198 protein-coding genes, 2 tRNA genes and 1 riboswitch (2 of these 201 running past the window's edge) are annotated in these 230686 nt (G+C 36.1%); of the genes, 71 read left to right on the top strand and 129 right to left on the bottom strand.

Features of this window, described 5'->3' with window-relative positions; all coding sequences use genetic code 11:
- The 7 genes from ACKPCA_RS06090 to ACKPCA_RS06060 all read left to right on the top strand — a co-directional run.
- On the top strand, positions 1-439 hold the end of the coding sequence (locus tag ACKPCA_RS06090; RefSeq protein WP_321281918.1) for a DUF4857 domain-containing protein. Its footprint begins 776 nt before the window's first position; 439 of the gene's 1215 nt are visible here — the last part of the coding sequence; its start codon lies off the left edge, out of view; the stop codon is at positions 437-439.
- A gap of 96 nt (positions 440-535) precedes the next feature.
- Positions 536-1063 carry a hypothetical protein gene (locus tag ACKPCA_RS06085; protein ID WP_321281917.1) on the top strand — a complete coding sequence of 176 codons (528 nt, stop codon included), beginning with the start codon at positions 536-538 and terminating at the stop codon, positions 1061-1063.
- On the top strand, positions 1047-1601 hold the full coding sequence (locus ACKPCA_RS06080; protein ID WP_321281916.1) for a PepSY-associated TM helix domain-containing protein: 555 nt from the start codon (positions 1047-1049) through the stop codon (positions 1599-1601). The genes ACKPCA_RS06085 and ACKPCA_RS06080 overlap by 17 nt, the downstream gene beginning before the upstream one ends.
- A gap of 237 nt (positions 1602-1838) precedes the next feature.
- Entirely contained in the window at positions 1839-2915 is a 1077-nt protein-coding gene (locus tag ACKPCA_RS06075) for a methyltransferase family protein (protein WP_321281915.1), read from the top strand.
- A 58-nt stretch (positions 2916-2973) separates the two neighbouring features.
- Positions 2974-3798 carry a class I SAM-dependent methyltransferase gene (locus ACKPCA_RS06070; protein ID WP_321281914.1) on the top strand — a complete coding sequence of 275 codons (825 nt, stop codon included), beginning with the start codon at positions 2974-2976 and terminating at the stop codon, positions 3796-3798.
- A 103-nt stretch (positions 3799-3901) separates the two neighbouring features.
- Entirely contained in the window at positions 3902-4405 is a 504-nt protein-coding gene (locus ACKPCA_RS06065) for a flavodoxin (protein WP_321282598.1), read from the top strand.
- Positions 4406-4471: 66 nt separating this feature from the next.
- Positions 4472-4636: a hypothetical protein gene (locus ACKPCA_RS06060; protein WP_321281913.1), complete on the top strand. Its 165-nt coding sequence runs from the start codon at positions 4472-4474 to the stop codon at positions 4634-4636.
- A 130-nt stretch (positions 4637-4766) separates the two neighbouring features.
- On the opposite strand, the gene ACKPCA_RS06055 is transcribed toward ACKPCA_RS06060, so the two are convergent.
- Entirely contained in the window at positions 4767-5705 is a 939-nt protein-coding gene (locus ACKPCA_RS06055; protein WP_321281912.1) for a sirohydrochlorin cobaltochelatase, read from the bottom strand.
- 58 nt (positions 5706-5763) lie between these two features.
- Positions 5764-8019 carry a TonB-dependent receptor gene (locus ACKPCA_RS06050; protein ID WP_321281911.1) on the bottom strand — a complete coding sequence of 752 codons (2256 nt, stop codon included), beginning with the start codon at positions 8017-8019 and terminating at the stop codon, positions 5764-5766.
- 96 nt (positions 8020-8115) lie between these two features.
- Positions 8116-8330, bottom strand: a riboswitch (cobalamin riboswitch).
- 348 nt (positions 8331-8678) lie between these two features.
- On the opposite strand from ACKPCA_RS06050, the gene ACKPCA_RS06045 reads away from it, so the two are divergent.
- From ACKPCA_RS06045 to ACKPCA_RS06025, 5 genes are all read left to right on the top strand, one after another.
- On the top strand, positions 8679-10601 hold the full coding sequence (locus ACKPCA_RS06045; protein WP_321281910.1) for a histidine kinase: 1923 nt from the start codon (positions 8679-8681) through the stop codon (positions 10599-10601).
- A 216-nt stretch (positions 10602-10817) separates the two neighbouring features.
- The gene (locus ACKPCA_RS06040) at positions 10818-13520 is read left to right on the top strand and encodes a zinc-dependent metalloprotease (protein WP_321281909.1); all 2703 of its coding nucleotides are present in this window, start codon (positions 10818-10820) and stop codon (positions 13518-13520) included.
- Positions 13521-13616: 96 nt separating this feature from the next.
- Positions 13617-16949 (top strand): SusC/RagA family TonB-linked outer membrane protein, encoded by a 3333-nt coding sequence (locus ACKPCA_RS06035; RefSeq protein WP_321281908.1) that lies wholly within the window; start codon positions 13617-13619, stop codon positions 16947-16949.
- 9 nt (positions 16950-16958) lie between these two features.
- A complete protein-coding gene (locus ACKPCA_RS06030) occupies positions 16959-18290 on the top strand; it encodes a RagB/SusD family nutrient uptake outer membrane protein (RefSeq protein WP_321281907.1) in 1332 nt (443 codons plus the stop codon).
- 406 nt (positions 18291-18696) lie between these two features.
- Positions 18697-19467, top strand: a complete 771-nt coding sequence (locus tag ACKPCA_RS06025) for a LytR/AlgR family response regulator transcription factor (protein WP_218186217.1) — start codon at positions 18697-18699, stop codon at positions 19465-19467.
- 235 nt (positions 19468-19702) lie between these two features.
- On the opposite strand, the gene ACKPCA_RS06020 is transcribed toward ACKPCA_RS06025, so the two are convergent.
- Positions 19703-20143, bottom strand: a complete 441-nt coding sequence (locus ACKPCA_RS06020) for a hypothetical protein (RefSeq protein WP_321281906.1) — start codon at positions 20141-20143, stop codon at positions 19703-19705.
- A 319-nt stretch (positions 20144-20462) separates the two neighbouring features.
- On the opposite strand from ACKPCA_RS06020, the gene ACKPCA_RS06015 reads away from it, so the two are divergent.
- Positions 20463-20933, top strand: coding sequence for an RNA methyltransferase (locus tag ACKPCA_RS06015; RefSeq protein ID WP_321281905.1), 471 nt, complete (start codon positions 20463-20465; stop codon positions 20931-20933).
- An 85-nt stretch (positions 20934-21018) separates the two neighbouring features.
- Here ACKPCA_RS06015 and ACKPCA_RS06010 read toward each other — a convergent pair whose 3' ends face one another.
- From ACKPCA_RS06010 to ACKPCA_RS05995, 4 genes are all read right to left on the bottom strand, one after another.
- Positions 21019-21609, bottom strand: coding sequence for a hypothetical protein (locus ACKPCA_RS06010; RefSeq protein ID WP_321281904.1), 591 nt, complete (start codon positions 21607-21609; stop codon positions 21019-21021).
- Positions 21610-21917: 308 nt separating this feature from the next.
- Positions 21918-22877 (bottom strand): energy transducer TonB, encoded by a 960-nt coding sequence (locus tag ACKPCA_RS06005; RefSeq protein WP_321281903.1) that lies wholly within the window; start codon positions 22875-22877, stop codon positions 21918-21920.
- A gap of 259 nt (positions 22878-23136) precedes the next feature.
- The gene (locus tag ACKPCA_RS06000) at positions 23137-23229 is read right to left on the bottom strand and encodes a helix-turn-helix domain-containing protein (RefSeq protein WP_407660176.1); all 93 of its coding nucleotides are present in this window, start codon (positions 23227-23229) and stop codon (positions 23137-23139) included.
- 144 nt (positions 23230-23373) lie between these two features.
- Positions 23374-24018, bottom strand: coding sequence for a hypothetical protein (locus ACKPCA_RS05995; protein WP_054723021.1), 645 nt, complete (start codon positions 24016-24018; stop codon positions 23374-23376).
- A gap of 783 nt (positions 24019-24801) precedes the next feature.
- Here ACKPCA_RS05995 and ACKPCA_RS05990 point away from each other — a divergent pair.
- Entirely contained in the window at positions 24802-25380 is a 579-nt protein-coding gene (locus ACKPCA_RS05990; RefSeq protein ID WP_321281902.1) for a hypothetical protein, read from the top strand.
- Positions 25381-25417: 37 nt separating this feature from the next.
- Here the strand turns inward: ACKPCA_RS05990 and ACKPCA_RS05985 are convergent, their stop codons facing one another.
- The 7 genes from ACKPCA_RS05985 to ACKPCA_RS05955 form a co-directional block, all read right to left on the bottom strand.
- Positions 25418-25870 (bottom strand): hypothetical protein, encoded by a 453-nt coding sequence (locus tag ACKPCA_RS05985; protein ID WP_054723025.1) that lies wholly within the window; start codon positions 25868-25870, stop codon positions 25418-25420.
- Between the two features lie 52 nt (positions 25871-25922).
- Positions 25923-26390, bottom strand: coding sequence for a hypothetical protein (locus ACKPCA_RS05980; protein WP_054723027.1), 468 nt, complete (start codon positions 26388-26390; stop codon positions 25923-25925).
- A gap of 252 nt (positions 26391-26642) precedes the next feature.
- A complete protein-coding gene (locus ACKPCA_RS05975) occupies positions 26643-27230 on the bottom strand; it encodes a hypothetical protein (protein ID WP_321281901.1) in 588 nt (195 codons plus the stop codon).
- A gap of 132 nt (positions 27231-27362) precedes the next feature.
- Positions 27363-27848 (bottom strand): hypothetical protein, encoded by a 486-nt coding sequence (locus ACKPCA_RS05970; protein ID WP_321281900.1) that lies wholly within the window; start codon positions 27846-27848, stop codon positions 27363-27365.
- A gap of 8 nt (positions 27849-27856) precedes the next feature.
- A complete protein-coding gene (locus ACKPCA_RS05965; RefSeq protein ID WP_321281899.1) occupies positions 27857-28228 on the bottom strand; it encodes a hypothetical protein in 372 nt (123 codons plus the stop codon).
- A gap of 19 nt (positions 28229-28247) precedes the next feature.
- Complete coding sequence (locus ACKPCA_RS05960; protein ID WP_321281898.1) at positions 28248-29429, bottom strand: tetratricopeptide repeat protein; 1182 nt, start codon at positions 29427-29429, stop codon at positions 28248-28250.
- Positions 29430-29453: 24 nt separating this feature from the next.
- Complete coding sequence (locus ACKPCA_RS05955; protein ID WP_321281897.1) at positions 29454-30443, bottom strand: hypothetical protein; 990 nt, start codon at positions 30441-30443, stop codon at positions 29454-29456.
- Between the two features lie 246 nt (positions 30444-30689).
- On the opposite strand from ACKPCA_RS05955, the gene ACKPCA_RS05950 reads away from it, so the two are divergent.
- The 4 genes from ACKPCA_RS05950 (at position 30690) to ACKPCA_RS05935 (ending at position 34088) form a co-directional block, all read left to right on the top strand.
- The gene (locus ACKPCA_RS05950) at positions 30690-31442 is read left to right on the top strand and encodes a hypothetical protein (protein ID WP_321281896.1); all 753 of its coding nucleotides are present in this window, start codon (positions 30690-30692) and stop codon (positions 31440-31442) included.
- Between the two features lie 45 nt (positions 31443-31487).
- Entirely contained in the window at positions 31488-31919 is a 432-nt protein-coding gene (locus ACKPCA_RS05945) for a hypothetical protein (RefSeq protein ID WP_321281895.1), read from the top strand.
- A gap of 60 nt (positions 31920-31979) precedes the next feature.
- A complete protein-coding gene (locus ACKPCA_RS05940; protein WP_321281894.1) occupies positions 31980-33614 on the top strand; it encodes a patatin-like phospholipase family protein in 1635 nt (544 codons plus the stop codon).
- Positions 33615-33815: 201 nt separating this feature from the next.
- Positions 33816-34088 carry an HU family DNA-binding protein gene (locus ACKPCA_RS05935; RefSeq protein ID WP_054721928.1) on the top strand — a complete coding sequence of 91 codons (273 nt, stop codon included), beginning with the start codon at positions 33816-33818 and terminating at the stop codon, positions 34086-34088.
- A gap of 137 nt (positions 34089-34225) precedes the next feature.
- On the opposite strand, the gene ACKPCA_RS05930 is transcribed toward ACKPCA_RS05935, so the two are convergent.
- The 3 genes from ACKPCA_RS05930 to ACKPCA_RS05920 form a co-directional block, all read right to left on the bottom strand.
- The gene (locus ACKPCA_RS05930; RefSeq protein ID WP_321281893.1) at positions 34226-35149 is read right to left on the bottom strand and encodes an SRPBCC family protein; all 924 of its coding nucleotides are present in this window, start codon (positions 35147-35149) and stop codon (positions 34226-34228) included.
- Positions 35150-35362: 213 nt separating this feature from the next.
- On the bottom strand, positions 35363-36322 hold the full coding sequence (locus ACKPCA_RS05925) for a helix-turn-helix transcriptional regulator (protein ID WP_321281892.1): 960 nt from the start codon (positions 36320-36322) through the stop codon (positions 35363-35365).
- 85 nt (positions 36323-36407) lie between these two features.
- A complete protein-coding gene (locus ACKPCA_RS05920) occupies positions 36408-36866 on the bottom strand; it encodes a GyrI-like domain-containing protein (RefSeq protein ID WP_157471532.1) in 459 nt (152 codons plus the stop codon).
- 376 nt (positions 36867-37242) lie between these two features.
- On the opposite strand from ACKPCA_RS05920, the gene ACKPCA_RS05915 reads away from it, so the two are divergent.
- Complete coding sequence (locus ACKPCA_RS05915) at positions 37243-38169, top strand: MBL fold metallo-hydrolase (RefSeq protein WP_321281891.1); 927 nt, start codon at positions 37243-37245, stop codon at positions 38167-38169.
- Positions 38170-38236: 67 nt separating this feature from the next.
- Here the strand turns inward: ACKPCA_RS05915 and ACKPCA_RS05910 are convergent, their stop codons facing one another.
- Together ACKPCA_RS05910 and ACKPCA_RS05905 are read right to left on the bottom strand one after the other, a co-directional pair.
- Positions 38237-38698, bottom strand: a complete 462-nt coding sequence (locus ACKPCA_RS05910) for an Lrp/AsnC family transcriptional regulator (protein WP_321281890.1) — start codon at positions 38696-38698, stop codon at positions 38237-38239.
- A gap of 180 nt (positions 38699-38878) precedes the next feature.
- Positions 38879-40489, bottom strand: a complete 1611-nt coding sequence (locus ACKPCA_RS05905) for a cation:proton antiporter family protein (protein ID WP_321281889.1) — start codon at positions 40487-40489, stop codon at positions 38879-38881.
- 298 nt (positions 40490-40787) lie between these two features.
- Between ACKPCA_RS05905 and ACKPCA_RS05900 the strand changes: the two genes are divergently transcribed.
- The 9 genes from ACKPCA_RS05900 (at position 40788) to ACKPCA_RS05860 (ending at position 51446) form a co-directional block, all read left to right on the top strand.
- On the top strand, positions 40788-41294 hold the full coding sequence (locus tag ACKPCA_RS05900) for a flavodoxin (protein ID WP_321281888.1): 507 nt from the start codon (positions 40788-40790) through the stop codon (positions 41292-41294).
- Between the two features lie 6 nt (positions 41295-41300).
- A complete protein-coding gene (locus tag ACKPCA_RS05895; RefSeq protein WP_321281887.1) occupies positions 41301-41687 on the top strand; it encodes a DUF2023 family protein in 387 nt (128 codons plus the stop codon).
- Between the two features lie 526 nt (positions 41688-42213).
- Positions 42214-42723, top strand: a complete 510-nt coding sequence (locus tag ACKPCA_RS05890) for a ferritin (protein ID WP_054721882.1) — start codon at positions 42214-42216, stop codon at positions 42721-42723.
- Positions 42724-42860: 137 nt separating this feature from the next.
- Positions 42861-43358: a ferritin gene (locus tag ACKPCA_RS05885; RefSeq protein ID WP_218186210.1), complete on the top strand. Its 498-nt coding sequence runs from the start codon at positions 42861-42863 to the stop codon at positions 43356-43358.
- Between the two features lie 237 nt (positions 43359-43595).
- Positions 43596-43982 (top strand): hypothetical protein, encoded by a 387-nt coding sequence (locus tag ACKPCA_RS05880; RefSeq protein WP_321281886.1) that lies wholly within the window; start codon positions 43596-43598, stop codon positions 43980-43982.
- Positions 43983-44083: 101 nt separating this feature from the next.
- Complete coding sequence (gene secA / locus ACKPCA_RS05875; RefSeq protein WP_321281885.1) at positions 44084-47377, top strand: preprotein translocase subunit SecA; 3294 nt, start codon at positions 44084-44086, stop codon at positions 47375-47377.
- A 366-nt stretch (positions 47378-47743) separates the two neighbouring features.
- The gene (gene lgt / locus ACKPCA_RS05870; RefSeq protein WP_054721876.1) at positions 47744-48544 is read left to right on the top strand and encodes a prolipoprotein diacylglyceryl transferase; all 801 of its coding nucleotides are present in this window, start codon (positions 47744-47746) and stop codon (positions 48542-48544) included.
- Positions 48545-48702: 158 nt separating this feature from the next.
- Positions 48703-50493 carry an ankyrin repeat domain-containing protein gene (locus ACKPCA_RS05865; protein ID WP_321281884.1) on the top strand — a complete coding sequence of 597 codons (1791 nt, stop codon included), beginning with the start codon at positions 48703-48705 and terminating at the stop codon, positions 50491-50493.
- Positions 50494-50525: 32 nt separating this feature from the next.
- Positions 50526-51446, top strand: a complete 921-nt coding sequence (locus ACKPCA_RS05860; RefSeq protein ID WP_321281883.1) for a hypothetical protein — start codon at positions 50526-50528, stop codon at positions 51444-51446.
- Positions 51447-51578: 132 nt separating this feature from the next.
- Here the strand turns inward: ACKPCA_RS05860 and ACKPCA_RS05855 are convergent, their stop codons facing one another.
- The 4 genes from ACKPCA_RS05855 to proB form a co-directional block, all read right to left on the bottom strand.
- Positions 51579-53297 (bottom strand): MutS-related protein, encoded by a 1719-nt coding sequence (locus ACKPCA_RS05855; protein ID WP_321281882.1) that lies wholly within the window; start codon positions 53295-53297, stop codon positions 51579-51581.
- A 261-nt stretch (positions 53298-53558) separates the two neighbouring features.
- Complete coding sequence (locus ACKPCA_RS05850) at positions 53559-54872, bottom strand: cryptochrome/photolyase family protein (protein WP_321281881.1); 1314 nt, start codon at positions 54870-54872, stop codon at positions 53559-53561.
- 110 nt (positions 54873-54982) lie between these two features.
- On the bottom strand, positions 54983-56230 hold the full coding sequence (locus tag ACKPCA_RS05845; protein ID WP_321281880.1) for a glutamate-5-semialdehyde dehydrogenase: 1248 nt from the start codon (positions 56228-56230) through the stop codon (positions 54983-54985).
- 54 nt (positions 56231-56284) lie between these two features.
- The gene (proB, locus tag ACKPCA_RS05840; RefSeq protein WP_321281879.1) at positions 56285-57355 is read right to left on the bottom strand and encodes a glutamate 5-kinase; all 1071 of its coding nucleotides are present in this window, start codon (positions 57353-57355) and stop codon (positions 56285-56287) included.
- Positions 57356-57971: 616 nt separating this feature from the next.
- Here proB and ACKPCA_RS05835 point away from each other — a divergent pair.
- Together ACKPCA_RS05835 and ACKPCA_RS05830 are read left to right on the top strand one after the other, a co-directional pair.
- Positions 57972-60002: a M3 family metallopeptidase gene (locus ACKPCA_RS05835; RefSeq protein ID WP_321281878.1), complete on the top strand. Its 2031-nt coding sequence runs from the start codon at positions 57972-57974 to the stop codon at positions 60000-60002.
- Between the two features lie 114 nt (positions 60003-60116).
- Positions 60117-60491 (top strand): winged helix-turn-helix transcriptional regulator, encoded by a 375-nt coding sequence (locus ACKPCA_RS05830; RefSeq protein ID WP_321281877.1) that lies wholly within the window; start codon positions 60117-60119, stop codon positions 60489-60491.
- On the opposite strand, the gene ACKPCA_RS05825 is transcribed toward ACKPCA_RS05830, so the two are convergent.
- The 7 genes from ACKPCA_RS05825 to ACKPCA_RS05795 form a co-directional block, all read right to left on the bottom strand.
- On the bottom strand, positions 60467-60976 hold the full coding sequence (locus ACKPCA_RS05825) for a lactoylglutathione lyase family protein (protein ID WP_321281876.1): 510 nt from the start codon (positions 60974-60976) through the stop codon (positions 60467-60469). The two genes, ACKPCA_RS05830 and ACKPCA_RS05825, sit on opposite strands and share 25 nt — an antisense overlap.
- A 243-nt stretch (positions 60977-61219) precedes the next feature.
- Positions 61220-61915, bottom strand: a complete 696-nt coding sequence (locus ACKPCA_RS05820) for an SDR family oxidoreductase (protein ID WP_321281875.1) — start codon at positions 61913-61915, stop codon at positions 61220-61222.
- A 152-nt stretch (positions 61916-62067) separates the two neighbouring features.
- Complete coding sequence (locus ACKPCA_RS05815; RefSeq protein WP_321281874.1) at positions 62068-63099, bottom strand: L-dopachrome tautomerase-related protein; 1032 nt, start codon at positions 63097-63099, stop codon at positions 62068-62070.
- Positions 63100-63196: 97 nt separating this feature from the next.
- Positions 63197-63832, bottom strand: a complete 636-nt coding sequence (locus ACKPCA_RS05810) for a flavodoxin family protein (protein ID WP_321281873.1) — start codon at positions 63830-63832, stop codon at positions 63197-63199.
- 88 nt (positions 63833-63920) lie between these two features.
- The gene (locus ACKPCA_RS05805) at positions 63921-64463 is read right to left on the bottom strand and encodes a hypothetical protein (protein ID WP_321281872.1); all 543 of its coding nucleotides are present in this window, start codon (positions 64461-64463) and stop codon (positions 63921-63923) included.
- A complete protein-coding gene (locus ACKPCA_RS05800) occupies positions 64450-64971 on the bottom strand; it encodes an RNA polymerase sigma factor (protein ID WP_321281871.1) in 522 nt (173 codons plus the stop codon). The genes ACKPCA_RS05805 and ACKPCA_RS05800 overlap by 14 nt, the downstream gene beginning before the upstream one ends.
- A 76-nt stretch (positions 64972-65047) precedes the next feature.
- Positions 65048-65758, bottom strand: a complete 711-nt coding sequence (locus ACKPCA_RS05795) for an XRE family transcriptional regulator (protein ID WP_321281870.1) — start codon at positions 65756-65758, stop codon at positions 65048-65050.
- A gap of 72 nt (positions 65759-65830) precedes the next feature.
- Between ACKPCA_RS05795 and dinB the strand changes: the two genes are divergently transcribed.
- From dinB to ACKPCA_RS05750, 9 genes are all read left to right on the top strand, one after another.
- A complete protein-coding gene (gene dinB, locus ACKPCA_RS05790) occupies positions 65831-67045 on the top strand; it encodes a DNA polymerase IV (protein WP_321281869.1) in 1215 nt (404 codons plus the stop codon).
- Between the two features lie 82 nt (positions 67046-67127).
- Entirely contained in the window at positions 67128-70076 is a 2949-nt protein-coding gene (locus ACKPCA_RS05785; protein ID WP_321281868.1) for a DNA polymerase III subunit alpha, read from the top strand.
- Between the two features lie 362 nt (positions 70077-70438).
- The gene (locus ACKPCA_RS05780; RefSeq protein ID WP_054721837.1) at positions 70439-71344 is read left to right on the top strand and encodes a YitT family protein; all 906 of its coding nucleotides are present in this window, start codon (positions 70439-70441) and stop codon (positions 71342-71344) included.
- A 280-nt stretch (positions 71345-71624) separates the two neighbouring features.
- Positions 71625-71867 (top strand): 50S ribosomal protein L28, encoded by a 243-nt coding sequence (gene rpmB, locus ACKPCA_RS05775; RefSeq protein WP_054721835.1) that lies wholly within the window; start codon positions 71625-71627, stop codon positions 71865-71867.
- Positions 71868-71881: 14 nt separating this feature from the next.
- A complete protein-coding gene (gene rpmG / locus ACKPCA_RS05770) occupies positions 71882-72064 on the top strand; it encodes a 50S ribosomal protein L33 (protein WP_054721833.1) in 183 nt (60 codons plus the stop codon).
- 9 nt (positions 72065-72073) lie between these two features.
- Positions 72074-72229 (top strand): DUF4295 domain-containing protein, encoded by a 156-nt coding sequence (locus ACKPCA_RS05765; RefSeq protein ID WP_083464733.1) that lies wholly within the window; start codon positions 72074-72076, stop codon positions 72227-72229.
- Between the two features lie 160 nt (positions 72230-72389).
- Complete coding sequence (ftsY, locus tag ACKPCA_RS05760; RefSeq protein WP_321281867.1) at positions 72390-73340, top strand: signal recognition particle-docking protein FtsY; 951 nt, start codon at positions 72390-72392, stop codon at positions 73338-73340.
- A gap of 144 nt (positions 73341-73484) precedes the next feature.
- The gene (gene rimO / locus ACKPCA_RS05755) at positions 73485-74783 is read left to right on the top strand and encodes a 30S ribosomal protein S12 methylthiotransferase RimO (protein ID WP_321281866.1); all 1299 of its coding nucleotides are present in this window, start codon (positions 73485-73487) and stop codon (positions 74781-74783) included.
- Positions 74784-75013: 230 nt separating this feature from the next.
- On the top strand, positions 75014-75403 hold the full coding sequence (locus ACKPCA_RS05750) for an HU family DNA-binding protein (RefSeq protein ID WP_321281865.1): 390 nt from the start codon (positions 75014-75016) through the stop codon (positions 75401-75403).
- Positions 75404-75477: 74 nt separating this feature from the next.
- On the opposite strand, the gene ACKPCA_RS05745 is transcribed toward ACKPCA_RS05750, so the two are convergent.
- The 3 genes from ACKPCA_RS05745 to ACKPCA_RS05735 all read right to left on the bottom strand — a co-directional run bounded on the left by ACKPCA_RS05745 (position 75478) and on the right by ACKPCA_RS05735 (position 79264).
- A complete protein-coding gene (locus ACKPCA_RS05745; RefSeq protein ID WP_321281864.1) occupies positions 75478-76068 on the bottom strand; it encodes a 3'-5' exonuclease in 591 nt (196 codons plus the stop codon).
- Between the two features lie 58 nt (positions 76069-76126).
- Positions 76127-76642: a thiol peroxidase gene (gene tpx / locus ACKPCA_RS05740; RefSeq protein WP_054722936.1), complete on the bottom strand. Its 516-nt coding sequence runs from the start codon at positions 76640-76642 to the stop codon at positions 76127-76129.
- A gap of 123 nt (positions 76643-76765) precedes the next feature.
- Positions 76766-79264 (bottom strand): ATP-dependent Clp protease ATP-binding subunit, encoded by a 2499-nt coding sequence (locus tag ACKPCA_RS05735; protein ID WP_321281863.1) that lies wholly within the window; start codon positions 79262-79264, stop codon positions 76766-76768.
- 300 nt (positions 79265-79564) lie between these two features.
- Between ACKPCA_RS05735 and gyrA the strand changes: the two genes are divergently transcribed.
- The 3 genes from gyrA to ACKPCA_RS05720 all read left to right on the top strand — a co-directional run bounded on the left by gyrA (position 79565) and on the right by ACKPCA_RS05720 (position 84596).
- Positions 79565-82063 (top strand): DNA gyrase subunit A, encoded by a 2499-nt coding sequence (gene gyrA / locus ACKPCA_RS05730; protein ID WP_054722930.1) that lies wholly within the window; start codon positions 79565-79567, stop codon positions 82061-82063.
- A gap of 102 nt (positions 82064-82165) precedes the next feature.
- Positions 82166-83335, top strand: coding sequence for a tetratricopeptide repeat protein (locus ACKPCA_RS05725; protein ID WP_321281862.1), 1170 nt, complete (start codon positions 82166-82168; stop codon positions 83333-83335).
- Between the two features lie 91 nt (positions 83336-83426).
- Entirely contained in the window at positions 83427-84596 is a 1170-nt protein-coding gene (locus ACKPCA_RS05720) for a tetratricopeptide repeat protein (protein ID WP_321281861.1), read from the top strand.
- Positions 84597-84710: 114 nt separating this feature from the next.
- Here the strand turns inward: ACKPCA_RS05720 and ACKPCA_RS05715 are convergent, their stop codons facing one another.
- The 4 genes from ACKPCA_RS05715 to ACKPCA_RS05700 all read right to left on the bottom strand — a co-directional run bounded on the left by ACKPCA_RS05715 (position 84711) and on the right by ACKPCA_RS05700 (position 89319).
- Positions 84711-86417 carry a hybrid sensor histidine kinase/response regulator gene (locus ACKPCA_RS05715; RefSeq protein WP_321281860.1) on the bottom strand — a complete coding sequence of 569 codons (1707 nt, stop codon included), beginning with the start codon at positions 86415-86417 and terminating at the stop codon, positions 84711-84713.
- 9 nt (positions 86418-86426) lie between these two features.
- Complete coding sequence (locus tag ACKPCA_RS05710) at positions 86427-87524, bottom strand: FIST signal transduction protein (protein WP_321281859.1); 1098 nt, start codon at positions 87522-87524, stop codon at positions 86427-86429.
- A gap of 157 nt (positions 87525-87681) precedes the next feature.
- Positions 87682-88851, bottom strand: a complete 1170-nt coding sequence (locus tag ACKPCA_RS05705; RefSeq protein ID WP_321281858.1) for an adenylate kinase — start codon at positions 88849-88851, stop codon at positions 87682-87684.
- A 93-nt stretch (positions 88852-88944) separates the two neighbouring features.
- Positions 88945-89319, bottom strand: coding sequence for a DUF7670 domain-containing protein (locus ACKPCA_RS05700; RefSeq protein WP_321281857.1), 375 nt, complete (start codon positions 89317-89319; stop codon positions 88945-88947).
- A gap of 214 nt (positions 89320-89533) precedes the next feature.
- On the opposite strand from ACKPCA_RS05700, the gene ACKPCA_RS05695 reads away from it, so the two are divergent.
- Genes ACKPCA_RS05695 through ACKPCA_RS05685 form a run of 3 tightly spaced genes read left to right on the top strand, consistent with a single transcriptional unit; the run spans position 89534 to position 92139 of the window.
- Positions 89534-89935 (top strand): hypothetical protein, encoded by a 402-nt coding sequence (locus tag ACKPCA_RS05695; RefSeq protein WP_054723054.1) that lies wholly within the window; start codon positions 89534-89536, stop codon positions 89933-89935.
- Between the two features lie 4 nt (positions 89936-89939).
- Positions 89940-90971 carry a glycoside hydrolase family 130 protein gene (locus ACKPCA_RS05690; RefSeq protein WP_321281856.1) on the top strand — a complete coding sequence of 344 codons (1032 nt, stop codon included), beginning with the start codon at positions 89940-89942 and terminating at the stop codon, positions 90969-90971.
- Between the two features lie 7 nt (positions 90972-90978).
- Entirely contained in the window at positions 90979-92139 is a 1161-nt protein-coding gene (locus tag ACKPCA_RS05685; protein ID WP_321281855.1) for a glycosyltransferase, read from the top strand.
- On the opposite strand, the gene ACKPCA_RS05680 is transcribed toward ACKPCA_RS05685, so the two are convergent.
- The 26 genes from ACKPCA_RS05680 to ACKPCA_RS05550 form a co-directional block, all read right to left on the bottom strand.
- Positions 92136-93623 carry a glycoside hydrolase family 130 protein gene (locus ACKPCA_RS05680; protein WP_321281854.1) on the bottom strand — a complete coding sequence of 496 codons (1488 nt, stop codon included), beginning with the start codon at positions 93621-93623 and terminating at the stop codon, positions 92136-92138. The genes ACKPCA_RS05685 and ACKPCA_RS05680 overlap by 4 nt on opposite strands.
- A 73-nt stretch (positions 93624-93696) precedes the next feature.
- Positions 93697-94302, bottom strand: a complete 606-nt coding sequence (locus tag ACKPCA_RS05675; RefSeq protein ID WP_321281853.1) for a trimeric intracellular cation channel family protein — start codon at positions 94300-94302, stop codon at positions 93697-93699.
- 138 nt (positions 94303-94440) lie between these two features.
- A complete protein-coding gene (locus ACKPCA_RS19455; protein ID WP_321281852.1) occupies positions 94441-96702 on the bottom strand; it encodes an NADP-dependent malic enzyme in 2262 nt (753 codons plus the stop codon).
- Positions 96703-96895: 193 nt separating this feature from the next.
- Positions 96896-97360 carry a hypothetical protein gene (locus ACKPCA_RS05660; RefSeq protein WP_321281851.1) on the bottom strand — a complete coding sequence of 155 codons (465 nt, stop codon included), beginning with the start codon at positions 97358-97360 and terminating at the stop codon, positions 96896-96898.
- Between the two features lie 97 nt (positions 97361-97457).
- Positions 97458-98138 (bottom strand): tetratricopeptide repeat protein, encoded by a 681-nt coding sequence (locus tag ACKPCA_RS05655; protein ID WP_321281850.1) that lies wholly within the window; start codon positions 98136-98138, stop codon positions 97458-97460.
- A 104-nt stretch (positions 98139-98242) separates the two neighbouring features.
- Positions 98243-99112 (bottom strand): glucosaminidase domain-containing protein, encoded by an 870-nt coding sequence (locus tag ACKPCA_RS05650; RefSeq protein WP_321281849.1) that lies wholly within the window; start codon positions 99110-99112, stop codon positions 98243-98245.
- A 532-nt stretch (positions 99113-99644) separates the two neighbouring features.
- Complete coding sequence (gene cobC, locus ACKPCA_RS05645) at positions 99645-100175, bottom strand: alpha-ribazole phosphatase (RefSeq protein WP_321281848.1); 531 nt, start codon at positions 100173-100175, stop codon at positions 99645-99647.
- A gap of 9 nt (positions 100176-100184) precedes the next feature.
- Positions 100185-100940, bottom strand: a complete 756-nt coding sequence (locus tag ACKPCA_RS05640) for an adenosylcobinamide-GDP ribazoletransferase (RefSeq protein ID WP_321281847.1) — start codon at positions 100938-100940, stop codon at positions 100185-100187.
- Positions 100941-100965: 25 nt separating this feature from the next.
- Positions 100966-102015, bottom strand: coding sequence for a nicotinate-nucleotide--dimethylbenzimidazole phosphoribosyltransferase (gene cobT / locus ACKPCA_RS05635; protein WP_321281846.1), 1050 nt, complete (start codon positions 102013-102015; stop codon positions 100966-100968).
- Between the two features lie 178 nt (positions 102016-102193).
- Complete coding sequence (cobT, locus tag ACKPCA_RS05630; protein ID WP_321281845.1) at positions 102194-103231, bottom strand: nicotinate-nucleotide--dimethylbenzimidazole phosphoribosyltransferase; 1038 nt, start codon at positions 103229-103231, stop codon at positions 102194-102196.
- A gap of 3 nt (positions 103232-103234) precedes the next feature.
- Positions 103235-104383, bottom strand: coding sequence for a BPL-N domain-containing protein (locus ACKPCA_RS05625; RefSeq protein WP_321281844.1), 1149 nt, complete (start codon positions 104381-104383; stop codon positions 103235-103237).
- Positions 104384-104401: 18 nt separating this feature from the next.
- Positions 104402-104917, bottom strand: a complete 516-nt coding sequence (locus ACKPCA_RS05620; protein WP_321281843.1) for a bifunctional adenosylcobinamide kinase/adenosylcobinamide-phosphate guanylyltransferase — start codon at positions 104915-104917, stop codon at positions 104402-104404.
- An 87-nt stretch (positions 104918-105004) separates the two neighbouring features.
- Entirely contained in the window at positions 105005-105952 is a 948-nt protein-coding gene (gene cbiB / locus ACKPCA_RS05615; protein ID WP_321281842.1) for an adenosylcobinamide-phosphate synthase CbiB, read from the bottom strand.
- Positions 105928-106959, bottom strand: a complete 1032-nt coding sequence (locus ACKPCA_RS05610; protein ID WP_321281841.1) for a pyridoxal phosphate-dependent aminotransferase — start codon at positions 106957-106959, stop codon at positions 105928-105930. Before ACKPCA_RS05610 ends, cbiB begins: the two co-directional genes overlap by 25 nt.
- Positions 106960-107107: 148 nt before the next feature.
- On the bottom strand, positions 107108-108022 hold the full coding sequence (locus tag ACKPCA_RS05605; protein WP_321281840.1) for a dihydroorotate dehydrogenase: 915 nt from the start codon (positions 108020-108022) through the stop codon (positions 107108-107110).
- On the bottom strand, positions 108016-108780 hold the full coding sequence (locus tag ACKPCA_RS05600) for a dihydroorotate dehydrogenase electron transfer subunit (RefSeq protein ID WP_321281839.1): 765 nt from the start codon (positions 108778-108780) through the stop codon (positions 108016-108018). The genes ACKPCA_RS05605 and ACKPCA_RS05600 overlap by 7 nt, the downstream gene beginning before the upstream one ends.
- Before the next feature lie 61 nt (positions 108781-108841).
- A complete protein-coding gene (locus ACKPCA_RS05595; protein WP_321281838.1) occupies positions 108842-109279 on the bottom strand; it encodes a helix-turn-helix transcriptional regulator in 438 nt (145 codons plus the stop codon).
- 1005 nt (positions 109280-110284) lie between these two features.
- Complete coding sequence (locus tag ACKPCA_RS05590; RefSeq protein ID WP_054721221.1) at positions 110285-110638, bottom strand: hypothetical protein; 354 nt, start codon at positions 110636-110638, stop codon at positions 110285-110287.
- Positions 110639-111361, bottom strand: coding sequence for a M48 family metallopeptidase (locus ACKPCA_RS05585; RefSeq protein ID WP_054721220.1), 723 nt, complete (start codon positions 111359-111361; stop codon positions 110639-110641). It lies immediately after the preceding gene.
- Between the two features lie 50 nt (positions 111362-111411).
- Positions 111412-111699: a hypothetical protein gene (locus tag ACKPCA_RS05580; protein ID WP_321281837.1), complete on the bottom strand. Its 288-nt coding sequence runs from the start codon at positions 111697-111699 to the stop codon at positions 111412-111414.
- Positions 111700-111806: 107 nt separating this feature from the next.
- The gene (locus ACKPCA_RS05575; RefSeq protein WP_054721218.1) at positions 111807-112301 is read right to left on the bottom strand and encodes an RNA polymerase sigma factor; all 495 of its coding nucleotides are present in this window, start codon (positions 112299-112301) and stop codon (positions 111807-111809) included.
- A 185-nt stretch (positions 112302-112486) separates the two neighbouring features.
- Positions 112487-113368 carry a MerR family transcriptional regulator gene (locus ACKPCA_RS05570; RefSeq protein WP_321281836.1) on the bottom strand — a complete coding sequence of 294 codons (882 nt, stop codon included), beginning with the start codon at positions 113366-113368 and terminating at the stop codon, positions 112487-112489.
- A gap of 111 nt (positions 113369-113479) precedes the next feature.
- Positions 113480-115267 carry a fasciclin domain-containing protein gene (locus ACKPCA_RS05565; protein WP_321281835.1) on the bottom strand — a complete coding sequence of 596 codons (1788 nt, stop codon included), beginning with the start codon at positions 115265-115267 and terminating at the stop codon, positions 113480-113482.
- Positions 115268-115381: 114 nt separating this feature from the next.
- Positions 115382-116686 carry a dicarboxylate/amino acid:cation symporter gene (locus ACKPCA_RS05560; protein WP_321281834.1) on the bottom strand — a complete coding sequence of 435 codons (1305 nt, stop codon included), beginning with the start codon at positions 116684-116686 and terminating at the stop codon, positions 115382-115384.
- A gap of 103 nt (positions 116687-116789) precedes the next feature.
- The gene (locus ACKPCA_RS05555) at positions 116790-117332 is read right to left on the bottom strand and encodes an FKBP-type peptidyl-prolyl cis-trans isomerase (protein WP_054721214.1); all 543 of its coding nucleotides are present in this window, start codon (positions 117330-117332) and stop codon (positions 116790-116792) included.
- A 125-nt stretch (positions 117333-117457) separates the two neighbouring features.
- Positions 117458-117943: a thioredoxin family protein gene (locus ACKPCA_RS05550; protein WP_321281833.1), complete on the bottom strand. Its 486-nt coding sequence runs from the start codon at positions 117941-117943 to the stop codon at positions 117458-117460.
- 246 nt (positions 117944-118189) lie between these two features.
- Here ACKPCA_RS05550 and bioA point away from each other — a divergent pair, with 246 nt between their 5' ends.
- The 8 genes from bioA (at position 118190) to mtaB (ending at position 126526) form a co-directional block, all read left to right on the top strand.
- On the top strand, positions 118190-119476 hold the full coding sequence (bioA, locus tag ACKPCA_RS05545; RefSeq protein WP_321281832.1) for an adenosylmethionine--8-amino-7-oxononanoate transaminase: 1287 nt from the start codon (positions 118190-118192) through the stop codon (positions 119474-119476).
- A 7-nt stretch (positions 119477-119483) separates the two neighbouring features.
- Positions 119484-120605, top strand: coding sequence for an aminotransferase class I/II-fold pyridoxal phosphate-dependent enzyme (locus tag ACKPCA_RS05540; RefSeq protein WP_321281831.1), 1122 nt, complete (start codon positions 119484-119486; stop codon positions 120603-120605).
- Positions 120595-121284, top strand: a complete 690-nt coding sequence (locus ACKPCA_RS05535) for a DUF452 family protein (RefSeq protein ID WP_321281830.1) — start codon at positions 120595-120597, stop codon at positions 121282-121284. Before ACKPCA_RS05540 ends, ACKPCA_RS05535 begins: the two co-directional genes overlap by 11 nt.
- Complete coding sequence (gene bioC, locus ACKPCA_RS05530; RefSeq protein WP_321281829.1) at positions 121265-122026, top strand: malonyl-ACP O-methyltransferase BioC; 762 nt, start codon at positions 121265-121267, stop codon at positions 122024-122026. The genes ACKPCA_RS05535 and bioC overlap by 20 nt, the downstream gene beginning before the upstream one ends.
- 5 nt (positions 122027-122031) lie before the next feature.
- Positions 122032-122709, top strand: coding sequence for a dethiobiotin synthase (gene bioD, locus ACKPCA_RS05525; protein ID WP_321281828.1), 678 nt, complete (start codon positions 122032-122034; stop codon positions 122707-122709).
- A gap of 454 nt (positions 122710-123163) precedes the next feature.
- On the top strand, positions 123164-123808 hold the full coding sequence (locus tag ACKPCA_RS05520) for a ferredoxin--NADP reductase (protein WP_321281827.1): 645 nt from the start codon (positions 123164-123166) through the stop codon (positions 123806-123808).
- Positions 123809-123902: 94 nt separating this feature from the next.
- The gene (gene miaB / locus ACKPCA_RS05515; protein WP_321281826.1) at positions 123903-125246 is read left to right on the top strand and encodes a tRNA (N6-isopentenyl adenosine(37)-C2)-methylthiotransferase MiaB; all 1344 of its coding nucleotides are present in this window, start codon (positions 123903-123905) and stop codon (positions 125244-125246) included.
- Positions 125243-126526, top strand: coding sequence for a tRNA (N(6)-L-threonylcarbamoyladenosine(37)-C(2))-methylthiotransferase MtaB (mtaB, locus tag ACKPCA_RS05510; protein ID WP_321281825.1), 1284 nt, complete (start codon positions 125243-125245; stop codon positions 126524-126526). The genes miaB and mtaB overlap by 4 nt, the downstream gene beginning before the upstream one ends.
- A 45-nt stretch (positions 126527-126571) precedes the next feature.
- On the opposite strand, the gene ACKPCA_RS05505 is transcribed toward mtaB, so the two are convergent.
- Positions 126572-127696, bottom strand: a complete 1125-nt coding sequence (locus tag ACKPCA_RS05505) for a universal stress protein (RefSeq protein WP_321281824.1) — start codon at positions 127694-127696, stop codon at positions 126572-126574.
- A 289-nt stretch (positions 127697-127985) separates the two neighbouring features.
- Here ACKPCA_RS05505 and rpsF point away from each other — a divergent pair, with 289 nt between their 5' ends.
- Genes rpsF through rplI form a run of 3 tightly spaced genes read left to right on the top strand, consistent with a single transcriptional unit; the run spans position 127986 to position 129076 of the window.
- Positions 127986-128336: a 30S ribosomal protein S6 gene (gene rpsF, locus ACKPCA_RS05500; RefSeq protein ID WP_110359545.1), complete on the top strand. Its 351-nt coding sequence runs from the start codon at positions 127986-127988 to the stop codon at positions 128334-128336.
- Positions 128337-128339: 3 nt separating this feature from the next.
- Positions 128340-128609, top strand: a complete 270-nt coding sequence (gene rpsR / locus ACKPCA_RS05495) for a 30S ribosomal protein S18 (RefSeq protein WP_054721204.1) — start codon at positions 128340-128342, stop codon at positions 128607-128609.
- Positions 128610-128632: 23 nt separating this feature from the next.
- Positions 128633-129076: a 50S ribosomal protein L9 gene (gene rplI, locus ACKPCA_RS05490; protein WP_054721203.1), complete on the top strand. Its 444-nt coding sequence runs from the start codon at positions 128633-128635 to the stop codon at positions 129074-129076.
- Positions 129077-129191: 115 nt separating this feature from the next.
- Here the strand turns inward: rplI and ACKPCA_RS05485 are convergent, their stop codons facing one another.
- Positions 129192-129695 carry a CAP domain-containing protein gene (locus ACKPCA_RS05485; protein WP_321281823.1) on the bottom strand — a complete coding sequence of 168 codons (504 nt, stop codon included), beginning with the start codon at positions 129693-129695 and terminating at the stop codon, positions 129192-129194.
- A gap of 278 nt (positions 129696-129973) precedes the next feature.
- Between ACKPCA_RS05485 and ACKPCA_RS05480 the strand changes: the two genes are divergently transcribed.
- The gene (locus ACKPCA_RS05480) at positions 129974-130606 is read left to right on the top strand and encodes a TapB family protein (protein WP_321281822.1); all 633 of its coding nucleotides are present in this window, start codon (positions 129974-129976) and stop codon (positions 130604-130606) included.
- 16 nt (positions 130607-130622) lie between these two features.
- On the opposite strand, the gene ACKPCA_RS05475 is transcribed toward ACKPCA_RS05480, so the two are convergent.
- The 3 genes from ACKPCA_RS05475 to ACKPCA_RS05465 are packed head-to-tail and all read right to left on the bottom strand — an operon-like array spanning position 130623 to position 132182.
- Positions 130623-131492 (bottom strand): fructosamine kinase family protein, encoded by an 870-nt coding sequence (locus ACKPCA_RS05475; RefSeq protein WP_321281821.1) that lies wholly within the window; start codon positions 131490-131492, stop codon positions 130623-130625.
- Positions 131489-131962 carry a low molecular weight protein-tyrosine-phosphatase gene (locus ACKPCA_RS05470; protein ID WP_054721199.1) on the bottom strand — a complete coding sequence of 158 codons (474 nt, stop codon included), beginning with the start codon at positions 131960-131962 and terminating at the stop codon, positions 131489-131491. The genes ACKPCA_RS05475 and ACKPCA_RS05470 overlap by 4 nt, the downstream gene beginning before the upstream one ends.
- Positions 131963-131972: 10 nt before the next feature.
- Complete coding sequence (locus ACKPCA_RS05465; RefSeq protein WP_321281820.1) at positions 131973-132182, bottom strand: zinc ribbon domain-containing protein; 210 nt, start codon at positions 132180-132182, stop codon at positions 131973-131975.
- A gap of 405 nt (positions 132183-132587) precedes the next feature.
- Between ACKPCA_RS05465 and epsC the strand changes: the two genes are divergently transcribed.
- Together epsC and cysK are read left to right on the top strand one after the other, a co-directional pair.
- Entirely contained in the window at positions 132588-133427 is an 840-nt protein-coding gene (gene epsC / locus ACKPCA_RS05460) for a serine O-acetyltransferase EpsC (RefSeq protein WP_321281819.1), read from the top strand.
- A gap of 11 nt (positions 133428-133438) precedes the next feature.
- Positions 133439-134347: a cysteine synthase A gene (cysK, locus tag ACKPCA_RS05455; protein ID WP_054721197.1), complete on the top strand. Its 909-nt coding sequence runs from the start codon at positions 133439-133441 to the stop codon at positions 134345-134347.
- Positions 134348-134402: 55 nt separating this feature from the next.
- On the opposite strand, the gene ACKPCA_RS05450 is transcribed toward cysK, so the two are convergent.
- The 3 genes from ACKPCA_RS05450 to ACKPCA_RS05440 all read right to left on the bottom strand — a co-directional run bounded on the left by ACKPCA_RS05450 (position 134403) and on the right by ACKPCA_RS05440 (position 137715).
- Positions 134403-135071, bottom strand: coding sequence for a TonB-dependent receptor (locus ACKPCA_RS05450; RefSeq protein WP_321281818.1), 669 nt, complete (start codon positions 135069-135071; stop codon positions 134403-134405).
- A gap of 95 nt (positions 135072-135166) precedes the next feature.
- A complete protein-coding gene (locus tag ACKPCA_RS05445; RefSeq protein WP_321281817.1) occupies positions 135167-136435 on the bottom strand; it encodes an ABC transporter permease in 1269 nt (422 codons plus the stop codon).
- Between the two features lie 53 nt (positions 136436-136488).
- Positions 136489-137715, bottom strand: a complete 1227-nt coding sequence (locus tag ACKPCA_RS05440; protein ID WP_321281816.1) for an ABC transporter permease — start codon at positions 137713-137715, stop codon at positions 136489-136491.
- A 620-nt stretch (positions 137716-138335) separates the two neighbouring features.
- On the opposite strand from ACKPCA_RS05440, the gene ACKPCA_RS05435 reads away from it, so the two are divergent.
- Entirely contained in the window at positions 138336-138965 is a 630-nt protein-coding gene (locus ACKPCA_RS05435; protein ID WP_321281815.1) for a class I SAM-dependent methyltransferase, read from the top strand.
- Here the strand turns inward: ACKPCA_RS05435 and ACKPCA_RS05430 are convergent.
- Together ACKPCA_RS05430 and ACKPCA_RS05425 are read right to left on the bottom strand one after the other, a co-directional pair.
- Positions 138962-139366: an acyl-CoA thioesterase gene (locus ACKPCA_RS05430; protein ID WP_321281814.1), complete on the bottom strand. Its 405-nt coding sequence runs from the start codon at positions 139364-139366 to the stop codon at positions 138962-138964. The two genes, ACKPCA_RS05435 and ACKPCA_RS05430, sit on opposite strands and share 4 nt — an antisense overlap.
- Before the next feature lie 260 nt (positions 139367-139626).
- Entirely contained in the window at positions 139627-142575 is a 2949-nt protein-coding gene (locus ACKPCA_RS05425; RefSeq protein ID WP_321281813.1) for a C25 family cysteine peptidase, read from the bottom strand.
- A gap of 565 nt (positions 142576-143140) precedes the next feature.
- Between ACKPCA_RS05425 and ACKPCA_RS05420 the strand changes: the two genes are divergently transcribed.
- Together ACKPCA_RS05420 and ACKPCA_RS05415 are read left to right on the top strand one after the other, a co-directional pair.
- Positions 143141-143839, top strand: a complete 699-nt coding sequence (locus ACKPCA_RS05420) for a DNA-binding domain-containing protein (RefSeq protein ID WP_321281812.1) — start codon at positions 143141-143143, stop codon at positions 143837-143839.
- A gap of 437 nt (positions 143840-144276) precedes the next feature.
- Entirely contained in the window at positions 144277-147162 is a 2886-nt protein-coding gene (locus ACKPCA_RS05415) for a KAP family P-loop NTPase fold protein (RefSeq protein WP_321281811.1), read from the top strand.
- A gap of 140 nt (positions 147163-147302) precedes the next feature.
- On the opposite strand, the gene carB is transcribed toward ACKPCA_RS05415, so the two are convergent.
- The 9 genes from carB to ACKPCA_RS05370 all read right to left on the bottom strand — a co-directional run bounded on the left by carB (position 147303) and on the right by ACKPCA_RS05370 (position 158955).
- Positions 147303-150542 carry a carbamoyl-phosphate synthase (glutamine-hydrolyzing) large subunit gene (gene carB, locus ACKPCA_RS05410; RefSeq protein ID WP_321281810.1) on the bottom strand — a complete coding sequence of 1080 codons (3240 nt, stop codon included), beginning with the start codon at positions 150540-150542 and terminating at the stop codon, positions 147303-147305.
- 74 nt (positions 150543-150616) lie between these two features.
- Positions 150617-151699 carry a glutamine-hydrolyzing carbamoyl-phosphate synthase small subunit gene (carA, locus tag ACKPCA_RS05405; RefSeq protein WP_321281809.1) on the bottom strand — a complete coding sequence of 361 codons (1083 nt, stop codon included), beginning with the start codon at positions 151697-151699 and terminating at the stop codon, positions 150617-150619.
- Positions 151700-151761: 62 nt separating this feature from the next.
- The gene (gene argH, locus ACKPCA_RS05400) at positions 151762-153099 is read right to left on the bottom strand and encodes an argininosuccinate lyase (protein ID WP_321281808.1); all 1338 of its coding nucleotides are present in this window, start codon (positions 153097-153099) and stop codon (positions 151762-151764) included.
- Positions 153100-153124: 25 nt separating this feature from the next.
- The gene (locus ACKPCA_RS05395; protein ID WP_054721186.1) at positions 153125-154201 is read right to left on the bottom strand and encodes a M20 family metallo-hydrolase; all 1077 of its coding nucleotides are present in this window, start codon (positions 154199-154201) and stop codon (positions 153125-153127) included.
- 7 nt (positions 154202-154208) lie between these two features.
- Positions 154209-154985 carry an acetylglutamate kinase gene (gene argB, locus ACKPCA_RS05390; RefSeq protein ID WP_321281807.1) on the bottom strand — a complete coding sequence of 259 codons (777 nt, stop codon included), beginning with the start codon at positions 154983-154985 and terminating at the stop codon, positions 154209-154211.
- 33 nt (positions 154986-155018) lie between these two features.
- Positions 155019-156155, bottom strand: a complete 1137-nt coding sequence (locus ACKPCA_RS05385; protein ID WP_321281806.1) for an aspartate aminotransferase family protein — start codon at positions 156153-156155, stop codon at positions 155019-155021.
- Between the two features lie 15 nt (positions 156156-156170).
- Positions 156171-157136, bottom strand: coding sequence for an N-acetyl-gamma-glutamyl-phosphate reductase (gene argC, locus ACKPCA_RS05380; RefSeq protein WP_321281805.1), 966 nt, complete (start codon positions 157134-157136; stop codon positions 156171-156173).
- 1 nt (position 157137) lies between these two features.
- Positions 157138-158337: an argininosuccinate synthase gene (locus tag ACKPCA_RS05375; protein ID WP_054721182.1), complete on the bottom strand. Its 1200-nt coding sequence runs from the start codon at positions 158335-158337 to the stop codon at positions 157138-157140.
- Positions 158338-158367: 30 nt separating this feature from the next.
- Positions 158368-158955, bottom strand: a complete 588-nt coding sequence (locus tag ACKPCA_RS05370; RefSeq protein WP_245625921.1) for a GNAT family N-acetyltransferase — start codon at positions 158953-158955, stop codon at positions 158368-158370.
- A 993-nt stretch (positions 158956-159948) separates the two neighbouring features.
- Here ACKPCA_RS05370 and ACKPCA_RS05365 point away from each other — a divergent pair.
- The 4 genes from ACKPCA_RS05365 to ACKPCA_RS05350 all read left to right on the top strand — a co-directional run bounded on the left by ACKPCA_RS05365 (position 159949) and on the right by ACKPCA_RS05350 (position 167361).
- Positions 159949-160224: a hypothetical protein gene (locus ACKPCA_RS05365; protein ID WP_054721180.1), complete on the top strand. Its 276-nt coding sequence runs from the start codon at positions 159949-159951 to the stop codon at positions 160222-160224.
- Positions 160225-160640: 416 nt separating this feature from the next.
- Positions 160641-165161: a glutamate synthase large subunit gene (gltB, locus tag ACKPCA_RS05360; RefSeq protein ID WP_321281804.1), complete on the top strand. Its 4521-nt coding sequence runs from the start codon at positions 160641-160643 to the stop codon at positions 165159-165161.
- Positions 165162-165246: 85 nt separating this feature from the next.
- On the top strand, positions 165247-166668 hold the full coding sequence (locus ACKPCA_RS05355) for a glutamate synthase subunit beta (RefSeq protein WP_321281803.1): 1422 nt from the start codon (positions 165247-165249) through the stop codon (positions 166666-166668).
- Positions 166669-166857: 189 nt separating this feature from the next.
- Complete coding sequence (locus tag ACKPCA_RS05350; protein ID WP_321281802.1) at positions 166858-167361, top strand: DUF6155 family protein; 504 nt, start codon at positions 166858-166860, stop codon at positions 167359-167361.
- Here ACKPCA_RS05350 and ACKPCA_RS05345 read toward each other — a convergent pair whose 3' ends face one another.
- The 8 genes from ACKPCA_RS05345 to ACKPCA_RS05310 form a co-directional block, all read right to left on the bottom strand.
- Complete coding sequence (locus ACKPCA_RS05345) at positions 167362-168309, bottom strand: NAD(P)H-dependent flavin oxidoreductase (RefSeq protein ID WP_321281801.1); 948 nt, start codon at positions 168307-168309, stop codon at positions 167362-167364.
- Between the two features lie 72 nt (positions 168310-168381).
- Positions 168382-169272, bottom strand: coding sequence for an alpha/beta hydrolase (locus ACKPCA_RS05340; RefSeq protein ID WP_321281800.1), 891 nt, complete (start codon positions 169270-169272; stop codon positions 168382-168384).
- A 173-nt stretch (positions 169273-169445) separates the two neighbouring features.
- A tRNA-Leu gene (locus ACKPCA_RS05335) sits at positions 169446-169527 on the bottom strand.
- Between the two features lie 214 nt (positions 169528-169741).
- A complete protein-coding gene (nhaA, locus tag ACKPCA_RS05330) occupies positions 169742-171070 on the bottom strand; it encodes a Na+/H+ antiporter NhaA (RefSeq protein WP_054721176.1) in 1329 nt (442 codons plus the stop codon).
- A 222-nt stretch (positions 171071-171292) separates the two neighbouring features.
- The gene (locus tag ACKPCA_RS05325) at positions 171293-171946 is read right to left on the bottom strand and encodes a response regulator transcription factor (RefSeq protein ID WP_054721175.1); all 654 of its coding nucleotides are present in this window, start codon (positions 171944-171946) and stop codon (positions 171293-171295) included.
- Complete coding sequence (locus ACKPCA_RS05320) at positions 171947-173200, bottom strand: sensor histidine kinase (protein WP_321281799.1); 1254 nt, start codon at positions 173198-173200, stop codon at positions 171947-171949.
- A gap of 262 nt (positions 173201-173462) precedes the next feature.
- Complete coding sequence (locus tag ACKPCA_RS05315) at positions 173463-174401, bottom strand: universal stress protein (RefSeq protein WP_321281798.1); 939 nt, start codon at positions 174399-174401, stop codon at positions 173463-173465.
- Between the two features lie 12 nt (positions 174402-174413).
- Positions 174414-175217, bottom strand: a complete 804-nt coding sequence (locus ACKPCA_RS05310; RefSeq protein ID WP_321281797.1) for a hypothetical protein — start codon at positions 175215-175217, stop codon at positions 174414-174416.
- Between the two features lie 191 nt (positions 175218-175408).
- Here ACKPCA_RS05310 and ACKPCA_RS05305 point away from each other — a divergent pair, with 191 nt between their 5' ends.
- Positions 175409-175678 carry a hypothetical protein gene (locus ACKPCA_RS05305; protein ID WP_321281796.1) on the top strand — a complete coding sequence of 90 codons (270 nt, stop codon included), beginning with the start codon at positions 175409-175411 and terminating at the stop codon, positions 175676-175678.
- A 113-nt stretch (positions 175679-175791) separates the two neighbouring features.
- Complete coding sequence (locus ACKPCA_RS05300) at positions 175792-176415, top strand: YqaA family protein (RefSeq protein WP_054721169.1); 624 nt, start codon at positions 175792-175794, stop codon at positions 176413-176415.
- 463 nt (positions 176416-176878) lie between these two features.
- Here the strand turns inward: ACKPCA_RS05300 and ACKPCA_RS05295 are convergent.
- The 3 genes from ACKPCA_RS05295 to ACKPCA_RS05285 form a co-directional block, all read right to left on the bottom strand.
- Positions 176879-176960: transfer RNA gene (locus tag ACKPCA_RS05295), tRNA-Leu, on the bottom strand.
- A 155-nt stretch (positions 176961-177115) separates the two neighbouring features.
- Entirely contained in the window at positions 177116-177466 is a 351-nt protein-coding gene (locus ACKPCA_RS05290) for a hypothetical protein (RefSeq protein ID WP_321281795.1), read from the bottom strand.
- Between the two features lie 47 nt (positions 177467-177513).
- The gene (locus ACKPCA_RS05285) at positions 177514-177849 is read right to left on the bottom strand and encodes a DUF6686 family protein (protein ID WP_321281794.1); all 336 of its coding nucleotides are present in this window, start codon (positions 177847-177849) and stop codon (positions 177514-177516) included.
- 247 nt (positions 177850-178096) lie between these two features.
- Between ACKPCA_RS05285 and mnmE the strand changes: the two genes are divergently transcribed.
- Positions 178097-179494, top strand: coding sequence for a tRNA uridine-5-carboxymethylaminomethyl(34) synthesis GTPase MnmE (gene mnmE / locus ACKPCA_RS05280; RefSeq protein ID WP_321281793.1), 1398 nt, complete (start codon positions 178097-178099; stop codon positions 179492-179494).
- A gap of 307 nt (positions 179495-179801) precedes the next feature.
- Here the strand turns inward: mnmE and ACKPCA_RS05275 are convergent, their stop codons facing one another.
- The 12 genes from ACKPCA_RS05275 to ACKPCA_RS05220 all read right to left on the bottom strand — a co-directional run bounded on the left by ACKPCA_RS05275 (position 179802) and on the right by ACKPCA_RS05220 (position 190671).
- Positions 179802-180536 (bottom strand): DUF6261 family protein, encoded by a 735-nt coding sequence (locus ACKPCA_RS05275; RefSeq protein WP_321281792.1) that lies wholly within the window; start codon positions 180534-180536, stop codon positions 179802-179804.
- Positions 180537-181522: 986 nt separating this feature from the next.
- On the bottom strand, positions 181523-181987 hold the full coding sequence (locus ACKPCA_RS05270; RefSeq protein WP_321281791.1) for an RteC domain-containing protein: 465 nt from the start codon (positions 181985-181987) through the stop codon (positions 181523-181525).
- A 218-nt stretch (positions 181988-182205) separates the two neighbouring features.
- On the bottom strand, positions 182206-182604 hold the full coding sequence (locus ACKPCA_RS05265; RefSeq protein ID WP_321281790.1) for a putative quinol monooxygenase: 399 nt from the start codon (positions 182602-182604) through the stop codon (positions 182206-182208).
- Positions 182601-183635 (bottom strand): zinc-binding alcohol dehydrogenase family protein, encoded by a 1035-nt coding sequence (locus ACKPCA_RS05260; RefSeq protein WP_321281789.1) that lies wholly within the window; start codon positions 183633-183635, stop codon positions 182601-182603. Before ACKPCA_RS05260 ends, ACKPCA_RS05265 begins: the two co-directional genes overlap by 4 nt.
- Before the next feature lie 2 nt (positions 183636-183637).
- Positions 183638-184747 carry an alkene reductase gene (locus ACKPCA_RS05255; RefSeq protein ID WP_321281788.1) on the bottom strand — a complete coding sequence of 370 codons (1110 nt, stop codon included), beginning with the start codon at positions 184745-184747 and terminating at the stop codon, positions 183638-183640.
- Positions 184738-185394: an NAD(P)H-dependent oxidoreductase gene (locus ACKPCA_RS05250; protein ID WP_321281787.1), complete on the bottom strand. Its 657-nt coding sequence runs from the start codon at positions 185392-185394 to the stop codon at positions 184738-184740. Before ACKPCA_RS05250 ends, ACKPCA_RS05255 begins: the two co-directional genes overlap by 10 nt.
- Before the next feature lie 7 nt (positions 185395-185401).
- Positions 185402-186292 carry an SMP-30/gluconolactonase/LRE family protein gene (locus ACKPCA_RS05245; protein WP_321281786.1) on the bottom strand — a complete coding sequence of 297 codons (891 nt, stop codon included), beginning with the start codon at positions 186290-186292 and terminating at the stop codon, positions 185402-185404.
- Between the two features lie 116 nt (positions 186293-186408).
- Complete coding sequence (locus tag ACKPCA_RS05240) at positions 186409-187749, bottom strand: ferredoxin reductase family protein (protein ID WP_321281785.1); 1341 nt, start codon at positions 187747-187749, stop codon at positions 186409-186411.
- A gap of 133 nt (positions 187750-187882) precedes the next feature.
- Positions 187883-188626, bottom strand: coding sequence for a nitroreductase family protein (locus tag ACKPCA_RS05235; protein ID WP_321281784.1), 744 nt, complete (start codon positions 188624-188626; stop codon positions 187883-187885).
- 202 nt (positions 188627-188828) lie between these two features.
- Complete coding sequence (locus ACKPCA_RS05230; RefSeq protein WP_321281783.1) at positions 188829-189308, bottom strand: Dps family protein; 480 nt, start codon at positions 189306-189308, stop codon at positions 188829-188831.
- 8 nt (positions 189309-189316) lie between these two features.
- Positions 189317-190258: a polysaccharide deacetylase family protein gene (locus tag ACKPCA_RS05225; RefSeq protein ID WP_321281782.1), complete on the bottom strand. Its 942-nt coding sequence runs from the start codon at positions 190256-190258 to the stop codon at positions 189317-189319.
- Positions 190255-190671, bottom strand: coding sequence for a DoxX family membrane protein (locus ACKPCA_RS05220; protein ID WP_321281781.1), 417 nt, complete (start codon positions 190669-190671; stop codon positions 190255-190257). The genes ACKPCA_RS05225 and ACKPCA_RS05220 overlap by 4 nt, the downstream gene beginning before the upstream one ends.
- A gap of 114 nt (positions 190672-190785) precedes the next feature.
- Between ACKPCA_RS05220 and ACKPCA_RS05215 the strand changes: the two genes are divergently transcribed.
- Positions 190786-191652, top strand: coding sequence for an AraC family transcriptional regulator (locus ACKPCA_RS05215; protein WP_321281780.1), 867 nt, complete (start codon positions 190786-190788; stop codon positions 191650-191652).
- A gap of 26 nt (positions 191653-191678) precedes the next feature.
- Here ACKPCA_RS05215 and ACKPCA_RS05210 read toward each other — a convergent pair whose 3' ends face one another.
- Positions 191679-191999: an LUD domain-containing protein gene (locus tag ACKPCA_RS05210; RefSeq protein WP_321281779.1), complete on the bottom strand. Its 321-nt coding sequence runs from the start codon at positions 191997-191999 to the stop codon at positions 191679-191681.
- On the opposite strand from ACKPCA_RS05210, the gene ACKPCA_RS05205 reads away from it, so the two are divergent.
- On the top strand, positions 191998-192072 hold the full coding sequence (locus tag ACKPCA_RS05205) for a hypothetical protein (RefSeq protein WP_407660175.1): 75 nt from the start codon (positions 191998-192000) through the stop codon (positions 192070-192072). The genes ACKPCA_RS05210 and ACKPCA_RS05205 overlap by 2 nt on opposite strands.
- 551 nt (positions 192073-192623) lie before the next feature.
- On the opposite strand, the gene ACKPCA_RS05200 is transcribed toward ACKPCA_RS05205, so the two are convergent.
- From ACKPCA_RS05200 to ACKPCA_RS05090, 23 genes are all read right to left on the bottom strand, one after another.
- Complete coding sequence (locus tag ACKPCA_RS05200; protein ID WP_321281778.1) at positions 192624-193757, bottom strand: formylglycine-generating enzyme family protein; 1134 nt, start codon at positions 193755-193757, stop codon at positions 192624-192626.
- A gap of 10 nt (positions 193758-193767) precedes the next feature.
- Entirely contained in the window at positions 193768-194994 is a 1227-nt protein-coding gene (locus tag ACKPCA_RS05195) for an anaerobic sulfatase maturase (protein ID WP_321281777.1), read from the bottom strand.
- A gap of 403 nt (positions 194995-195397) precedes the next feature.
- A complete protein-coding gene (locus tag ACKPCA_RS05190; RefSeq protein WP_321281776.1) occupies positions 195398-196738 on the bottom strand; it encodes a glycoside hydrolase family 5 protein in 1341 nt (446 codons plus the stop codon).
- Positions 196739-196766: 28 nt separating this feature from the next.
- Positions 196767-198335 carry a sulfatase gene (locus ACKPCA_RS05185; protein WP_321281775.1) on the bottom strand — a complete coding sequence of 523 codons (1569 nt, stop codon included), beginning with the start codon at positions 198333-198335 and terminating at the stop codon, positions 196767-196769.
- A gap of 146 nt (positions 198336-198481) precedes the next feature.
- Entirely contained in the window at positions 198482-199372 is an 891-nt protein-coding gene (locus tag ACKPCA_RS05180; protein WP_321281774.1) for a DMT family transporter, read from the bottom strand.
- On the bottom strand, positions 199356-200330 hold the full coding sequence (locus ACKPCA_RS05175) for a glycoside hydrolase family 5 protein (protein ID WP_321281773.1): 975 nt from the start codon (positions 200328-200330) through the stop codon (positions 199356-199358). The genes ACKPCA_RS05180 and ACKPCA_RS05175 overlap by 17 nt, the downstream gene beginning before the upstream one ends.
- Before the next feature lie 18 nt (positions 200331-200348).
- Complete coding sequence (locus ACKPCA_RS05170; protein WP_321281772.1) at positions 200349-202742, bottom strand: GH36-type glycosyl hydrolase domain-containing protein; 2394 nt, start codon at positions 202740-202742, stop codon at positions 200349-200351.
- A gap of 12 nt (positions 202743-202754) precedes the next feature.
- On the bottom strand, positions 202755-204443 hold the full coding sequence (locus tag ACKPCA_RS05165; protein ID WP_321281771.1) for a polysaccharide deacetylase family protein: 1689 nt from the start codon (positions 204441-204443) through the stop codon (positions 202755-202757).
- 136 nt (positions 204444-204579) lie between these two features.
- Entirely contained in the window at positions 204580-206208 is a 1629-nt protein-coding gene (locus ACKPCA_RS05160) for an MFS transporter (RefSeq protein WP_321281770.1), read from the bottom strand.
- A gap of 137 nt (positions 206209-206345) precedes the next feature.
- Positions 206346-208784: a GH36-type glycosyl hydrolase domain-containing protein gene (locus ACKPCA_RS05155; protein WP_321281769.1), complete on the bottom strand. Its 2439-nt coding sequence runs from the start codon at positions 208782-208784 to the stop codon at positions 206346-206348.
- A gap of 98 nt (positions 208785-208882) precedes the next feature.
- A complete protein-coding gene (locus tag ACKPCA_RS05150; protein WP_321281768.1) occupies positions 208883-210598 on the bottom strand; it encodes a sulfatase family protein in 1716 nt (571 codons plus the stop codon).
- 834 nt (positions 210599-211432) lie between these two features.
- Positions 211433-212893 (bottom strand): sulfatase, encoded by a 1461-nt coding sequence (locus ACKPCA_RS05145; protein WP_321281767.1) that lies wholly within the window; start codon positions 212891-212893, stop codon positions 211433-211435.
- Between the two features lie 16 nt (positions 212894-212909).
- On the bottom strand, positions 212910-214670 hold the full coding sequence (locus tag ACKPCA_RS05140; RefSeq protein ID WP_321281766.1) for an alpha-L-fucosidase: 1761 nt from the start codon (positions 214668-214670) through the stop codon (positions 212910-212912).
- A 101-nt stretch (positions 214671-214771) separates the two neighbouring features.
- The gene (locus ACKPCA_RS05135) at positions 214772-216904 is read right to left on the bottom strand and encodes a sulfatase family protein (protein ID WP_321281765.1); all 2133 of its coding nucleotides are present in this window, start codon (positions 216902-216904) and stop codon (positions 214772-214774) included.
- A 441-nt stretch (positions 216905-217345) separates the two neighbouring features.
- On the bottom strand, positions 217346-219145 hold the full coding sequence (locus tag ACKPCA_RS05130; RefSeq protein WP_321281764.1) for a cellulase family glycosylhydrolase: 1800 nt from the start codon (positions 219143-219145) through the stop codon (positions 217346-217348).
- A gap of 9 nt (positions 219146-219154) precedes the next feature.
- Positions 219155-220903, bottom strand: a complete 1749-nt coding sequence (locus ACKPCA_RS05125; RefSeq protein WP_321281763.1) for a glycoside hydrolase family 9 protein — start codon at positions 220901-220903, stop codon at positions 219155-219157.
- 111 nt (positions 220904-221014) lie between these two features.
- The gene (locus tag ACKPCA_RS05120; RefSeq protein WP_321281762.1) at positions 221015-222565 is read right to left on the bottom strand and encodes a sulfatase; all 1551 of its coding nucleotides are present in this window, start codon (positions 222563-222565) and stop codon (positions 221015-221017) included.
- A gap of 1 nt (position 222566) precedes the next feature.
- Positions 222567-224267, bottom strand: coding sequence for a sulfatase family protein (locus tag ACKPCA_RS05115; protein WP_321281761.1), 1701 nt, complete (start codon positions 224265-224267; stop codon positions 222567-222569).
- A gap of 5 nt (positions 224268-224272) precedes the next feature.
- A complete protein-coding gene (locus tag ACKPCA_RS05110; protein ID WP_321281760.1) occupies positions 224273-225715 on the bottom strand; it encodes a sulfatase in 1443 nt (480 codons plus the stop codon).
- 117 nt (positions 225716-225832) lie between these two features.
- Complete coding sequence (locus ACKPCA_RS05105; RefSeq protein ID WP_321281759.1) at positions 225833-227326, bottom strand: sulfatase family protein; 1494 nt, start codon at positions 227324-227326, stop codon at positions 225833-225835.
- Positions 227327-227382: 56 nt separating this feature from the next.
- Positions 227383-228879, bottom strand: a complete 1497-nt coding sequence (locus ACKPCA_RS05100; protein WP_321281758.1) for a sulfatase — start codon at positions 228877-228879, stop codon at positions 227383-227385.
- 51 nt (positions 228880-228930) lie between these two features.
- Entirely contained in the window at positions 228931-230379 is a 1449-nt protein-coding gene (locus tag ACKPCA_RS05095) for a sulfatase (protein ID WP_321281757.1), read from the bottom strand.
- A gap of 85 nt (positions 230380-230464) precedes the next feature.
- A protein-coding gene (locus ACKPCA_RS05090; protein WP_321281756.1) for a sulfatase crosses the window boundary here: on the bottom strand, positions 230465-230686 show its 3' end. The gene runs 1245 nt beyond the window's last position; only the last 222 of its 1467 coding nucleotides appear in the window; the start codon falls outside the window, past its right edge; its stop codon occupies positions 230465-230467.

Below are 230686 nucleotides of genomic sequence, written 5' to 3'. Positions count from 1 at the left end.
TATCACAACCGACGCCTATAGCCTACAGGAGATTCCTACACCAGAGTACGATGTAGATAATGATCAGCTTTTAATTATGGCCAATCCTTTGTATTGGAATGTGAATGTTGTATCAAACAAGGGTAAAAATGTTCTGGCAATAAATGCCGATACAAAGGAAGTGGTGGATGCAACAAGTATAGCGGGGCATGAGTTAGGAGTAAATTACAGCAAGTATTTTCTTCCATTTGCTGTAGGATTTACTAGTGGTAACACAAGATACATTAAGCCAATTCTTCATTTCGGTTCATACCTGGTTTTGGTAAGTAACCTTATTCTGGCTTTGGCCTTTGTAATCATTATCAGATATCGCAAACAAAAAATGCAAATCCTACCTGTTGTTTGGATTTCAATAACAGGAATTTATGGATTCATTGCAAGTATAATATTTAACCGTTAAACAAATAGAGATGAAACGAGCATGATTAAACACACACGGCTATGATTATTTTGATCATGCGGCTTCCATCTGATAAAAAACTAAAATTATAAACAGATGAAAAAGTTATTATTCGTTGCAATTGCAGCTTTAAGCGTATTGGTTTCATGCAATCAGACCAATAAAAAACGAGATACAAAACAAGAGGAAATTGAACCCGTTGCTGCTAAAACTATTTCACAGGTAATGGAAATTGCAGCGCAAAATGTTGGAAAAGAGGTATTTTTTCAGGGAATGGTGCAACATGTTTGTGCACATTCTGGAAGACGTGCTATTCTGCTTGATGAGACAGGTAAGCTTTCGATACGTGTTGAAGCAAAAGGAGAGATTAATGGTTTTAATCGCGAATTATCGGGTTCTACCATTGCTGTAAAAGGTACGATAGCGGAACAAAGACTTTCAGAAGAGACCATTAATGAATACGAAGCGAAGGTAAAAGCAAAACAAGATGCCGAAGAAGGAGGCAAGCACTGTGCTGCCGAAATGACTAACATTACAAAAATGCGCGATTGGATGAAAGAAAATAATAAAAAATTCTATTCAATCTATTTCATAAACGGAACATCATATGAAATTGTGGAGTAAGAAAATTTTTAACAAAAGCATCAGGTCTCTTCATCGAGACCTTGGTTACTTGTTTATTGGATTAACTTTAATTTATGCAATTTCCGGTATTTTGTTGGTTCTAAAAAAGGATGAACAAAATCCATCTTATCGTGAAATTGTATTGGAGAAAGTAGCTAAAACGAATTTAACACCAGATGAATTGAAAGCATTCTGGAAAGATCATTTTAGTGATGCTCCAAAATTAACACGCATTATTCCTGCTGAAGACGTATACAATATATATGTAAAAGGTGGATTAGGGAAGTATTATCCTTACGATGGTAAGATTGAACTTACAACATATAAGAAAATACCGATTTACAAGTTTGTAAACGACATTCATTACAATTCAGGTAAAAGATTTTCTTCGATAGCCATGATTTACGCTATTGGTTTAATATTCTTTGCCATTTCAGGTGCTGTTATGGTAAAGGGCAAAAAGGGGTTTAAAAAAAGAGGAGTTTGGTTGATGATCATTGGTTTTATCATACCCGTTCTTTTGTTTTTTTATACTTAGTCTTTTTTAAGATGAGTTGTTATTTTTTGATTTTAAGGCCTTCCGTAATGGAAGGCTTTTTTTATTAAAAAGAATTTGAATATCAACTATCAAAATAATAGCATTAATGTTTTTGTTGATGATCCTTTTGTTGTAAAAACAATTGATTTTTAGATGTTAAAAATATCCTCATTTATTAGGATTGACTATGTGTTTAATTAAAATGAAATTTAACAAATAATACAAAATCTTACTAAAATGGACATCATTAAAACAAAAACAGCCTACAGTCAAGTCAATAACCTATTATTTAAAAGTTACCTCCCTAATATTATTTATTCTGCCATAGAAGTTGGAATATTTGACCAATTGGCAAAAGGTCCTAAATCTTGTGTACAACTTGCCAAATTATTGAATGTTGAGGCCAATATTACGGAATCTTTATTAGAGGTATTATATGCTATTGATTACCTGAAACGAAAAGCTTATATCTACTCCTTGTCTGATTTGGCAAAAGAATACCTTACACAGGAATCGGAAGTCAATCAAATTGCTGCAATTAAAGAATTTACTTCGACAGAAGGGCCATTTGCTAATTTAACTGCTGCATTAAAGGGAAGTGTTCCCGAATTTAATCAAGACGCGTGGAGTTCTGAAGATGCAATTAGACGCATTGAACAAGCTTCGAAAGCAGGATCTTTACAGTATGTACTGAGTTTTGTGAAAAATTTACCTGAGTTTAAAAAGGCAAGGAAAATGTGTGATTTTGCCGGTAATTCAGGTTATTACTCCTATGCTTTTTTAAACGAAAATCAAAGTTTACACTCGCATGTTTACGACTTACAAGCAGTTTGTAATATTTCGGAAAGAATTAAGACGGTTGAGAAAGATTATAATCGAGTGACATATCATTCCTTTGATTTGAACAAGGATGATGAGTTTGGAGAAGCTTATGATTTCTTTTTTAGTTCACATTTTCTATACAAATATAATAGTTCAACAAAATTGGTAGGCTTATTGAAAAAGATCAATAAATCTATGAAAATGGGTGGTTTGTTCGTCTCAAATCATATGAATGGTAAAGGCGGCGGTGAAAATTACCTTACACTATGCATTGTTGAACTAATGACTAGAGCTATGGGATTTCCTACTCATTCGCTATCAGAGGATTTTTTAAAGGATGCTTTAACAGAATCGGGTTTTGAATGCCGTTACGAAAATGCTCCAGATGAAAGAATAGCCTATCCCGGAATGATAATAGCGGCAATTAAAGTGAGTGAGGTGGAGGATGAAGTTGTATCACAGCAAGATACGAACAGAAGTGTCTTGGGATAAGATTTAAAACCATGAATTCATTTTAAGTAGTAATGATCAATATTTATACGAAGCAATAATGGATAAAATAAAAAATACATTAGAAAATAATATCGCAGAAACCTTATACATTACACTTTACATGAAGGCTTTGGAGAGTCAAAAATCGGATCCAATATTATCGGATCCGATGGCATGTGAAATGTTAAAGACCATCGATTACGATTTTTCAAAATACGATAAGGCCATTCGATCAGCAATTGGTGTTGTGGTGCGTTCAAAACATTTCGATGACCAAGTGCGTGACTTTATAAGCAGAAATGTAAATCCGGTTGTTGTAATACTTGGTTGCGGATTGGATACCCGTTATCATCGATTGAAAGATTGTAGAAATGATGCTGATTTTTATGAATTAGATATACCTGAAGTAATTGCTTTGCGTAGAAAGTTCATGTCCGAATCTTCAAATGATACCTATATTTCAGCGTCGATGTTCGAAACAGATTGGATGGATATGATACACGAAAAACATCCCAATCAACCAATCATGTTTGTAATTGAAGGTGTTTTAATGTATTTCGAAGAAGAGGCTGTTAAAAAGTTATTTTCAGATCTTTCCAATCGGTTTTCTAAAGCAGAAATCCATTTTGATGTCATTAATAAATGGTTGGCCAATAATTCACACAAGCACGATACCATTAAAAATTCAGAAGCTAGTTTTGAGTTTGGTTTAGATGATGATGGTTTAATTGAAAATTGGGGACAGAACCTATCTCATCGGAAGACATACTTATACTCTGATTTTCCTGGATGGAAGAAAGTTGGCTTTATTCAACGTTTTATAATGTCAGTAATTCCAAGATATAAATATGGAGGAAGATTACTTCATTACGTATTGAATTAAAATCATCATTTCTTAGGATTGATTACTCATGACTTGTTAATTAATTTTGAATTGTTCTAAACAAGGTATGAGTGAATTAATTTCAAGTTTAACGAAAAAATAAATTAACAGTGAGCAAGACAGCTATATTTACGGTTCTACTACTGGAAATACAGAAAATGTTGCTAATCAATTAGCAGAATTATTAAATGCAGATGTATTTGATGCATCTACAAAACCTACTGAGGCAATAAACAAATACGATAATCTTATTTTAGGAACCTCTACTTGGGGTGCTGGCGATTTACAGGATAACTGGGAAGATTTTATTGAGGAACTTAAGAATACCAATCTGAAAGGTAAAACAGTAGCTCTTTTCGGTTTAGGAGATGCTTGCAGCAATGGAGATACTTTTGTGGGCGGAATGGCACAACTTTACAGTACAGTGAAGGATCTTAATTGTAAAATTGTAGGAAGTGTAGACATTGAAAGTTATGAATTCGAAGAATCGGATGCTGTAGTAGATGGTAAATTCATAGGATTGGCTCTGGATGAAGAAAGTCAAGGCGATTTGTCGGAAGAAAGAATTAACAAATGGGTGGAGCAGATCAGTAAAGAGTTAAAATAATTGCCAATTCATTGGAATATTTGACCGATTTGCTTTCTGCAAGATCGATTATAAATATTATAAACAATGTTGGAACACCAAAAAATGGTATTGAATGCTGTTGCCGAAGACCCTCTTTTATTTAAAAAAGAGTTCGAAAAGTCAGCGCAATGGTTGAGCATTAAAGAGCAAAAGGAACTAAGTAAATGGGTACAATTGAACTTTAGCGCAAAACACTACGAATTATTATAGATGTTTATAAATCAAAATCGGTTTAGTGAGTAATCATAGTTGACTAAATCAAAATAGCAGCTAGAGGCAGTCCAATTTACTTTTTGGACTGCCTCTTTCATTTTTAAACAAGTTATGTTGTTTGTTTGTCTTATTCAGCATCTTCCAGGTGATCCATCCAGATTTTATTGATCTCGTTGTAATCGCCCAAGCCTTTCATTACAGTATTAACCATGTAACCTTTACCTTCCAATCTTTCTTTCCAGGATTGCTCTGAAATTTCTGATTCGCCTGTATTTCCGTTCATGTCGTTGTTTGCATGATCACCAGCAATAGACATTAATGGAGTAATGGTAACTTTGGTAGCTTTTGGAGAAAGTTTATCCAATTCGGCAAGAATACCGCCTATTGAAGTTGTTCCTGCATCGAAACCAATCCCTTCTACCGTACCTACAAAAAAGTTAGGATTTAGTTTTTGTAGCTCGCTCTGAAGTTTTAAGTATTGAGCATCTGCAGCATGTGGAGTACCGTGTCCCATTAACAATACAGGACCATCTTTTAATTCCTCAGAGAATTTTGCAGCTAGAATATCAGCAACAGCTTTAATATCAGCATCGCTATCCAATAAAGGACGACCAATTTTCACGCTTACCCCTTCGTATTTTTCTTTGAATGCATGAATTGCTTCTTTTAATTCATCAAATTCTTCACCAGGAATAACATGTAAAGATTGTACTTTGAATTTAGAAAAGCCATCCTTTACCATGATTTCCAAAGCCTCCTGAGGCGTGTCATTGTCGATAATTTGTCCTTTTAAAGAACCTTCTCCATTTCCCTGACGCAATTTGTTGATAATGATATCGGAGGTGTAACCCCATTTAATGGTTTCACCGGCAAATCGTTTTTTAGCAGCATTGTCGATGTTCTTGAATGTCTCTTGTGGATCTGGGAATGAAGATCCAAAAGTTACCAATAGAATACCTTCTTTGTCACCTAAAGTGTTCTTGTCGTCATTGTTGTCATCACTACATGCAGTGAATACCATTGCTAATGCGCATAAAGCGATAGCTGATCTTTTGATTAGATTCATTTTGTCTTTTGTTTTTGTTAATTTGATCTTATTGATATATCCCTAAAGGAATATTAGGTTATTTGCTAAAGTTTACATTCAATCCAACAAAGAGTGTTCTTCCCGGATTTAAGGTTCCATAATGTGATCCGTAGGGTCTGTCATCTACATAATCAAACAGATTGTCGATTCCTGCAGTGATTCGAATTTTATAGTTCTCCCATTTGTTAATGCTTAGGTTCGAAGAGAGTTTCCAAACTTGGTAAGCATCTGCATAGCTTCTCTCCAAATCTTCTTCCAAATAGAAACGATCCGATTTGTAAACGCCAGACAAGTTGATGTTTAGCTTGCTATTCGTCCATCTTTGATTATAGGATAGCTTCCATGTGGCACTATGTTCTGATATGCCATTTAATCTGATATCCTGAGTTAGGTTTTTTGCACTTACATAGCTATAACTCCCGTTGAATAACAGTCGAGAAAATACAGGAAAACTAAAATGCCAATCAGCTCCTAAAGTTCTGGCATCATCTATATTGTAACGCTTTTTGGTTTCCTCTATACCTCTTCGTGCATGATCGTATGTTGTAGGAATAATTTTATAATCGATCTTGTCGTAGATTCTATTTAGATATACGTTTAATCCTGTTTTAAACTTATTAGCCTTGAATTCAGTTGATAATGCAAGATAATGTGATTTCTGAGCTTTCAAGTTTTCATTACCAAGGTATAGGCGATACATGCCCATACGGTTGCTTTCGTAATAATAGTATAACTCTTTTAAGGTAGGACTTTTAAAGCCATTGGAGTAGGTGAACCTATGAGTGAATTTAGATTCTTTGTACATCATGGTCAGCTTTGGGGTTGCTGAGAAACCGGTTTTATCGTGGTATAGTGTTCTAAGACCTGCAACCAAATCTAATTTGCCACTTAATTTTATTTCATCCTGAACATACAATGAGTAAGTATAGGCATCAACTTTAGGTGTGGTTAACCTGTATTCCGCTTCAAGGTATTCGCCTTTAATTTCAGTGCCAAAACTTAGTTTGTTCTTGTCGTCGATATTAAAAATGCCTTTCACTTGTGAGATTACATTTATCTCATCCGAATTTTTAAATCGATCGCCCGGATAATAGGTCTTCTTGATTACATCGGTGCTGGTAATATAGGTTTCGTTGTATTTGTATGGATATTCGGTGTAATACAAGTAGTTGTTTGCATCAAAATTGAAACTCAGGTAATTTTTGTGTTTCAATTTATACTTTCCGCCTAGCGAAATAGCTCTGTTGTTGTAATAGTAATTGTGCATTTGAGCTTTGAATGGGAAGTACAAAGTCTTTTCATACCAGGACAAGTCCATGTTAAAACTCAACTTTTTGTTCATTTCGTACTCTAAAAATTGGCTAATGGTATAAGATTTACTTTTGTTTACTGGTTTGTAGTAGGTATGAATCAGGTATGGCAAATCGTGATTGGATTCCCATTTGTTATTAAATTTCAAAGAATTCAATTGGTATCCAGCCTTTTGTTTGTGGTTAAAAGTAGTTTTACCAGATAGTTTTCCTTTACTAAATGTGAAGGAATTTAGCTGTTTGAAATCTCCATAAGCACCCAGGCGAGAACTACTACTTGCTGATAATTTACCTTTTACTTTTTTGGTGATGATATTGACCACTCCAGCTATAGCATCGGATCCGTATAGGGTAGAGGAAGCACCTTTTACCACCTCAATTTGCTCAATATCGGCTGAGTTAATTCTATTTAAATCAGCATATCCGCCAACCCCACCTGTTAGTCGTTTGCCATTCAAAAGGATCAACACGTAATCTTTACCCAAACCATTAATTTTGATATTGGAACCCATCGAACTAGTGGTATAGTCAATAGAGGAGGAGATACCCGAAATGATTTCCTCTACATTTCTCCCTGAGATATCAGCAATGTCTTCTTTTGTAATGATTTCGGTTTGAACAGGCACATTATCAATTTTATAATGTGTTCCTGTACCAGTTACAACTATTGGAGAGATGGTAAAAGATTTTGGCTGAAGCCCAATATCGAAACTTTGGGAAGCGCTTAACTCAATTTCTTGACAGAATTTTTCGTATCCAAGAACTGAAACACATAGATGATATTTGCCTTTTGCTACATTGGTTAACTCATACTGCCCATCTTTTTGTGTAGTTGTTGTATTCAAACTATCGAGGTAAACGAAAGCAAAATCGATTCCCTCTTTGGTGTTTTTGTTGTACACCTTGCCATTAAGGCTAAATTTTTGTGAGAATGCAGTGAAACATACTACCTGCATTAACAACATGCAAAAAATCTTATGCATAGTAAAAATATACTAATGCATTCCTGGAATATGTGAGATGAATGAAATCAGAAAATATACTCAAATCATCATTAACTTCTTTTCCCGGAAGCAATAATTAAACAATATCTCCTGGCAGGTTTCCTGACTTTCCCGATTCTCAACTCCTTCCCATCCCTATAGAACAGTGGATTTTGACTGTTGAGAACGAATTAATATCATAGGATATTAACGAGATTTACAGTAGCGGGTACTGTTCCGGATTTACACCGGATTCCCTTTTAACTCCATTCGCTGAATGCAAACAGAGCACCAAAAGCTTTGCAAATGTATTCTTTTTTATTGATTATAAAATAAAGGGAATTGCTTTTGCTGTATGTTAATTAACAGGTTTGAATTTGGAAAATATATATTGCTGCAATAAGTTTTTGTTAATCAATGTCTTTCGGTATTGTATTAATTGCCAGTTTAATTGAGGGTAAATTGTTTATTCTTATATGATCATATGTTATCTATCTAATTTTGAATCCTTTTAAGCTTCTTATTTGTAAAATTTATCGAAATTCATTTCTAATTCATTCTATATATTACTTTTGTACTCTATTTCTGAAATGACATCATTTCATATTTGTAAATATTTGCTTATTAATAAGTTTTGTGCTTTTAAAAATCTGGAATTAATGAATTTTCGTAACAAATCCATCATCTTTATAGGAGCGGTTATCATTTTGGCATTTGGTGCGGTAGCTTATTTGATTGGGGATAAAATGACCATTACCGCCCGTAAAATGAGCGTGGATCTGGCTTTATCGAAAGCACAAAATAGTTTTTTGATTGTAAAAAGAGAATTGGATGAAAGCATTTTGCGTACAAAAATGCTAGCCGAATCGATAGAAGAAACTATCGATATGAACACGAAGGAATCCGCGCTAATTAATAATGCGCTGATCACCAAACTGAAGTTGAGAAACGAAATTAATGCAGTTTGGTACATTCCTATTGATTCATTAAATAGAAGAAATGATCAGATAGATTCTTCTTTCTACCAATCTGATTTGAATCTAATACACAATCAATTGGCGATTCAATTTCTGCAAAGTAAAAATGAGAACATATCTGTCCCTTATCAGGGATCCGATGATCGTTTAATAAGTTCTATTCTGGTTCCGGTTGAACGTAGCAATCGTATTATTGGGGTGTTGGGTGCTGATCTGGATCTGTATCGATTTCAGCAACATTTTTACGATAATGAAGATTTGGGAAGAGCCTATGTAAGTATTATTTCCGAACAAGGATTCTGTATATCACATCCCGAGGAAAGTTTTATTGGTAAAAGTATTGATCATTTGAATGATGCAGATGGGATACGAGAGGTGTTGGCAAGTGGTAAAAAAATGCACAGCGAAGTTCATTCTCAATTTCTTCAAGTACCTGTTATTAGGGTATATCAACCTGTTACTATTGGAGAAACCAATACCAATTGGCTAATTACAGTAAGTGTACCACTTTTCAACGTAAAAGAAACGGTGCAAGCCACACGAAATTCAACCATATTAATTGGATTGGTCCTGGCTCTTTTATTGATGGTTTTTCTTTATTTTTCTCAGCGTCGTTGGCTTTATGAATCAACTAAAAGGAGAAGAGCGGAAAGAAGACACATGAACGAGGTAAGTAAATTATCTTCCATTATGGAGAGTACCGATCAAATTATGATTTTTTCGGTGGGAAGAGATTACCAGTATACTAGTTTTAATTCGGTGCATAAAGAGGAGGTTCTTAAATTTGAAAACGAACTTATAAAAGAGGGGAAGAATATTTTGGATGCTTATTATGGTGATTTTCGCATCAAAATGAAAAAGTATCTGGATAGAGCATTGGGAGGAGAGCATTTCTTGGTAGAATATCAACGTCATGGAATAGATTACCAGCAGATATTCAATGCCATATCCGATTCAGAAGGTAGGGTTGTCGGTGTAGCAAGTTTTAAACTGGATATCAGTGAAACTTTACAATTGAGAAAAAAAGCACAGGAGGAAGAAGAGGAGAAGGTAAAAGCACAGTTAAAGAATATCAAAAATCAAATTAACCCACATTTCTTATTCAATTCCTTAAATTCACTGTATGCCTTGGTGGATGGGGAGCCTAAGTTGGCTCGTAAATTTATTGTGAGTTTATCAAAGGTATACCGATATCTGTTAGACAGTAATAACAGTAATTTGATTCAATTGAAACAGGAAATGGATTTTATAAAGCAATACGTTTTTTTACAAAGGATACGTTTTGGAGAAAATTTAATACTGGAATACGATATCCCTGAGGATGCAATGCAATATAAACTACCATCTGTAAGTATTCAATCATTGGTTGAAAATGCCATTAAACACAATGTTATTACCAGCGATAAGCCACTAACCATTCGTATAAAGATTACTGATGACAATTGTATTTTGGTTGAAAACCCTTATCAGCCGCGTACCGATTTAAATCATTCGCCAGGTACAGGATTAAAGAACCTTGATGCTTTGTATACTTTTTTGGGCGATAGAAAACCATATTATGGCATAGAGCAGAACCATTTTATTGCAAAGTTGCCTCTGTTTTAGCAAAACACTTTATTGCCTGCAATCCATTCACACCATTTTTTTTGTCTTTCACTCCCTAATATTTCTGATTCACTCCTTTCTTTTTCCTTGTGAGTTTGAAATAATTCATTTTTGTTCCGAATTCTTGCTTTGAGCTGCCATAGCAGTAGCAATAATTAATGCGAAACAACAAATATGAGGAGATTGTTTGGATCTCTTTGAAACAAATCATTATAAATGAATTTAAATACAATTACACCTACTAAGTCGATTGGGAAACTGATGATAATAGCATGCATTCTGGGGGGTATGCATGCGAATTCCATAGCATCAGAAACTCATTCGATTTCTCCTGAAGAAGGAATCTTTAATTTTTGGAAAAAGAAGAAAAAAGAAACAGAAGTAGATTCTACCACAAATAAAGAATCGAAATCTGATTTAAAAGCTTTTGAAGAAGTAATCACTTCTGATGCTCAAACAAAATTGGGTGTTATTAACATTCATCGAGTAAAGAAAGATTACTATTTCGAAATTCCTGATTCTTTAATGGGACGCGATTTTCTTTTGGTGAATAAAATTTCAAAGGTTCCTTCTCAGGTGAACGAATTGGGCTTGAACAAAGGAATCAATTATCAAAACCTATTAATTCGTTTTGAAGCAGATACCATTCAAGAGAAAATTTGGGTTAAAACTTACCATCCTTATTACGAGGGAAAAGAAGGTGATGCGATTACTCAATCGGTAAAAGACAATTACATTCCTTCAATCAGAGAAGCTTTCGATTTGGCTTGTATTGGAAAAGATTCTACATCCTATGTTTTTAAAGTAAACAAGGTATTTGATGGATCGGAAAAGAGTTTGAATGATTTGTTTGGTGTTTTAGGAATGCCAGGTAGTGCCATAAAGTCATTGTCCAAAATTAGTGCAGCTAAAAGTTTTCCTGAAAATGTGATCATGAAATCACTTTTGACCACTAAAGCAGAAGGGATTACCGTTTCGATAGAGGTGACTTCTAATATTGTACTGTTGGCTGAAGAACCAATGAAACCTCGTTTTGCAGATCGGAGAATCGGTTACTTTACTACAAAGCATTTCTATTATAAGGATTCTCAGCAAGCAGTTGAAAATCGCGAATTTGTAAACCGTTGGAGACTGGAACCTAAAAAAGAGGATGTAGAAAAGTATTTGGCTGGTGAATTGGTAGAACCTAAAAAGCCAATTGTATACTATATTGATCCGTCAACTCCGCCACAATGGAGACAAGCCATTAAAGATGGAATTACGGATTGGCAAGCAGCTTTCGAACAAGCAGGCTTCAGGAATGCAATTATAGCCAAAGATGCTCCAGTGGATGATCCTGATTTTGATGGTGATGATGTTCGTTTCTCAATGATTACTTATGCAGCATCGAGCCAGGCGAATGCCATGGGACCATCTGTTGTAGACCCGCGTTCGGGTGAAATTATTGAAGCAGATGTAATCTGGTGGCACAATGTGATGACCGCTCTTCATTCATGGATTAGAATTCAAACAGGAAGCATTGATCCTAAAGCCAGAGACAACAAATTTACAGATGAACATATGGCTCATGCCATTCGTTTTGTTTCTTCTCACGAAATAGGTCACACTCTTGGATTGATGCACAATATGGGAGCTTCCTATGCTTTCCCGGTTGATTCGTTAAGATCAAAAACGTTTACCCAAAGAATGGGGGGTACTGCACCATCTATCATGGACTATGCACGTTTCAATTACGTAGCTCAACCTAAGGATGGCGTAAAAAACATCACTCCTCAAATTGGGGTATACGACAAATATGCCATTGCATGGGCATATCGTTGGATCGATAAGAATACACCATGGGATGAGTTGCAAGTATTGGGCAATATGATCCGCAAACATGAAGATGATCCTCTGTACCATTATGGACCTCAACAAAGCGGCAAAAATACTGTTGACCCATCAGCACAAAGTGAAGACTTGGGTGACAATTCGATGAAAGCAAGTCGTTATGGGTTAAAAAATTTGAAACGCATTGTTCCTGAAGTAGAAAAATGGACCTATGAAGAAGGTGTAAGCTATGAAAAGGCAGGTAAGATGATGATGGGGGTTATCGGACAATGGTTTACTTATGCCAATCATGTAATTGCAAATATTGGTGGTATCTATTTGGATCAGCCTGTTTATGGTGAAAACAAAGCAGCTTATGCTCATGTAGAAAAAGCCAAGCAAAAGGATGCCGTTCAATACATCATTGAAGAAGTAGTGAAGAATCCAGAATGGATTACCAATGCAGAGATCTACAAAAAAACATATCCAATTCGAGAATCTGTTATCGGAAACATTGAGTATGCTCCAACAACGCTTTTCAGAGATTTAAATTCTCAGCTTTTCTTTTCAATTCTTAAAGATGAGCGATTGCAAAGAATGCTGCAAAACGAAGCGATGAATGGCAACAATGCCTACACCGTAACCAAAATGCTGAGAGATTTTCACAATGGTGTTTTTGCCAAAACCATTAAGCGACAAAAGTTAGATGTCTTTACTCGTCAAATGCAGAAGAATTTTGTGGATAACCTGATCATTACCCACAATAAAACCATGGAAAAGACTACCAAGAAATCACTTCATGACCATCATAATCATTGTGGCTGCAGACTTCACAATCGCATGCCAATGCTTTGTGATTATGCAGTGAAAAATAAGGAGATGTTTGATACGGGCAGTGAAATAGAGGATATGGAAAGTAAATATGCAGATAGAAATATTTTCTATGCCACGAGCAATAGGGTATCCGATGTGGTATCGGTGAAGCGTGGAGAACTGTTCAGAATACGAGATCTGCTTTCGAAAAGATTAACAATTAATGATGAAGCTACAAAGTTTCATTATCAGGATTTACTTCTTCGAATTGAAGAAGCACTTAATATACATCTATAAATTAGTTAGTGCAGGTTGGGAGAATTTACCTTCTCCTTACCTGTTTTTTTATATACAATAACCATTAGATTAATAACCAATAAAAAACAAAAGTTTATGAAAAGAATGCTAACCTTGCTTTTGATCTTGTTGCCAGCATTTGTTTGGGCCCAAGAGACGAAGCTGATTAAAGGAAAGGTACTTTCAGGGAAGGATGGAGACGTTCTGATTGGTGCTTCGGTTTTCATCGACAAAGCAACAATTGGAGCTGAAACCGGGATGAAAGGTATTATTGAAAACATTAGCTTAGGAACAATTACTGATTTCGATGGAAATTTCACCCTTGAAGTTCCTAAAAATTTAAATACCATCTCATGTAGCTTTTTGGGTTTTCAAACTCAAGTGGTAGACATTAAAGGAAAGTCTTTCGTAACCATTAAATTGAGTGAATCAACCAGTGAGTTGGGAGAGGTTATTGTTACAGGTTACCAAAAAATTGAAAAACGAAAAGTGACCTCAGCAGTTGTTAAGGTAAATGCTGATAACATTCGTCAGGCGGGTGTTGCCAATGTAGATCAAATGTTGTCCGGTCAGCTGGCTGGTGTTACCAGTGTTGTTCAAAGTGGTGCTCCAGGTGCTCCTGCTAAAATTCGTATTCGCGGTACAGCTTCATTAAATGGTACTCAAGATCCTCTTTGGGTATTGGATGGGATTCCATTGGAAGGAAATGATGTGCCTGATTTTAACGACAAAGACAATATCGATCAATTGTACAATTCTTCGATTGCCGGTTTAAATCCACAGGATATCAAAGACATTACCGTATTGAAAGATGCTGCTGCAACTGCCATTTATGGTGCTCGTGCTGCAAATGGTGTAATTGTAATCACATCTAAAAAAGGGAAAGCGGGAAAAATGAGAGTACAGCTTACCAGCAATACTTCATTCATTTCTAAACCTGATTTTGACAAATTGAACCTGATGAATTCCAGCGAAAAAGTGGATTTGGAATTGTTGATGGCAGGTAGAACAGATTTAACTTACAACGCTGGTAAAGGTGGTGTAGCTCAAATTTTAAATGCAAATAACGATTGGGACAATTTCCAGACCGGTGGTATCGATGCAATTAGTGCAGAATCTCTAGCTGCAATTAATCAATTGAGAAGTATTGATCCTAATTTGGAAGATGAGTTGTATCAGAACGCAGTGAACCAGGATCACTCATTAAGCATCTCGGGAGGTAGCGAAAATGCTACTTATTATTTTTCTGCTGGTGCCCACACCGAGAAAGGTACAACCAAAGGGACATCACTTAGCCGTTATAATGTTACTTTAAAAACGGATTTTAAATTAACAGAGAATTTAACTTTTGGGGTAAGCATGTTTGCCAACCAAAGAAGAAACCAAAGCTTCTTAACAGAGGGTAGTATGTTGACCAACCCATCTCAGTACATTCGTTCTTCAAATCCTTATTTGAGATTAAGAGATGAAAATGGGAACTATGTGTACAACCAGAATGAAAATGGAGTTTATAATATTATCAATTTAGATTATAACATTCTTGAAGAAAGAGAAGGTACAAGCCATGTTTTAAAAGGGAATAACCTTAACTCAATTTTCAATGTGAACTGGAAAATCCATCCGAATTTAACTTACCGATCTCAATTTGGATACCAGGTTGACAAATCAAATACCACAAAAGAGGCAGAGCAAGAGACATACTTCGTACGTAGAACTCGTTATAAGAGTGGGTATGGTAGCATAGTTGATAATAAGTATGAAAATTACTTTTTGCCTGAAGGAGGAATTATTAAAAACTGGGATGCAGAGAGTACTTATTACAACTGGAAAAACATCCTTCAATATTCGAAAACATTTAACGATTTACATGAGGTTGATGTAATGGCTGGTAGTGAGATCAGAGAATCTAAATATACTCAGGTTGCTACTTCTGCTTACGGATGGAATAACAAAAACAATACCTCTAAGCCAGTAATTTATAGAGATGAAGAAGATGCGAAATCATTTCCATTGTTTACGAAAACCTATAGAAAGAACAGATATGCTTCTTTCTTTGGAACAGCATCATATACCTTCAACAGAAAATATACTTTCTTTGGTAGTGTTCGCTTTGATGGATCAGACTTGTTTGGCGTAGATTCAAAATACAGATACCTGCCTTTGTATGCATTAAGTGCGTCTTGGAATGCAAAGGAAGAGTCTTTCTTTAGAGATGTGAACTGGTTAAGTGCATTAAAATTCAGATCTTCATATGGTTTACAAGGAAATATCGATAAACAAAGCTCACCTTATATTGTAGGAACACCAACTGTTGTAACCAACTTACCAGGAAACAGTGAGAATGGAATTACCGTAATGGGGCTTCCTAACGACAAATTAAGATGGGAGAAAACTTCAACTTATAATGTTGGGTTCGATTTGTCTGTATTGCGTCATGCTGTTCGCATGTCCTTTGATTATTATAATCGTAAAGGAACTGATTTAATTGGATCACAAGCCGTTCCATTGGAAAATGGATTCAATTCAATGTCGGTAAACTGGGCTGAGATGACCAATAAAGGTTGGGAATTAAGTATCTCAACTCGAAATATTAAAACCGACAATTTTGAGTGGAATACAAACTTTAACATTGCACACAACGAAAATGAAGTGTTAAAAGAGCAGCAACAAATCAATTCATTAACTCCATCTCGTGAAGGTTACTCAGCCAATTCTGTTTGGGTAATTAAAACTGCTGGATTGGATGAAAATGGTTATCCGCAATTCGAAAAAGATGGTCAAATTGTATCGGCGGATGAATATTTCTCTTTGTATGATCAATGGGCTGATTTCTATCCAAACTATATGGCAGGCACAAAATTGTCTAATGAAGAGTTGAATGACCTGTTTGTGAATGTAGGTAGTAGCGATCCTAAATACTCCGGTGGTATCATCAATACTTTCAAATACAAGAACATTGATCTTACGGTTTCTGCCAATTTCAATTTGGGAATGAATGTAATGGAAAGACCACCTTACAGCATGACTCAATATGACAAATCAACCAATACTTCAAGAGTTCTTTTGGATGTATTGAGAGGTGACAACAAATCATTGCCAAACCTAATGGAAAAAGGATCGGCTGATGGACAGTATTGGATGCAAGAGCAATTTTACAATGTAATGCGTCCTGATTTCTACAACCGTTTGGACATTTGGCACAAAGAGGTGAATTACCTAAGAATTAGTAGCATTCGTTTGGGTTATACATTAACTAAGGAAATGCTTAAAGATCTTGGTTTGTCTAGTGTTCGTTTGAGTTTTGAAGCCAGAAATCCTTTCGTGATTTCAAATGGGTATGATGGATATTTCGATCCTGAATCATTTGGAAATATTTATGCTCAGCCACAGCAAAAATCTTATACCATTGGTGTTAACCTTACATTTTAATTGAGAGAAATGAGAAAAATTAGTAAATATTTATTTTTATTGCTGGCAGTAGTATCATTCTCTGCCTGCGAGGATTATTTGGATGTAAAGCCAAAAGATAGAATTATTCCAACTACAGGAGATGATTTTAGAGACCTGCTAAGCAGTGCTTACAATGCAATTCCTGCTGATAAAGCGAAGTTGGCTTTTCGTACCGATGAAGTGAAGTTAAATGAAAGCAGATGGGATTTATCGAATGTAAAGGATATTTACATGTGGAACGATGCTAATCCTGCTGATAATACAATTACCTATACTTATGATATTTTTTACAAAGTAATCATGTATGCCAACCATGTGATTGCAGAAGGTGGTGATGCAACCGAAGCAACACAGGAAGAAGTTGATCAGATTGTAGGAGAAGCTTATTTATTAAGAGCCTATATCCATTTTTACCTAACAAATATGTTTGGAAAGCCTTATCAGAAAGAAAGCGCTGCTACAGATCAGGGAATTCCTCTTTCTCTAAAAATTGATAGCGAGGCAGAATACATTCCAAATACCGTTGCTGAAGTATATGAGCAAATTCAATCGGATATTGCACAAGGTCTTTCTAAATTGACTGTGGATACTTATGCAACAGGCTTGAACTACCGATTTAGCAAGGTGGCTGCATTGGCATTTCAGTCTAGGGTGTATTTGTACATGGCTGAATACGCAAAAGCTCAGGAGAGTGCTTTGGAAGCATTAAAGTTGAAGTCAGACTTACAGGATTTGGTAGCTGACAACTCGAAAGCACCACACATGTACGATGCTGTAGAAAGCATTCTTGCCATGGATGATAATGTGGATAAGAACTTACGCGATGAAGCTTATATTTCAGAGGAAATGAAGGCTGCATTCGATCAAACCAATGATTTGCGTTTTGCTTTGTATTTTGAAGCAGATGGTGAAGAGTTTGCCATTAATAAAGGGCTTGAACTGGCTTCGAAATGTACTTTCCGTACTGCTGAATTGTATTTGATTGTTGCAGAATGTAAGGCTCGTTTGGATGAATTGGAAGATTCAAAAGATTATTTGAATCAGCTAAAAGCAAAACGATTGACAGCGGATTTCTATACTACTGAAGAAACAAGAATCAATGCATTGGATAAAGCAGATTTAATTGCTGAGATTGCCGCTGAACGTTTCCGTGAATTGGCTTTCGAAGGTCACCGCTGGTTCGATTTGAGAAGAACCACTCAACAGAGTTTGACTCATAAATTTAAGGATGAAACTGCAGTTTTAGAAGAGGGAGATCCTCGTTATACATTGCGTTTCCCTCAGGAAGCGATAGACAATAATCCTAATTTGAGAGATTAGGACCGACTAGCATATCATTTGAATCAAAAATTGTGGTATTCCGTTACGGAATGCCCCTTTTCTTTTGTAAATTGGCACCTTCAAAAAGCGAATACACTATAAGCAAATTTATTTTTAGAATATAGGAAATAGATATGCATTAGTTTTATTTCGGAATTCTCCCTTTTAAGGGGAGATGGCGACAGCCAGAGGGGTGCATTTATTTATATTTTTACCAATTCACCCTTTTCCCTATTGGGATTGTTCACATACAATTTTTACATTAATGTGTTCACGAGCTCGGCTTCGCTACGGTTCCCTTACAAGGGAAAAACTAAATTTGAAAAAGCTATGTGAGATTCATCTGTAACTAATCAATATAGTTTTCATATTTGTGTATAAAGAGAGTCGTAAAAAGCAAGAGGAGATGATGGAAGTAGTAATCATAGAGGATGAACAATTGGCAGCACGTGAGTTGGAGAAGATGCTTTTGAGCTTGCGCCCAAATCAAGTTCAAATTACAGCACGTTTAGAGAATGTTATGGATGCTGTGAAGTATTTATCTTCACACAGACCTGATTTGATCTTTATGGATATTCATTTGGGCGATGGCAATAGTTTTGGCATTTTCGATAAAGTAAGTGTTGATAGCCCTTTGATATTTACGACTGCTTACGATCAGTATGCCATACAGGCCTTTAAGCAAAACAGTGTGGATTACTTGCTAAAGCCTATTGATCCGGATGATTTGGAAATGGCATTGCAAAAATTCGAAAAGAGATATCAAAACAAGGAAACTGTAGATTTGTCTTCACTGCAGCAATCTTTAAACCATTTGGTGGCAGGAAATGCATACCAGGAACGATTCATGGTAAGTCGTGGCGATCGATTGTGTTCTCTTGAGGTGGATAAAATCGCCTATTTTATGGCCGATGGCAAATCGCTCTATCTTTTTGGTTTCGATGGGCACCGTTATTTGTGTGATGGTACCTTGTCTTCTTTAGAGGGCAAGTTGGATCCCAAAAGATTCTTTCGCATCAACCGAAAGTTTATGGTGAGTTATGCTTCCATTATCGACATGCATTATTATTCGAAAACAAGAATCAAACTCAATTTGAAACCCGATCAGGCCGAATGTATGGATGCCATTGTAAGCCAGGATCGATGCAATGATTTCAAGAAGTGGTTGAATGACTGATATGTGTAGCTGTTACTTCATCCTGCAAAGCAAGAGAGTAGTTTGTAATTAATTGTTTTATATAGAATTCCAGGGAATTACATATTTCAAACTCAAAAGACAACTACTCTGCATAAACTTGTTAGGTTCTATAAAAGCATTACAGGGTTTCTTACTAGAATAAGTATATTTTATTGGATTTCAATCAATCGACTTCATATATAGTTTATCTCGCCAATTCATTGAATTGACCCATTTACTCATCATCACCACGCATTAAATCAATCATATTAGAAAGTGCTTTCATCGATTTTAAAACAGATTCTTCAGTTTTTTGATGATACTCTTCGTTTGCAATATTTTTTAACTCCTCTAATTTGACTTTATCGATCTTTCTTTTTTTGCTAATGCCTTTTTTTAGCTGCTTGATTCTATTTATTTCCTTTTCCTCATTCGCTTGTTTTCCTTCTGCAGTTTGAATTTTTTCTAATTTTCTTTTAGAAGCCATTTCACTAGTAATCTCTTTTAATCTGGCTTTTTTTCGTCTTGCTTCCAGTCTAGTTTTCATCTCCATCAGCTGAAGCGCATTGTAGTCTGAAACACACTTGTTTGCAAATTCCTCAGGAGATAAACCTAATTCAATATTAGCCTTAATCTGTTCATAATATCTAAAAAGAATCTTAGCATTTCTATCCATTATATCTATTTATATGATTATTTAACATTAATAAAATGCTCTTGGGCATATGAGCATTGTAAAAGTATAAAAATCGGCGATATATATGAAGATGATGTTAGTTAATTTACAGGGCAATTGTATTTAGAAATATTTTCGCTCATATCAGCAGGTGAGTTTTATGCTAAAAGCTATGCAAGAAAGCTAAATATGCTTTACAGATAATAAATACAAGCTTCCATTAGGTTCAGTCCAATAAGTTGTTGTAATAATGAAATGCGATTGTGCTGAGCCATTCACTGATAAACAACTATATTTGCAGCCTCAATTCGAAAGACAGATGATAGATACACTAGAACAAGGATTTTTTGGCATAGGAATACAGAATGGAAAAACACCTGAGAATTTAGGAGTGTTGTGGAGATCGGCACAGAATATGGGGGCTAGTTTTATTTTTACCGTTGGCAAACGCTATGCAAAACAGGCCTGCGATACACACAAGGCCACAGGAGCCATGCCGTATTTTCATTACGACAATTTCGATGACTTTTATGCGCACCTGCCAAAGGGAGCTGTTCTGGTAGGAGTGGAGCTGGATGAAAAAGCCGTGAACCTGGAAGAGTTCAAACATCCACGTCGTTGTGTTTACCTTTTGGGTGCCGAAGACAATGGCTTAACCAAAACTGCCATTGAAAAATCGCATCACCTGGTAAAATTCGACACACGCCTAAGCGTAAATGTTTCGGTTGCTGGTAGCATCATCATGTACGACAGAAACCTGAAAGCCAAGTTTGGGCAGATGATGTATTAGATTGGTAGCTATCTTTTGACAAAATGCTGAGCATATTGGAGATGCTTAGCATTTTTACAGGAAATCTCAACCCATTGCTTATTAATTAGAAGATCTCTTGCAGTAATTTCTCATCCAGAAGGATAGAAGATTGTATGTGGAAATCTTTCTCATCAATATTGATCATTTCCATAGCCAATTCTTTATGAATAAGCTTGCCATCTCGTATACCTGTGTAATCGAGATAGGAGCTAAATTCCCAATCATCCAATGAATTGCATAGTCCAGCCAGAACTGGATTTTGATGAATGTAGTGAAAGCAGTTATCTAATAGATAATCATTATCGGGAACGTCATTTAAGCATTTTGCTTTGGTTTTGTGTGCAAATAGGTTGCCTCTTCTTCCAATCGCTTTATTTATAGCTCTAGAATAAGAACTTAGTAAGGTGCCAATGTTTTTCGAAAGCATTTGAGTACTTACTCTATGAGACTCATCTATATTATTGCAAGAATTCTGATTGGCTACTAGAAGAATATGAAAATGATTGGGCATTAAGCACCAAGCTAGGATTTCAGCATTCGGAAGGATCAACTTCTTTATTTTATTGAGAAAGTAGAGGTAATTATCTCTCGAATGAAATAGTTTTTCATTGCTTCTGTTGTAGATGTGATACGTTTTACCCTCTTCAAAATGCATGATTAAATATTATAATGTTTACATGTCTAGCATCTTGGAGATGCTTGACATGTTCTGTTGCTTATTATTATTCAGTCCTTGAATCTATTTAGTGAAGTTAATAAAATATTTATGAATTGGTAAGTGAAGAATTAGCATCAAAAGTGCACTTTTACGAAGGTCAATTCCATTACATGTCTAGCATCATAGAGATGCTTGACATATTATCAGAAAGCTTAGCTTATAAGGCTACTTTACTAAGTAGCCTTATAAGCTTTCATAACCTAATATTTTTCACCTGAAAGTAAAATACAATCAGATTCTGTTTGTTAATCAAATATTATCGGATGTGTCTGCATTACATTTACAGCTGTGCCACTTTGCTCGCCAGGGATCCAATCTGGCATCGATTTTATTAGTTTTAGCGCAACTTCATCGGCCAGGGGAGTCAAGCCTCGAACAACTTTAGGATTAATAACTTTTCCATGGCAATTAACGGTAAAGCTTACAAATACTCTTCCTTTGACTTCAGAGGAATGTACTTTTAGGGATTTTTTTAAAGCTTCGGTACCACCTTTATATTCCGGCATCTTTTGAACCAACATAAAAGCCATTTCTCCACAATCGGATTCAAGATCACTGATTTCATCTTCTTGAGATACTGTTTCCTCTGTAGTTTCATTGTCTTCAACAATTGAAACAACTTCAAACTGCTCATCATTTTTGTGATATTCAAAATCACTCAGGCTAATTGATTCTTTTTTATTGGAGGATGGTTTTACAATATAGCCATGCCACATAATAAGTGAAATGGCTTTATAAATAGGTTCATCTTTTTTATCATCTGGGATAATAGATTTTAAGGTCCCAATTAATAATGTCGACGAAAGTTCATCTGTTATGCTAGGATTCTTAGAAAGATAATTAACATGACTCAATAATTGATAATAAGTTGATGTTGTATCGTTTTTTGTATTATTTAAATGATATGATTTTTGCATACACTGTTTAAGCAAATCGAAATCTAAATAACCTGATTTAAGGTATCCACTTTTAGAAAGAATAGAGTCGATTTCCTGTTTCTTTTGTTCAAATTTTTCAATGTTCATTTTAGATACAAATCCTGTATACTGATCAAAAGCATCTAATAAATAATTCACATTTTTATTAGCCTTTGCTAAGTGTTTGTTTATACATTTTAAAGCAGCTTTCTCTGCTTTTTTTTCATTCTGAGAAAAACTTGTGAAACAAGATGATATCAAAAACAATAGGATAATTAGATTCTTCATTTTTATTATTTAGAGATATTGGTTCCTTATTTTAAATCGTATTACATAAAATAAAAGTTCAAATTTATCAAAAATGAACATATATGGATTACAAAATTGTAAATCAAGGGTGAAAAATGAATAATTAACTAAAAGTTTAAATATGTGGCATAGGAGTTAATGCAGTATTATGAATTTGGGCTATAAGGGCGTTAATGTTCTATTATATGTCTAGCATCTTGGAGATGCTTGACATGTTCATTCAGAAAGCCAGGTTAATTCAACTTCCCCTCCGAAAATCAAGCGGCCTTAGCCCAAATTGCTTCTTGAAAGCCGTAGAAAAGTGCGAAGCATTCTCATAGCCGCATTTCAGACCGACTTCGGCGATATTTAACTCAGATTTGACTAAAATGATGCGTGAGTAGCAGACAAGAAAAGAGGCCTCACTTTCCTTTCAAGCTTGAAGCCTCTTTCAAATTTGGTAATGATATAAGGGGATAAAAAACTCCATTTAAAACTATTCGATTGGCTCCAAAACGACACGAACCACATTCGATTTCTTGCCCACCTTTTGTCCGTTGTAAATGTAGTAGGCGTAATATTCTCTTATTTCTGTTTCCTTGGCGTTGATTCTGGCGCGGGTATCGTCGAATTGAGAAAGATTTACGGTGGTCTCGAAATTGTATTCTCCATCGTTAATTTTGGAGTAGAGCTTTATGCCGTGCATTGGTCTTTTCTGATAAGTGATGCGAGGCACACCCGCTATTGTTTTTACATTAAGGTTTGGGCGTTTGTTGTTGCTCTCTTCGGTCTTTTTTTCATTCAACAAACCCAAAGTTCTTTTTACATCTTCAGGAACAGATGAGTTCTCATCAATTTCTTTTTTGTAAGCTCTCAATTGTCTTTCGCTATCATTTTTGCTGTTAACGAATTCGATACGATCATTGTGAGCGGTTTTGATAGAGTCATTTTTCCGCTTTCTTAAATCCTCTACCGCTTGAAGTTTGGCAATTAAGGCTTCCGTTGATTCTTTGGGCAGAATGCCTTGTTCGACATAGGCTGGTGCCTTTTCAATAAAATTTCCCGATCGTTCGGAATAACCTTCTTCAGTTGAAGAAATGTAACTTTTAACCGTTGTAATGGTTGTTAGAATAAAATTCATAATGTATTCTTTTTAATTCGTAAATATTAAGTTGGGCGTCAATATTAAAGCTAGGAAACTTAACAAGGAAAAACACGAAAAAATATATTTTTTTGATCAATAGGTTTGGAGGGCCAGTATTTTAGCGACTTTCCAAATAAATAATTTCTTGATTTATGGGGAATTTTCTGGCGAAATTTCATTTACAAATTCTAGATTTTAATTTAGTTAAATAGTGATAAAGCGAAAAATAAGGGATGTACAAGAATTTAATCTTATAAAATGAGTTTATAAATCCTAGAAAAACAATCAGTAAGGTGCTAAATGTAGAAAATTTGTAAAAAGTAAGGTTTGATTGTATAATAAAACTTATGAATATATTAGGCGTGTTCGAAAAATTGCTGTTCGCCGCGAATAGCATGCAAATAGAGGACTTGTATATTCTAGCTGATTCATTTGCCTTGTAAATAGAAAATTAAAGTTTTTCAATGGTTTAGAGTTTGTAATCAACTCACGACAGTTTGTAAACAGCTCACAAGAGTTTGTTTTCAGCCCAGAACAATTGGTTTTCGATCCAATACTCTTTCTCTTTGGCTTAAATGAGTTTGTTTTTTCTTCACGACAAACTCTAAACGAATCAGGAGAGTTTCTCGTGGGCTGACAACAAACTCTATTTTTCCAAATTCAACTGTTTTGACATTAAATTTGATGGTTTTGCCAGGTAGGAAATTGAATTTTAGGGCATAAGGATGGGAGAGAACATGCTAAGCATATTTATCATTGTTTTTTTGTTAGATTAGTATCATGAAAAAGTTTTTAACCCTCTTATTACTCATATTGATTGCAAGCATACTAGGTGGAGTATATGGAATGCTTCACGATCAAATCACTTACACCATATCAGAAGAGTATTACACCAAATTCAAGTTTATACAGTTTGGAATTGATAGTTGGGGATTGGGAAATAATATTGGAACCGATTTACAACCTGAGATCATATTGAGAAACCCTCGTTTTGGTGTTGGTATAGTTGGCGTATTGGCTACATGGTGGGTCGGACTGTTTATTGGAATCATTCTTGGTTTTGTTGGTTTGATTCACAAGAATGCCTCTCAAATGTTTAGGGTCACAATAAAATCATTGGCATTGACGCTGCTTATTGCACTTGCAGTAGGATGTATGGGTTTACTATATGGACATTTCGTTCTAATTGATAACATACCCAATTGGCATTATCCAGGAAATTTAATCGATATGGATCATTTTATCATGGTTGGATCCATGCACAATTTCAGTTATTTAGGAGGCTTTATTGGACTTGCGGCTGCTATTGTATATAGTATTCGAAAAGCTAAAACGCAAAATATAAGTTTGGGTAGGTAGAGACAAGAGATTCCATGCTGAAAGGTATTATTGAACTTTATTTAATAATATCCCTATGCCTTTCCGATTTGTATGAGTGGCATTTCACCGTAGAATTATTAAAAACCGTATCAAGTTTAGAGTCTAAATTTAATCTATACACACTTGAATTCGATCTTGCTACTATTAATTCATGCGCATCACCAATTTTCATTTTTAAACCAGAAATTGTTCCAACCATTTCTTGATGAATCCCATGAAACACGGTGTCATTGTGTCGGTATTTGAAATATATTACATCTTTGCTGGTAGTGATTCCTTTTCTTTGATTTGGTCTTAATTTCTCAATGAAAGCAATGGTCTTAAAAGAATCATTCTGTAATAATTCTTTGTTTTTTTTGTGGTTAAAGTGGATAAATACGAATATGGGAGAAAATATTGCCAATAAAATAAAAGCAAGCTTTACTCTGTTCTTTACACTGAACTCTTTGTTACTTTTCTTTTTTCCCATTTTTTATTTTGTGATGATTTACCGAACCAGCGTATAGTTTATTGAAAAAGGGTTATTCTATATGTTTTTTATAATCGGATAATGGAAATGCCCACGGTACTCCCAAATCATCTTCTAAATCATCATAGAGACCAATTCCTACATCGGGTCTTATGATTAGGTTTTCCAGCTTGTCTGAATTTTTGGCCAATCTTACATCACCATTTTCCTTTTTTAGCAAGAAATAAAGTTTGTAGGTAGGACCGATATCATGAATGCCAGCTTCTATTTGCAAGCAAGGATTCTTATGGACATCTTCAATGAACTGGGCCATTAAATTTACAGTTTCTTTCACCTGTTCTACAAGTAATTCAATTTTATAGGCTGTATTATTCTTATCCCGTATTGTAGCCAAATAGAAATCATGTTTTGTGCTTTCTATGTGTAGTTTTCTTCCGGTTTCATCAATCCAAGTACCACACCAGCTCTTGGGTATTGATTTTCTATTTCTAGGTGAAAAGATATTCAGCTTGAGTTTCATGTGTTAATACAGCAATTATTTATGTTTTCCGATCAAATCTACAAAACAAAGCTTGTTTGGCAAAAGGTATTTGGAAAGGATAGAGGTTGACATCTGAACTTGATGTATTGGCTTACGAAATAAAAATTTGGGCAAGTAGAAGCAGGGGAGAACATGCTTAGCATATTTCTCGTTGAAAAGTTTGTGCTGAATGTTGGTTTATATCACACGAATGTATTTCATCGAACTTTGTTTCGTGCGGTAAATGGCAATTTAAACACCCATATCTACAATCTTCCAGGTATTTTTAATTTTTCTCAGCTTAATAATGGTGTTATTTTTCCAGAAGTATTTTTCATCTCCATTTAAACTATAGTATTCTATTTCAAGATGGCAGTTCTTTTGATCTGAGAAGACACATTTGTTGATTCTAATTCCATCAATCATTTCCTGTCCACCAATCCATTTATAGTTGTTGTCAAAACCACAATCAATATCCTCGTAGGCAAAAATATCTTCGAAAGCTAAAAACTCTTCTTTTGTAATCTTTTTAAGATTCTCTTCGCAATTTTTATAGCTGGCTATTTCAGTAGTAATTAGATCCTCCGAGAAATGATGTATCCTAAGATTTGCTATATACCTGGTAAGATCTAAACATACAACATCATTGCTGTCTATTATGAATATTGGCCTATTCTCTTCGTTTTCCTCATATCTGGTTGAATGAATGTACCATTCAAAGAAATCATTTAAAGTCTGTTCTACCAAAAGACCATCCGTTTTGCGTTCTTGGGCATGAACTTTTAAGAATGAAGATAAAATCAAGAATGCTATAATTAGGGTGTGTATTTTTTTCATCATGTTTAATTCATTACATCTTATGAATACAGCAATTGTTTATGTTTTCCGATCAAATCTACAAAACAAAGCTTGTTTGACAAAAGATATTTAAAGAGGATAGATGTGTTGATGTTAGGTGGCGTTTGTACCTATTTAAAATATTCGTAATTCAAGAACCCAATACGATAAAACAACAATTAATCCAATGATTGTTGAAATTAATTTGTTTGTATTGGAAATTTTAAGCTCAATGAAATGGTTTGAGTTAGCAACTTGAATTAATACATATATAAGCCCTAATAAAAGTATACCTAAAATAATTGCAAGAACTTCTTTTTGCGTAAGAACTAGGATAAATGGTACAAGTACCAATCCAATTATAACAATGATTAATATCCAATTGGAAAGCCATTTTAATTTTTCATTTTTAAGCCCAAATAATCCTGCAATTATCAATGTAGACCAAAGTATGATTAATCCATACGCATCCTCTTTATATTTGAAAAAATCAACAAGTCCACCATATAAATTGTCATGAATACTTGGAAGTCGCTTTAATTGATAAAGTTCACGAGTTAGTAAAGTAATTCCTACAATGATTTCAAGTACAGGTAAATATTTGAAAATTCTTTTTATCATTTTAAGTTTCAATACGATTTGAATTCTGCGTCAAACAAAAGGGTATTAGTCTTTATTTCTATTTTATTCAATTTTTCAATGGGATATCCATTTGTATAATAACCGAACGTTTCTGAAATAAAATCACTTGACTCAAACTTGTAGTCAATTTGATAATCTCCATCCACCTTAGCGATATTGGTCATGTCGCAATCATATTTTTTAGTTTCCCCGGGCAATAAAGAAATGTAATGCTTGCTTTCATATCCATTTGGGACAATTCTAAGAGAATCTATTCTATCATTGGTTCGATTGGTAATTTCGAACTTTGCAATGTTCTTGTTTTCGCATGAACATGTTAATGCGATTATAAATCCAATTGCTAATATTCTATGTATCATATTCGAATATGAATAATTACTAATTCATCTCCTTTGTATAAGAGTCAATAATCTCGAACACACGATGATTGGCTTCAAACACTTTTTTGAACACCTCTTTTGACTTCTCAAAGTTCAGCTTGGCATTGCTAAAATCTTCTTTGTCGTATTGAATTACTGCGGTATAGAAATACAAGTTTCCATCCACCTTTGGGTCTTGCTGGTAATTTTTGTGTTGTTGCGTAAGAAAGGCAAGAAGCTCATCTTCTTTTTGATTGTTCCAATAGATATTCATTAAATCCTGGTAGATGGTTGGATTTCCTGGGGCCACCAGGAAAAATTGATTGGTTCGTTCCTTGTATTCTTCCTTTTTAAGGGACAATTCCAATTCCAATAAGGGTCTTAGGGTATAGTAATCAAGAGGCTGGATTTGATCCGCTTGTTTGTAAAAATCAATGGCCTTTTCGTAATCTTCAATTTCTCGATACATTACGGCGATCATACGTGCTGCATCAACCTTGTAGTTTGGGTATTCGTACAAATTCATTGCTTTTTTAGCACTCTCAATGCCTTTGTCTCTCTGATCGGTATACAAATAAGCATAAGCAAGATTGTAATGACTTGATGGATAATCATTGCGTAGTTCGATAGACTTCTCAAAGAAAGGAATAGAAGATTTGAACTCTTTATTCATAAGGTAAGCATAGCCAATTCCATAAGTCGACCAATAATCATAGATACCATTCTTATAAGCAGCTAAATAATTCCTTTTAAATTGGTCAATCAAAAGAGAATCTGGTTGCAACCAACTGCCTTGATATTTCAAATGTACTTCGTGATAATAATAGCCGAGTTCCTTTTTTAATTTATAGTTGTTTGGATACTTCTTTATCAGGTTGATTAAAACAGAATCGGCTGAAAATCGAAACATCGCAAAATTTCCTGCCTTGCCTCTTATGTCCAAAATATCTTCATCTGGTTTCAAATCGGTCAATGCAAACATTTGATGCATTATGCTGGTCGCAAAATAGTTTAGAAACAAATTGGTTTTGGCAATGGCGATTTCAGGTTTTTCGTTATTCGGATCAGCATTGTTAAGGACTTGATATGCTGACTCATATTTCTTTGTTTCTATCAGTTTATTGGCTTTTTCAAGAGCATTGTCTTGTGCAAAAGACAAAGAGAAATTAAAGATCAAAAATAGGCTTAGAATGCGTTTCATGCTATTGGTTTTAGTAGTTCACTTTTATTTTAATTTCTTAACAAATCCATAGGTTGGGACAGGAGTCTTACCATCAGGCATTTGGCTGAATGCCTTGTATAAAATGTAATCCTTGTCTTGATCAATGCCTTTAAACATTTTGCCAATTAAGCTATGGAGTTTATTGTTTTCAAGCTTGGTGCTAATCGTATCTTTTAAGTCAATGGTGGTTAGGTATTCGATCATAGGATAGAATCCTTCTTGAACTCCCTGAGGATGTATTGTTAGAATTTGTGGTTTAGATTCAATTTCATTAATCGTCAAAGGGAAAGTGTATTGCTCATTTATTTTACCAATGATTTCTTCCTGCAAACTTTTCATTTGATCTTCATTTTGATATTGCCAGAATTGGTTTGCAGGTTTTGCAATAAGTGAGCACAAGAACATTGAATTTGCCGCATCAACTAAATGTCCTTTTTCCAATTCTTCCTTTGAAATGCTGTACAGTTCAGGAGCTGTTTGTCCATTAATTTTGTACTGACCGAACTGAAGGATATTTAATTTCCATCCTTCAGGAGATTTTCCGTAAATGTTTGTTATAATAAACTCATTAAGTTCATTTTTCGGAATAAGAAGAGAAACAAACATTTCTTTGTTCAGGGCCTTATATTGTATGATGTAGTCATTTGGGTCGTTTAAACCTGAAACAACCGTGTTTCCAATGTTTGTAGTAGTATTTTTAACCTGAAATTGATTTAAGATTCTGTAATCCGTGCTTGTAATGATATTACTTGCCTGTAGAATTAACTGGTCAATATTATCACCACTTTCTTCTAAAAGCTCTTTAGCCATTATCGATTTAATAAGAGCTGGATTATTGGTAGTTACAGCTTTTAATACTTTCTCATCTAGTTTCCTAATTTCATTTCGTACACTCGATTCGATATTTTCGTCTTTCCAAGTTCTATGGGTTCCAAGATTACAACTCTGAGTTATAAATGCTATTAAGACTGTTAAAAGAATTAGCTTTTTCATAGGTGTTAGGTTAATGATTGGAAGTTATGTCAATGTATCTTATTCTACTGTTTTTAAAATTAATAAAGTATCATAAAGATCAGTTAAGATAACTTTAAAGAATAATTCCAAATAAAATATCATAGTATTATAGTTGTGATAGTTAGTGCGATAAATTTTTCTGTGCGAGAAATTATAGTAATTAATTCTCGATAGAATATTTGGTATATTTAATATCTTTGGTAAACTGAATATTCAATATCACACATGAAACACCTGCCCATTTTACTCATCCTTCTTTTGTTTGGATGCCAGCCAAGCTCCAACATTCAAAAGCAGATTGAACTACAAGAAAGTTTGATTGATAACAAGTACCATTTACTGTTGGTTGATTTTCATATGAAGTATACTGTGAATCCTGTAAAATACATGGGATTGTATGATTATGTGGAGGGCTTAAAACAGCGCTTTGATGCACTTGAAAAAGAACTGTTGTTTACCGATGGATATGGTGAGAAAAGCAAGGAAATTGTATTCAATTATTATAAGATGGTAGAATCAGGTCTTACTCATGGATACCTGGAGGATGAGTTTAAGAAATGTAAATCTTGCATTAATGATATTCTACTGGGGAAGTCAGGTAATATGCAGGAAAGAAAAATGACTGTTCTCTTCCTGAAAACCTTTCATACTACTTTTATTGAAAATGTAATTGAAGAAGAGACTTGGGGAGATTTTAAGTTTAATCTTATTCGTCCTATAATAGTTTCTGATAGAAATAAACTTAAAATGGGTGAAACATATGAAGCTAGAATCTTTTTAACGGCTGTAGATACGACCAAACATCCGATTTATAAAATAGAGGATGCTTTGGTTGAATATGGTTTAGAAGGAGAAGGGATTGTTCGATTCAAAACCAATAAAAGAGGAGTTCAGAAATGGGGTGGTAGTGTAATTTGGCAAAAAGAGGATGGAATAGAATTAGAGCTGGATTTTGAACAAACTTATATCGTGGAATAAGATTTAACCTGAAACAAGAATTAAAAAAAGATAAAACAATATAGAATGAATGCTATTCAAAAGATATTAGGAATAACAAAAATATTATTAGGAATCTTTCTTATGGTTACGGCTCTGGTATTATCGAATAGGGTCGAATTAAAAGGAGTTATATATGTAGTTGCTATTTGCTTTGTTTTAATCTTGATAGCCTATCATGGTTTTTATTTGTTTGTAAGCGGTAGAAAGCAAGTTATTGGAGGTTACGTCAAGCGAAAAGCTTTGACTTATATTTTTATTGGTGTTAACCTGTTTTTCCTAATTGCGTTTACAGTTTCTTTTATTGGGAAATATACTGAAAAGGGTGCTGTAGTTGAGTTTGCCACGGTAGGTTCAATTTGTGCTTTCTTTATAATTGAAGAGATCTATAAACTAATTAGAATAAGAAAAGTCGAGAATGAAAATCTAAGTATGAATCTTAAAACTCATATTCTTTAAATCATTTGAAGTATAGAATTAATAAACACAATTATCTTATTCTTATATAAAAAACTACTCATGCAAACCCCAATCACCCCATTTGAATCCATCGGCTTGTGCTTTAGCGGTGGAGGATATCGCGCTACCTTTTTTTCCCTGGGCGTTGTGTCCTATCTCAACAAAATTAGCTACCAGGGAGAGTCTTTATTGAGCCATGTAGAGGCGGTAAGTTCGGTTAGTGGAGGTTCTTTGCTGGCTGTGGCCTATGCAAAGGCTGTTCAGGAAGAGAATTTCGATTTCCATGCTTTCTACAAAGCTTTTTACCAGAACTTTGCACCAGGCAATGACAAGCTGGTGGAACATGCGGTGGCCAAACTGGAATCTGCCGAAGTTTGGGCAAAACACCCGTACAAGAAGCCTTCGCTCATCAATGCCTTTGCTTTGACCTATGCCGACATGCCCATTTTCAAGGGAGAGTTTGGCATGTTCAAAAAGAGTACATCCCCAAGTTTGAAACATGTTTGTTTTAACGCTACGGAGTTTTCATATGGCAAAGCTTTCCGTTTTCAGAATGTGGGCGTGTTTGGAAATGGCAGTTTGCGTTGTGCCGAAATGAACCAGCTAAGTGCCAAGGTACAGTTGGCGGATATTGTGGCTTCATCCTCCTGTTTTCCCATTGGTTTCGAGCCCTTGGTTTTCCCGGATGATTACATTCGCGAGCAAAAAGACCCACACTACAAGGCCTTAAAGCGCTTGCCTGATTTCTGCCATGGGGTTGGCGTAATGGACGGAGGGATTGTTGACAATCAGGGCATTGGGAGTATGGTGAACATCAGCAATTCCAGGCAACGCCAAAAGCCATTGGATTTAATCATTGTAAACGATGTGGGCAGCAGCGATATGCAGCCCTGGCAAGCCGAAAGCACCAAGGATACCACTAAAATGTCGATCAAAGAGAAAATGAAGAGCCTCTTAAGGTATGTTCGTGTTCATTGGTTGTATTGCTGTGTGTTGTTGGCAGGTATTCTGATCATGCTGATCAATTCTTTGGAGCTGATTAAGGGAAGAGAGTGGGCATCCTTATACATTGTAGGAGGAGTATTTACAGGGATTGGCTTAAGCTTTACTTTAATTGGTGCTATTCTTGGTCATGTAAAGAACGATGTAATACGAAAGCTCAGAGCGGTATTCAGAAAGAATGTGCCGGAATCGCTTTTGGATGAAGTAAGATCATTCCAGCGATTGGATATCGATTTGGTAAAGCGCATGATCATAGAACGTGCCACATCGGGCGCCAAAATGATTAATAACGTTTTCCTGAAGCAGATTAGATATCTGAATTATGAGTTGCTGTACTCTTCGGATAGCTTGAAAAATCGAAGAATTAGCTCGGTAATTGGAGAATTGAATGGGGAAAAGAAAAATAATGAAGAAATTTCTGCCCCTAAAAAACAATTGAAAACCGTTGCCATGATAGCTTCGGAAGCCCCAACAACGCTGTGGTGGAGCGAGGAAGATATCAAGCTGGATAGAATGAATTCCTTGATTGCCTGTGGGCAGTTTACCACCTGCTACAACCTGATGAAATACATTTTAGAGCTGAAAAAGAGTGGGATAGAGGGTGAAGGTATGGAGGAGATGTACAAGGCCCTTAAAAAGGATTGGACGGCTTTTAACAAGGATCCAATGTTTATGGTGGGTCCCGTTGAATAGAATGGATTTGCATTTGTTCACTCAAATCCTTCTGGATAATAGGGCAATTTTTAGAATTTAGCCTCAATAAAAATTTTTATTGTACTTAAGAAATGCTTATATTGTTGAGCAATTGGAAAAAATTTATTTAAGAAAGTCCAATAAAACCAAATGAACTGGGAATTTTTTTATTACCTTCCCATTTTAATAAAGAAAAATTATATGAACAAGCAAGAATTGGTTTCAGCAATTGCTGAAAAGGCAGGATTGTCAAAAGCGGATAGCGAAAAAGCATTAAATGCAATGATGGATTCAATTAAAGAATCTTTAGTGAAAGGTGAAAGTACTCAATTGATTGGATTCGGTACATTCTCAATTACTGAAAGAGCTGCTAGAACAGGTAGAAATCCTCAAACTGGAAAAGAAATTCAGATTGCTGCTAAGAAAGTAATCAAGTTCAAGGCTGGTAAAGCTATGGACGAAGCGGTAAACTAGTATTCAATTACTAGTATATGAACAGCTGCCCATTGGGTGGCTGTTTTTTTTGTGCGGAATTTTCTAGTCAGAGGGAAAGATATTCGCCATAACAAAAAGAGACGCAGTGTTTTGCGCCTCTTAGTTAAATCATTTCTTTATTTGATTGCCATGCAGATGTCTGAAATCAAATCTTTAGGCTCTGTCTCCATTGGGTTGTTGCGGTAGAATTCCATTGGAGGGATCTTCTTGTTTTGTTTGAACTCTTTGGCTCTTTCCATGGACATAATCGCGCTCCATCCATTTCCCGACAGTTCGTAAGGGCCAATGTGACGTACCGTTTGTATTTTGGTAGCCGGAAGATTTCCTTTATGCATTCCGGCAGGTACGCTTTCAGGATCTGATTTGATTCCAACTCCAGCAGTGTAAACTACCTTGTTCTTGTTAAAATCAAACTTGTGATACACGGAGAACCAATCACAAGTAACAATATCCTCGTTCGCTTTGGCGAATTCTGCCAGTTTCTTGAAATCCGCTTCCATTACTTCGCCAATATTATCAATGGTGCATTCGCTCTTTAGGCCAATAAAATTGCAACCCTCGAATTGCGATTCTCCAAGAAACTCAAGTTTGGCATCAACATGCCCCTTTTCGATGTAATCTTTCAACATCAGCAGGCCGCGGTCGTAATCCATTCCAATCAAGCGTTCCATCATATTTTTCATCCAGAACATGAAAAATGGTAAAGATCCTGCCAGGGTCCATGTCAATTTTGTAGTGTTCTCGTCAATTTTCTCTATGATAAAGTCGCTTGTCGATTCGGATTTCCATGGCTTTAGAAATTGCAAATCATACTTAATTACGGATTCTTCCTCCGAAACGACTTTAATGATTCCAGATCCGATACGTTTTCCTTCCCATTCGTGGGTTTTACCGTTATCAGAAATTGTGTCTTTTGCTTCAGGTTCCAGTATGAACCACGGCGACCAGGCTTTCCAGTGATTGAAATCAGCAATAATGCTTTTTATTTTATCGATACCAGCAGCTATTGTGATCGATTTTTCTACATAAGTTTTAGGCATAGGTATTTTATTTTAGGTAATCTGTTTAATATAGGATGGTTTGTTTCTTTATCAGATTCTTAAAGTTAAAAAGAATCAGAAGTTATTACAAGTTTGAATGATTATCAAGCTCATAATCGTAAAAATAGCAGGAATATGCTTACAATTAATGAGATGAATTGCCTGCACAATTTAATAATATAGAAAATAGTCATTTGCTTATTTGAATTCAAATTAAGGCAAGTCGTCCTGGTATTTTTCATATAGCTTTTTTATCATTTCACCTACCATATTTTTTAAATTGGGTGGAGAAAGAATATCAACTTTATCTGTCATAGTTAAAATCCAACGGGCAAAACCGTTTAAATCCGGATTTAAGAATTTCATTATAATAAAGTTTCCATCTTCATGTTCACTAATATGCCCATACCAATATTTTGATTCATGAAGCTGCAGAGCCATTGGTTTTTCCATTCTCAGTTCTACCTCAAAATGTTGATATTGCTCTCTTTCCTGATTCAAATAGTCTTCGAAATCTTTGTCAAGCTTGCGATGGTAGGTTTGCTCTGTGATTTCCAGTTTCTGTATCCGATCCAATCTAAAGTCGCGATAACTATTTCTTAAACGACAATAGGCAATTAAATGCCAGTTTAAGGCATAAAATAACAAGCCAATTGGTTCTACTTCGCGAACCGATAGTTCTTGCTTGTAGTGAGCAAAATAGCCCAATTTTAATATTCTTGACTTTACCAGTGCTTTTTGAATATCCTGCAAATAGATAGAATCCTTTTTAGGAATGTTGGTGATTCCAGTGAATACCTTCACGGAGTTCTCCAGCTTTTCAAGAACCAATTTGTCCTCAGACTTCATCACCGACTTAATTTTGTACAAAGCATCCTGAAAGGAGGCATCTACAATTTTATCGGAGATATGTGAGATGAGCTTGCCTGCAATCAAAATAGCCGAAGCTTCCTCGGTTGTGAACATGATGGGAGGTAATGCGTAATTGTCATCTAAAAAATAACCAATGCCAGTTTCAGAACCAATGGGAACTCCACCTTCTTCAAGAGCACGTATATCGCGATACACAGTCCTTAAGCTAATGTCAAATCGGTCAGCAATTTCCTGTGCTTTTACAACTTTCTTGCTTTGTAATTGAGTTAAAATGGCCTGTAATCTGTCTATTCTGTTCAAAATTTAGCTTCCCTTTAATTGTTGAAACATCCGGAGTATTTACATCACATCTAAAACACTCCGGATGCTTCTTACATACAATAGTTTAATTCACCTGAAATTGAATTTCAGTAATGTTATTTGAAGGATTCTCGAAATCGCAATTTATGTATATTTCGCGACATGTTTGTCCTGGAACCAATTTAGCTTCTTCCATTTCTTTCATGAGTACTTCGTACGATTCCTTAAGTTGATCCCATGCACCCAAATGTGTTTTCTTCACATGTGCATATTCTTCTAGTTTTTCCAATTTAAATTTTTCGCTACTAAAGCTATTGCCAAAAGTAGCCACAGGCAAACAAATTTTCAATTCAAATTCTTCTAACGTAACACAAGTTTCCCATTTATAAATCCAATATTGTGGACCTGAAGGATGTAAGCCTGCATTCACTGCTTCTTGAACAATCTCTTTAGGAAAGTCTTCAATGTTTTTTATTAAATCTTCCAAAGTTGTTCTTACGACTTTTGACAATACCATCATTGGCGGTGCTGTTACTTTCTTCATAATTTCCATTTTTAAATTAACAATAGAACAAAGCTAAATGGCAGTAGTGACAGCAGTATGTCAGTAGGATTTTCGAAAGTGAATTTTTTACAGAAAATCTTTTTTCTCTAACTTTTGAGTGGAAATCGACAGATTGCCTGATAAAGGACATCAAAATGTATTAATAGATGCATATTGAGTTTGTATGTTGTGATTAAAAGACATTTGATCTGATTTTTTAAGATATATCATGCAATAAGGTGATAGTAGTAAGAGGGAAGTGTATTTTTACCCTGTATGATTTTTGAATGTGACAATAAACTTAAACCAGGAATCTAAAGAGCAATTGTATAATTTGCTTTCCTAACGATTTATATACCTAACTAAAGACTAATTTATGAAACTAAAATTGTTATTGCCTGTATTGGGAATTTTTTGCCTAAGCAATTTGTTTGCACAGAGAGATCTTTCCAGTTCCGAGATCACTAAAGTAATAATGCTTGGTTCTGGGAATCCCAATCCATCACCTGTTCGTTCTGGAAGTTCGCTTGCAATTGTAGTAAAGAATGAAGTCTATATTGTTGATTTTGGTGCAGGCTTAATTCGCCAGGCAGCAGCATTGTCTCCACGTTATGGTGGCAATATCAAAGCCTTGGATGTGAAAAATATTAAAAGAGCATTCTTAACCCATTTGCATTCCGATCATACCGTAGGTTATCCTGATTTGATTCTAACGCCTTGGGTAATGGGAAGAAACGAACCATTGGAGGTATATGGACCTGAGGGACTTCATAAAATGACAACACATATACTTTCAGCCTATGAAGATGATATAAAATATCGTTTGTATGGTTCTGAACCTGCCAATAATCAAGGTTGGAGAGTAAATTCTCATGAGTTTTATGAGGAAGGTTTGATTTATTCTGATAGTTTGGTTAAAGTGGAGGCATTTCCTGTTCCTCATGGATCCTGGCCATCTGCTTATGGATTCAGATTTACGACTCCTGATAAAGTAATTGTGATTTCTGGCGATACAGCTCCTAGTGAGAAAGTGATTGAATATGCTAAAGATGCTGATATTTTAGTACATGAGGTGTACTCCAAGAAAGGATTTGATGTTCGATCGGCTTTCTGGCAAAACTACCATTCAAAACAGCATACTTCTACCATAGAATTGGGTGAAATTGCCAATAAAGCAAAGCCTCAATTGGTGGTACTTTATCATGTGCTTGATTGGGGAGCAAGCGAAAAGGAAATGCTTGATGAGATATCTACTACCTATTCGGGGAAGGTTATTGTCGGTAGAGATTTGGACATATACTAGGAATTAACAATTTAGCATACTCGAAAACTGATACAAAAAGCAAAGATCATCATGGATCTTTGCTTTTTTAGTCTTCCGTAAGGTCAATCTTTAATTCATATTTCAATTCTTTTAGTACAAATGAGCTTTGCACCTGGGCAATGTTTTCTATAACAGCCAATTCTGTACTCACAAAATTGTAATATTCCTCTACATCTTTAATCATTACTTTTAAAAAGAAATCATGATTGCCGGCAATGTGGTAGCACTCGAAAACCTTAGGATTACAGTCAATTTCTTTTTTAAAGGAAGCCGTAAATTCCGGACTGTGATGCTTTAAGGAAACGAAGCAGAAAACCGTTAAATCTCTGCCAACTTTTTTAGGGTTTAAAAGAGTGATGTATTTTCGGATAATTCCTTTACGCTCCATTTTTCTGATTCTATCGAAAATGGGAGTGCGACTGAGGTGAAATTTCTCACCTATCTCTCTATTTGAGATTTTTGCATTGTCCTGAAGAATATTTAAGATCTTTTTGTCAATACTATCCATAAGAATTTTCAATTGATTTCTATGAGTTTGAACAAAACTAACAAAAACGTATTTCCTATTCAAGCATTCATTAACAGTTATATTGTCGGAGATAGTGTTTGAATTAAAGATCTTTGTTCTTTAATGTAATGGCTATGCTTTTATTTGCCCGAATTAAAGAGTTAAGAGCAAAGTGGAGTATTACCACATTGGTTTTCGTGTTTCACATCCAATATTAATTTGATGGCAAACGTGATTGGCAAAACCATAACCTGCTTCAGAATAGATGTCGTAAACTGCATCAACATTCATTTTTTCAAGTTGTTTTCGTTCGTCGTCAAATCGGGCAATGGCTGCTACATTTCCATTGTAAGTGGTTTTTTGCAAACGCTCTACTGCATACAAGTTCGATTTGTGATCGTTCATGCAGAGCATTACCAAACGTATTTTGTGATGATTTGATTTTTCGAAAATGTTCTCCCAGAATTCACTATCAGTTGCATCATCCTGTTGAATATTTTTGCCTTCCTTTTTTAAACGCTGAACCACATCGTAATTGTAATCAAGCCCCAATACTTTACGTCCATATGTTCTGTTTAATTGCTCGTAAACCGCCATTCCCAATTTACCCATTCCGAAAACCAGAATCTCAGCATCCCCAATATCAAAAGCTTTATCGTAAATCAATCGTTTATTGGTCTCGAATATTCTTAAATATTTACGAATGCCAAAGTATATTTTATGGGCATTTGAGTTTAAAGGCGATGATATGATAAAGGTGATGGCAACAGAGATGGCTATAGATACCAGCCAATCGGAAGGAATTAGACCTTTGCCCACTGCAATTGAGGCAACAATGAGTCCAAATTCACTAAAATTGGCCAAGGCCAAAGATGTAAGAACAGAGGTTCTGGCGCGAACTCTAAATCTGGTCAGAACAAAAAAGTACAATATCACCTTAAAGTTTATGGCTAAAGCAAGGATAAAAGCAAGAATCAACATTTGTATGCTTGGCAGACCAATTAAACCAATGGAAAGAAAGAAGCCAATCAGAAAAATGTCTTTAAAACTCATTAAAGAATCGGCCAGTTCTTTTGCTTTTTTGTGATTGGAAATCAATATGCCTACTATTAATGCTCCCAAATCGGCTTTTAAGCCAACAAACTTGAACAATTCGGCACCTACTACAAAGGCAAGGAAAAACCCATACAATATTAAAATCTCGCCATGACCAATTTTTTCCAATATCAATAATAATAGAGGACGGATGACAACAAATAACACAGGGAGTCCAATGGCCCAATAGGTCGGAAGTTTTCCAGCTACAAGAACAATATAAAATACTGCAAATATGTCCTGAATAATAAGGATACCTATGGATAAAACTCCATACGCAGATTTTAATTCGCCTTTTTCTTCCAGAATTTTTACGGCATAAATGGTACTTGAAAAACTGAGGGCAAACCCTATGATTAATGCTTGTTGCCAGGTAAAATCAGTAAATATATGTAGCGAGGTATAACTTAATCCAAACAGAATAACTGCCATAAGTATTGTGACCAGCAACATATGAATGGATGCACCACCCCAAATTTCGCGGTGCAAAAGGTCTTTGATTCTAAGTTTTAAACCAATGGTGAACAGAAGAAGGGTAATTCCCAGGTCGGATATGCTGTGGATTAAATCATCAGATTCTGCACCAAAATATTTCAAGGTAAAGCCTGCCAAAAGGTAACCTACCAAAGGAGGTAGTCCAATTAATTTGACAACAAGTCCTAAACCAAATGCAATAGCCAACCATACCGGATCCATAAGTAATATTTTAGAGATTAAATTCCGCGCTCCTTCTGCGGAATACTAAAAATAGATAAATCTTCTGCAATGAGCAATAATAATTTCTAATGATATATAGGTATATCTTTTGGTGTAAAGGTGTCATTTATTTGAATAATTGTCCTTAATGATTTTGTGTGGTTTTTGCTACTTTCCTGGTTCCTAGAATACTTAGCATGGAGAACTTGCAATAACATAAAATCCCAATAAATAGCGATTGATAGGCATTCAAAGGCCTTTTACTTTTGTTGGTATAATTAATCTAAATAAGAACAAAATGCAAGACATCGGAATTTTTTACGGTTCATCTACCGGGAACACAGAAAGCGTAGCAAAAAAAATACAAGAAGAATTTGGCGCAGATATCGCATCAATTATTGATGTTGCTGATGCTAGTGTAGCAGATCTTGAAAAGTTTGATAACCTAATTTTGGGAACTTCAACATGGGGTATTGGCGATTTGCAAGATGATTTTGAAGGTTTTTTATCTGAAATTTCAAATGCAAATATGGACGGAAAGAAAGTTGCCCTATTTGGTTTAGGCGATCAGTATTCATACTCCGATTCATTTGTTGATGGTATGGGCGAGTTATTTAAGGTATTGGAAGAAAAAAACTGTGAACTTATTGGTGAGACTTCTACCGATGGTTATGAATATGATGCTTCGGGAGCAGAGAAAGATGGTAAGTTCGTTGGATTGCCTATTGATATCGACAATCAAGATGACCAAACAGAAGAAAGAGTTGCAGATTGGGTTGCAGAACTTAAAAATCAATTTAATTAGAAGAGGATGAAACTAACTTGTTCGGATTATAAGACTGCTGACATGCAGATTTTGATTCACCACGTTTATGAATACAACAAAGGATTAAGAAGTTTGGTGTTGCACACCATGCATCGCAGTGAGAGGGAAAAAACAGAAAATTTATTACAACGCAAAGGGATTAGTTATTTTCTGCAAACTGTTAGCCAAAACAAGATTAATGTATTTTTTGGAAAAGAAGAGTGTATTCAGATTGTGAAATTCTTTGGAGATAAATCTTTATCTGATTTCACCAATGAACAGGATTTTATTCTGGGAATTATGCTTGGCTACGATAGAAATCAGCAATACGAGAGATATATTAAACGAACAGGGATCAATAATGAACTTATCAATACGAAGTTAGTTGGCTAGATATAAAGATTTTTCTTTTGCTATTAATTCGATACTCACCTTAGACAGACATACTGCTCTTTGGTGAGTGTTTTTCTCACAAAAAATCATAACATATGGTGATTGTAGCTTAGGTTTCGTATAGCTTACTTTGCTATTGTTCAATTTATTCCAATCACCTAAGGTTTGATAATAAGTTTGAATGGATATGATTAAAAAAACAAAATGTTGAATATTTAATCTCGCCATGATTAAAATTATATTTAGTGTTGTTTAGAAGTGTTTTCATCATTTTGTTAGTGTTGTATAGATGTAGTTCGCAATAAGTTAGTTTTCACTACATCATTTGTATTTTACCCCAATGGAATTTTTCTGTTGGGGTATTTTTTGATCGAATTTGTAGAACAATTGCTAGGTAAGTGTTGTTAATTGTTTAGTATTTAGTTTGAGTTTAAATAAGCATTAAATTTAATAAACTAAAATAGGGGATTGATAGATTTCCCTTACATTTGAATGAAATTAGAAAACACAAAAAAGATTATACATTATGGCTATCAATAAAAATGTTGAGAAGATTTTGAATGAGCAGATTAATGCTGAATTTTGGTCGGCTTATTTCTATTTATCAATGTCTAACTATTTTAATGCGAACGGAATGCCAGGTTTCGCAAACTGGATGAAAGTACAGTTTGAAGAAGAAACTTTCCATGCAATGAAAATGATGGACTTTGTGAATGAAAGAGGTGGACGTGTTATTCTTCAACCAATTGCTGAAGTACCTTCGGAGTGGGATGGTGTTTTAAATATTTATGAAGAAACATTAAAGCACGAAGAGAAAGTAACTAGCTTGATTAATGGTTGTGTAAATGTTGCTATGGAAGAAAAAGATCATGCAACTGTGAACTTCATGAAATGGTTTGTAGACGAGCAAGTTGAGGAAGAAGCAACTGTAAGTGAAATTATTGACCAATTAAAGATGTTCAACTGCCAGGGACAAGGTTTGTATATGTTGGATAAAGAATTTAAAGCAAGAACTTTTGTTGCTCCTGCTGTATAAGGATATTCTTGATGAAATACTTCAAGCCTCATGTTATCATGGGGCTTTTTTTGTGCGTCAAATTTATAGTTCTGATTGGCAATAAATTTTGTAACTTCTTCCTTATGGTTTTTAAGTCGCACTAAAATGATTTCAAGATGATTATCAACAAAAAAGTACAAGAAGTTTTAAATAAGCAAATCAATATGGAGTTTTGGTCTGCTTATCTGTATTTGTCAATGTCTAATTACCTGGCCGATTTGGGATATCCAGGATTTGCACATTGGATGCAGGTTCAATCGAAAGAGGAAGCAGGACATGCCATGAGAATGTTGGATTATGTGAACGAAAGAGGAGGCAGGGTTTTGTTGGAACAAATACCTTCAGTACCGCATGATTGGAAAGGTGTGCTAGATGTTTTTGAGGAAACCTACAAACATGAACTAAAGGTAACAGACCTGATTAATGAATGTGTAAACGTAGCTAATGCAGAAAAAGATCATGCCTCTAAGATATTCTTAAATTGGTTTGTAACGGAACAAGTAGAAGAAGAGGCTTCAGTTAGTGAGATTCTGGATCAGTTGAGGATGTTTGATGCCAAGGGTGAGGGAATGTATATCATGGATAATAACATGAGAGTAAGAACACAGGAATGATAATAGAACTTTCGAGATAATTTTAAAAAGGATGTCTAATACATATGCATTGACATTCTTTTTTATACTCAATTTGCTAGGATATCACCACTTTAAAGGGAAATAAAATTAGGATTGAGGAATTTGAAAGAAGTGACAAGAACAAGCATTATTGAGTTTGAGAAGTCTGTCAGTTAAATTATTTTCATAAAAATGGCTTCAAACCAATAAAAATTTCTACTTTTGGTCTCGATGGATATGAACAGATACCTCATAGTAGTTTTTTGTGTGCTCACGGGATGTGCGGCAGCCGTACCTATGGCCAATGCCCAGGATTTTACTATGGACAACGAACTATTCGCAGAATGGTACGCCGATCATATTCAACATCTGGATGAAGCATTTGCTTCTCCAATTCTGATAAATGTAGAACAGGAAAAGTTGGCCGGTTCATGTTTTTCAAATGCAGAGGAATTGTCTGTATTAAAGAATTTGCCTAAAATACCTGCATTAATTCAGCAATTAAATTTTCTGAATTATCCTGAACCTGAGGATTTAAAAGGATATCTTCCTTATTCGGAACCATGTTTTAGCCAAGTTGTTAAGCGCGATAATCCCATTCGTGCTCCAGGTTATTCATGCTAATTCATTAAGGTTCTAGCTTGAACCAACTTTCTATTTTAAATACATTATAGCTTCCTCTATTTGTAGAGGAATGCAATCAATATTGAAATCAATAAATCATTATGGGTTTTCTAGATAAAACATTAGGAAAACTGTTTGGTAACAAATCAGACAGAGACTTAAAAGAATTAGCTCCTTATTTGGCAAAGATTAAAGCTGAGTATGATAGAGTAACAAAACTAAGCCACGATGGTATTCGTGAAGAATCTGCAATATTAAAGCAACGTATTCAAGATTACGTACAAGCAGAAAATGATCAGATTAAATCCTTGAAAGACAAGATCGAAAATGGTAGACTTTCTGTAAATGAGAAGGAAGACATTTACGATCAGATTGATAAGATTGAAGGAGAAATTGATGAGAAAATCGAAGAGGTATTGGAGCAGATTTTACCAATTGCTTTTGCGATTGTAAAAGATACTGCTCGTCGTTTTGCAGAGAATGAGGAAATTGAAGTTACAGCAACTCAGTTCGATCGCGATTTGGCTCCACATTTCGACAATGTTCAGATTGACGGAGACAAAGCAGTATTCTTCAACTCTTGGACTGCAGGAGGTACAGAGATTGTTTGGGACATGATCCACTACGATGTGCAGCTGATTGGTGGTACAGTTCTTCATCAAGGTAAAATTGCCGAGATGGCAACAGGGGAAGGTAAAACATTGGTTGCAACCTTGCCTGTATTCTTGAACGCATTGACGGGGCGTGGTGTTCACGTGGTAACCGTGAATGATTACCTTGCAAAACGTGACTCGGAGTGGATGGGACCATTGTACCAATTCCATGGAATGTCGGTAGATTGTATTGATAAGCACTCTCCAAACTCGGATGAGCGTAGAAAAGCGTATGCTTCAGATATTACATTCGGTACCAACAATGAGTTTGGGTTCGACTACTTGCGTGATAATATGGCAACGAATCCTAAGGATTTGGTGCAACGTCGTCATAACTATTCTATCGTCGACGAGGTTGACTCGGTATTAATTGATGATGCTCGTACGCCTTTGATTATCTCTGGTCCAATTCCAAGAGGAGACCATCAGCAATTTGATGCATTGAAGCCTCAGGTTCAGAATTTGGTGAAAGCTCAGAATGATTTGGTAATGAAAATCTTTACCGAATCGAAGAAATTACTAAATAGTGCAGATAAGAAAGAGCAGGAAGAAGGAGCGAAGCTGTTGTTGAGAACCTTTAAAGGTTTGCCAAAAATGAAGCCATTGATCAAGTTCTTAAGTGAGCAGGGGAATAAGGCTACATTAATAAAGACCGAAAACTTCTACATGCAGGAGAACAACAAAAACATGCACATCATTACTGATGAATTGTATTTTGTTATCGATGAAAAGCATAACTCAATTGAATTAACCGATAAAGGTATCGACTTGTTGAGTGGTGACACCAATGATGCCGGATTCTTTGTATTGCCTGATATTGGATCAGAAGTTGCTGTTATTGAAAAATCTGATTTACCAGACGAAGAGAAACTGAAACAAAAAGATGAATTGATTCAATCTTACTCGGTAAAATCAGAAAGAGTACATACCGTAAACCAGTTGTTAAAAGCTTACACTTTATTCGAGAAAGACGTAGAGTACGTTTTGATGGATGGTAAAGTGAAGATCGTTGATGAGCAAACTGGTCGTATTATGGAAGGTCGTCGTTATTCTGACGGTTTGCACCAGGCAATTGAAGCAAAGGAAAATGTGAAGATTGAAGCTGCAACACAGACATTTGCGACCATTACCTTACAGAATTACTTTAGAATGTATCACAAACTTTCAGGTATGACCGGTACTGCGGAAACCGAAGCTGGTGAATTCTGGGATATCTATAAATTGGAGGTTGTAGTTATTCCTACAAACCGTCCTATCGCGCGTGATGACCGTGATGATTTGGTTTATAAAACCAAGCGAGAAAAGTATGCAGCAGTAATTGAAGAGATTGTGAATTTGGTGAACGAAGGCCGTCCGGTATTGGTAGGTACAACTTCAGTTGAGATTTCGGAATTATTGGGTAGAATGCTTAAGATTCGTGGAATCAAACACAATGTACTGAATGCGAAATTGCACCAAAAAGAGGCTGATATTGTTGCTGAAGCAGGTAAGAAGGGAACTGTAACCATTGCTACCAATATGGCAGGTCGTGGTACCGATATTAAATTAACCGATGAAGTGAAAGCTGCCGGCGGTTTGGCTATTATTGGTACAGAACGTCATGATTCTCGTCGTGTTGACCGTCAGTTGCGAGGTCGTGCTGGTCGTCAGGGAGATGTTGGTTCTTCTCAGTTCTTTGTTTCTTTGGAAGATGATTTGATGCGTTTGTTTAGTTCAGATCGTATTGTGAAGTTGATGGACCGTATGGGTCTTGAAGAAGGTGAGGTGATTCAGCACAGCATGATTACCAAATCTATCGAGCGTGCTCAGAAGAAAGTGGAAGAGAATAACTTTGGTATTCGTAAGCGTCTATTGGAGTACGATGATGTAATGAACTCTCAACGTGAGGTAATCTACAAGCGTCGTCGTCATGCATTATTCGGAGAGCGTATTCAAGTGGATATTGCCAATATGATGTTTGATGTGGCAGAAGCAATTGTAAATGAATACCACGGAGGTGATTTCGAAGAGTTCAAAATGGAATTGATCCGTACATTCTCTGTCGAATCTCCAGTGAGTGAAGAAGAATTCTTGAAAGACAATCCATCTGATACTACGCAGAAAATCTACGATGTAGTATTAGATACTTATAAAAGAAAGACTGAAGGTATTGCAAAACAAGCTTATCCTGTTATTAAAAATGTATTCGAATCTAAAGGTGAATTGTACGAGAACATTGTAGTTCCATTTACTGATGGTTCTAAGATGTTTAATGTGGTAACTCACCTGAAGAAAGCTTATGATACTGAAGCGGAAGATGTAGTTCGTTCTTTCGAGAAAGTTTCTATCCTTGCTACAATTGATGAATCATGGAAAGAACACTTGCGCGAGATGGATGAATTGAAGCAGTCGGTACAGAATGCATCTTACGAACAAAAAGATCCATTGTTGATTTACAAGTTTGAATCGTTCAACTTGTTTAAGGCAATGGTTGAAAATGTGAATAAGAGTGTTGTTGCAAGTTTGACAAAAGGTCACATTCCATTGCAAGATCCTGAAGAAGTTCGTGAAGCAGAAGTGCGCAAACGCGATATGAGTAACTTGAGAACTTCTAAAGAGGAATTAGGTTCGGATGGTAGAAAACAAGCTCCTAAAAAGGCTGAGCCAGTTAGAAACGTTCAAAAAGTAGGGCGTAACGAGCCATGTCCTTGTGGTAGCGGTAAGAAATTTAAGCAATGTCATGGTAAAGGTGTTCCTGCTTAATTTTCGTAACCTGAATTTGAATAAAAATATGTACACAGTTTCAATTATTTTTTAGAAGAAATTGTTTCAGATTTTTGAAGTATTATAGGGATAATTCGAAAAAATATGAGGCGATTTATGCAAAAAATAAGGAATAAAGTAAGTGAAGTCATCTTCATCCAATCTTTAGCTTAAAAATTCTTTACAATACCCCGGTATTCTCTCAGAATTTTTAAACTTACTCTTGAATAAATCTGACTTACTGTGTTGATATTTTTAATCGAATTCAGGTTAAAATGAAATATTAATATTATTTTCACATGGATTGTTCCGTTTATCGGGACAATCCATTTAGTTTTGATACACTGAACTCTAAAAATAACTGATATGTTACTATCAATCCTTTGGGATGTAAAACCTGAAATTTTTACGATTGGGTCCTTCTCTGTGCGTTGGTACGGATTACTTTTTGCCCTTGGCTTTTTGTTGGGATACTATATTGTTGAGAAAATGTTTAAGAAGGATGGAATCAAGCTTGAATTACTTGATAAATTGTTCCTGTATACCATGATTGCCACTGTGGTAGGAGCTCGTTTAGGCCATGTTTTATTCTATGGCTGGGAATTTTACTCACAGCATCCGGCAGAAATAATAAAAGTATGGCATGGAGGATTGGCTTCTCATGGTGCTGCAATTGGTATTATCACCGCTTTGTGGTTCTATTCGAAAAAAGTAAGCAAAAAATCAATTCTTTGGATTTTGGATTACGTTGTAATTCCAGTTGCTTTGGCAGGATGTTTCATTCGTTTGGGTAATCTGATGAACTCTGAGATTATTGGAGTGAAAACATCTGTTTCATGGGGATTTGAGTTTGTTAGAGCTTCTATTGAAGATCCAAAGGCACCTCGTCATCCAGCGCAATTGTACGAAGCAATTTGTTACCTAATTTCTTTTGGTGTTTTAATGTATATGTACTGGAAAACAGATGCAAAACAACGCTCAGGTATGATTTTTGGAGCCTTTTTGGTATTGATTTTTACTGCTCGTTTCTTCATCGAGTTCATTAAAGAAAATCAGGAAGCATTTGAAGAAGGGATGGCTTTAAATATGGGACAATGGTTAAGTATACCATTTGTTTTACTAGGAGCTTATTTCGTTATTAGAAATTTAAAAGCAAAAACAGCATAAAGATTCATTATGAAATTTAAAAATCCGAATCAGTATGGTTCGGATTTTTTTATGTTCTAACTATCAATTTGAGAAGGAAGAGTTACAGGATGCAGAGGAAATATTCATTACAATTAATTGTGCTTATTTTTATTGTGATTGTACTACAATCATGCTCAATGTTAAAAATACAAGGAAGTAAGCATTCGGATAATTATGGTACAGTTTATGTTTTTCAGAATGGTATTGAGTTGCCAATATCCACCCAAAGTGATACAATAGAGATAGATAAAAGCAAATTTGCCCTTCGTTTTTACAATAAGTGTTACGATTCTGAAGCAAATGAGTTTTGCGCCACACGAATTGCTGCATTTTATAATGCAGAACAAGTGCCCAAGATGCAAACAGGCATGCCTATCGACTCAATTGGGTGTTTTGCTCCTGGAACAGGAATGGCTGCAACTAAAGATGGAGGTTATGAATCTCTAAATTTTAATTCTTATGGACATCACTATCTGTTTTATCAGAACGAGGAAAATAAGAGGGTGAATTCACTCGGTTCGTTGGGGGATATGATTAAGTTAGAGTTTGAAATTGACTCCCTAAACTTTATGGGACATTCCACAGCTATGTCCGAAATACAGGGAAGCGAATTCTATATTTTGCTATTTACCGATAGAAATCAAAATCAAATTGTAGACCAAGGTGAGTGTAAGAAACTCACCATTCGTGTTAAAGATAACTACAAAGGATGGACAGTTCCTTATTGGAATATGCAGGATTCATTGGGACACACTCCCTTACATAAGTTGTTTTTATTTGAACAGTGGGAACATATCAATGGCAGACAAAAGCTAGCGCTACTACAGGAAGCACTTTCGTTGGACAGTACGAATCCTAATATTCAGGATGCCATGGGAAATACCGCTTTGCATTACGCTTTGGGTACATATTACTTGGAAAAGGAAAAGAGATCCTGTGATCACCCAATTGAGCTAATAAAATTACTATTGAACAGTCCCAAGGTAGATGTAAATATTCGTAACTATTACTATAACAATAACTCATTGCAGCAGTATTTAATGAGTAGCAACAGTGGAGTAAATCGAATAAATGCCAGAGGAATTGAGTTAATTAACTTGTTTCTTACGCGAGATGACCTGCAATTGAATAGTTTAAACAATGTTAATTTTTCTGCCTTTGACTACGCAAGTAGAAAAAACTGGTTAGATGATAAGAATACAGAACTTGTTGACAAGCTAAAGCCGAATGACGAGTATAATTACGGAGCATCGCAGGAATTATCGAAATTTGTAAACCGAATAGGTACTGATGCGAAAATAGATGAAGTTGATTTTTACAAGGAGAATATTAAGCTTTGCCAGGATTACAATGCAAATCCTAATGTAATCGAAAATCAACTGGCACGAACACCTTTGACCTGGTTGTGTTACACAAAGAACAGGTCATATGGATATTCGGATGAAGAAATTCAATCGAACCTGCAATTGCGATCAGAATTAGTAAAGCAACTGATGCAATCTCCCGACATAGATCTAAATCTGCCTGACTACATTGGTGCGACAGCCTTACATTACGCAGTAGATGGCTATGCAACGGTTCTGGTAAAAACTTTAGTAAGTAATCCCAATACGAATGTGAATAGTCAAAATTCAGCGGGTAACACCCCTTTAATGCAGATGATTCATAATCTAACCTATTTATGTTTGGGTGCTCAGAAAGATGCATGTGCCTGTTTAAAGGAATTAATATTCGACAGTAGTCGACTAGATTTTAGAGTGTTGAATTACAAGGGCGAATCAACTCTCGATTTAATTAATTTCTGGATGTTGGATAAGGAAAGAGGTGACGTAAATAAAAGATTATATCCCGAGATGTATAATTGTCTGGAAGAATTAAAACAAAAAATTGAAAGTAAAATATCTGATAAGAGGGTAGTATTCAGATAAAAAGAAGAATTTAATACAATAAATCAGTTAGTATGAATCATTGTTTAAACAAAGGATATATGAAACAAACGGCACTCTACTTATTATTACTCTTTGTAAGTATTGCCTGTTCTAATAATAAGACACAACAGCAAACCAATGCAGCCAAACCAAAGTTTGTACAGTTGCAGCCTCAACAAAACGACACCACTTTTTTTGAACTGGACAAAAACACCATTATTTCTAAAAAAGTACCGATGAATATCAATACGACCAAAACCAGCTTGCAAAGTACCAGCTATTGGAAACTAATAAGCCGGGATAGTATGTACACTTTTGAGCTTATGGATATTCGGTATATCATGCCTGGACCATTTCTAAGCTTTGTTTTTGATACAAAAAAAGACAGTGTTCAGTTGGTTCAGAAAATAAACGAAAATGCAGGACGCATAAGTTTTGGAGAAGAAACAGTGGCCAAGCAAGAGAAAGCATTACAGCATCTTAAAAGAATCAAAGGACTTAAATTTACAATCATAAAAACCGATAGCTGCTATTTTCAATCTGAATTTAAATTCCCTTTGGCAGAAATTACCGTTAATAATGAATATAATCCGGTTCCCGAAATTCAAAATCATTTAAACCAGGAAGATCTGATTCGTATTTTTGATAAAATGCTCTTGAGGCCAAAGGAACCATTTGTTGTAGATAGCTTGTATGAATTGCCCCATGGTACATTTATGGGAAGGAAATTTTCAGATATAAGCCTGATCTATACATTTCAAGATCCTAAAGGATTTATTCAAGTAAAAAATGTATTTAATGCCGATCATAAATTGATACAAAGCAAATTTGATCATAAGTTATCCCTGTCAAAAGAAATAAAAACAAAAGTGGGAACAATAAGATCAAGTAAAAGAGTAAATACCATTATAAAGTTTAAGCAGAATTCTGAAAACAACTTTAGCCGTCAATAGTTACTGTTCCTTTAATTGCTAGGTGAACCATTATCTCATTTAATTAGAAGCAGAATAAATCTTCCAATAGTGATGATATAATAAATCCGAGCCTGTTTTGGTTCGGATTTATTGTCAATTGTTAATTGCGAATTATTCATTGTTTATCAATTCCATTTCAATCCCCATTTTCTTCATTAAAATAGGGGCGTTAAAGGTTTTGCAAACACCATTCTGGACTTTGTAATCAAAGTACAATTGCTCTCCATCAATCTTAATGTCAAAGAATCGGTTTTCTACATGACCAGGCAATTCATCTTCCAAAACAGACAATTCCAAATCGTGGGTGGCAACCAATCCTACTGCATTGTATTTCACCAATTGCTTGATTAAAGCAGCCGATCCTGTGTGTTTGTCTTTGGAATTGGTTCCTCTAAGGATTTCATCAAGTAAAAGTAGTGCATTTTCTTTCTTGTTCACCTTATCAAGCACCTGTTGAATTCTTTTCAGTTCTGCATAGAACGAGGATTCGTTTTCTTCAATTGAATCTTTAATTCGCATGGAAGTATTTACCTCAACATTTGAAACCAGCATTTGCTTTGCACAAACCGGAGCGCCACTCAATGCAAGCACCACATTTACACCAATGGTACGCAGAAAGGTACTTTTCCCGGCCATATTCGATCCTGTAACAATGTGAACCATTCCAGGACCTTTCATTTCATAATCGTTGCAAACACGATTGCTTTCATCAATCATTGGATGACCAGCTTCTTTCATTTCCAGTCTAAAGTGATCCTCAACAACTGTTGGGAAAGTCCATTCCGGATGATTAAAGCTTAGGTTGGCCATGCTGCTTAAAGCTTCAATTTCACCAATGCTCTCAAACCAGCTTTCAATTTCATGTCCATACTTTGTTTTCCATTTGTCGATGCGGAAAAGCAAGTGTAGTTCGTAAAAGAAAAGAGCATTGAATAGGATTTGAACCAACATGTTGTATCGCTGATCAAGGAGCTCAATTAACTTTCCAAGTTTTCTAATTTTTTGGAAGGATTTAATATCCTTACTCGCTAGCTTTTGTTTGATCTCATTCAATTTTTCCGATTGCCAGGCTTCAGATTCAAATTCTTCAATGATTTTCGCATAAATCTTAAGCATATCTGCACGTTTAGAGGTGCTGTTATGAGCAATGCCTACCTTCTTGAAGTTAAAGTAGTGAATTGCGATGCTAATCATCAGCAAAATCAAAATTGGAATGGAAGAACCAATCATTGCATAAACTAGTGCTGGAAGCGACAGAAATGGTAAAATGGAGATGGCAAGCAATAATTTTCTATTGCCATGAAAAGGGGATGGCATTTTGCCCCATTCACTTAAAAAATCTGGATCATCGGTCTTTAGTTTTCGCTGCAAACCGTATTGTATGATATTCTGGCGCCAATCGATTTTATTACTTAACTCCTGAATGGCTTTTTGTCTTTGGGCAATGGTGTTGTTGTTGGCTGGAGCAGATAAGTACGAGGACAAACAGTCATTTCCACTTTTGCTAACACAACGATTCATCAATTGATAAATGGAATGTTCTCCAAATATGTCCAAATCGGAACTGTAAGGATGGTTATGTACTTCGTACTCCTTACCATTGTTATACAATAAACTATGCCTTGTTTTCAGACAATTCAATTCATTTTCGTTGATTTCAATCAGCTTTATTAGCCTTTTAATATTCTTCTCGTTCTTACTGTATTTTCGAACAAAAAAGGCGAGTATTCCAATTAAAATAACAGCTACCAAAATTGCTGCAGGCATTGAATAGGGAAGAATGATATAAAAAAGAACAAAGGCTCCAATTGCACTAAGCAATCGGAACATAGAAAACTTTTTATTTGTCTTTTTCAGCTGTTTAACTTCTTGTTTAAAGCGATTTATTCTTTGAGAGTAAAAACTCGATTTTTGGTTCATATTCTATGTTACTTAAAGTATTCGAAACCAAAAGTAGCAAAAGCAAATAGCTTATGAAACGAGCATGATTAAAATAATTATTAAACGCACACGACAATGATTATTTTGATCTTGCGACTTCTATCTGACTTTAACAAGAAAATTATAAACAGATGAAAAGAATAATAGCTATTAAACCAATTCACTTTGTAGAGCTTTTTTATAAGTTTCCAAAGCTCTAATTCTGGCAGATTTATGATCAATCATTGGTTTTGGATAAGAATCCGTTCCCAATTCAGGAACCCATTTTTTAATGTATTCAAAATTAGGATCGAATTTCTTTTGTTGTTCAATGGGATTAAAAACTCTGAAATAAGGAGCCGCATCACATCCGCATCCTGCTACCCATTGCCAATTGCCATTATTGGCTGCCTGATCGTAATCGAGCAAATGATTGGCAAAATAAGCTTCGCCCCAACGCCAATCGATTAATAGGTCTTTAACTAAAAAACTGGCAGCAATCATTCTAACGCGATTGTGCATGTTGCCTGTGGCCTTTAATTCTCTCATGCCGGCATCAACAATAGGAAAGCCTGTTTTGCCATTTGTCCATAGTTCAAACTCTTCTTCATTATTCAGCCACTGAATATTGTTGTAAGCCGACTTAAAGCATTCGCTTTCAACTTTTGGAAAATTGGCCAAGATCTGCATGAAAAATTCTCGCCAAATCAGTTCATTTAAGAATTGGTCATCACCTTTTAACGCTTCTTGTACTGCATGGCGAATACTAATGGTGCCAAAACGAAGATGTACACCTAAATTTGACGTGGCTTGTAAGGCTGGGAAATTTCTTCTAGAATCATAATGGTTGAGCATGTCCGCAGATAAATTAATGGCTGGGATCTTAATCGAAGATTTACTGAATCCAATCTCCGATAAAGATGGTATTTCTCTAAATTCAACTTGAGCAATATTCGAGGAATTTAGTTCATATGAATAGGGTAGGTGTTCCTTTGAATTGAATTCAGATCGCCATTTCTTCATGTATGGAGTATAAACCGTGTAAGGGTTTCCATCTTTTTTAAGGATTTCTCGCTCTTCAAATATCACTTGATCTTTAAAAAGTTGAAATTTTGCTTGTTGAGATTCACAAATATCTTTGCAGTTCATGTCTCTGGATGTAGCGAATGGTTCGTAATCCTTATTAGTATAGATCTTCGCGACTGGATATTCCTTTATCACTTGTAATAGACATTCCTGTACTTGACCATGTTTTACGATTAAGGAAGATCCAAATTGTGAGAGTTGTTGGTTGATTCTTTGAAGTTCGGTGTGAATGAAAGTTACTCTAGCATCATTTCTGTTTTCCAATTGATCTAGAATTTCTGTATCAAAATTGAAATAGAATAAAAGCTTGTATTTCGATTGTAAGGCATGATATATCGCTGCATTATCTTGTAATCTTAAATCTCTTCTAAGCCAAATTAAAGCGTATTTGTCCATCATCTTCATTTATTGTTTTTTCTTAATACAATATAAACCAGAAAATGTTCAATGATAAATATAAAATGGACAAAAAATGCCCGAATGATCTAAATTTCATTCGGGCATGGCATTTAATTTCTTATCTGACCATCACCAGTAATAATCCATTTGTAAGAGCATAACTCCTCCAAAGCCATTGGTCCTCTCGCATGAAGTTTCTGTGTACTGATACCAATTTCAGCTCCCAGTCCAAATTGTGCACCATCAGTAAATGCAGTTGAAGTGTTGGAATAAATGGCTGCAGCATCAACCATTGAGTAAAAGGCTTTTATGGTTTCTTTGTTCTCACTAATTATTGCTTCGCTATGCTTTGAACTGTATTTGTAAATGTGATTAAGTGCAGACTCAAAATCATTTACTGTTTTGATTGACATTTTATGACTTAGGTATTCTGTTCCATAAGACTCCTCACTTGCCTGAATCAAAAGTTGATTAGGATATGAACCTTTTAGAACTTCAAAGGAGTCTTGGTCAGCATAGATTTCTACATTTTTATCGTTTAAATGATTTACAAGTTCAGGAAGATCATTTAATCTATCAGAATGAATAATGAGGCAGTCGAGTGCATTACAAACGCTTACACGCCTTGTTTTGGCGTTGTAAATAATGTTTTTCCCTTTTTCAAGGTCTCCATCTTTGTCAAAATAGGTATGTACAATGCCAGCACCAGTTTCAATTACCGGAATTTTAGAATTTTCACGAACCGAGTTGATTAAATTCTGTGATCCGCGTGGGATCAGAACGTCTACAAATCCTTGTGCATTCATCAACTCTACTGCAGCTTCTCGTTCTGGTGACAGCAACTGAATAATTTCAGGATCCACCTTTTCTTCTTCCAATGTGTTTTTGATGATCTTCACAATGGCCTGATTAGAGTGCATGGCATCGCTTCCGCCTTTTAAAATACAAGCATTTCCCGATTTTAAGCAAAGCGCAAAAACATCAATGGTTACATTTGGTCGCGCTTCATAAATAACGCCAACAATGCCCAATGCTACGCTCATCTTTTCAATCAACAAACCATTCTCGAGCTTTTTTTCAGATAATTTGCGTCCCAGTGGAGAATCTAATCCGGCAACATTTTTTACATCCATTGCAATACCTATTATTATTTCATGATTTAGTAACAATCGATCATACTTTGGATCATAAGTTGACATGCGTTCTAAATCTTTTTGGTTGGCTGCTAAAATAGCAGAGCTGGAATCAACGATTGCTATGGACAGTTTTAATAGAATCTCATCAATCTTTTGGGCAGATAAAAGAGGCATTTTTCTGGATGCTTCTTTGATTTTATGGAATTGTTCTTTGGTATTCATGGCATTTGAATTTAAATGTAAGATAAAGATATGTAATTATCAGTAAATTAATTGTTAATATAATAATAGGTAGTCGTAGTGAACCAATGGTTTGGCTCCACTTTTTCCCATGTGAAGTTCTGCTTTGGTTTTGCTGTAGGCAGTTTTGCCTAATCCTAAAACTTTGCCTTTCTCATTCATGATTTTTACAATATCTCCTTTTTCAAAAGTTCCATTAATATCAGTTACACCAATAGGTAACAAACTTGTGGCATTATTTGAATTTAAAGCCTCTTCAGCTCCATGGTTGATAATTACATGTGCTTTTTCGAATCCATCAGATCCAGCAAGCCATTGCTTCACTGTTGATGCTTTTTTATAGGCTATAAATTCGGTGTGATCCACATTTTCATGATCTGCTATTAAATCAAGAACAATATTATCCTTTGAACCATTTGCAATGTGTACAGGTATGCCTGATTTGGCTATTCTTCCAGCAATACTGCATTTGGTAAGCATCCCACCACGTCCGAAATTTGATTTTTTGGTGGTGATATACTGTTTTAAGCGATTGATATCTCCATTGATGGTTCTTAGCAATTTTGCGTTAGGATCTTCTGGATTTCCGGTGTAGATCCCATTAATATTGCTTAACAGATAAAGTGCTTTACAGTCCATCATCGATGCGATAAGCCCGGAAAGCTCATCGTTATCGGTAAACATTAGCGCGGTAACCGAAACTGCATCATTTTCATTGATTACAGGCAAAATATCATTGGCCAGGAGTGAACTGATGCAATTTTTCATGTTCAAATAATGTTCCCTGGTTCTAAAATCCTGCTTTGTTACCAATACCTGGGCACATTGTAGGTCATGCTCTTTTAAATATTTCGAATAGATGTTTAGTAATTCAACTTGCCCAACGGATGACCATATCTGGCGAGCTGATATGGTATCTGTTTTTTGATTCAGGTTGATTTTACTTCTACCAACCGCTACAGCACCTGATGATACAAGAATGCACTGATATCCCAACTTCTTTAATTCCGATATCTGAAATACAATGTTTTTAATTCTTTGTTTGTCGATTTGGCCCGTACTTTTGGTAAGTACGTTAGAGCCTATTTTGATGCAAATTCGCTTCATGAAACTTGATTTTCTTTGGTGTACGAAACTACATCTTGCTGCCCAAATATTGGTGCAAGATGAAAATGATTGTATTGCATGTTTTTCTATATGCGAAAAATGCAATAAATGCTTGTATGCTTTATGAATAGTAATTTACTACTTAAAGCAATACTTTAATTAGTAAGAAATTATCGTACCCACATGGGAAAGCGAAAAGAATTGGGTGATTTAGGGAAAAGAGGGGCAATGAAAGAGTTGAATGTACCAGAGAATGATACAAGCAAATCAGCTTTTTTGTGTAATAATCTTAAGTCTTTCATAATGGAATTCATTTGGTTATTAAGTTTCCCCCTAATAAAACCAAGTCAAATATAAACATTCTTTTGGGATTTAATTCATTGCAAACAAGATTATTGAGAGTGTGTAGTCTGTCGAAAAGCTTCCGAGATTAATATTTGAATTGAAAAGCTTTTATGATTGAGCTGTGTAATGTGTAGAAAATAAATGATATATGACTGTTTTGTATTTGAAATTATAATGTTTGTTAAAATTTTTCAAATAAGATTTTTTCAGCCCTGATTTTGTATGTTCAATTCTTATCTTTGTTTGAGAAATTATTAAATCACGATATATTATGAGTAAAAATCCTTTATTAGAAGAATTTTCAACACCATACGAGTCTGTTCCATTCGATAAAATTGAATTGGAGCATTATATGCCAGCCTTTAAGCAGAGTATCGAAAGTGCAAGATCCGAAATTGATGAGATAGCCAATTCTACTGAAGAACCAACTTTTAAGAATACCATTGAAGCTCTTGAATATTCGGGTCATCAGTTGGATAGAATTGGATCGGTTTTCTTCAATTTAAATCATGCGTACACCAATAATGAAATGCAGGCTATGGCACGAGAAATATCGCCTATGCTTACCGAATTTTCAAATGATATTATCATGAATGAGAAACTCTTTAAAAGAGTGAAGCAGGTGTACGAAAAAAGAGATGAGTTTGATTTAAATGTAGAACAAACCAAGCTTTTAACAGACAGATACAAGTCTTTTGTTAGATCAGGTGCTGATTTGGATGAAGAGAAGAAAGGGAAAATCAGAGAAATCTCGAAAGAACTTTCAAAATTAACCTTGCAGTTTGGAGAGAATGTTTTGGCTGCAACCAACAATTTTGAACTTCATTTAACGAACGAAGACGATGTTGCAGGCCTGCCTGAAGGAATTCTTGAAGCTGCATCGGCTTTAGCCAAGGAAAAAGAGAAGGAAGGATGGATCTTTAACCTTCAATTTCCTAGCTATGTTCCCTTTATGCAATATGCTGAAAAGCGCGAATTGCGTGAGAAAATGTTCAAGGCCTATTCTTCGCGATGTTTTAACGATAAATTCGACAATCAAAAAATCATACATCTCATAGTAGAACTGCGTTTGGCAAAGGTTCATTTGTTGGGATACGAAACTTATGCCGACTATGTATTGGAGGAAAGAATGGCAAAATCGGCAGACAATGTAATCAAGTTCTTAAATGAACTTTTGGATGCATCAATGCCAAAAGCGCAAGAGGAATTTAAGGAGTTGCATGAATATGCAAAATCGCTTGGCGCAGATTTTGATTTGCAAAGATGGGATTGGGCCTATTATGCTGAAAAGTTAAAGACCGAGAAATTTGATATCAACGATGAAATCACTCGTCCTTACTTCGAGTTGGAGAGAGTGAAGAAGGGAATTTTCGACTTGGCTACTAAATTGTATGGCATTCAGTTCAAGTTGAATACTGATATCCCTAAATATCACGAAGAAGTGGATGTATACGAGGTGTTAGATCAAGAAGGAAAATTTTTATCGTTGTTCTATGCCGATTTTCACCCAAGAAGCAGCAAGCAAGGTGGAGCATGGATGACTTCCTTTGTAGATCAGTACATGAAGGAAAATAAGGATTACAGACCACACATTTCAATTGTATGTAACTTTACTCGTCCGACCGAAACCAAACCATCTTTATTGACTTTTAATGAGGTAACCACTTTCTTGCACGAGTTTGGTCATGCATTACACGGTATGCTTTCGAAATGTACCTACAGTGCTTTGTCGGGAACCAATGTGTATCGTGATTTTGTAGAGTTGCCATCGCAGTTTATGGAGAACTTTGCTTTCCGTAAAGAATGGTTGGACGAAGTTGCAGCGCATTATAAAACAGGAGAGAAAATTCCTCAGGAACTGATTCAGAAAATTATTGATAGCAGCAATTTCTTAAGTGGATATGGCTTTGTTCGCCAAATAAGCTTTGGTTTAAATGACATGGCTTGGCATAGTGTAAAAGAGCCAATTACGAATCCAGTGGGAGAGTTCGAAGACCAGGCAATGGCCTCAACTGAATTATTCTCTAAAGTGAACGGAAGCTGCATGAGTACCTCATTTTCACATATTTTTGCAGGTGGCTATGCTGCCGGATATTATGGATACAAATGGGCCGAAGTGTTGGATGCTGATGCATTTGAAGCATTTAAAGAAAATGGCATTTACGATAAGGCAACAGCCGATGCTTTCAGAGAAAATGTTTTGGAAAAGGGCGGAAGCGATCATCCGATGAATTTGTACCTGAAATTCCGCGGAAAAGAACCATCGATCGATCCTCTCTTGAAACGCAGTGGTTTGAAGTAGAGTAGATTAAAAAAAACTGTAATGATAAGCTTAAATCGTCACTCTATTAGTTATAGACTGGCGATTTTTCTTTGCCAGCAAAAGCTTATATTTGTTATCAAATAAGATTCGACTATGACCAAAGATTGTTGCAACTCAAAAATCATCAATTACGAGGGAAAGAAGTTTGGTTGCTCTCTTGCATTTACTCTTCAATTGATAGGCGATAAGTACAAATCGCTTATTTTATTTCACTTGAAGGATGGTGAAATGCGTTCAGGTGAATTACAAAAAAGCATTTATGGTATCTCTAATCGTATGTTTACCTTCTCGATAAGGGCTTTGGAGCGTGATGGTTTGGTAAGTAGGGTGGTTCACCCTGAAGTGCCACCAAAAGTTGTGTATGGATTAACTGAGGCGGGAAAAAGCATTATCCCCATCATCCTGAAATTAGACCAATGGGGACAAAATTTTGCAAAAGAGAATCACTTGTACGCTCCTGGTGAATAATGAAGTTCGTAGGAGTGAGAATAAATTTCGAATACTACTCCAAATGGATCTTCTACATAACACATACAGTATGGTTTATCACCTGGATAATATTCGCGAATAGGCATACGCTGTTTTCCTCCATGCTCTACGATTTTTTGAACCAATCCTTCTACGTCAGGATCCTGAACCGAGAAATGGAATAATCCGGTTTGGAATGGATTGAATTCCGGAGCTTTGGGTTGACTTTCTTTGAATTCGAATAGTTCAATTCCAATGCGATCGCCGGTTGAAAGGTGCGCAATGCGAAAACTTTTCCATCCTTTGCCAAACACATCGATACACATTTGTCCGATTGCTGTCTCGTTTTCTTCCAGAACTTTGGTTGGAGGCATAATTACGTAAAAACCCATTACTTCGGTGTAGAATTTCACTGCCTTGTCCAAATCAGGCACTGTAATCCCAATATGGGAAAAGCTCTTTGGATAAACTTTTTGATCTTTCATCTCTGTTGTTTTAGTTTGTGCATCAAGCGAAAAACAAAGGCTGATGCTCATTAGTAAAATTAAAATTGCTCTCATCATTCATGTTTGAAATACGCTGCAATGTTAGAGCTAAAGAGGAAAGAAATCAATATCGCACAGAGCTGAAATATGGTTACATGAATGTGTAGTATGTTGAATATAAAGACGCGTAGCGATTGTTAACGATTTGTTAATTAGTTAATAAAAGAGTAAAAGGTACTTTCATTACCATTCAATTTCTTCCATATCCCTAAAAAATTTTCCCGTAGCCCCTTTGTCTTCCAACTCGGCTGCCCAAACAATGGTTTCCGCTCCTTTCTGGGGATCACGGGGAGCAGTTGAACCGCCCATATCAGTTCTTACCCATCCCGGACAAACCGAATTCACAAGGATGTTATTTCTTTTTAATTCCTGGCTCAATTTTATGGTAAGAACGTTCATTGCGGCTTTTGAAATGCTGTAACCCGGCGTTCCTGCAGACATGTTCGATAAAGCTCCCAAGCCACTTGACACATTCACAATGCGTCCATATTTCTGCTTTTTCATATTAGGAATAAAGGCTTGTGCCAAACGCCAGGCTCCAAACAAATTGGTTTCCAAAGTTTGATGAACTTCTTCCAAGTCTGCATTGAATGCTGAATGCCATGTGTCGTAATTGATGCCTGCATTGTTGATAAGGATATCGAGATGTCCAAAGTTATTTTCTACATATTCAGCAATTTGTTTTACGCTCACTTCATTCGATACATCCAATTGATGGAAGTGGAGTTCGCCAAAGCTTTTCAGTTTTTCGAAAGCTTTTTTTCCATCTTCCTGGGAGCGAGCAGTGAGAATCACTCGATATCCTTTCTTTAACAGTTCTTTTACGCTTGCAAAACCAATTCCTCTGTTTGATCCGCTTACCAATGCTGTTTTTTTCATATTAATATCTTGTTGATTATGATTTCATTCTAATTCTAGATTGTATGCTTTTATAAGGATTACACGTAACACTCTTACCTTTTCCCGTTGATACACTGAATTGTAAACAAAAAGACGAACCTTTTGTTTTTAAAAAGTCCGTCTTTTATATTTTATTTTGAAAGTTTGAGAACTTGATATTGCTTTCTTTGGATTTCTGGCAAATGAATTTGTGATGTTGTAAAGAATACATTTCCTTGAGTATCCATGGCAAATGAATCGGCCCAACGAATGATCTCATCTTTAATCAGTTTTTTGATGTTACCATCGCTTTTCAGGACATTAATGGAGTTGTCTTCCAGACCACCTAACCATAGATTCCCATCTTTATCGAACATCATTCCGTCAGTGGCTGGAATTTTTTTTACCATTTCTACTTGTTCAGCTATTTGTTCCTCTGATAAGTTCTGAGAACGTAATGTTTTAGTGGGAACTCGATACAAACTATGACCCGTTAAGGCAATGTAATACAAAAACTGTTTGTCAGGAGAAAGAGCAATGCCATCGGAATGTACACTGTTTTCCCACTTGATTCCATCACAAATCAGGTGATCTACTTCACTTTCAGTAGAGTAGTGGTGGTCCAATACTCTTTTAGATTCTCCTGATTGCAGATTCAACACAATTAATGCTCCGTTTCCTGAATCAGTCATGTAGGCAAATTGATTTTTTGTATCAACCCGAACATCATTAAAATAAGAGTTCGCTTGGTAAACACCTTTAGGAAATTGATATACTTTTTCCTTTTCATTGTTGTTCAAATTAAAAACATACAATTTCGGACCACCTTCCAAAACACCTTGGAAAAGAGGATTTCTTGTATCCAATACCCATAACTTGTTCTGCTCATCAACAATTACCGACTGAACAGCCTGAAAGGATTCCTTATCATCAGCATTATTCCATTCCTGATTTGGAAAGGCCACTGCTTTACCATCTACAATTTCCGCAACGCTAATGGGTACATCATTCGACCATTTTGGATAGTTTACGAATAGGCGGCTTTCTTTACTAACTGCAACTCCCGTCCATTGCTTGTCGGATGAAGCAATTACTTCAATTTTATTTGTTTGCGACTGTTTAGGAGGTTTACAAGCAGAAAAACTTAATAAAAGCGATGCTGCAATCAGATACTTCCAATACATATTAATTGTTTTTAAATGAATATTCGTCTTTATAATCAAACTATTAGATCTTCTATCATTTCTGTCAATGAAAATTTTCTGTTTTCTATTGACCTAATTATCTGATAAAATGAGTGTATACCTTATCTTCTTTCTCAGGGGCTTCTATTTTATTCTTTCCATTTTCAACTAATTTCAATAGATAAGCCATGTTTTTACCCAAAACTCTCATAATCTGCACCCCTTCTTCATCCTGATGAACTTGACCCGGCATTAATCCATGAATCACATTCCAATAGTTCGATGTTGGAATCATCATTTCTGAATAAGTCAGGTAATTGTTTAATTCATTAAAAACAGGTAATCCACCTGAACGACGAACGGCTGCAACTGAAGCACCTACTTTATGGCGGAACAATGATCCGTTTGCACCAGCTACATAAAAAGCACGATCGAGAAAGGATTTCATGCTGGCACTTAATGATGAATAGTGTACTGGTGATCCAAGAATAATCCCATCGGCCTCCTTCATTTTCTGAATCCAAATATTCACATCATCATTTTTGATGACACACTTTTCGTCTTGATTCTTGAAACACAAGTTGCATGCAGTACAAGCCTTCACGTTTTTGATTCCAACATTTACAATTTCTGTTTCAATGCCTTTTTCTTCCAACTGTTCACACACTAATTTTAATGCATGATAGGTGTTGCCTTCTTTTTTTGGGCTACCATTAAATGCGACTACTTTCATCTGTTTTTGTTTTTTGATTGATAATGCAAAGGTAAGCTTGCAATTGTTTAGCTTGTTTTAATGAGATGTTAAAAAATTACTGGGAGGTTTAATTACCCTCAATTTCGGCAATATTTGCCAGTGCATAATCACGAAGAGGCTTGTATTTAAAATACCAAATTATTAAACCTATGATGATTGCAAGCGTAAAAACCGAAAAGAAAACAATTTGAGATTCAACAGTATTAAATAATGGTTGAGATCTGAGATTAAAACTGGCATTCATTAAAAAAACTGCAAGAAATATCAGGATGCTCTTTTTTCGGAACGGATGATACCTTTCTGCTGCTTGCTTTAGCATGAGAAGTGTAGGCAGCGAGTAATCAACATTTTTGTATTCTTTTTGGTAGCTTCCAAATACTAGAGCAAATATTAAAAATGCTGCTACAAGGAGCAGTCCTGCAATCAAATCAGTAAGTTCTTTTGTGTCAAAATAGTGTATAAAGGCAATGATCGTGTAAAGTGGGATGAAAATCCAATAAACAATCTTCATTCTTTTGCATAGGTTAGAATAATTACGATCCTCCTTTTTAAGTTTCCCTAATAATTGATCCAGATTGACTTTTTCGTTCTTTGTTTTATTTAAGTTCATGCTTGCCTCCTGTTAATTTGTTTTTTAATTGTGTTTTAATGCGGTGAATTTTCACCTTTACATTGGGTTCATTAATGCCGATCACATCTGCAATTTCTCTCATACTTAATCCTTCAAGCATAAGAGATATTAAGGCTTTGTCAATCACAGAAAGCATATTTAGTTCATTTTGAAGTTGGTTGAATTGCTTTTCTTCTTTTCGCTTGATTTCCAAATCTTCATCGTCCAGAATAGAACTTAGATTTTGCGTATCGGTGTTTATTATTAGCTGCATTTCTCTGTAGCTTTTGCCTGTAAAGCTTAGCGATGTGTTAACAGCTACACGATAAACCCATGTGCTAATTGCCGATTTTCCTTTAAATTGATCCAAACTCTTCCAGATATTAATCAGTACTTCCTGATACATATCTTTTTGATCTTCGGCATTCGAATTATAGTAACGACATATTCGTTGTATTCGATCACTATTATCCGATAGAATTTGATTAAATAGATCTTCTTTTTTCAATGTGAGTGTGTTTTGTTCTTTATCTATTTAGTAAGGGAGGAGTATGATTAGTTACACTTTTTTTTGATTTTTTTACTTATAAAATCTCAAAGCCATTATAAGTCTCAAATTTCCAGATCTCTACTACTTTCCCAATTTGCAGTTCATAAGGTTTATAATTTCTGTTTGAAGAAACCAATAGGAGAGATTGATTTTTCTCGAGTTGTTTATATACCACTTTAAATACGATACCATCCTCCTGAGTAACAATAATGCAAGGAGTGCCATCCTTAATTGTTTCCCAGTTTTGAATGTAGGATGCCGTTACCCACGATCCTTCAGGAATGGGAAGCATGGAGTCTCCTTCAATTTGAAAAGTTCTGTAGGTCTTATTTTTGGGCAAGAATGGGAGAGAGAATTTTGGCAGAGATTCTATAAAATCCAAATCGCCATAGCTATTTGTATAGCCAGCTTGTGCTTTTAAGGGAACCATTTCTATATTTTCTTCTCCATCCTGATTTACCGATATGGTAAGCAAGCGAAGCTTTTTGCCAGTTACATCAATGTCAAATCCATCTTCGATTTGCGAAAGCTGGAATTCCGATAATTTCTGCAGGTTATACCTTATTAAAGCATCAATGGAAACATTAAAGTATTCGGCAAATTTCACCAGTACTTTAAAAGGTGGTTGAACGCTTTTTTCATAGCCAGCTAGTGTGGTTCTTGTAATCTCCAATTGTTCAGCCAAATCGGCTTGCGATTTTCTTCTTCTCTTGCGAAGGAACTTGATATTTTCTGCAAAAAACATGCTTTTTTCTTTCAAAGATAAGGAGAATAGACTAAATTATTGACAGGATTATGACGAAAATATCGACATTTAATGAAAAGGACAATATTGCATATGGATTTAGACACATTTTTTGTGTCGTGTGAGAGGTTGCAGGACAGTAGATTGGAAAATCGACCGGTCTTGATTGGAGGAACATCAGATAGAGGAGTGGTAGCAGCTTGTTCTTATGAAGCTCGTGCATATGGCATCCATTCTGCCATGCCCATGAAAATGGCGCGCATGCTTTGCCCGGAAGCTGTTGTGATTAGGGGGAATAGTGGAACTTACAGCGAATATTCCGATCATGTAACAGAAATCATTAAGGAGCGTTCGCCTTTGTTCGAAAAATCATCGATTGATGAATTTTATATGGACATAACAGGAATGGATCGCTTTGTAAAGGAAAGTTACATGTGGTCAAAGGAACTGAGAGAAAAGATCATGAAGGAGACTCGGCTACCCATTTCCTTTGGTTTATCTACAAGCAAAACGGTTTCTAAAGTGGGAACAGGTGAGGCCAAGCCCAATAATCATATCAATATAGAATCAGGATATGAAGTTCCATTTTTGGCTCCGCTTTCCATTAAAAAGATTCCTATGGTAGGCGATAAAACTTACCACAAGTTGCGAAGTATGGGAATAGAAAAAGTAAGAACCGTACAAGAAATGCCTATGGAGCTAATGGAACGCGTACTGGGGAAAAATGGGCAAGTGATTTGGAAAAAAGCACAGGGGATTGATAATACTCCAGTGATTGCCTGGAGTGAGAGAAAATCAATATCGACAGAACGAACTTTTGAGCGAGATACCACTGATGTTGTGAAAATGCGTAGTATTTTGGTTGCAATGGCTGAAAACTTGGCTTATCAGCTCCGAAATGGAAACAAACTAACTGCTTGCGTGACACTTAAGATTCGCTATTCCGATTTTCAGACTTACACCAAACAGAAGCGAATTCCCTACACATCGCTCGATCACACACTAATCGCCACAGTACTCGACCTATTTGATAGAATGTATGAACGTCGGGTTTTGATTCGACTCATAGGAGTTCGCTTCAGCAATTTGGTAGGAGGAACTTATCAGATTCGTCTGTTCGAAGACTCTGAAAAGCTCATTAAACTGTATCAAAAAATGGATTATTTGAGAAACAGATTTGGGAAAAATGCGGTGAAACGCGCCATAGGAATGGATGTAAAAAACATTGGAGGAATGAATCCTTTTAACGGACAAGCTCCAATTATTCCTGCTCACCGTAGACGATAAAACAGTTAGTAATTAATAATTAACAATGAGTAATAGTATAGATAATTGATCATTACTAATTGTTAATTCTTCATTGTATAGCATGTTATTAAATTGCCATTCATATTACAGTTTTAAGTACGGAACTCTTTCTGTAGAGGAGGTTTTAAAGGAAAGCCAAGCGGGAGGACACAATACCATTGTATTGACTGATATTAATAATACAGCCGTGAGTCTCGATTTTGTACGGCAGGCAAAGGTATTTAATGTACGACCGCTTGTTGGAGCAGATATCAGGAATAGAGCGAAACAGCAGTATGTCTTACTGGCCAAAAATGCTAGCGGATTTCGGGAAATTAATGAGTTTTTGTCAGGAAACCTGCATGCCAGTAAGGTATTTGAATCAGAAGCTCCTGATTTGAATGAAGTTTTTGTGATTTATCCATTTCAAAGCCAGTGCCGAGATTTAAAAGCAAATGAATGCATTGGAATCAGACCACTGGATTTACCTTATTTGCCTTTTTCTGAATGGAAGAATCGCCTAGATAAGCTGGTAATTCTACAAACAGCAAGCTTTCGCAACAAAAAAGATTACAATATTCACCGACTGTTGCGGGCTATTGATAGAAACACACTACTAAGTAAGCTTTCGAAAGAAGAACAGGCGAGTTTTGAAGATAGATATAGAAGTAAGTCTGAACTGTTGGAATTGTATAAAGATTATCCTGAAATTATTGAGAATACAAAAAACTTGTTAGCTGCTTGCTGCATGGATTTTGTGTTTGGAACAAATAAGAATAAACAGGTTTTTCAGCATTCAAAAGAAGAGGATTTTACTTTGCTAAAGCAGAAAGCTTTTGAAGGATTACCTTACCGATACAAAGAGGTGACCGATGAAATTTTAGATCGCTTAAATAAGGAATTGAAAGTTATTCGTCAGCTTGGTTTTTGTTCTTATTTTTTAATTAATTGGGATTTGGTTCGCTATGCGCAAGGTGAAGGATATTACCATGTTGGACGAGGAAGTGGAGCTAATAGTTTGGTTGCTTACTTGTTGAAAATCACTAATGTTGATCCAGTTGACTTAGACCTTTACTTTGAGCGATTTATTAATCCGTTCCGATCATCACCTCCCGATTTTGATATCGATTTTTCATGGACAGATCGTGATGATGTTATACGTTATTTATTTGATGAGTATGGTTGGGATCGAGTTGCATTGTTGGGAAACTTCATCACCTTTAGTCATAAGTCGGCTTTTCGAGAAATTGGCAAAGTGTTTGGCTTGCCCGATGAAGAAATTGTGCGTTTACAGAAAAATCCCACTCCAGCGCAAGCCGATGAATATGGAAAGTGGGTGATTCGCTATAGTGGATATATTTCAGGCTTTCCAAGCCACAATAGTATTCACTCCAGTGGGATTTTAATCTCCGACGAACCCATTAGCAACTATTCGGCTACCGAATTATTGCCAAAGGGATTCCCATCCACTCAGTTTGATATGTATATAGCGGAAGATTTGGGCTTGCATAAATTTGATATTCTGAGTCAGCGAGGACTTGGAAAAATTAAGGATACCTTGGAGATCATCAAACAAAACCATGGGGTTGATATTGACATTAACGATACCAAATTGTTCATGGAGGATATCCGCGTGAAGCGCATGTTGAAAAAAGGACAAGCTATTGGTTGTTTTTACGTGGAATCGCCTGCCATGCGCATGCTTTTAACCAAATTGAAAGCAGAAGATTACAAACGCCTGGTTGCAGCCAGTTCCATTATTCGTCCGGGAGTGGCCAAAAGTGGAATGATGCGAGAATACATTATTCGATTTCAGAATAAGGAAAGGAGAGAACAGGCAAAACGAAATTTACCTGAATTATATAATATACTTGAGGAAACCTATGGCGTAATGGTTTATCAGGAAGATGTAATTAAGGTGGCTCATTATTTTGCCGAGCTAAGTTTAGATGAAGCAGATGTCTTGCGCAGAGGAATGTCGTGGAAATTTAAACAGCGAAACGAATTTGCAAAGGTGAGGGATAAATTTTTCTCCAATTGTAAGGCAAAAGGATATGCTGATGCAGTGGTGAGCGATATTTGGAGGCAAATAGAGAGTTTTGCCAATTATGCTTTTGCAAAGGGGCATTCGGCCAGTTATGCAGTAGAGAGTTTTCAGGCACTTTATTTAAAAGCATATTATCCTTTGGAATACATGGTAGCCACCTTAAATAATGGAGGAGGATTTTATGCTGCACAACTCTATCTGCACGAAGCGGTAATGCATGGAGCCAGAGTAGAAATGCCTTGTGTAAACCAGAGTTCATGGAAAAATATTATCGATGGAAATACCATTTGGCTGGGATTTTATCTCTTAAGAGATTTGGAACACTCAACAGGCAAAAAATTGATTGAAGAACGCAAGGAGCATGGCAATTTTAAAAACTTGCGCGATTTCGTAAAGCGTTTTCCTATCAGTTTGGAGCAATTGATAATATTAATACGTATTGGAGCTTTTCGATTTACAGGAAAAGGAAAGAAAGAGTTATTGTGGGATGCCCATTTTCTATTAGGGCATAACAAGAAGAACAAACCAGAGAGAACACTTTTTCAGGCAGAGGTAAAGGAATTTGAGTTGCCTGAATTGTGGAAACACAAGCTTGAAGATGCATTTGACGAGTTGGAATTATTAGGATTATCAGTTCAATCACCATTTCAGCTGGTAAAAGGTGATTTGCCTTCCGACCTAAAATCTTGTCATTTGCCTCGTTTAATCAATCGTTACATCAGAATTGTTGGTTTTTTAATTCATCGCAAGCCTACAAAAGCCAATAATGGTAAAATTATGTATTTCGGAACTTGGATAGATTTAGATGGACATTGGTTAGATACTGTGCATTTTCCTCCTGTTGCTAAAGGATATCCATTTCGTGGACCTGGCTGTTATGTTATAGAAGGAAGAGTGATGGATGAATATGGGTTTCTAAGCATAGAAGTGAGTAAAATGGAGCGAATGCCAAATGTAGGTATCGATGATGTGGTTTTAGGTTGAAGTCTCTCTTTTTGTGATATTTACATGTTTATTAATTATTCAAATAACGCAAAATTTCGTGATGTGACAACTTGAAACATATATGTAGTATACATAATCGTAGTTTTATATTCTATTTTTGTTGTCCTATTACTATTTTAAAATCAGGAATAATACTTGTACTTGCCTATTCATAAGTGAAAATTTGACGTCTTTTTTAATCGATTTTTGAAAAACTGTTTAAAAAAATATGCCAAACTTTCTTTCAGTCCTGTTTTTCAGGTGTTTGCAAAAGCGAGAAAAAAGGGTAAAAACCTTGCAAATAAAATCGGCGAATCTATTTTTGTCGGCGAATTTTTATCACTTTAACAAACACTATTAAAATGGCTTTTATTACTAAAGAAAAGTTCTTGTCGAATGAATGGTTAACGGCATACACTTACCTGATTTTAGGTAGTATTATTTTTGCTGTTTCTGACATCTTATTTGTTGTACCTTACAAATTGGCTCCAGGTGGAGTTTATGGTATTGCAACAGTACTAAACACTTTGTTTGGCTGGAAAATTAGTTACTGTACTTTTGCAATGGAGGTTCCGTTGGTAATTATTGGTACAATTATTTTAGGTCCTCGATTTGGGATTAAAACCATAGTTAGTATTGCTACGATTTTATTGACTGTGTGGGTAATGGAAACACACATTGTTCCAGGGTATCCAAAAGTGATTGCCGATCCAATGTTGAATACCATTGTGGCAGGTGTTTTCTATGGTATTGCTATTGGTATGATTTTTAAATCAAGAGCCACCTCTGGAGGTTCGGATATCATTGCAATGATTTTTGCAAAATATACGAAGCTGTCATTAGGTAAACTGGTAATGATTGTTGATGGTTTAATTGTATTGTTTACATTGGTACAGCCAACAGAAACTGGAGCAATTGGTTGGGAGTTTGCGATCTATTCATTAATCATTATTTATATCGAAGGTAAGATTATCGATATGGTGGTAAGTGGAGCAAACTATCACAAAACGGTAATGATTGTTTCAGATCAGTATGAGTCTATTGTATCTAAGATTAAAGGAGATTTAAAACGTGGTGCAACCGTTTTTACTGGAACAGGAGCTTACTCAGGAGAAGAAAGAAAAATGGTTTACTCTGTAATGAGTCGTAGAGAACTTGAGATCTTAAAACTTCACGTAAAATCGGTAGATCCTGAAGCATTTGTAAATGTTACTGAAGCAAATGAAATTATTGGTAAAGGATTCAAATCTCTGAATGAGGAAGAATAAATAATAATTCGATATAAATGCGTAAATCCCTCCCAAATTCGGAGGGATTTTTTTATTTTTGCATGTAGGATCACTTCAATTTACAATTCAGATATTTATTGTTTGTTATTCTGAAATCTGGCAGATCATAAAAACGTATTGTTTTTGCAGATTAGCGAGTGATTGAGGCTGATTGAAAATATATCTGTAAAAAGTTGTAAGATAATTTGATTTTTTAGAAAATTATTACGTATTTTGCGACCTGTTTGAAAAGCGTTTAAGGAAAAAAATAATCTGGACTATGTCAAGAGTTTGTCAAATTACTGGAAAGAGCGTAATGGTGGGAAATAATGTTTCTCACTCAAAGAGAAGAACTAAAAGAAGATTCTATCCAAATCTTTTCGTTAAAAAGTTCTATCTTCCTGAAGAAGATCGTTGGATTGAATTGAAAGTTTCTGCTGCCGGAGTACGTCTAATTAATAAATTAGGTGTAAAAGGTGCACTTACTAAAGCTCAAGAAAAAGGATTTATTAAAAATTATTAAAAAAGGCATAGAAAATGGCTAAAAAAGGTAATAGAGTGCAAGTAATTCTTGAGTGCACTGAGCATAAGGAAAGCGGTATGCCAGGAACTTCAAGATACATCACTACTAAAAATAAAAAGAATACTCCAGATCGTATGGAGTTGAAGAAGTACAATCCTATTTTGAAGAAAGTAACCCTTCACAGAGAAATTAAATAATTTTAAGATATGGCTAAGAAAGTAGTAGCAACCCTACAGAAAGGTGAAGGCCGTGGTTACGCAAAAGTAATCAAAATGGTGAAGTCACCTAAGACTGGTGCATACTCTTTTAAAGAAGAGATTGTTCCAAATGAAAACGTAAAGGATTTCTTTGCTAAAAAGTAAAGAATTCATATCATACTGAATTATAAAAGCTTCCCGACTATTTGGGAAGCTTTTTTTTGTGCTTTAAATCAAAACTTTTATTGTTTTATTTTAAAACGTTTATTGTTAATTGTTTGTGTTTACGATTTTTTGTACTTTAGCAGCTTAAAATTTAGAAGAAATGGGATTATTTGGAAGTTTTTCGAAATCGAAAAAAGAAAATCTTAATAAAGGGTTGGCCAAAACAAAGGAAAGTGTATTCAAAAAGCTTTCCAGAGCTGTTGTTGGTAAATCTACCGTTGATGATGATGTACTTGATGAATTGGAAGAAGTATTGATTACTTCTGATGTGGGGGTGGATACAACATTAAAAATCATCGAACGAATTGAAGAGAGAGTTGCTCAGGATAAATTCTTGGGAACATCAGAATTGAATCGAATCTTAAAAGAGGAAATTGTTGCTCTTCTTGAAGAAAACAATAAAGGTGATTACGATGCTTACGAACTTCCAAAATCAGAATATCCATATGTTATCATGGTAGTTGGTGTGAATGGTGTTGGAAAAACTACTACTATTGGTAAACTGGCACATCAATTTAAAAACGCAGGAAAAAAAGTAATGCTTGGTGCAGCCGATACTTTTCGTGCTGCAGCTGTAGACCAGTTAATTATTTGGTCGGAGCGAGTTGGAGTTCCTGTTGTGAATCAGGGAATGGGAGCCGATCCAGCTTCTGTTGCTTTCGAAACCTTAACCAAGGCCAAAGAAGAAGGTTCTGATGTGGTTATCATTGATACTGCCGGACGTTTACACAACAAAATCAACTTAATGAACGAGTTGAGTAAGATTAAACGTGTAATGGACAGAGTAATCCCTGGTGCTCCAAATGAAATCCTATTGATATTGGATGGTTCTACTGGTCAGAATGCATTCGAACAGGCAAAACAATTTACCAAGGCAACTGAAGTAAATGCATTGGCAATTACCAAATTGGATGGAACTGCTAAAGGTGGAGTTGTGATTGGAGTTTCCGATCAATTTAAGGTACCGGTAAAATATATCGGAATTGGTGAAGGAATGGAAGATTTGCAGGTGTTTAACCGCGAAGAATTTGTAGCTTCATTATTTGATTGAAAAGATCGAAGAAAATAATATAAGACAGGCTGCCATTTTTGGTAGCCTTTTTCATTTAAGTAGATTCAAAAATAAATATCTAGATGGTGAAAAGAGTAATTTATCCTATTTTTGCCAAAATTTAATTTGAGATAAGAAGATCGTATGAGTCAAAATAAAATCAACATTATAAGCTTAGGCTGTTCAAAAAACTTGGTCGATACAGAATTGTTAATGAAACAACTCGATGCAAACCAGTTTTCTGTTACCTGTGAAGAAGAGAATAGCGATGCCAAAACCATTATTATTAATACATGTGGGTTTATTGGCGATGCAAAGGAGGAATCGGTTGATACTATCTTGCAATATGTAGAAGCGAAAAAAGATGGTAGAATCGATAAGCTTTTTGTGATGGGATGTTTATCGGAACGATACAGAGAGCAACTAAGTGAGGAAATTCCGGAAGTTGATAAATATTTTGGAAAGTTCGACTGGAAAGGCATGGTAAAAGAGCTGAATAAAGACTATGTTCCAGATTTTAAAAATTTAAGAGTTGTTACTACTCCAAAGCATTTTGCTTACCTAAAAATTTCGGAAGGATGTAATCGCTCATGTTCCTATTGTGCAATTCCAATTATAACAGGCAAACATGTTTCTCGTCCTATCGAAGATATTGTTGAAGAAGCAAGAAATCTTGTAAAAGGAGGAGTGAAGGAACTTTTGGTAATTGCTCAGGATCTTTCTTATTATGGTATCGATTTGTACAAAGAATCGAAATTGGCAGAATTGATAGAAGAGTTATCTAAAATTGAAGACTTGGAATGGATCAAGTTGCATTATGCATATCCAACCCAATTTCCTTTCGGGATTTTAAAATTAATGCGTGAGAATCCTAAAGTTTGCCGTTACCTCGATATTGCCTTGCAACATTCAAGTGACAACATGTTAAATTTGATGCGAAGAGGTATAGATCGAGCTAAAACCATTGATCTTATCAAGAAAATACGAGAAGAAGTTCCGGGAATTACGCTTAGAACTACCATGTTGGTTGGTCATCCAGGTGAAACAGAGGAAGATATGGAAGATCTTAAAAATTTCGTTCAGGAAATGAAATTTGAACGTTTGGGCGTATTTCCTTATTCCGACGAAGAAGATACCTATGCTGCAAATCACTACGACGATAATATTCCACAAGAAGAAAAGGAGAGAAGAAAAGAGGAAATCATGTTGATTCAGCAAGACATTAGCATGGAGGCCAACAAAAAACGTTTGGGCGAAGAGTTAAAAGTAGTGATCGACAGAAAAGAAGGAGATTATTATTACGGAAGAACCGAATTTGATTCGTATGAAGTGGATCCGGAAGTATTGATTCCTGCAGAGAATGGGGATTTAAAAATTGGAGAATTCTACAATGTTGAAATCACGGATTGTGAAGATTACGATTTGTTTGGAATTGTAAAGTAATACCGATCTTACAAAAATAGAATAAAGACCATCTGTAGAAATACTGATGGTTTTTTTATGTAGAACACTTATCTTTTTGCTATTTTAATATATATAAAATCAATTTATAATATATATCATACTAAATTTTAATATATATTAAAATTATTTTTTATATGGATTAAATTGTTGTATCTTTTATATTGAATTTTATAAAGCACTAGAATAGCGACTAATTACTCCTAAAGGATATGGCGATAAAGTATAAAGTGGTAAAGATGAATTCACCTCTTAAAAAGGAGGGTAGCAAGGAGCAGTATTATCCGAGGGTTGCGAACAGGCAAAAGAAAACTTTAAGAGATATTGCTGAAAGCATATCTCAAACATCAACATTCAGTACGATTGATGTTGTTGGTGTATTGGAGGCTTTCACCACTAAGCTTCCGTATTTTTTAAAAGATAATTGCAGTGTAGAGCTAGGGGACTTGGGAACATTTTCATTACATATTAGCGGAGAAGGAGTCGATAGTCCGGAACAAATAAATGCCTCAAAAATTAAAAGTGTGAAAATGGCTTTTCGGCCAAGTACCAGAATAAAAAAAGATTTAAATAAGGTTGATTTTAGAAAAATCAAAAAGTGAATGTGAATTGAAAAAAGGGAACTAATACAGCTGGTTACTGTTTAGTTCCCTTTTTCATGCAATGCAATGACTCTTTAAAACAAACTTCCTTGTTGTTGGTACATTCCTGATTTTTTCAATTCGAAAAAGCAATCTGCACAAGCTCTAACATCTGCAAGGGCATCGTGAGCACCATCAAAACCTTTGTGAAAAAGATGCTGGTGTAATTCGGTTAAATTTGGCCACTTGAAACCATATCTTCCGGGAATTTTACAAATATTGGTTGTGGTTTTCATGGTACAGATTTTCGGAATTTGTGCCAATTGACTTTTTACATCTTTGCGTAGAAATTCGGCACCAATTATCATTTCATCGAAACTAATATTGTGAGCAATTAAATATTCTGCATCATCCATTGCCGATGAAAATTCAATTAAAGCTTCATGAAGATTGATACCTTCAGCATAAGCTCTTTCTGTTGTGATGCCATGCACATCTGATGCGTCGGTGGGAATTGTAAAACCTTCGGGTATTATTATTCTGTTGGCAGATTTAATTTCCTGATCGCGACTATCATACAGTAGCCAAGCCAATTGAACCAGACGTGGCCAATTGTCTAAATCTGTAATGGGAGCATTCCATTTCTTTGGTAAACCTGTTGTCTCGGTATCGAAGAATAGGTACATAGGTAATGATATTAAAAAAGCTCCCGAAGGAGCTTTCTGTTTATTTTATAAGCTTCATTTAAACTAAAGATTTAGCCACCTCTAAAGCAGCTTCATAATTAGGTTCTTCAGTCATTTCAGCAACATACTCAACATGCTTTACTTCGTTGTTTTTGTCGATAACAACAACTCCACGAGCTAGTAGACGTAATTCTTCAACTACGAAACCATACTTGTACCCGAAATCACATTCTTTATGATCCGATAAAGTAACCAGGTTTTCGATACCTTCAGCACCACAGAAGCGACCTAAAGCAAATGGAAGATCGTTTGATAATGTAATGATTTGAATGTCTTTATCAAGCGATGCAGCTTCTTTGTTAAATCTGTGAGTTTGAGCAGAACAAACGCCTGTGTCAATTGAAGGAAATACAGAAAGGATTTTTACTTTTCCATCAAAATCAGAAAGTTGAACTGGAGATAAGTCTTGTCCAAGAGCTGTGAAATTTTCAGCTTTCATTCCTGTATTTATTTCAGTACCTACTAAAGTCATTGCATTTCCTGCAAATGTAACTTTGCTATTGTTTTTTTGCATAATTATGTATTTTGTTGTTTCGATCAAAGATAGAAATTGTTTTGATTTATTCTAAATAAATAGGAATAAAAAAGTGTGAAAAAAGCATAAAAAAAACCGGAGATTAACTCTCCGGCTTATTTTTTATTCTAGCTCTTTTTGAGCCTTTAATATTTTGGTGGTGATTTTTTGTTTCGATTTGTCTAAACCTACCGAAATTGTATCACCTTCAGAGATACTAGCTTTAATAATAACTTCCGCCATTTCATCTTCCAGGTACTTTTGAATAGCTCTTTTTAGAGGCCTTGCCCCAAACTGAACATCATATCCTTTTTCAGCGATAAAATCTTTTGCAGCAGTCGAAATTTTGATATTGTATCCTAGATCTTTAACTCTCCTGTATAATCCGTTAAGTTCTATGTCGATAATCTTATGAATATCCTTTTGAGTTAATGAATTGAACATGATCAAATCATCAATTCTGTTCAGAAATTCAGGAGCAAAGGCTTTTTTCAATGCCTTTTGAATAATGCTATTGGCATAATCATTTGAATCATTTCCACCAGTTTGGAAACCAATGCCTTTGCCAAAATCTTTCAACTCACGACTACCAATATTAGATGTCATGATGATGATAGAATTTTTGAAATCGACTCTACGGCCAAGACTATCTGTTAACTGACCATCATCCAGCAATTGAAGTAGAATATTGAATACATCAGGATGTGCTTTTTCAATTTCATCCAGAAGTACAACTGAATAAGGCTTTCTTCTTACTTTTTCGGTCAGTTGTCCACCTTCTTCATACCCAACGTACCCCGGAGGAGCTCCAACCAATCTTGATACAGCAAATTTTTCCATGTATTCACTCATATCTATACGAATCAAAGCGTCTGTGCTGTCGAATAGGTATTCGGAAAGAACCTTAGCAAGTTGGGTTTTACCAACTCCTGTAGGACCTAAGAAAATAAATGTTCCAATGGGCTTGTTAGGGTCTTTTAAACCAGCACGATTACGTTGAATGGCTTTTACAATTTTAGCAATTGCATCATCCTGACCAATTACTTTACCTTGCAATTCTTCATCCATTTTAAGTAAGCGAGAACCTTCAGCTTGTGCAATTCTCTTAACAGGAACTCCTGTCATCATTGCCACAACTTCCGCAATATCTTCTTCAGAAACTTTTTCCTTTTTCTCACTTAGTTCTTTTTCCCACTTGTCTTTTTCCTTTTCAAGATCTTCAGTAAAGTTTTTCTCCTTATCTCTGAAGCTAGCTGCCAACTCAAACTTCTGTGCTTTTACAGCTTTAATTTTATTTTGACGAGTCTCTTCAATTTTTTTCTCTAACTCTTCAATAATTACCGGAACGTGAATGTTCGAAATGTGAACACGAGAACCAGCTTCATCCAAGGCATCAATTGCTTTGTCCGGAAGGTATCTGTCGCTTATATATCTTGATGTTAGTTTTACACAAGCCTTAATAGCTTCTTCGGTGTAGTATACATTGTGATGATCTTCGTAACGTTCTTTGATGTTGTTAAGAATCTCAATAGTTTCTTCTGCAGAAGTAGGTTCAACCATCACTTTTTGGAAACGTCTTTCCAAAGCACCGTCTTTCTCTATATTCTGCCGATATTCATCAAGGGTTGTTGCTCCAATACATTGAATTTCTCCACGTGCAAGAGCTGGTTTTAACATGTTCGCAGCATCTAATGAGCCAGTTGCACCACCAGCTCCAACAATGGTATGAATCTCATCGATAAACAAGATTATATCTGTTGTTTTGGAGAGTTCATTTAGAATGGCTTTCATTCTTTCTTCGAATTGTCCACGATACTTTGTTCCTGCAACAATAGAAGCCAAATCTAAGGTTACCACTCGTTTCCCAAATAACACTCTCGAAACTTTCTTTTGAACAATTCTAAGAGCCAATCCTTCCGCGATAGCAGATTTACCAACGCCAGGTTCACCAATCAGAATAGGATTGTTCTTTTTACGACGACTTAGGATTTGCGCTAATCGTTCAATTTCTGTCTCTCTACCCACAATAGGGTCCAGAGTTCCTTCTTCGGCAGATTTTGTGATATCAATACCAAAATTATCCAATACAGGAGTTTCAGATTTACCACGAGTACTTGATCCTTTTGATCCACCAGACAAACCACCTTTTCCTTCACGCTCTTCGGAAGGAAAATCAGCCTGAGCTTTAGGGAATAAGGTTTTTAAGTTTTCTTTTACCTTATTATAGTCGATGGTTTGGTCCTCTAATATTTGAGTAACCATACTCTTGTCATCCTTTAAAATAGCTAGGAGTAAATGACTGGTATCAATGGTGTTATTTTTTAGGGCCTTAGCCTCTAAATAAATCAATTTAAGAACTCTTTCAGCTGATCGTTGTAAAGGAATGTTGTTTTGATCTAAATCAGTAATTGTATCTGATTTAATTTCCCTTTCAATGTTTTTTCTGATGTCGTAAAGATCAACACCCAAAGAGATAAGGATATCAACAGCAATGCCTTCACCTTCACGAAGAATCCCTAAAAATAAATGTTCCGTTCCAATAGCACTGTTTCCAAGCCTTTCAGCTTCTTCTTTGCTGTATGAAAGAACATCTTTAATACGAGGTGAAAATTTTGAATCCATATAGTAGGTCTTTTAATTATATTCTAAATGATTGTCAATATTCGACTATATATCTGTCGATTTGATTAAAGCAACATTAAAATAATGAAAAAATATTAGATACAGCCTAATTTCCAGATCAAATTTCAATTAAAAACTCAATTGGAATCGGAATTAAACTAGAAATCAAGCTATAAAGTAAAAATGTCAAATATTTATCTTAATCTACACGCAAATATAGCTGCTTTTCTTACGCAAAAATCACATATTTTGTTACTTTTGTAGTTCTGAGAAAAGTTTAGAATTTTAAATTAATTATAGATGACTACGGGAGAAAGAATTATTCGTATCAACATCGAGGAGGAAATGAAATCAGCCTATATCGATTATTCGATGTCGGTTATTGTTTCCAGAGCTTTGCCAGATGTTAGAGACGGCTTAAAACCGGTTCACCGAAGAGTACTTTTCGGAATGGGCGAGTTAGGTATCACAGCAAATAAACCGTATAAGAAATCAGCAAGAATTGTTGGTGAGGTACTGGGGAAATATCACCCGCATGGTGATAGCTCTGTATACATGACCATGGTTCGTATGGCTCAGCACTGGTCTTTACGATACCCATTGATTGACGGGCAAGGGAACTTTGGTTCTGTAGATGGCGATAGTCCTGCTGCTATGCGTTATACAGAAGCAAGAATGGATAAGATTGCTGAAGAAATCCTATCGGATCTGGATAAAGATACTGTTGATATGGTTCCAAACTTTGATGAATCATTAAAGGAGCCCACTGTACTTCCAACCCGTATTCCTAACCTTCTTGTAAATGGTGCTTCTGGTATTGCAGTAGGTATGGCAACCAATATGCCTCCGCATAATTTATCGGATACTATAGATGCGATTGTAACCACCATTGATAATAAAGAAGTGGAAATGGATGAGCTTATTAAAATTATAAAGGCTCCTGATTTTCCAACAGGTGGAACGATATATGGATATCAAGGTGTTAGAGAGGCATTTGAGACAGGTAAAGGTCGCGTAGTTGTTCGTGCCAAGACAAACATTGAAACGGATGAAAAAGGCCGTGAAAAGATAATTGTGACTGAAATTCCTTACATGGTTAATAAAGCAGAGCTTATTATGAAGGCTGCTGATTTAATCAACGATAAAAAGATTGATGGAATTTCGAATGTAAACGATGAATCAGACCGTAATGGTATGAGAATCGTTTTCGATCTTAAGAGAGATGCAATTGCAAATGTTGTATTGAATAAATTATTTAAATACACGCAAATGCAAGCCTCTTTTAGTGTAAACAATATTGCACTGGTAAAAGGTCGTCCAAAATTGCTTAACCTACGTGATTTGATTGATAATTTCGTAGAGCATAGACATGATGTTGTTGTACGCAGAACTCAATATGAATTAAGACAAGCTGAAAATAAAGCACACATCCTAAAAGGATTGATTATTGCTTTGGATCATATTGATGAAGTGATTGCATTGATCAGAGGTTCTAAAACTCCGGATGAAGCGAAGAGTGGATTGATGAGCAACTTTGAGTTGGATGAAATTCAAGCTAAAGCAATTCTTGACATGCGTTTGCAGAAGCTAACAGGCTTAGAACGTGAAAAATTGCATGCAGAATACGAAGAGTTGATGAAGCTGATCGATCACTTGAAGGAAATTCTTGCCAATGAATCGATGAGAATGGATATCATTAAAGAAGAATTGTTAGAAGTAAAAGCAAAATACGGTGATGAAAGAAGAACCGATATTGTTTATGCTTCTGAAGAATTTAATCCTGAAGATTTCTATGCTGACGAGGAAATGGTGATTACGATTTCTCACATGGGTTACATTAAGCGTACTCCATTAGCAGAATTCAAGACACAGAATAGAGGTGGTGTTGGTTCGAAAGGATCAATTACTAGAGAAGAAGATTTTCTTGAGCACATGATTATGGCAACCATGCATAATACTATGTTGTTCTTTACAGAGAAAGGAAAATGCTTCTGGCTTAAAGTATACGAAATTCCAGAAGGAACTAAGCAATCGAAGGGGAGAGCCATTCAAAATCTGTTGAATATTGAGCCAGATGACAATGTGAAGGCTTATATTAATGTTCTTAACCTAAAAGAAGAAGAGTATATTCACAACAATTACATTGTTCTATGTACCAAAAAAGGTGTTGTTAAGAAAACTCCTCTTGAAGCTTATTCTCGTCCTAGAGTAAATGGAGTAAATGCAATTACCGTTCGTGAAGGAGATCAACTTCTTGAAGCAAAACTTACCAATGGTAAAAATGAAATTGTAATTGCCGGACGTTCGGGTAAAGCCATTCGATTTGCTGAAGATCAGGTTCGTTCAATGGGTAGAACCGCCTCTGGAGTGCGTGGAATTACGCTGAAAGACGAGAGTGATGAAGTTGTTGGCATGATATGTGTTGAGAATGGAGAAGAGGATATTCTTGTTGTTTCGGAAAATGGTTATGGTAAGAGATCAAATATTGATGATTACAGAATTACCAATAGAGGTGGTAAAGGTGTTAAAACCATAAGTATTACCGAAAAAACCGGTGATTTGATAGCTATTAAGAATGTTACTGATAATGATGATTTGATGATTATCAACAAATCAGGTATTACCATTCGATTGGCAGTTTCTGATCTGCGAGTGATGGGACGCGCGACTCAAGGGGTTCGTTTGATTAATTTGAGTAAGAAGAGCGATGCTATTGCTGCAGTAGCGAAAGTAAATTCATCCAATGGAGAAGATGAAGAAAATGGATCGGAGCAAGCAACGGAAAATGGTGAAGAATAGTATTTTGATACTTAGAATTATTATAAAGTGATTAATCTTGTTCGAATTTTCAAAGAAAGGTATATTTTTGTTCGAGATTGTTATAAAAACTAAACATTGATTATGAGAAAATTATCATTAATTCTGGTTATGATTTTGAGCGTTTCAGCTGTATTCGCACAAAAAAGTAAGGTTACCGGAGCACAAAACTTTCTTACTTCTGGTAAGTTAGATAAAGCTAAAGAAGCTATTGATGAAGGAATTCAGCATGAAAAATGTGTAAACTATTCAAAAGCTTATCTTATAAAAGGAAAAGTGTATCAAGGTATTTTTGAAAGTCCACTTCCTGCATATAAAGATTTGGATAAAAATCCACTTGACGTTGCTTATGCTGCATACTTGAAAGCTTTAGAATTGGATGAAAAAGGGAAAATGGTTAAGCCTGTAAAAGCACAGATGACCAATATGATTCCTGATTACACCAATGAAGCAGTAAATCGCTATAACGATGGCGATTACGCTGGAGCACTAGTTGCTTTTGAAAGAGTGTTGGAAATTGAAGCTATGGATATGTTTAAAGATAATCCTGTAGTAGATACTGCAGTTATTTTTAATGCTGGTATGGCTGCCCAAAAAGCCGAAAATTTGGAGAAAGCCATTAAGTATTACAAGCAATCTATTGATTACAACTATGGAGGAGCTAAATCATATGCTAACTTGGCTAATGCTTTAAAGACGAATGGTAATGAACAAGAAGCAGTAAAATACCTTCACAAGGGATTTGAGTTGTTCCCAAATGATTCATGGATGTTAGTTGAGCTAATTAACTACTATATGTTGGGAGGAGAGCCTCAAAAAGCTGCAGATTACCTTGACAAAGCAATTGCTTTAGATCCTAATAACGGTTCTTTCTATCGTGCAAAAGGTACTTTATATGAAAAGACTAAAGAGCCTGCAAAAGCTGAGGAAATGTACATAAAAGCTTTAGAATTAACTCCAGATGATTATACATCTCAGTATAACTTAGGGCTTTTGAAATTGAATGCAGCAATTGCAAAGCACAAGGAAGCGAATGAAATTATGGATGCTAAAAAGTACAACGCAGCAATTAAAGTTGTTTACGAAGAGTATGAAAAAGTAATTCCATATTTTGAAAAAGTTCTTGAAATGCAACCAGATGAGAAAAACTCATTAATTACATTGAAAGAATTATATTTCAAGCTTAGAAATGAAAATGAATCTTATTTAGAAAAATACAACGAAGTGAAAGCTAAGTTGGACGGAATGGAATAAGATTTCTATATTGACATAAAAAAGAGGGAAACATTGTGTTTCCCTCTTTTTTTTATACATTTAAACATTATTAAGTTTAATTATAGAAAGCATGAGAAAAATATTATTCATTTTAGTTATGATTTTGAGCGTTTCTTCTGTATTCGCACAAAAAAGTAAGGTTACCGGAGCGCAAAACTATCTTATATCAGGTAAGTTAGATAAAGCTAAAGAAGCTATTGATGAAGGAATTCAGAACGAAAAATGCGTAGACTACCCAAAGGCCTACCTTATAAAAGGTAAAGTTTACCAAGGTATTTTTGAAAGTCCACTTCCAGCATATAAGAACTTAGAGAGAAATCCTTTAGATATTGCTTATGCGGCATATTTAAAAGCACTTGAGTTAGATCAAAAAGGGAAGATGCTTAAACCTGTAAAAATTCAAATGACTAATATGATTCCTGATTTCACAAACGAAGCTGTGAACTGCTATAACAATAGAGATTATGCGGGAGCATTGTCTGCATTTGAAAAAGTTCTTGAAATTGAGTCCATGGATTTATTTAAAGATAATCCTGTAGTAGATACAGCGGTTATTTTTAATGCTGGTATGGCTGCTCAAAAAGCTGAAAATTTTGAGAAAGCCATTAAGTACTACAAGCAATCTATTGATTACAACTATGGCGGGGCAAAAACATATGCTTATTTGTCGAAAGTGTTAAAAGCAAATGATAATGAAAAAGAGGCTGTAGAATATATCCACAAAGGATTTGAATTGTTTCCAAATGATTCAGATATGCTTGTTGAATTGATCAATTATTACATGTTTGGAGGAGAACCACAGAAAGCTGCAGATTATCTTGATAAAGCGATAGCTTTGGATCCCAATAATGCATCTTTTTATAGTGCAAAAGGGCAATTGTATGATAAAATGGGAGAGTTGGAAAACGCCGTTGCAATGTATAAAAAATCAATAGAATTAGATCCTGGAAAGTTTATTCCTAGATATAATTTGGCCATTATAGAAGCAAATAAAGTTAGTAAGCATCATAAAGAAGTTAATGAAATTATGGATGCTAAAAAATACAACGAAGCATTAAAAGTGGTGTATAGCGAGTACGAAAAAGTAATACCATATTTCGAAAGTGCACTTGAAGTAAACCCAGGTGAAAAGAATTCCTTGATGATTTTGAAGGAGATTTATTTTAAACTTAGAAATCAAAAAGAACTTTATTTAGAAAAATATAACGAGGTGAAGGCTCAATTGGATAGCATGGAATAAAACCAAAAAAGGAACCATAAAATTGGTTCCTTTTTTTTATCTATATAAAAATAACATAATATGAATTATAAGACTTTTATATTGCAGCATATCAATACATTACTATTCTATGTTCTATAAATAATCTTGAAGTATCTGAATTAATTTTCTTGGATCAATTGGTTTGGTAATAAAATGATCAGCTCCTGCAAGCAAACATTCTTCACGTTCATTATTCATTGCATATGCAGTTTGTACAATTACAGGAATTGATTTATTTGTGTCTTTAATCTGCTTAATAGCTTCCATACCACTTATTTCAGGCATTCTGATATCCATTAAAACCAAATCGATTTTTGGGTTGTTATGACGACAGATTTGAATTGCCTCTTTTCCATTTTTAGCCCAAACCACTGATGCGTCGGTTAATTCTATAATCGCGTTTAAATAATTAAAATTAGATTTCACATCTTCTGCAATTAAAATATTCTTTTCAGAAAAGTCTAAATCATTAATGGAACTTAGGCTATTGTCAGAGTCAGGTTTTGCATCATTCAATAAGTCCATTTGAATTCTACCATTGCCAGATAATCTGAAATAAAAGTTTGATCCAATACCTTCTTCCGAATCAAACCATATTTCACCCTCTAACAATTGAATTAATTTTTTACACAAAGTAAGCCCTAATCCAAATCCTTCGAATTTTCTATTGGCTTCATAATCCAATTGACGAAAAACTTCAAATATATGGTTCTGTTTTTGATGCGAAATTCCTATACCTGTATCTCTTATGTAAAACACTGGTATTGAGTTGTCATCTATGTAGTATCCTAATTCAACATTGCCGGTATACGTAAATTTAATGGCATTATCCACCAAACTATCCATTATTTGAATCAATTTATCTCGATCCGATTTAATTTGTATATTCTCGGAATTATTAGGAAATACCAATTTAAAATTTACTTGAGGCTTATTGGTGAGCTGAGCGCTCAAATGAGCTTTTACTTCCCTTAATGTTTCATTGATTTTAAAGGTTTTCAAGGTGTAATTTAGTTGATTTGAATCAACTTTTGATACATACAATAAATTATTCACCATCTTAAGTAGTTTACTGCTACTATTCAGAATGTTATCAACAAACTCTTTTTGTTCTATTTGATCAATATCTTGATTTTTTAATAGATTTGAAAAGCCAATTATTGCATTAATAGGAGTTCTAAATTCATGGCTGATATTTGAAAGAAATGCCGATTTTAATTCATTGGATTCTTCTGCTGCTTTCTTTGCTTTCTCTAATTCTTTCTGAGTTTTGGAAATTGTAATAAGATCGAGAATAGATTTTTCATGGAGCAAACATGCTTTTACAGAAATAGCAAATTTATTTATTACATTTTTAAGTTTTCTTTGTTCAATTTCATTCCAAATTTTGTTTTGAGCAGACGAATACAAAACAATAAAACCCAAATCCTGTAATTCGTAGCAGGTAATTACACCTTTCTCTTGCTTTTTAAAACCAATAGCTTCTATTGTTTCCCTTGTTAAAGGAATTGAAAATGAATCTTTATCTTCAAAGCATCGGTTTAAAAAGTCAGAGTCTTCTATATCAGTTTGTTCAAGTTTGATTTGTGGATGTGAATAGATTACTGTATAGCCTGTAGTTTTTACTGAATATGGAATGCTATAATTTCGAATCCATACGCCTCCAAACTCCAGATTTTTTCCAGACATCAGAGTTTGTAAAAAATTTTTGCAGTTTTCCTTTCTATCTAAAGACTGTCCTACAGATAATGAAAGTTCGTATAGAAACGATATATCAGTAATTAAACTATTTGTATTCATTATTATAAATTAATAAGCTAGTCCTAAAACAATCGATTTGTTAAGCAATTCCAAATATCCTTCTCCACTGGAATATATTTCCCCTATAGATAAGGCACCTTCTAATTCGCAATAAGGAAAATTTGTAACTAGTTCATTGTTAAAAGATTCCAATTCATTATCAAATCGATTTTGTAAGTGTTTAACTCTTGATATACAGCTAAACATTATAGCTATAGGATTATTTACAGATTCTGCAAAACAATTTGCTATCATTGTGCTTGAGATATTTTCCAGTTTGTCTTTTTCTATTGCTAGGATATCAATTAATGAATTTTCTGGAATGTTACCCACGCAGGTTATGTGTCCCTTGGAATTTACTTCAAATGGATCTCGAACAATATAATCTCTGTCTTCTTTATAGATTCCAAATGGAAAATGAATTGAATGAGAAGAGAAATTCTCTTTTGTGAGATTTAGGTTTTGGGTTTCTTTGAGACATTTTTGATATACTTCGAACGCATTTTCCCAATTGAGTTCCTTAATTAAATTCTTTTCTGATTTGGTGACAATAAATGGTCCTTCAGATTTCTGCCAACCATGTTTTGCGTCCATTTTAGTATTTGAATTGAGGAAAACAATAATGGTTCCTGTATTAAAAACACCATCATTTGTTAATAAGATGCCTTTATCTTTGGTTTCCAAACAGCCTACACCCCCACCAAAGAACCGAACATTATTGCCTAAGTGTGTAAATAATGTAGTCAAATGATCGGATGCCTTTTCGGAAAGACCATCAATTAAAGTAAATGCAGTAGTAAATTGATGGTTGTGATAGTTTGCAAATTGATTTAAGAACTCCTCTTCAGAGTTGAAATAAATCGGAACCACATCCAAATCGATCTTTTTAATGATCATACCAGTATCGGACGTAATGCTTTTGTAAATTACTTTTGGAAAAACTCCTCCTATAAATAAGTGTTTTGCTTTATTCAATGAAAGAACTAGTTCCTTCAGATTTAGTTTACAGTTTTCTCCTATCAATAATAAAAATTGAGTATTATCAGAAACAGAAAGTTCCTTTAAGCCTTTAAGAATACTATTGATAGTAGGTTTTTCTAAATACATAAACCCGAACAGTGATTGGTGTCATCTACAATGTTAGCAAAATAAAAAAATAATTTTTCTCAGATTTGATAAAATATCAAAATGAGATTGTCAAGCGGTGTATTTTGTGTTTTATCGAAAAAAAATGCCGGTTTTTAAATCAAAACCGGCATTTATATTATCTAATTTTTTTAAATGATTCTATAACAGCTTCACTAAGTCGATCAGCAACCAAATCTTCATCTCCAACTCCATCAACTAATTCTAGTTTATTTTGTTTCGAATAGTACTCACTTACTTTAGAACTTCTTTTTTCATGCTGCTCCAATCGATGAATAATTATATCTGTATCAGCATCATAAGCTCTTTTGCTCTGTGTTTTGCTTCGGGCTGTTAACCTTTTAATAGATTCTAATGTAGGTACATTTAAATTAATGGCAGAAGTAACAGTGGATTGAAGTTTTCTTAGCAATCCATCCAATATATATGCCTGAACAATTGTTCTTGGGAATCCTTTAAAAATAAATCCATTTGCATTAGGATGTTTTTTAATTTGCCTTTCAATTAGTTTAATGGCAATTTCATCAGGAACAATATCCCCTTTCTCGATATAAGTTTTAGCACTTTTACCCATTTCGGTTCCTTTCTTAATTTCCTGACGCATTAAATGTCCGGTTGAAATATAAACCAAGTTGAATTTTTCTGCTAATTTTCTTCCCTGAGTTCCTTTCCCTGATCCTGGAGGTCCAAGAAGGACTAAATTGATCCAAGATTTTTCAAGCGTTTGATCAATAACATTCGTTAGACGATCGAAAATCTGATTAATACCACCTAATCCATCAATCCCATGATAGATTTCCTTTTCCTTGTAAAAATTAGCTACCGGAGCAGTTTTTGTATCATATTCCTTTAATCTAACATTGATTACTTCTTCAGTATCATCTGGTCTGTTCTCTTTTGTTGCTCTGTCAAGCAAACGATTGCGTAGTTGATCCGCAGGAACTTCCAAGCTCAACATACAATCTAACTTTGTGTTCATCTTTAGAAGTAAACCTTCCAGAATATATGCCTGTACCGTTGTGCGAGGAAAACCATCAAATAAAAAGCCTTTAACTTCAGTATTTGTTTTAATTCTCTCTTCAATAATCTGAACTATAATTTCATCGGGTACCAAGCCTCCTTTTTTGATTATATCTTTGGCTTGTAGACCAAGTTCAGTTCCTTCCGCAATTTCATTTCTAAGGATATCCCCAGTTGAGATATATGCTAAATTATACTTCTCAACCAGCATTTTAGACTGAGTTCCCTTTCCGGCACCAGGAGGTCCGAACAATGCAATGTTTAACATGTGGTTAAATTTATGTTTTTTAAGTTAGTTAAGACTCAAAATTAGTAATTTTTATGCTACATCTGCCCGTTTTTAATGTTTTTATGTACCCTATTATTTTAAAAACAATCGAGTAGAAAAACTAAATTTTTTAGCAATTCGAAAAACATCTGCAAGCCAACAAAATAGGTGAAGAATACCAATTATCATGAAAATTGGGAAAATAGGTCCTATCCAGAATGAGTAATTTACAAGGGAGAAAAAAATGTATCCCCCAATTAAAAGTACACATCCAATAAATTCAAATTTCCAAACTACAATTAAACCCATTAACATGATTAAATTTCCTATGAATAATTTCACCTCCTGATTGCTCATCATATCCAAATCAGGAGAACCTATTTCAATAGCAAACCAAACAAAAAATAGGAATAGAAATATTCCTAAAAATCTAGCTACCCAACGAACAATATTTATTAATAATTTCAAATCTAATTGTGTTTTGCCATTTTAATTCGGCGCAATTCAAATATAACCGATTTAAAATGGATTTGAAAGTGTGATCTTAAACTAAATCACTTTCTATAAGTTTTACGCTAAAATTTAATAATTTATATACTTGATTATTAATTAATTTAAGTTGACTTTCTTCATTTAAAAACGTATATTTTTTATATGTATCGTACTATTAAAACTTAGTGTTATGAATGCAAATTATATATGTCCACATTGTCGAAACTATCTGAATGTTAATGATAGAATTGTAATTTCAGCGAAAAATGAAAAAGGTCAAAAAGGGGTTCTTTTATTTAGTATACACCTTGGTGATTATGAGATTCTTAAACATGCTAATTTTGAAATGGAGAACAATGAAAAAATATCTATGTTTTGTCCATGTTGCCACAAAAGTTTATTGGACAAAAGAATCCATGAGAACATTTACAAAATTGTAATGCAGGATGAAGAGGATCATGAATATGAGATTTTATTCTCAGGAGTTTATGGTGAACGTTGTACCTATCAGATCTCAGAGGGTAAAGTACATACCTATGGTGAGCATGCAGCCAAATACTTAAATTTTACCAATTTGATTGATATGTCTTGAAATCATGAAGAGACATAAAAGTAATCCATTGATTTGCCCTAGAGATGTTAAAGCTTCCAATCCTTCGTTTAAGGTTTTAGGAGCATTTAATCCTGGAGCAATACAGTTTAAAGATGAAATTCTTCTTTTGATTAGGATAGCTGAGAATTCTTTGCCTGAAGAAAATCACATTACCATTCCATATTACCATAATGGAGAGGCCAAGGTAATGAGAATTGACAAGAACGATCCTGAATTGATTTATAAAGATACACGAGGGTATTTTTATAAAGGTGTGGATTATTTAACGACGATGAGTCACCTGAGGTTGGCTCGAAGTAAAGATGGTATTCACTTTGTTGTAGAGGAAAAACCATTCATATTCCCTACGCTAGATTGTGAATGTTTTGGTGTTGAAGATGCAAGAATAGTTCAAATTGATAACGTTTTTTACATTAATTACACTGCAGTTTCAGGAGATGGATATGTAACTTATTTGGCTAAAACCTTAGACTTTATAAATGTTGAAAAACTGGGAATTGTCTTCCCTCCTTTAAACAAGGATGTGGCATTTTTTCCTGAAAAAGTGAATGGAAAATATGCAGCAATTCATCGCCCGGATAATAAGGGGTTTGGATTGCCTTCTATTTGGTACGCCACTTCTCCTGATATGATGAATTGGGGAGAACATATTTGTTTGTTACGTCCTGATGGTTCAAAAACTGAACAACAAAAAATTGGCGCTGGTTCCTCTCCTATTAAAACCGATGAAGGTTGGCTGGTAATTTACCATGCTAAAGGAGAAGAGAGTATTTATTCCTTAAAATTACTTCTTCTTGACCTCCAGGATCCTACTAAAATATTAAAAAAGTTAGATGCACCTGTGTTGATTCCTGAAATGGAATATGAGAAAAATGGCTTCTTTCCTAATGTTGTTTTCACCAATGGTATAGTGGAAAAGGATAATGGAGAATTATGGATTTATTATGGAGCTTGTGATGAGACGGTTTGTCTTGCAATTACAAGTGTACAAGATCTATTAAAATGTTTTAATTAAGCTTGTTATGAGAATTGCATATGTTTCAACGTATCCGCCTACCGAATGCGGAATAGCAACTTACACTCAATATTTAAGTGATTCTGTAAGCGCTAAAGGAAAAGAAATTAGAATATTGGCTCAAATTGGAGCAAAGGGAGATAATGTATTTGAGGTATATGCACCACATGACAAGGACATTGCTTCTAAATTGTTCTTTTATGTGGAAAGATTAACTCCTGATATTGTTCAAATTGAACATGAGTTTGGCTTATTTGGAGATCAGCGTGGTGTTCAGATTGTAGAGTTTTTAATTCGCTGTAATTTAGCAGATACGCCTGTTGTTGTAACATTGCATACCATTTTTGAAGATCTTAAATATCAAGAAAAATTAATCGTTCAACATATTTTAAATTTGAGCAGTGCTATAATTGTTCATGAAAACTTTCAGAAAGATATTCTTTTGAAGAACTATGATTGTCCTAAACCAATACTTGTTATTCCACATGGAGTGCGTGAAGTTAAGAGAATTAATAATGCAAAGGCATTGCTTGGATTAGAAGGCAAACAAGTACTTTTATTAGCAGGCTATATGAGATCCACCAAAAACTTTGAGAAAATTATTGAATTATTACCACGCTTAGTTGAAAAGAATAAAGATTTAGTTTTGCTAATGGCTTCAAGAAGTAGAATTAATGAGCATTCAGAATATAAGGACCACTTGTATAAATTACTGAACAAGCCAGAAATTAAGAAACATGTTAAAATCATTTATGGTAAATTTCCTCAGTTTACTTTAGATACAATTTTGAGTGCTGCTGATGTTATGACTCTTCCTTATCTTAAGGGAGCTCAAAGTGGCGTATTGGCCCAAGCATCAGCTTTATTGTTACCAGTAGTAACATCCGAATTGATGAGTTTCAAAAACTGGATAGAAGAAGTTAAAGGAGGATTTTATGCTTCAAATGATGATGAATATGTAAATCATATTACCAATTTGCTCCAAGATGCTGACTTAAGGATTGAATTTCAGGAGAATATCAGGATTAATAATGAGAAAATTAATTGGACCCAAATTGCCAATAGACATATTGAATTGTATCAAAAGCTTTTGGTACCGCCCATTGAAGGTGCACAATTCTATTATAGGCCAGAACAATTGGATTCAAGCAGAAAAATAGTGCATTAATAATAAATCATCTTATCAAACAATTCCTTTACTTTAAGGGATGCAATTCCAGAGCGTGAATCAGACATTGCATATGGAAGGATTAGCATGTTATTGTGAATAATTGCGCCACATGAATACACAACGTTAGGCACATAACCGTTTCTTTCTTGTTCGTTAGGAATTAAAAATGGATCCTTTAATAATCCGATAACTTTTGTTGGATCTTCAAGGTCAAGCAGAATAGCACTTATGGTGTAGGTTCGAACAGGACCTACTCCATGGATTAGAAGAAGCCAGCCTTTTTCAGTTTCAATGGGAGAACCACAGTTGCCAATTTGGAAAAATTCCCAATAAAAAGCCGGAGGTTTCAATAGAATAGGATTTTCCCAATATTTTATATTGTCAGAAAACATGATGTACAGGTTTTCATTATCATTTCTTGAAATAGTTGCATATTTGCCATTTATCTTTCTTGGAAATAAGGCCATGCCTTTACCTTTCGACCCTTCACCCAAAAGGACGGATACTTTAAAATGACAAAAATCGATAGTTTCTATTAATTGTGGTAAAGCTGTAAAACCATTGTATGCTGTATATGTTGCATAGTAAATATGTTTTCCTGCACCATTGCCATTTTTAAATAATACAAACCTGGCATCTTCAACTCCTTTGATTTCATTATTTGAAACAGGGAAAATTACTCGTGCACTAATATCCAATTCAGGCGAAAATTTAATTTCATAATTAGCGTTGGCCAACCAAAGTAGTGTTTCTATAGCCTCTTCGCTACTTCTTCCTACTTTTTTATGCTTTATATCCTTCTTTTTCCTGAATATTTGAATGGCTTCCTTCAGTTCGTCAAATGTGAATTCATCCAACAAATTGTCCATTATTTTTGATACCAAATCATAAGTGCCAATTTCTCTTAACTTCAGACAAAAATCACTTTTGAGATATATGGAATTAGGAGTTCGGTTTACGCGTTCAACCAAAGCACTGTTTTTTTGTACCAGTAATTCACCATTCATCCTAATTATTCCTCGTCTAAAAACAATTGAAGAAATATGACCTTCTCCTACAGCTCTAAAACTTAATAGAACCTTTAATCTCCCAGACTCAGAATCGATAGCTTCAGGATGAACAACAATAGAAGGATTAAAAAGTGCAGCAGATTCAATGGAATATTCCATAGTGAAATAAGAACCAATCAATAGCTTTTGCTCTAAGCTAAAGTCATTTTCGAATTCTGTTGTTTTAATAATTTTATCGAAATTGTCCTTGAATATTCTCTTTATGTTACGATGGCGCTTGGAAAAACTTTTTAAGGTTTGATCTAAAATTTTTTTTGCCTCCTCCTCAGACAAAAGGAAAATGCGTTCAAAAATATTCTCAATACGCTTGCTGTTCCCTGGTGTAAAAAAACGAGTTACGACCCTGGAATCATCTGGAGTAAAATGAAGAACTTGTTTGTTTATGGAAATTTCTTTCTCTCTATTAGCCATTAGAATCCTTTTTTAACGAGCTTATTAAATATACGAAATTAGGCTCGTAAAAGAAACAGGAATGGCTTATCGCTTAGTATTTTAATACAGGTAATGAGATTTTAAACCTAATGCAAAGCAATCTAAAAAGAATAATACAAGAAATGGTTAGGAATTGATTTAAGGCAGAATTAATTCCTAACGAGTTTAATAAAATGAATAGTACTCCACCTGCAAGACATGCAGTAGCATAAATTTCTTTTCTGAAAATTAATGGAATATCGTTACATAAGGTATCTCGAATTACACCACCCATGACAGCAGAGAATAAACCCATTATAATTGCCAGAAATGGATGAATTCCCAAGTTCAATGATTTTTCAATCCCTATAATTGTAAAAACGCCAATTCCTATCGTATCAAAAAGAAATAATGTACGTTTTAAGGTCATGATTGTATTTTTGAAAAGAAAAGTAAGAACTACCCCCAAACTAATAATCACGATATAATTTAAATCACTAATCCAGGCAACTGGGAAGTTACCTAAAACCACATCTCTTAGCGTACCACCGCCAATGGCTGTAATAAATCCAGTAAAGTAAGCCCCAAATAAATCAAGCTTTTTATTTGCCGCAGACAATGTTCCACTTATGGCAAATACTAGCGTCCCAATAAGGTCCAGAATATATATTACACTCATGATTTAAATTTTTTGCAAAAATAGAAAGTCCAATGATATAACAATACCAATTGTCAATTAAAATGTGTCTTCTTAATTAAAAAAGAAAAAGGATGGAATTAACTTCCATCCTTTTCATATCTGAGTTAATTTTACAGCTTATCCTTGTGCATCAACTACTGCTATTGCCGTCATGTTAATGATTTCTCTGACAGAACATCCCATTGGTACTATATGGAAAGGTTTTGCTGTTCCCAACAAAATAGGGCCAATATTTTCCAAACCACCAAGATCTTGCATTAGCTTGTAAGCAATATTTCCGGAGCTAAGATTTGGGAAAATGATTGTATTCACATCTTTTCCTTTTATTTTGTTAAAAGCAAAGGTTTCATCTCTCAGCTTTTTATCAAGAGCAAAATTTAATTGCATTTCACCATCAACCGGCAATTCAGGATGATTTTCATGCAGATATTCAATTGCTTTATTGGCTCTTACCGGACTACCTTTTCTTACCGAACCAAAGTTTGAGTAAGATACCATGGCCATAACCGGATCAACATTGAATGTTTTTAATGCTCTGGCTGTACTTAATGTTGTATCAACCAATGATTCAGGTGTTGGTTCTGAATTTACCGTTGTATCGGAGAAGAAAAGTGGTCCTTTCTTGGTCATGATAATGTTCATTCCCACAAGAGTTTTCATTCCTTCTTCAATTCCAATAACTTTGCTGGCAATTTTAAGTGCTTCGAAATATCTGGTTGCATATCCTGAAATAAATGCATCTGCATCGCCATTTTCAACCATCATGGCACCGAAATAATTTCGGTCGTACATTTTCTCAGCTGCTTCCTTATGAGTTAAACCTTTACGTCCTCGTTTCTCACATAAAATATTGGCGTAACAATCTCTTCTATTTCTTTCAGCTTCACTTCTAACATCAATAATATCGGCGCCAGTCAAATCCAATTCATTTTCTTGAACAATGCGCTTGATATTTTCTGCATTACCTAGAATAATTGGCTTTGCAATTCCTTCATGCAATGCAATTTGTGCAGCTTTAAGAACATTAAAGTTATTACCTTCGGCAAATACAACACGTTTTGGGAATCTTTTAGCTTTGTTGAATACTGTTCTCAGTAACTCATTTTCAGTTCCCAACCTTTGCTTCAACTCTTCAGCGTAGGCATCCCAATCGGTAATTTCTTTTTGTGCAACACCTGATTCAACAGCAGCTTTTGCAACTGCAATGGAAACACTTGAAACCAATCTAGGATCCAATGCTTTAGGGATAATATAATGTCTGCCAAATACAATATTGGCTTCATCGTAAGCTGTATGTACTGACTCAGGAACAGGTTCTTTTGCCAATTTGGCAATGGCATGAACCGAAGCGATTTTCATTTCTTCGTTAATAGCTGTAGCTCTAACATCAAGTGCTCCACGGAAAATATAAGGGAAACCTAATACATTGTTGATTTGATTAGGATAATCGGAACGACCCGTTGCTACAATGACATCTTTACGAGCATCGAAAGCATCATTGTATGAAATTTCAGGATCAGGATTTGCCAATGCAAATACAACAGGATTTTCAGCCATTGAAAGAACCATTTCTTTACTCATGATTCCACCAACTGATAAACCTAAAAATACATCGGCACCTACCAAAGCTTGTTCAAGAGTATCAACGTCTTGAGTTGTCATGAACTGTTTTTTCTGCTTGTTCAAGTCGGTGCGTTTGGTGTTGATAACACCGCGACTATCGCACATGATTACATTTTCAGGCTTTACACCTAATGAAATGTAAAGTTTGGTACAAGATATTGCAGCAGCTCCTGCTCCATTTACCACCACTTTTACATCTTCAATTTTCTTATTTCCAAGCTCTAATGCATTTAATAAACCTGCAGCAGAAATAATAGCAGTACCATGCTGATCGTCATGCATTACAGGGATATCAAGTTCCTTTTTTAATCTTTCTTCAATTTCGAAACATTCAGGAGCTTTTATATCCTCAAGGTTGATACCTCCAAAGGTTGGAGCAATTGCTTTTACTGTTTCAACAAATTTATCAACATCAGTTGCATCAACTTCGATGTCGAAAACATCTATATCTGCAAATATCTTAAACAACAGACCTTTACCTTCCATAACCGGTTTTCCGGCTAATGCTCCAATATTACCTAAACCTAGAACTGCGGTTCCGTTAGAAATTACTGCCACAAGATTTCCTTTACCTGTGTAACGATAAGCATCTGCAGCGTTTTTTTCAATTTCAAGACATGGTTCAGCAACACCAGGGCTATAGGCTAAAGCCAGATCTCGTTGAGTTCTGTATGGTTTTGTTGGAATCACCTCAATTTTACCAGGACGTCCTTCGGCATGGTATCTTAAAGCATCTTTAGAACTAATCTTTGCCATTTGTTTGTTTTTCTTCGTGCAACATGCACGGTTAATAGTATTTTGTATGCTGCAAAGATGCTAATAAAAGAGCGTAAGAAATGTGGAGAATTAGTTAAAAACAGTAATGAAATCAGTATCTTACTGAATTACTATTAATTAAGACTAGTGATAAATAACGGAAATTTTTCTTGAATATGTAGGAATGGGAAAACTACCTTTTGTTTTTAATCAACAATGAGTGAGTAAACTTATTTTCAGCCAGGAATTTTTTGTCGTAGGTGTGGCAATTGCCTTCCCAATCGACTAAAACAATTTTGCTTATTTTCCATTCACCGCTTTCCGATTTTTTCTTAAACAAAATTCTACCCAAAAGCATTCCTACTTTGGTTTTTTTCTTATTCTCACAAGTGGTTTGAATCATTTCCTTTCCCGATGGAGATTCGAAGTAAATATCAACTTTGTTTAGTCCTTGCAGAGAATAGGCTCTCAGAGAGAAATAAAGCGTTTCATCAGACTTACTAACATCAATAGATTTTTGAACAAAGTTTACGGAGTGTAAATTGAACTCACCTTTCAATTCACTTTTGGCATAGGATGAAAATGGCAAAATACATACTACCAAGAGCAGAATGCCCTTGAAAAGAATTTTCTGAATGTATTTGCAATTTAATCTCATCATGAACGGCATGAAAATACAATTTCCTATACGAAAGAAAATAAAAAGGGATACTCAATTTTGAGTATCCCTTTTTATTTATATTATTTCTAAGAAATTACTTCACCAATCCTTTAATTGTTGCAATTAAATCTGAAGCTTCTTTTCTTCCTGGATTCATTTTTAATACATCATTTAATGTATTTGTTGATTTTTCAAAATATGATTTAGCTTTATCTTGATTTGCTGGCCAAAATTCAGCTCCTTTATTATAATACAACTGACCCAATGCTAAAAGCGCAGTTTCTTTATATTTAGACTCAATCTCTGCAGCTTTTTTATAAAGGCCTTCAGACTTTTCGAAATTATTTGCTTTTTGTGCAGAGCCAAAGTATTCTTTAGCCAAAGATGCTTTTAATTTCTTATTTTTTGTAGGACAAGCTTCAATACCTTTCTTCAATGTAGCAATCATTTCATCATTCTTCTTTTGCTTTTTCAAAGAATTTGATAAATACTGATATGAATTAAATTTCTTATAATCATTTTCAATTGATTGATTGAAATATTTCTCAGATTTTGCGTAATCTTTTGTTTTGTATGCAGCAACACCTAGGTTATAAACTACTGGCTTATCAACTGTGTCAATTGCAGCAACATAACTTTCCAAGTTTGTCAACGCTGTTTTGTAATCTTTAGATCTTAACGCATCATTACCAGTATTTTTGAATTCCTCGGCTGTTTGTGCAAATAAACTTGTTGCACAAAAACATACTGCAATAAATAAAATTAACTTTTTCATACTTTGAATTTTATGATTATTTGATTTTATATTTTTTCATCAAAACAAGCCTAAAAATAACGATTTCAGAGAAAAATCAAATAAAATTAACACAAAAATATTCTTCAATAAATACTGTTTAGAGGAAATTTATTTAATTGAGCCAATTCAATGGTTTCCTTTTGCAAGTACTTATCATCAATCGTGTAATTGTCGTATTGAGTAAGCTTGTTGTTCTTTATTAGGCTATTGAGTTTCTTCGTGTAAGCCTCTCCAATCTCCGAATATCGATACAATAATGGCACCAGTTTACTAGGATCATTGGTATTTGATCTCTCCAATCTAAATTCCTTATATGCACGTACCCTGGCAATGGTCTGATAATAATCGTCTACCGATTCTTCTATACTGGAATATTTGCGTACATAAATATGTGTAGAATCCCTTCCAACCAATGCTTTAATTCTATTCTCTTCTTTGTTGTAGGACCATATGCCAAAAACATTATTTCCTTCCTGAAAGAATCTGGATGATCCCCAACCTGATTCCAAAGCAGCTTGACCAAGAACGATGCTTGCAGGGTGCGGTTTCAATCTTTTCTTTAATTCGGATATTTCGGAGCAATTGTACTGCTCGAACAACTGAAAAAGGAAAATACTATCGCTCTCGATGTAATTGGGATGTTGTGTTAGCCAGTTTTCAATGTGTTCTACTCTTTTTATTTTCTGATTTAAATTGTGTTGCGCAAGAAGAACAGAAGGCAATAACATTTCTATAAACTTCTGCTTTTTCTCGTTTACAGGAAGCTTTCTTAAGGAAATTACCTTGGTATAGATATAAGGAGTAATAAGGCTGTCAGTAAAGGCATGTACATCATCTTTGCTTCCGATTTCTGCATATTCCGGAGTAACCTTCTCATGCGTGAATACCACACGTTCTGTGCATGATATACACATTAAAAGCAAGCAAATCAAAGAAATAAACAGTTGTTTCATGTTGAATTATTGTTAATTCCAGTTTGCTAAAATACTATTTTATTTTTTGCTGGCAAATTTGAGATGCTTCCCTAAGTTAATTTGGAATGAATGTATCTGATCGTTTTTACCCCTTTTAAATAGGTATTTGTGTAGAAAATCGGACTCTAGTTTTAGGAAAATTTGCATTGCAAGCTTGCAATGCATGTTCGATCATTAAAAAATGTGTATATCACTCTTGCACTGTATATTTTATTACAGAGGAATATATATTTCATGCATGCAAAGTATGTTTTACGCAAAAAAAATAAACTTCACATGCATGCAAAGTATGTTTCACTAGAAAAAAATGATTTGTACATGCTTGCATTGTATGTGGATTTACAAAAAAATATGCTTCTCATGCTTGCAAAGCATATTTTACCCAAAAACTACACTCTTTGCATGAGTGAGAAGTGTGCTTTTTATTTTGTGTAATTAGTTGGTGCCAAGTAAATGGCACAAAAAAGCAGAACCATTAGGTTCTGCTTAAGCTTTTACTATCGAAAGAAGCTTATACATTTACTACAACTACCTCGCCAAATGCTGGTGTTGCGATATTAAATGAATCTTCCAGCTTGATGTTTTTTTCGATGGCCTGAATGGTTCGAATCACACCGCCATGAGTAAACACGGCAACCTTTTTGTGATCTTGTGCTTTCAATTCATTCCAGAATTCTAATACACGATCGCGAAGCATTACAAACGACTCACCATTAGAGCATTTAAGGTTTACAAAATCTTCCATCCATTTCTCAAGGAAAGGATCTTTAATTTCGTCCCAAACTTTTCCTTCCCAATCCCCAAAGTGCAACTCCATTAGTCTAGCTTCCTCCTGGGCTTGATCAGGATAAATATCGTTGGCTAGTTTTTTAGCTCTTGAAAGAGGACTAGTGTAGATTTTATCAAACTCCACTCCATCAAGATTTTTCTTGACAGTTTCCAACTCTTCAGGATATGTTTCGGCCAAATCAACATCTTTTTGTCCGTAGCAAACTCCTTGTTCTACTGCTACTGCGGTATGACGAATTAAATAGATTTCCATTTTGTAATATTAATAGTTTAAAAGTGATAAATAAGATAGGTAGAAGACGATTTCGCAAACTTGTTGCGTTGCTCCAATGCAATCGCCTGTGTATCCGTTTATCCACTTGTTGTAATATCTTCCTAATAAGAACTTGCAAAGATATACAGGAATTATAATCAGGAAAAATTTAGCATTACCTAAAAGAGCCAAAGGTAAAATTCCTGTTAATATCATAAATATAAAATTACCAACGCTTAGTTTTTGTGAATAGTCTTTGGCTTTAGAATTCTCAACTCTTGCATATTGGTGTGTGTTTACCAAAGTAGCTGCTGCCATTCGTGTTGTTGAGTGTGCAGCGATTAAAATCCAAGGCAATTGATTTGCAGATATGGAGAACTGACAATAAAATTTTGTTAATATCAGGAAGATGATTCCGGTAACGCCAAATGCACCAATTAACGAATCCTTCATGATTTCAAGGATTCTTTCTTTGGTCCAACCACCACCAAATCCATCGCAAACATCCATAAAACCATCTTCGTGTAATGCTCCGGTTAGCAATGCTGTGGCTACCATACTCAATATCACTGCCAAATTGAAAGGTAAAAGCAAGTTACTCAAATAAAATACTAAAGCCGCAACACCACCAATTAGCAAGCCAGCAATAGGAAAATATTTAATGGCTTCGTGCTGGTATTCCTTTTTAAAATCAGCCCATTTTGGAAATGGAATTCTTGTAAAAAAGGATAAACCTGTAAAGAAAATGTTGAGTTCGCGTTTCATATTTTTCTATGCTTAAGAACTGATATTATTCACTAACGACTTTATCGCTATTGCTTACGCCAGCATCTTCGAAACTAGCCATCTGATTCAGGAAGTTAACCGCTGATTCGATAATAGGATAAGCTACAGCAGCACCAGTTCCTTCGCCCAATCGCATGCCCAAATCTAAAATTGCATCGGCATTTAAATGTGCTAGCATGTGCTTGTGGCCATTTTCGTTCGATTTGTGAGTGAAAATACAATACTCCAATACTTTAGGATTCATTTTAGATGCAGCCAAAAGTGCTGAAGTGATGATAAATCCATCTACCGTGATGATCATTTTCAATTCGGCTGCCTTTAACATGGCACCGGCAATCATTACAATTTCAAATCCACCGAAGTGAGCGAATATATTTTCAATAGATGAGTCACCTTTATAGTTCTCAACGGCTGATTTCAAAATTTCATATTTTCTTTTTAAGCCTTCATCATCCCATCCAGTACCTCGTCCAACGCACTCTTTTAAATCTACATCAGCCAATAAATGCAATAAAACGGCTGCAGAAGAGGTGTTTGCAATACCCATTTCGCCAAATCCAATAATATTGGTTCCATCTTTGTGAGCTTGCTCTACCAAATCTGCTCCTCTTTTAATGGCAAGCTGAAATTGTTCTGTAGTCATGGCTGCATCATTAAGGTATGATTTGGTTCCATGAGCAACTTTGGCATCAATTACATTCCACTCTTTATCGAAATCGTAATTTACACCTGCATCAACAATCTTAATATCAATGCCATTCTGACGACCAAATACATTAATGGCAGCACCACCAGCCATAAAGTTGGCAACCATTTGCCAGGTTACCTCTTGCGGATAAGGGCTAACGCCATCTAATGCAATCCCATGATCTCCAGCAAAAACCATTATAGTTGGTTTATTTAATTCAGGAGATAAGGTATTTTGAATACAACCTATTTTAACAGCCAACTGTTCTAACATTCCTAATGAACCAATTGGTTTGGTTTTAAAATCAATTTTGTGTTGAAGTTGTTCTATCAACTCTTTGTTTGGAGTTTTTATATCGAAATTCATAGTGTGTATAAATTAAACTATTAATTTTTTCCCTCTTAGGGAAAATGCCGATAGGCAAAAGGGTGAAATAATAAAAAATGACCAAAAGCACCCCTCTCCCTGTCGGGATCTCCCCTTGAAGGAGAGAAACTAAACATTTTAAGTTGGTAATTTTAATCATACTATAATTCATTTATATTTATGAGGCTTCGCTAACACCTGCATCCTGAAAGGAAGCCATTTCGTTCATGAATTGAGCTGCACTCTTTATTAAAGGATAGCAAACCATTGCTCCTGTTGCTTCTCCCAAGCGCATGCCAATGTCTAGAATTGGTTCGCCACCAATGATATTCAGCATTTTAATGTGAGCCTGTTCATTTGATTTGTGTGCAAATAAGCAGTAATCCTTTACTTTAGGGTTGATTTTAAATGCAGCCAGTAATGCCGATGTAATGATGAAGCCATCAATTAAAAGTGTCATTTTAAGTTCGGCGGCTTTTAACATGGCCCCAACAATCATCACAATTTCAAATCCTCCGAAGTGAGTAAGCACATCAATTGGATCATTGGATTTGTTATATTTTAAAAGCCCTTCGTTTAAAAGATCGAATTTACTTTTTACACCTTCCTTATCTAATCCAGTACCTCTGCCAACACATTCCTCCAAAGAAATATCTCCTAAAAGGCTAAGTATTAGTGAAGCTGATGAAGTATTTCCGATTCCTTTTTCACCGAAAATAATGAAATTACAACCTTTTTGGTGAATTTCTTCAATTACTTTGGCACCTCGTTTAATTCCTTCAAGGCATTGTTCTTTGGTCATTGCTGGCTCCAATCGGTAGTTTTTAGTACCGTAGGCCAACTTTCTGTTAATTATAGGAAGGCTTGGATCAAAATCATGATCAACACCCGCATCAACTACATTAAATTTGATACCGTGTTGCTTTGCAAATACAGTTGATGCTGCACCACCTTCCATATAATTGTATAGCATTTGGTAGCTAACAGATTTTGGATAAAAACTAACTCCATCATCAGCAATACCATGATCTCCAGCAAATACAACCACATTAGGATTGTTAATCTCAGGATTCAGGCTATTTTGAATTTTCCCTAATTGGAAAGCAATTTTTTCCAACATTCCTAACGAACCAATTGGTTTGGTTTTCGTATCAATCTTCTCCTGTAATTCTTTATTTAAGTTATCTGATAAAGAATCAATTTTAAATTCAATCATCTGTTAATTTCTATTTTTACCAAGAATATTTTTTAATTCAGTTAAGCTTTTTTTCAACTGAATTTTACAGTCATCGTTTGTTTCATTAGCGAAGGCTACTTCCAAATCCGCTAATGCATCTGTTCTTTCTAATTTCACCAATGCAATTGACGCTTTGCTTCTTACATCAGCATCTTTATCGCGTAATAAACCAGGAATCCATTTTTTCGAAGACCAGCAAGCCAATTCAACCACCTTATCAATTGCTTCCAATTTCTCTTCTTTTGATCCTGAAAGGTTATTGTAGTATTTTGATTGAAGATCCTGAATCTCTTTGGTATAAATGATTTCCTCTTTGAAGAAATTTGGACGAACTACTGATTTGGGATATTTCACCATTTCTCTATTGGTAGCCCAACGAACAATTCGAGGAAGCATCCAACGCATTCCCGGAGTACATTCAGGGTGACCAACAAATGAAGCCACTTTTCCTTTTCCAACGGTGTTGGCTACTATAAATGGTCTGTTGTTAGTCATATTTGCAGGTGATCCTTCAACTGTGTGAACATCAGACAACATGGTTCCCAATGATCCTTCTTCGATTTCATCTTCAGCAGAAACCAAAACCGGTCCTTCGTAATACTGGCAAAATGAAATTTCACGATCTTTTAATTCAGGAAAGATTTTTTCACCTTCTTTGGTTAAAGAGAATTTTGCCAAGCCATGTCCGCGATTATCATGCTCAATATCAATGGCTTTATAGCCAGTAAGATTTAAACTTGGATAGTTTGGAGTATTGGTCATGATGTATGCTCCGGCACAAATACCGACAACAGCTATGCCTTTATCTTTTACCAAAGAAACAACCCTTTCAATACCAGATTCTCCAAGACTCATGGTTTCGCTTCTGCCACTTCCGCCAGGGAATACAATTGCATCAAAATCAAGAATCTCATCAGACACAATCTGACTTGCACGAATTACTTCGCAATCAATTTTTGTATCAATTTTAAGAGCTTCAACAGCATCGGCAATACACCATGGGCTATCTCCATTTTTATCGAATACGCCAACCTTAATTCTTTTCTCGGCTTTTGTAGGAACTCTTTTACAAGAGAATGAAGTAAATAAAAGAGCAATTAATAGTGCTCCAATTGTAAGGAGTTTGTTCATGTTAGTTTAGTTAGTGGTTTATTTTAGTGTGTTCTTTATTTCAAGTGGAATTCCCGATATAACCATGCTAACAATATCAGCCTTAGCTGCAATATATTGATTAATGGTTCCTTGGATGTCATTAAAGCGCATTGCCATTTCATTACCAGGATGACCACCCAAGCCTAACTCATTCGTTACAATAATCCAATCACAATCCTGAGTGAATATTTTGTCCAGCTCTTCTTTGGCCTGAGCAATTGTTTTATCGTCATCCTCTCCATTATCGAAGAAAAAATTATTGAGCCATAGGGTGATACAGTCTAGCAAGATGAACCTGTTACTTACATCATGCTTACTTAAGAACTTTTCTTCTTCGATGTTGATCCATTGAGATCCCCTGCGAGCTTTATGAGCTTCAATTCTTTTTCTATGATTATCATCCCAAACCCGTGACGTGGCCATATATACAGGATTTGGAGTTTTACTTAAGATCAATTTTTCTGCGAATTCGCTTTTCCCAGATCTTTGTCCTCCCGTAATTAAATGAATCATAGCTAAATGTAAGTGTTATATATAAGAATTATTTGTTATGGTGAATTTACGAATTTATAAGTCTGACAAGAATATTTTTTCCCTTTTTTAAAACAGGCTATTCCATGGTAAATAGCATGCAACAATAATTAGGATGCTAACAAAACATACAGCATGGTTTATGTATCTGATTTTATTGATTTCCTCATTTTTCAAAGGTCGATCATTCTCACCAATATAAGGTTTATCAACGCTAACTCCACCATAATCATGGGGACCGCCAAATCGACAATTTAAAATTCCGGCCAATGCTGATTCAGGATATCCTGCATTTGGACTTGTGTGTGCTTTTCCATATTTAAATATGAATTTTAAACCACGATAACTTAGTGTAACAAAAGTCATTAAAAAAGCAGTAATTCTGGCTGGGATAAAATTAACCACATCATCCAAACGTGCTGCGAATCTACCAAATAATATGTACTTGTCATTTTTGTATCCAATCATGGAATCCATGGTGTTAATCATTTTGTAGCACATCATGCCAGGAATTCCACCAATTGCATAGTAAAAGAGAGGAGCAACAACACCATCTGATAAATTCTCTGATAAGGTTTCGAATACAGCCAAGCGAATCTCTTGCTCAGTTAATTGGGATGTATCTCGCCCAACAATCCAGGATAGTCTTTTACGTCCGGCTTCTAATCCCATGCTATTTAAATGGTAAAAGACTTCAATTCCTTCTTGCAGAAGGCTTTTGTTGGCCAATCCATAAAATACAAATACCGATGTAAAAACAATGTACGCGTATTCATTAAGCTGTAGCAATAAATATGACGACAGGTAAAAAAGAGCAAATACTGATGATGCCAAAAACAAACACATCATTGCACCTTTAATCAATCTATTTTTTCCTTTGTTCAACCATTGGGTCAGAATAGAAATTGAATTTCCAAAACCAACTATAGGGTGAGGTAACTTCCTGGGATCTCCAAAAATTAGATCCAAAACATATCCAATAAGAAGAGGTATTATAATGTATTTAATTTGCTCCATTTTTGTAATGCATCAATTAGCAACTGATTTTTTTCTTCATTTAATGTTGCCACGCGAATATAAGAAGAATTTAGGCCACGAAAATTTTTAGCATCGCGAATCAGGATGCCAAATTCAGAAACCAGATAATTTTTTAGCTCTGTAGAGTCTCCTTTTTCTAGTTCGATCAAAAAATAGGAAGTTTTTGTTGGGTGAATTTTAATGCCTGAAATTTCCGCTAATTTTTTAGTGAATTTTTCCGTGCTTGATTTATAGTGTTTTACAGGAGGCAAAACATCCGATTTGTGCTGAATTAGGTATTTTCCAGCCTCAATTGCGAGTGAATTTACCGTCCAGGGAGCCTTGTAGAATTCAATTTTCTGTACCAATACCTTGTTTGCGATCAAATATCCCAATCTCAGGCCGGGAATTGAGAAGTTTTTTGTGAGAGATTTAACGATGATTAGATTTTGATATTTTTTGATTAAATCTATAGAAGATGAAATTGCATCAGTGAAATCTATATAGGCTTCATCCAATACAAAAACCGAATTTGGATGATTCTTTAATAAAATATCCAGATCTTTTTTTAATAAAATATCGCCTGTAGGATTATTCGGATTACAGATCCAAATAAGATCAGTATTGAAACTGGAAGAAGAGGACAAGTCTTTCCAGTTTATAAAATTCAGTTTGTGATTGTTGATTTTACAGGCATCTTCATATTCTGAAAATGTAGGTATAATTACGGTTGAACTGCTGTTATTAAAGCATTGTGCAATTAAGTAAAAAGCTTCAGTTGCACCATTTACGGCCAACAACATGTCGGATTCAACCTTTAGATCTTTAGCTAATACATTTATAAAACTTTCGGCAGATGCTTCAGGATAGGAGTCAATAGTATTCCAATTGTTAATTAGGTGTTGTTTTAATTCCTCTGAATAGCCACCATACCATATGTTGGTACTGAAATTGGCTTTTATTTCTTGTTTATATTTGTATCCGTCGTCACCGTGTCCTTGTAACATACTGTATTATAGTGTAAAAAGATTAAATATATAAATAGTTTATATGTATTGAGTTCTATAAAAAAAGAATGAGTTTACATTTGTAATTACATCTGTAAACTCACTATATTCGAATTAAAGAATTATTTCTCTAATTATTGCGTTTGAATTACTGAATCTGCAAAGATCCAATTAAATCATTGATATCTTGAATGTTGTGTCGTTTCATATAGTCTTCTATGCCCACAACTACCTTTTCAGTAACCTGTGGATCGATAAAATTTGCTGTTCCTATCTGAATTGCTGTTGCACCAGCCAAAATAAACTCAATGGCATCTTTGGCATTCATTATACCTCCTAATCCAACTATTGGAATATTAACGGCATTAAATACTTGCCAAACCATTCTTAGGGCAACTGGCTTAACTGCTGGACCAGACAAACCTCCAGTAACAGTTGATAATAAAGGTTTTCTGGTTTCTGCATCAATTGCCATACCCAGTAATGTGTTGATTAATGATACGGAATCAGCTCCTTCTGCTTCAACTGCCTTGGCTATTTCAGTAATATCAGTAACATTAGGCGATAGTTTTACCATTAAGTGCTTTTTATACACTTCACGAACGGCTTTAACCACCGAAGCAGCCGAAGCACAGCTGGTTCCAAAAGCCATACCACCTTCCTTTACGTTAGGACAGGAGATATTCAACTCAATTGCTGGAATGTGTTCCAAATCGTTAATCATAGCAGCTGTTTCTACATAATCTTCAATTGCTGATCCTGAAACATTTACTAAGATGTTGGTATCGTAGTGCTTAATTCGTGGATAGATTTCCTTGCAGAAGTTTTCAACTCCTTTATTTTGTAATCCTACTGCATTTAGCATTCCTGAAGGCGTTTCTGCCATTCTAGGGTAAGGATTTCCTTCTCTATGGTGTCTGGTGGTACCTTTTACTAAAATACCGCCTAAATTGCTTAAATCAATAAAATCTTCGAACTCTTCACCGAACCCGAAGGTTCCAGAAGCGGTCATTACTGGGTTTTTTAAGCTAAGATCTTTAAGTTTTACTCCTAAATTTACCATTTCAGATCGTTTATATTGAATACCGGTCCTTCGGTACAAGTACATTTATTACCTCCTGTTGTCTCAGTTACACAGCATAAGCATGCTCCAAATCCACATGCCATATTATTTTCAAGCGACACCTCGCATGGAATATTCTTTTGTGCAGAATAAGCCGCAACAGCCTTCATCATTGGTTCTGGACCACATGTAAATACATAATCAAATTTCTCTTTTTCCAGAATAGAATGTTGGGTTGGGTATCCTTTTTCACCAAAAGAACCATCTTCTGTAGTAACCAGAATATCACCGTATTCTTTATAAGCATCAAGCTCTACGGCATCTTTTTCCGATCTAACACCAAGAAGTGTAGTTACCTTATTACCTGCTTCTTTTAAGTGTTTTGCAAGATATAGCAAAGGAGCTACACCACAACCACCACCAACAAGTAAGGTATTGGCATTATTTGGAATGGAATATTGATTACCCAATGGATAAACAATGTTTAATGAATCACCTTCTTTAAGTTCACCCAATTTTTTGGTACCATCTCCAATTTTTTTGATGTATAAGCTAATTGTATTGCGCTCATAATCTACAAAATGGATTGATAATGGTCTTCTAAGGAAGGTTGTGTTGGAATCTTTCACCAAAACGTTTACAAATTGTCCTGGACGTATTTCAGGAAGTGGCTCTAAGGCCCTTACATCCAGCACAAAATGATCATCGTTCAGCTCTTTTCTTTGTAGTACCTCAAAGTCTTGTACTAATTTTTTCATGGTGCCTAGCAATATTATATCTGTTAAGAATAAATTCAGGCAAAGATAATTCAAAAAATGCTTAAGAAGGGTTGTATTCCCTAAAAGTTTTATCAGTATAAAACACAACTACCTTTTCTATTTGTTTACCAGGAACGAATACGTTCATTTCAGAGAAGGATTCAGGCTGATTTACAGGCTTTGTAGACGATTCCTTTTTTAATTTGGGTGGTTGTGGAGTAATATTAGGTGCTTCTTCTTCCTTTTCAAACTGAATTATCTCATTCTCGAAAAGTTTAGAAGGTTCTTGCGACATGTACATTTCACCTTCCCCAAAAATAATCCAATCAATGTTGACATGAGGGAAGGAACGTCTTATTTTTTGTACAAAATCAAGGCTTGGTTTGTTTCTACCTGATAATATATGAGATATACTAGAGCGTTGCACGCCAATTGTATCAGCAAATTTAGAAGATGTTAAGCCTTCACTGTTAATTAATTGAACGATTCTATCTTTCATTGGTTGATATTTTACAGATGTTAATTGTGTCTGTCGATACAAAGGTAAAATTAAATTTACAAAAAGCAAATGAAAATTTTGAATTAGCGTTACTTTTGTAATTTATAAATGTAAATCGGCGACTTATCTAATAGCAATCCTTAATTTACCATTGTAATTTACATTTCTAAGCCCATTAAAACGTTAGTTTACGCATATATGGCTTTTATTAGATTTGTAAGAGTAAATTGAATTCACAGAATCATCATCTAAACAAATAGAGTGTTTGATATAGTAAATACACATAGACGTGAAGTTAACTACCGCATTAATAGTGTATTACATGTTATTTACAACTGTATCATGCTGAAATATAACAAATATAAACGCTAAACATGTGAATTCAATCAAGTTCATATTGTACTATTAGATCAATCAAACTACATAAACCACTGATAATAAGTATAATAATCTTTCAGATTTACAATTATTTACTAAAATTAGGTTGGTTTTATAGTGTTGTAAACTATACGATTAAAGTAATAGTTGCGTAAAACTTTATAATATACTGATTACTAGATCTTAAACTGTAAGTATATTTTATTTAAGTACAATTGTAACGAGAAATTAAGCGATTACGACAGGAACGATTATAGTATACAAAAGACAATAAAAGTCAAATGCAGATCAATATACAATCATAGATTATAGGTTACAATTATAAATTACAAGTGTGAAATGTTGTTTTTTAATAATTTTTCTGAAATCAAATGCGAGTTTACATTACTAATTTAACCTTGTGAACAAATAAAGTGGGGAAAAATGATCTCGATTGCTCAAAATGTATCGACAATTGTATTTTTTCAATCAAATGGTCTTCTTGTTTACAAAAATTACAATCTAATGAGCTTAAATAAGGTGAAATTCACTAATAACATTCAGTAATTGAGGGAGATGTAAGGAGAAATAGCAAAAAACACACTGCCGAAATCTAGAAGAAAAAGAATATTTGTAAGATAAGAAAGCCTATTTCGACTTTCTTATCTTTACATATCCTATAAAAAGAATATAAATAGAGAATCCTACAATTAAAATCCTTAGAATAAGGTTTTCGCTTATTCTTCCATTAGATGTTAAGATATCTCTTGATAAAGCGGGAATCATGAAGATCAAAAGTCCAAAAACCAAAATCAACATTGCGATTGTAAAAATTCGTCGGAGTTTTATTTGCTTTGGCGATAATTCCTTCTTTTTAGCTTGACTTTTCTTTTTTTGATTTTTCGATCTACTTTGTGGTGCTTTAAGTGCTTTTTTTAATCGACTACCTATAAGAAAGGCAAATACGCATAGTCCTATTACGATATATAATTCTGTACTCATTTATATGATGTTTATAGAGTGTTTTTTGATTCTATTTTTCTTTTCTGTAAGATTAGGGCAATGACTAGCTAAAAGCTCCCAAAATTGGCTGGAATGGTTTTTAACAACAGTATGACACAATTCATGAAGGATAACCATATCTGATAAATCTTCGGGCAAGCGAATTAAATGCAAACTCAAATTGATTTTATTATCATGAGAGCAAGATCCCCATCTGCTTCTAGTGTTCTTAATTTGTACGGAACGGTATTTAAATCCATGTTGCTTTGCAAGAAATTCAATTCTTTTAGGCAAATAGTATTTTGCTTCGCGCCTAAGAGTTTCAATTATGGATTTTCTAATGAATTCTTGTAAATCCTTATTAATAATTTCCATTCCTACTGGATACATAACCTCAAGTACGCCATTGTTGAGCTTCGAAGAATATGACTTGGTTGCTACCTGAGTTATTCTTAGCTCGTGATATTTGGTTTTAAATTTGGTATGCTGATCAAAAATGGTTTGCTGACTTTCCTTGTTATCTTTCTTTTGTTTAGCTTGAAGAATCCAAGCCTTGTTTTCTTCAGCGAACTTTATGGCTTCTTTGATTGAAATACCATTGGGAACATTTATCCAAATTCCTTTTGTTGGGGCCATGCGAATTGATAACCTCTTGAAACGTTTATCATTTCTTAGCGCAATTTCACCAATGTCTTTAATGTAAATGATTTCTTCTGTAGGCATAAAAAAAGCTTTGCAAAATGCAAAGCTATTAAAATATCTAATTTTGGAAATTACTTTTCCTTAATTAAGGTGCTTAATCTGGTAAATGATTCATCCACATTCTTAATCAAGTCGTTAAAAATTGACTTGTAATATGCCTTTACCATTTTAGGATTATCTTTTCCATCAGGATGGTTAACTCTTGCAATTAAATTATTTCTTGCAATAATAGTATCCTTGATGATATCCATTACTTGCTCTCTGTTTTCTGCGTGCAAGTAATTGTAGTTATAACAATCTGAAATAACTTCAAAGCAAAGATAATCAATGTCTTTTTTTAAGCGTCTTCTACTAGCCATCTTAATAATTTTTGATGAATAAATCGGGATTTTTCCCTCTGATCGCCAACAAAGGTAATAAACCCGGATTAATTTATCATTTAAAAATGGATAAAACTTGATAGCTCTTAAGAATAGTCAGCTAATTGTTCAGCTAAAATTTTTCGTCCCTGGAATATTCTACTTTTAATGGTTCCAATTGGTAAGTTCGCATGTTCAGCGATTTCACGGTACTTGAATCCTTCTAAAAACATTTTAAAAGGTGTACGTAAGTATTCTTCCAATTTGTCCAGTTCCTTCATGATATCCTTGTAATTTTGCGTAGAATAAGGATTGTCAAAACTTACATTTATCTTTCCAAGATTATTGTTTGTTTCATGAGCCATCCACTCGCGTTGTTTTAACTTCTTTCTATATGCATTTATAAACAAGTTCTTCATAATTGTATAAAGCCAAGCTTTAAGGTTGTTATGGCTAAATTTTGTTTTGTATATGAAAGCTTTCAATACAGTTTCCTGGCATAAATCCAATGCATCTTCTCTGTTGTTAGTTAATCTGTAAGCATAAACTCTAAGTTGCTCTTCTAAATTAACGATCGTATTATTAAATTCTATTGTTGTCATGATTGTACCTCTTGTTGTTTTGTCTAATAAATATACAAAAACATTAGACAAAAATCAATCAATCCTTAAACAGAACTTTAATAACAGCCTCTGATTCTAAATAAAAAAAGCCTACATTCTTTTAAATGTAAGGCTTTTAGGGATTTTATATTATTCCTTCTAAATAAGACCAAAAGATCTTTTATTTATTTCAATTGGAGTAAATCCTTAAACTTTTGAGGAGATGTAATCAATTTCATGGATTTGGGCACCTCTATTCCATCTTGCTTTAATTGTAAACCAGTAATGAGTACCTCTCTATCTTCGAATGATTTTTCCATATTTAGCAAGTAAGCATTGATATCCTCTGCATTAATTGGCGAAATGAAAGAGCTGATGATGTAATTGGGATTGTAGTCATTTACAGCACTTACCAAATCTTTAAATGGTAGATCTTGTCCAAGATAAAGTGTACTGAATCCATTTCTTCTTAGTATATAATTGTAGAACAGAATCCCAACTTCATGCAGTTCACCTTCCTTCAAGTATATCAATACTTTCGATGCACCTTCCACTGACTTTCCTGAGAGAGAATCGATCGAAGCAAATAATTTTTGTCTAATCAAATTTGAAATAAAGTGTTCCTGAGCTGGACTGACTGAACCAACTTGCCATAGCACTCCTATCCTTTCGAAAAATGGAAAAAGGACTTCTGTAATGGTAGATTCCATTCCACTCTCGAGTACACATTTAGATAAGATAGACTCAAACAATTCTTCATTAAAATTTACCGTTGCTAGGGTAAGTTTTTCAATATGAAATCCAATGCTTTTATTTGATCTTGATAATTCTAATATCTTAGCTTCAAGATCTATACTACTTAACTTGGCAAGGTGAGAAATCTTAATTCCCGATGAATTAAGCATTGAAATATTGAGCAGTTTACGTAGATCACTATCAGAATAAGAGCGAATATTGGTCTTGCTTCTTTCTGGTTGAATGATACCATATCTTCTCTCCCATATTCTTATGGTGTGAGCTTTTACTCCTGTAATTTTTTCAAGGTCTTTTATGGAATATTTACTCATGTTTTTTCGTTGGTGAGAAGATTTAAAATCTACTCCTTTGATAATTATTAAATCTAATCAAAAAAACTAAAACCTGCCATTTCATGCAGGTTTTAGTGTATATTATATAGATTATTCTGGCAATAAAACCTTATCGATCACATGAATTACGCCATTAGTTCCTTGAATATCCGTTGCGGTTACCTCAGTATCTCCATTAATTTTTACTCCTGAACTTGTATCTATATTAAGCTTACTACCCTCATTTAAAGTTTCTACCATTCCTGTTGATACTTGATCTGATCTTACATTACCGGAAACAACATGGTAAAGCAAAATTGGAGTTAAAGTTTCTGCACTTAAGTCGTCAATTCCGTCAACGCCTAAAGCTTCAAAAAGCGCCTCGAAAGCCGCATCGGTTGGAGCAAAGATTGTAAACGGTCCATCTCCGCTTAACGTTCCAGCTAAATCAGCTTTAACAACTGCGGCTACCAAATGCTCAAAGTTATCGTTAGCAACTGCAATATCAACTACATTAGGAGGTAATAAAACCTTATCGATTACGTGAATAACACCGTTAAATGCTTCAATATCTGCTGATGTTACCATAGTTTCTTTATTTAATTTCACTCCATCACTTGTGTCTAATCGTAACATTACAGGATCCATATCCGGACTATTGGTCGCAAGTGTTTCCACATATCCTGGATTAATATCCGATGACATTACCTTACTGCCTAAAACATGATAAAGTAGAACTTGAGTTAGTGTTTCAACAGATAAATCCTCAATTCCTGAAACACCTAGGTTGTTAAATAAATCCTGAAAAGCCTGATTGGTTGGTGCAAAAACTGTAAAAGAACCTTCTCCATCCATTGTTTCTACAAGACCAGCTTTGTCAAGAGCTGCTACCAGGCTAGAAAAATCGCTATTTGCTACTGCAATATCTGCTATCGACTGTACTTCCTCTTCTGCGCCAGGAATTAACACTTTATCAATTACATGTATTACCCCATTAGTTCCTTGTACATCAGTAGAAATAACATTACTAGATCCGTTGATAATAACTCCACTACCATCAGCATCTATTTTAAGATCAGCTTCGGCATTTAGAGTTGAAACTGTACCAGTGCTAATATCCGCAGCTCGAACATTTCCTGAAACAACGTGATAGGTAAGAATTGGGGTAAGATCTTCTGCTGACAAATCTTCGATTCCATTTATGCCCAAATCGGCAAATAAAGCTTCAAAAGCAGCATCAGTTGGAGCAAAAATAGTAAATGGCCCATCTCCTTTAAGTGCATCCACTAAATCGGCTTTAATAACCGCATCTACTAGATGTGAGAATGTAGCATTTGCGATAGCTATGTCAACAACATCAGGAGGAAGAAGAACCTCGTCTATGATGTGAATAACGCCATTGGATGCCATAACATCGGCGCTGGTAACATTGGCACTATTATTTAATTTTACGCCCGAATCAAGACTAACCAGTAAATTAATCGGAAAATCACCAGGAGTAAATGTACTTAGTGTTTGCACATAACCATCAGTTAAGTCTGTTGATTTTGCCTGTATACCCAGCACATGATATAAAAGAATAGGAGTTAAAGCTTCAGCACTCAATTCATCAATACCTGAAACTCCCAAATCCATAAACAATTGCTCAAAAGCAGCATTTGTTGGTCCGAATACTGTAAAAGGTCCATTGGCATTTAAAGTTTCTACCAAGTCTGCCTTTGTAAGAGCGGCAGCTAAAATTGAGAAGTTATCATTACCTACAACAATGTCAACAATATTTTTTTTCGCTGGCATTGGCTTTGGCATGTCATTATCATCATCTTCGCATGAAACATTAACTATTGCTGCGATCATTAGGAGAAATAATCCTAAACTAAATTTATAATTCCTGATATTCATGTCACTTTTTTTTAATGGTTTAATCAGGAAACAAATTTGATTTACTTTTGTTCAGAGAAATTCACAAAATCTTAAACAAGAAAAATAAGTTTAAAGCCTACTATTTTGGGTATTTTAAGATTTTACTTTTTCTGCAATTATCTGTGGTGGATAAGTTAATTTCCCTTCCGTTTTGGCAACAATTGTCGAAACTGTGGCATCGCCGGTTACATTTACAACCGTTCTAAGCATATCTAAAGGTCTATCTATACCAAGTATTAATGCCAGTCCTTCAATAGGAATACCTACTGATGTGAGCACAATGATTAGCATTACAATGCTTCCACCAGGTACACCTGGAGTTCCAATTGAAGCCAAGGTGGCTGTTACAACTATTAAAAGCTGATCGTAGATATCCAATGTTACACCAAACACCTGAGCAATAAAAACCGCTGCAATTGCCTGATAACAGCTAGTACCGTCCATATTAATGGTAACTCCAACAGGCAAAACAAAACTAGCGACCTCATTTGAAACCCCAATTTTGTTTTCAACACACTCCATCGTTACAGGCAGAGTTGCGGCGCTCGAGCTGGTTGAAAATGCTAATAATTGAGCCGGAGAGATGGATTTGTAAAAGTCAGTATACTTAATTGGAGTGAATATCCTTAAGAACAAAGGATATATTAAAAAAACCATAATTAATAATCCTGCTATTACTGTTACTGCATACCATCCCAATGCTGCAAAAAGGTCGGCATCTCCTGAAAAATCAACTATTAATCCAGCAATCAGAGCAAATACTCCATATGGTGCAAAAAGCATGATGATATCAATGATTTTAAGAATAATAGCATCTATTCCATCGAAGAAATCTTTCACTATTTTGACCTTTTTTTCTTCCAAAATTACCATCGCGATTCCAAATAAAATGGCAAAGAATATAATTTGGAGCATTTTGGTATTATCAGTGGCTGCTTTGAAGAAATTATCTGGTACCACATCTACCAAAAACTGAAGTGGAGATTCTTCCTTGATATGATCAGCTTGATTTTTTTTAAGGCTGATGTCAGACCCAAACCTCTCCTGCAGTTCATTTTTTTTGTGCTCTGGGAAAGTATTTCCAGGTTTAAAATTATTTACAAGTAAAAGTCCAAAACTTACTGCTATTACCGTAGAAATTACATAAAGTGAAATGGTTTTTATCCCTATACGTGAGAGTTTTGAAATATTTGAAAGACTTGAAATCCCCTTAATTAGTGAAACAAATATTAACGGAACGGCTATTAGTTTTAAAAGATTTAGAAAGATTGCACCCCATGGTTTTACCCAATCTGTTGTAAATTTGGTTAAATCAAAATAAACAGCAAGCATTCCGGCAACAACACCTAAAGCCATTCCTATAAGTATTTTCACATAAAGGGGTAATCTTTTCCACATAGAGTAATTATTTTAATGAGCTTTAAAGGTAGTTTTATGAAATAAAAAAACAAAGCCCGAAAACCAATTGGTTTTCGGGCTTTGTATATTTTTCGAGCTACTATTAGCAACCGCAACCGCTTCCGCAGCCACCACTACTACAGCTTCCGCTATCACATCCACCTTGAGGTGCATAAACTGCTTGTTTTTCTTCTTCAGTAGCATCTCTTACTTCGATAACTTCACCTTTAAAATACAAGTCATCACCTGCTAATGGGTGGTTAAAGTCCATTTTAACAGTTGCATCCGCTACCTCTAATACAATACCGTTCATTCTACGACCTGAACTATCCTGCATTGGAACTACATTTCCTTCTTTAATCATTTCTGCATCAAACTCTCCGTTTACTTCAAAAATATTTTTTGGAAGGTCGATTACTGCTTGCTCAGAAGCTTCACCGTAAGCTTCAGCTGTTTCCAATTTAAATTCGAAAGACTCACCTACTTTTAGCCCCATAAGGTTCGATTCGAATTTTTCAAGCATCTGACCTGCTCCACATAAGAATGTAAGAGGAGTTTCAGCTACAGCTTTTTCAATGATTTCACCAGCTGGATCAGTTTTTAATTCGTAAATAACCGATACCATTTTATCTTTTGAAATTGTCATAATATCTTTTTTAGTATTTTATTTTTTGTAGATTTTCCTATAATCCGATACAAAGAAAGTACATTTATTTCTTTATTCAAATTAAATCGGAGTTCTTGGTCTAATTTATTAACAGATTTTAGGATTTATTTGTAATTCTCTGGATTCAGGGCCTCTGGACGCCAATTATAAAGAAATGATTTAACTCTATCGAAATCGTAACTCTTATCTTTTTCTAAATTTCCTGTGTTTTGAGTATGAATTCTCTCTCCTTTAGCATTTAAAACCAGCATTACAGGAAAACCAAATCGTTGAGGATAATCCAGTTTTTTTAAAACTTCCTTGTTTTTATTTTCTTTGCTGTAATTCACCTCTAAGAATATGTAGTTATCATTTAAAAGCTTATGGATCTCTTCTTGACTATGAAGAAATTTATGCATTTTAATACACCATGGACACCAATTTCCCCCAACTTGAATTAAAACATGCTTCCCTTCTTTTTTGGCTTTGGCAACAGCCTCAGTAATATCCTTTTCTGCATCAGCATCTGGATTATAGATCTTTTGAGCTGATAAGTTATTCATTAGGAATAAAATCAGGCTTAAAGCCAAAAAAAACTTAAATGTTTTCATTTGTTTAAAATTTTATATCATTTGTCAGATTTAATAATGCTCGAAATTAGTGATTAATTTCAATGAGAGGAATTTGAAATTGAATTTTAACAAGGAAATAACAGCCTGATTTCACTTTTTGTAATATTATTACCTAGATTGTAAGTGTTTTAAAGGGATATGTTATAAAAATACACTTAAACCGCCTTCTCGTAACCTAAGAAATCATAGCTTTACGCAAGAAATTAAAATGAATTTGAATTTGGTATGAGTACGCAAGGTAAAATTGACCTTAGTTTTGATAAGAACCACATTTGGCATCCTTACACCTCTATGAAAGATCCATTGCCAGTATACCCAGTGATATCAGCGGATGGAGTAAAGTTAAAACTGGAAGATGGACGTGAGCTTATTGATGGAATGTCATCTTGGTGGTGCGCAGTTCATGGATACAATCATCCTGTTTTAAATAAAGCTATTGAGAAGCAATTACAAAACATGTCTCATGTGATGTTTGGTGGCATAACGCATCAACCTGCTATTGATCTTGCTAAATTACTTGTAGAAGTTACTCCAAAATCCTTGGAAAAAGTATTTTATTGTGATTCTGGCTCTGTTGCTGTAGAAGTTGCTATGAAAATGGCTATACAGTACAGGTTTGCCACCAAAAACTTTAAAAAGAACAAGTTTCTTACAATACGCTCTGGTTATCATGGCGATACTTTTAATGCAATGTCAGTTTGTGATCCTGTTACCGGGATGCATGAAATTTTCTCGGGTGTATTGCCTATAAATTACTTTGTGGAGGCTCCATCTTGCAAGTTCAATGAAAATTGGGATGAAGAGTCATTCTCTCCAATGGATAAAATGATAAGGGAGCATCATGAAGAATTAACTGCCGTTATTCTAGAGCCTATTGTTCAAGGTGCAGGTGGAATGAGATTTTATCATCCGGAATATCTGAAAAGATTAAGAGTAGTTTGCGATGAATTTGACATTTTATTGATATTAGATGAAATTGCTACTGGATTTGGTAGAACTGGCAAAATGTTCGCTTGCGAATATGCAAACATTGAACCTGATATCATGGCCGTCGGTAAGGCTATTACCGGAGGATATATGTCTTTTGCAGCAACTTTAACCAATTTGAAAGTAAGCGAAGGGATTTCGAATGGTACTCCAGGGAATTTTATGCATGGACCTACTTTTATGGGAAATCCATTAGCTTGTGCAGTCGGAATTGCCAGTATTTCTCTGCTATTAAGCAACAATTGGCAAGCTAGGGTAACTAAGATTGAAAGTATTCTAGAACAGGAATTAAGCCTTGCAAGAAGCTTTAATAATGTTTGTGAAGTACGTGTTTTAGGTGCTATTGGAGTTATAGAAATGAAAGAGCCTGTTGATATGGCCAATATGCAAAAGAAATTTGTTGAAAATGGAATTTGGGTTCGACCATTTGGGAAGAATGTTTACCTCATGCCTCCCTTTGTTATTAGTGACCAAGATTTAAGTTTCTTATGTAAGAAACTTATTTTAATAGTTAAAGACTCTTAATTTTGCGATGAACAGTTTATTAGAAAAATATAAAGAAGAATTAAGAAAACTAGAGGATTCTGGGAACTTGAGATCATTAAAGAAGATCTCTGATAAAGACTTCAAAGTAAACCTTTCCTCCAATGATTATTTAGGAGTAAGAAAAAAAAATATTCCAAGGCCTAAGGGAAATGCTTTTGGATCCGGTTCATCACGACTGTTAACAGGTAACTTTCAGGAGTATGACATGCTGGAAACAGAATTAGAAAAATTATACACTCGTTCTGCCCTATTTTTCAATTCTGGATATCATGCAAATATTGGAATTCTATCGGCTTTATCAGGAAAAGGCGATTTAATCTTATCTGATAAATTAAATCATGCCAGTATAATAGATGGAATTCGCTTGTCAAATGCAGAAAACATGCGTTTTAGACATTTGGATTACAAACACCTTGAAACAATTTTACAGAGTAAAAGAGGTCTGTATGATAAGGTTTTCATTGTTAGCGAATCAATTTTTAGCATGGACGGTGATGAAGCTAATTTATTTAGACTAATTGAACTAAAGAAACAATACAATTGCTTTTTGTACCTGGACGAAGCTCATTCGTTAGGAGTAAGAGGTGAAAAGGGGCTAGGATTAGCTGAAGAGCTTAATTTAATGCATGAAATAGACCTTTTGGTAGGTACTTTTGGTAAAGCTATGAATTCAATCGGTGCATTTGTAATTTGTGATTCAATCATTAAAAAATACCTAATTAATCGAATGAGATCCTTAATTTTTACAACGGCCTTACCTCCCATTGTTGTTAGTTGGAACATTATCATGTTGCGCACCATTATTAAAATGCGAATAGAAAGAGAGCATGTGATGTCTTTAGCTAAAATGCTGAGAAATAAGCTTATAGAATTAGGATTGAAAACCGATGGCAATTCGAATATTGTTCCTGTAATTATCGGTGATAGTCAAAAATGTGTAAATTTAGCTGAGTATCTGCAAAAGAAAGGATTTTTGGTCTTTCCAATTAGACCACCCGCTGTTCCAGTTGGAACTTCACGTTTGCGTTTGTCGATTTGTGCAGATATGGATTGGGAAGACCTACAGGATGTGCCAAAATTAATAAAAGAGTATTGTAATGAAAATTAAATGGCTACATAAATCCTCAAAAAGGAAATGTATTCTATTTTTTAATGGTTGGAGTTGTGACGAAAAGCCATTTCAGCATCTAGTTTCAAAAGAGTATGATGTTATTAGTTGCTATGATTATAAGGATATTTTGCTTCCTAATGAAGTAAATTGTGTTTTTGAAGATTACGAAGAAGTCTATCTTACTTCCTGGTCATTAGGTGTTTACATTGCAAATCTTTTATTAAAAGCTCACCAGAGTTTATTTACTGACGCAATAGCTATTAATGGTACACTAAACCCAATTGATAATCTAAAAGGTATACCTTCTGCAGTTTTTCAGGGTACTATAGATGGATTAAATTTGAAGAGTTTGGAAAAATTTTGGATGAGAATGTGTGGAGGAAAATCTGCCTTCAATCACTTTAAATCAAATGTTCCAAATAGAGAATTTGATGATCAATTACAGGAATTAAAAACATTACAGCATTTAATTCAAAATCACCTTGTTGATTGGTCAATTTATAATAAAGCTTTAGTTGGCGAACAAGATTTAATATTCTCTGCAGACAATCAAAAACGTGCATGGAATGGATATATTGATATTATAGAGCGAAAATATCCTCATTATTGCTATGACAAATGGAGTTCGTGGGATGAGATAATTGAAGAGTTAAGTTGTGGGAAATCAGAATATTAATAAAGGAAATGTTCAAAAAAGTTTTGTAAAAAGCATTGAAACCTATCGCAAACATGCAATAGTTCAAGAAGCTATTGCATCGAGACTTATAAATGAATTACTGAACATTAAAAAGGATAATTTTCAAAAGGTTCTTGAAATTGGGTGCGGACCTGCTGTTTTAACAGAGAAATTTTTTCGTCATTTTAAGGCAACAGAATACTTCGCTAATGATATTGTTGAGGAGTATAAAGAGGTATTACAAAATATAGATAATAGCATTCAATTTTATGGTGGAGATATTGAGTCAATTGAGCTCCCTAAGAATCTTGATTTGGTCATATCAAGTTCTACTTTTCAATGGTTCACGGATTTGGAGTTGTTTTTAAATAACATTTATGATGCTTTAAATCCGGACTCCTTATTAGTATTCAGCTCTTTTGGACCAGATAACTATCGAGAGATTAGAGATGTTGAAGGCAAAGGATTAAACTACTTGCCTTTTGGAAAACATGAAAGATTGTTGGCTGATAAATTCGAAATAATATGGAGTGATAGGGAAACGATTACAAGATACTTTGCCGATCCGGTAGGTGTATTAAAACATATGAAACAAACTGGAGTAAATGGAATTCCAGGTAAAGCATGGACAAAGAGTGATTTAAAAAGATTTGAAGAGGATTATTTGGACCTCTTTGGAACTGAATTAGGTGTTCCTCTTACCTATCAGCCAATTTATTTTATTGCAAAACCAAAAAAATAATTTTCATGTCGATATATTTTATTGCTGGCATCGATACAGATGCTGGAAAATCTTTGGCTACTGGATTATTAGCCAAGTATTTACTGGACAATCAAATAAACGTAGTAACACAAAAATTTGCACAAACGGGTTGTAAAGGGATATCTGAAGACATTCAAACTCACCGTGAAATAATGGGAATTGATTTAATGGATGTTGATAAAGATGGAACCACCTGTCCTTTTGTTTTCGACTATCCTGCATCACCTCATTTGGCTGCTGAAATGCAAAATAAAACAATCGATATTGAGAAAATTAACAATTCAAGTAAAAAGTTAGATGATGAGTTTGAAGTTGTTTTATTAGAAGGTGTTGGAGGATTAAATGTTCCCATTACTATTGACTATTCTCTTCTGGATTATCTGGAAGAAATGAAATACCCTACCATTTTGGTTAGTTCTTCTAAATTGGGTAGTATCAACCATACTTTGCTTAGTTTGGAAATTTTGAAAAAAAGAAACATTCCACTACATGGATTAATTTACAATCACTTTCCAGCCAATAGTGAATTTATTTTGAAAGATTCAGTAAAGGTTTTTGAACACTATTTGAAAAAAATGAATTTTGATTGTCCAATTATTGAAATTCCAGTAATTTCTGATTTTAAAAAATCGGAAATTGATTTTTCTGCATTTTTCAAATAATACCATTAATCAATCGACATTATACCAAAGTGCAAACTTGATAATAAAAATGGTATAAAATGATCTCAAATAAATATTGTGATGAATTTCACAGAAAGCAATAAAAATTTTAAACTAAAATTTACAATTTATTCCGTCCAAGAACTAAGGCAGGTGACAAATAATCGATTCTAAGAGACTTAAAAAACAACTAAAACCATATAATAATCATTAGTTCAGTGCAATACATGAAAACCTTATTGGTCAAAATCTAACAGAAACTAGAGAAAATCCATGATATTTATGCCTTTTTTGTAAAAAATGGATTTTTTTCACCTCAAAACAGATAAAAAGGTCTGATAATTCTTGTAACTTAAATGAAATTTCTATTTTTTTGTAATCCCTTATTTATAAAGATTCCACATAAATAAAAACAAGGAATTGTGGGGAAAAATCAAGAAAATAGCAAATTTGTATGAGATCACACAAAGTTATTGAAATAAGAAATCTTACTCCGTCTACTTATGTTATAAAAATGGAGAAAAAAGATTTTACTTTTAAAACAGGACAATATATCACCTTAGGATTTTCTGGTAGTATTGACCGAAGAGAATATTCAATTTATAGTTCAGAGCAGGATGAGTTTTTAGAGGTATTGATTAAAGAGGTGGAAGATGGTTTGGTTTCGAAGAAATTAAAACGCTGTAAACCCGATGATTATTTAGATGTAGATGGACCATTCGGGCATTTTTCTTTGAAAGAAGAAGAAATATCGGAGAAGAAGTTTCTATTTATTGCTACAGGAACGGGTATCTCTCCTATTCATAGTTTCATAGCAACTCATCCTAATATGGATTACCAATTGTTGCATGGTGTGAGAAAGGAAGAAGAAGCCTATGAAAGAGAATCCTATAAAAAAAACAAATATATATTGTGTACTTCCAGAGAGAGATCAGGTGATTTTCATGGTAGAGTTACAGAATATTTAAAACAAAACCCTGTGTCTTCTGATACGGTCTGTTATTTGTGTGGGAATTGCCATATGATTTATGAGGCATATGATATACTTGAAAAACAGGGTGTTAATTTGGGACCTATTCATACGGAAGTATATTTTTAGTTATGGATTTTGATTGAGTAAATCTTAGATATACCATATCTTAAATACTACTTATCAAATGCATAATAAGTAATTTACAATTCAAATAATAAACATGAAATATCACTTAGTATCGTTGGGTTGCCAAATGAATGCCTCCGATGGAGAACGTGTTCGCTCGGTTATTGAAAAAATGGGATACCAATGGACCGATCATGAAGAAGAAGCTAATTTAATTGGTATATTGGCTTGTTCTGTGCGCCAAAAAGCGATTGATAAAGTATACTCCAAAATACATAAATGGAACCTTTGGAAGAACAAACGAAATCTTGTGACCTTTGTTTCTGGTTGCATTTTACCATCTGATTTAGAGAAGTTTTTAAAACTTTTTGATATCATTTTTCAGATGAAAGATCTACCCAAATTACCTGAAATTATACAGCAATATGGAATTTCTACACCAGTTGGATTGCAAGGTGGTTTTGATGCTCGAAATGAAAATATTTCTGAATTTTGGAATGTAAAACCAAATTACACTTCGGATTTTGAAGCATTTGTACCAATACAAAATGGATGTGATAAGTTCTGCTCTTTTTGTGCTGTACCATATACAAGAGGTAGAGAGGTGTCTCGTCCATCGGATGAAATTGTAAATGAGATTAAAAATTTGGTAGATAAAGGTTTCAAATCCATAACCTTGCTTGGACAGAATGTTAATTCTTATGGACTGGATAAAAAGGGTGAAGAGATTGATTTTCCTGAGCTTTTAAGACGAATAGGAAAATTAGGCAATGAACTACAAAAGGAATTTTGGGTTTATTTTACCTCTCCACATCCTCGCGATATGACGGATGAAGTGATTGAGGTGATTGCAGAATATGATTGCCTTGCAAAGCAAATTCATCTTCCTATACAATCGGGTGACGATAAGGTATTAATTCACATGAATAGAAAACATGGCGTTGAAAAATACCGCCAGATTGTACATACGATAAGAAGACTAATACCGGAAGCAACTTTGTTTACAGATATTATTGTTGGATTTACGGGTGAAAATGAGGAGCAATTTGAGAATACAAGAAAAGCCATGGAAGAATTTCAATACAATATGGCTTATATTGCCATGTATTCTCCTCGTCCTGGAGCATTAAGTCACAGATGGTTTGATGATGTAAGTTTAGATGTAAAAAAGCAGCGTCATCATCAATTGACCGAAGACTTAAAAGTTCATTCCAGAGCCTATAATGATACCATGGTAGGTAAAATATTTAGAGTTTTGGTAAAAGGAGAAGCAAGACACGATGGATATTTAGCAGCATTAACAGAAGGAAAGATAAATGTTCGATTTTTATCGTCTGATAGCTCTTTGATAGGTGAGTTTGTTGATATTAAAATTACATCAGCTGCCGATTTTTCTGTAGAAGGAGAACTGGTTGCTGTAAATGAAAAAGTAGCGTGAAAAAAGTAGCTTTTAAAACCTTAGGTTGTAGGTTGAATCAATATGAGACCGATGCCATAGCTTCTCAATTTCAGGACAATGGCTTTAAGCTAGTTCCTTTTGATAAAGAGGCAGATGTGTATGTAATTAACTCATGTACAGTAACTCACCAAAGTGATCATAAATCTAGAAATTTCATCAGTCAAGCCAACCGAAAAAATCCAGATTCTGTTTTAGTGGTAACAGGATGTATGGCAAATAATGCCAAAAATGAACTCGAAGGCCGCGATGAGATTAATTATGTAGTTGAAAATGACCACAAAAGTTCGGTATTCTCGTTGGTAGAAGCACATTATAATGGTGAGATTTTTCATCCATCGAAATTAAATTATGATCTATTTTCTTATGGATCAACTGATAAGGGTTTTCACACAAGAAGCATGGTAAAAATACAAGATGGATGTGATAATTTTTGCACATTTTGTATCATTCCTTCGGTACGTGGTAGAGCGGTAAGTAGACCTATTCAGGACATTTTGGAAAATGTTAAAAGCGTAATTGCTAAAGGAGCAAAAGAGGTTGTTTTAACTGGTGTAAACATTGGCCGATATGAATACGAGAATTTCAAATTCGACGATGTAGTTGAGCAAATTCTAGATTTAGATGGAGATTTTCGTTTGCGTATATCATCGATCGAACCGGATGGCTTTGGGGATAAATTTTTGGGTTTGTTAAATCACCCTAAAATGACTCCACATCTTCATCTTTGTTTGCAAAGTGGCTCCGACCCTATCCTATTGCAAATGAGAAGAATGTATAACATTAAGAGATTTAAGGAAATTGCAAATAAAATTCGCTCCTATCGTCCGGATTTTAACATTACTACAGATATTATTATTGGTTTTCCTGGTGAGTCTGATCAAGATTTTGAAGCAACATGTAATATTATAAAAGAGCTGCAATTTGGCCATGTTCATGCTTTTAAATATTCTATAAGAAAAGGAACACGGGCCGAACGAATGCAATCTCAGGTTGATGAAAGAATTAAAACTCAAAGAAGTGAAGTTTTAAGAGAAATTGCTGATGATGTAAAATTTCAATACCGAAATGGGTTTATAGATAAAGAACAAATCGTTTTGGTAGAAAAAACGGATGGGGAAAATGCGAAAGGATATGGAGAGCATTATGTCCCTGTAGAGTTTAAAGGATTCAAACTAAAGAAGAATCACTTCTACAGAGTAAAAATAATGAATCTCACTACCGATACAGAGCCTGTATTGATTGGGGAGCAAGTAAAATAAAAAAAGACGCAATTTGCGTCTTTTTCTTATTAAACCTATTGCTATTTAATGGAAAACCAAAATTGGCATATGCGTTTTTATAAATAGCTTTCGTGACATTTGCCCAAAGAATAATCTTTGCAACAAATTGTGTTTTCTAGCCAAAATTGCTATTACTCCTATATCATGATCATGAATATATTTGTCAATTCCTTCCATCTTTTCATCTTCATAAATAATTCTACAGCTCACTTCAGAATCTCCAAATGCACGTTTTAAATACTTGCGAAGGATCTGCATTCGATGTTCTTCCAGTGGATCATTAGTAGATTTATCTTCAAAATGAATGCAGTGTATTTTCATATTATAAGGCTGAGTAATGTATTTAAGATTGGCAATTGCCCTAAAATCTGCTTTATCAAAATCTGTCGCATACATGATGTTGCGAATGTTTTCAAAATCAACTTCATCACCTTGATCAGATAAAATAAGCATAGGGACATTTGTTTCTTCTATTACATTAGAAACTACACTGCCAAGGAGGTTTGTTGTTCCTGCAGTTTCACCTCTACTGCCCATTATCATTAAATCGGGTTGATATTTGTTACATATATTTAAAATTTCGGACGAAGCAGTTCCTCCGCTAAGTGCATAATCCACCTCTATCCCTTCAATTTTTTCCTTTTCTAACCTATTGCGAATATCGTAATACAGCTCTTTGATTTTTGCTTTTGCATTCTTTTCAACTTCCGATAATACTTCTACAACAGTTGAATTGTAAGTATAACTATCAGAAAATGGAACAGTTTCAATGGCTGAAGCAAAATAGGTGTGAAAAAGTAGAATGTCAGCATTAAACTTTTTCGCAATCCCGACTGCAGAATCACAAAGCTTTGGAGAGAAATCTGAAAAATCAACAGGAACCAGAATGCGATTTATATCAATATTTTGATGTGGAAACGCTGCATCTAAATCTTCCTGTGCGTAACTTAAATCAAGTTCTTCGATAATTTTTAAAGCCCGATTAAGATCTTCTTCTTTTATTCTTACCTTTACTCCTCCTCCAATGGCAGATTGGATTAGGTTTAAATTTTTTAAATAGCACTCTACCCCTTCTGATTCCAGACGAGTTTGAAGCAACTGGGCTCTAGAGTAACTATAGGTCGCTAATGTTATCATCCTGTCCTTCATAAGCCTGAGTTTAGTTATACTGTTACAATAAGGTACAAAAAAATAGATATCTTGCCAAGGAAGTTAGAGAATACAGATTGATTAAAAACAGCATATTTTATGCCCTTCCAGCTTCAAATTACTTTAAATTAATTCGCTAAAGTCCTTTACTAATAAACTTGCATTCTGTACATTTGTAATTCGTAGCTGAATAAAGAATTGATATTCTTGAAAAATCAAAAAAGAATAGTTAATTTTGCGGCTCGATAAAAACACTTAATTATTAAGTATTAATTAAATTATTTAAGTTATGTTGAATCATTATGAAACCGTTTTCATTGTAACTCCCGTTTTATCTGAAGCTCAGGTAAAGGAAGCGGTAGAAAAATTCAAGACTCTTATTACCGAAAATGGCGGTAAGATTGAAAATGAAGAGAACTGGGGACTGCGCAAGCTGGCTTATCCAATTCAGAAAAAAAGCACTGGTTTTTACCAATTGCTTCAATTTGAAGCTCCAGGTGAATTCATCGAGAAATTAGAAGTTAACTACAGACGTGATGAAAGAATCATGCGTTTCTTAACTTTCAAGCTTGATAAATACGCTTATGAGTATTCAATTAAAAGAAAAGGAAACCTTAAAGAAACTAAAGAGGAGAAATAAGCTATGGCACAGAATCAATCAGAAATCAGATATTTGACCCCACCTTCAGTTGAGATCAAAAAGAAAAAATACTGTCGTTTCAAGAAAAACAAGATCAAGTACATTGATTACAAAGATCCTGAATTCTTGAAGAAATTCTTAAACGAGCAAGGTAAGATTTTACCTCGTCGTATCACAGGTACTTCTTTAAAATATCAAAGAAAGGTAGCTACTGCTGTTAAACGTGCTCGTCACTTAGCATTACTACCATACGTAACTGACATGATGAAATAATCTTTAAAGAAGGAGGAAACGAAATGGAAGTAATCTTAAAACAAGATATCCATACTTTAGGATATAAGAACGATATCGTAACTGTTAAGAATGGTTACGGAAGAAACTATTTAATTCCTAACGGTTTTGCTGTTTTAGCTACAGAGTCAGCTAAGAAAATGCATGCTGAAAACATGAGACAAAGAGCTCATAAAGAGGAAAAAATTAAGAACGAAGCATTAGAAGTTGCTAAAAAACTAGAAGGTGTTACTTTAAGTTTAGGTGCTAAAACTAGTACTACTGGTAAGATTTTCGGTTCTGTTAACAATATCCAAATCGCTGAAGCATTAGTTGAAAAAGGATTTGAAATTGACAGAAAAGTGATTTCTATTAAAGACGCTGTAAAAGAGATCGGTAAATATACCGCTTCAATCAAACTTCACAAAGAAGTTAAGGTTGAGATCGAATTTGAAGTAGTGTCGGAATAATTCGCTTCACAACAAAATTAATTTAAGTTTTAACAGACAGACTTAAAGCTTTTCAAACAAACAGATATAAGCCACACCGATTAACGCTCGGTGTGGTTTTTTTATGTCTGTAATTTTATCTTTGTGCTCCAAAATTCTGAGCCCAGTAGTTCCCCACTCGCCCCACGCCCATTTCTTTAAAATTACCGTTCATAATATTTGCACAATGTCCCTCACTCTCTAACCAGCCATTTAAAACCTGCTGTTCATTCAAATAACCTTTAGCTATGTTTTCTCCTGCTTTAGAGTAATTATAACCAACCTCTTGCAAGCGCTTTGTTAGGGTACTTCCTTCGGGAGATTCATGAGAGAAAAAATTATTTTGATGCATGTCCTTGCTATGATTTACAGCCGCCTGTTCCAACTTATCATTCCAAACTATGGCATCTACCGGAGGATAGTATGTATTTCCACAAGTTGTACCTGAAGTTCTTACTTCATTTACCAAATCAATGAGAAGTTCTGAATTTATTTCGATAGTTTGGGATATCTCTTCTTCGCTAATTTCATCCACACTACTACTGCAAGCACTAAATCCCAATAGAATAGCGGTAAAACCTACTAAAAAATTTCTCTTCATTCATAAAACGTTTAAAAATTAATATTATAGGTTGGTGTTAAGATTGTAACAGCTAATATAGTGGATTTTAATAATAATTAAATATCTCTACCATAATTTAGAATACAATAGAAGTTTGACAAATTAAGGCAATAAAGTTTTTAGCCGCTTCTAAATTTATGTAAATTTGATTAAGAAACGACCTCTATCTTAATCTCAATTTAATGAAGCAAATTTATTCTATTCTCATTCTTATACTTTTTTCAGCTAATTGCTACGCACAAAGAAATTTTTCATACATGCCTTCGAAGAGAAATTTTAAGGTATGGTATGTAAATTACGACAAAAAAAATCGTAAAACTTATACCGAAGTTTGGCAATTGGTAGGAAAAACCCAAGATGAAAGAGACAAAATCATATATAATATTGAATCAGAAATTACTACTGTAAAACAGGACACCTTCTACCAATATTTTCATTTCTCTTCAAAAGATTCAATTTTCTATATTGGAGTCGATAAATATTTGGATCCTATTAAATTGAATTCTTACAAGAAAATGGAAGTTAAAATTGATGCAGATAGTATTGTGTTGCCTTTTAAACCATTTATTGGAGAAATGCTGCCCGAAGCATCTTGTCAAGCCGATATTTTGAGGGGGACAGGGTCAGTTTTGATGTCTATGACTATTTTATTGGTAAATCGTAAGGTAGATGGAGTAGAAAATATTGAAACACCTGTTGGCAAATTTAAATGCTATAAGGTTTCCTCTGATAAAATCTCTTATTCAGGAATTTCACGAAACAAAACAAAGCTAATTGAATGGTACGCAACCAACGTTGGCTTAATTAGAATGGAAGAATACCACAAAAATGGTAAATTAATTTCCTATAAGCAACTTGAAAGTATTGCCGAAGATTTCTTTATGCCTTAACTAAATTAGTTAGTGCCTAATGTAAATAAGACCATACCAAACGAACTGCTTGCCCATAATAAGAAGATCCAAATAAATTTAAGTGATTAAGTACATGATATAACAGGTAAATATTTTCCCGGTAATCGTACCCCTGCGGCAAGGGTTTATGCTTACTGTATGATTGATAGAATTCATTGCTAAACCCTCCAAAAAGCTTAGTCATTGCCAAATCGGCTTCGCGATGCCCATAATATATTGCTGGATCAATTAAAACCGGATTTGAAGCCAAATCACACAAATAATTCCCTCCCCACAAATCTCCATGCAACAAACAAGGCTTTTCTTCACTTCCTTCAAGTATTTCCTCAATTCTGTTTTCGAGAACTAAAAATCCATTTTTTAATTCATTTCCAACCAATTGTTTTTTTTCTGCTAATTTATATTGATATAACAACCTTTTGTTATAGTAAAAGTCAATCCAACTTTCAGCTTCAGTTCCCATTGGAATATTAAGCTGAGGCGTACTACCGATATAATTGTCTTCTTTAAAACCAAACTTCAAACTTGTGCGACTGTGCAATTCGGCCAGTTGTTTTCCAAATTTAATAAAGAAGTCCTGATTTTTAATTCCTTGCTCAATGAACTCCATTAATAACAATTCTTCTTCAACGAGATAAATCTTTGGGGTTCTGATACAAGCAGCCTTCTCAATTTCCTTAAGTCCATTAGCTTCCTTAATAAAGCCATCGGAATATTCAGAACCTGTTTTAAGCAAACAGGTTCTGCCATCCTCTAATTTAATTAAATTGGTTTGGGAAATAGAACCTCCCGATACAGATTTTTGCTTCTGTATTTTGCATTCTGCCCAATCTTCTATTTTCTCAATAATTTGAGATTCTATCATTTACTGATTTGTTTTAATAATCCATCGCATGCATCTTCTAAAATATCAAGAACCAATTCAAAACCATCTGCTCCACCATAGTATGGATCGGGAACCGAATTGTAATGTTTGTATCGGGTACAATAATCTGTCATGGACTTGATTTTATGTAAATCTTCCGAATTTCTTGCTATATCTTGCAAATCGGATACATTTTGTGCATCCATACCAATAATGAGGTCAAATTCATCAAAATCATTCTTCGGATTAAACTGTCTTGCAATGCTTGTTAAGTCATAATCCCTTCGAGCAGCGTGAGTCCGCATTCGGCTATCAGCTCTTTCTCCAACATGCCATCCTCCTGTTCCTGCAGAATCACATTCGAATTCATCATTGAGCATATTTACTTTTAAAAATCCATTCATAACTGCCTCAGCACTTGGTGATCGACATATATTTCCCAAACACACAAAAAGTAATTTTTTCTTCATTAAAATGATTTTAATTGGTTAAGAAATCAAAGATATTTCCTAATTGACTAGTGGTTCCTTTGTACAATTCAGTATAAGAACATCTGGAACATGTTATTGTAGCAAATTTTTTGTTTTGAACATCAAAAATCTTAGCAAACCTACCCCCTGTAGCTCTAAATTCATCAGTTTCAAACTTATTATTCCCACATTTCGGGCAAATATATTTTGATGTATTCATTTTCAGTTAGTTTGTGTTACAATATTAAAAGTAATAAAAAAGCTCGTTAAAGTTATTTTTTTCCATGGCTAAAATAAATAACATTTTTTTAACAGAAATATTCAGACTTAAGAGTCTTGTTTAATTTATTTTTTTTAAGTTTGCTTCTAGAAACTTCAAAATGAAAAGGAATTTAAAGCATATCAGAATCAAACAATCGGATCGAACTTATTCGATTACGTTTGGCGTGCATTCAATTCAACAATCCTTTTCAAATTATTCCCAAATGTTTGAATACAACAACAATCAAGTCTGTTGTTGCTGTTGTTGTTGGTAGATAGTCAATCTTACTAACAATCCCCTCTTAGGTTTACTTAAATGTTTACCTAAATATTTACGTATCAATACATTAAAAATCATAAAACGATGAGTTATTTAAGTAAAGTAATGGATGAATTGCAAGCTTCCAGAAACAACAATGAAATTGACATGCCTGCAAGAGATTTAGCACACCGATTTGTTGAAGAGGCCATGAATACCCTATTCCCAATTAGCGCTAGGAGAAGTAAAAGTTGTTGTGCCGAAGAATCTTTACTTTATCAGATGGAATCAACTTTAAAACTATTGCTCTTACCTGTAAAATTTGAATTGAAAAAGTCGGTTGAACAAATCACACAAGATTTTATGGTAAAAATCCCATCTGTGTATCGTGCCCTTTTGAAAGATGCTGAAGCAATACAAAAGTTTGATCCAGCTGCGGAAACTATTGGTGAAGTAATAATAGCCTATCCAGGTTTTTTTGCAATAATGGTTTACCGTCTTAGCAATGTCTTGTATCGACTTGGAGTTCCAACCGTTCCTAGACTCATGAGTGAGTATGCTCATACAAAAACGGGTATTGACATTCACCCTGGAGCAACAATCGGGGAATCATTTTTTATAGATCATGGAACTGGTGTTGTAATTGGTGAAACTGCAGTAATAAGGAATAATGTAAAAATATATCAGGGAGTGACTTTAGGAGCACTACAAGTTAAAAAAAGTTTAGCCAAAAAGAAGAGACATCCTACCGTAGAGGATAATGTAATTATCTATTCAAGTGCCACGATACTAGGTGGAGATACTGTAATTGGGCGAAATAGTATTATTGGGGGTAATGTTTGGTTAACTTCGAGTGTAGAATCAAATAGTATCGTTTATCACAAACATGAAACTAAGGTTAGAACAAACCTTGATGAAAGTAAAATTATCAATTTTCAAATTTAAATATCAACCAAATGAAACTGAACAATATTTTAGAAGGAGTTGGAAATACTCCAGTATTAAAACTTAATAAAATTTTTAATGGTGCCAATGTTTGGATGAAACTTGAAAGATCAAATCCTGCAGGAAGTATTAAAGATCGAATTGCCTTATCTATGGTAGAAACGGCTGAAAAAGATGGATCTCTAAAGGAAGGATCAATAATCATTGAACCAACTTCTGGAAATACTGGAGTTGGATTAGCAATGGTAGCTGCTGTTAAAGGATATAAGTTAATTTTGGTAATGCCAGAATCAATGTCGGTTGAAAGACGAAGTCTTATGGCAGCATATGGAGCCGAATTTGTGCTTACACCAAGAGAGTTGGGAATGAAAGGTGCGATCGAAAAGGCCGAAGAATTAATTGCTAGCAATCCTAATTCATGGATGCCATCACAATTTGACAATGAGGCCAATGTTGAAATTCACAGAACCACCACCGCTAAGGAAATTATAGCAGATTTCCCTGAAGGTATAGATTACCTAATAACAGGTGTTGGAACAGGAGGACATATTAGTGGTGTTGCTGAAATTTTAAAGCAAAAATTTCCAAACCTTAAAGTATTTGCTGTAGAACCAGAGGCATCACCTGTAATTAGTGGAGGCCAACCAGGACCTCACCCATTGCAAGGCATTGGTGCAGGTTTTATACCTAAAAACTTAAATACAGAAATACTTGATGGAGCGATTCAGGTAAGTAAAGACGAAGCTTTTGCTAAAGTAAAGGAACTAGCTGTTAAAGAAGGCGTACTTGCTGGTATTTCTACTGGTGCATCACTTGCTGCAGTTAGCAAGCAACTAAATTCAGCTGAACCAGGTGCGACAGTTCTGACCTTTAATTATGACACTGGAGAAAGATATCTTTCAATAGATGAGCTATTTTAATACAGAGAGGGTGTCAAATTTTAATTTGACACCCTCTTTCCTTATTTATTAGCAATTATTTCTTGGTGGTTATCTTTACCACACCATTTCCTCCTCGAACTCCATAGATTGCTGTATCACTACCTTTAATAATTTCAATTTTAGCAATATTGGTTGGTGATAAACCAGACAATGACGAATAATCGGTTATAACCCCATCAATCTCGATGTTAGCAGCACTCGATCCAATTAGTGATGATTTTCCTCTTATTATAATACCACTATTTGAAATTTGTAATGAAGGGAATTCATTTCTAATAACATCCATTATAGATATATATTTTGAATAATCCTTTTGGCCTGAATTCTTTTTTGCTAATTTTTTAAAAGAATCAACCATTAGAATATGTCCTTTATCAATTGCAATTTCGGCAGCTCTAGGAATTTTAGCCAATTTTAAATTGCCTATCAACTCATTGCTCTTCTTTTTGACTTTAAGAGTATATTTATTAAAGCCCTTAGCAATAACTATTAATTTATCTTTTTCATTACACTCACACTTAAACACCCCACGATTATTAGTCTTGAATATTTCTTTTGTACTTTTTACTATTACATCGGCATTAACAATTGGTATAGAATCAAACACTATGATCTTACCACTCACCTCAATTCTTTGAGAGAAACAATTAAGAGAATAAAAAACAAGAAAAATTATACTTATAGACTTAAAAATAGCTTTCATTACATTATACTTTTATTGTTTAATAAAAGTAAGAGTTTAATTAATAGAAAACAAATGCTACAGACAATAAAAGTAACTATAATATTTTACGAAAATCATCCATCATCTCGAATTGCTTCAATTGGACGAACTGCCATCGCTTTTTTAGCTGGAATTATCCCTGCAACCAAACCTGAAATGATTAATATTACCAAGGCAATAATTGCAATATTGAAATCAACCTCTGGATTGGAGAACATACTTTCATCTCCTCCACCATTTTGGATTGCTTTTGTAATGATCTCCAAGAGAAATACGCCAAAGACAAGACCAATCCAACCTGCTATTGCAGTTAGCACTACAGATTCTGTAAGTATTGAACTAATAATCACTGATGGAGAAGCTCCCAATGCACGTTGTATTCCAATCTCTTTGGTTCGTTTTTTAACAATGAATAGCATGATATTACTAACGCCAATAATACCAGCTAGAAGAGTACCTGTGCCAACAATCCATATTAAACCAGCTATACCTATAAATAAGTTGTTAATTTGAATAAACTCTTTTTCAACATTATTACTTCCAAATGCTCTTTGATCATCTGGATGGATTGTATGACGTCTTCGGAGTAAATTTTTCACCTTTTCTTCAACCAATGTTGCAGAGTATTCTTTTTTCGAGGTAATGGAGTAGTGACCTACTCGATTGCCATAATTGTATGTTTTTTGCAAGGTTGTAAATGGAATAATTACACATTGATTTTGCCAATCACCCCAACCCTGATTATGCATGGATTTAAAGGTTCCCACAATTTGAAAGTAAACCCCATTAATCTTAATATACTTTCCAACTGGTTCCTCACCTTCTTCAAATAGAACTTCAATTACACGCTTGCCAATTACTGCATTCTTTCTCTTGTCGTTGACATCTACTTTATTAATAAATCTACCTGAAGTAATTGTTACCGGATCTATTTGATTTACTTCAGGAACATCTCCAAGAATACTAAATGCCCCCGTTTTTAATCCTCTAATTACATTATTTTCGCCATCACCTCCACCCCAGGCTTGAATACGCGGTGCAAGAATTTCTATTTCGTGGATGTTATCTAAAATGGCTTTTGTGTCCTGATTGGTGAAGTTATAGCGTCTTCCCTGCTTGTAACCCTTATACGGTTTGCTGGTTGGCTGGGCCCAGATAAATACTGAATTGGTTGCGAAATCTCCCATACCATGATAAACACCATTCTCCAAACCTCTTCCGGAACCTAACATGATAATTAACATGAAAATACCCCAGAAAACACCAAAAGCAGTTAGAAATGTTCTTAGTTTATTGCTTTTAAGTGCCATATATATTTCGGTCCATCGATCTCTATCAAACATGATAATTGATTTAGTGATTAAAAGTTTCTTTTATTGAAATGAGTTTTATTTTTCTATTCATCAGCCAAAGCTTCTATTGGCTTTACATTTGCCGCCTTCCAGGCTGGAAAAAATCCAGCTAATAAACCAGCAAAAACCAGTACCGCTGTAGCCTGTAAACCTACACTTAGGTCAACTGATGGATTCATAAAAAATTCGATTTGAGTATGTGGAGCCAGAATTTCTAATAATAATACACCCAGTACCAAGCCCATATATCCAGCTACAGAGGTTATCAGAACCGATTCTAGCAATATTAACCCAACAATGGAGTTGGGAGTTGCACCTAATGCTTTTCGAATACCAATTTCGCGGGTTCTTTCACGCACAACAATAATCATGATGTTACTAACACCTACAATTCCAGCTATAATGGTAAATACACCTATGATCCAAACAAAAATCCTGATGCCAGAAAACAATGCCATTGTTCGTTGATAACCTTCCATATTATTATTAATCCACATGGCTCTTTTGTCTTTTGGATCAAACTTATGACGAGCAGCAAAACTCTTTCTTAAATAATTCTCCATTTGCTGTAATGCCTCAATATCATGAGTATTGGTAGTAAAAGACATGTTGGAAATTCGATTGGCACCATTAAAAACCCTTTGAGCGGTTGATACAGGAACATACACTCTTTGTAAATCCCTATCAGAATAATCAGTAAAAACGCCAATAACCTGAAATGGAATGCCATTGAGTTTTATGTATTTGCCTACTGGCTCTTCTCTTTTAAAGAGTGCTTCTTCTAAAATGGTGCTTATGGCTACCACCTTCCTATACTGGTTTATATCCACATCATTTAAAAACCTTCCTTTAAGCGATGTTGTATTCTCTAAAACTTCAGTGTCAGGATGTACTGCGATAATTTCATAGGAAACATATTCCGTTTTGTATGAAATCACGTTGTTTCTATAAATGGAATAGCGAGAGCTAATTTTATCCACATCAAGTCCAGAGTCCTTGGTGCGGTCATAATCCTCATTGGTAAACTGTATTCTTCTGCCAGGCTGCATGCCATCAAATGCCATACTGGTTCTTCCACTATAAATCCAAAGGCTATTCATAGCATCACGCTTAAACTGATCTAAAACCCCATTTTGTAATCCATTACCAGAACCCAAAAGGATAATCAGCATAAAAATACCCCAGGAAACACTAAAGCCTGTAAGGATGGTTCGAAGTTTATTTTTTCGGATAGTTTCAAAAATTTCCTGCCATTTATCAAGATCGAACATGAAATAAAGTATTAGAGTTACACAATTAGCAATGAAAATATACAGTGCCACAACTTGTGATATCCTAATATTTTGGTGGTAATAAGATAATTGGAAGGCTTTCTACATGCAATATAGAGAAACTAAAAATAGATGTCAATCTAAAAATGAAAAAAGATCAACATATGAAGTGTTAAATAATGTTTAAAAGTTCACATTTTATACAGGCAAGACTTGTAATTTCACAAATACTTTCTACTTTTGCCGCCGATTAAGGCTCACAACGGTTTTGCAGCTTGTTATTGTCAGGATATCAAGCTAATAAGCCAATTGAAAATTAGGGGATTTTCATAAACTGAGTTTTTTAGTTAGTTGGTTAATGGTTAGATAAAAATGGCTGAGTTTCTCAGCCATTTTTTATTCTATTACATTTAATCTTTTTTAACTTTCCTTTGCAGCTCTTAACCGCGTATTGCCTTACCTTTGAAATGTATTCAAGAAGAAAAAAGAATAGAGTAGTTTTATCATAGATTGAGATTAAGGTTAACATTTAATGTTAGGAAAGGATCGGAGGAGTTCGATCCTTTTTTTTGTTGCCTATAACTTGATAATAACGCTGTTTTTTTCTTCCTTAGGTGAACATGAATAAAAAAGACATTTATAAAGGAATGCCTTTTGATAAAATACCATGGAAACGTGAAACGCCTCCTCATATTTTAATCAACACCATAGAAAGCTTAGCTCCATCACCTTCGCATTTACTCGATTTAGGTTGTGGTTTAGGACATTATGCAGCCTATTTTGCACAAAAAGGATACAAAGTGTCAGGAATTGACATTTCTCAAACAGCCATCAATCATGCTAATCAATTATTTGGAATCAAGAATTTAAAGGGAGATTTCTACGAGCTAGACTTGTGTAAGACCAATGATATTATATTGCCTCCAATAAAACTCGCCTACGAATTTGAAGTCCTTCATCATATTTATCCTGAATACAGAGAAATGTATGTGCAGAATGTTAGTAAGCTTTTATCCGAGGGTGGCTATTATCTTTCAATTTGTTTTAGCGAAAAGGATCAAAACTTTGGAGGAGAAGGAAAATACCGGAAAACACCTATTGGAACTGAACTCTATTTCTCATCTGTAGAAGAAATTCAGGATTTAATGAGTTCGCATTTTAAAATACGGGAAATAAAGGAGGTCGAACTAGAAGGCAAGCTTGTTCCACACCAGGCAGTATTTTGCCTGATGCAGAAAGTTAAATTTTAAACAAGATATTCACCAAACAATTCATCGAACACCTCTCCTTTGCTCAATCTGCCATTAACAAGACAAATCACAAACACCTTTCCTTTGGCACAAAGTTTATTGTCTGAGCTTCGGTAAATGTCCTCGTTGAATACCAATTTTAATCCTTCTCTTTCAATACTTAAACGTACTTCAAATTCATCGCCACTGGTTAGTGAGGTTTTATAATCTATCTCGATACGAGAGACCATGGCGTCTACACCTTCTTCGTGTAATTGCTTAAAGTTGCTCCCAATCGATTCCAAAAACTCATGACGTGCATGCTCTAAATAGTTCTGATAGACTGAATTGTTAACTACTCCCTGAATATCGCACTCGTAATCGCGCACTTTAAGCTTTAGCGTGTAAATATATTGACTCATTGTACTAATGTTTTTAATATTTTGTATGAATATACAAACGAGTGGTGAAATTAAACAAAAGCAATTAAAAACTACTTTTTATTGAAAAGAAAGAACCGGAAGATCAATTTGCATCGAAAATCCGGTTCCACACTACTACGTAAATTCCACCTAATTTTAACTTAAGTGAACCTATTGGTGTGACTCAAGCACCAAATTAGTAAGGGGGTGGGACTGTGAGTAGGGGAATTCAACAGTCCCTGGGTGATTAGCATATCTAATTACTTCACCACTAACTTTTTAGTCCAGATCTCATCTCCAGAGCTTACTTGTACAATGTATATTCCACTGCTTAAATTGTTAATATCAAACTTATCTGAGCCATCGGAAACAAAGGTGTTGACTACAGTACCTGTAAGGTTGATGATCTTTACACTTACTTCTCCTGAAATTCCAATTTGTTCCAACTTAAAATAATCGGTAGCAGGATTAGGATACAGCTTAATGCTTGTATTTTCTCCTAATGCCCTATCTCTTGAACTGCTTCCACTTCCTACCTGAATGCCATAATCCTCTATTTCGCCATAGGTTGTATTTCCACAAGACTGAGGTGTTTCATTGTAAGTAACCCGCACTCTCATTCGGGTAGCACCTAAGCTGGCTGCAGCAGGAACCTGAATGCTACCAGTTGCCGTACCAACACTACTTCCATAATTGTAGCTTAATGCATATTCCTCATTCGCTCCACTAAACTCTCCATCACGATTCCAATCGAACCATGCACTTACCTGATTTCTTGAATCAGGACGACCGATGCTTACGGAAATATCATAGCTTTGTCCCTGTTCAACATTTGCCACCTGGGAGGTATTGTCAGAATATCCATTGCAAGTTGAATTGTTACTGATGGTTCCGAATGAAACGTTCGAGATGTACTCGTAGGAACTACAGCCATTTGTTGTTGCTTCGCAGTAAGTTTGAACAATTGGTGCACTTACCGTAATCATATTGGTAATGGTTTTGGTATCGGTACTACTGCTATTGGCTGCCGTTAAGGATACCGAGTAAGTTCCTTCAGTATTATAGCTTACTGTAGGATTTTGAGCAGTACTTACCGTTGGAGTACCACCAGGAAATGACCAATTCCACGAAGTAGGATTATTAGATGATAAATCCGTAAAACTGATGCTTTCTCCGGTGGATATACTTGTTTTATTCGCTGTAAAATTGGCTACTACCTCTTCTACTCCACTTCCAGAAATGTTAATATCAGCAACATACGGAATCTTGTTATAGCCTGTAACTGTAAGTTTAATCGTTCCACTTGATGGCAATGGGCTAATGCTTACATTTGCCGAACCGTTGTTGATTTTAGCAGTACCAATAATCTCACCATTAAGAGTTAACGAAACCCAGGCATCGTTGGTGTTACTGCTTACACTAAAGCTGTTGGAGCCTGGTGTAGCTGTTGCTGTATGATTCACCTGCATTGCTGTTGGTGTTTTGGTTCTTACTTGCAAAGAAGGATCACCAAATACAGTCCATGTATCAATCATATTTTCTCCGCCCGATCCGTAAACATCCACCATTTTAAACATCCCGTTAAGGGCAATGCCTGTAAAAGTTCTTCTAATGTTATTGGCATAACTCTCAATTAAAATGTCGTTCATCTCATTTTGCGCGATCATAGGTGGCACCCACGATTGATTAATGGTAGAAGCACAAATGGCCATAGCACCCGTTGGTTTGCCATTGTTTGTAGCACGCAACCATGTTTCAGCAAAGCATGTATTATTTTTAAAGTTCCCGTTCACACAAGCCACATCGAAAATAAAAGGCAGCTTGTTCTCATTGGTAAGATTGTTTACATTGGTATTGGTATATACCATACTTGCGAAGCCGGTGATAGAACCATGCCCAACGTAATTAATGATTCCTTTACCGGCATTCAGCAAGTTTGTTAATTGCGCAGCCGATCCTCCATTTTGGTAACAACGAGAAATGGTATATCCATAACCTTCCAGTTTGGTTTGAATGGCATTCATGTGCTCTTCGTCTGATGGGTTAGATCCTTCGTCGGATGCAATTCCAACACCCGAGGCCAACCATGTATCCGTAGATTTAATATCACGTTCGTAATGTATGGTTCTTTCTACCTGAGTGGTAACCTGTGCTGCAGTTTGTGCCGAAAAACGTCCTACAAAAATGTCGATGTAATGATCGTTCCCTACAATAAAGCCATAGTTGTTATCCGAATCGCCTGCGCTTGTATATGATGTTGGAACCTGTGGTGCATCACCAACCAATAGCAAATAAGTTAAACCCTTGGTGTTGTAATAATTGCTCACATAGGTTTTAATAGCCGAAGCACTGCCAATGGTACTGTATGCAACCATCTCAACATGAATTCCTTTCTGCTTTTTCCAGGCAACAAAATCAGCCATTTCATCCATGTAATCGTCGTAACAAATAATCAGCATTTTACCTGGCTCATCGTTCAATGCTGTGTATTTGGTGTTCGAAGGAGTATAATTCAAGAAATGAGATTCATACACCTTTTCGAATCCCCTGTCAGGAGCAGCAGACTTAACCCCTGATAAAGTATTTTTGGTGGATCCTTTTCCTGTAGCACTCACCTTCAATTCCATATTCGTATAGATTCTTAGGGTTTTCTGAACCGGATTGTAAGATATTGGGTTTACCACCAATGCCTGACCGCGAACACTTCTTAAGATGTATGGATCATTAAGCGAAGCCAAATTATAAGGATAGTAATCATCCTGCTGATAGGCCTCTCCATAGGTATAAGGAATAGACTTTGGGTCGATATCGCGGGTAAGATCACCTTTGGAAGGTACTACCTTGAAATCCTTAATTTCGATAAACTCCGAAGACAAAACTTCCACTTGCATATCCGCACTAGATGGAATCATGATGGATTGAGCAAACCGAGGCAAAGCCGGATTACCCTTTTCCAGAATATCTCCCATATTGTTTGCCTCCACCTTGTAGGCATTTTCGGAAGCAATGTAAAGCAAATCATAGGAGTTCAGCTTAAATTCGATTCGATAATCGCTACCAACTGCCGATTTTAAAATCAATTCATTCTTGTCGTAACGAGTGTTTGGATCGATTTTAATGTGTTCTCGCTTCTGAGCCGAAGCACTTACTGAAATGAGCATGGCAATGGCCATTACCCATACTCGGAAAAAGTAAAGGTTCTTTTTCATAAATTAAATTTTAGAATTAGTTAATATGTATTATCAATAAATAAATATAAAATGGTAGTGAGTCAGGTTACCGTCTATCTTTCGATAGATATATTCATTTATTACACCTCTTTATTCCGAAATAATTAAAAAGGTAACCCTCGAAATAAATATTTTTATAGTTTATTTTACACCTTAATTATACAATAAGCTCCACATCCCCCATAAACATTGGTAATGTAGCATAATAATTTTCTTCAAATATTTATTAAAGAATATAAAAACCCTATTTATAAGTGGTAATACATGTTATAATTTCATAAAACTGTTTAATAGATGCGTCTATTTATATAGTTGTATTTCTATTGTTTTTTTTCCTAAGCAGAAATAGAAAGAATCACATTGTTTTTAATTCTATTAAATAGATTTTTTTATTCCCCCTACTCTGTAGATATAATGGGCAATTGGCTTCTATTGCCAGACTTAAAATATAAGTATTAACATATTTTAACTTTACTATTATACATATATATCGTAAATTGATTGTCGATAATACTTTTATTACTAATTTTTAAACATTTAAACTATGCTTGATTATTATTTGTATTTAAATTCCCTAACGGAAGCTCCGAACGATTGTGTTGCCAAACCGGCTCCTATTCGTGTACTAACTCGTGAAGACCTAATTAAGGAATGTTGTAAAGAAGGTACAGGCATCACCCCTTACGAGGCGGAAGGTCTGTTTAAAAGATTAGAGACAGTAATTACAGAAAGTCTTGAGAATGGGTATTCCATCAATACTCCATTAGTCAACATTTCGCCAAGCATTACTGGTGTTTTCGATGATTTTAACGATAGTTTCGATGGGAATCGACACAAACTAAGATTTAAAGCTACCCCTGGAGTACTATTGAAAAAATCTGCAGAGAATACCCGCTTGCAGAAAATCGATCGTAAAAAGTCTGAAATTGACATTTACAGCTTTGTTGATCACAATTTAGAAAAAGAAACCAACCTGATTAAATCGGGCAATCTTGCAGAAATCAAAGGAAAGAAATTGAAACTTGATCCAACTGATGATAATCAAGGAATTTTCTTTGTAGCTGAGGATGGTACAGAACACAGAGTAAGTGTTTATGCAAAAAACACGGATGGAACACAAGTATTCCAAATTCCAGATGGTTTGGAAGCCGGAGACTATGAACTGGTGATAAGGAATATTCCTAATAACTCTAAAAAACTATATTCTGGAAGTTTCGATAAAAAACTAACAGTAAAAGCTTAGATAAGAAAGCCGGTTGATCCGGCTTTTTTATTACTTAAGGTTTTTCGGTAATACTGGAAAAGAAATTTTTCCAATAGTAGAATAAGAAAATTTCCAGTACTGAACTAAAAACAAATCTAGTGTTAGAAAAAGTAAGAATCCAGTATTGGAAAGCATCCTTTTCCAGTACTGGATTTTGTTTTGCTCTAGTAGTGGAAATATTTTTCTATTGGATTTGAGCGGTATTACTTAAAGTAATGCTCTCAGTGATTATTTCTTGTAAAACATTGATACCTTGCTTGAAGTGAGAGCATCAAACGCTTAAGTTCTGAGGGTATCATTTTAAATGATGCTCTCAGTTTTTTGAATCCCAATAACCATTGATACCCTCACTTAGAGTGAGAGCATCAAAAGCAATTATTTTTAGTAAGTTTATATGATCATAAAAACCCATATACATGACTAAGCAAACCCAAGCTAATCACATGAACTTAAAGTCTATTGCCAAGTTTTGGCAATTTACCTTATTATTTTTTCTTGCTCTAATTGTCTTTAACGAGCTTCTATTTAAACTTTATGAGGGAATTTATAAAACTTTATTTCTTAACGATATTGGTATATTTTTAATACTTACAGTATTATTTGCATTTCTTTTCTGGGAACTAATTGGCCAGATAAAAGCCAAAACGCAAGTTGTATGGAAACTACGTGATGCTTTTATTACTGCTGCCCTAATTAAAAGTCTTTGGCTTATCATTTGGGCATTTATCACTCTTTCTATAGTGCCTTTAAGTTATTTCAACTTTATAGATTATTCTATATACAAATGGATAAGCTCTAATCCTTTCAAAAACATTCATTTGATTATTGCCTTCGTTTATTGTGCTGGTATTTATTTGGCTTTGAAATATTATTATTGGGATGCTAAGACAAAACAAATAAACAGTGTACAAAGGAATAAAAAGGAAAGCTTTGAGCTTAATGATGATAGGACACTTGGAGAAACAGAAGCTTTTCTAAATTGTACAACACTTGAAGAATTAAAAGAACAAGACAAACTTGGAAGATTTGACTATGCGCAGCAGATCAGTCATATCATTATAAACAATGGCGAAAACAAGGCTTTTGCGATAGGTATTAATGGCGATTGGGGATCTGGAAAAACTTCATTCATTGATATGATCAAACGAATCAACGGGATTGAGTATTCTGAACAATGTATTTTCATCAACTTTAACCCTTGGTATTTTACGGGCACAGAAAAAGTATTAAAGAAATTCTATGATACTTTAATTAAGACTGTTGGTAATAACTTTTCGATTACTTTCAGAAACGATCTTAGTAAATACTTTGAATTAATTTGTGCCACTGAAAGCAAAATATGGAAAACAAACTTCCTGCAATATTTCAAGAATAATACTGACTTTGAATCTCAATTGAATGACTTGAAGGCGCATTTTGAAGAATTGCCGCAAAAGATTGTTATTATCATCGATGACTTGGATCGCTTACAAAAGGATGAAATTCTAGTTTTGTTTAGAACCATTCGTTTAATTGCCGATTTTCCTAATGTGGTTTATTTGGTTGGGTATTCTCACAAGTATGTTAATGATGTGATTATAGAAAATCACAAGACCAATGAAGAGCAAGCTAGTTTTATGGAGAAAATATTTCAATTGGAATTTGAGTTGCCTGAACCTATACCCAATGACTTAAAAATATTCTGGAAATCAAAAATTGCAAAATTTATCCCTGCAGACTCCTCTGGATTACAAGTGGATATCATCAATAAGATAGTAGATAACAACATTTTACCTAATCTTAGAGATATCAAACGATTCATAAACCAGCTTTCGATAAATTCATCTTTACCTGAAGTTAAAAACAATACATATCAACCTCAGTTCTTCCTTTTGGAGTTAATCTTCTATTATGACTCAGAAGCTCATTACACAATAAGAAAATCAAGATCTCTTGATATTAAAACATATCAGAATAGTGATGAAGAAATAGACGAAGGAACAATTAAATTAATTGATCAAATCAAGAAATTAGATAAGAACACAACACAATCAATAGTAGATCCTAAGCATTTTGATAAATACTTTTTTAAACGTTTGGATAGACAGAGAGATATCGATTTTCATGAAGTTAAGAGCCTATTTACTGATCCTAATTATGAGAAAAGATTCCGAAAACTGTATCACATTAGTGACATAAGCCAGACACAAATCATTGATCACATATTGAAATTCGTAGAAAGTTTTGAAAACAATTATAATGAATTTGATAAGGCTAATTGGAAACAATATATGGATCGTATTTTTTTCTTATTTGAGTATATCTATACTTCAGAAAGATATGATAAGAACTATTTCAAAAAAGGAGCAAGTGTAAGGGAACAAAGATTAATAAAAGGTATTTCCATCATTTGCAAACTCATTTCTACTGGTAATTTTTCAAATGAAATAGCATATTTTCAATCAAAATTGGATAACAAAAGCTTCTCTGATTTCTTATTAATATTTGCCAAAGAAAATAAAGAGTTGAATCCAATCTTTTATAAGGTCAGCGAATTGTTTAGAGATAAAATCAGGGATGAAATCGAAATGCACTCAATTGATACAATGTGTACTATCATTTCTCTTTACAATTATTCAAAGTTTCTAAAGTTAGGAAAGTATGGAGACTATGTATATAGTGATGAAGCAATTCTTAATGGATTAAGAGAGAGGTCTAAAATGTTATATTCTGACATTAAGAAATTAGATGATGGAATATCTATACTTGATATCTTTTGCTCCAAAGAGAATTTGCTTAAACTAAACGATCTAAAGAGCCAAGGAATTTTTAAAATGTTGGATGATCTTAGGTTAATATATCCATTCCATAAGAAGAACAAAATTAAGGATTTTACATATTCATTTGATTACAGCAACTATAACTATAATATAAACATCCCAAAATCCATCGAAGAAATAACAATAATGGACTCAAAAGGTAATGCAGTATGTCGAATTGATAATATAAACAAAAAACAATTAACAGTTTGTCATATAGAGCTTAATGGAAATCGCATGTCTGAAGAGAGAAAACTTTCTAGGCAATTGCATGAAGATTTAACTATACAATTATACAAAGTAAATTCTGGCATAAAATTCCAATTAAGAGACAGAAGAACCGAATTAGGTTATGAAGAATTTAAAAGTATGGTAATTGATACTAATCCTTTTATTAGTTTTCAAGTAAACATTTTGACGAAGAACAATGAAGACTTTGTTATTGAAAGAGAATTAATGTCAGATCATATTATGACTGATTTGAATAAATTGAACAGCAACTAAAAACCTGTCAAGAATAACTCCTGACAGGTTTCGCATTTTATATACTGTCTGAGGGTATCACTTCAAGTGATGCTCTCAGTTTTTTATTGCAAGTAGCCATTGATACCCTCACTTGGAGTGAGAGCATCAAAGTATCTTTTCTAGAAATCCTTCTTCTCTACGTAATCGCTAAAGCTTTCGATTTTAAGGTCGGCTTCGGACTTTTTGCAGATGGAATAGATGAAGGCTGATGCCAAACGTGCATTCGTTACCAAAGGAACGTTTAAGTCAATGGCTGTACGTCTGATTTGGTAATCGTTGTTCAGCTCATCTTTGCTTAAGTTCTTTGGTATGTTGATTACCAAATCTACCTCGCGATCGCGAATCAAACTTACCGCTGTTTTCTCTTCGTTTTCATCTGGCCATGCTACGGCTTCAACCGTCACACCATTTTCCTGAAGGAACTTTGCAGTACCTCTTGTACCGTATAGCTTGTATCCACGCTCTTCCAGCATCTTCGAGCTCTTCAGTAGCTCCAGCTTCGAGCGAATAGGACCACTACTAATCAACACCGCCTTCTTCGGTATGCGATAACCAACTGATATCATTGATTTTAATATTGCATCATAGTAATCGGCGCCCAAACAACCTACTTCACCGGTAGAAGACATGTCTACACCCAATACAGGGTCGGCTTTTGACAGTCTTGAAAAGGAGAATTGCGATGCTTTTACACCGATATGTTCCAGCTCAAACATGGATGGAAGATTGTTTGGAATCGGAACATCCAACATGGCCTGAGTTGCCGTTTCCACAAAATTATAGTCCATTACTTTCGATACAAATGGGAAACTACGGCTGGCACGAAGGTTACATTCTATTACCTTAATGTCGTTATCTTTTGCCAGCAACTGCATGTTGAATGGTCCGGTAATGTTTAGTGATTTTGCAATCTTACGCGCAATCTTTCTGATTCTGCGTATGGTCTCGAAGTACAACTTCTGTGGTGGGAACACCAAGGTTGCATCACCAGAGTGTACTCCGGCAAACTCAACGTGCTCAGAAATGGCATCAATCACAATTTCACCATTTTTGGCAACACCATCGAACTCAATCTCTTTGGCTTCCTGGATAAACTCACTCACAACCACCGGATACTGCTTAGAAACCTGTGCAGCCAAATCAAGGAAGTGTTCCAACTCCTCGCGGTTCGATACCACGTTCATAGCTGCCCCGGAAAGAACGTAACTCGGACGAATCAGTACAGGGAACCCCACTTCATCAATAAACTCATGAATGGCTTCTATACTGGTCAACTCGCTCCATCTTGGCTGATCCACTCCCAGTTCATCCAACATAGCCGAGAAGGTCTGACGGTTCTCTGCTCTGTCAATTGATTCAGGAGAAGTACCCAACACATTCACATCCGCTTTATGTAGACGCATTGCCAGGTTCTGTGGAATTTGTCCACCAACCGATACAATTACACCTCTAGGCGATTCCAAATCGATGATATCCAACACTCTTTCGAACGAAAGCTCGTCGAAGTACAGTCTGTCGCAAACATCATAATCGGTACTTACCGTTTCCGGATTGTAGTTGATCATTACCGAGCGCAAACCTTCTTTGTTTACCGCATTCAGGGCATTTACGCTACACCAGTCGAACTCTACCGATGAACCAATACGATAAGCTCCAGATCCCAACACAATAACTGATTTGTTATCGGCAACATAGTCGATGTCATTTTCATCGCCACTATAAGTAAGATAGATGTAGTTGGTTTGTGCAGGATACTCCGCCGCAAGCGTATCAATTTGCTTCACAACCGGAACAATTCCTTTCTCTTTACGATGCTTTCTTACGGCCAATAATTCCGATTCCATATTGGTATTTTCTGGCTTCAGAACGAATCTTGCCAACTGGAAATCCGAGAATCCATATACTTTAGCTGCTTTAAGCAATTCATCAGGTAAAGCCTGTAAGTTGTTATGCTTTTGCAGATCCCACTTAATTTTTGTGATGTGCTCCAACTTGCTTAGGAACCATTTGTCGATCTTGGTTAGGTCGTGTACCTGATCGATGCTGTAGCCTTGTTCGAAAGCCTGTGCAATGGAGAAAATACGCATATCCGTTGGGTGCGTAAGCTCCTTCTCTACATCTTCGAACTTGGAGTGTACATTCCCTACAAATCCGTGCATTCCCTGGCCAATCATACGCAAACCTTTCTGAATGGCTTCCTCGAAGTTACGACCAATGGCCATTACCTCACCAACCGACTTCATACTCGATCCAATCTCTTTGGTTACTCCTTCGAATTTGTTCAAATCCCAACGAGGAATCTTACAAACTACGTAGTCAAGCGCAGGCTCGAAACATGCCGTAGTGGTTTGTGTTACCGCATTCTTTAATTCATGCAGTGCGTAACCTAAACCAAGCTTGGCAGCCACAAATGCCAATGGATAACCGGTTGCTTTTGATGCCAGTGCCGATGATCTTGACAGACGCGCATTCACCTCGATCACACGGTAATCTTCTGATTCAGGATCCAGTGCATATTGTACGTTACACTCTCCCACAACGCCCATGTGACGAATGATTTTAATCGCCAATGATCTAAGCTTGTGATATTCCGAGTTGGTTAGCGTTTGCGATGGTGCAATTACAATACTTTCCCCGGTATGGATTCCCAGTGGATCGAAGTTTTCCATATTACAAACCGTAATACAGTTGTCGTAAGCATCACGTACCACCTCGTATTCTACCTCTTTCCAGCCCTTCAGTGACTCTTCAACCAAAATCTGGCTGGAGTAGGATAAAGCGTTCTCAGCAAGCTTTTTCAGCTCATCCATATTGGAACAGAAACCAGAACCCTGTCCTCCCAGAGTAAAGGCTGCACGTACAATAATTGGGAAGCCTAATTTTTCTGCTGCCCCCAAAGCATCTTCGATCGATTCTACAGCATAACTCTGAGGAGTTTTTACATCAATTTTACGAAGCTCGTTCGCAAAGATCTCTCTGTCCTCTGTTTTAATGATCGTCTCGATAGGTGTACCCAATACTTTTAGGTTGTATTTCTCAAGAATCCCAGACTGGAACAATTCAATACCGCAGTTCAGTGCAGTTTGTCCACCAAAAGCCAGAAGGATACCGTCAGGCTTTTCCTTTAAGATTACTTGTTCTACAAAAAAGGGAGTAACCGGCAAAAAATAAATTTGATCGGCAACTCCCTTAGAAGTTTGTACGGTTGCGATATTCGGGTTAATCAATACGGTGTAAATACCTTCCTCTTTCATGGCTTTTAACGCCTGCGATCCGGAATAGTCAAATTCACCAGCTTCACCAATTTTCAGGGCTCCTGAACCTAATACGAGTACTTTCTTTATTTTATCTTTAATCATTTCTGTCTTCTTTAATCCATCAGCTAAAGCTGATAGCAATTCATCAATTACCTTTTTACTTTATACTTTTTCCTTTATCCTTGATGTTTTTCCATCATTTCAATGAAATCATCAAAAAGGAATTCTGTATCAGTTGGACCACTGGATGCTTCAGGGTGAAACTGAGAAGCGAAAAATGGTTTGCTTACGTGCTTGATTCCTTCACAAGTATTGTCGTTGGCATTAATGAATAATGGTTCCCACTCTTTTGGTAAAGTATCATTGTTGATTGCATAACCATGGTTCTGAGAGGTAATGAAACAGCGTTTGGTTCCTTTAAGAACTACTGGCTGATTGTGACTTCTATGTCCGTATTTCAGTTTGTAAGTATCGGCACCTGCAGCCAAGGCCATCAACTGTGTTCCCAGACAAATTCCCATAATTGGTGTATCCTGCTCAAAAGCTTTCTTCAGGTTTGCAATAGCAGCTGTATTTTGCTTCGGATCGCCAGGACCATTGGAGATGAATAATCCATCGTATTCCTCCTGAGTGAAGTCATAGTCATGTGGAACTCGAATCACTGTTGTATCGCGCTTTAGCAGACATCTGATGATGTTGTTCTTTACGCCGCAATCCAACAATAGCACTTTGTGTTTTCCATCGCCATAAACCTTTTTCTCTGGTGTGCTTACCTGTGCAACCAGGTTTTCAAGGTTAGGATCTTTCCATTCAGGTTCATTCCCTTCAAAAACAATTTTTGCCAACATACTTCCCTGTTCGCGAAGTTTTTTGGTCAATGCACGTGTATCTACACCATAAACGCCCGGAATTTTGTGCTCTTTCATCCAATCTGAAAGACTTAAACTTGCATTCCAGTGACTAAACTCTTCTGTGTAATCTGATACAATAAATGCCGATACCTGAATCTTTTCTGATTCATAAAATCGGAACAACTCATCTTCTTGCAATGTTCCCGGAACACCGTAGTTCCCAATCAAAGGGAAAGTACTCACCAAAATCTGTCCTTTATACGAAGGATCAGTCAAACTTTCCGGATAACCGGTCATTGCTGTGTTAAACACCATCTCTCCTGCCACGGAGCCCTCATACCCAAAAGATGTACCGACGTACTCTGATCCATCTTGTAAAATTAGCTTTGCTTTTGTCTGTTGTGACATAAAAGTTCTATAAAATGGTTATTAAATTCGATTAATAGTTAAATGTGCCGTATCGACCGCTTTTATATTCTATTTAGTAAGTTCATATAAGCCTCCTTGGTCTTGTGGAAGTTGAATGCTACAAATGTTTCATTCATTTTGCATACAATTCTGTCGTTACACAAATTCCCAAGACTTCCTTCGTGAACGTGATTGATTTCGCCCTCGTGTTTAAACTCTCCTGCCTCTACCAATTGTCCAACCTTCTTGTATGCATCACGGAAAGGAACGCCATCAACAACCATCTTGTTTACTTCTTCAACGGTAAACAGATATTGATAACGCTCATCATTCAATACTTCTTTGTTAATTTTCACTTCAGATAGCATGATTCTGGTCATTTCCAGACATGAAAGCATCTTATCGAATGATGGCATAAAGAATTCCTTTGTCAACTGATAATCTCTGTGATATCCTGATGGAAGATTAGAAGTTACTGCTTGAATTTGCGCAGGAAGCATTTGCAATGCATTGGCATGTGCTCTAATTACCTCAAACACATCTGGATTTTTCTTGTGTGGCATGATACTACTACCTGTCGTCAACTCATCAGGGAAACTTAGGAAGTTAAAGTTCTGCGAATTGTATAAACAGGCATCCATAGCCAGCTTAGCAATGGTCATGGCCATATTGGCTAATGCTGAAAGCACTGTGAACTCCATTTTTCCACGTCCCATTTGTGCATAAACCACATTGTAGCTTAGGTTATCGAAACCTAGCAAATCAGTTGTCATTTGACGATTTAGAGGGAAAGATGAACCATATCCAGCACCCGATCCCAATGGATTTTGATTTACTACCTTATATGCAGACTGAAGCACCAACAGGTCGTCCGTTAAACTTTCAGCATAGGATCCAAACCACAAACCAAACGATGAAGGCATTGCCACTTGCAAGTGAGTATAGCCTGGAATCAAAACATCCTTATAAGTATTGCTTTTCTCAATCAACAAGTCAAATAATAATCTTGCCTCACGCACGATCTCCTCTAGCTTGTTTCGAGTAAACAGTTTCAAGTCCAAAAGAACCTGGTCGTTTCTAGATCTTCCACTGTGTATTTTCTTACCAATATCTCCTAAAGCCTGTGTAAGCAAATACTCAATCTGCGAGTGAACATCCTCTATTCCTTCTTCGATCACAAAGGCTCCATTTTTTATGGATGAATATATTTTTCTTAGTTCTTCCTGAATTAGTTTTAATTCTTTCTTCTCCAACAGACCTATAGACTGTAGCATTTCAATGTGCGCAAGTGATCCAAGAACATCAAAAGCAGCCAGTTCCAGATCCAATTCACGGTCCATTCCAACCGTAAATTGTTCTATTTTCTTATCTACTTGTACGCCTTTGTCCCAAAGTTTCATATTTGTGTGATTTAAGTATTTTAGGTTATTTATTTGTTGTCAATTTTAATCCGTTCAACAAGTTATAATATTTTTCGATGCCTTGCCCAATTTCTTTCACATAGATAAACTCATCCGCTGTATGCGATCTTGCAGAATCACCTGGTCCCAATTTTAAGCTTGGAAACCCTTTCATAATTGCCTGATCAGATGTGGTTGGGGATCCGTAATAACCCATTCCTTGCTCTAAACCAGCTTGTATTAAAGGATGTTCCAAAGGAATACCTGATGAATTCATTCTAAATGATCTTGCTTTTACATCACTTTCAACATTTGCTTTAATGATCTCAAAAGCTTTCTCATTTGAGTAATGCTCGTTGGTTCTAACATCTACAACATATGTGCATGATGCTGGAATTACATTGTGTTGTTTTCCTGCGTTAATCTGCGTTACAGTCATTTTAACCGGCCCAAGCATTTCTGATTCATTCTCGAATTGGAAAGTGTGAAACCACTCAATATCCTTCATGGCAAGACTTATGGCATTTACACCTTCGTTTCTGGCAGCATGTCCCGGAACTCCTATGGCTTCACAATCAAGCACCATTAGTCCTTTCTCAGCAATGGCCATCTCCATTAGGGTTGGCTCTCCAACGATACCAACATCAATTCTTCCAATTTCATCCTGAACCAACTCAAAACCATTCTTACCCGATATTTCCTCTTCTGCTGAAGCACAAAACACTCGGTTGTATTCCTGATCGGTTTCATCCAGCGCCAGGAAAGTTGCCATTAGTGATACCAGACAACCTCCTGCATCATTACTTCCTAATCCGTATAGTTTTCCATCAACCACTTCAGGATTGTAAGGATCTTTGGTCCACTTTTCGTTTGGTTTTACGGTATCCAAATGAGAATTCATTAGCAAAACAGGTTTGCCTTCATTAAAATTCTTATTGAATACCCAAACATTATTCCCTTTTCTATACACTTTATATCCAAAGGCTGATAACTTCTTATTCATCACATCAGCAACAAGATTTTCCTCTTTGCTAAAGGATTGGATCGAAATCAATTCTTTTAGTGTATTTAGGGCGATATCTGTGTATTTATCTAAATTCATTTTTCTTCTATTGAATAATCTGAGTTCCTGACGAATGATTGTTCGCCATCGAAACAAAATTGCCAATGATTACCTCTTCAACACCTTGTTTAAGTGCGTAAAAAGCATTTTCTGTTTTTGGCATCATTCCAGTATTAATGCTACCATCTTTTACCATTTGTGCACACTGTTCTGCATTTAAAACAGGCATTACACTGCTGTCATCATCGGCATCCATTAAAACTCCTAACTTTTCGAAACTATATACTAACTTCACCTTGTAGAAACGACTTAAAGCAGCAGCAACTTCGGTTGCAATGGTATCGGCGTTTGTATTAAGTAATTGCCCTTTACCATCGTGAGTAATTGGAGCAATTACCAAAGTAGAGTTGCACTCAATCTGTTTGCACAAAGCCAGTGTATTCACCTTCGTGATATCACCTACAAAACCAAAGTCAATTGTTGGATGATTACGCTTTTCTGCCAGAATTAAATCCTGATCGGCTCCGCACATTCCCATTGCATTTACGCCTCTGGCCTGAAGTGATGCTACAATATTCTTGTTCACCAATCCGGCATACACCATGGTAACCAGCTTTAGGTTTTCAGCATCAGTAATTCTTCTGCCATTCACCATTTTAGTTTTCACTCCAAGTTCTCCTGAAAGATCCGATGCCAGCTTTCCTCCTCCATGTACCAAAACCACTTTGCCACTCAAGTTTGAAAATGCATCCAGAAAGTCATTCAACTTATCTGGATCATCAATTACGTTTCCTCCAATTTTTACTACAGTTAGTTTGCTCATTTCTCTTTACAATTTGGGTTTTACTACTTTGTGTTAAGCCGCACAAGTGCTTGCTAAAACACAATTAAACGCTTTAATGAATTGGTCAGCCTCTTTCTTTGTAATCGAAAGTGGCGGCAACAAACGAAGAGTGTTCTGTCCTGAAGAACCGGTAAATATTCCATGTTCTTTTAGGAGCTTCGTTCTAATTTCCGACATGTTTTCTATGTCGATACCAATCATTAAGCCTTTCCCCCTTATTGCTTTAATTGCTTTATTCTCTTTTAAGTTTTCCATTAAATAATTCCCTATCTCAACAGAATTATCCAATAGTTTTTCTTCTTCAATAGTTTCCAGTACTGCTGTTGCAGCTGCACAAGCCAAGTGATTTCCTCCGAAGGTGGTTCCCAACATTCCTTTCCATGCCTTGATTTCCGGAGCTATCAGAACTCCTGCAATTGGAAAACCATTTCCCATCCCTTTTGCTGTGGTAATGATGTCTGGTTTTACACCTGAATACTGGTGAGCAAAGAACTTTCCGCTTCTTCCAAATCCTGATTGAATCTCATCCAAAATCAAGAGCGCACCATTTTGTTCGCATGCTGATTTTGTTGCTTTCAAGAAATCGACACTTGGTTCAAAAACACCATTAACACCTTGAATTCCTTCTATGATAACCGCTGAAACATCACCTTTTTCAAGCTCTTTTACCAGACTCTCGGTATCATTCATTTCAACAAAAACCACATTGTGCTTTGCATTGAATTCAGATGATAATTTTGGATTGTCGGTAACCGAAAGAGCTCCCCCAGTTCTACCATGAAATGCTCCTTTAATCGAGATTATCTTTGATTTCTGATTGTGGAATGATGCTATTTTCAATGCATTCTCATTGGCTTCTGCACCCGAGTTGCATAAGAACAGATTGTATTCAGCATATCCGCTAAGCTGGCCCAATTTACATGCCAGTTTTTCTTGTAATTCATTCTTTACTGCATTTGAATAGAATCCTAAACAATGCAGTTGGTTTTCAATTCTAAACATGTAATGTGGATGAGAATGACCAATAGAGATCACTCCATGTCCACCATAAAAATCCATGTATTGATTTCCTTTGTCATCAGAAAGTTTCATGCCCTTTCCGTTAACAAGATTTATATCGTAACAACTATATACGTCGAATAATTTCATTTTTCTTTCCTCCTTTTAAAAACCTACGGGTTTTAAGCCTAAGCCTTCTTTTTCATTCAATCCAAACATGATGTTCATATTCTGAACAGCCTGCCCTGATGCTCCTTTTAGTAAATTATCTATCACTGAGACAATCATTAATTTGTTTCCATGCTTCTCAAGATATAACACGCATTTATTGGTGTTAACTACTTGTTTTACATCAGGGATTACATTCGATATGGTAACAAAAGGATGTTCTGAATAATAAGATTGATATTTCTCTTTCGCTTCTTCCAGGCTCCACTCACAATCCGTATAAATGGTCGCCATGATTCCCCTGCTAAAATTCCCTCTTACCGGAATAAAGTTGATGGCTTTTGAGTAATCAGGCTGCAGCTGAAGTACAGATTCAGTAATTTCCGCCAGATGCTGATGCGTAAAAGCTTTGTAAACTGCTACATTGTTATTCTTCCAGCTAAAATGAGAAGTTACTGTTGGATTTTGTCCTGCTCCAGTAGATCCTGTTATTGCATTTACATGAATTTCTTCACTTAATTGCTTTTCTTCTGCCAATGGAAGTAATCCCAATTCAATGCAAGTAGCAAAACATCCTGGATTAGCAATTCTGCTAGCTGTTTCAATGCTTTCCTTATTCAATTCCGGTAATCCGTAAACAAAACCGGCATCATTATTTTTAGGTCTGTAATCGGTACTTAAATCAATAATATACAAATCATTCGGCAAGTTATTCTGCTCTAGGAAAGCTTTGGTTTTTCCATGCCCTGAACAAATAAATATTGCATCTACCGCTGAATAATCGGCCTCTCCAAAAATTAAATCTGTATCACCAAGTAAATCCTTGTGCACATCTGTAATTGGATGCCCGGCATGGCTCGTACTCTGTACAAAAGCAATATTTACCGTTGGGTGCCAAACTAATATGCGTAGCAATTCTCCTGCAGTATATCCTGCACCACCTATAATTCCAACATTCACCATCTTATTGCTTATTTACTGTATGATAAATCTTAAGAGAATTGGCTAAAATATTTGTGAAGCCTTTTACATCATCAGCTGTCCAACCTTCGTTACTTTCGCCATACTGACCAAACAAATCAGACATTAGATCGTTAGGTGATTCAATACCTTCAACAAAGAACTGTTTTGGGCTCATATTAATGAAAACTGTACCATTCACATTTTTTTGTGAATCAACAAGGAAAGTCTCCATATTTCTCATTACCGGCTCTAAATACTGTGCTTCATGAAGCAACATGCCATAGAAGTTGGAAATTTGTTCTTTCCAGTACATTTGCCACTTGGTTAAAGTGTGCTTTTCCAAAGTCTCATGAGCTTTTATAATCATTAAAGGAGCTGCAGCTTCGAATGCTACTCTACCTTTGGTACCAATAATGGTATCACCTACGTGCATATCTCTTCCGATACCGAAGGCTGCACCAGCTGCTTCTATTTTTTGAATTGCCTCTAAAGCGTGTGCTACTTTTTCGCCGTTAACCGCTACCAATTCACCTTCCTTAAACTCAATGCTTAATTTCTCTGGCTCTGTTTTTACAACTTGCTTAGGGTAAGCTTCCTCAGGCAATGGTTGACTTGAGGTTAGGGTCTCTTTTCCTCCAATACTGGTTCCCCAAATCCCAGCATTAATGGAATACTTCATTTTCTCAAAGTTCGCATGAATACCATGATCTTTCAAGTACTGAATTTCAGTTTCTCTGCTTAATTCAAGATCTCTGGTTGGAGTAATAATTTCGGCATTTGGAGCCATGATTTTAAAAATCAAATCGAATCTGATTTGATCATTTCCTGCACCTGTACTCCCGTGTGCGATATAATCTGCATTAATGGAATGAGCATATTGAGCAATGGCCATTGCTTGAAATGCTCTCTCTGAGCTTACTGATAATGGGTATGTATTATTTTTAAGTACATTCCCCATAATCATGTATTTGATACATTTTTCGTAGTACTCTTTTGTAATATCCAGCGATACGTGTTCAACAACTCCCAATTGCTTGGTTCTATCTTCAATTTCAGCCAGTTCTTCATCACTAAAACCACCCGTATTTCCTAATGCGGTGTACACTTCCATCCCCAACTCCTTAGAAAGGTAAAGTGCACAATATGTTGTATCTAATCCGCCGCTATATGCTAATACTACTTTTTTCTTATCTGTTGTCATTGTTTTCTCTTTTTAGATTGATTGAATTGTTTATTTGCTTTCGTTTGAATTGGGTGTACCATTTTTACTCGGATCGAATAACATCCCTGTACAAAGGCACATTTTCTTATCCGTTCTTTGCAGAATATCGTAGTTCACACAACTACTACATCCTTTCCAAAATGATTCATCAGTAGTTAACTCTGAGAATGTTACTGGTCTGTAACCCAAATCCGAATTGATCTTCATTACAGGAAGACTGGTTGTTAAACCAAAGATTTTAGCCTGTGGATATCTCTTCCTCGACAACTTGAATGCTTCCGCTTTGATTAATCTTGCTAATCCTACTGCTCGGTATTCCGGATCAACAATTAAACCTGAATTGGCAACATATTTACCATGTTCCCAAGTTTCTATATAGCAGAATCCAATTACTTTTAAGTCATCAAAAGCAATGATAGCTTTCCCTTCCTGAATCTTTTGTACCAGGTACAAAGGATTTCTTTTTGCAATTCCAGTACCGCGTATTTTTGCGGCCCTTTCAATCATATCGCAAATTTCTGTTGCATAATCAATATGTCTTAAATCTGCTACAATGACACTTATTTTTTGCTCAACTTCCATTAATGTGTCTATCATTTGTTAGTCTCTAGGTTTCCCAAAATAAAGCTACACCAGTAAGGCATAACCACTTGTTATTAATATCAATAAAGAATGTTTCTTTTAATTTGCTGTTGTTTAAAATCCGAAACCTTCGTCGTCGGAATTCTAAGGAGTTGTTTGTTTTCATCTTATTTTGTTTTAATTATTTCACACAAAAAAAGCCTACCGCAGGAACGGTAAGCTTAATACAGGTTATTATATATCTGACAATCAGATACAGCAAGCTCATCCGTCCCTCCTGGGTAACAGTTACTTCGCAAATGGCGTCGGCTTTCTGTATAGATTATACTTTTCATTTTTATATTCTTTAATTCAATTGCTTTCAAATAGTTCAAAAAAAAGGCTTACCGGGAAAACGGTAAGCCTTCTATATATTGTTCTTAATCATTGATTACACGACAATAAGACTAAATCCGCTTTCCCTAAAGGTGCGCTCATTCGTCGTCGTCGGATGTAAAACAATTGAATCATTTCGTTCTTCTTATTAAATAAATTTCAAAAAAAAACTTTCCGAATTGGAAAGCTTGGGAAAAAATCATACCAACACTTGTCCTTATCGTTAAAATAAAGATCTAAAAATGCGTCGTCGAATGATTAATACTTTTTCCATGCTTCTTTTGACTTGTTGGGTACAAAGATAAGTGCAAAAAAAATTAAAATCCTAATGAAAAAGTATTTTTTTTACTACATCCCATATTTAAAACCTTTGCGTAAGAAAAATAGAAAATATTTTCAAAAACCTCATTTAAATTCAAGGGTAAACTTTTTATTATCCCATTTTGTAGAGGTTTTGGCTGAGAACACATTCAACTTACAAATATAAATTAAGATACATTAGTCTTTTTTATGTTCTCACCCTTAGCTTAGTTAATGATTTTTAACACTTTAAATGTTGATTTTTTTCAAACCATTTATAAATTGCGCCGTAGAATTGCTTTAGTTGTCAAAAATTAAATAGTTGAAATCATTATGGAGTGGAAAAAAATTGTTGGATTTGTGTTGTTTGGTTTAGCTGTTGTTACTTTTATTCTTACTTTCTCTTTTCCTTTTATTCTTGCCGGAACTAAAAAAGTTGTTTTCTTTACTGCATCTGTTTACGTCTTAAATAAAGTATTCTTTTATTCTTCTTTGTATATTTTGGGTAAACAATTCATTACAAAGATTGGAAAATACCTTCCTAAATGGATTGAAAAGAAACTTCTTAAAATTTTAAAAGTTCAACCTGTTATTGAAACTGCAAAATAATGATAATATCCTTTTTAGGATATTTTTTTTGCTCAATCATCAAAACTTAACATTAATATAAAATTACCAAAATAGGTAATTTTAAAATGTTTCTTGATGGATATTTCGTAATCAACTGATTATCACGAAAACCTTTGCGAGAAAAAAATATGACATTTTTCAGGTTTTAAAACGTTTGCGAATAAATACTAAACAATAATAGTTGTTTTAAAGCATTTTTTTAAGCTATATTTGTTGCAACGGATTAGACAAGCTTAAATTTTTATCACTACATTTTCTGAATGTATTCTTAAAGACAGCGACAATCGGATTCATTGTGTCGCTACTGAAAAACGGAGAGAGTTGGGGACTTTCTCATCGCTCAGTGTCTTCAAAAAAGAAAAATCATGGCCTGGCTTCGCACTTAAATAATGCCTATGCGAAACCTAAGACCAAGCCGACAGGGTCTGTACGACCCGACGAATGAACATGACAATTGTGGAATTGGCTTTGTAGCCAATATTAAAGGAAAAAAATCGTACGAAATTATTACGCGCGGTCTGGAAGTTCTATGCAATATGGAACACCGAGGTGCTCGTGGTGCCGATAACGTAAGTGGAGATGGTGCAGGTATCTTGATGCAAGTACCACACAGCTTTTACCATAAAATTGGCATTAAACTTCCATTAGCCGGTAAGTATGGAACAGGACTCATTTTCTTACCACAAGACGAAACTGAGGAAAAATTTTGTATTGAAGTCTTAATTCAAATTCTGGAAGAAGAGGGATTGGAATTTCTTCAATTACGTGATGTCCCAACAGACACTAATGCAATTGGGGAAATTGCAAGACAATCGGAACCCGTAATTAAACAAATCTTTGTTGGTGGAAACTACGAACAAGATGACTTAGAACGTCGTTTGTATCTTGCCAGAAAACAAGCCGAGAGCTATGTTAGAGCTACCAAGATGAAAGAAAAAGAGATGTTTTACATCCCAAGCTTATCATCTAAGGTACTTGTTTACAAAGGAATGTTTGCCAGCGATCAACTTGGAAAGTATTTTGGCGATTTGCAGGATCCAAGAATGGAATCGGCCATTGCCATGGTACACTCCAGATTTAGCACCAACACCTTCCCTTCATGGGATTTGGCGCAACCTTTCCGCATTGTTGCTCATAACGGAGAGATTAATACCATTAAAGGTAACCGTTTATGGATGCAGGCTCGTGAATCTCTTTTAAAGTCGGAACTGTATGGAGAAGATATTAAAAAACTATTCCCTGTTGTAGAGCCGAACAAAAGTGATTCAGCATCTTTTGACAATGTATTGGAGTTCCTATTCTTAACAGGTAGAAGTTTACCTCATGCCTTAAGTATGATGGTGCCTGAATCGTGGAATGAAAAGAATCCAATTCCAGATAGTTTAAAGGCCTTTTATGAGTATCATTCAACCTTTATGGAACCTTGGGATGGTCCTGCTTCATTGGTTTTCTCTGATGGCAGATACATTGGAGGAACCTTGGATAGAAACGGATTGCGTCCATCTCGTTATGTCATTACTCAGGATGATATGATTGTAATGGGTTCGGAAGTTGGTATCCAAAATTTTAAAGCAGAAGAAATCAAGGAGAAAGGAAGATTGCGTCCTGGAAAGCTATTATTGGTAGATACACAATTGGGTATTATCATTCCTGATCAGGAGGTGAAATCACAATTGACTTATAGAAATCCTTATCAAAATTGGCTAAAAGAGAACAGATTGGATCTTAAGGCAATTCCTGTTGAAAAAAGAGTACCATCGGACATCGGGGATCATTTCGAAGTTTGCAAGGATGTATTTGGTTATTCCAAAGAGGATTTTGAGCGCATTATTTTGCCTATGGCTACAGGTGGTCAAGAACCCGTTGGCTCAATGGGTAATGACTCCCCTATTCCAGCCTTATCAGAAAAACCTCATTTGCTTTTTAATTATTTCCGTCAGCTTTTTGCACAGGTAACCAATCCACCGATTGATTCTATTCGTGAGAATCTGGTAATGGATTTGACCAACTATATTGGAGCGGTTCAAAAGAATCTGTTGGATGAGACACCACAGCATTGTAAGTTGATTCGATTCAAGAGTCCATTGATTACAAATACGGATCTTGGAAAAATCAAGAAGCTGAGACATGAGGAATTTAGACATGCAACGCTTGATATGCTTTTCAAGGCTGCCGATAATGGTCAAGGTCTTGAATATGCTTTGGATTCCCTTTGTAAGCTTGCAGAAAAGGCTGTAGATGATAAAAAGAACTATATCATCCTTACCGATAGAAATGTAAGCAAAACAATGGCTCCTATTCCTGTTTTGTTAGCTGTTGCTGCTGTTCATCACCACTTGATCAAGAAGCGCAAGAGAATGCAAATTGGTTTGGTTGTTGAAACAGGAGAAGCTCGTGAGGTAAATCATTTCGCGCTATTAATTGCTTATGGTGCAAGTGTTATCAACCCATACATGAGTTATGCCGTAATTGATAAGCTTGTAAAAGAAGGTAGAATTAGCTTAGAATATAAGTCAGCTCGTAAAAACTATATCAAATCTGTGGACAAAGGATTACTTAAAGTGATGTCGAAGATGGGTATCTCGACCATTGGAAGTTACCTGGGAGCACAAATTTATGAGGCTTTAGGTATCAGTAATGAAGTAATTAATAAGTATTTTACAGGTACTGCATCAAGAATTGGTGGAGTTGGTTTAAAGGAGATCTCTGAAGAGATGCTATGTCATCATAAGAAAGCATTTACTGAGAAAGATCCTTTTGAAAATCAGGATCTATTAACCACCAATGGAAGTATTCATTACCGCAAAAACGGTGAGAAACACAGTTGGAATCCAGAATCGATTGGTTTATTACAATGGTCGACAAGAACAAACAACTATGCCAAATACAAAGAGTATTCGAAATTAGTTGATGCCGAAACCAGAAATCCAAACTTCTTGCGCGGATATTTCGATTTCAAATCAAATCCTATTGATATTTCTGAGGTTGAGCCTGTAGAAAATATCATGAAGCGATTCTGTACCGGTGCAATGTCTTACGGATCTATTTCAAAAGAAGCACACGAGGCATTGGCAATCGCCATGAATCAGATCGGTGGTAGAAGTAACACCGGTGAAGGTGGAGAAAGTGCCAAAAGGTTCTTCTCCAGCGCACGCAGCTCTATCAAGCAAATTGCTTCTGGTCGATTTGGTGTGAATACTGGCTATTTGGTGAATGCTGATGAGCTACAAATTAAGGTAGCACAAGGTGCAAAACCAGGCGAAGGAGGACAGTTACCGGGCTTTAAGGTGGATAAGATAATTGCCAAGTTGAGAAATTCAACACCGGGAATTACCTTGATCTCTCCTCCTCCACATCACGATATTTATTCAATTGAGGATTTGGCACAGTTGATCTACGATTTAAAAAATGTGAATCCAACAGCATGTGTAAGTGTGAAATTAGTATCTGAAAACGGTGTTGGTACAGTTGCTGCTGGTGTTGCCAAAGCCAACGCCGATTTAATTGTAATTAGCGGTGCCGAAGGTGGTACAGGTGCAAGTCCGTTGAGTTCCATTAAAAATGCCGGTTTACCTGTAGAACTTGGATTGGCTGAAGCTCAGCAGACATTGGTGCTTAACGACCTTAGAGGAAGAATTAAGCTACAAACCGATGGCCAGCTGAAAACAGGTAGAGATATTATTTCTATGGCTTTATTAGGAGCTGAAGAGTTTGGATTTGCTACAAGTGCTTTGGTTGTTCTAGGTTGTGTGATGATGCGTAAGTGTCACCTAAATACTTGTCCTGTTGGGATTGCAACTCAAAATAAAGAGTTAAGAGAAAAATTCCTTGGACGCTCGGAATGGGTAGTAAACTTCTTCACTTTCCTTGCAGAGGAATGTAGAGAGTTAATGGCTGAACTTGGAGTACGTAAGTTTGATGATTTGGTTGGCAGATCAGATTTATTGGTAAAGCGTAAGGATATCAAGAAATGGAAAGCAGATACAGTTGACATTCAAAACTTATTACACTTACCAGAAACTGATGGACATGAATTGTGTGGTGTTAATGCTACAATTAAATCGATTGGCGAAGTATTGGATCATGAACTAATCAAACAATCTGAAAAGGCCTTACATGATGGTGAAAAAGTATGGATTGATTCGAAAATTAAGAATACAGATCGTACAACCGGTGCCATGTTATCAGGTAAAGTTGCGGCTTTAAAACCAAAACGAGAATTAGAAGAGGACACCATATATTGTCGATTTAGAGGTTCAGCAGGACAAAGTTTTGGAGCATTCCTTGAGAAAGGTGTGACATTTAAACTGGAAGGTGATTCAAATGACTATTTCGGAAAGGGTCTTTCGGGTGGTAAAATCGTGGTTCAACCACCAAACAAAACTACATTTAAACCTGAAAAGCAGATTATCATTGGTAATACAGCTTTGTATGGGGCAACAAATGGTGAAGCCTACATTAGAGGTATGGCAGGAGAACGTTTCTGTGTAAGAAACTCTGGTGCTAAAGCAGTGGTTGAAGGCGTTGGTGATCATGGTTGTGAATACATGACTGGTGGTCGTGTAGTGATCTTGGGACCTACTGGTAGAAACTTTGCCGCAGGTATGAGTGGTGGTATTGCCTATGTTCTGAATATGGAAGGACAATTGGATTATTTTTGTAATCAAAGCTTAGTATCTCTTGAACCAGTAGAAAATCTGCAAGATATACATGAGCTTCAAGGCTTGATACATCAACATTTACTTCTAACTCAAAGTAGTGTTGCCTCTAATGTTTTAACTCATTGGGATGAATATCTTCCTCATTTCGTTAAGGTAATTCCTTACGAATACAAGAAAGTATTGGAAGAGAAGAAACTAATGAAGATTCGTCGCAAGCTGAAGCAGGCACAATCACAAACAGAGGTACATGAGTAAATCAATAAACAGTGAACAGTTATCAATGAACTATATTGTTTTACAGATTGATAACTGTTGACTGATAACTGTAAATTGAAAGATTATGGGAAATCCGAAAGGTTTTTTAGAGATAAAAAGAAAAGAGGCCGGTTATCGTTCGGTAAGAGATAGAATTGGAGATTTTGGAGAAGTAGAACAAACTTTGAACTTGGAAGACAGAATTGATCAGGCATCAAGATGTATGGATTGTGGCATTCCTTTCTGTCACTGGGCTTGTCCAACCTCAAGTAAAATACCTGAATGGCAGGATGCAATTTATAGAGAGAATTGGGAAGAAGCAGCTCAGATTCTTCAGTCCACCAATAGTTTTCCTGAGTTTACAGGAAGAGTATGCCCTGCTCCATGTGAAAAATCATGCGTACTGTCATTGCACAATTCGCCTGTTACCATTCGGGAAAATGAAGCATCCGTAATTGAAAAGGCATTTGACTACGGATATATCAAAGCTAGACCTGTTGCCAAAAGAACAGGTAAAAAAGTAGCAGTTATAGGATCTGGTCCCGCCGGTTTGTCGGTTGCCGATCTTTTAAACCAAGCTGGACACAACGTAACAGTATTCGAAAGAGATGATGCCATTGGTGGTTTGCTAAGATATGGTATTCCAGATTTTAAACTCGACAAACATGTTATTGATAGAAGATTGGAATTGTTTGTTGAAGAGGGAATTGAATTTAAAACCAATCAAGATGTTGGTGTAAATGTATCATTCGCTGACTTAGAAAAGGAATACGATGCCATTTGTCTTGCAATTGGAGCAATGAAACCACGTGACTTACCTATCGAAGGCCGCGATTTGAAAGGAATTCACTTCGCTATGGATTTTCTAAAACAACAAAACAAAGTGATTCGCGGTGATGAATTTGGCAAGCAGGAAAGAATCTCTGCTAAAGGTAAAAATGTGGTAGTAATTGGCGGTGGCGATACAGGTTCTGACTGTGTGGGGACATCAGTACGCCAAAAGGCAAAATCGGTACTTCAAATTGAATTGTTACCAAAGCCACCAGCAGAAAGAGAGGAACACAACCCGTGGCCTTACTGGCCAAATACTTTAAGAACCTCAAGTTCTCATTTGGAAGGATGTAAAAGACGTTGGTCTTTGAGTTCGAAGCAATTTAAAGGAGAAAATGGACAAGTTAATCAACTTGAAATTGTACAAATTGAATGGACAAAAGATGCCCAGGGACAATTTCAGATGAAAGAGATTCCAGGGACAGAAGAAACAATTGATGCGGACTTGGTTCTATTGGCAATGGGCTTTGTTCATCCTATACACGAAGGATTGGTAAGTGAATTGGGTTTAGATTTGGATGCAAGAGGTAATATTAAAACCGATACCCAAGGCAAAACTTCTAACTCAAAGATTTTTTGTTGTGGTGATGCCACTACTGGTGCAAGCCTTGTAGTACGTGCTTTGGATAGCGGTAGAAAAACTGCACATTCAATTCATAAGTATCTAAGAAAGTAGAAAATATACAATAAGCCCACACAAAGCATAGGCAGTTGAGTTTAGGAACCGATAGGTAACAAATCATTAACTATCGGTTCTTTTTTTAGATTACTTCTGCTAATCATGGATAACTAACCTGTAAAATGCCAATGGTCAATTCTTGATTCAATTGCTATTTATCTTACCTTTGGATTTCAATTTCCTGATATGAGCAAGAAAGACTTAAAAGAATACATTCATCACCTCACCAAAGAACAACTAGAAGAGCAAATTATAGATTTGTATACCAGATTCAAAGATGTTAAGGAGTTTTACGATTTTGCTTTTAATCCCAAGGAAAATAAACTAATGGAGGAATGTAAATTCAAGATCTCCAAAGAGTATTTTCCTGTTAATGGCAGAAAAGCAAAAATGAGACGCTCTGTTGCCCAGAACTACATCAGGCACTTTAACAGATTAGGTGTAGATTCTTCCTTAATTGCTGATATCATGCTCTACAATATTGAAGTGGCTCAAACCTATACATCCGAACAATTTATCAAGCAGGAATCATTCTATAAAAGCATGCTTAAATCATTTCAGGAGGCTGTAAAATATATTCGTGACAATAGTCTGGATAATGAGTTTAAGGCTCGATTGAATAAGATCGTTGATGAATCGATAGATCAAAACTGGATGAACAGCAAAGGATTTATGATGGCTTATAAATAATCAATCCTCAATTAAATCATTTATAATTTCCTTTACGGATCGAATCTCACGAATCTCACCTATTGCTGGTCCTGCACACCATACATTGTCATATCCGGCTTTGAATGCGGATTGCTGAACTTTCCTCATTCCTTTCCATGCCAATATCATTTTAGCATACTTTTTCAATAGCGGACTATTATGAATCATCCATTCCAGAATATTTTCCTTTGTTCCTATTTTTTGTACATATGGAGTGTTGATAACGGTTAGAGGAGATCCTGTTAGCTTTGTAGTTTTTACAATATCATCTGAACCAAAATTTACAAGAGCCTGTTTGTATTCATTACTCACAGGTGACTCATGACTGGCAATAAAAATGGTTCCTACAGATACTCCTGCAGCACCACATTCGATTATAGATTTAATATCATTGCAATTGGTTACCCCACCAGCTGAAATGATAGGAATATTTATTTCTGCTCTTAATTGTTGAATCAAATCTCCAGCTTTCATACTACCACAATGTCCACCTGCATCAGAATTAACGGCAATTACAGCATCAGCGCCAAGTTGTTCTACTTTCTGTGCATACTTCACATCAACCACGTCACAAAATACTTTAATGCCTAAAGGTTTGCATTTTTCAATTACTTCACGCGGACTCCCTAAGGAAGTGATAATATAATCCACTTTAAGATCGAGAAGCGTTAAGAGTTGTTTTCGGTATTTCGGATTGGACTTATTGACAATTAAATTAAAACCAAAAGCTTTATCACTGCTATTTCTGATTGTATATATAGCATTACGCAGTTCCTTATCAGTCCTATAATTGTGTGCAGGTATTGCACCAGTACAGCCCATTTCCAAGGCTGCAATAATCATATTGGTATTCGACACCAAAAACATAGGTGCGATTAGAATAGGATGTTTAATGTTCAGAATTTGAGAAAGTGTTTTTGCTGTCATATCCTTAAGATACGAAATCCAACTAATCCAATAAACAAAAAAAAGACTCCCTGAATGGAAGCCTTAACTGTCTTATTTCTTCATAATAAAAGAAATAGGGATATGCAATCTTTTACACCAGGAAGCTTCGGAGTGGTTCTCTCCTTCAAATTCCATTGTAATCCAATTCTCTTTTGAGTATCCTTTCTGTCTCATAATTTTATCTACCTCCATCTGTAATGGTTTGTATAAACTGTCAAGGGTTTCCGTTCCATAATCAAAATAGATTTTGTGATTTTCCGGAGAAGGTAGATTGTTTGTCAGGTAAGAATAAAAGGCTTCTGGAATTTTGTTATTGCTTATTTTAGTATCACCGGGCCAATGAGTAGATATACAAGCAGCAGCTTCAAATACATCAGGATATTCACAAATGGCATACATCGAAATTAATCCTCCCATGCTAGAACCTGCTATATATGTATTGGCTTTATCGGTTTTTACGGAAAAATTCTTGTCGATAAAGGGTTTTAACTCTTTGGTGAGAAACTTTAGGTATTCGTCTGCTCTCAAATCTCCCAATAAAGTATCTTTCAACTGTTTTTGCAATTCCAAGGGTAAATAGCTGGCCGCTTTTTCAGGAAAATAATCACTGTGACGATATTTACCTCCATTCCAAACTCCAACAACAATGCAATCTTCTATAATTCCCTCATTAATAAGTTTGGAAACCACTTCATCAACCATCCATTCCTGTTTGTTCCAACTTTTAGTTGCATCGTATAGCATCTGACCGTCGTGCATGTATAAAACAGCATACTTTTTATCTGTTGTATATCCGTCTGGCAACCAAACATCAACATTTCTTGGAACTATGTAATTTGACTCAAAGTTTTCAAACCTTTTTATGGTTCCGCTCGCAACTTCAGGCAACTGTGCATTGGTCGATAATGAAAAACACAAACAGAGCAACAATAATATCCTCATATCAATAAGTATTAATTTAATATCAGAAACCCAATTTGAACAGGAATAAGCAGATTTACAAACTTTAAGTACAAATGCATTGATTCAGCATACAAACTACCAGAATAGGCCATAAAGAGCTTTGAGAGATATACAAAAAAAAGGACCAACTATCGTTGATCCTTTTATTCGAGTGCGGATGAAGGGACTCGAACCCCCACGCCCGAAGGCACTAGATCCTAAGTCTAGCGCGGCTACCAATTACGCCACATCCGCCTTGCGTTTGATTGCGATGCAAATATGGTGGATTTTTTCTTTACTACAAAATATTCTGATAAAAAAATATCGCCACACTCCCCTATTTTAGGGCTATTCAACACTAAACTACCTGATAGACAAGTGAATTATATGACAATGTTTTTTCAAAAAAAATAGCCGAAGTGTGAACTTCGGCTAATCATATAAACAATGAAAACTTATGAAAAAATTATTATTGATTTTTAGATAATAACTTTAGTATTAAAAAGCCCGTTATTCCGGAGAAGAAAGAGGCAATTAAGACTGCTAATTTTGCCAAACTCAATACTTCACCATCCGTAAATGCCAATTGAGAAACAAAAAACGACATTGTAAATCCTATTCCTCCCAGGAAACCAATCCCAAGTATTTGTGACCAACATATTTCACTTGGCTTTTGTGCCAACTTCATTTTAACTCCAATCCATGAAAACAGGAATATTCCCAACGGTTTACCTACAAAAAGCCCTGCAATAATTCCAATGGATATGGGTTCAAATACTCTACTTGTTAATTCTGTATCAATTATTACCCCGGCATTTGCAAATGCAAACAGAGGAACAATTAAGTAGGCTACCCATGGATGGAACGAATGTTCCAATCTTTGCAGTGGTGATATCACTTTTATACAAATACTCTCAATAGAACTAACTGAAGACTGTATGAATTTCTCGTTTGGCTTCTTTGAAAGCTTAGATATTTTTGTTTCCAGGTTTTCCAATAACTCTTGATTTGAACCAATAAATTCGAATAGATTTTTACTCGCTCGTGCTGGAATTGTAAGAGCCAATAGAATTCCTGCCAAAGTAGCATGCACTCCCGATTTTAAAAGTACATACCAAAGAAATACTCCAAAAATCAAGTAAACCGGTATATTTCTAATTTTAAGATAATTAAAAAACCATAGCACGGCATAAATTCCACCGCCGTATAATAAATATATCCAATCTATTTCGCTGGTATAATACAATGCTATTACTATTACAGCTCCAATATCATCTACAATAGCTATGGAAGTTAGCAACAATTTAAGCGAAATTGGAATTCGTTTACCCAATAGAATCAGAATACCTAACGCAAATGCTATATCTGTTGCCATTGGCACTCCCCATCCATGTGTTCCAGACCCTTGTGTATTAAAACTCACATATATTAATGCTGGAATTAACATCCCACCAATCGCTGCAAAAATTGGCAAACTTGCTTTCTTAATCGATGATAATCCACCGGTTAATAGTTCTCTTTTGATTTCTAATCCAACCACAAAAAAGAAAACTGCCATTAAACCATCATTGATCCAATGAAGGAAAGACTTTTTTAGACTCCAATCACCGAACTGAACTCCAAAATAATTGCTCCAATAAGCAATAAAAGATTCTCCTATGGCAGAATTGGCCAATACCAAAGCCATAACGGTAAAAAACATTAAAACAATACCACTAAACGCTTCTAATCGTACGAATTCAACCAAAGGATCTTTAATCCTATGAAATAATTTTTGCTTTTTTAAAAATTGAATCATCTTTCCCTAAAATTTAATACTAATACCGAATGGTATTTAATCCCAAAAGTTTTCAGGATTAAAATATAAATGTTGTAACAATATCGTTATCCAATCAAATGGATTGCGAAAATATCAAGCAGAGATGGCAATTACAATGGGGTTTTCCCTACTTCACACCCAATCTGGAAGAATAACAATTGAGGTCAATCAATTGTTCTATAATAAAAAATATAGTTAAGCCTAAAATTTAATGATTTGGTGCTTAAATGCATAAATTACCAAATTAACCGTATTAAAGGTTCCCGTTTTTTGAAACAAACTGCTTTTGTGTTTTTCAATGGTTTTAATACTTAAAAAAGTAGCCTCTGCAATTTGCTTGTTGGCATACCCTTTACAAATTAGCTCCAATACTTCTTTTTCTCTTTCTGTAAATTCAGGCAAATTATCTTTCTTCTCTTTCTTTTTACGAAGCATGTTTAACTTGCCCGATAACAGACTTACAATTTCATCAGAAAAATAGTTTCCTCCTTCATATACCTTCACAATCGCTTTTTCAAACTCTTCAATTTCAGCACTCTTTAGCATATAACCCTCAACACCAGCCATTAACATTTGTTCAAGGTAATCATCATCAAGAAATGTGGTTAAGGCAATAATCTTTAGATCCGGATACATTTCAAGAGCTTTCTGACTTGCCTCTACCCCGTCAAGCTGTGGCATATTGATGTCCATAAAAATAATATCGGCCTGTTGATCAGTAATTAATGAAAGAAACTCATTTCCATTTGAAGCTTCGGCGATGACTTCCACAAAAGAAAAGCTCTGTAGAAGCATACGAAATCCATCTCTAAATATCTTGTGATCGTCAACCAGTATTATTCTTATTTTATCCATCTATCTTTGATTTGATTTACTAAGTGCAAATTGAATTTTTATCTTAAACCCTTTATCCTTTGAAGTTTGTATTTGATAGGTTCCATTAATGGATTCAACTCGCTCAATAATATTTTGCAACCCCATGCCTTTTCCATCTATGGTTTTCAACCTCTCTAAATCAAAGCCAACACCGTTGTCGGAGTATTGTAATACCAAAATGTTTTCGCCGGATAGTTTTATTTGAATATCTGTGGCCTTTGCATGTTTTAAGGTATTATTTATCAACTCGCTGCATATGCGATAAATCACCACTTGTGTACTTTGAAGCGGTTGCCCTTTAAACTCATTTACATGCAAGGTAACATCCACATTATCAAGATTGTTGATTTTATCCACCAGGCGTTGCAGGGATTCCTGAAGGTTGTACCTGTTTAAAACAGAAGGATTCAGGTTATTAATAACTTCAGATACCGTATCAAGCGCTTGTTTTGACAGCTGGTTGATTTGTCGTACTTTATCCAGGGAGTTTTTGTTATCTATTAACTCTTTTCCAAGCATTTTACCATACAAACCGATGCTGGAAAGTAAGGCTCCAAGCCCATCATGCAGCTCTCTGGCGATTCTTTTTCTTTCGCGCTGCTCCACAGTCATCGTGTTGCGTACCAATTGCAAATGAGCATTGGTTAAAGAATTCATTAAACGAATCACCAGAAACAAACTACCTAAAAGTAGGATCAGTATAAAAGCAAGTAGGAAAAAGATATTTCGCTTAAACTTTTGGTTGGTTTGATAAATGTAAAGGTGCAAGGCTTTCTCGTAATTCGCGAAAGTTTTTGTAAACGCACTAACACTTTGTTTAAGATTTTTACCTTGCGATGGAACCTGATCATTTCTAACTATTGAATCAAAATCAAGAATAGTGCTCTTTACTTCCATTAGTGCAATCATGAAATTGCTATTCTCGCTTGTGTTGAATTCAAATTTTTTGGAAGCAATAATTTGTATGTTTTCGATATTCTGATAGACTTTGGCAAATAGAGAATCGATTGCGAAGGATATTGTAGAATTTGCGTCCTCCCGGTAATCGCCATACTTGATTCGAATATCATATACCTTAGTTTCAATCTTTTCCGAATTTTCAACCAATGCAATATGCTCATTATCCAGATCAGAGCTACGATCTAAAATATATAAAATAGCAGCTATGGCAATAAGACTAAAACCTATTAAAATCAGGGCAATCTTTTGCTTTACAAAAAACCTTCTATTCATTGAAAAATATATCCAGAATTACATTTAAGTCAAATCTACTAAATATTTTATTGTAATAAATAGTTGGCAAGAAGTTATCGTCACATTTTAATCCAAGTGATCAGAAAGGAAAGCTTCCAAAAACTAACTATGGTTTCACTATCTCAATGCCCTATTGGAAGCTTTCCGAAGAAAATCATTCGTATATCCCCTAATAATCAATTATAATTTATGATTTTCCTTTCTGATCTGCTTTGGTTGGTTTGTGAATGTATATTTGTAACTACCACTTAAATGCTTTATTTGATATTCTATCTGAGAGAACCACTTGTTTGCTGTTCATCATTAGTAAATTGGAAACAAATCCTTCATCTTTTACTCCCAGACTAAAAATTGGTCGGCTTGAACTCTGTAAGAAATCACTCAATAGTCTTTCGCTTGGTGAATTGCTAAACATTAAATCCTGAAAACCCTGAACCAATAGTAAATCGGCTTGTGTTTTTTTTGCAGATTCAATCAAAACATCACTCCTGGTATTGCTTTCTTTCTCCACAACTTCCACCGAACACTGTACCCCTTCATTCTCGATCAGGTGCTGCATAATTTGGGTTTTCTTATAAGCTAAACTTCTTTTAAGCTCAATATTAACGGTTAATGCAGCAAGCAATTTTATTTTCGCATTGAATGTTTTTCCCAGCAGTATCGACCAGTTCACCAAATCTCGCGATTGTCTTGAAGTATCTACCGGAACCAACACATTTCTAATGCCACTTCCTGTCCACCTGTCATTTACGCTCATAATCGGACATCTCGACGCTCGTATAATCTGGTTTACACTATTGCTATTGTATCTTTCTGCCAAACCATCAATTCGGTTGCTTCTGTTTAAAATGACCAAATTGAAAGGTTCGGAATCTATTATACTTTTAATTATCTGTACATGATTGCCCACTTCAACTCTAAGATTCACATCTTCTGGTATTCTTCCCCTAAAATGCGTTTTTGCAAAGCGTATTAAGCGCACCATTCCTCTTCCCTGAAGGCTGTTTTTTAGACTTGGCTGAAATACATTAGATAAACCTCCCACCTTCTGAACCACGTGCAACAATGTAATTTCAGCTCCAAACTGTTTCCTAAAAAACAAAGCTTGTTTAAAAGCTGTAGTACTTTCAACAGCTAAACTTACTGGCACCAATATCCGATTGAATCTATTTGCTTTCATCCTCACCCACTTTTAAAAGTTATCAACAGTTATTCCCTTACTCTTAACAAACCACTTATCGAAATAGCTAATAAGATTTTTCTCTTCGCACTTTACTTTCTTATCATTATATATCCATAACACACAATCATTTCTGTTTAGTTCCAGTTTATGATCTTTTGAAAGATTTTCGAACCTTACAGAGGCATTAGAACAAGCTGATGAATACGCTTTCACCAAATTTGCCTTATCATGAATCGAAATGTCATTTATACTTAAACCTACATGAACATCGCATTTCTGAGTCATGCAGATTTTTTGCAATGGACCAAGAATCGCTTCCGAAATTTCTGAATTCGAGTTGCTGATACATATACTCTTTACACTTCCTGCTGACTTACAATTTTGTAACACATAAAGCGGTTGTTTAACCGAAGTAAGAATGTTTTTAAACCTCGGATTGCGCTGTAAATCATTGTAAAAATCATTTAAAGCAAACACCACCTGCCAAGAATACTGTTTATACATTTCAGTATTAAAAAAATCAGTCAATTCACCTTCGTATGATAACAACTCTATATCTGCAGCATCCAAATGATAATTCTTAACTACATCTGCTTGTAAAGCTTTTAATTCCCGATCAGAAATATCTTTTAAGATAGGAGCCAAATCTCTTACCATTGATGCTCCATATGACGGTTTTTGCCATGTTTGAATAAAATATATCTTTGAACCTTTATTGTAAAGATATTTCATAGCAAAATCTATTGCAGAGTGATTTCCTTCTGAGAAATCTGCCAGTATCAATATTTTGTTGTTATGGTTCCTGTTCATCATCGCATTCTGTTTTGACACAAAGATATGGCGGTATACAAAGTTGCGAAACAGGCGGAATCCTAAATCGTATGGGGGCTTTCCCTACTTGTTAAAGTTTCATAATTTTCGTTCTCAAACGGCTTGTTGTATATCTATTTTTAATACTTTTGCCTATCATGTTATCGAAAATGAAAGAGAAATCAATATTTGTTATGCTAGTAAGTTTACTAGTAGTATTGGCTACCATGCTGAATTCAATTGATATTCAGCAGGAGACTTCTTTTTCTTTTAGCATGGAAAATTGTTCCGATTTAGAAGATACATCTTCTGATTATGAAGAGATGGACACCGAAGAGTTTGATGAGTTTTCGAGATGTAATTTTACTTTCTTTGCGAATGTAATTCTTCAGGAACATTTTTACGAGTGTCAAAAATCCAGCACCAAAGTCTTTCGATTAATTACACCGCCACCTCAGGTGTAAACCAGCGCTTTATCTTATTTGTTATCATTTGTAGCTCATCAATTCAATGAGTCAGGTAATTCATGTTTAATTTTTAGATCTCTTGCATTCGGTGCAAGAATTACAGTTGTTTTATGAAATTACAACCAAGCAAAAAGAGCCGTAAACCAAGACTTGTGCTCTTACACCAGTACTATTCATATACTGGATTTTATAATTTTATCATTTCAAATCTTAAGAAAGCAATTCTTCCATTACTTCTGATTGTGGGATTGTTGTTCTTTCTGGAATACTATGTGCTCGATTTTGAGAACCTCTTCTATACAACTACTAAGGATCTGCCTACCATTGGCCTGTTAAGCGTATTCTTTGTTTCAGAATCTTTACTTGGATTGATTCCACCAGAACTGTTTATTGCATGGGTTAAAACCCTTCCCAGCCCAATTGTTTACCTGTCGATATTGGCGCTTCTATCCTATTTGGGTGGTTGTGTTTCCTATGGCATTGGACGATTGGTTTTGCGCATTCCAAGTCTGAAAAACTGGATTGAAGTAAAAATAGGCAAGCATATTCAAAACATTAGAAAATGGGGCGGTTTTTTGATTATTGTAGGAGCATTACTGCCAATCCCATTCTCCATTGTAAGTATTGCTTCAGGAATTATCCGATTTAGCTTTAAAAAGTACTTGTTTTATGGCTTATTCCGCTTTCTGCGATTCTATATATTTGCCATAGCGATATTTAGATTGATGAGCTAATCAGGGAACAATGAGCAATGAACAATTATCAATTAATAGTGAGCAGCAAGCTATGAAAGAGTACAAGCAAAAGTCCCTTTTAGGGGATTTAGGGGTAGACTAAAAAAAGCCTGCTTTTAAACCGATGCTTGAACAGTAAATCATATTGGTAGATACGGCGTAAATGCCGTATTTACAAAATCAATTTGTGAACTTTTCTTTACATGCTTATCAGTATATAAAGCAGCCTGAAACATCACAGCGGAATCATGGATATAAAAACATTCATGATTCAAGGGAAAACGCCCAGTAATGAAAGTTTTTCATACTTGGTGGTTTTGTTATGTGTGAAAGTGAATTGCGAATTACATGAAAGTGTTTTATCGCATTGACTTTTCAATTTTACAACTTTTCCACATTCAAACTTTTCGAGACTTTCAGAAAACAAAAAAGGACCAACTTTCGTTGATCCTTTTCGTTCGAGTGCGGATGAAGGGACTCGAACCCCCACGCCCGAAGGCACTAGATCCTAAGTCTAGCGCGGCTACCAATTACGCCACATCCGCCTTGCGTTTGATTGCGGTGCAAATATGAGTATTTTTTCTTTTCCTACAAAATTCTTTTGGCTAAAAAACCTCACCAACCCCTTTAAAAATGGAAGATTCAGCCACAACACACTGATTTTCAAACGAAGATTTTTTATAAAAAAATTTCACTTTAATTAGTCAATTGGCTTCATCACAAAAACACCATAGCACTCATGATGATCGTAGCTGTGACCTACGATTTGATTTTGAGAATTCAAGATGCCTTCCCAGGTATCCAAATGATACTCAAACTGCTTTTCACAATCTAAAAGCTCCACATTTGTGCCTGTTACGCTAAAGTTGGTGCCATCGAAACTTCCTTCCACATCTTGCTGAACACGAAAAGGAGTTTCTCCTTCTATTCGTTCGGTATAAACTACAACCCCGGTAAGCTTCTCTCCTTCTTGGGTAAATTCGGCAAAACCTTCATCGGTACCAAATCCAAAATCTTCGTTAAACGACCAACGTCCTGTAATGTTCTTCATCAATTTGAGGTATTTAATAAATGAGAAACAAAAGTAGGAAACATTATTTAGTTTAAACTAAAATCAATCTCAAGTTTCGACATGTTTAGGATATTTGTATCGAGCCGTAATAGACAAAGTCTTTTTAAATCCTCTAATTCACCAGGGTGCAACATGAAATTACAGCTACCACTCCCAATAGGGATTACAATTTTTCTTTGATAAGGCGAATGAGCATTCTGCTTTACCGCTGCCGCAATATTAATATCGTGAAGATATTCTGCAAACTGATAATATTTATCCTTACTCGAAAAATTGATATTCATATTATTGAATTCCATATGGATTGACTGGCAGGAATCACATTTAAATAAACAGCCATTAGACGTTCTGTTGTATATCATACTGTTCTTATTTAGATTAATTACACAAATTAATCGGAAATGTGCTGCTTTAACAATACCAATATGTTGGGATATTTTAAAATCCAAACCCCAAGCCACAAAACCCAATCAGCAAATTCCAATATTAAAATTCACAATTGATAATTCATCATTATCATTTATAATTCATAAATTCTCAACTATCTTTGTTGATTCTAAATCTGGAACGGGCAATACAGCCTGTATTCAATATTTAAATGATTTGTTTATGATCGATCAATCCACCATATGCGCAATATCAACTGCTCCGGGCAATGGAGCCATTGCCATTGTGCGCCTTTCGGGAGAAAATGCTCTCGATATTTGCGAGAAAGTTTTTACGCCTGTTAAAAGCAAAAAAATAAGTGAACAGAAAGCCAATACCGTACATTTTGGAACCATTCAGGATGAAGGTGAGGTTATTGATGAAGTACTGGTAAGCTTATTCAAAGCTCCACACTCCTACACCGGCGAAAATTCGGTTGAAATCGCTTGTCACGGTGCTCCTTTTATTCAGCACCGCATTCTGCAAACTTTAATCAAGAATGGAGCACGCACAGCCAATCCGGGTGAGTTTACCCAACGTGCCTTTTTAAATGGCAAAATGGACCTGTCGCAGGCCGAGGCGGTTGCCGATTTGATTGCTTCCAACTCTGCTGCTGCCCATAAAGTGGCGCTACAGCAAATGCGTGGTGGCTTTTCCAGCGAGATTGCCAGATTGCGTGAACGATTGCTCAACTTCATTTCCTTAATTGAGCTGGAGCTTGATTTTAGCGAAGAGGATGTTGAATTTGCCGACAGAACACAATTGACCAAGCTGGTGAATGAAATCCAAAACTTGATTCAGAGACTGGTGGATTCCTTTGAGTTGGGGAATGTAATTAAGAATGGGGTTCCTGTAGCCATTGTGGGAAATACCAATGTGGGGAAATCTACCCTTCTGAATGCCCTTTTGAACGAAGACAGAGCCATTGTTTCCGATATTGAGGGTACAACCCGCGATGTGATCGAAGACACCATCAATCTGGGCGGAATTACCTTCCGTTTTATCGATACTGCAGGTATAAGAACCACCAAGGACCGTATCGAGAGTATGGGGATTGAGCGTACCTACAGCAAAATGAAGCAGGCACAAATTGTAATGTTATTGGTAGATGCCGACCGAGACATGGAACGCATTAACGAATCGCTTGCCAGCGTGAACAAAACCATAGATCGCGATTCACAGCATCTTGTGGTTTGTATCAACAAGATCGATTTGATTGAAAACCCTCAGGAGATTGCCAAGAACTTAATTGGCATGCAAGCAGAGGACAAATTGTTGTTCATTTCGGCCAAGCAGAAGCAAAATATCGATGCGCTTACCGCCGAATTGTTAAAATCGGTGAACATGAGCAAGGTAAACGAGCAGGATGTGATTGTAACCAACATTCGCCATTTTGAGGCCCTTAAAAATGCCTTGGGTAGCATCGATCGTGTGAATGATGGATTGCAAACACTGATTCCGACCGACTTCCTGGCACAAGACATTCGTGAATGCCTTCATTTCCTTGGTGAGATCACTGGTGATATCTCAACCGATGAAGTCCTTGGGAACATATTCAAAAACTTTTGTATCGGTAAATAAACCAATCCAAATATATCATTCAGAAAGCCTCCAATTTGGGGGCTTTTTTTATTAAAAGGCCTACCTTCCACTCTAATCGGCTCTCCTTGCATACAAATGAGCAGGATAAGAAAATTATCCCACAAAAAATCCCCCTTAAGAAAAGGAGGATTTACCCGTTAAAAAATGTTGTTGGTATAAAAACTTTCGAGGATAGATAAATACTAACAAAATGCTTTTATTTTTGTCAGTAAGCCGAGGCCCTTAATTCCCTTTTAAAACTTTCGTCGGTTTAACTCGAGAATTTGTGGAGCCTCTGCTTTTTTATTTATGCCTCTTGTTCTTCTATTTCTTCTTTTGCGTTTTTGGTTTTGCGCGTACGTGCATCCGTCATGTACACTTGCGAGCAATCATTAACGAATGCAGCTATCGCTTCATACTTTTGGTTGGGCGCAATGCGATTCAAAACCTCAATGGTATCAAACAACTCTTCACAGGCCAAACGCAAATTCTTGTAAACCTGATCTGTGTTGTAATCTGCCTTCTGAGTTTCAATTACCGATTTTTCTTCTGCAAGCGCTTCGTAAGCCGCATTATCATTAAGCATTTCGGTATACCAATCTGTACCACCTACAGCAGCAATAAGAGCTTGATTCGCCTCCGAATTCAACTCCTCACTTAAGCTAGCCATTTTTGCAGATTGATTCTTTTGACCACCTGCATGCAAAGACCATCCATGCCCTCTGATAATTCTACAAATTTTATCGCCTGCATTTGCAACCGTTTCATTATTTCGATGCATACAAGCCTCCATTAAATTGCGAAAAGCCACATATGATTCATCTCTACGAAAATCTTTCTCGTGTAATAGAGATGTAAAATCACTCGACTTGCTCCTATTGGAAGCTTTCAATGCTGTTGCCAACATTGCATCGAATTTTGCCATTGCAGCATCTAACTGTAAACCTTCTGTATCTATAGATTTAAGATGCTTTGAAATTTTGTTGCCATATCCCAATAATTCGTCGATAAGCAACAGACTAAAAGTCATTTTTATAAACATATCTCAAAAATTTAAAGGTTAACCAAGCAACATTTATTAACAGAATAATAAATTTAGTAGATTATTTTTTGAACACAATAATATTACTATGATTTTTTAATATTTATTTTTTAGATCATTAGGCATTGATATTCATGCAAAAAAATACATCAAACCAAACGAACTTATATTACCAGTTAAATACTCATAATTATAAATTCAAACAAATTAGGCTTTACAGGTGTTTATACAACATTTTAGAAAGTATCCCAACAAATTACAAGAGAACCAAGACGGAAACTAGCACCAAAAAATGTCAAACTTTTCTCTGTGAGAATTTATCCTCTCACTTAAACTACAGGAGAGTATTTTTCTTGTTCCAGCCTATCAAAATTTTGAAAATTCACCCTCTGGCGCAATTCAGGACGTCAACTTTTTGCAAATTGAGCTCCTGTGGCTAGCCAGCAGATCAATTTTTCGCTCGGCAATGTGCTGGCGCAAGCCAGGAGCTTAAAAATTTGCTCGGCGACCCTCTGGCGCAATTTAGGTGGTCAATTTTTGATTTTTTAACCCTCTGGGGCGAGCCAGAGCATCAACTTTTTGTTGGGCGATAGGCTGACTCAAGAAAAATATTGAGCAAAGCCTTTACAGATGGCCTTTTGAGAAAGATTGAATATTAGTAGAAAATATTTATTTCCTGATCTATTCCATTTGCACCTATTCTCCTATCCCATTCAATTGCATTTTGCCACTCAAAATTTCAACTAAATAATGTTCACTTTCATTCGTACAGATGCTTGCAAAATAAATGGCATTGCTGCCATAATCCCAATCCTTTAATCGGGTGCTGGCTATGCGGTATTTATTTTGGAATTTTGGGGTTATTATTTTGATGGTGTGGAAGTGTGATGTAGAGTATCTTTTTAATTCTATTTATTGATTTGGAACGCCCCCAACAATACACAAAAAAGCCAACCCAATGGTTGGCCTTCATATTATAAGTTATTCTAATTTAGAATTATTTCCTCAGTTAATTTCTTTTGATTTGCTAACGCTATACTTTCTCTGTATTCTCTAGCTTCAGCCTTCAATGTCCACTTGGCTTCGATCTTTTGACTTTCAATCTCCTCCTTGATTTCTTTCAATCCAATCCTGAAAAATTCTTTTCGAGGGTTAACTTTATTGAGCTGATTTTCTTGTGGAAATAAGGGCCTATGAGTTTCTATTTTTAAAAGTTTCAAATAAAAAACAAGCTTAGCATATACTCTTGGTTTGATATGTTTAAAGAAATGAATTTCACTAGCTTTATCTGTAAAGTCTTTTTCTGAGACCAACTCCTTCATTTTATGCAAAACTAAAGTACAGAGACCAATGGCTTTCTCAATGACAAAAAGTACATCCTCATTCGTATCTTTTAAAGTCATGAGTTTTTTCTCCAAATTTTGACTCATTTGCACGTATATCTCATTCATAGAATCACAAGTTTAAGTTTATTGATCTAAGAATTGTCTTCAGAGTGATAGCTAAGATAAACTAATTTAAAATTGACTTACCTACCATTTCTCCCAACGGATATTGTCTGGATCATATTTATTATTTTAAACTTAAAATCAAAATAATAACTGCCGCTGTTAGCAAAACGTTAAGCACATCGCTAATATTAATTTTCTTAATTGCTCCCTAGTTTGTCTTAATCCAGTTTTTTTAGCTTCAATACATCCAGGGATTCAAGTATTTCCTTTGAATTCTCTTTATATCCGATAAAATGGACAGTTTGCATATGTTTATTCAAAGCCTCTTGACTTTTCCAGATTTCATACATAACAAACACATTGGGCTTTTCCACACTGAGATGCAAATCATACCGAATACATCCTTTTTCTTTTCTACTTTTTACAACTAATTGTTTTAACAATTCAAGCATTTGGACTTCACTTCCTTTTTTAGTAGTTATGCTAGCAACCAGTGTAATAGTTTCCATCTGTTTTGAGTTTTTTTGAGTTGTTAATTCATTTGTTTTAGCATCAATACCCCATAAAAGGTTAATGACAGCTATCATTATGAAGGTGATGAGATATTTAGCTTTCATGTACAGGATTTTATATTTATAAAATCTATCACTGTTTTTCCGATGGAACTGCCGGATTCCATTTTTCTATGTACTTCCTTCAAAGTTTCCACACAGAATTTTTTATATACGCAATTCAATGTTGATTTGATTTTTTTACTTTCCATAAGGCCAGCAAGCTGGTTTAAGATATTTCGCTGAACATTCTGTCCTTCTGTTATATATATTGCTTTTGTAAATACATATTCCCACGAAAGTGTAACACTTTTCATTCGGATCATATTCAAGTCTAATGCCCACTTACTTTCTGCGATACAACAGATATGCCCCTCTGGTTTAATCAATTTGGACATGATTTCCCAATAGTCGTCCGTGTTCACACAGTTCAATATAAAATCAACATGTTCATGGCCGGCCTGTTGCATCTCCCCAACCAAGTTCCTGTGATCCACTACAAGATCTGCCCCCATATTCTTACACCACTTCTTTGATTCTAACCTGGATGCAGTAGTAATAAGATGTAATCCCGTCATTTGCTTTACCAACTGAATGGCAACCGAACCAACTCCGCCAGCCCCTCCAATAATCAAAATTGATTTTGAGCATGTATCCTCTTGGTCCAATTTCATTTTTTCAAACAGAGCTTCCCACGCAGTAAGTGAAGTCAATGGCATTGCAGCAGCCTCTAAAAACGGAATACTTTCCGGTAAATGACCTACAAGATTTTCATCAACCAACTGAAATTCCGCATAACTTCCCTGTCGCGTAATGTCTCCTGCATAAAACACCCGGTCGCCCAACTTAAAATAATCCACTTTGTCACCAACAGCCACAACCGTTCCTGCAGCATCCCATCCCAATATCTTGGGCTGATCATGAGGCTGCAGTAGATTTGTATTCTGTCGAACTTTATAATCAACAGGATTTACTGATATGGCTTCAATCTTAACAAGTATATCATTAGCAGTAGGAATGGGCTGTACCAAATCCAACTCAATAAGACTGTCTGCTTCACTGATAGGCAATGATTTTTTAAATCCGATTGCTTTCATTTTCAACCTTTCATATATGGGTAATCTGTATAACCTCTAGCATCGCCTCCACCAAACAATGTATGACCGTCAGAAATTTCATTAAGTAGTGCATTCTGCTTTACCCTTTCAGGATAATCCGGATTGGTCAGAAATTTACGTCCAAAGCCAATCAAGTCAACCAAATTTGCTTTCAAAAGCATTTCGCCTTCCTCAGGAGTTTTATTACCTGTTGCAATGATGGTATTACTGAAAACCTCTCTAAGCTTTATTCTAAATTCAGTAGGAATTTCTGGTGCATCATCCCAATCAGCTTCACATAAATGAATGTAGGCAACTCCCATTTTATCCAATTCCTGACAAGCAAGCATTATGGTATCCAAAATTTTAGGATCATCCATGTCTTTAAATTTGATAAAAGGAGATAATCGAACACCCACTTTTTCTTTTCCTACTTTTTGGATTACAGCTTGAGTTACTCTTATTAGAAAACGAATACGATTGGTTGTGTTAATACCGTATTCATCTATTCTTTGGTTTGAATTGCTACGTAAGAACTGATCTATTAAATAGCCGTTAGCCCCATGAATTTCTACACCATCAAAATCCGCTTCATTGGCATTAATAGCAGCAGTGGCAAACTCTTCAATCACCTGATCAATATCTTTATAGGTCATTGCTCTTGGCTTTTCTACAGGCACAAATGTGGCATCTCCATTAGATGTCCCGTCGAAAATATAAACGCTGGTATCCTTCGCAGTACGAGCTGAAGGAGCAATTGGCTGTAAACCATTCACCTTTGAACTGGATACCCTGCCAACATGCCATAGTTGCAAGAATATTTTACCCCCATTTTTGTGTACTTCTTCCGTTATCAGCTTCCATCCTTCCACTTGCTCTTTGGTATATATGCCCGGTGTTTGGGCATAACCTTTACCTTGCAAGGACACTTGTGTAGCCTCAGTAATAATTAATCCGGCGGAACTCCTTTGTCCATAATATTCTGCCATTAAAGAATTTGGCACATCTCCAGGTTGAGTGCTGCGTGATCGTGTCATAGGAGCCATGAGAAAACGGTTTTTTAACTCAATGGCACCCATTTTATATGGGTCAAAAAGATGTCTTATTTCCATGATACAATTTCATTTAAGTTTCTACGAGTTTTAGTATTTGGTTCTCTTTGCCTGTAACCAAATGCCAACATATATGATAGCCCAAATTTTTCGGTGTCAACCCCAAACTTTTCCTCCAACAAGGCTTCTGTTTTCTCCTGGTGGAAACCTTCAATAGGGCAAGTGTCAATCCCAATCATTGCTGCGGAGGTCATCATATTGCCCAAGGCAATGTAAGCTTGCTTGGATGCCCAGTCAAATAGCTTTCTTTCATTTGTAAGATCAAAATCCGATTTCTGGAAGTTTTCGAAAAACTCCCCCTTACCTTTAATTACATCTTCGGGTAACTGTTGTACATTTTTCATGAAGTTTTGAATGTATTCACTGTCCCAGAACATGAGTGGCTTTTTCATGGTAAGGCACAATATAAAATGACTGGCTGTATCAAGTTTTAGAGGTGCTCCCCATGCATTTTCTTTCAGTGCATTGCGAAGCTCCTTATCCTGAACTACCACAAAATGCCAGGGCTCAAAGCCAAAGGAACTTGGCGAAAGGCGTCCTGTTTCCAGAATAAATTTAAAATCTTCGTCTGTAATTTTTTTATTTACGTCAAACTCCTTACAGGCATGACGAAACCAATAAGCATTTAATATTTCCTGTTTATTCATCGGTAAATCATTTTTTTAATTGATAACTCATTATCTTATTATCCATCATTAAAGGGATATAAATGGTTTTGGAATTTTTATCGAAATAGGTATCAGCGCTACCCTTTGGCAGATCCAAGACTGAAATAACAGTACCTTGTTGGGTTGAATAGTATAGTAACTCCCCCTTTAGCCAGTCTGTAAGCAGGAAACCATGTAACGTCTGGCTTAAACCATCCAGGTTTCCTATTGGTTTACTGACAATTTCAACATTTCTACTTTTCAGGTCGATTCGATATAAAAAACCTTGTTCTTTGGTTTCATAGGTTTCTGGATTCAAATTGTTTCCCCAGCCCGCTGCATATAAATATTTCGATGTAGTATACAAACCATTGGGCATGTACAGTTGGTCGCCCTCAATCCACTTTTCAAGTTTTCTATTACCTCTTGCGGGAAGCCTATAGATAGCACTAAAACCAAAGGTATTACTCACATATACATTGCCCTTCTTATCTATGCTTACATCATTTAAAAAAGTAGCATCTGGAATTTCATGTGTGGAAACCCTTCTACTTTTAATATCGATTTCAACAATTTTGTCAATATCGGCAGCATATAGTTTCCCCTTGTAAATAGCAAGTCCTTTTGGGGCATTTAACCCTTCTGAAGCCCATTTTTTTTCAAGTATTTCACCTTCCAGGCTAACTTTTGATATGTAACCATTACCATCTTTATCTGTTGGGGTACCATTTACATTGGATACATACAACACATTATTTTCTGTGTCGAGTACTACACTTTCGGGATTACTAAACCCTGCTGTTTCCCATTGTTTTTCCAACTGAAAGGGTAATTTGTTTTGCGCTTGTACAATTGATACTATTAGTACCAATAAAAGTGTATAAAATTGCTTTTTCATTCTTTTGATTTTTTGCTAATAATTCAATTAGAATACTTTAATAGTAGAAAATATTTATGCGCATTTACATTCGTAGATAATTAAACAAAGTTCCATTTGCCATCTTCTCAAATAAATTAGCGCATTTCAAATAATTCTTGATGAAATTTTGAATTAAGTCCATTTCTTTGAAGGTATTTCTTTATTGATTCACCCATTTTTGAGGGTCCACAAAACCAAACACTTGCAGATTTCCAATTCGAAACAGAATTTCGGATATGGTTTCCTGAAATTAAAGCTGATTTAGAGGTTTCAAATAAGTGTAAATTGATGTTGGCTTCTGCTGAGAGTTGCTGTAACTTTTTCTTAAAATTAGAATCTAATTTTATTACTGAGTAGAAAAAATCAATTTTTTGCATATTATTCTGTTGTGCCAAACGCTCCATTCGTGCTAGAAAAGGAGTAATGCCAACACCTCCGGCTATCCATATTTGACTTTCTTTGTTGTCCTTAAAAGTAAAATCGCCATAAGCACCTTCGAGTACTATCGAATCGCCAATTTTTAATTTATCGGCCAAAGTATTGGTATAATCACCAAGAGCCTTAATTGTAAAACTGATATTTTTGGTCTTTTTATCCCAAGCCGAACTTATTGTAAAGGGATGATGCAGCTCTTTTTTTTCAAATTTCAGAAATGCAAATTGCCCTTCATTATGTCCTTTCCAGTTATCGCTTTTCACTATTAATTCAAACATATTCATATCGGGATATGTATTGATAGACTGAATAGAACCTTTAAACTTTCGTTTCCTGCCCACTTGCCCCAGAAGAACAATAAACGAAGAAATTGCTCCTACTATCATTATAATTGCCATAATTATACCAATTGGTTGTGTCCAATAATTGATATACATAAGTGCAAACGAATGAAAAACTAACACCAAATAAATTATTGCCATTGCAATGTGAGTTTTTGCAAAAATGCGATAGGGTATTTTCTTTAGCAAGGCCATAGTGAGAAATAAAACTGCTAAATAAAATGCGTACTCACCTACTTGAAGAGCCAGAGTTTCAAGAGATTCCAAAAATACTTCAAATGCGATAGGTGTAAGGTCTAAATTTTCAGTGGCGCCTGAAATAGCATCTAAAATTATTAACTTATCTAATTGTGACCACCAGTCTGGCAATTTTGACACTAACCAGTGCAAAACGGAAAACGAAAATGCAACAATACCAAGCCATTTATGAAGACGGTAGATTTTATCAAGTCCGCCCAATCGTTTTTCAATCCACACAGGACGAGTTGCCAATATCATTGCAAAAGTCATAGCAGAAAATGCAATGATTCCGGTATATTGAGTCAAACTCTTCGTAAATAAGTTGGAATCAAACGGAATATACAGCAGCGTATTTGTAAAAAACCAAATTAAGGTGATAAAAACAAATGATAAGAGTAGTGCTAGTTTTATTTTGCTCATACTAGATTTCCAATTTTATTAGAGCTACCTATTATTATTCTTTGAGAATTTATATTAGGCAAACTCTGAACAAAAAGGTAAAGACAATTCATTAACTGCCTTTACATACAAATAAAAATATTTTTTAATTCAATTAAAGTTCAGTGATGACATCTTCTTTTGCCATACGTGCTTTAGGTAATTTACGGTTGTAATCTTTCCCATCTTTGTGATAACCGATTGCCAAAGCAAAAGTACATTCGTAATCATCACCTAACTCTTTGGCAAATTCTTTTTGAATTTCATCAGCATTGACCCCTTCCATTGGTGTAGAATCGATATTCAGGCGTGCTAATGCGTGTAACACGTTACCCAAGGCAATGTACGTTTGAGCTTTTGTCCAATGTCCATTGTTTCCATTTTCATCAGCCACCATCTTCGCAAATCCGAATGATGCTTCCAGCCGTTTATCATATCCTTTTTGATTCAAGCGTCCGGCGGCCATACTAGCGTCTAATCGTTTTTTGTAATCCTCTTTGCTAAAATGCACTTTATTGGCAAAAAGGATTATTTCCGACGCATCTGTAGCGTGAGGTTTATTGAATTTATATTTTTTAAAAGTACTTGCAAAACGTTGTTTTGCTTCATCACTTCTAATAACAATAAATTTCCATGGCTGCGAGTTAATAGATGAAGGCGATAAGCGTAATACTTCTTCTATTGTTGTCAAATCTTCTAGTGAGACACGTTTTGTTTTATCATAGACTTTTGCCGTATAACGAGTGTTCATATCTTTGATGATTTGATTACCAACAGATACATTTGATGTTTCTTCTTTTTGTGTACAGGCCCCTAAAATTCCTGCTACAACCGCTAAAATTAAAATCCTATTTTTCATTTTTCAACGAAATTATTTAAAGTCCAAAATTAGGATAAGCTATATCCTTATATTATTATTATTATTATTATTATTATTATTATTATTATTATTCTGATGATTAAATAGTATATTTAATGAATAACCTTCAAGTATTAAGTACTCAATTCTTGAAACAAAGACCTTTTTTTAGTCTTTGGTACTCATGGGACAATACAAAGTTTTATAATACATGGGCTCTAAGAAACCAAGCTAATTTTTCATGTTCTTCAACCAACATGGTTATAAAATCTGCATTACCCGCATCATCATATTGATCATTAAAGGGATTGATTAATCCTCGCATGTAACGAATGATTGTTTCGTGATCATCTAACAGTATTTGTATAAATGCAGATGAAGTATTAGGTCCGGAAAGATTCTCGTCCAATTCTGAGAGTTTCAAAAAGCTACTCATATTAGAAGGAGGATAATGTCCAAGTATTCTTACACGTTCGGCTATATCATCAATGTATTCATTGATTTTATTGTATTGATCTTCGAACAACTTGTGTTTATCGGCAAAGTCAATACCCACTACATTCCAGTGTGCATTACGCGTTTTGGTTACCAATACATATTCATCGGCCAATAACTTGCTTAGCCCTTCGGCTACCTTCTGGCGGTTGGCATCTGTAATGCCAATGTTTATTTTCTTATCCATAGCTTTTTTTATTTATTATACTTGATTTCGGAATTGTCAACTGGGGTATCAGGATCATTTAGAACCATTTTGGCAATCTCATCTTTTCGCATAAAAACGACACCTCCATGTTTCTTTGCATACTGAATGAATTCATCAACAACCTTAACTACGGCAGGTGAACCTCCAATGCGGTCATGAAGGCTTACACTCATCATTCTTCGTTTTGTACCAGCCTCTTTATACAGTTGGTCAAATTCAGCCTTTAGCTGATAAAGAAACTGGTCGGGACTCCAATTCTTTCCAGCAATGTTTACGATATCGTTATTTCGTAGAGTATACGGCATCACTACGAATTTTTTATTTCGCACCATGGTAATGAAAGGCTCATCACGACTGACATCATCAATGTGATACAAAAAATCCAACTCCTGTAGTACTTTCAATGTATTTACACTTCGACGTAACCAATTGCAGTTGTATCCTACGGCTCTTTGTCCGGTTAAATTCTCTACAAGGTCAACCCCGTTTTTTACAAACTTGAGTTCATCTTTATAGGATAAGTTCCACTGGTCGTCCCACGCAATACCATGTGCTGCAATTTCATGCCCCCTGTTGGCAATGGCTTTAGCAACTTCAGGATACTTGCGAGCCGCTTCACCCACAACATGTGATGTAACTTTTATACCATGCTTGTCCCACAAATTAAGCATGCGGTAAACTCCTTCAGTAGCACCATACCGAAACCAGCTTTCGGCTGGTAAGTCAGGTGTTCCTTTTGGTAGGGGATTTCCAGAAAAAGGGCTTTCTGCTCCTTCGGGTTGTCCTCCTGTTTCAAACTGCATAGAGAAGGATATAACCAAACGAGCGTCGTTAGGCCAATGTGTTTCTGATTTGTTTTGCGCTAATAAATTTCCAAATAAAGCAAAGCTTAATACGGTAATGATCAAAGTGATTTTTCTAATATTCATAACTTATTATTTTTAAATATTTTATTATCTATTGAAATTTGATTGTAGTCAATGTAAACCATAAGGAAAAAGAAATACAAGGCATATATCATTTGGAAGCTTACCCATTCCCAGTTCTCTTTCAGGCATGAACCAAAAACTAGAATCAGAATTATAATTGCCCCCCCTGCAATAGCTTTACGAGTAAACAATCCTGCAGTAATTAAAATACCAATACTGAGTTCCAGAAATGGCAAAACACTTGCCCACATACCCACTAAAGATGCAGGAAGCAGTGTATCCTGAAAAGAATCCAGCATCCATATTTTAAAATCGAATAATTTTGGAAGGCGAACCAAGCCATGCCCCAATAAATTGATACCCATTGTTATTCTAGCAAACAAAAAGGCCAACTCTTTGTCTTTGTTTCTCATGTTATCTTCTTACTATTAATTATTTCGTATTGTAAAAAATGATACCAACAAAGTTAATTTCATACCACGCATCCCTTCCTGTATAAATTCATTATAAAATTGTATATTTGGACTATGACTAGATTTAAACAACACATTCCGTTTGTAGTCCTGGAATTTGAAGGTGACATATGGGATTATCCACCACACAATCATGATCATTTTGAGATTATTCTAATAAAGAAAGGAATAGGAAGACACATTATTAATGAAGTGCCTTTTCAATACAAAGCCGATGATATCTTTTTAATTGCACCGAATGATTTTCATTACTTCGAAGTAGATGAAAGAACCTCATTCTGTTACTTAAAGTTCACTGATCTAATCTTTAAGAAAGATGGAAATATACAAGAAAAGGCTAAGTGGATGCAAAGGATCGAATCTGTCTTGTTTAATCCTAATCTAATTCCAGGTGATGTTAGGTATAATGAAGACGATAAAAAAAGAATACTTCATATTGCTGAAATAATACTAGACGAACACCATAATCCTCGCAATTATAGTACTGAAATAATCTCAGATGCCGTAAGTATGATTCTTAGTATAATTGCAAGAAATATTTGTAATCTTTACTGTGAAAAGCAGGTTAAAGCTGAAGCTAATAAGGGTAAGATAAATGAAATACTAACTTACATCCGTCATCATGTATATGATCCTGAAAAAACCAGGATTGAAGTAATTGCTGATCACTTCAGCATGTCGAAAAATTACATCAGTATATTCTTTAAAAAACATGCTGGAGAGTCTTTACAACAATATATTTTAAACTATCGAATGACACTTGCAGAAAATAGGATTCGATTAAGTGATTTTACCATCTCTGAAATTGCTTTTCAATTGGGGTTCACTGATGAGAGTCATTTAATTAGGCATTTCAAAAAAAGGTATGGGGCAAATCCTGGAGAATATAGAAAAACTCTTGCTGGCCTGCATGATGGATAAAACACGAACGATTTAGGCACGGTCTTTTAATAACCTAAGTCTTCATCTATTAGAATAATTTTAATTCGCTTTGCAGGAAACGACTTCTCCGTTATAGTCCAAACATTACAAATACGATGTGGCGCTTGGCAGTCCATACATACCCCTGTTTTTTGACATGGAAGTCTTACCTCAGCATTTCTCAAAGCATTTAATGGTGCCGAAATATTCTTAATTCGTTCAATTGCCTCTTTGATGTTTCTTACAATTTTATTTTTTCCAACAAAAACAACAATATTTTTTGGGCCAAAAGCCAGTGCGGCTACTATAATTACAGATTGGGTGCAGTACTTTAAGTTGGCGTACATGAAAAAGCTCTTGATCAAGGTAGATGAATGGTATCGTCGACGATTAAGAATGGTGATATGGAAACGATGCTGACGAATTAAAACCAAGTATCGGAATCTTATTAAGCTTGGTATCAATAATTACAAAGCTTACGAGTCAACTAATACGAGGAAAGTATATTGGCAAATTGCTAATAGCTAGATTCCTTCAAGAACTATTACTATTCTACGATTGCAAGAAGCAGGTTACGTTTTCTTCTCTGATTGTTACCGAAAGGTAAGAGTTGTATATATGGAACCGCAGTATACAAGAACGTTACGTACAGTGGTGTGAGAAGTCGGAAAATCGATTAGGAGGAAAACTATTTTATTTTCCTCCTAATCGATTTTGTTATACTTATATTTTACTTTATAAGTTACAATTTTCACTAATCAGGGTTGTCAAAACGAATGAAAGTAATTTTAAGAAAACGTAAAATTAAGAATGGTGTACAAGAAAGTCTATATCTTAAGTTTTATAAAGCATATGAAAAGTTACCAAATCGGAAATTAAAGCTTTTTTTCGATTTCCCAGTAACACCTTATTAACCTTTGTTTACCAAATTCATTCTCTATTCACTACTTTTGCAATTTGATGAGATATAGTCATTTCAAGTTATCTTCATCTTGAACACATCTAAAACCTGTATGCGATAGGCCGGTATCTATACTGGTCTTCATTCGGGCAGCAACCCTGTATCCAGAGCAATAATCTTCATTACAAAGAAATGATCCTCCCCTAACTACACGTTTCGGAATATTTGGTTCTTGCGGATCATAACTTGAAAGAGGACCTTGAGGATTTCGAACAACAATCCCATTTAAGCTTTTATAATAATCGGCATGATACCAATCAGAGCACCACTCCCACACATTTCCTGCCATATCGTATAAACCAAAATAATTGGCTTGAAAGGATTTTACTGGTGAGGTGGCATAAAAAGCATCTCTTTGGGTATTATGGTTGGGGAATTGTCCTTGCCAAGAGTTGGCCTTTACACTCCCTTCATCCACATTTTCATTCCCCCAAGGATAAATTTTATTGGATAATCCACCACGAGCAGCATACTCCCACTCAGCTTCTGTTGGTAATCGCTTACCAGCCCACTTACAGTAGGCCATGGCATCTTCCCAAGCCACATGTACAACCGGATGATTCTCTAAGCCTATCAAATCTGAACTTGGACCTTTAGGTTGACGCCAATTAGCTCCCTTAACCCAGGACCACCAAACAGGTGCTACATTCACATTCACATTCACATTCACAGGATAGGCTGGCGGCGTAAATACAAGCGATGCTGGCACAAATAAACTTTCATCTGGCTTTGGTGTTCCAGGGGGTAATTGTTTCTTCATCTCTTCCCATATGGGCTTTCGCTCTGCCACTGTTAGATATCCTGTAGCATCTACAAATTCCTTAAACTGTGCATTAGTCACCTCATGAACATCCATCCAGAAACCGCTAAGTTCCACCTTATGCTTTGGATACTCATCTTTTCTAGCCTGTTCATTGTCTCCTCCCATCATAAAGCTTCCTCCAGGAATGAACACCATCCCCTTATGTTGCTTTTTCGCGATATCCGAAGGAAATCTCGAAGGAACTTTTTGGCAACAGCTGGCCAACTCTTTATCCTCTTTTACTTTTTTGTCAGCTTCATTCTTCCCTGAACAGGAAAACAAAATTATTGGTCCTAAAATCAGGATTCCGATTCTAATGTTTTTGAAATTTTTCCTTTGCATGATCTCCTCCTTATCCCTTTTTCACAAAATCATTGAAAGCATTGTAGGTTCCTCCGCTTTGCTGAGCTTCCATTTCTTTCTGCATCTGCATTTGCTGTGCAATCCAGTTTCTTCCCATCTCCTGAAGTTGGGTGTGGGCATGAGCAAAGAACATTTTGTATGAAGTACAGAAACGCGGCATTCCATTGTCCATAGGATCTTTGATTCTGTCTTTTGTACAACCTCCAAAACAATGTTTCAGGTAACTACAGCTCTTACATTTACGCGGCAATTTGGCTTTCATGCAACCAAACTGATGCTGCTTTTTTGAGTTTAGCATGTTGATGATTTTCCCTTGCTTGATGTTTCCCAATTTCCACTGAGGTTCCACAAAAAAATCACAAGCATATACATCGCCGTTGTGCTCGATTACCGTATATACTCCACACTCTTTCTGCAGTGTACATTCTGGTGCAGGTATTCCCACATAGGTATGGAAAAGCGAATCGAAATGACGAACCGATGTAGTAGGAATTCCATTTTGGAAATCATTGATCCAAAGATCCCAAAGCTTACAAAGTACTTCTCCGTACTTTTCAGGCGAAAGCGAAAAAGATGCAGCCGCTCTGGGGTTCTCCTTATCTGTCTCAACAATAGGAATGAACTGCATAAAATCGAAGCCCATTTCCTTGTGATAATTGTAGATCTCTTCGATATGATCAGCTGAATGATCAGTCAAACAGCTCAGTACATTTGTAGCCACTCCCTTGTCCAATAACATTTTGGCATTTTTCGACACAATCTCCCAACTTGGTTTTCCATTTGGAGTAAGACGATAATGATCGTGAATGTGTTGTGGTCCATCCAAAGATAAACCTACCAGCCAATTGTACTCTTTTAGGAATTCGGCCCACTCTTCATTCAACAATAAGCCGTTGGTTTGCAAACCATTCCCAACCGTTTTCCCGTTTCCGTATTTTTGTTGAAGTTCAATCACTTTCCTGAAAAAGTCCAGTCCCATTAAGGTAGGTTCTCCTCCCTGCCATCCAAATGACACTTCCGGTCCTGATTGTTCCATAACCTGGCGGATTAACATCTCCAGGGTTTCCTCATCCATACGGTGAACCTTTTTTTGGTTATAAAGACCCACTTTTTCCAAATAGAAGCAGTAGGTACACCCCAGATTACAATCCGGTCCAGAAGGTTTTATCAGCACTGAATTCAATTGTTTTTTAAGCATATATTTTTCCTTTCCCACAGTGAAAAATTTCATTTAATACTGTGCCCAATCCCTCAAAAAAAGGAAGGTAATTTGTTATTACACTTTTTTATTCGTTTCGTAACATGATCGTTCGGGAAGCAGAAAACATATATTCTTATTCCAACGATTATAGGATGTAATTAGCTTGCTTTGTTAGACACATAAAATTACTTACAATCCTACTAATGTTGAAAAAAACTTCTCAAACGATTTCGGTATCACGGTGTAAAAATATCAAGAATTAGAAATAGAACAGTTGGTTTTTCGTTCATTATAGGGGTAAAATAGTTCAACCTTCTTTGTTCTGTATAGGAAATTGAGTAAGGCAGAGACAAAACGGAAAAGCTTGTTTTCCATATAAAGACAAGCTTTCCCGGAATAAACTATATCATCTCTTCAACTAATCGTATGTTTCCAAATCAATAACCTTCAAAGAAGAAATCGTATTCTCCATTTTACTGCTAAAACTGCGTGTCGTTCTTGTATATTCATGAGCAGTTCCAGCAAATCCTTTCCCGGTATATGCAATCACTTTAAGTCCCCAGGGAACCATAAGTGAGGAAATTTTATTGTCAAAGTTCAATGCCTGCAATTCAGCCTCATCGTACTCGCCAGGACTTAAACGCAAGCTTTCACCCTGGTATCCCTCGCCGGAATAGAGAGCAACTTTTTCTGTATCCAATATGACATCACGTACCGGAATTCCACCATATTCTCCTTCCGGATACCATGTAAGGTTCAGGTAATCGTAAAACTTATCATCGGTATTGATACACCAAGGCACTTCTATCTTTGCCAATTCACGAACAAAAAAAGTAGCAAACTGCACCTGCGTTGGAATATCGTACTCATTTCCCTTGTTGTAATTCCCAGCCATCCAGGCTCCCAGCCAGGTAGAGCGGCCAGTTGCTTTCATGTATTCCTTGGCAGCCTCAAAGTGATCAAGCACCAATTGGCGCTCTTCAGGAGTTCCTGTGGTCCATTGCTTGTTCCCTTCCAAAGCCGGTCCGGCAGCATAGCAGTGCCATTCCATCATAATAAAAGGGTCCGTTTCATCCGGAAATTGAATGTATTGCAAGTTAGCAGGTTTTGATAAACCAACCGGTGGAACAATTAGAATTCGATAAGGATTTGATTCCCGAATTGCCGGAATGATATCAGCATAAAACTCATTCAAAAGCTGATGGTCTTTTTTCAAATTGCCATTCAGCTCAACAAAGAGGTTGAACACAAGCAAATCGGAATAGTCCTTGTATCGTTCTGCAACAGTACGCCACCAATCAACCGTAACTTGCTTTGCCTGTTCCATGTCCTCTCCTTCTTCAGCATCATGCCCATGGAAAGCCAATACAGGAATCAAGCCATGCTTTAAACACTGATCAATCTGTTCATCCAAATGCGAAAACAGGTCATCCGTAGCGGGTTTATTCACACGAATTCTCACCATTGTAAAACCTGCCCCGGCAATATCAATTACTTTTTGCTCATCATGATTCTCAATGTATTTGTTGAATTCAGACCAGGCAACATCGAAGCCCTTTCCCATCATTTGCACCAATTCATCTGGATAAAGCACTCCTTCAATCCGTTCCTCTTCCGATGAATCATCATTATCGTCGTCGGTATTTCCATCAACATTCTCTTCAATACTCTCTTTAACCTCCTCAACAACGGAAGAGCCTCCACAGGCACATAGAAAAAAAAGAGAAAAAGACAGGCAGTAAATCAATTTTCGATTCATGTCTTATCGTATTTCTTTTCAGGTTAAACTATCTTTTGAATTGAGCTTGGAAAAAATCAACACTGGTAGCTTTCATTTGCTCATACACTTTTTTGTATTCTTTATTCCCAGCCAGATTACGAGTTTCCAATTCATCTTTTTGATAATCGTAAAGTTCTTCCCCTACAATTAAATCTTTATTGAAAGCTTGTGTCGTTCTAAAGTTTTCTCCCATCCAAACCACGTAACGATATCTCTCGGTACGGAAGGCATATCCCATTGCTTTTCCTCTTCTAAACTGACTTACCGAGTATTCCTTAACAGATTTTTTCTCTCCATTAAGTAAAGGCACAAGGCTGGTTCCAGCTAAATGTTCTGACTCTTCGATACCTGAAAGCTGACAAAGTGTTGGAAAAATATCTACAAACTCCGATGGAGCATTCACTTTTGTTCCTTTCTGTATCTCGGATGTTGAAAAAATCAATGGAGAACGTGTTGCCTGTTCAAAGTTGGAATGCTTGCACCACAGACCATGATCACCCAAATGCCAACCATGGTCACCCCACAATACAATTATGGTATTCTCTCGTAAGCCAAGCGAATCCAATGCGTCCAATACCTTTCCCACCTGTGCATCCATATAAGAAACCGATGCATAGTAGCCATGAATCAATTCCCTTTGTTTCTCTTCAGGAAGTAGATCTGGTCCAATATCTGAGAAAGACTTCAATTTAGGAATATCGCTATACGACTGAATTTCTCCTGATTTGTGATAAGCGATTTTTGGCCCGTTTTTAGAAAACTTTTGATAAGGTGCCAAAGGCAGCTCATTTCTGTCGTACAAATCCCAATACTTTTTAGGAGCTACAAATGGCAGGTGTGGTTTCTTAAAACCAACTGCTAAGAAGAATGGCTTTTCATCCTTTGAAAATCGCTCCAACCTGTCAACTGCAGATAAAGCAAGTACCCCATCAGTGTATGCGTTATCAGGAACGTCCACACACTCCGTTGAAGGTTTAATGCGCTTCATCACATACCTGTTTAAAGCACCTCCTTTTTTGTTCTTCTTTTTCCCTTCCGCAGTATAGAAAGCCACTTTTTCCTTTGTTTCAGCAGACTGATAATGACCCAGAACTTCTTCTCCAAGCTCTGTATTCTTGTATTTTTCATCACCACTGAAAGCAAATTCCTCACTCCAGGAAACCTTGTCGTGCTTTGCATCTACACTACGACGATCGTATATTTTACCTACACCAGTCGTGATATAACCTGATTTTTTAAAATGCTGCGGCAAGGTTAAAATATCAGGATTTTTATCTCTGATCTTCGTTTTCAAATCCCACACCTTGGTACTATCGGGACGAACTCCTGTTAACAAGCTAGCTCTTGATGGAGCACAAACCGCCTGCTGACAATGATTATTCATAAAAACCACCCCTTGTTTTGCAAGTCGATCTATATTGGGAGTTTTCATTTGCTCTACACCATAGCATCCCAAAACAGGTTTCAAATCATCCACAGCAATGAAAAGAACATTTTTCTTTTCCTGTGCTTGTCCTAATAAGGGAATAGCAGCCAGAGCAAAAGACAATCCTTTTTTGATGATATAATTAGTCATATTCATTTCTTTTTTAACTTATTTAATAAGCTTTTAAATCAAGTTTTATATCTCTGAGTTATAAAAAAGGAAATTTCAAATTCCTAAACTCAAAGCCTGCAGACTACATAAAATGTTCATGAGCTTGCGAATAATATGCTAAAGACTTACAGTTGCGTTACAGCCTCTAAATCGGCCCCTTTTTGCTTTCTAAATCTTAGGGTAGCATAAGTACTCATACCAATTATTATGATTCCTCCAAGAATTACACGAGCAGTGGGCAATTCATTCAAAAATACAATCGCAAATATTATTCCATAGACTGACTCTAGACTAAGTATTATACTAACGAGCTGTGCTTTAGTTGAATTCAAGCTATTTATGAGCAATAAATGAGGGATGGCTGAGAAAATTGTACCCAGAAGTAATAAAAGGGAAATATTTCCAGTTGTAAGTTCAAATTTCAATAAAAATAAAAATGGAATTAATACAATTGTTGCAACCATATTCTGATAAAATGTTACTACTAAACTTGAATACCTAGGTACATATCGTCTGCTAAATATAGATAATAGAGCCAGAGAAAAACCAGACATAAGTCCCCAAAGTAAGCCCTTCACAACACTATTACCAAAATCGAATTCAGGAATCACTAAAACAATTCCAATCATAGTTGTAATAGCAATTAAGACATTTGCATATGTAATTTTTTCTTTATTAAATAAAGGTTCAAGAAAGGTTGTAAATATAGGGAATGTTGCAAAAGAAAGCACTCCAATTGCAACAGTTGAGACTTGTACCGACTGAAAGAAAGAAACTAAGTTGATAGCCCATAAAACACCAAGAACTATCATTCTCTTATAGTCTCTCCACAATCTTAATTTAATTGATCTTTTCATCACAATTAAAATAGCACATAAAAGAAAAGAGGCAAAAAACACCCTTCCAATTACAATAATCGGAGAAGGTAATATGATAAATTTACCAAATAAACCAGTAGCTCCGAAAAGAACAACTGAAACATGGGCGGCTAATAATCCTTTAGTTTTTGCTTTCATATAATCTTAATTTTCCAAACTGCTTTTTAATCCACTCTCCGGTTTCAGTCAACTGATCCCATTCCTGACGCACACCGCTTCCTGGTTTAAATACAGATGAAGCTTCTGGTTTATCGCTCAAATTCCAGTTCATCCAACTAATTTTAAGCTGCTCCGGATTGTTTCCTGCCAAGATATCCAACCATATGGCTGCACTCTCGTAATCATTTCCATCATCTCCATTGTAGCTACTGGTCCCCCACTCCGAAACGAATACCGGAATTTGTTGAATAGCCTCAATAAATGCCTTTCTGTTTTTATGACTCTTTGCATAGAAATGGAAAGTATACATGATATTCTCAAAACTCAAAGGATCCTTAGCTGCCGCTGCCAGATTTGAACTCCAATCAGGTGTTCCCACCAGGATAACGGTTTCCTTATCGTTTTTACGAATCAGTGGAATAATCACATTTGCATATTTCTTCACCTCTTCCCAAGTTGTTTTATTGGGCTCATTACAAATCTCATAAATAACATGCTCCTTCCCTGCATGGGTTTTAGACATGTGCTCCCAGAAAACTTTCGCATCATCCAGCACTTTATTTGGATTTCCTGAATCCATGGCATGCCAGTCAATAATACAATACAAACCCAATTCTTCCGCCAATTCAACCAACTCATCAATTTGCTTGGTATAATATGCCGGATTATCTTTATAGTTCTTTGGATACAAAGCGAATCGCACCGCATCAACCTTCCAGTCTTTGGCTAAAACTTCCATAGAACTTCTGTTCATACAGTGTGCAAACCAATACAAACCATGGGAACTCATCCCCTTGATTTGAACAGCACTCCCATTTTCATCGCACAACTGACGACCAACAACTTTTAACTTTCCGTATTTCTTAACCGGAGCTTTTGCAAGGGCTGCTCCGCATACAAACAGAGCAGCTATTAGAATAAGAATTTTTTGTCTCATACTTATTTATTTCCAGGATTATCCCATAATTACTTCTACCTGATATTCTTTGCCTTCTTCGCCAACAGGTAGCTTGTTTCCTTCAATAATTTCACCGTTCATTTTTAGGCAGGCAATTCCTTTCATCACTCGATTAGGGTTTGAAACGGAGATGTTATAGATAGCACCTCTGAAATTTCTAACAACTTTAAAGCCTTCCCATGAATCCGGAATACAAGGATCTACTGTTAAACCATCGATTTCTGGTCGAATTCCCAAAAGGTAACGTGTAGCTGCATAATAGGCCCAGGTTGCTGTTCCACTCAACCATGGCAAACGGGACGATCCAAATCTCTTGCTGTACACACTGTGAGTTGACTGTGCATATACATAGGGTTCTATCTCTCTGATTTCTGCCTTGTCGTTATATGCTGCTGGCAAGTAGCTCTTATAATACTTATATGCTCTGTTTCCATTTCCCAGCATACTTTCAGCCATTACTCCCCATCCTTGTGTATGGTTGAAAATCCCTGCATTCTCTTTCATACCAGGATTGAACAATACGGCACGAACGATATCAAAATCTGATTTTTCGAATGGTGGAGCACACAACATGATACCATAATCGGTATACAAATCGTCGTGAACAACATTCATAGCCTTTACGGCTTTTTCTCTATCGGCATGACCACTAATCACAGCCCAAACCTGTGGATTCATGAAGATATTACCTTCTTCATTCTCTTTGGCTCCAAAACGGAATCCTTTATCGCTAAAAGCTCGAACGTAACGGTCTTCATCCCAGCAATTCTCTTCCAGACTCTTATCCAGAATTCGTAATTCCTGCTCTGCCCATTCCACTTCCTGTTCCAGACCAAGCTTACCTGCTATCTCAATGTATTTGGCCAAACCATAACGCAATTGGAAGGCTACAAATACCGATTCACCTTCATATCCTAACACCAGGCAATCATTCCAGTCTGCAGCCAATCCACAAGGAATACCATGGGCCCCTGAACGCTCCAGGTTAAACTCAATGGCTCTTCGTAAATGTCCGAGTACAGTATCTTTCCCCTTATCTGCATAGGGTAGTTCTTTTAGGTAGAAATCAAAGTTCCCGGTTTCATTTACATATTCAGGAATTGCATTGAACAACCACAAACAATCATCAGAACGGTATTCATTTGCCTCAGGTTCTTTCTCCTGTCCAGGTTTGTGTGCGAATGGCTTCACCACTGGCATCGCTCCTCCGGTTGAAGCCTGACCTGTAATCAATAGCTCCAAACGTTCTCCTGCCTCTTCTGGAACGGAATGCATCACACCCAACATATCCTGTACTGAATCACGGTAACCTAAACCATCACGAACTCCAGCATATACTAAACTGGCAGCTCTTGACCATGCATAGGTAATCTGACAATTGTATGGGCTCCAAACATTCAGCATGCTGTTGACATCAGCATCAGGAGTTTCAACTTGCATTACTTCCAAACGACTGTGCCAGTAGTTCTTTAACTCTTCCAATTCATTTTTCAGAATCGATAGGTCTGCATATTTCTCTTTTACTTCAGCACCTTCTTTTTGAGCACTTCCAATACCCATGATAATGGCGAACTCAACAGTTTCTCCAGGCTGCAAGCAAATGTCTGTCTGTAAAACCCCGCAAGGATTTCCTCCTTCGGCCAATGAGCCTGCGCATTCACCTTTTTGAACAACCTCAGGATTACCATAGCCGTTATATCTGCCAATAAATACATCCCTATCGGTATCATAACCTGAAACCTCTGCTCCTACCATGGCAAAGAAGGTATGGCGCTGCTGATCCTTCTGCTGAAAATCCTCAGGCATTTCAGGCATATTGATGTTCGATCCATGATCGATAATGCCATCAGCAACCGACATTTTTGCGATGTACTGCGTGTACTGAAGGTTGCCTAAATCATCCCCTGCATTCCAATTACAAGCATACTCTACAAAAGGAAAAGCCCTTAAGTTTCTTGTCTCCTTGCCCTTATTGGTAAGCTTCACCATCCATGTTTCATAAGCCTTTCCTCTGGGAACAAAGTAGGTTACTTCCGAAGCTATATCTTTGTATTCCGAACTAATTTTTGTGTAAGCTGTTCCGTGTCGGCACTCGGTTTTAAATTGCTCCAACGACTTTCCAACTGGCTGCCATGAGGCAGACCAAAAATCTTTAGATTCCTTGTCGTGAAAATACAGATAACGCCCTGCCTGATCCATAGGGACCGAATTGAAACGCAATCTGGTAAAGCGCCCCTGAGCTGCTGATTTATAAAAACTGTATCCTCCGGCATTATTGGTTATAATAGCTCCGTAGTTTGTATCTCCTAGGTAGTTGGTCCATGATGCCGGAGTATCCGGTCGTTCCACTACATATTCTTTATTCTTATCGTCAAAATATCCGTACTTCATTTTCTTCAATCTCTAGTTATTAGTAGCTAGTCTCTTCTTTAATTCTTTTGATAGTTTATCGCCAAAGCTTTTGGCCCCATTCACATTAAAGTGAACGGCATCTTTCAGGTCTTCAAGTTTGGAAATCTCTTCTCCCCTGATTAGGAAAATGTTCCCATCTCCCTTCTGTTGAAATTTTTCCACCACCTGAGTCATATGCTTTCTAAATTCAGCAATACTCTCCCCACTCTTTTTACTGCGCAGAGTTTTTGTATGGGTTGGTGTAATACAGAACAGTTTGGTATGGCTGTGCTTTTCACGTATGCTTGTCAGGAAATTCTCTAATCTTTTGCTATACTCTTTCGCTGATATTCCCTCTCCATTATAGTCATTGTATCCAATCAGGATGGTCATGTAATCGATACGGGAAAAGTCATCCCTGATCATTTCTGCCATAGGCACAGAAGTTTTCCCTCCTCCTACTGCCAGGTTATACAAGTCCCAGTTCATTTCACGGGACAATAAAAAAGGATAGGTTTGATGACTTGCCTGCTGCCCGGTACCATGAGTAATGGAATTCCCATAAGCTACATAAACAGGCTTCTTTTCCGATTTGATCTCCTTCAAGTCGTACCCTTCGGCCAATTCAATATTTACCAGACCTACATTGGCCCAGTTCGGAAGACTGATTTCATAAGTAACTTCTTCACCTTTATGCGCAGGTTCTATATCGAAGGATAATAAGGGTCCCTCTTTTTTACCAAAACTCTTAGCCTCTTTGAATTCTTTATTTTCAAAGATTCCAAACACAAGCCCCCTGTTGTCTCCTTCCAATACTTTAAAGTTGACTTTTACTTTGGGACTCGCCGTTTTAAATGCCACAATAACTCCTGTTGTTGTTTGCGCTTTTACAGGACTAAACTTGCTTTTGGATTTCGACATCGCCAATATGCTAGCTGAATGTCTTGGAAACACCATCACTCCATTCTTCATGTAATGATATTTACTTCCTTTTATTTTGAGCAGCGGATTGTTGGCTGCAATAGAACTCTCTTTTCCCGAAGACAGTAATTGCGATACCGTGACAAACTGATATCCCTCTGATTTTAGCTGAGGAAGTACCTGTTTCAAGGCATTGATAGTATGTTGTCTTTCATGACAAAGAATGATCGCTCCTGAATGAACATCATCCATAATTCGTTTTACGATTCCTTCAACAGGTACATCTTTCTTTGCATCCCTGGCATAAACGGAAGCATTTACAGCTTTCAAGCCAAGAGATTCCAAACTACCACTATTCAGCATATCATACTTTAGAAAAGGGGCACGATACAAGCTTGGTGAGTATCCCAATTCTTTCTTTATCATATCCTGAAACCCTTTAATCTCCTGCATAGATTCATCAGATGTAGTAGTTTTCGACGGACGCTTATGAGTCATGCTATGGTTGCCTATTTCATGCCCTCTTTGTAATACCTCCTTGGCTAAGACTGTATGCTTCGATAGGTTTCTCCCAATAGTAAAGAAGGTGGCTCTTCCTTCTGCTTTCTCAAACAAATTCATGATTTCGGCAGTAGTCTGCGGATTCGGCCCATCATCAAATGTGAAAGCAAGCAACTTCTGCTTTGTCTTAACAGACTGTAAAGGTTCAATTGTCTGGCTCATGACAGACAAAGCTGCCAGTAGGAAAATTCCAATCAATATAATTAATCTCTTACTCATGCAATTCAACTTTTCAAGTTCGAACTAATTCAAGTGAATGAGGGGCTGCTAAATCGAGTACGCCACTACAGACTGTGCTCTACCAAATAACAAAACCTCTACGCCTTGCAGCCCCTATTCAATTTACAATTAAAACTTACGCCTTTACTCTTCTTAATTTCAACTCCTGTTCTACTTCGCCTAAAAACTTCTCATCCAGCTTGTAGAATAGCATAAAGATGGCTGCCAACACACTTCCCGCAGCAGGAATCAAACTCATCATCAATTGAATTCCTGTTAAAGCTCCTTCGGCTTGCTCTACATTGGCTTTGAAACCAAATGCAGCCAATAACCATCCTGCCAATGCTCCACCAATGGTCCATCCAAACTTTTGTGCCATGGTTGATGCCGACATAACCAAGCCTGTTGCTCTTCGTCCGGTTTTCCACTCTGAATAATCTGCTGCATCGGTATACATGGCAAACACCAATGGTGCGGTTGGTCCAAATACGAAACTGATTAACACCTGTAATACAAACATGGCAATGATGTCGTCCTTCCCTACAAAATAGAAGGCAACAGTTAAAACACTGGTAAGAATCATGCTATAGATGTAGGCTCTCTTTTTTCCGAAAGTTTTCGATAACCACTCTGTTAAGGTAATAGATGCAATGGTTGCAATGGTACCTGCAATCATAAAGCCAGAGGCCAGGGCATCATTCCCCACATAGTATTTGAAGTAATACATGATGGCACCATTTCGAACGGAAACGTAGGATAAGGTAAAGATTCCCAACACAAACAAAATCCACCAAGGCTTGTTGGCTGCCAAATCTTTAATATCATCTTTAAGTGATGTTTTTTGCTCTTTTGCAGGCTGAACTCTCTCCTTGGTAGTAGCAAAAGTGATCAGGAACATGATCACTGCCAGAGTAGCCATAACAACCATGGCCCACATAAAACCTTTGCGTTCATTCACTACATTTACCTTGATTTGAGCTTTACTAAAGTCAACTCCTTCAATATAATCAGCAACAGCCACAGTTTTCTTTTCAAATCCCTTCTGCAAGGTCAGTAGTCCACTTGTAGTATCTGCCTCAGCAAACATTTCCGGAGTAAGTACACAAAGTGATATTTTTCCCTCAATCGGCTCTTCGCCCGGTACAGTAGCTTCCAATTCTATTTTAGATGTTCCTGTTCCTTTTTCAGTGATCACAATTTCATTCTGAACCTGCTCTGCGATCACAACGGAATCATCGTTCCCTCCAAATTGCTGAACCAATGGAAGAGTAATCCCCTGCACAATAAAAGCCCCAGCAAAAGCAAAAATAAATCGGTACTGAGAAAAACTTGTACGCTGAATAGGGTTTGATGAAACTACTCCCATCAAGGCAGAGTAAGGAATATTGATAGCCGTATACACCATCATCATGAGTGTATAGGTAATGTATGCATATACAATTTTACTGGCTACAGACCAATCAGGAGTCGTAAATGTTAACACTCCGATAATTCCAAATGGAATGGCCAACCACAGAATATAGGGTCTAAACTTTCCCCACTTGGTGTTGGTTCTGTCTGATAAGATTCCCATTAAAGGATCGTTTACCGAATCCCAAATTCTGGTTACCAGAAACATGGTACCTGCTGCCGCAGCAGGAATACCGAATACATCTGTATAGAAATACAGAAGAAACAGCATGAACGATTGAAAGAACAGGTTTGAGGCCGTATCCCCTAAACCGTATCCAATCTTTTCTTTGATATGTATCTTTTCGTTATTCATAGAATTTCGTTTGGTTAAAAAGTCTTGTCTATATTGTATTTCAATAGCCCGAACCTGAGGCAGACTAATTGTCTGTCCCAAGCCGGGCTATCCACTGTATAGTTATTTATTACTAAGCATTGATTTTGTTCTTGCTTTTATCCCATAACAACTTTCACCTTATTACAGGTTCCTTTATCCATTACAGGAACGATATTGGTATCCAATTTCTGATCATTCAGCCAAACCTCTTTAACTCCTTTAGAAACACCCTCAGGATTTACCACTTCAATCTGGTAGTTTGCACCTCTGAACTTACGGTTCACGGTATAGTCTTTCCATTCTTCAGGGATACAAGGATCTATTTTAATTCCATTGTAGTCTGGCTGAATTCCCAGGATATACTGAACCACGGCATAGAAATTCCAGGCTGCTGTACCTGACAACCAGCTGTTTTTACCTTCACCTGGCTTGTAGGCATCCTTCCCTGCAATCATCTGGCAATACACATAAGGCTCTACCTTATGAAGCTCCTGAACCTCCTCTAAATAAGAAGGACAGATTTGCTTGAAGTAATTCCAGGCTTCCTTACCGCGACCAATCTTGGTTTCCCCGATAATAATCCATGGGTTGTTGTGACAGAAAATTCCGGCATTCTCCTTGTATCCTGCAGGATAAGTTGAGATTTCGCCATATTCAATCATATACTTGGTGAAAGCAGGATTATTCAATACAATACCGTAAGGTGTATTCAATCTCTCCTTTACACTGTTCAATGATTTCTCAACCATGCCTTCTTCGATTCCGATTTCAGCCATGGAGCACCATCCCTGAGATTCAATAAAGATCTTTCCTTCTTCATTTTCATCAGATCCCACTTTATTTCCGTGGAAATCGTAGGCGCGAAGGAACCATTCTCCATCCCAACCTTTGGCTTTAACAGCCTCTTTCATGGCATCCACAGCTTTCTGAGCACGCTCAGCTTCTTCTGTTTTACCCAGTTGCTTACATAGATCGATATAGTCGTTTCCATAAACAACAAACAAACCAGCAATCATCAATGATTCAGCTTTCGAACCTTCGGTATTGTTCTCAGTTGTCTGGAAAGACTCATTCGGATTGGTTGAGAAACAGTTCAAGTTCAAACAGTCGTTCCAGTCAGCTCTTCCGATCAATGGCAGGCCATTTGGTCCTAAATTATTAATGACATGATTGAAAGAAATTGTCAGGTGATTAAACAATGGCTGAGCCAGGCTTTCATCATTATCAAATGGTACCATTTCATCAAGAATTGAGAAATCACCACTTTCTTTGATATAGCTAATTGTTCCTAAAATCAACCACATTGGGTCATCGTTAAATCCACCACCAATGGCATCATTTCCTCTTTTGGTAAGTGGCTGATACTGGTGGTAACATCCTCCGTCAGGAAACTGAGTAGAGGCAATATCGATAATTCTTTCACGGGCACGTTCAGGAACCTGGTGTACAAATCCGATTAAATCCTGGTTGGAATCACGGAATCCCATACCACGTCCGATACCTACCTCGAAGAAGGATGCAGAACGAGACATGTTAAAGGTAACCATACACTGGTATTGGTTCCAGATGTTTACCATGCGGTTCAACTTATCATCCTCGTGATCCAGCGTAATAATACTCAATAGATTCTCCCAGTAAGCAGCTAGTTCTGCCAAGGCAGCATCTACCTTTTCAACTGTATCAAATTTGGCAATCTGTGCCTTTGCTTTTATCTTATTGATAACGCCTTTGCTCTCCCACTTGTCGTCTTCAGCATTTTCAACGTATCCCAAAACGAAAATCAAATCTTTACTTTCTCCTGGCTGCAACTCAATCTCGAAATAGTGAGATGCAATTGGAGACCATCCGTGAGCTTCTGAATTGCGAGGAGCTCCATCTAAAACCGCCTGTGGTCCTGAAGCTTCATTATACAATCCCATGAATGATTCACGGTCGGTATCATAGCCATCGATATCGGCATTTACATGATAAAATGCAAAGTGATTTCTACGTTCCTTGTATTCTGTTTTGTGGTACAATGTTGAACCATCAATCTCTACTTCTCCAGTAGAAAGGTTACGCTGAAGATTGTTTTGATCATCTTCGGCATTCCATAAACACCATTCATTGTAAGAGAAAAGCTTAAACTTTTTAACTTCTTCACTCTTATTGGTCAATTTCATTTTCTGAATCTCGCACCAATTCCCAAGTGGAATGAAAAGAGTAACTTCTGACTCCAGTCCGTTTTTTTCACCTGTAATCTTGGTATAACTCAAACCATGGCGACACTCATACTTGTCCAATTCTGTTTTTACAGGTTTCCATCCTGGCGACCAAATTGTGTCATTGTCCTTGATATAGAAATAACGACCACCGTTATCCATTGGCACGTTGTTGTAACGGTACCTGTTCAAGCGACGAAACTTGGCATCCTTATAAAAACTGTAACCCCCTGCGGTATTAGAAACCAACGAGAAAAAATCCTCGTTACCTAAATAATTGATCCATGGAAATGGGGTATTGGGCTGAGTAATTACATACTCTCTTCTTTCATCATCAAAAAATCCGTACTTCATTTTCTTAGTCATTAATGTTTCTGTTGCCGATTGATCATTTTCGGGACAAAGAGCAGAACGTAACAAATAGGCCCTACTCTTTTCTAACCAACTAATTTCTAATTCTTAAATTCACCGAAAACTCCCGGTAAGTCGTTCAAATACTTTTTCAACTCTTTCTTCAATCCCTTTAACTTGGCTCTGTAAGTCTCGTTTTCGTACAGGTTATCTTGTTCCTTAGGATCTTTATTTAAATCGTAAAGCTGATCGGCATCGTAATAATGCTTATAGCGTTTTGTTGAAGGATATTCAGCATCACCACCTCCAGGTATCAACATCAAGTGTGAAAAAGGAAGACTTGCATCATCGAAATGGTATTTCAATTTGTTTGCGATACGGAAATTGTTCCAGTCATCCAACTTCTGCTGACGCTCTTTCATGGTCCAGTTCATGGCATACTCAGGGTAACGCAAAGCAATGTATTTGTGGTTATCCATCAACACACCGCGAGAGAATCCCATTTCGAAATAAAGCGACTCGTGAATCTTTTCTTTCTTTCCATCAAGTATTGGTAAGAAACTTTTTCCATCGAATGCCTTTACTTTTTCAACTTTTCCTCCGGCCATATCGTAGATGGTTGGTGCAAAGTCGATGTTTGAAACCAAGGCCTCATTTCTATTGCCACACTTGAATCCTCCCTTTTTCCAAACAATTGACGGGCTACTTACACCGCCTTCGTAAACCGATCCTTTGGCATACTGACCGTGATCGCTAAAGAAGAAAATAATGGTATTGTCTAACTTTCCTTCATCTTCCAGTCTTTGCATCAAAGCACCAAGAGCATCGTCAATCCACAATACATTGGCTTTGTTTTCAGGAATATTTCCTGGTGTTGCCAATCCTGCATCAATTAAACGCTGACCAATTGTCTCTTTGGCTGGCTGAACATTCGGAGCTTTATCCAAAATTCCTTCTGAGGTGATTCTGCGATCCGCATCCCAGGCCTGTTCTGCATTTGTTGGTCCGTGAGGAACAGTTGTAGCATAGTAAAGGAAGAAAGGCTGATCCTCTGCTTTATCCATAAAGTCCAGACTCTTCTCTGTAATCCAGTCCAGATTGTGATATCTTAACTTTTCAGGTCCCAAGTAGCTTGGGTTATCGTAATAATTTGCCCCTGCATAATCAAAGCCACACTTTTTCATGGCATCGGCAATCAGTTTGGCATTGCGTTTCAGTACTTTCACAGCATCTGGCGAAGTTGGATCCGTATCCAAAGGAAGTTTTCTCCAACCTTCTGCCTCAATTACATGATCTTTTCCGAAAAAACCTGTGGTATATCCCTGCTTCTTCAAAAGCTTGGCAATTGAATTCGATTTTGGTGTCATAAAAGAATTCCATTGCACCACGGTTTCCCCATCCATTCTCTTGGTATCCTTCAAGAATCCTTTGTTTTGGGCGCGACTGGCATACTGACCGGTCAAACAAGAAAATCGGCTTGGGGTACAAACAGCTGAACTCACATGCTGTCCGAACATAACAGTTCCCTCCTTCGCCAAACGATCGATATTGGGGGTTAGGTTTTTCCCCTTCCCTTCTGGCAGACAATTAAATTGGAAACGCTCCATATCATCTGCAATAAAAAAGATGATATTTGGTTTTTCCTGCTGCGAAGCGATGTGCTTTCCTGCCGAATTACCGGTTTTACTTACAGGTGCAGAAGCCTGCGCCTGGTTTTCTCCTGCCAATAAACAGAATGGCATCATCGCTAAACTTAAGCTCTTAGCTGATCTTGAAAAAAGACCTGTGCTTCTTCTTGTTTTTATAGTTTCGTTCATGTATTTGTTATTTTTTCCCTTCAACCAGCCTGGTTACTCTCAAATTTTATTTACTTATAAAAACACCTCAGCCAACTGAAAGATTTATCAATTATCTTTGAGTTTCGTTATCCTTTGTTCCTTATCGGCACAAACGATGGCACACTGTAGAAGGCCGCGTTTTTAACCTTTAAGGAACAGTAGCAAAAATAGATTGAGGGGGACGAAAGATGGTTCACTCATGAATCGGAAAGGTAGGTTTTACGATCTATCGGGCTGGAGCGCAAAAAAGAAGCTCACTTGGAAAAGCTAATTACCAGCCTACTACAGGAAAACCAAGGCGCTTTTTTTAGATTTTCTAACCAGGGTATTTGAATACTCTAAAGGAAAATAGATGAATCAAAAACAGTAGTTTTTCAATCAATTTTTCAGGAAGGAAATAAGAATTACCAAATGATATTTTGAGTTTCAAATTCTCATAAAGTCACCCCAAACGAAAAATTGGCACTCAAATTTTCATGAGCATACTTCCGAAAGTTTAATCGATACAAAAAATTTTTTGGAACATACCTCCAGTAATTTAATCGACACAAAAATCTTCTGGGACATACTTCCAGAGATTTAATAGATGTAAAAATATCCTGGGGTATACCTCCAGAAATTTAATAGCTGCAAAAAACTCCTGGAACATACCTCAAGAAATTTAATCCTTACAAAAAGATCTGGGAACATACCTCCAGTAATTTAATTGGCACAAAAATTCCTTGGTGCTTACCCGCAATTCTCAAAAATGAAATAACGCAGACATCGCTTATTGCAATACCTGCGTTATTGTATTTAAAATTCCTTTCTATTTCAATTCTGATCGGCTTTCATACTCTTTTTAAAGTAGCCTTTACTCATCTGCTCCATTTCTTCTTTGGCCGAAGTGTAAGCACTGTCATCAATCAGGTTGCGGGTTTCCAAAGGATCCTTTTTATAGTCGTAAAGCTCTTTGGCAACAATCAAATCCTCACCAAAGGGACCAATCTCATCCTGTTTGAATTTGCTTTTGAACCACACCACATAACGGTAACGCTCATTTCTAAAAGCATATCCCATAAGGTTCCCATTTCTGTGAAACTGACTCACGGCAACATCTTTCACCTTTTCCTTTTCTCCACTCATGATGGAAAGCAGACTTGTTCCATCAAGTTTAGCCGGGGTATTCACACCACTTAACTCACAAAGGGTTGGAAAAATATCAACGAATTCGGTAGGTGAAGCATTGCTCCCCTTATATTTGGAACCATAGGAAACAATGAGTGGAGAGCGTGTAGACTGCTCGTAATTGGTATGTTTACACCACATGTTATGGTCGCCCAAATGCCATCCGTGATCGCCCCACAACACCACAATGGTATTCTCTCTCTCTCCCAAATCGTCCAACTGTTTCAACAACAAGCCCACCTGCTGATCGATAAAGGAAACACAGGCATGATACCCATGAATCAACTCCAATTGTTTGCTGTCTGCAATCTTCCCTTTTTGGGGTACATCTTCATACAAACTTCTGATTTCCCAGCCTGGCTGATAGGCAAAGCCCGGTGCATTTTCTGGTTTCTCCTGGAAAGGATGCACCTTAAAATCATTTCGATCATAGAGATCCCAGTATTTCTTGGGAGCCACAAAGGGCAAGTGTGGTTTATGAAAGCCAACGGCCAGAAAAAAAGGTTTTGACTGCTTGGACAGTTGCTGCATCAACTCATTTCCCCTTATCAAAATCTTTCCATCAACAGTAATGCTGTCGGCAACATCAGGAACTTCGGTACTAATTCGTTTTTTGGAATAGATCCATCCTTCTCCAATTGGGTTGGAACCTTCCAAAAGCTCGTAAGGCTCGCTCCACGAAAGGGAATCATGATGCTGATCGACCGAGCGAACATCAAAAACCTTCCCCACCGCTGCGGTGCTGTATCCATTGTCCTTGAAATGCTGCGGAAGCGTGGTGATATCAGGATTCTTATCGCGGATGAATGTTTTCAGGTCGTATATTTTCGTAAAATCTGGTCGCATTCCCGTTAGCAAACTGGCACGGGAAGGGCCGCACACCGCCTGCTGGCAGTGAGTATTTGTGAAAACTACCCCGGTTTGCGCCAGGCGATCGATGTTTGGCGTTTGTATCAGGCTATCGCCATAACAACCCAACATGGGCTTTAAATCATCAATGGCAATAAACAGGACATTGGGTTGTTGCTGCTGACTTTCCTGTACCTTTTTGCTTTGGCAGGAAAGTGCAAACAGTGGCACCAATGCCAGTAGTGATTTTGATTTCATAAGTAGATGTAATAGTTTACTTTTGCTTTCTAAACACTCTAAAAACACCTATTGAAGGAACTCTCCCCTTGTTTGTTTTTAGAATTTTCATCCTGATTGATTTGGTTTTTATTTCACTGAATTTCAAACTAAAATCCATTCCTATTTGTTCACCTTCATACAGTGTTTTCCATTTTCCATTTGTAAGATATTCAATCACAAACTGTCTTACAGAACAATTTCTGATTTGCTCGGCAAGCATGAGGTAATCAAGATCCTCTGCCCTTTCAAACTCTGCTGTTAGCCATGGGGATTTATCTTTATTTTCCGGTGACCACCAGATTTTATGCTTCTTTCCTTCAGCAAATACAGATTTCCCTTTACCAAATAAGGCATCAGGACTTTTATTTAGAGAAACCGAACTAGAGGCAATACCTCGAATATTCATTATTTCACTATTCGAACAAACAGTTTCAATTGGATTTATCGCTTCCGCATTGGTATCTAGCTCCAGCTTCACGATATGATCAAGCTTATTTTGTACCCCTTTAAAACGAATCGATAAAACATTCTTGCTGTTATCAAGTTCTATTTCCCCTCCGGTAAGCAGACTGGCACTCTTAATTTTAGCTGGTAGTGTTGGAAGTGTTATTTCCTGAGAGCCATTTTTCCCGAAATCAGTTAGTATGTGAAGATATACTGTATTTCCCCTACAAGTTGCTCCTCCCCAGGCTCCAGGTTTATAGGGGCCACCCTTGGTATGATAGATACTCTCTCCATATTTATTCATCCAATCCCCAATCTGTGAATAGATTTGTTCTTCGGGAGGATTAATGAATCCTTCTGGTGAAGGTCCAGTATTTAGAGCAAGGTTACCTCCAGAGCAAACTGCCCTGATTAAAATTCTTTGATTTGTTCGGTATGTTTTAAACCTTTCACCTCCTGTCCATGACCAGGCTTCACTGATGGTGCAACACATTTCCCAAGGTCTGTCTACTTCAAAAGCTCCAAACTCCTGCTCAGGATTGTCATAGTCTCCACTGATTGGAAATCCCGGCATTCCTGCCCCCCATCGTCGGTTTACAATGATTCCAGGCTGTAGGGTACGAATCATTTTCAACATCTTTGGAGTATCCCAGTGATAATACTTTGTCCCCAGGCCGTCGAAAAACAATCCATCAACCTTGCCATAATCAGACAATAACTGTTTTAAATGCTCAAACATGTATGCCCGATACTTTACATTGTTTTCGGTTAAACAATCAGGATGATGCCAATCCGGCTGAGAGTAATACCAGAATAACTTTACTCCATATTTGTGACAGGCATCTGCCAATTCTTTAGCAATATCTCTCTTGAAGGGAGTATTGGTGAATTTATAATCAGTATTTTTTGCATCGAACATACAAAAGCCATCATGATGCTTGGTGGTAAAAATAAAATATTTAGCTCCGGCATCCTTTACCATCTTAATCCACTTGTCGGCATCAAATTCTTTTGGATTGAAACTCTTATACAAATTGTCATACTCCTCTTTTGGAACACCATTCTTTGCTTTTTTACCTGCTCCCGGACGATCTCCAAATCTTCCCCAGCTGGCAGGTACCTTCGCCAGTGAATAGGGCCCCCAATGCATAAACACACCAAATTTCGCATCTTTAAACCATTTCACATCTGATTGTTTGGCATAAATAAATGGCTTTAAATCTTCGGGTAAGTGCTCGTATTTTACAAGCTCCTGTGCAAAACTAAACTTCGCCAACAGGAGCCATAATAGGACAATACTAATTTTTTTCATTCTACTAATTGTTACAATTTTCTACTTAAACTCTATCGTTCACCTTAAAATTTACACTGAGAGCCCCACAAAAAGTGAAACTCTCAGTAGTGTTATTCTAATTACACATGAAAAGGCTTACAAATTGGGGCTTTCGTTAGTTTCGATTCCCATTGTTCAAGCATGGTAAAATGCTCCTGTAGTTGCTGACCGTACTTGGAGTCTTGAGCCAAATTGATGGTTTCCCCGGGATCATTCTTCATATCGAAAAACAAATAGTTTAAATCATTTCGATAAACGATCAATTTAAAGTCCTCGCTTCTTACCATTCGTCCATTATCATTATTTACCTCAGACACTACAAAATCGCGAAGCTTGTTCTTCTTGCCTGCAGCCAGTTGTCGCATACTGATTCCACTGCAGTTTTCAGGCACTTTGGCTCCGGCAAAATCACAAACGGTAGGAACGATATCCAAACAGGACAGTAAATTCTCATGATCGATAACTCCAGATCTTAACTCTTTCGGATAAGAAACGATCATCGGCACGCGGCAAGCCTCATCGTACAAATAGTTTTTGGTTACCGACTGGTGACTTGCACTTCCCTCTCCATGATCGGAATTAAATAACACGACGGTATTATCGGCTTCGCCAGTTTCCTCCAAAGCATGTAGAACACGACCAATCTCAGCGTCCACTTCCTCTACCATCCTGTAGTATGCCCACAGGTAGTAGCGCCAGTCGGTCTCGGTCCACTCCGTTTTTCTGGGAACATTCATCTTTTGAGGTTCCTCTAATATTGCATTGAAATTTTCAGGCAAGGGAGGCAATTCATTCAGTACAGAATCCAAATGCCTGTCGTTGCGATTCTTGTTGTGCCTTTTGATCCAATTACAGATGTCATGCGGTTGCAAGAAGTTTACCGTAAGATAAAAAGGCTTGGATCGGTCTCTGTTTTGCATATAACCAACAGCCACACTGGATACCGCCTGATCGCCAAGGGTTCCTTTCCCTCCAATGCCCATGCACAATACCTTATCGAAACCTGGTATTTTTTCACCATAGGAATCAGGAATGCCCACATGCAACTTGCCTGCAAACACGGTTTCATATCCTTCTTCGCGAAGGCTATGCCCTACTGTTGTAAGGCCCGAAACAATGGACTCCCCGTTCTTGATCACCCCATGTTCACTGCTTGCCAATCCTGTTATCCAGCTTGCACGTGTAGGGGAACAAACAGGATTTGGACTGTAACATTGACTGAAGGTGACCCCTTTGCCTGCCAATCGATCCAGGTTAGGAGTATTCAGGTGTTTGTTTCCCAAGGCCGACAGGGTATTCCAGCTTTGCTGATCGGTACTTAAAAACAGAATGTTCGGACGCTTATCCTTTCTCATCTCTCCTTTTCTTCCTGCCTGTGCAGCTCTTTTCTCAATGGATACTTCGCTAATTTCAGGGTAAGAAGCCTGATATTTGCTTTTACATTCCACATCGGCAATAAGAACACGCATCCCATTTATGGCAAGAAGCAATCGTCCATTGGCATCCACATAATACATCCAGGGAAGCATTCCCTCTCCGATTTGCTCGTAACAGTGAACCTCTACAGTTTTTCCACCAATTTGAATTGTTGTGTCTTCCTTGTATTTGATACTGTGGTTTTTCTTCTCCTTATCCAGTTCATCGAAAAGCGTAAAGTTCAGTTCCTTTACCCCTTCCATTTGCATTCTCTGAACCGTATCGAGCAAGGTAAAGTTCAAACAGATGTCTTCATTTTCATTTGTCAGATTGGAGCTCTGGTAGGCACCCACCTCTTCATTAAAACCTTTTCCCGGCGCTTTGATATATTCAGTGGCAGCCTCCCAGTTCAAAGGAGTTCCATATTGATTGTTCCTGGCCTTGATGGCAACTTTTGTAAGATGCATCCATTGGTTGTTCTCAGAAATGGCCTGCTCCACACCATATTCTACTTTTCCCGGGTGATTAGCAACATTTCTGTTCACACTTAAATACCCGGAAGCTTCACCTGGCTTTCCCCTAAAAGGCATCCAAATTCTCCAGGTTTGCTCCCAATTTCCCATGGGATTAAATGCCTCTTCCGGCAATATCACATCCAACTTTCCCTCATCAAATAAGCTTTGAGGCGTAATCTTCTTCCCCCACAAATTCTTATTCTTTGCCGATAAGCCCATAGGAAGCAAAGCTGTTCCCAGAACGGTTAATGAAAATTGTTTTACAAAAACTCTCCGATCCATATCTGTTTGTTGTTTTTTGGTGCTATAAAAATACAGTGGGTAATTAATTTTAGAGCTCTTTATCATTCTTAGAAAGAACTTACAGTTGAATTAATTATTCCATCATATAGCATATGATTACTCATCAATATTCTTTTTGCTCAAGCCGCAAGGCTCTGACTTTTTCACTTTAAGTACTGCAAGTATTCCAAGTACTTTAGGCACTTAAAGTATTTTCCCACTATAAATCATACAGAACCCATTTTTTTGATTCTTCTATCCCAAAAATATCCTAATGATAGTGCTTTGGAGTTAAGTATGCGTTCACGAAGGTTGGTTTTTGGTTCCTGCATTATCCCAAAAGTCCTCTTTCAAAAATTGGGACCCTGGTACAAAAAACAACTTTCCCCTAAAACAGAAGCGTTTTAGGGGAAAGTACAAACGATTGATATATAACTCAACTTAGATTCCTGACTTTTTACGCAGCTTGATACACTTGCGCCAATCTTCGCCAACAAAGTTCAAAAGGTAATAGCCATTCTGGTAATTTTGCCCCAACAACAGACTCGACTTCGCCGTAGGTAAATTTCCTTTTTGAACGGGTCTTCCCAACAAATCATTCACCTGAAAAGTGACCTTCTCATCACCTTTCAGATTAGAATATATGTTGGTATGATTTGAAAAGATGGTTGGATAGACCTGTATGTTTACTTTTCTTTCTTCGGAAGGTGAAATGACAGCAGTTGGTACATCAGCCTCTTTTCGTTCCGCAGGATAAAGCCTGTCGTGATATTCCCCCATAGAGATACAGAGGTAATCAATCTGAAATGATAGATGGTCAAGGCTGGTTAATTGAATCTGATTTTCTTCATCTGCTTTCAAATCAAGCGTCACAAGAATCTTTCCCCATTCCTCACTATCCGCAGTTGAAGGAAAAAGTACCTCCTCTTGCTCCGATACTTTATTTCCATTCTGATCCAAAGCAGCAATGCTTAACACTGCATTTTGCTCACCCTGATTTTTATATCGAATGGTCAAGGTATATTGATCTGATTTGGGGATATAAACACTATTCAATACAGCCTGATCGCCATGCTGTGCATTTGAAAAAGTAAGATACTGTTCTCCCGAAACATTCTCCTTTTCGTCTACGATTGCCAGTTGCCCGCTTACATCGGCATCCTCCATTTCATATCGGGTCATTAAGACCTCAACCACATCCTGTTCAAAATATCTTGTTGAAGGATCATCTTTCTGCTCCTTCTCCCAAGGGCCAATTCCCTTGCTATTCAAATTGTACATGTTCCATAAGGATGTTGCATAAGCACGCTTTTCAGCCTGCATCCTTATCCAGGAAAGCCATCTTTTTCTATCTGCATCAGGAGTCTGGTTGTCCACGCCATACTCTCCCAAATAAAGGGGTAAAGCAGTCGTTTGATGTCGCTGAGCCCAGCCATTGTTTGCTTCCTCTACCTCATCAAAAGCTTCTTCCACTACAGTCCAGTCTGCATCATTTTCTCCACTTTCTCCCCAATAGGTTGTCACGCCAAAAGTACCTTGCTTGGTAAAGCTTTTGGGATCGTAGTAATGAAAGGTTCCAATCAGGTAAGGATCTCCAGTGGGAAATACATCTTCATTAAAAGCATTAATTAAAGCTTGTCTTGTGGTAAAACCTTGTCCCGACACAATGACCAATCGTTCTTCATTGCCTTGCACTTTTCGTATCTCAGCAATACTTTCATGAATCATACTCTTTAAATCGTAGCCCTTGTGCGGTTCGTTAATAATTTCAAAAGCCAGCTTTTCGATAGGATATGCAGCAAATGCCTCAGCCACCTGCGACCAGATTTTCTTCAATACAGGCAATTGGTCATCGCTGTAATGTTCGTTATACAAGTGCAAAGGATCAATCACCGCGATCAGTCCTTTTGACAAACACATGTCTGCTGCCTCCTTTAAATCATCAATTCTACCAGCATCAACAGTATAATCGGGAGCTTGTCCGGTGTGAAGGTTTAGCTTACCTCCAATTCTACAATGGGTAAAATGATTTTCCTTTAAAAGCTGAAAATCATGATTGGAGTGAAAACGCCCTTCCATTTTGGCTGCCATAAAATTGGCTCCCCGGCCCATTTCCCGAACAAATTCAAAGGCCTTTGTTCTCTCTCCTTCCGTTTTGCTCTGGGCAAAAGAGGAGGACAGGAATAGAAATCCAATAAATAGCAAAAATAGTTTTATCCTTAGTCTTCTCGGTCGATACATGTTATAAATTTAAAAGTTATTGCTTAGTCCGCTAATCAGGAACACCAAGGGAGCATTCCAGTTAATTGCGACTTCATTGGTAAGGTAACATTTGTATTCATCCTGATATCTTTTTGCTGAATACTTTGATGGAAATTGAAAGGCTGGTAGTTTCATATTGCTGGCACCACCAACCAAAAGACCTGGTACAGGCTCCTTTACTCCGTCTGCTGTAGAAATTCTATGATGCGGATATTTGGGATTCTGATGGCCAAAACCAGTGACAAAACAGTATCCTGTTGCATTTCGTCCCAAAATATAGTCCAGGTTTGAATAAGCAGCATCATAATACATCTGTTTGCCAGTTAATCTCCAAGCCTGCAGCAAAAGCATACCCTGATTGGCTGCAATGGCATTTGATCCCCACTTAAAGTGAGCCTCCTGATTTCCGAAAGCCGTTCTGTTTGGCGATTTTAAATAGGAGTCAACCAAAGCATCAGCCATTTTCAATAGTTTTCGATTTAAAATATGAAACTCCTTTCTATCTGAAAGGGGAATGCTTTCTCTGTTATTCAATAAGGAGTATATTCCAAGCATGGCTGTATTGCCCCAACTTGGTACCGCAATATGATGAATTGTTTTATAATAATTCATGGCATGATGAAGATACTCATTATTCTTCGTACTCAGGAACAGTTCACTTGCAGCCCAGGCAAATTCATCCTTAATTTTTTTATTGTCATAAGCTCCTGTGTTAATATCAGGATCATACTTTTTATTGAGTTCTTCCTGTTCGTAAAAGGTCACAGGATATCTTCCTGCCCAGGCCCAGGCCTTTTCTGCAGCAAGCAAACATTGATCTGCAAACTTTGGGTAATCCTTTTTTAATACTCGATGAGACATGGCCATCACCGCAGCAAAATTCAATGTTGCAGCTGTTGTTTTTTGAACCACGTATCTTTTCCTGTTCTTTACCTTGTGCGGCATGTGTTCTCCGGCAAAGTTTGCTGTTGTTAGTTTATGATATACTCCCCCGTCATGCGGATCTTGCATACTCATCATCCATTTCAGATTATAGTACACTTCATTTAGAATATCGGGAATGTAGTCATTGGACTCGGGAATATTCAAGTTCAAGGAGTTGAAGCTTTGTTTTGAAAAATCATAGGCAGACATCAAGCTGTAACAGGTAATGCCTGAGTTTACCACATACTTGTTGTAATCGCCTGCATCATACCAACCTCCTGGAGCACTAATAGCAGTTCCGGCAGGTCTCTTTTTTGATGCAGCTGAGGGATGAATAAACACCACTGTATCCGGGTGGGCTAAAGGACGGTTCCATTCACCACCAAATTCTTTTGTTATCGGGAAGGCAGAACGCCAGTAATAATAGGCTTTTGATGTAGCCTGCAATACATTTTTGAAACAGTCTTTGGAAATGGTAAACTTACTTGATTTTCCACCTCCCGGAACTTCCAGATAGTATTCTCCCTCTTCCTGTAATTTTGAAAAATCAGCAATCAGGATCTTCTCACCAGAACTTTTCCAGTAAGCTGCTTTTTCCAATTGCCCGGAGAATGCAATTTGATTGTTTGCAGTCCTGCGAATCAAAAAGTCTCCCTCATCCACAGCATGAATTGAAGCAATCTTTTCCACATTGGGCAAAAAACCAAGCTGATTTATATAAATATCCTCTCCACCTTCCTGCGCAAAAGTCAAACTGGGAAGTAGAAATAAAAAGAAGCAAAATAAACCCATTATCACATTCTTGTTTTTCATCTTTGAGTAATTAACCATTCTGTATTTCCTTTTAAAACCATTTCTTTATTGATAAAAATATCAACCCGCCGAATTAGTTGGAGGGGGATCAATCCGGCAGGCGATACCATTTTATCTGTTTTTAAAGTAATCCAAACAGTATTTCTCCATCTGCTTTTTTACTTTACTATATTTCTTATCATTTACAACATTTCTGGTCTCCAGAGGATCCTTCTCGTAATCGTAAAGCTCTTCAACAGATATTAAATCTTTTGAAAATTGCGATGGGTTTCTAAACATGTTTTTCACCCAAACCACATAACGATACCTTTCCGATCTGAAAGCATAACCTTCTGCCTTTCCTCGTTGAAACTGACTCACGGCATAAGGTTTCACCTCCTTCTTCGGGTCCTTCAGTGCAGGTAGTAAGCTTTTCCCATCCAGGTGCTCCGGAGTTTCAATATTTGCCAAATCGCAAAGTGTTGGAAACAGATCCAGAAATTCAGTAGGTGTTTTGCATACTCCAGTATGATTCTCTCCATCGGCAATAATCATTGGACTACGGGTAGCCTGTTCGAAATTGGTATGCTTACACCAAATGCCATGATCGCCCAGGTGCCAGCCATGATCACCCCACAGGACAACAACAGTATTTTCTGTTAATCCCAAAGAATCCAAAGCATTCAACACCTTACCAACCTGTGCATCTATATAAGAAACCGCTGCATAGTATCCATGAATCATTTCTTTTTGTTTCTCAACTGGAATCAAATCAGATTCAATATCCGAAAAAGATTTCAAAGGAGGAATATCGGTATAGGAGCGCAACTCACCAGAATTGTGATAGGCTAAAAGAGGTCCGTTCTCAGCTGCTTTCTGATATTTTGCCAATGGCATTTCCTCTCTCTGGTACAAATCCCAATATTTCTTGGGAGCCACAAAAGGCAAGTGAGGACGTTTAAATCCAACACCCAGGAAGAATGGTTCTTCCTTTTTGGAAAGCTTTTCCAAACGATCGATAGCCGATAAGGCCAACACGCCATCTACATATGCATTGTCAGGCACATCGGCACATTCGGTAGTTGGCTTAACAAAGGAAATTGCATATTTGGTAATTCCATATCCTTTCTTGCCCATAGCCTCTGCTTCCTTACGGTATTTGGCTACTTTTTCCTTGGTCTCCGGCAATTGGTAATAGCCTAAAGCAGGCTCTCCACACTTATCGTCGTAATATTTATAATCTCCTTCAAAGGCTTGAGCTTCGCTCCACGATACTTTGTCATGGTGTTCATCCACACTTCTCTTGTCGTAGATTTTTCCCACACTGGTGGTGAAATATCCATTTTGTCTAAAGTGCTGTGGTAAGGTTAAAATATCGGGATTCATATCACGAATCAGTGTTTTCAAATCCCATACTTTTGTCTTATCTGGCTGTACCCCACACAAAAGACTGGCTCTTGAAGGAGCACATACAGCTTGCTGGCAATGGTTGTTGGCAAATACTACCCCACGTTTGGCCAATCGGTCAATGTTGGGTGTTTTCACCAAATCATCACCATAGCAACCTAAAATGGGTTTCAAGTCGTCTACTGCAATAAACAGGACATTCTTTTTTTCCTGAGCTTGTCCCAACAATGGCAAGCTTGCCAAGGCCAGGGCCATGTATTTTTTTATTTTTTGCATTTTATTTCCTTATTTTATTCTCAACACTCTGTTTGTAGCCAATACGAATTGCAACAGCATGTAAATATTCTCCTGCTTTCAATTGAATTGGCTTTTGATAAACCTGCCAATGCTTCCACGTATTTTTGCTTTTCCCATCACGGGTAATCTGGTAAGCAACCGATACACCTTTCGTTGCACAATGTATTTCATATGCATTACCAAGTTTTTCAAACGTAGGTTTGGCTGTAACAGGTTGCTCCAGATTTGGCCACATTTGCCTTACCAGTTCTCCTTCCGGGATATTTCCCTTATCTCCAACCGCTTTCTGCCAGCTATCCAACTTTACAGACATCTTATCCATGATGGCTTTGTATTTTGGATCCTCAGCCAGATTATTTAATTGAAAAGGATCTGCTTTCACATCATACAATTCCTCAGTTGGCTTACTGGTTCTAAAAAAGAGTTTTTGCTCTTTAGTCAACTCTCCCTTAGCCTTCAAATCCAACAAACGATTCATCATATCCAATTGTCTGCGATATTTGATATCCTTGTAATAGGACCATTCCGGATGGAAATTCTTCACATACAAGTATTGGGTATCACGAACACTACGAACCATATCATAAAACTCATCCATTCTATCCTTGGAACCGTATATTTCAGTTCTTGGTTCTTTGGCTTTGTATGGTCCAAGGAAAGCCTGTCCCTGCATGTAGCCAGGAGCCTCAACTCCTGCCAGAGAAAGCACGGTTGGTGCCAAATCGACAAAGGATACCATTTCCCTGTTCACAACTCCTCTATGCTTTTGCTTTGGAAACCTGATTACCATAGGAACCTTCAGGCCGGAATCATAAATGGCTCTTTTCCCTCGTGGCAGAGGACCTCCATGGTCGCTATAGAAAAAAACAATGGTTTTATCCAAAAGGCCATCCTCTTTCAACTGCTGCAGGATTTCTCCAACCTGTTGATCCATTTCACTAATATTGGAATAGTTGCGAGCCATATCTTTTCGTACAATGGAATCTTCAGGAAAATAAGGAGGAAGAGCCGGAGCCTTTGGATCTATGCCCAATGAATCGTTTTTCTTCTTCCAAATTTGTGATTCATGCGAAACATTCAAATTGAATACCGAAAAGAATGGTTTCCCTTTGGGTCTGTTTCTCCAATGCGCCTGCGTATCGTTTTCATCCCATGCGGTTATAGGTGCTGCGAACTGATAATCTGTCTTCGCATTATTGGTACAATAATATCCTGCTTTTCTTAGATATTCAGTAAAACACTTCACCTGAGACGGGATGACTGCCGAATACTGAGGCACTGGATTTCCTTTGGGATCTACTATTCCCGTTTCCTTGTTATAATTCCCCTTGGAAATCCCAGTTATATCTTTTCCGGTTCTCATGTTATGAGTTCCAAGGGAAATAGGATACATACCGGTAATGATAGACGATCGGCTTGGTGCGCAAACACCTACCGTAGCAAAAGCATTGGTAAACAACACCCCCTCAGCAGCCAGCTGATTAATGACAGGAGTTTTTGCAGCTGAATCATCATAACAACCCAAATTTGGGCTGATATCTTCACAAGTAATCCAAAGAATATTGGCTTGCTCACAGCGTTTCTCCTGTGAGTTTTGGTTTGCACCACACGAGTGCAAACCAATTCCTCCCAATAAAAACAACGACCAATGGTAAGTATTTTTAATCAGTGGATTTCTCATCTTTCTTATTCTGCTTCAACATATAGGTCCAGAAGTTTTGACATTTTCGCCACTACTTTTTTCATTTTCACTTGGTCAACAACGTTGACATTTTCTTCCGGGTCATTTTTATGATCGAATAGCATTCGTTCTGTAGTCTCTCCTTTTTTATTCTTCCATTCTGTATAAATGTATTGCTGAGTAATAGCGGTCCAGCCGTCACCCATTTTAGAATACACCACTTCCTTCCATTTCTTTTTAGGATTCTTCAAAACAGGAACAAAACTTTTCCCCTCCAAGTGATCAGGGGCATCGATTCCTGTCAAATCACAAAAGCTAGGATATAAATCGATCAGTTCAACTAAAGAATTTGTTTCGTGACCACCTTTCATGCCAGGGGCTTTTACAATCATGGTAGTATTCAATGCCTTGTTAAAGTTACTGTGTTTACACCACAATGAATGCTCTCCCAATTGCCATCCATGATCTCCGATCAAACAAACAACCGTATTCTCATCCAGGTTCAACTCTTTCAGTTTATCCAATACCTTGCCCACCATGGCATCTACATAGCTAACACAGGCATAATAGCCACGAATCACTTCTTTGGCTTTCTCATCGGTCAAATTACCCTCTTTTGAAGGGATATCGTGATAAGCCCTTAGCTCCCACCAATTATGAAGTGATTGTTCCGGTGCATTTTCCGGTGCATAGTAGTTAGTTGGCAGCTCAATTGAGTTCTTTGGATATAAATCGAAATATTTCTTTGGCGCATTAAATGGCAAGTGTGGCTTGATAAATCCCACAGTCATAAAGAATGGCTGTCCTGATTTCTTGAACTTCTTCAATTTCTCAATGGCTCTGTTGGCAATTTTTCCATCAAAGTAATCCTCATCATTCACCACTCCTATTTCGAAGGAGTTTGCTCTCCCCTTATTATCCCTGCAAAGGGCAAGATTGTCTTTATCCTGGTAGTCACGCCAACCATCCGGATGATCTTTTCTTTTTTCTCCGTCAGTTGCGTGCCATGGTCTTTCAGTCCACCCTTCAACCATATCAAATCTATGGTGATATACTTTACCTAAACTTACAGTATAGTACCCGTTGTCCTTAAAGGCCTTTTGAATAGGAACAATATTAGGCTCATCTTTTTCCACACTGCTCTGGTTGTTGATATAACGAGTCGCATTGGGACGCAGCCCACTTAACAAGCTGGCCCTTGAAGGACCACAAACCGGATAGTTACAATATGCTTTTCTGAACAATGTACCCTCACTGGCAAGCTTGTCGATATTAGGTGACTTAATTTGAGTTTGTCCATAACATCCCAGTTGTGGACGCAAATCATCCACCATAATAAAAAGTACATTTTTCTTTTCTGCTTGTTCAGCTTTGTCTTTAGCCATAGACTGTGCAGGATTCATTCCTGCTACAGCCAAAAGCCCCATACATAAAAGTTCGTTTTTCATCTGTTTATATTTTTATTCATTTGTCAGATGGAACTTACCATTCGCAAATAATCATCCTCGCGTGTGAGTTAATAATTATTTACTCATGGACGTTTCATTTCTTAACCTTATTCCCTGTTAATATTGATTATCATGACGATAATCCCCCCAACGATATTTTACTGTTCGCTTTAATGGAATATTCATACCATCAGTATTTTCCAACCAATCATATAACTGATTAGCCAAGTCCTTTACCAATTCCTGATGCTCTGGCTTATCAATCAGGTTATACATTTCATCAGGATCATTTTTGATGTCATACAATTCATTTCTATCCCAAACACCATGATAACGAATGTATTTGTATTGATCGGTACGAAGACCAAAAACGGTTGGAGTCATTGGGAAATCATATTCCCAGTAATATTCATAGAAAATACGATCTCTCCAATTGCTTTCATCACCTTTTAGTAGTTGTGTAAAGGAGTGACCCGGCATGTATTCCGGCTTTTTCAATCCAGCCAACTCTAGAACAGTAGGTGCAATATCAATGTTTTGAACCATTTTCTCTATTGTTTTGCCTCCTTTGAAAAGCTCAGGACAACGAACCAGGAAAGGAACTTTTACCGACTCTTCGTAGAAATGTCTTTTGTCAATCAAACCATGCTCTCCCCAGCTAAAGCCATTATCTCCCATATAAATAACCATGGTAGATTCATCAAGGCCATGCTTCTTAAGATAATCCAAAACGGCACCAATACTCTCGTCAACCCCTAATAATGTCTCACAATATTTCTGTACCATTTCATTAAAGTCGGCATTCCCGTGATACATGTAATCAACACCATGCCAACTAACGCGCTGTTGCTTTACCCACTCCGGCCATTTTAAGTCACGGTATTTCCCATTTTTAGTCTGGTCGAAAGTAGGAGGCAATGTGATTTTTTTCCCTTTGTATCTGCCTTTGTGTCTTTTCGCTGGCTCAAATTCAGCATGAACTGCCTTATGAGAGAGGTACATGAAAAAAGGCTTCTCCTTATCTCTGTGATCCAACCAGTCGATGGCATGTTCTGTTAGCAAATCAGTAATGTAAGTTGAATCTTTATACTGAATACGCTTTCCATTAATATTTAATTCAGGATTGTAATAGATTCCCTGTCCTTTGAAACTTTCCCAATGATCAAAACCTGGTTGTGGTTTATCACCATGGTCTCCCATGTGCCATTTTCCTAAGAATGCAGTTTCATATCCCTTTTTCTGCAAGTACTGAGGAAAGTAAACCAGATTTCCTGGGTCTGGAGCATAATTGTCAACTATCGTATGACAATGGGAAAATTGACCAGTTAAAATAGAGGCCCTACTAGGAGAACACAAAGAGGTAGTCACAAATGTGTTTTTAAAGTAAGCCCCTTCCTTAGCCAGCTTATCCATATTGGGAGTTTCCAGCCATGGTACTTTACCTGTAAAGCCCATAAAATCGTAGCGATGATCATCCGTTAAAATGAAGATCACATTACGTGGCTTTTGTTTTTTAATTTTTTCCAGCTTTGGCAGTTGCTGAGCTTGGGCCGCCATATTAAAGCATAAACCCAGCCCTAAACCCGCAACTGCATATTTAAATCCATTCATTGATTGAGTTTTTTATTGTAATTCGTTACAAGTCCTTAGTTATTTGTCAATAATTACTAATGACTATGTACCTTTTTACCTTTCTTGCCTTTGCCTTTCCCCTTCTTCTTGTTTTTGTCCTTCTTTACTTTTTTAAAAGCGTCAATTTCTTTCTTCCAGTTATGAAGGGTTTCCAACATTTCTGCCGTTTTTTCAGGCATCGCTTCACTTAAGTTATTCGATTCAGAAATATCTTCTTTCACATTGTAAAGCTCTACTCGTCCCTGGTCAAAGAATTCCATTAGCTTATAGTCTCCCTGGCGAACAGCACTACAGTTAGAATCACCTGTTGAATGAGGTCTTCCTGTTGGAGAATGCCAGAAAAATGCACGATCAGGATTTGGATTTGCTTTGTGTTGTAATGCCCAAACAAAACTTTCTCCATCAAGATGAGCTTCAGGATGCAATGGTAATCCGGCCATATCAAGCATTGTTGGGAAAAAGTCTGATCCAATAATTACAGCATCTGTTTCTGTCCCAGCTTTGGTTACACCTGGCCATCTAACAATCATAGGTTCACGAATTCCACCTTCATACAGATGTCCTTTTCCTGCCTTCAATGGGGTGTTGGTAGTAGCCAATTGCCGCTGATTTGTTCCACGATTCGACAAACCTCCATTGTCAGAAAATAGAATGATGATGGTATTGTCATACTCGCCCAACTCTTTGAGGGTTTCCACCAAACGGCCCAAACTCTCATCCATACTATAGATCATAGCTGCATAAACAGCATTATCCTGACGCATTTTTCTTTGCCCTGTCCCCTCGTCGATATACTCAGGTCCGTCGTAATGCATGGTTTTTAATTTCTTTCTGAACTTTTTCACATACTCCTCTTTTGCCTGAAATGGGGTATGAACAGCATAATGCGATACGTAAGCAAGGAATGGTTTATCCGGTGTTTCCTCATGCTGCTTTTTCAAAAACTGAATGGTTTCATCTGTCAATCTATCGGTCAGGTATTCGCCTTCTACTCCATCATCCAATCCGTGAATTGGACGCTCCTTACCAGGCTTTGCATCCTTCTTTACATTATATGGATAGAAATAAGATGTAGGTGCCCCTGCGTGACCTCCGCCAATATTGATTTCAAACCCTTGATCTTCCGGTAGACTTTCATTAGAAGCCAAATGCCATTTCCCGGTAAAATAAGTTGAATATCCAGCCTCCTTAAAAGGCACAGCTAAGGTAGTCTCTCCCCCTTTTAATTGCTTCTCATTTGAGCCTGGCACCCAATCTCTGGCTGGGTACTTCCCTGTAATAATAGAATAACGTGATGGCAAACAACGAGGGTGGCTTACATAGGCATTTGTAAATTTAACCCCTTCCTGTGCCAACTTATCAATATTTGGTGTTTCATAGAATTTTGATCCCTGATAACCAGTATCAGTCCACCCCATATCATCTACCAGGAAATACAAAACATTTGGTTTTTCCTTCTTTGCAGCCATGGTGCCCGTGGCACCCAATAATCCAAGTCCTAAACAGGATAATGATTTTAAATTCAAATTCATTATTTAATATATTTTGCAGTTACTACAACTAGTACTTTTATCACTATAAAATTATTCCTTTATATACGCATTCACTTCTTTTTTCCAGTCTGCGAGTTCCACTAAGAGTTCTTTAACCAGTTTAGGCTTTTCATCTGCTATATTGTCTTTCTCTTGAATATCTTTTTCCAGATCGTACAATTCAATCCTACCTTCATCATACCACTCAATCAGCTTGTAAGACCCTTTTCTAATGGCACTACACTTCTCATCTCCTGTTGCATGAGGGCGAGAAATTGGTGAGTGCCAAAAAATAGCCCTATCCTTTTTTGGGACTTTATCCCCTGTCAGAGCCCAGGTAAAACTCTCCCCATCAACATGAGCTTTCTGTTGAATTGGCAGACCAGCCATTTCCAAAATCGTAGGAAAAAAATCCGTTCCCGTTACAATCGCATCAGACTTTGTTCCTGCCTTAGTAACTCCAGGCCACTTCACAATCATAGGTTCCCTGACTCCCCCTTCATATAAATGACCTTTACCTGCTCGCAATGGGTAATTGGAGGTAGCAACTCTTCTCGGCCTAAAACCTCTGTTCGACAAACCTCCATTATCAGAGAAAAAAAAGATAATGGTATTGTCCAGTTGCCCCAGTTTTTCCAATGTTTTGGTAATCTTTCCCAAACTTTCATCCATGCTGTAAATCATGGCTGCGTAAACAGGATCATCTTGCCTCATTTTCGTGGTGCCTGTGCCTTCTTCAATGAATTCAGGAGCTTCGTAGCTCATGGTCTTAAGTTTCTTCTTAAACTTATTCACATATTCTTCCTTGGCCTCCAAGGGTTCATGAACGGCATAATGAGATACATATGCAAGGAAAGGCTGATCCGGATGATTCGTGACATGGCTTTCAATATATTCAACCGTTTCTTCAGTAATCCTGTCTGTCAAATACTCTCCTTTGGTTCCTTCATCCAGGCCTTCTATCGGATTCTTTTTCCCCGCTTGTTTTCCTTCATTGTAAGGATAGAAGTATGAAATTGGAGATCCAGCGTGACCTCCTGCGATATTGATATCAAAACCAACATGCTGCGGGTAAGTCCCCGAGGTTGCCAAATGCCATTTCCCGGCAAAAAAAGTAGAATACCCTCCTGCTTTTAATGCGTCAGCCAAACAAAGCTCATCGGCCTTAAGTTTGCCTTCATCTCCCGGACGAAGCTTCCCCTCGCCCGGCCTTGGCATTTGTGCCCTGGCAGGATACTTTCCTGTAATCAAAGAATACCTGGAAGGCACACATCTTGGGTGCGTAGCATAGGCATTGGTAAATTGTACTCCCTGCTCAGCCAGTTTGTCGATATTGGGTGTCTCATAGAATTTTGAGCCTTGATAGCCTGCATCCATCCACCCCATATCGTCAACCAGAAAGAACAATACATTTGGTTTTATCTCTTTCTTTTCAGGAGTACAGGAAGGTGTTAATCCCAATCCCACCATTCCGGTAAGCAATATATTTTTGTAATTCATTTTTTTTGATTTTAAGACTTAGAAGATATAAAAAACCAATAGGTTTAATCTTATTCAAAATTGTATTTGACAGCTCAGAAAGCAATTAATGATTGTACTCTTTTACTGTACTTTTACTTTCCTTCATTGTCATATTCGCGTTTACATCCTTGCGCCAGTCCTGAATTAGTTGCAACAGCTCATCTCTCTCTTTTGGTAGCTTGTCGGCAAGGTTCTCACTCTCCATGATATCATCCTCTACATTATACAGCTCCAGAGAATCTTTCAGATAAAAATCAATAAGCTTATACTTTCCCCTTCTTACTGC

It is taken from the genome of Marinifilum fragile, from assembly GCF_963677365.1.
In the GTDB taxonomy this organism is placed as follows: domain Bacteria; phylum Bacteroidota; class Bacteroidia; order Bacteroidales; family Marinifilaceae; genus Marinifilum; species Marinifilum fragile.
This window is presented reverse-complemented; position numbering and strand designations above follow the sequence as displayed.

Excerpts from the sequence above, each read along its gene's own strand:
- ACKPCA_RS06085 (WP_321281917.1), top strand. The coding sequence starts at position 536 with ATGAAAAAGTTATTATTCGTTGCAATTGCAGCTTTAAGCGTATTGGTT.
- ACKPCA_RS06080 (WP_321281916.1), top strand. The coding sequence starts at position 1,047 with ATGAAATTGTGGAGTAAGAAAATTTTTAACAAAAGCATCAGGTCTCTT.
- ACKPCA_RS06075 (WP_321281915.1), top strand. The coding sequence starts at position 1,839 with ATGGACATCATTAAAACAAAAACAGCCTACAGTCAAGTCAATAACCTA.
- ACKPCA_RS06070 (WP_321281914.1), top strand. The coding sequence starts at position 2,974 with ATGGATAAAATAAAAAATACATTAGAAAATAATATCGCAGAAACCTTA.
- ACKPCA_RS06060 (WP_321281913.1), top strand. The coding sequence starts at position 4,472 with ATGTTGGAACACCAAAAAATGGTATTGAATGCTGTTGCCGAAGACCCT.
- ACKPCA_RS06055 (WP_321281912.1), bottom strand. The coding sequence starts at position 5,705 with ATGAATCTAATCAAAAGATCAGCTATCGCTTTATGCGCATTAGCAATG.
- ACKPCA_RS06050 (WP_321281911.1), bottom strand. The coding sequence starts at position 8,019 with ATGCATAAGATTTTTTGCATGTTGTTAATGCAGGTAGTATGTTTCACT.
- ACKPCA_RS06045 (WP_321281910.1), top strand. The coding sequence starts at position 8,679 with ATGAATTTTCGTAACAAATCCATCATCTTTATAGGAGCGGTTATCATT.
- ACKPCA_RS06040 (WP_321281909.1), top strand. The coding sequence starts at position 10,818 with ATGAATTTAAATACAATTACACCTACTAAGTCGATTGGGAAACTGATG.
- ACKPCA_RS06035 (WP_321281908.1), top strand. The coding sequence starts at position 13,617 with ATGAAAAGAATGCTAACCTTGCTTTTGATCTTGTTGCCAGCATTTGTT.
- ACKPCA_RS06030 (WP_321281907.1), top strand. The coding sequence starts at position 16,959 with ATGAGAAAAATTAGTAAATATTTATTTTTATTGCTGGCAGTAGTATCA.
- ACKPCA_RS06025 (WP_218186217.1), top strand. The coding sequence starts at position 18,697 with ATGATGGAAGTAGTAATCATAGAGGATGAACAATTGGCAGCACGTGAG.
- ACKPCA_RS06020 (WP_321281906.1), bottom strand. The coding sequence starts at position 20,143 with ATGGATAGAAATGCTAAGATTCTTTTTAGATATTATGAACAGATTAAG.
- ACKPCA_RS06015 (WP_321281905.1), top strand. The coding sequence starts at position 20,463 with ATGATAGATACACTAGAACAAGGATTTTTTGGCATAGGAATACAGAAT.
- ACKPCA_RS06010 (WP_321281904.1), bottom strand. The coding sequence starts at position 21,609 with ATGCATTTTGAAGAGGGTAAAACGTATCACATCTACAACAGAAGCAAT.
- ACKPCA_RS06005 (WP_321281903.1), bottom strand. The coding sequence starts at position 22,877 with ATGAAGAATCTAATTATCCTATTGTTTTTGATATCATCTTGTTTCACA.
- ACKPCA_RS05995 (WP_054723021.1), bottom strand. The coding sequence starts at position 24,018 with ATGAATTTTATTCTAACAACCATTACAACGGTTAAAAGTTACATTTCT.
- ACKPCA_RS05990 (WP_321281902.1), top strand. The coding sequence starts at position 24,802 with ATGAAAAAGTTTTTAACCCTCTTATTACTCATATTGATTGCAAGCATA.
- ACKPCA_RS05985 (WP_054723025.1), bottom strand. The coding sequence starts at position 25,870 with ATGGGAAAAAAGAAAAGTAACAAAGAGTTCAGTGTAAAGAACAGAGTA.
- ACKPCA_RS05980 (WP_054723027.1), bottom strand. The coding sequence starts at position 26,390 with ATGAAACTCAAGCTGAATATCTTTTCACCTAGAAATAGAAAATCAATA.
- ACKPCA_RS05975 (WP_321281901.1), bottom strand. The coding sequence starts at position 27,230 with ATGATGAAAAAAATACACACCCTAATTATAGCATTCTTGATTTTATCT.
- ACKPCA_RS05970 (WP_321281900.1), bottom strand. The coding sequence starts at position 27,848 with ATGATAAAAAGAATTTTCAAATATTTACCTGTACTTGAAATCATTGTA.
- ACKPCA_RS05965 (WP_321281899.1), bottom strand. The coding sequence starts at position 28,228 with ATGATACATAGAATATTAGCAATTGGATTTATAATCGCATTAACATGT.
- ACKPCA_RS05960 (WP_321281898.1), bottom strand. The coding sequence starts at position 29,429 with ATGAAACGCATTCTAAGCCTATTTTTGATCTTTAATTTCTCTTTGTCT.
- ACKPCA_RS05955 (WP_321281897.1), bottom strand. The coding sequence starts at position 30,443 with ATGAAAAAGCTAATTCTTTTAACAGTCTTAATAGCATTTATAACTCAG.
- ACKPCA_RS05950 (WP_321281896.1), top strand. The coding sequence starts at position 30,690 with ATGAAACACCTGCCCATTTTACTCATCCTTCTTTTGTTTGGATGCCAG.
- ACKPCA_RS05945 (WP_321281895.1), top strand. The coding sequence starts at position 31,488 with ATGAATGCTATTCAAAAGATATTAGGAATAACAAAAATATTATTAGGA.
- ACKPCA_RS05940 (WP_321281894.1), top strand. The coding sequence starts at position 31,980 with ATGCAAACCCCAATCACCCCATTTGAATCCATCGGCTTGTGCTTTAGC.
- ACKPCA_RS05935 (WP_054721928.1), top strand. The coding sequence starts at position 33,816 with ATGAACAAGCAAGAATTGGTTTCAGCAATTGCTGAAAAGGCAGGATTG.
- ACKPCA_RS05930 (WP_321281893.1), bottom strand. The coding sequence starts at position 35,149 with ATGCCTAAAACTTATGTAGAAAAATCGATCACAATAGCTGCTGGTATC.
- ACKPCA_RS05920 (WP_157471532.1), bottom strand. The coding sequence starts at position 36,866 with ATGAAGAAAGTAACAGCACCGCCAATGATGGTATTGTCAAAAGTCGTA.
- ACKPCA_RS05915 (WP_321281891.1), top strand. The coding sequence starts at position 37,243 with ATGAAACTAAAATTGTTATTGCCTGTATTGGGAATTTTTTGCCTAAGC.
- ACKPCA_RS05910 (WP_321281890.1), bottom strand. The coding sequence starts at position 38,698 with ATGGATAGTATTGACAAAAAGATCTTAAATATTCTTCAGGACAATGCA.
- ACKPCA_RS05905 (WP_321281889.1), bottom strand. The coding sequence starts at position 40,489 with ATGGATCCGGTATGGTTGGCTATTGCATTTGGTTTAGGACTTGTTGTC.
- ACKPCA_RS05900 (WP_321281888.1), top strand. The coding sequence starts at position 40,788 with ATGCAAGACATCGGAATTTTTTACGGTTCATCTACCGGGAACACAGAA.
- ACKPCA_RS05895 (WP_321281887.1), top strand. The coding sequence starts at position 41,301 with ATGAAACTAACTTGTTCGGATTATAAGACTGCTGACATGCAGATTTTG.
- ACKPCA_RS05890 (WP_054721882.1), top strand. The coding sequence starts at position 42,214 with ATGGCTATCAATAAAAATGTTGAGAAGATTTTGAATGAGCAGATTAAT.
- ACKPCA_RS05885 (WP_218186210.1), top strand. The coding sequence starts at position 42,861 with ATGATTATCAACAAAAAAGTACAAGAAGTTTTAAATAAGCAAATCAAT.
- ACKPCA_RS05880 (WP_321281886.1), top strand. The coding sequence starts at position 43,596 with ATGAACAGATACCTCATAGTAGTTTTTTGTGTGCTCACGGGATGTGCG.
- secA (WP_321281885.1), top strand. The coding sequence starts at position 44,084 with ATGGGTTTTCTAGATAAAACATTAGGAAAACTGTTTGGTAACAAATCA.
- lgt (WP_054721876.1), top strand. The coding sequence starts at position 47,744 with ATGTTACTATCAATCCTTTGGGATGTAAAACCTGAAATTTTTACGATT.
- ACKPCA_RS05865 (WP_321281884.1), top strand. The coding sequence starts at position 48,703 with ATGTTAAAAATACAAGGAAGTAAGCATTCGGATAATTATGGTACAGTT.
- ACKPCA_RS05860 (WP_321281883.1), top strand. The coding sequence starts at position 50,526 with ATGAATCATTGTTTAAACAAAGGATATATGAAACAAACGGCACTCTAC.
- ACKPCA_RS05855 (WP_321281882.1), bottom strand. The coding sequence starts at position 53,297 with ATGTTCCGATTGCTTAGTGCAATTGGAGCCTTTGTTCTTTTTTATATC.
- ACKPCA_RS05850 (WP_321281881.1), bottom strand. The coding sequence starts at position 54,872 with ATGATGGACAAATACGCTTTAATTTGGCTTAGAAGAGATTTAAGATTA.
- ACKPCA_RS05845 (WP_321281880.1), bottom strand. The coding sequence starts at position 56,230 with ATGAATACCAAAGAACAATTCCATAAAATCAAAGAAGCATCCAGAAAA.
- proB (WP_321281879.1), bottom strand. The coding sequence starts at position 57,355 with ATGAAGCGAATTTGCATCAAAATAGGCTCTAACGTACTTACCAAAAGT.
- ACKPCA_RS05835 (WP_321281878.1), top strand. The coding sequence starts at position 57,972 with ATGAGTAAAAATCCTTTATTAGAAGAATTTTCAACACCATACGAGTCT.
- ACKPCA_RS05830 (WP_321281877.1), top strand. The coding sequence starts at position 60,117 with ATGACCAAAGATTGTTGCAACTCAAAAATCATCAATTACGAGGGAAAG.
- ACKPCA_RS05825 (WP_321281876.1), bottom strand. The coding sequence starts at position 60,976 with ATGAAAGATCAAAAAGTTTATCCAAAGAGCTTTTCCCATATTGGGATT.
- ACKPCA_RS05820 (WP_321281875.1), bottom strand. The coding sequence starts at position 61,915 with ATGAAAAAAACAGCATTGGTAAGCGGATCAAACAGAGGAATTGGTTTT.
- ACKPCA_RS05815 (WP_321281874.1), bottom strand. The coding sequence starts at position 63,099 with ATGTATTGGAAGTATCTGATTGCAGCATCGCTTTTATTAAGTTTTTCT.
- ACKPCA_RS05810 (WP_321281873.1), bottom strand. The coding sequence starts at position 63,832 with ATGAAAGTAGTCGCATTTAATGGTAGCCCAAAAAAAGAAGGCAACACC.
- ACKPCA_RS05805 (WP_321281872.1), bottom strand. The coding sequence starts at position 64,463 with ATGAACTTAAATAAAACAAAGAACGAAAAAGTCAATCTGGATCAATTA.
- ACKPCA_RS05795 (WP_321281870.1), bottom strand. The coding sequence starts at position 65,758 with ATGTTTTTTGCAGAAAATATCAAGTTCCTTCGCAAGAGAAGAAGAAAA.
- dinB (WP_321281869.1), top strand. The coding sequence starts at position 65,831 with ATGAAAAGGACAATATTGCATATGGATTTAGACACATTTTTTGTGTCG.
- ACKPCA_RS05785 (WP_321281868.1), top strand. The coding sequence starts at position 67,128 with ATGTTATTAAATTGCCATTCATATTACAGTTTTAAGTACGGAACTCTT.
- ACKPCA_RS05780 (WP_054721837.1), top strand. The coding sequence starts at position 70,439 with ATGGCTTTTATTACTAAAGAAAAGTTCTTGTCGAATGAATGGTTAACG.
- rpmB (WP_054721835.1), top strand. The coding sequence starts at position 71,625 with ATGTCAAGAGTTTGTCAAATTACTGGAAAGAGCGTAATGGTGGGAAAT.
- rpmG (WP_054721833.1), top strand. The coding sequence starts at position 71,882 with ATGGCTAAAAAAGGTAATAGAGTGCAAGTAATTCTTGAGTGCACTGAG.
- ACKPCA_RS05765 (WP_083464733.1), top strand. The coding sequence starts at position 72,074 with ATGGCTAAGAAAGTAGTAGCAACCCTACAGAAAGGTGAAGGCCGTGGT.
- ftsY (WP_321281867.1), top strand. The coding sequence starts at position 72,390 with ATGGGATTATTTGGAAGTTTTTCGAAATCGAAAAAAGAAAATCTTAAT.
- rimO (WP_321281866.1), top strand. The coding sequence starts at position 73,485 with ATGAGTCAAAATAAAATCAACATTATAAGCTTAGGCTGTTCAAAAAAC.
- ACKPCA_RS05750 (WP_321281865.1), top strand. The coding sequence starts at position 75,014 with ATGGCGATAAAGTATAAAGTGGTAAAGATGAATTCACCTCTTAAAAAG.
- ACKPCA_RS05745 (WP_321281864.1), bottom strand. The coding sequence starts at position 76,068 with ATGTACCTATTCTTCGATACCGAGACAACAGGTTTACCAAAGAAATGG.
- tpx (WP_054722936.1), bottom strand. The coding sequence starts at position 76,642 with ATGCAAAAAAACAATAGCAAAGTTACATTTGCAGGAAATGCAATGACT.
- ACKPCA_RS05735 (WP_321281863.1), bottom strand. The coding sequence starts at position 79,264 with ATGGATTCAAAATTTTCACCTCGTATTAAAGATGTTCTTTCATACAGC.
- gyrA (WP_054722930.1), top strand. The coding sequence starts at position 79,565 with ATGACTACGGGAGAAAGAATTATTCGTATCAACATCGAGGAGGAAATG.
- ACKPCA_RS05725 (WP_321281862.1), top strand. The coding sequence starts at position 82,166 with ATGAGAAAATTATCATTAATTCTGGTTATGATTTTGAGCGTTTCAGCT.
- ACKPCA_RS05720 (WP_321281861.1), top strand. The coding sequence starts at position 83,427 with ATGAGAAAAATATTATTCATTTTAGTTATGATTTTGAGCGTTTCTTCT.
- ACKPCA_RS05715 (WP_321281860.1), bottom strand. The coding sequence starts at position 86,417 with ATGAATACAAATAGTTTAATTACTGATATATCGTTTCTATACGAACTT.
- ACKPCA_RS05710 (WP_321281859.1), bottom strand. The coding sequence starts at position 87,524 with ATGTATTTAGAAAAACCTACTATCAATAGTATTCTTAAAGGCTTAAAG.
- ACKPCA_RS05705 (WP_321281858.1), bottom strand. The coding sequence starts at position 88,851 with ATGTTAAACATTGCATTGTTCGGACCTCCTGGTGCCGGAAAGGGAACT.
- ACKPCA_RS05695 (WP_054723054.1), top strand. The coding sequence starts at position 89,534 with ATGAATGCAAATTATATATGTCCACATTGTCGAAACTATCTGAATGTT.
- ACKPCA_RS05690 (WP_321281856.1), top strand. The coding sequence starts at position 89,940 with ATGAAGAGACATAAAAGTAATCCATTGATTTGCCCTAGAGATGTTAAA.
- ACKPCA_RS05685 (WP_321281855.1), top strand. The coding sequence starts at position 90,979 with ATGAGAATTGCATATGTTTCAACGTATCCGCCTACCGAATGCGGAATA.
- ACKPCA_RS05680 (WP_321281854.1), bottom strand. The coding sequence starts at position 93,623 with ATGGCTAATAGAGAGAAAGAAATTTCCATAAACAAACAAGTTCTTCAT.
- ACKPCA_RS05675 (WP_321281853.1), bottom strand. The coding sequence starts at position 94,302 with ATGAGTGTAATATATATTCTGGACCTTATTGGGACGCTAGTATTTGCC.
- ACKPCA_RS19455 (WP_321281852.1), bottom strand. The coding sequence starts at position 96,702 with ATGGCAAAGATTAGTTCTAAAGATGCTTTAAGATACCATGCCGAAGGA.
- ACKPCA_RS05660 (WP_321281851.1), bottom strand. The coding sequence starts at position 97,360 with ATGAGATTAAATTGCAAATACATTCAGAAAATTCTTTTCAAGGGCATT.
- ACKPCA_RS05655 (WP_321281850.1), bottom strand. The coding sequence starts at position 98,138 with ATGAAAAAGTTAATTTTATTTATTGCAGTATGTTTTTGTGCAACAAGT.
- ACKPCA_RS05650 (WP_321281849.1), bottom strand. The coding sequence starts at position 99,112 with ATGAAACAACTGTTTATTTCTTTGATTTGCTTGCTTTTAATGTGTATA.
- cobC (WP_321281848.1), bottom strand. The coding sequence starts at position 100,175 with ATGGAAATCTATTTAATTCGTCATACCGCAGTAGCAGTAGAACAAGGA.
- ACKPCA_RS05640 (WP_321281847.1), bottom strand. The coding sequence starts at position 100,940 with ATGAAACGCGAACTCAACATTTTCTTTACAGGTTTATCCTTTTTTACA.
- cobT (WP_321281846.1), bottom strand. The coding sequence starts at position 102,015 with ATGAATTTCGATATAAAAACTCCAAACAAAGAGTTGATAGAACAACTT.
- cobT (WP_321281845.1), bottom strand. The coding sequence starts at position 103,231 with ATGATTGAATTTAAAATTGATTCTTTATCAGATAACTTAAATAAAGAA.
- ACKPCA_RS05625 (WP_321281844.1), bottom strand. The coding sequence starts at position 104,383 with ATGAACAAACTCCTTACAATTGGAGCACTATTAATTGCTCTTTTATTT.
- ACKPCA_RS05620 (WP_321281843.1), bottom strand. The coding sequence starts at position 104,917 with ATGATTCATTTAATTACGGGAGGACAAAGATCTGGGAAAAGCGAATTC.
- cbiB (WP_321281842.1), bottom strand. The coding sequence starts at position 105,952 with ATGGAGCAAATTAAATACATTATAATACCTCTTCTTATTGGATATGTT.
- ACKPCA_RS05610 (WP_321281841.1), bottom strand. The coding sequence starts at position 106,959 with ATGTTACAAGGACACGGTGACGACGGATACAAATATAAACAAGAAATA.
- ACKPCA_RS05605 (WP_321281840.1), bottom strand. The coding sequence starts at position 108,022 with ATGGTAAATTTAGGAGTAAAACTTAAAGATCTTAGCTTAAAAAACCCA.
- ACKPCA_RS05600 (WP_321281839.1), bottom strand. The coding sequence starts at position 108,780 with ATGAAAAAATTAGTACAAGACTTTGAGGTACTACAAAGAAAAGAGCTG.
- ACKPCA_RS05595 (WP_321281838.1), bottom strand. The coding sequence starts at position 109,279 with ATGAAAGATAGAATCGTTCAATTAATTAACAGTGAAGGCTTAACATCT.
- ACKPCA_RS05590 (WP_054721221.1), bottom strand. The coding sequence starts at position 110,638 with ATGAGTACAGAATTATATATCGTAATAGGACTATGCGTATTTGCCTTT.
- ACKPCA_RS05585 (WP_054721220.1), bottom strand. The coding sequence starts at position 111,361 with ATGCCTACAGAAGAAATCATTTACATTAAAGACATTGGTGAAATTGCG.
- ACKPCA_RS05580 (WP_321281837.1), bottom strand. The coding sequence starts at position 111,699 with ATGGCTAGTAGAAGACGCTTAAAAAAAGACATTGATTATCTTTGCTTT.
- ACKPCA_RS05575 (WP_054721218.1), bottom strand. The coding sequence starts at position 112,301 with ATGACAACAATAGAATTTAATAATACGATCGTTAATTTAGAAGAGCAA.
- ACKPCA_RS05570 (WP_321281836.1), bottom strand. The coding sequence starts at position 113,368 with ATGAGTAAATATTCCATAAAAGACCTTGAAAAAATTACAGGAGTAAAA.
- ACKPCA_RS05565 (WP_321281835.1), bottom strand. The coding sequence starts at position 115,267 with ATGAATATCAGGAATTATAAATTTAGTTTAGGATTATTTCTCCTAATG.
- ACKPCA_RS05560 (WP_321281834.1), bottom strand. The coding sequence starts at position 116,686 with ATGTGGAAAAGATTACCCCTTTATGTGAAAATACTTATAGGAATGGCT.
- ACKPCA_RS05555 (WP_054721214.1), bottom strand. The coding sequence starts at position 117,332 with ATGACAATTTCAAAAGATAAAATGGTATCGGTTATTTACGAATTAAAA.
- ACKPCA_RS05550 (WP_321281833.1), bottom strand. The coding sequence starts at position 117,943 with ATGAAAACATTTAAGTTTTTTTTGGCTTTAAGCCTGATTTTATTCCTA.
- bioA (WP_321281832.1), top strand. The coding sequence starts at position 118,190 with ATGAGTACGCAAGGTAAAATTGACCTTAGTTTTGATAAGAACCACATT.
- ACKPCA_RS05540 (WP_321281831.1), top strand. The coding sequence starts at position 119,484 with ATGAACAGTTTATTAGAAAAATATAAAGAAGAATTAAGAAAACTAGAG.
- ACKPCA_RS05535 (WP_321281830.1), top strand. The coding sequence starts at position 120,595 with ATGAAAATTAAATGGCTACATAAATCCTCAAAAAGGAAATGTATTCTA.
- bioD (WP_321281828.1), top strand. The coding sequence starts at position 122,032 with ATGTCGATATATTTTATTGCTGGCATCGATACAGATGCTGGAAAATCT.
- ACKPCA_RS05520 (WP_321281827.1), top strand. The coding sequence starts at position 123,164 with ATGAGATCACACAAAGTTATTGAAATAAGAAATCTTACTCCGTCTACT.
- miaB (WP_321281826.1), top strand. The coding sequence starts at position 123,903 with ATGAAATATCACTTAGTATCGTTGGGTTGCCAAATGAATGCCTCCGAT.
- ACKPCA_RS05505 (WP_321281824.1), bottom strand. The coding sequence starts at position 127,696 with ATGAAGGACAGGATGATAACATTAGCGACCTATAGTTACTCTAGAGCC.
- rpsF (WP_110359545.1), top strand. The coding sequence starts at position 127,986 with ATGTTGAATCATTATGAAACCGTTTTCATTGTAACTCCCGTTTTATCT.
- rpsR (WP_054721204.1), top strand. The coding sequence starts at position 128,340 with ATGGCACAGAATCAATCAGAAATCAGATATTTGACCCCACCTTCAGTT.
- rplI (WP_054721203.1), top strand. The coding sequence starts at position 128,633 with ATGGAAGTAATCTTAAAACAAGATATCCATACTTTAGGATATAAGAAC.
- ACKPCA_RS05485 (WP_321281823.1), bottom strand. The coding sequence starts at position 129,695 with ATGAAGAGAAATTTTTTAGTAGGTTTTACCGCTATTCTATTGGGATTT.
- ACKPCA_RS05480 (WP_321281822.1), top strand. The coding sequence starts at position 129,974 with ATGCCTTCGAAGAGAAATTTTAAGGTATGGTATGTAAATTACGACAAA.
- ACKPCA_RS05475 (WP_321281821.1), bottom strand. The coding sequence starts at position 131,492 with ATGATAGAATCTCAAATTATTGAGAAAATAGAAGATTGGGCAGAATGC.
- ACKPCA_RS05470 (WP_054721199.1), bottom strand. The coding sequence starts at position 131,962 with ATGAAGAAAAAATTACTTTTTGTGTGTTTGGGAAATATATGTCGATCA.
- ACKPCA_RS05465 (WP_321281820.1), bottom strand. The coding sequence starts at position 132,182 with ATGAATACATCAAAATATATTTGCCCGAAATGTGGGAATAATAAGTTT.
- epsC (WP_321281819.1), top strand. The coding sequence starts at position 132,588 with ATGAGTTATTTAAGTAAAGTAATGGATGAATTGCAAGCTTCCAGAAAC.
- cysK (WP_054721197.1), top strand. The coding sequence starts at position 133,439 with ATGAAACTGAACAATATTTTAGAAGGAGTTGGAAATACTCCAGTATTA.
- ACKPCA_RS05450 (WP_321281818.1), bottom strand. The coding sequence starts at position 135,071 with ATGAAAGCTATTTTTAAGTCTATAAGTATAATTTTTCTTGTTTTTTAT.
- ACKPCA_RS05445 (WP_321281817.1), bottom strand. The coding sequence starts at position 136,435 with ATGTTTGATAGAGATCGATGGACCGAAATATATATGGCACTTAAAAGC.
- ACKPCA_RS05440 (WP_321281816.1), bottom strand. The coding sequence starts at position 137,715 with ATGTTCGATCTTGATAAATGGCAGGAAATTTTTGAAACTATCCGAAAA.
- ACKPCA_RS05435 (WP_321281815.1), top strand. The coding sequence starts at position 138,336 with ATGAATAAAAAAGACATTTATAAAGGAATGCCTTTTGATAAAATACCA.
- ACKPCA_RS05430 (WP_321281814.1), bottom strand. The coding sequence starts at position 139,366 with ATGAGTCAATATATTTACACGCTAAAGCTTAAAGTGCGCGATTACGAG.
- ACKPCA_RS05425 (WP_321281813.1), bottom strand. The coding sequence starts at position 142,575 with ATGAAAAAGAACCTTTACTTTTTCCGAGTATGGGTAATGGCCATTGCC.
- ACKPCA_RS05420 (WP_321281812.1), top strand. The coding sequence starts at position 143,141 with ATGCTTGATTATTATTTGTATTTAAATTCCCTAACGGAAGCTCCGAAC.
- ACKPCA_RS05415 (WP_321281811.1), top strand. The coding sequence starts at position 144,277 with ATGACTAAGCAAACCCAAGCTAATCACATGAACTTAAAGTCTATTGCC.
- carB (WP_321281810.1), bottom strand. The coding sequence starts at position 150,542 with ATGATTAAAGATAAAATAAAGAAAGTACTCGTATTAGGTTCAGGAGCC.
- carA (WP_321281809.1), bottom strand. The coding sequence starts at position 151,699 with ATGTCACAACAGACAAAAGCAAAGCTAATTTTACAAGATGGATCAGAG.
- argH (WP_321281808.1), bottom strand. The coding sequence starts at position 153,099 with ATGAAACTTTGGGACAAAGGCGTACAAGTAGATAAGAAAATAGAACAA.
- ACKPCA_RS05395 (WP_054721186.1), bottom strand. The coding sequence starts at position 154,201 with ATGAATTTAGATAAATACACAGATATCGCCCTAAATACACTAAAAGAA.
- argB (WP_321281807.1), bottom strand. The coding sequence starts at position 154,985 with ATGAGCAAACTAACTGTAGTAAAAATTGGAGGAAACGTAATTGATGAT.
- ACKPCA_RS05385 (WP_321281806.1), bottom strand. The coding sequence starts at position 156,155 with ATGAAATTATTCGACGTATATAGTTGTTACGATATAAATCTTGTTAAC.
- argC (WP_321281805.1), bottom strand. The coding sequence starts at position 157,136 with ATGGTGAATGTTGGAATTATAGGTGGTGCAGGATATACTGCAGGAGAA.
- ACKPCA_RS05375 (WP_054721182.1), bottom strand. The coding sequence starts at position 158,337 with ATGACAACAGATAAGAAAAAAGTAGTATTAGCATATAGCGGCGGATTA.
- ACKPCA_RS05370 (WP_245625921.1), bottom strand. The coding sequence starts at position 158,955 with ATGATAGACACATTAATGGAAGTTGAGCAAAAAATAAGTGTCATTGTA.
- ACKPCA_RS05365 (WP_054721180.1), top strand. The coding sequence starts at position 159,949 with ATGGAGTGGAAAAAAATTGTTGGATTTGTGTTGTTTGGTTTAGCTGTT.
- gltB (WP_321281804.1), top strand. The coding sequence starts at position 160,641 with ATGCGAAACCTAAGACCAAGCCGACAGGGTCTGTACGACCCGACGAAT.
- ACKPCA_RS05355 (WP_321281803.1), top strand. The coding sequence starts at position 165,247 with ATGGGAAATCCGAAAGGTTTTTTAGAGATAAAAAGAAAAGAGGCCGGT.
- ACKPCA_RS05350 (WP_321281802.1), top strand. The coding sequence starts at position 166,858 with ATGAGCAAGAAAGACTTAAAAGAATACATTCATCACCTCACCAAAGAA.
- ACKPCA_RS05345 (WP_321281801.1), bottom strand. The coding sequence starts at position 168,309 with ATGACAGCAAAAACACTTTCTCAAATTCTGAACATTAAACATCCTATT.
- ACKPCA_RS05340 (WP_321281800.1), bottom strand. The coding sequence starts at position 169,272 with ATGAGGATATTATTGTTGCTCTGTTTGTGTTTTTCATTATCGACCAAT.
- nhaA (WP_054721176.1), bottom strand. The coding sequence starts at position 171,070 with ATGATTCAATTTTTAAAAAAGCAAAAATTATTTCATAGGATTAAAGAT.
- ACKPCA_RS05325 (WP_054721175.1), bottom strand. The coding sequence starts at position 171,946 with ATGGATAAAATAAGAATAATACTGGTTGACGATCACAAGATATTTAGA.
- ACKPCA_RS05320 (WP_321281799.1), bottom strand. The coding sequence starts at position 173,200 with ATGAATAGAAGGTTTTTTGTAAAGCAAAAGATTGCCCTGATTTTAATA.
- ACKPCA_RS05315 (WP_321281798.1), bottom strand. The coding sequence starts at position 174,401 with ATGAAAGCAAATAGATTCAATCGGATATTGGTGCCAGTAAGTTTAGCT.
- ACKPCA_RS05310 (WP_321281797.1), bottom strand. The coding sequence starts at position 175,217 with ATGATGAACAGGAACCATAACAACAAAATATTGATACTGGCAGATTTC.
- ACKPCA_RS05305 (WP_321281796.1), top strand. The coding sequence starts at position 175,409 with ATGCTAGTAAGTTTACTAGTAGTATTGGCTACCATGCTGAATTCAATT.
- ACKPCA_RS05300 (WP_054721169.1), top strand. The coding sequence starts at position 175,792 with ATGAAATTACAACCAAGCAAAAAGAGCCGTAAACCAAGACTTGTGCTC.
- ACKPCA_RS05290 (WP_321281795.1), bottom strand. The coding sequence starts at position 177,466 with ATGAAGAACATTACAGGACGTTGGTCGTTTAACGAAGATTTTGGATTT.
- ACKPCA_RS05285 (WP_321281794.1), bottom strand. The coding sequence starts at position 177,849 with ATGATATACAACAGAACGTCTAATGGCTGTTTATTTAAATGTGATTCC.
- mnmE (WP_321281793.1), top strand. The coding sequence starts at position 178,097 with ATGATCGATCAATCCACCATATGCGCAATATCAACTGCTCCGGGCAAT.
- ACKPCA_RS05275 (WP_321281792.1), bottom strand. The coding sequence starts at position 180,536 with ATGTTTATAAAAATGACTTTTAGTCTGTTGCTTATCGACGAATTATTG.
- ACKPCA_RS05270 (WP_321281791.1), bottom strand. The coding sequence starts at position 181,987 with ATGAATGAGATATACGTGCAAATGAGTCAAAATTTGGAGAAAAAACTC.
- ACKPCA_RS05265 (WP_321281790.1), bottom strand. The coding sequence starts at position 182,604 with ATGAAAGCTAAATATCTCATCACCTTCATAATGATAGCTGTCATTAAC.
- ACKPCA_RS05260 (WP_321281789.1), bottom strand. The coding sequence starts at position 183,635 with ATGAAAGCAATCGGATTTAAAAAATCATTGCCTATCAGTGAAGCAGAC.
- ACKPCA_RS05255 (WP_321281788.1), bottom strand. The coding sequence starts at position 184,747 with ATGGAAATAAGACATCTTTTTGACCCATATAAAATGGGTGCCATTGAG.
- ACKPCA_RS05250 (WP_321281787.1), bottom strand. The coding sequence starts at position 185,394 with ATGAATAAACAGGAAATATTAAATGCTTATTGGTTTCGTCATGCCTGT.
- ACKPCA_RS05245 (WP_321281786.1), bottom strand. The coding sequence starts at position 186,292 with ATGAAAAAGCAATTTTATACACTTTTATTGGTACTAATAGTATCAATT.
- ACKPCA_RS05240 (WP_321281785.1), bottom strand. The coding sequence starts at position 187,749 with ATGAGCAAAATAAAACTAGCACTACTCTTATCATTTGTTTTTATCACC.
- ACKPCA_RS05235 (WP_321281784.1), bottom strand. The coding sequence starts at position 188,626 with ATGAAAAATAGGATTTTAATTTTAGCGGTTGTAGCAGGAATTTTAGGG.
- ACKPCA_RS05230 (WP_321281783.1), bottom strand. The coding sequence starts at position 189,308 with ATGGATAAGAAAATAAACATTGGCATTACAGATGCCAACCGCCAGAAG.
- ACKPCA_RS05225 (WP_321281782.1), bottom strand. The coding sequence starts at position 190,258 with ATGAATATTAGAAAAATCACTTTGATCATTACCGTATTAAGCTTTGCT.
- ACKPCA_RS05220 (WP_321281781.1), bottom strand. The coding sequence starts at position 190,671 with ATGAGAAACAAAGACAAAGAGTTGGCCTTTTTGTTTGCTAGAATAACA.
- ACKPCA_RS05215 (WP_321281780.1), top strand. The coding sequence starts at position 190,786 with ATGACTAGATTTAAACAACACATTCCGTTTGTAGTCCTGGAATTTGAA.
- ACKPCA_RS05210 (WP_321281779.1), bottom strand. The coding sequence starts at position 191,999 with ATGTACGCCAACTTAAAGTACTGCACCCAATCTGTAATTATAGTAGCC.
- ACKPCA_RS05200 (WP_321281778.1), bottom strand. The coding sequence starts at position 193,757 with ATGCAAAGGAAAAATTTCAAAAACATTAGAATCGGAATCCTGATTTTA.
- ACKPCA_RS05190 (WP_321281776.1), bottom strand. The coding sequence starts at position 196,738 with ATGAATCGAAAATTGATTTACTGCCTGTCTTTTTCTCTTTTTTTTCTA.
- ACKPCA_RS05185 (WP_321281775.1), bottom strand. The coding sequence starts at position 198,335 with ATGACTAATTATATCATCAAAAAAGGATTGTCTTTTGCTCTGGCTGCT.
- ACKPCA_RS05180 (WP_321281774.1), bottom strand. The coding sequence starts at position 199,372 with ATGAAAGCAAAAACTAAAGGATTATTAGCCGCCCATGTTTCAGTTGTT.
- ACKPCA_RS05175 (WP_321281773.1), bottom strand. The coding sequence starts at position 200,330 with ATGAGACAAAAAATTCTTATTCTAATAGCTGCTCTGTTTGTATGCGGA.
- ACKPCA_RS05170 (WP_321281772.1), bottom strand. The coding sequence starts at position 202,742 with ATGAAGTACGGATATTTTGACGATAAGAATAAAGAATATGTAGTGGAA.
- ACKPCA_RS05165 (WP_321281771.1), bottom strand. The coding sequence starts at position 204,443 with ATGAGTAAGAGATTAATTATATTGATTGGAATTTTCCTACTGGCAGCT.
- ACKPCA_RS05160 (WP_321281770.1), bottom strand. The coding sequence starts at position 206,208 with ATGAATAACGAAAAGATACATATCAAAGAAAAGATTGGATACGGTTTA.
- ACKPCA_RS05155 (WP_321281769.1), bottom strand. The coding sequence starts at position 208,784 with ATGAAGTACGGATTTTTTGATGATGAAAGAAGAGAGTATGTAATTACT.
- ACKPCA_RS05150 (WP_321281768.1), bottom strand. The coding sequence starts at position 210,598 with ATGAACGAAACTATAAAAACAAGAAGAAGCACAGGTCTTTTTTCAAGA.
- ACKPCA_RS05145 (WP_321281767.1), bottom strand. The coding sequence starts at position 212,893 with ATGAAATCAAAATCACTACTGGCATTGGTGCCACTGTTTGCACTTTCC.
- ACKPCA_RS05140 (WP_321281766.1), bottom strand. The coding sequence starts at position 214,670 with ATGAAAAAAATTAGTATTGTCCTATTATGGCTCCTGTTGGCGAAGTTT.
- ACKPCA_RS05135 (WP_321281765.1), bottom strand. The coding sequence starts at position 216,904 with ATGGATCGGAGAGTTTTTGTAAAACAATTTTCATTAACCGTTCTGGGA.
- ACKPCA_RS05130 (WP_321281764.1), bottom strand. The coding sequence starts at position 219,145 with ATGTATCGACCGAGAAGACTAAGGATAAAACTATTTTTGCTATTTATT.
- ACKPCA_RS05125 (WP_321281763.1), bottom strand. The coding sequence starts at position 220,903 with ATGAAAAACAAGAATGTGATAATGGGTTTATTTTGCTTCTTTTTATTT.
- ACKPCA_RS05120 (WP_321281762.1), bottom strand. The coding sequence starts at position 222,565 with ATGCAAAAAATAAAAAAATACATGGCCCTGGCCTTGGCAAGCTTGCCA.
- ACKPCA_RS05115 (WP_321281761.1), bottom strand. The coding sequence starts at position 224,267 with ATGAGAAATCCACTGATTAAAAATACTTACCATTGGTCGTTGTTTTTA.
- ACKPCA_RS05110 (WP_321281760.1), bottom strand. The coding sequence starts at position 225,715 with ATGAAAAACGAACTTTTATGTATGGGGCTTTTGGCTGTAGCAGGAATG.
- ACKPCA_RS05105 (WP_321281759.1), bottom strand. The coding sequence starts at position 227,326 with ATGAATGGATTTAAATATGCAGTTGCGGGTTTAGGGCTGGGTTTATGC.
- ACKPCA_RS05100 (WP_321281758.1), bottom strand. The coding sequence starts at position 228,879 with ATGAATTTGAATTTAAAATCATTATCCTGTTTAGGACTTGGATTATTG.
- ACKPCA_RS05095 (WP_321281757.1), bottom strand. The coding sequence starts at position 230,379 with ATGAATTACAAAAATATATTGCTTACCGGAATGGTGGGATTGGGATTA.